This is a genomic window from Kitasatospora sp. MAP12-44, from assembly GCF_029892095.1.
GTDB lineage: Bacteria > Actinomycetota > Actinomycetes > Streptomycetales > Streptomycetaceae > Kitasatospora.
Genome location: NZ_JARZAE010000004.1, coordinates 3661213 through 3886356, shown reverse-complemented (window position 1 = coordinate 3886356; position 225144 = coordinate 3661213). Strand labels below are relative to the sequence as shown.

Annotated in this window: 221 protein-coding genes, 1 tRNA gene and 5 pseudogenes (2 of these 227 cut by a window edge); 97 read left to right on the top strand and 130 right to left on the bottom strand. The window is 72.0% G+C overall.

Annotated features, from left to right (window positions below; all coding sequences use genetic code 11):
* The 11 genes from P3T34_RS18170 to P3T34_RS18120 all read right to left on the bottom strand — a co-directional run.
* A protein-coding gene (locus tag P3T34_RS18170; protein ID WP_280667080.1) for a response regulator transcription factor crosses the window boundary here: on the bottom strand, nt 1–461 show its 5' portion. The gene continues 247 nt to the left of window position 1, outside the view; only the first 461 of its 708 coding nucleotides appear in the window; the start codon lies at nt 459–461; its stop codon lies off the left edge, out of view.
* Nucleotides 458–1015, bottom strand: coding sequence for a hypothetical protein (locus P3T34_RS18165; RefSeq protein ID WP_280667079.1), 558 nt, complete (start codon nt 1013–1015; stop codon nt 458–460). The genes P3T34_RS18170 and P3T34_RS18165 overlap by 4 nt, the downstream gene beginning before the upstream one ends.
* On the bottom strand, nt 1012–2955 hold the full coding sequence (locus P3T34_RS18160; RefSeq protein WP_280667078.1) for a glycoside hydrolase family 15 protein: 1944 nt from the start codon (nt 2953–2955) through the stop codon (nt 1012–1014). The genes P3T34_RS18165 and P3T34_RS18160 overlap by 4 nt, the downstream gene beginning before the upstream one ends.
* Before the next feature lie 139 nt (nt 2956–3094).
* Complete coding sequence (locus tag P3T34_RS18155; RefSeq protein WP_280667077.1) at nt 3095–3955, bottom strand: Scr1 family TA system antitoxin-like transcriptional regulator; 861 nt, start codon at nt 3953–3955, stop codon at nt 3095–3097.
* Entirely contained in the window at nt 3952–5205 is a 1254-nt protein-coding gene (locus P3T34_RS18150; RefSeq protein ID WP_280667076.1) for a hypothetical protein, read from the bottom strand. Before P3T34_RS18150 ends, P3T34_RS18155 begins: the two co-directional genes overlap by 4 nt.
* 103 nt (nt 5206–5308) lie before the next feature.
* Nucleotides 5309–6211 carry a hypothetical protein gene (locus P3T34_RS18145; RefSeq protein ID WP_280667075.1) on the bottom strand — a complete coding sequence of 301 codons (903 nt, stop codon included), beginning with the start codon at nt 6209–6211 and terminating at the stop codon, nt 5309–5311.
* Entirely contained in the window at nt 6208–6714 is a 507-nt protein-coding gene (locus P3T34_RS18140; protein ID WP_280667074.1) for a hypothetical protein, read from the bottom strand. The genes P3T34_RS18145 and P3T34_RS18140 overlap by 4 nt, the downstream gene beginning before the upstream one ends.
* A 119-nt stretch (nt 6715–6833) precedes the next feature.
* Nucleotides 6834–8105 carry a helix-turn-helix transcriptional regulator gene (locus tag P3T34_RS18135; protein ID WP_280667073.1) on the bottom strand — a complete coding sequence of 424 codons (1272 nt, stop codon included), beginning with the start codon at nt 8103–8105 and terminating at the stop codon, nt 6834–6836.
* A 10-nt stretch (nt 8106–8115) separates the two neighbouring features.
* Entirely contained in the window at nt 8116–8961 is an 846-nt protein-coding gene (locus P3T34_RS18130; protein WP_280667072.1) for an SAM-dependent methyltransferase, read from the bottom strand.
* Between the two features lie 44 nt (nt 8962–9005).
* Nucleotides 9006–9404 carry a roadblock/LC7 domain-containing protein gene (locus tag P3T34_RS18125; RefSeq protein ID WP_280667071.1) on the bottom strand — a complete coding sequence of 133 codons (399 nt, stop codon included), beginning with the start codon at nt 9402–9404 and terminating at the stop codon, nt 9006–9008.
* The gene (locus P3T34_RS18120; RefSeq protein WP_280667070.1) at nt 9401–10396 is read right to left on the bottom strand and encodes an ATP-binding protein; all 996 of its coding nucleotides are present in this window, start codon (nt 10394–10396) and stop codon (nt 9401–9403) included. The genes P3T34_RS18125 and P3T34_RS18120 overlap by 4 nt, the downstream gene beginning before the upstream one ends.
* Nucleotides 10397–10467: 71 nt before the next feature.
* Here P3T34_RS18120 and P3T34_RS18115 point away from each other — a divergent pair, with 71 nt between their 5' ends.
* The 3 genes from P3T34_RS18115 (at nt 10468) to P3T34_RS18105 (ending at nt 13191) form a co-directional block, all read left to right on the top strand.
* Nucleotides 10468–10926: a hypothetical protein gene (locus tag P3T34_RS18115; RefSeq protein WP_280667069.1), complete on the top strand. Its 459-nt coding sequence runs from the start codon at nt 10468–10470 to the stop codon at nt 10924–10926.
* A gap of 315 nt (nt 10927–11241) precedes the next feature.
* The gene (locus P3T34_RS18110; protein WP_280667068.1) at nt 11242–12624 is read left to right on the top strand and encodes a Tat pathway signal protein; all 1383 of its coding nucleotides are present in this window, start codon (nt 11242–11244) and stop codon (nt 12622–12624) included.
* 78 nt (nt 12625–12702) lie between these two features.
* Nucleotides 12703–13191: an SAM-dependent methyltransferase gene (locus P3T34_RS18105; protein ID WP_280667067.1), complete on the top strand. Its 489-nt coding sequence runs from the start codon at nt 12703–12705 to the stop codon at nt 13189–13191.
* Between the two features lie 315 nt (nt 13192–13506).
* Here the strand turns inward: P3T34_RS18105 and P3T34_RS18100 are convergent, their stop codons facing one another.
* From P3T34_RS18100 to P3T34_RS18090, 3 genes are all read right to left on the bottom strand, one after another.
* Nucleotides 13507–14550, bottom strand: coding sequence for a hypothetical protein (locus P3T34_RS18100; RefSeq protein ID WP_280667066.1), 1044 nt, complete (start codon nt 14548–14550; stop codon nt 13507–13509).
* Complete coding sequence (locus P3T34_RS18095) at nt 14547–15407, bottom strand: radical SAM/SPASM domain-containing protein (protein ID WP_280667065.1); 861 nt, start codon at nt 15405–15407, stop codon at nt 14547–14549. The genes P3T34_RS18100 and P3T34_RS18095 overlap by 4 nt, the downstream gene beginning before the upstream one ends.
* A 219-nt stretch (nt 15408–15626) precedes the next feature.
* A complete protein-coding gene (locus P3T34_RS18090) occupies nt 15627–16169 on the bottom strand; it encodes an ATP-binding protein (protein ID WP_280667064.1) in 543 nt (180 codons plus the stop codon).
* 203 nt (nt 16170–16372) lie between these two features.
* Here P3T34_RS18090 and P3T34_RS18085 point away from each other — a divergent pair, with 203 nt between their 5' ends.
* The 4 genes from P3T34_RS18085 to P3T34_RS18070 all read left to right on the top strand — a co-directional run bounded on the left by P3T34_RS18085 (nt 16373) and on the right by P3T34_RS18070 (nt 19400).
* Nucleotides 16373–17245 carry a helix-turn-helix transcriptional regulator gene (locus P3T34_RS18085; protein WP_280667063.1) on the top strand — a complete coding sequence of 291 codons (873 nt, stop codon included), beginning with the start codon at nt 16373–16375 and terminating at the stop codon, nt 17243–17245.
* Between the two features lie 29 nt (nt 17246–17274).
* Nucleotides 17275–17496, top strand: coding sequence for a DUF397 domain-containing protein (locus tag P3T34_RS18080; protein ID WP_280667062.1), 222 nt, complete (start codon nt 17275–17277; stop codon nt 17494–17496).
* Between the two features lie 113 nt (nt 17497–17609).
* The gene (locus tag P3T34_RS18075) at nt 17610–17837 is read left to right on the top strand and encodes a DUF397 domain-containing protein (RefSeq protein WP_280667061.1); all 228 of its coding nucleotides are present in this window, start codon (nt 17610–17612) and stop codon (nt 17835–17837) included.
* A 213-nt stretch (nt 17838–18050) separates the two neighbouring features.
* Nucleotides 18051–19400, top strand: a complete 1350-nt coding sequence (locus tag P3T34_RS18070) for a phosphomannomutase/phosphoglucomutase (protein WP_280667059.1) — start codon at nt 18051–18053, stop codon at nt 19398–19400.
* A gap of 84 nt (nt 19401–19484) precedes the next feature.
* Here the strand turns inward: P3T34_RS18070 and P3T34_RS18065 are convergent, their stop codons facing one another.
* The 3 genes from P3T34_RS18065 to P3T34_RS18055 all read right to left on the bottom strand — a co-directional run bounded on the left by P3T34_RS18065 (nt 19485) and on the right by P3T34_RS18055 (nt 22245).
* Nucleotides 19485–19946, bottom strand: a complete 462-nt coding sequence (locus P3T34_RS18065) for a hypothetical protein (RefSeq protein WP_280667058.1) — start codon at nt 19944–19946, stop codon at nt 19485–19487.
* Between the two features lie 140 nt (nt 19947–20086).
* Nucleotides 20087–21598, bottom strand: coding sequence for a site-specific integrase (locus P3T34_RS18060; protein ID WP_280667057.1), 1512 nt, complete (start codon nt 21596–21598; stop codon nt 20087–20089).
* The gene (locus P3T34_RS18055; RefSeq protein WP_280667056.1) at nt 21595–22245 is read right to left on the bottom strand and encodes a helix-turn-helix transcriptional regulator; all 651 of its coding nucleotides are present in this window, start codon (nt 22243–22245) and stop codon (nt 21595–21597) included. The genes P3T34_RS18060 and P3T34_RS18055 overlap by 4 nt, the downstream gene beginning before the upstream one ends.
* A gap of 175 nt (nt 22246–22420) precedes the next feature.
* Here P3T34_RS18055 and P3T34_RS18050 point away from each other — a divergent pair, with 175 nt between their 5' ends.
* Entirely contained in the window at nt 22421–22606 is a 186-nt protein-coding gene (locus P3T34_RS18050; RefSeq protein WP_280667055.1) for a hypothetical protein, read from the top strand.
* A gap of 19 nt (nt 22607–22625) precedes the next feature.
* On the opposite strand, the gene P3T34_RS18045 is transcribed toward P3T34_RS18050, so the two are convergent.
* Nucleotides 22626–23264 carry a hypothetical protein gene (locus P3T34_RS18045; protein ID WP_280667054.1) on the bottom strand — a complete coding sequence of 213 codons (639 nt, stop codon included), beginning with the start codon at nt 23262–23264 and terminating at the stop codon, nt 22626–22628.
* A 220-nt stretch (nt 23265–23484) separates the two neighbouring features.
* On the opposite strand from P3T34_RS18045, the gene P3T34_RS18040 reads away from it, so the two are divergent.
* Together P3T34_RS18040 and P3T34_RS18035 are read left to right on the top strand one after the other, a co-directional pair.
* Nucleotides 23485–24018: a kinase gene (locus tag P3T34_RS18040; RefSeq protein WP_280667053.1), complete on the top strand. Its 534-nt coding sequence runs from the start codon at nt 23485–23487 to the stop codon at nt 24016–24018.
* Nucleotides 24019–24230: 212 nt separating this feature from the next.
* The gene (locus P3T34_RS18035) at nt 24231–25166 is read left to right on the top strand and encodes a hypothetical protein (protein ID WP_280667052.1); all 936 of its coding nucleotides are present in this window, start codon (nt 24231–24233) and stop codon (nt 25164–25166) included.
* 69 nt (nt 25167–25235) lie between these two features.
* On the opposite strand, the gene P3T34_RS18030 is transcribed toward P3T34_RS18035, so the two are convergent.
* Nucleotides 25236–25640, bottom strand: a complete 405-nt coding sequence (locus P3T34_RS18030) for a hypothetical protein (RefSeq protein ID WP_280667051.1) — start codon at nt 25638–25640, stop codon at nt 25236–25238.
* Between the two features lie 50 nt (nt 25641–25690).
* A complete protein-coding gene (locus tag P3T34_RS18025) occupies nt 25691–26530 on the bottom strand; it encodes a helix-turn-helix transcriptional regulator (protein ID WP_280667050.1) in 840 nt (279 codons plus the stop codon).
* Between the two features lie 996 nt (nt 26531–27526).
* On the opposite strand from P3T34_RS18025, the gene P3T34_RS18020 reads away from it, so the two are divergent.
* The 13 genes and pseudogenes from P3T34_RS18020 (at nt 27527) to P3T34_RS17960 (ending at nt 38733) form a co-directional block, all read left to right on the top strand.
* Nucleotides 27527–27889 carry a hypothetical protein gene (locus P3T34_RS18020; RefSeq protein ID WP_280667049.1) on the top strand — a complete coding sequence of 121 codons (363 nt, stop codon included), beginning with the start codon at nt 27527–27529 and terminating at the stop codon, nt 27887–27889.
* Nucleotides 27890–27891: 2 nt separating this feature from the next.
* Nucleotides 27892–28848, top strand: coding sequence for a hypothetical protein (locus P3T34_RS18015; protein ID WP_280667048.1), 957 nt, complete (start codon nt 27892–27894; stop codon nt 28846–28848).
* The gene (locus P3T34_RS18010; protein ID WP_280667047.1) at nt 28845–29531 is read left to right on the top strand and encodes an ATP-binding protein; all 687 of its coding nucleotides are present in this window, start codon (nt 28845–28847) and stop codon (nt 29529–29531) included. The genes P3T34_RS18015 and P3T34_RS18010 overlap by 4 nt, the downstream gene beginning before the upstream one ends.
* A 122-nt stretch (nt 29532–29653) precedes the next feature.
* Nucleotides 29654–30190, top strand: a complete 537-nt coding sequence (locus P3T34_RS18005) for a WhiB family transcriptional regulator (protein WP_280667046.1) — start codon at nt 29654–29656, stop codon at nt 30188–30190.
* 23 nt (nt 30191–30213) lie between these two features.
* Nucleotides 30214–30627 (top strand): annotated as a pseudogene (locus tag P3T34_RS18000) (DUF2637 domain-containing protein); the annotation flags it as partial.
* Nucleotides 30628–31731: 1104 nt separating this feature from the next.
* Complete coding sequence (locus P3T34_RS17995) at nt 31732–31974, top strand: hypothetical protein (RefSeq protein ID WP_280672676.1); 243 nt, start codon at nt 31732–31734, stop codon at nt 31972–31974.
* Nucleotides 31975–32047: 73 nt separating this feature from the next.
* Nucleotides 32048–32269, top strand: coding sequence for a hypothetical protein (locus P3T34_RS17990; RefSeq protein ID WP_280667045.1), 222 nt, complete (start codon nt 32048–32050; stop codon nt 32267–32269).
* 202 nt (nt 32270–32471) lie between these two features.
* Entirely contained in the window at nt 32472–32927 is a 456-nt protein-coding gene (locus P3T34_RS17985) for a hypothetical protein (RefSeq protein WP_280667044.1), read from the top strand.
* A gap of 264 nt (nt 32928–33191) precedes the next feature.
* Nucleotides 33192–34667 carry a mobilization protein gene (locus P3T34_RS17980; RefSeq protein ID WP_348534669.1) on the top strand — a complete coding sequence of 492 codons (1476 nt, stop codon included), beginning with the start codon at nt 33192–33194 and terminating at the stop codon, nt 34665–34667.
* A gap of 166 nt (nt 34668–34833) precedes the next feature.
* Nucleotides 34834–36111 (top strand): hypothetical protein, encoded by a 1278-nt coding sequence (locus tag P3T34_RS17975; protein WP_280667043.1) that lies wholly within the window; start codon nt 34834–34836, stop codon nt 36109–36111.
* A 57-nt stretch (nt 36112–36168) separates the two neighbouring features.
* Complete coding sequence (locus P3T34_RS17970; protein WP_280667042.1) at nt 36169–37386, top strand: ATP-grasp domain-containing protein; 1218 nt, start codon at nt 36169–36171, stop codon at nt 37384–37386.
* Nucleotides 37387–37517: 131 nt separating this feature from the next.
* A complete protein-coding gene (locus tag P3T34_RS17965) occupies nt 37518–38210 on the top strand; it encodes a hypothetical protein (RefSeq protein ID WP_280667041.1) in 693 nt (230 codons plus the stop codon).
* A gap of 127 nt (nt 38211–38337) precedes the next feature.
* Nucleotides 38338–38733 (top strand): hypothetical protein, encoded by a 396-nt coding sequence (locus tag P3T34_RS17960; RefSeq protein ID WP_280667040.1) that lies wholly within the window; start codon nt 38338–38340, stop codon nt 38731–38733.
* Nucleotides 38734–39215: 482 nt separating this feature from the next.
* Here P3T34_RS17960 and P3T34_RS17955 read toward each other — a convergent pair whose 3' ends face one another.
* The 33 genes and pseudogenes from P3T34_RS17955 to P3T34_RS17795 form a co-directional block, all read right to left on the bottom strand.
* A complete protein-coding gene (locus tag P3T34_RS17955; protein ID WP_280667039.1) occupies nt 39216–39590 on the bottom strand; it encodes a hypothetical protein in 375 nt (124 codons plus the stop codon).
* A gap of 118 nt (nt 39591–39708) precedes the next feature.
* Nucleotides 39709–40131 (bottom strand): hypothetical protein, encoded by a 423-nt coding sequence (locus tag P3T34_RS17950; protein ID WP_280667038.1) that lies wholly within the window; start codon nt 40129–40131, stop codon nt 39709–39711.
* A gap of 166 nt (nt 40132–40297) precedes the next feature.
* The gene (locus P3T34_RS17945) at nt 40298–40546 is read right to left on the bottom strand and encodes a hypothetical protein (RefSeq protein ID WP_280667037.1); all 249 of its coding nucleotides are present in this window, start codon (nt 40544–40546) and stop codon (nt 40298–40300) included.
* 284 nt (nt 40547–40830) lie between these two features.
* Nucleotides 40831–41169 carry a DUF317 domain-containing protein gene (locus tag P3T34_RS17940; protein ID WP_280672201.1) on the bottom strand — a complete coding sequence of 113 codons (339 nt, stop codon included), beginning with the start codon at nt 41167–41169 and terminating at the stop codon, nt 40831–40833.
* 286 nt (nt 41170–41455) lie between these two features.
* Nucleotides 41456–43258, bottom strand: coding sequence for a hypothetical protein (locus tag P3T34_RS17935; RefSeq protein ID WP_280667036.1), 1803 nt, complete (start codon nt 43256–43258; stop codon nt 41456–41458).
* The gene (locus P3T34_RS17930; RefSeq protein WP_280667035.1) at nt 43255–44481 is read right to left on the bottom strand and encodes an AAA family ATPase; all 1227 of its coding nucleotides are present in this window, start codon (nt 44479–44481) and stop codon (nt 43255–43257) included. The genes P3T34_RS17935 and P3T34_RS17930 overlap by 4 nt, the downstream gene beginning before the upstream one ends.
* Nucleotides 44482–45029: 548 nt before the next feature.
* Nucleotides 45030–45251 (bottom strand): hypothetical protein, encoded by a 222-nt coding sequence (locus P3T34_RS17925; RefSeq protein ID WP_280672199.1) that lies wholly within the window; start codon nt 45249–45251, stop codon nt 45030–45032.
* 829 nt (nt 45252–46080) lie between these two features.
* A complete protein-coding gene (locus P3T34_RS17920; RefSeq protein WP_280667034.1) occupies nt 46081–47493 on the bottom strand; it encodes a DUF317 domain-containing protein in 1413 nt (470 codons plus the stop codon).
* Between the two features lie 401 nt (nt 47494–47894).
* On the bottom strand, nt 47895–49211 hold the full coding sequence (locus tag P3T34_RS17915) for a DUF317 domain-containing protein (RefSeq protein WP_280667033.1): 1317 nt from the start codon (nt 49209–49211) through the stop codon (nt 47895–47897).
* 206 nt (nt 49212–49417) lie between these two features.
* Nucleotides 49418–50932 carry a DUF317 domain-containing protein gene (locus P3T34_RS17910; RefSeq protein WP_280667032.1) on the bottom strand — a complete coding sequence of 505 codons (1515 nt, stop codon included), beginning with the start codon at nt 50930–50932 and terminating at the stop codon, nt 49418–49420.
* 35 nt (nt 50933–50967) lie between these two features.
* A complete protein-coding gene (locus P3T34_RS17905; protein ID WP_280667031.1) occupies nt 50968–52014 on the bottom strand; it encodes a hypothetical protein in 1047 nt (348 codons plus the stop codon).
* 431 nt (nt 52015–52445) lie between these two features.
* Nucleotides 52446–53330 carry a hypothetical protein gene (locus tag P3T34_RS17900; RefSeq protein ID WP_280667030.1) on the bottom strand — a complete coding sequence of 295 codons (885 nt, stop codon included), beginning with the start codon at nt 53328–53330 and terminating at the stop codon, nt 52446–52448.
* Between the two features lie 96 nt (nt 53331–53426).
* Complete coding sequence (locus P3T34_RS17895) at nt 53427–54266, bottom strand: hypothetical protein (protein WP_280667029.1); 840 nt, start codon at nt 54264–54266, stop codon at nt 53427–53429.
* Nucleotides 54263–54394, bottom strand: a complete 132-nt coding sequence (locus P3T34_RS17890; protein ID WP_280667028.1) for a hypothetical protein — start codon at nt 54392–54394, stop codon at nt 54263–54265. The genes P3T34_RS17895 and P3T34_RS17890 overlap by 4 nt, the downstream gene beginning before the upstream one ends.
* Before the next feature lie 309 nt (nt 54395–54703).
* Entirely contained in the window at nt 54704–55570 is an 867-nt protein-coding gene (locus tag P3T34_RS17885) for a glycosyl hydrolase (protein ID WP_280667027.1), read from the bottom strand.
* On the bottom strand, nt 55509–56204 hold the full coding sequence (locus P3T34_RS17880) for a hypothetical protein (protein ID WP_280667026.1): 696 nt from the start codon (nt 56202–56204) through the stop codon (nt 55509–55511). The genes P3T34_RS17885 and P3T34_RS17880 overlap by 62 nt, the downstream gene beginning before the upstream one ends.
* 159 nt (nt 56205–56363) lie before the next feature.
* Nucleotides 56364–56939, bottom strand: coding sequence for a hypothetical protein (locus P3T34_RS17875; RefSeq protein WP_280667025.1), 576 nt, complete (start codon nt 56937–56939; stop codon nt 56364–56366).
* Nucleotides 56936–58162, bottom strand: a complete 1227-nt coding sequence (locus P3T34_RS17870) for a DUF4259 domain-containing protein (RefSeq protein WP_280672197.1) — start codon at nt 58160–58162, stop codon at nt 56936–56938. The genes P3T34_RS17875 and P3T34_RS17870 overlap by 4 nt, the downstream gene beginning before the upstream one ends.
* A gap of 66 nt (nt 58163–58228) precedes the next feature.
* A complete protein-coding gene (locus P3T34_RS17865) occupies nt 58229–58927 on the bottom strand; it encodes an HAD family hydrolase (protein WP_280667024.1) in 699 nt (232 codons plus the stop codon).
* Nucleotides 58928–58954: 27 nt separating this feature from the next.
* Nucleotides 58955–60094: an MFS transporter gene (locus P3T34_RS17860; RefSeq protein ID WP_280667023.1), complete on the bottom strand. Its 1140-nt coding sequence runs from the start codon at nt 60092–60094 to the stop codon at nt 58955–58957.
* Between the two features lie 693 nt (nt 60095–60787).
* Nucleotides 60788–61648, bottom strand: a complete 861-nt coding sequence (locus tag P3T34_RS17855) for a DUF317 domain-containing protein (protein WP_280667022.1) — start codon at nt 61646–61648, stop codon at nt 60788–60790.
* Nucleotides 61649–61758: 110 nt separating this feature from the next.
* Nucleotides 61759–62610, bottom strand: coding sequence for a winged helix-turn-helix transcriptional regulator (locus tag P3T34_RS17850; RefSeq protein WP_280667021.1), 852 nt, complete (start codon nt 62608–62610; stop codon nt 61759–61761).
* 50 nt (nt 62611–62660) lie between these two features.
* The gene (locus tag P3T34_RS17845) at nt 62661–63164 is read right to left on the bottom strand and encodes a hypothetical protein (protein WP_280667020.1); all 504 of its coding nucleotides are present in this window, start codon (nt 63162–63164) and stop codon (nt 62661–62663) included.
* The gene (locus P3T34_RS17840; RefSeq protein WP_280667019.1) at nt 63161–63913 is read right to left on the bottom strand and encodes a hypothetical protein; all 753 of its coding nucleotides are present in this window, start codon (nt 63911–63913) and stop codon (nt 63161–63163) included. Before P3T34_RS17840 ends, P3T34_RS17845 begins: the two co-directional genes overlap by 4 nt.
* Nucleotides 63914–63942: 29 nt before the next feature.
* Nucleotides 63943–64581: a DUF4913 domain-containing protein gene (locus P3T34_RS17835; protein WP_280667018.1), complete on the bottom strand. Its 639-nt coding sequence runs from the start codon at nt 64579–64581 to the stop codon at nt 63943–63945.
* A 93-nt stretch (nt 64582–64674) separates the two neighbouring features.
* On the bottom strand, nt 64675–65526 hold the full coding sequence (locus tag P3T34_RS17830; RefSeq protein ID WP_280672195.1) for a hypothetical protein: 852 nt from the start codon (nt 65524–65526) through the stop codon (nt 64675–64677).
* A pseudogene (locus tag P3T34_RS17825) lies at nt 65408–65908 on the bottom strand (DNA cytosine methyltransferase); the annotation flags it as partial. The gene P3T34_RS17830 and the pseudogene P3T34_RS17825, both read right to left, overlap by 119 nt.
* A gap of 20 nt (nt 65909–65928) precedes the next feature.
* Nucleotides 65929–66549, bottom strand: a complete 621-nt coding sequence (locus tag P3T34_RS17820) for a hypothetical protein (protein WP_280667017.1) — start codon at nt 66547–66549, stop codon at nt 65929–65931.
* Between the two features lie 62 nt (nt 66550–66611).
* Nucleotides 66612–67286: a hypothetical protein gene (locus tag P3T34_RS17815; RefSeq protein ID WP_280667016.1), complete on the bottom strand. Its 675-nt coding sequence runs from the start codon at nt 67284–67286 to the stop codon at nt 66612–66614.
* Between the two features lie 109 nt (nt 67287–67395).
* A complete protein-coding gene (locus tag P3T34_RS17810; RefSeq protein WP_280667015.1) occupies nt 67396–68025 on the bottom strand; it encodes a hypothetical protein in 630 nt (209 codons plus the stop codon).
* A complete protein-coding gene (locus tag P3T34_RS17805; RefSeq protein ID WP_280667014.1) occupies nt 68022–68594 on the bottom strand; it encodes a hypothetical protein in 573 nt (190 codons plus the stop codon). Before P3T34_RS17805 ends, P3T34_RS17810 begins: the two co-directional genes overlap by 4 nt.
* 64 nt (nt 68595–68658) lie before the next feature.
* Nucleotides 68659–69273, bottom strand: coding sequence for a hypothetical protein (locus tag P3T34_RS17800; RefSeq protein WP_280667013.1), 615 nt, complete (start codon nt 69271–69273; stop codon nt 68659–68661).
* A gap of 105 nt (nt 69274–69378) precedes the next feature.
* Nucleotides 69379–69939, bottom strand: a complete 561-nt coding sequence (locus tag P3T34_RS17795; protein WP_280667012.1) for a hypothetical protein — start codon at nt 69937–69939, stop codon at nt 69379–69381.
* A gap of 251 nt (nt 69940–70190) precedes the next feature.
* On the opposite strand from P3T34_RS17795, the gene P3T34_RS17790 reads away from it, so the two are divergent.
* Nucleotides 70191–70430: a hypothetical protein gene (locus P3T34_RS17790; RefSeq protein WP_280667011.1), complete on the top strand. Its 240-nt coding sequence runs from the start codon at nt 70191–70193 to the stop codon at nt 70428–70430.
* Nucleotides 70431–70706: 276 nt separating this feature from the next.
* Nucleotides 70707–70829 carry a hypothetical protein gene (locus tag P3T34_RS17785; protein ID WP_280667010.1) on the top strand — a complete coding sequence of 41 codons (123 nt, stop codon included), beginning with the start codon at nt 70707–70709 and terminating at the stop codon, nt 70827–70829.
* 349 nt (nt 70830–71178) lie between these two features.
* On the opposite strand, the gene P3T34_RS17780 is transcribed toward P3T34_RS17785, so the two are convergent.
* From P3T34_RS17780 to P3T34_RS17665, 24 genes and pseudogenes are all read right to left on the bottom strand, one after another.
* Nucleotides 71179–71364 (bottom strand): hypothetical protein, encoded by a 186-nt coding sequence (locus P3T34_RS17780; RefSeq protein WP_280667009.1) that lies wholly within the window; start codon nt 71362–71364, stop codon nt 71179–71181.
* Complete coding sequence (locus P3T34_RS17775) at nt 71361–72182, bottom strand: hypothetical protein (RefSeq protein ID WP_280667008.1); 822 nt, start codon at nt 72180–72182, stop codon at nt 71361–71363. Before P3T34_RS17775 ends, P3T34_RS17780 begins: the two co-directional genes overlap by 4 nt.
* Nucleotides 72183–72263: 81 nt before the next feature.
* Nucleotides 72264–73097, bottom strand: coding sequence for a hypothetical protein (locus P3T34_RS17770; RefSeq protein WP_280672193.1), 834 nt, complete (start codon nt 73095–73097; stop codon nt 72264–72266).
* Between the two features lie 62 nt (nt 73098–73159).
* A pseudogene (locus P3T34_RS17765) lies at nt 73160–74930 on the bottom strand (TraM recognition domain-containing protein).
* Between the two features lie 172 nt (nt 74931–75102).
* Nucleotides 75103–75816 (bottom strand): hypothetical protein, encoded by a 714-nt coding sequence (locus P3T34_RS17760; RefSeq protein WP_280667007.1) that lies wholly within the window; start codon nt 75814–75816, stop codon nt 75103–75105.
* Nucleotides 75817–75883: 67 nt separating this feature from the next.
* A complete protein-coding gene (locus P3T34_RS17755) occupies nt 75884–76327 on the bottom strand; it encodes a hypothetical protein (protein WP_280667006.1) in 444 nt (147 codons plus the stop codon).
* Between the two features lie 31 nt (nt 76328–76358).
* Nucleotides 76359–76985, bottom strand: coding sequence for a hypothetical protein (locus tag P3T34_RS17750; RefSeq protein ID WP_280667005.1), 627 nt, complete (start codon nt 76983–76985; stop codon nt 76359–76361).
* 16 nt (nt 76986–77001) lie between these two features.
* Nucleotides 77002–77865: a hypothetical protein gene (locus P3T34_RS17745; RefSeq protein ID WP_280667004.1), complete on the bottom strand. Its 864-nt coding sequence runs from the start codon at nt 77863–77865 to the stop codon at nt 77002–77004.
* 227 nt (nt 77866–78092) lie between these two features.
* On the bottom strand, nt 78093–78803 hold the full coding sequence (locus P3T34_RS17740) for a hypothetical protein (RefSeq protein WP_280667003.1): 711 nt from the start codon (nt 78801–78803) through the stop codon (nt 78093–78095).
* A gap of 7 nt (nt 78804–78810) precedes the next feature.
* Nucleotides 78811–79347 carry a hypothetical protein gene (locus tag P3T34_RS17735; RefSeq protein ID WP_280667002.1) on the bottom strand — a complete coding sequence of 179 codons (537 nt, stop codon included), beginning with the start codon at nt 79345–79347 and terminating at the stop codon, nt 78811–78813.
* Nucleotides 79347–79847, bottom strand: coding sequence for a hypothetical protein (locus P3T34_RS17730; RefSeq protein WP_280667001.1), 501 nt, complete (start codon nt 79845–79847; stop codon nt 79347–79349). Before P3T34_RS17730 ends, P3T34_RS17735 begins: the two co-directional genes overlap by 1 nt.
* A 30-nt stretch (nt 79848–79877) precedes the next feature.
* Nucleotides 79878–80960: a hypothetical protein gene (locus P3T34_RS17725; RefSeq protein ID WP_280667000.1), complete on the bottom strand. Its 1083-nt coding sequence runs from the start codon at nt 80958–80960 to the stop codon at nt 79878–79880.
* Between the two features lie 126 nt (nt 80961–81086).
* Nucleotides 81087–81464 carry a hypothetical protein gene (locus P3T34_RS17720; RefSeq protein WP_280666999.1) on the bottom strand — a complete coding sequence of 126 codons (378 nt, stop codon included), beginning with the start codon at nt 81462–81464 and terminating at the stop codon, nt 81087–81089.
* 111 nt (nt 81465–81575) lie between these two features.
* The gene (locus P3T34_RS17715) at nt 81576–82322 is read right to left on the bottom strand and encodes a hypothetical protein (protein WP_280666998.1); all 747 of its coding nucleotides are present in this window, start codon (nt 82320–82322) and stop codon (nt 81576–81578) included.
* The gene (locus tag P3T34_RS17710) at nt 82319–82816 is read right to left on the bottom strand and encodes a hypothetical protein (protein ID WP_280666997.1); all 498 of its coding nucleotides are present in this window, start codon (nt 82814–82816) and stop codon (nt 82319–82321) included. Before P3T34_RS17710 ends, P3T34_RS17715 begins: the two co-directional genes overlap by 4 nt.
* Nucleotides 82817–82889: 73 nt before the next feature.
* Nucleotides 82890–83336 carry a hypothetical protein gene (locus P3T34_RS17705; RefSeq protein WP_280666996.1) on the bottom strand — a complete coding sequence of 149 codons (447 nt, stop codon included), beginning with the start codon at nt 83334–83336 and terminating at the stop codon, nt 82890–82892.
* Nucleotides 83337–83416: 80 nt separating this feature from the next.
* Nucleotides 83417–84094, bottom strand: a complete 678-nt coding sequence (locus P3T34_RS17700) for a hypothetical protein (RefSeq protein WP_280666995.1) — start codon at nt 84092–84094, stop codon at nt 83417–83419.
* A gap of 109 nt (nt 84095–84203) precedes the next feature.
* A complete protein-coding gene (locus P3T34_RS17695; protein WP_280666994.1) occupies nt 84204–85691 on the bottom strand; it encodes an ATP-binding protein in 1488 nt (495 codons plus the stop codon).
* A gap of 38 nt (nt 85692–85729) precedes the next feature.
* Nucleotides 85730–86173 (bottom strand): DUF6238 family protein, encoded by a 444-nt coding sequence (locus P3T34_RS17690; protein WP_280666993.1) that lies wholly within the window; start codon nt 86171–86173, stop codon nt 85730–85732.
* Between the two features lie 15 nt (nt 86174–86188).
* Nucleotides 86189–87646, bottom strand: a complete 1458-nt coding sequence (locus P3T34_RS17685) for an SCO6880 family protein (protein WP_280672191.1) — start codon at nt 87644–87646, stop codon at nt 86189–86191.
* 150 nt (nt 87647–87796) lie between these two features.
* Entirely contained in the window at nt 87797–89182 is a 1386-nt protein-coding gene (locus P3T34_RS17680) for a type IV secretion system protein (protein WP_280666992.1), read from the bottom strand.
* Nucleotides 89183–89262: 80 nt separating this feature from the next.
* Complete coding sequence (locus P3T34_RS17675; protein WP_280666991.1) at nt 89263–89955, bottom strand: hypothetical protein; 693 nt, start codon at nt 89953–89955, stop codon at nt 89263–89265.
* Nucleotides 89955–90263 (bottom strand): DUF6112 family protein, encoded by a 309-nt coding sequence (locus tag P3T34_RS17670; protein WP_280666990.1) that lies wholly within the window; start codon nt 90261–90263, stop codon nt 89955–89957. The genes P3T34_RS17675 and P3T34_RS17670 overlap by 1 nt, the downstream gene beginning before the upstream one ends.
* A gap of 89 nt (nt 90264–90352) precedes the next feature.
* A complete protein-coding gene (locus tag P3T34_RS17665) occupies nt 90353–91522 on the bottom strand; it encodes a C40 family peptidase (protein ID WP_280666989.1) in 1170 nt (389 codons plus the stop codon).
* Nucleotides 91523–92212: 690 nt separating this feature from the next.
* Here P3T34_RS17665 and P3T34_RS17660 point away from each other — a divergent pair.
* The 11 genes from P3T34_RS17660 to P3T34_RS17610 all read left to right on the top strand — a co-directional run bounded on the left by P3T34_RS17660 (nt 92213) and on the right by P3T34_RS17610 (nt 101669).
* Nucleotides 92213–93001: a site-specific DNA-methyltransferase gene (locus P3T34_RS17660; RefSeq protein ID WP_280666988.1), complete on the top strand. Its 789-nt coding sequence runs from the start codon at nt 92213–92215 to the stop codon at nt 92999–93001.
* A gap of 162 nt (nt 93002–93163) precedes the next feature.
* The gene (locus P3T34_RS17655) at nt 93164–93925 is read left to right on the top strand and encodes a hypothetical protein (RefSeq protein ID WP_280666987.1); all 762 of its coding nucleotides are present in this window, start codon (nt 93164–93166) and stop codon (nt 93923–93925) included.
* The gene (locus tag P3T34_RS17650; RefSeq protein WP_280666986.1) at nt 93870–94874 is read left to right on the top strand and encodes a DUF317 domain-containing protein; all 1005 of its coding nucleotides are present in this window, start codon (nt 93870–93872) and stop codon (nt 94872–94874) included. Before P3T34_RS17655 ends, P3T34_RS17650 begins: the two co-directional genes overlap by 56 nt.
* Nucleotides 94875–95302: 428 nt before the next feature.
* The gene (locus P3T34_RS17645) at nt 95303–96706 is read left to right on the top strand and encodes a DUF317 domain-containing protein (RefSeq protein ID WP_280666985.1); all 1404 of its coding nucleotides are present in this window, start codon (nt 95303–95305) and stop codon (nt 96704–96706) included.
* 243 nt (nt 96707–96949) lie between these two features.
* Nucleotides 96950–97474, top strand: a complete 525-nt coding sequence (locus tag P3T34_RS17640; protein ID WP_280666984.1) for a hypothetical protein — start codon at nt 96950–96952, stop codon at nt 97472–97474.
* 268 nt (nt 97475–97742) lie between these two features.
* Complete coding sequence (locus P3T34_RS17635; protein ID WP_280666983.1) at nt 97743–98462, top strand: DUF317 domain-containing protein; 720 nt, start codon at nt 97743–97745, stop codon at nt 98460–98462.
* Entirely contained in the window at nt 98459–99130 is a 672-nt protein-coding gene (locus tag P3T34_RS17630; RefSeq protein ID WP_280666982.1) for a hypothetical protein, read from the top strand. Before P3T34_RS17635 ends, P3T34_RS17630 begins: the two co-directional genes overlap by 4 nt.
* Nucleotides 99127–99390: a hypothetical protein gene (locus P3T34_RS17625; RefSeq protein ID WP_280666981.1), complete on the top strand. Its 264-nt coding sequence runs from the start codon at nt 99127–99129 to the stop codon at nt 99388–99390. The genes P3T34_RS17630 and P3T34_RS17625 overlap by 4 nt, the downstream gene beginning before the upstream one ends.
* 53 nt (nt 99391–99443) lie before the next feature.
* Nucleotides 99444–99899, top strand: coding sequence for a hypothetical protein (locus P3T34_RS17620; RefSeq protein WP_280666980.1), 456 nt, complete (start codon nt 99444–99446; stop codon nt 99897–99899).
* Nucleotides 99896–100594: a hypothetical protein gene (locus tag P3T34_RS17615; protein WP_280666979.1), complete on the top strand. Its 699-nt coding sequence runs from the start codon at nt 99896–99898 to the stop codon at nt 100592–100594. Before P3T34_RS17620 ends, P3T34_RS17615 begins: the two co-directional genes overlap by 4 nt.
* A gap of 199 nt (nt 100595–100793) precedes the next feature.
* A complete protein-coding gene (locus P3T34_RS17610; RefSeq protein WP_280666978.1) occupies nt 100794–101669 on the top strand; it encodes a hypothetical protein in 876 nt (291 codons plus the stop codon).
* A 140-nt stretch (nt 101670–101809) separates the two neighbouring features.
* On the opposite strand, the gene P3T34_RS17605 is transcribed toward P3T34_RS17610, so the two are convergent.
* Nucleotides 101810–102727: a DUF5655 domain-containing protein gene (locus P3T34_RS17605; protein WP_280666977.1), complete on the bottom strand. Its 918-nt coding sequence runs from the start codon at nt 102725–102727 to the stop codon at nt 101810–101812.
* A gap of 473 nt (nt 102728–103200) precedes the next feature.
* On the opposite strand from P3T34_RS17605, the gene P3T34_RS17600 reads away from it, so the two are divergent.
* A complete protein-coding gene (locus tag P3T34_RS17600) occupies nt 103201–104049 on the top strand; it encodes a hypothetical protein (protein WP_280666976.1) in 849 nt (282 codons plus the stop codon).
* A gap of 33 nt (nt 104050–104082) precedes the next feature.
* Here P3T34_RS17600 and P3T34_RS17595 read toward each other — a convergent pair whose 3' ends face one another.
* Nucleotides 104083–105045: an ATP-dependent DNA ligase gene (locus P3T34_RS17595; protein WP_280666975.1), complete on the bottom strand. Its 963-nt coding sequence runs from the start codon at nt 105043–105045 to the stop codon at nt 104083–104085.
* A 1150-nt stretch (nt 105046–106195) separates the two neighbouring features.
* On the opposite strand from P3T34_RS17595, the gene P3T34_RS17590 reads away from it, so the two are divergent.
* Nucleotides 106196–106531 (top strand): hypothetical protein, encoded by a 336-nt coding sequence (locus P3T34_RS17590; protein ID WP_280666974.1) that lies wholly within the window; start codon nt 106196–106198, stop codon nt 106529–106531.
* A 554-nt stretch (nt 106532–107085) separates the two neighbouring features.
* A complete protein-coding gene (locus tag P3T34_RS17585; protein ID WP_280666973.1) occupies nt 107086–108801 on the top strand; it encodes a proline--tRNA ligase in 1716 nt (571 codons plus the stop codon).
* 65 nt (nt 108802–108866) lie between these two features.
* Here P3T34_RS17585 and P3T34_RS17580 read toward each other — a convergent pair whose 3' ends face one another.
* Nucleotides 108867–109808: an alpha/beta fold hydrolase gene (locus P3T34_RS17580; RefSeq protein WP_280666972.1), complete on the bottom strand. Its 942-nt coding sequence runs from the start codon at nt 109806–109808 to the stop codon at nt 108867–108869.
* A 294-nt stretch (nt 109809–110102) separates the two neighbouring features.
* Between P3T34_RS17580 and P3T34_RS17575 the strand changes: the two genes are divergently transcribed.
* Nucleotides 110103–111731, top strand: a complete 1629-nt coding sequence (locus P3T34_RS17575; protein ID WP_280666971.1) for a protein kinase — start codon at nt 110103–110105, stop codon at nt 111729–111731.
* A gap of 7 nt (nt 111732–111738) precedes the next feature.
* Here the strand turns inward: P3T34_RS17575 and P3T34_RS17570 are convergent, their stop codons facing one another.
* Entirely contained in the window at nt 111739–112410 is a 672-nt protein-coding gene (locus P3T34_RS17570; protein ID WP_280666970.1) for a MerR family transcriptional regulator, read from the bottom strand.
* A 126-nt stretch (nt 112411–112536) separates the two neighbouring features.
* Nucleotides 112537–113196 (bottom strand): zinc ribbon domain-containing protein, encoded by a 660-nt coding sequence (locus P3T34_RS17565; RefSeq protein WP_280666969.1) that lies wholly within the window; start codon nt 113194–113196, stop codon nt 112537–112539.
* Nucleotides 113197–113396: 200 nt separating this feature from the next.
* Between P3T34_RS17565 and P3T34_RS17560 the strand changes: the two genes are divergently transcribed.
* A complete protein-coding gene (locus P3T34_RS17560; protein WP_280666968.1) occupies nt 113397–114644 on the top strand; it encodes a histidine kinase in 1248 nt (415 codons plus the stop codon).
* The gene (locus tag P3T34_RS17555) at nt 114641–115393 is read left to right on the top strand and encodes a response regulator transcription factor (protein WP_280666967.1); all 753 of its coding nucleotides are present in this window, start codon (nt 114641–114643) and stop codon (nt 115391–115393) included. The genes P3T34_RS17560 and P3T34_RS17555 overlap by 4 nt, the downstream gene beginning before the upstream one ends.
* Here the strand turns inward: P3T34_RS17555 and P3T34_RS17550 are convergent.
* From P3T34_RS17550 to P3T34_RS17540, 3 genes are all read right to left on the bottom strand, one after another.
* The gene (locus P3T34_RS17550; RefSeq protein ID WP_280666966.1) at nt 115345–116688 is read right to left on the bottom strand and encodes a hypothetical protein; all 1344 of its coding nucleotides are present in this window, start codon (nt 116686–116688) and stop codon (nt 115345–115347) included. The genes P3T34_RS17555 and P3T34_RS17550 overlap by 49 nt on opposite strands.
* A gap of 179 nt (nt 116689–116867) precedes the next feature.
* Complete coding sequence (gene tatA, locus P3T34_RS17545) at nt 116868–117137, bottom strand: Sec-independent protein translocase subunit TatA (RefSeq protein WP_280666965.1); 270 nt, start codon at nt 117135–117137, stop codon at nt 116868–116870.
* A gap of 166 nt (nt 117138–117303) precedes the next feature.
* The gene (locus P3T34_RS17540; RefSeq protein WP_280666964.1) at nt 117304–118881 is read right to left on the bottom strand and encodes an MFS transporter; all 1578 of its coding nucleotides are present in this window, start codon (nt 118879–118881) and stop codon (nt 117304–117306) included.
* Between the two features lie 109 nt (nt 118882–118990).
* Here P3T34_RS17540 and P3T34_RS17535 point away from each other — a divergent pair, with 109 nt between their 5' ends.
* Together P3T34_RS17535 and P3T34_RS17530 are read left to right on the top strand one after the other, a co-directional pair.
* Nucleotides 118991–119587, top strand: a complete 597-nt coding sequence (locus tag P3T34_RS17535; protein WP_280666963.1) for a TetR/AcrR family transcriptional regulator — start codon at nt 118991–118993, stop codon at nt 119585–119587.
* An 81-nt stretch (nt 119588–119668) separates the two neighbouring features.
* A complete protein-coding gene (locus P3T34_RS17530) occupies nt 119669–119929 on the top strand; it encodes a hypothetical protein (protein WP_280666962.1) in 261 nt (86 codons plus the stop codon).
* Nucleotides 119930–120033: 104 nt separating this feature from the next.
* Here P3T34_RS17530 and P3T34_RS17525 read toward each other — a convergent pair whose 3' ends face one another.
* On the bottom strand, nt 120034–121191 hold the full coding sequence (locus P3T34_RS17525; protein ID WP_280666961.1) for an acyl-CoA dehydrogenase family protein: 1158 nt from the start codon (nt 121189–121191) through the stop codon (nt 120034–120036).
* 174 nt (nt 121192–121365) lie between these two features.
* On the opposite strand from P3T34_RS17525, the gene P3T34_RS17520 reads away from it, so the two are divergent.
* A complete protein-coding gene (locus P3T34_RS17520; RefSeq protein WP_280666960.1) occupies nt 121366–122679 on the top strand; it encodes a helix-turn-helix domain-containing protein in 1314 nt (437 codons plus the stop codon).
* Here the strand turns inward: P3T34_RS17520 and P3T34_RS17515 are convergent.
* Entirely contained in the window at nt 122624–123628 is a 1005-nt protein-coding gene (locus P3T34_RS17515) for an AsnC family transcriptional regulator (RefSeq protein ID WP_348534668.1), read from the bottom strand. The genes P3T34_RS17520 and P3T34_RS17515 overlap by 56 nt on opposite strands.
* Nucleotides 123629–123742: 114 nt before the next feature.
* Between P3T34_RS17515 and P3T34_RS17510 the strand changes: the two genes are divergently transcribed.
* On the top strand, nt 123743–125311 hold the full coding sequence (locus P3T34_RS17510; protein ID WP_280666959.1) for an MFS transporter: 1569 nt from the start codon (nt 123743–123745) through the stop codon (nt 125309–125311).
* Here P3T34_RS17510 and P3T34_RS17505 read toward each other — a convergent pair.
* Nucleotides 125290–125607 (bottom strand): hypothetical protein, encoded by a 318-nt coding sequence (locus P3T34_RS17505; RefSeq protein ID WP_280666958.1) that lies wholly within the window; start codon nt 125605–125607, stop codon nt 125290–125292. The genes P3T34_RS17510 and P3T34_RS17505 overlap by 22 nt on opposite strands.
* Before the next feature lie 268 nt (nt 125608–125875).
* Between P3T34_RS17505 and P3T34_RS17500 the strand changes: the two genes are divergently transcribed.
* The 7 genes from P3T34_RS17500 to P3T34_RS17470 all read left to right on the top strand — a co-directional run bounded on the left by P3T34_RS17500 (nt 125876) and on the right by P3T34_RS17470 (nt 137185).
* Nucleotides 125876–127813: an ATP-binding protein gene (locus P3T34_RS17500; RefSeq protein WP_280666957.1), complete on the top strand. Its 1938-nt coding sequence runs from the start codon at nt 125876–125878 to the stop codon at nt 127811–127813.
* Nucleotides 127810–130200, top strand: a complete 2391-nt coding sequence (locus tag P3T34_RS17495) for a hypothetical protein (protein WP_280666956.1) — start codon at nt 127810–127812, stop codon at nt 130198–130200. The genes P3T34_RS17500 and P3T34_RS17495 overlap by 4 nt, the downstream gene beginning before the upstream one ends.
* A gap of 449 nt (nt 130201–130649) precedes the next feature.
* Nucleotides 130650–132260, top strand: a complete 1611-nt coding sequence (locus P3T34_RS17490) for a threonine/serine exporter family protein (protein WP_280672187.1) — start codon at nt 130650–130652, stop codon at nt 132258–132260.
* A gap of 68 nt (nt 132261–132328) precedes the next feature.
* The gene (locus tag P3T34_RS17485) at nt 132329–133291 is read left to right on the top strand and encodes a hypothetical protein (RefSeq protein WP_280666955.1); all 963 of its coding nucleotides are present in this window, start codon (nt 132329–132331) and stop codon (nt 133289–133291) included.
* A 154-nt stretch (nt 133292–133445) separates the two neighbouring features.
* Complete coding sequence (locus P3T34_RS17480) at nt 133446–134714, top strand: C40 family peptidase (RefSeq protein WP_280666954.1); 1269 nt, start codon at nt 133446–133448, stop codon at nt 134712–134714.
* 106 nt (nt 134715–134820) lie between these two features.
* The gene (locus P3T34_RS17475; protein ID WP_280666953.1) at nt 134821–135849 is read left to right on the top strand and encodes a GNAT family N-acetyltransferase; all 1029 of its coding nucleotides are present in this window, start codon (nt 134821–134823) and stop codon (nt 135847–135849) included.
* Between the two features lie 49 nt (nt 135850–135898).
* Entirely contained in the window at nt 135899–137185 is a 1287-nt protein-coding gene (locus P3T34_RS17470; protein ID WP_280666952.1) for a GNAT family N-acetyltransferase, read from the top strand.
* Between the two features lie 7 nt (nt 137186–137192).
* On the opposite strand, the gene P3T34_RS17465 is transcribed toward P3T34_RS17470, so the two are convergent.
* Genes P3T34_RS17465 through P3T34_RS17455 form a run of 3 tightly spaced genes read right to left on the bottom strand, consistent with a single transcriptional unit; the run spans nt 137193 to nt 139023 of the window.
* Complete coding sequence (locus tag P3T34_RS17465; protein ID WP_280666951.1) at nt 137193–138071, bottom strand: TetR family transcriptional regulator; 879 nt, start codon at nt 138069–138071, stop codon at nt 137193–137195.
* Between the two features lie 11 nt (nt 138072–138082).
* The gene (locus P3T34_RS17460; RefSeq protein WP_280666950.1) at nt 138083–138571 is read right to left on the bottom strand and encodes a DCC1-like thiol-disulfide oxidoreductase family protein; all 489 of its coding nucleotides are present in this window, start codon (nt 138569–138571) and stop codon (nt 138083–138085) included.
* Nucleotides 138572–138618: 47 nt separating this feature from the next.
* Nucleotides 138619–139023 (bottom strand): hypothetical protein, encoded by a 405-nt coding sequence (locus tag P3T34_RS17455; RefSeq protein WP_280666949.1) that lies wholly within the window; start codon nt 139021–139023, stop codon nt 138619–138621.
* Between the two features lie 119 nt (nt 139024–139142).
* On the opposite strand from P3T34_RS17455, the gene P3T34_RS17450 reads away from it, so the two are divergent.
* Nucleotides 139143–139688 (top strand): GNAT family N-acetyltransferase, encoded by a 546-nt coding sequence (locus P3T34_RS17450; protein WP_280666948.1) that lies wholly within the window; start codon nt 139143–139145, stop codon nt 139686–139688.
* Here P3T34_RS17450 and P3T34_RS17445 read toward each other — a convergent pair.
* On the bottom strand, nt 139595–140884 hold the full coding sequence (locus P3T34_RS17445) for an MFS transporter (RefSeq protein ID WP_280666947.1): 1290 nt from the start codon (nt 140882–140884) through the stop codon (nt 139595–139597). The genes P3T34_RS17450 and P3T34_RS17445 overlap by 94 nt on opposite strands.
* 110 nt (nt 140885–140994) lie before the next feature.
* Between P3T34_RS17445 and P3T34_RS17440 the strand changes: the two genes are divergently transcribed.
* On the top strand, nt 140995–141960 hold the full coding sequence (locus P3T34_RS17440) for a LysR family transcriptional regulator (protein WP_280666946.1): 966 nt from the start codon (nt 140995–140997) through the stop codon (nt 141958–141960).
* Here P3T34_RS17440 and dmpI read toward each other — a convergent pair whose 3' ends face one another.
* From dmpI to P3T34_RS17425, 3 genes are all read right to left on the bottom strand, one after another.
* On the bottom strand, nt 141961–142143 hold the full coding sequence (gene dmpI / locus P3T34_RS17435; RefSeq protein WP_280666945.1) for a 4-oxalocrotonate tautomerase DmpI: 183 nt from the start codon (nt 142141–142143) through the stop codon (nt 141961–141963). It lies immediately after the preceding gene.
* Nucleotides 142144–142258: 115 nt separating this feature from the next.
* The gene (locus P3T34_RS17430; protein ID WP_280666944.1) at nt 142259–143167 is read right to left on the bottom strand and encodes a LysR family transcriptional regulator; all 909 of its coding nucleotides are present in this window, start codon (nt 143165–143167) and stop codon (nt 142259–142261) included.
* A gap of 82 nt (nt 143168–143249) precedes the next feature.
* Entirely contained in the window at nt 143250–143870 is a 621-nt protein-coding gene (locus P3T34_RS17425) for a YceI family protein (protein ID WP_280666943.1), read from the bottom strand.
* A 160-nt stretch (nt 143871–144030) separates the two neighbouring features.
* Here P3T34_RS17425 and P3T34_RS17420 point away from each other — a divergent pair, with 160 nt between their 5' ends.
* The 3 genes from P3T34_RS17420 (at nt 144031) to P3T34_RS17410 (ending at nt 148699) form a co-directional block, all read left to right on the top strand.
* Entirely contained in the window at nt 144031–147297 is a 3267-nt protein-coding gene (locus P3T34_RS17420; protein WP_280666942.1) for a DEAD/DEAH box helicase, read from the top strand.
* The gene (locus P3T34_RS17415) at nt 147294–147470 is read left to right on the top strand and encodes a hypothetical protein (protein WP_280666941.1); all 177 of its coding nucleotides are present in this window, start codon (nt 147294–147296) and stop codon (nt 147468–147470) included. Before P3T34_RS17420 ends, P3T34_RS17415 begins: the two co-directional genes overlap by 4 nt.
* A gap of 65 nt (nt 147471–147535) precedes the next feature.
* The gene (locus P3T34_RS17410) at nt 147536–148699 is read left to right on the top strand and encodes a MerR family transcriptional regulator (RefSeq protein ID WP_280666940.1); all 1164 of its coding nucleotides are present in this window, start codon (nt 147536–147538) and stop codon (nt 148697–148699) included.
* 5 nt (nt 148700–148704) lie between these two features.
* Here P3T34_RS17410 and P3T34_RS17405 read toward each other — a convergent pair whose 3' ends face one another.
* On the bottom strand, nt 148705–149361 hold the full coding sequence (locus P3T34_RS17405; protein WP_280666939.1) for an MOSC domain-containing protein: 657 nt from the start codon (nt 149359–149361) through the stop codon (nt 148705–148707).
* 181 nt (nt 149362–149542) lie between these two features.
* Here P3T34_RS17405 and P3T34_RS17400 point away from each other — a divergent pair, with 181 nt between their 5' ends.
* The 3 genes from P3T34_RS17400 to P3T34_RS17390 all read left to right on the top strand — a co-directional run bounded on the left by P3T34_RS17400 (nt 149543) and on the right by P3T34_RS17390 (nt 151113).
* Nucleotides 149543–149968, top strand: coding sequence for a helix-turn-helix transcriptional regulator (locus P3T34_RS17400; protein WP_280666938.1), 426 nt, complete (start codon nt 149543–149545; stop codon nt 149966–149968).
* A 96-nt stretch (nt 149969–150064) separates the two neighbouring features.
* Nucleotides 150065–150667, top strand: coding sequence for a hypothetical protein (locus P3T34_RS17395; protein ID WP_280666937.1), 603 nt, complete (start codon nt 150065–150067; stop codon nt 150665–150667).
* 116 nt (nt 150668–150783) lie between these two features.
* Complete coding sequence (locus P3T34_RS17390) at nt 150784–151113, top strand: DUF2516 family protein (protein ID WP_280672185.1); 330 nt, start codon at nt 150784–150786, stop codon at nt 151111–151113.
* Between the two features lie 85 nt (nt 151114–151198).
* Here the strand turns inward: P3T34_RS17390 and P3T34_RS17385 are convergent, their stop codons facing one another.
* Nucleotides 151199–152884: a SpoIIE family protein phosphatase gene (locus P3T34_RS17385; RefSeq protein ID WP_280666936.1), complete on the bottom strand. Its 1686-nt coding sequence runs from the start codon at nt 152882–152884 to the stop codon at nt 151199–151201.
* Between the two features lie 210 nt (nt 152885–153094).
* Here P3T34_RS17385 and P3T34_RS17380 point away from each other — a divergent pair, with 210 nt between their 5' ends.
* The gene (locus tag P3T34_RS17380) at nt 153095–153709 is read left to right on the top strand and encodes an O-acetyl-ADP-ribose deacetylase (RefSeq protein WP_280672183.1); all 615 of its coding nucleotides are present in this window, start codon (nt 153095–153097) and stop codon (nt 153707–153709) included.
* A 122-nt stretch (nt 153710–153831) separates the two neighbouring features.
* Here P3T34_RS17380 and P3T34_RS17375 read toward each other — a convergent pair whose 3' ends face one another.
* The gene (locus tag P3T34_RS17375; protein WP_280666935.1) at nt 153832–154653 is read right to left on the bottom strand and encodes a class I SAM-dependent methyltransferase; all 822 of its coding nucleotides are present in this window, start codon (nt 154651–154653) and stop codon (nt 153832–153834) included.
* A 324-nt stretch (nt 154654–154977) separates the two neighbouring features.
* Between P3T34_RS17375 and mshA the strand changes: the two genes are divergently transcribed.
* Together mshA and P3T34_RS17365 are read left to right on the top strand one after the other, a co-directional pair.
* Nucleotides 154978–156291 carry a D-inositol-3-phosphate glycosyltransferase gene (gene mshA / locus P3T34_RS17370; RefSeq protein ID WP_280672181.1) on the top strand — a complete coding sequence of 438 codons (1314 nt, stop codon included), beginning with the start codon at nt 154978–154980 and terminating at the stop codon, nt 156289–156291.
* Between the two features lie 73 nt (nt 156292–156364).
* Entirely contained in the window at nt 156365–156877 is a 513-nt protein-coding gene (locus tag P3T34_RS17365) for a YbjN domain-containing protein (protein WP_280666934.1), read from the top strand.
* A 3-nt stretch (nt 156878–156880) separates the two neighbouring features.
* Here P3T34_RS17365 and P3T34_RS17360 read toward each other — a convergent pair whose 3' ends face one another.
* Nucleotides 156881–158191: an MFS transporter gene (locus P3T34_RS17360; RefSeq protein WP_280666933.1), complete on the bottom strand. Its 1311-nt coding sequence runs from the start codon at nt 158189–158191 to the stop codon at nt 156881–156883.
* A gap of 163 nt (nt 158192–158354) precedes the next feature.
* On the opposite strand from P3T34_RS17360, the gene P3T34_RS17355 reads away from it, so the two are divergent.
* The gene (locus P3T34_RS17355; protein WP_280666932.1) at nt 158355–159113 is read left to right on the top strand and encodes a phosphoglyceromutase; all 759 of its coding nucleotides are present in this window, start codon (nt 158355–158357) and stop codon (nt 159111–159113) included.
* Nucleotides 159114–159194: 81 nt separating this feature from the next.
* Here P3T34_RS17355 and P3T34_RS17350 read toward each other — a convergent pair whose 3' ends face one another.
* Together P3T34_RS17350 and phoU are read right to left on the bottom strand one after the other, a co-directional pair.
* Entirely contained in the window at nt 159195–159383 is a 189-nt protein-coding gene (locus P3T34_RS17350) for a hypothetical protein (RefSeq protein WP_280666931.1), read from the bottom strand.
* 138 nt (nt 159384–159521) lie between these two features.
* Nucleotides 159522–160202, bottom strand: coding sequence for a phosphate signaling complex protein PhoU (phoU, locus tag P3T34_RS17345; protein ID WP_280666930.1), 681 nt, complete (start codon nt 160200–160202; stop codon nt 159522–159524).
* Nucleotides 160203–160468: 266 nt separating this feature from the next.
* Here phoU and P3T34_RS17340 point away from each other — a divergent pair, with 266 nt between their 5' ends.
* Nucleotides 160469–161752 carry an ATP-binding protein gene (locus P3T34_RS17340; RefSeq protein ID WP_280666929.1) on the top strand — a complete coding sequence of 428 codons (1284 nt, stop codon included), beginning with the start codon at nt 160469–160471 and terminating at the stop codon, nt 161750–161752.
* Nucleotides 161749–162444 (top strand): response regulator transcription factor, encoded by a 696-nt coding sequence (locus P3T34_RS17335; protein ID WP_280666928.1) that lies wholly within the window; start codon nt 161749–161751, stop codon nt 162442–162444. Before P3T34_RS17340 ends, P3T34_RS17335 begins: the two co-directional genes overlap by 4 nt.
* A 76-nt stretch (nt 162445–162520) precedes the next feature.
* Here P3T34_RS17335 and P3T34_RS17330 read toward each other — a convergent pair whose 3' ends face one another.
* Nucleotides 162521–163216, bottom strand: coding sequence for a DUF461 domain-containing protein (locus tag P3T34_RS17330; RefSeq protein WP_280666927.1), 696 nt, complete (start codon nt 163214–163216; stop codon nt 162521–162523).
* Between the two features lie 476 nt (nt 163217–163692).
* On the opposite strand from P3T34_RS17330, the gene P3T34_RS17325 reads away from it, so the two are divergent.
* The 6 genes from P3T34_RS17325 (at nt 163693) to P3T34_RS17300 (ending at nt 170356) form a co-directional block, all read left to right on the top strand.
* Complete coding sequence (locus tag P3T34_RS17325; protein ID WP_030244332.1) at nt 163693–164175, top strand: CarD family transcriptional regulator; 483 nt, start codon at nt 163693–163695, stop codon at nt 164173–164175.
* Between the two features lie 274 nt (nt 164176–164449).
* On the top strand, nt 164450–165211 hold the full coding sequence (gene ispD, locus P3T34_RS17320) for a 2-C-methyl-D-erythritol 4-phosphate cytidylyltransferase (protein ID WP_280672179.1): 762 nt from the start codon (nt 164450–164452) through the stop codon (nt 165209–165211).
* Complete coding sequence (ispF, locus tag P3T34_RS17315) at nt 165201–165707, top strand: 2-C-methyl-D-erythritol 2,4-cyclodiphosphate synthase (protein WP_280666926.1); 507 nt, start codon at nt 165201–165203, stop codon at nt 165705–165707. The genes ispD and ispF overlap by 11 nt, the downstream gene beginning before the upstream one ends.
* 169 nt (nt 165708–165876) lie before the next feature.
* On the top strand, nt 165877–167271 hold the full coding sequence (cysS, locus tag P3T34_RS17310) for a cysteine--tRNA ligase (RefSeq protein ID WP_280666925.1): 1395 nt from the start codon (nt 165877–165879) through the stop codon (nt 167269–167271).
* A 128-nt stretch (nt 167272–167399) separates the two neighbouring features.
* Nucleotides 167400–168392, top strand: a complete 993-nt coding sequence (gene rlmB, locus P3T34_RS17305; RefSeq protein WP_280666924.1) for a 23S rRNA (guanosine(2251)-2'-O)-methyltransferase RlmB — start codon at nt 167400–167402, stop codon at nt 168390–168392.
* Between the two features lie 233 nt (nt 168393–168625).
* Entirely contained in the window at nt 168626–170356 is a 1731-nt protein-coding gene (locus tag P3T34_RS17300; protein ID WP_280666923.1) for a DoxX family membrane protein, read from the top strand.
* A 64-nt stretch (nt 170357–170420) separates the two neighbouring features.
* Here P3T34_RS17300 and P3T34_RS17295 read toward each other — a convergent pair whose 3' ends face one another.
* The 3 genes from P3T34_RS17295 to ugpC form a co-directional block, all read right to left on the bottom strand.
* Nucleotides 170421–171167: a nucleotidyltransferase family protein gene (locus P3T34_RS17295; RefSeq protein ID WP_280666922.1), complete on the bottom strand. Its 747-nt coding sequence runs from the start codon at nt 171165–171167 to the stop codon at nt 170421–170423.
* Nucleotides 171168–171219: 52 nt separating this feature from the next.
* Nucleotides 171220–171666 carry a hypothetical protein gene (locus P3T34_RS17290; protein WP_280666921.1) on the bottom strand — a complete coding sequence of 149 codons (447 nt, stop codon included), beginning with the start codon at nt 171664–171666 and terminating at the stop codon, nt 171220–171222.
* Nucleotides 171667–171784: 118 nt separating this feature from the next.
* Nucleotides 171785–172876, bottom strand: coding sequence for a sn-glycerol-3-phosphate ABC transporter ATP-binding protein UgpC (gene ugpC / locus P3T34_RS17285; RefSeq protein WP_280666920.1), 1092 nt, complete (start codon nt 172874–172876; stop codon nt 171785–171787).
* A 280-nt stretch (nt 172877–173156) separates the two neighbouring features.
* Here ugpC and P3T34_RS17280 point away from each other — a divergent pair.
* The 8 genes from P3T34_RS17280 to P3T34_RS17245 all read left to right on the top strand — a co-directional run bounded on the left by P3T34_RS17280 (nt 173157) and on the right by P3T34_RS17245 (nt 182320).
* Nucleotides 173157–173234 (top strand) — tRNA-Thr (locus tag P3T34_RS17280).
* Between the two features lie 65 nt (nt 173235–173299).
* A complete protein-coding gene (locus P3T34_RS17275; RefSeq protein ID WP_280666919.1) occupies nt 173300–175081 on the top strand; it encodes a beta-galactosidase in 1782 nt (593 codons plus the stop codon).
* Complete coding sequence (locus P3T34_RS17270; protein ID WP_280666918.1) at nt 175078–175629, top strand: methylated-DNA--[protein]-cysteine S-methyltransferase; 552 nt, start codon at nt 175078–175080, stop codon at nt 175627–175629. Before P3T34_RS17275 ends, P3T34_RS17270 begins: the two co-directional genes overlap by 4 nt.
* Before the next feature lie 212 nt (nt 175630–175841).
* Nucleotides 175842–177269, top strand: a complete 1428-nt coding sequence (locus P3T34_RS17265) for a family 2B encapsulin nanocompartment shell protein (RefSeq protein WP_280666917.1) — start codon at nt 175842–175844, stop codon at nt 177267–177269.
* Between the two features lie 209 nt (nt 177270–177478).
* A complete protein-coding gene (locus P3T34_RS17260; protein WP_280666916.1) occupies nt 177479–178582 on the top strand; it encodes a family 2 encapsulin nanocompartment cargo protein polyprenyl transferase in 1104 nt (367 codons plus the stop codon).
* 59 nt (nt 178583–178641) lie between these two features.
* On the top strand, nt 178642–179400 hold the full coding sequence (locus P3T34_RS17255) for a DUF4239 domain-containing protein (protein ID WP_280666915.1): 759 nt from the start codon (nt 178642–178644) through the stop codon (nt 179398–179400).
* A gap of 136 nt (nt 179401–179536) precedes the next feature.
* Nucleotides 179537–180949 carry a DUF1254 domain-containing protein gene (locus P3T34_RS17250; protein ID WP_280666914.1) on the top strand — a complete coding sequence of 471 codons (1413 nt, stop codon included), beginning with the start codon at nt 179537–179539 and terminating at the stop codon, nt 180947–180949.
* A 9-nt stretch (nt 180950–180958) separates the two neighbouring features.
* The gene (locus P3T34_RS17245; RefSeq protein ID WP_280666913.1) at nt 180959–182320 is read left to right on the top strand and encodes a DUF1254 domain-containing protein; all 1362 of its coding nucleotides are present in this window, start codon (nt 180959–180961) and stop codon (nt 182318–182320) included.
* A 76-nt stretch (nt 182321–182396) separates the two neighbouring features.
* On the opposite strand, the gene P3T34_RS17240 is transcribed toward P3T34_RS17245, so the two are convergent.
* Nucleotides 182397–184214, bottom strand: a complete 1818-nt coding sequence (locus P3T34_RS17240) for a sigma-70 family RNA polymerase sigma factor (RefSeq protein WP_280666912.1) — start codon at nt 184212–184214, stop codon at nt 182397–182399.
* Nucleotides 184215–184351: 137 nt separating this feature from the next.
* Between P3T34_RS17240 and radA the strand changes: the two genes are divergently transcribed.
* Nucleotides 184352–185857, top strand: a complete 1506-nt coding sequence (gene radA, locus P3T34_RS17235) for a DNA repair protein RadA (protein WP_280666911.1) — start codon at nt 184352–184354, stop codon at nt 185855–185857.
* A gap of 128 nt (nt 185858–185985) precedes the next feature.
* Entirely contained in the window at nt 185986–187092 is a 1107-nt protein-coding gene (gene disA, locus P3T34_RS17230; protein ID WP_280666910.1) for a DNA integrity scanning diadenylate cyclase DisA, read from the top strand.
* Here disA and P3T34_RS17225 read toward each other — a convergent pair.
* Entirely contained in the window at nt 187089–187292 is a 204-nt protein-coding gene (locus tag P3T34_RS17225; protein WP_280666909.1) for an ATP-binding protein, read from the bottom strand. The genes disA and P3T34_RS17225 overlap by 4 nt on opposite strands.
* A gap of 53 nt (nt 187293–187345) precedes the next feature.
* On the opposite strand from P3T34_RS17225, the gene P3T34_RS17220 reads away from it, so the two are divergent.
* Nucleotides 187346–187618, top strand: coding sequence for a Scr1 family TA system antitoxin-like transcriptional regulator (locus P3T34_RS17220; protein ID WP_348534755.1), 273 nt, complete (start codon nt 187346–187348; stop codon nt 187616–187618).
* Between the two features lie 80 nt (nt 187619–187698).
* Nucleotides 187699–187934 (top strand): annotated as a pseudogene (locus tag P3T34_RS17215) (DUF397 domain-containing protein).
* Between the two features lie 117 nt (nt 187935–188051).
* Here P3T34_RS17215 and P3T34_RS17210 read toward each other — a convergent pair.
* From P3T34_RS17210 to P3T34_RS17200, 3 genes are all read right to left on the bottom strand, one after another.
* Nucleotides 188052–188849 carry a hypothetical protein gene (locus P3T34_RS17210; RefSeq protein WP_280666908.1) on the bottom strand — a complete coding sequence of 266 codons (798 nt, stop codon included), beginning with the start codon at nt 188847–188849 and terminating at the stop codon, nt 188052–188054.
* 71 nt (nt 188850–188920) lie between these two features.
* Nucleotides 188921–189394: a hypothetical protein gene (locus tag P3T34_RS17205; protein ID WP_280666906.1), complete on the bottom strand. Its 474-nt coding sequence runs from the start codon at nt 189392–189394 to the stop codon at nt 188921–188923.
* A 37-nt stretch (nt 189395–189431) separates the two neighbouring features.
* Nucleotides 189432–190292 (bottom strand): hypothetical protein, encoded by an 861-nt coding sequence (locus P3T34_RS17200; RefSeq protein WP_280666905.1) that lies wholly within the window; start codon nt 190290–190292, stop codon nt 189432–189434.
* Between the two features lie 189 nt (nt 190293–190481).
* On the opposite strand from P3T34_RS17200, the gene P3T34_RS17195 reads away from it, so the two are divergent.
* Nucleotides 190482–191375, top strand: a complete 894-nt coding sequence (locus P3T34_RS17195; RefSeq protein WP_280666904.1) for an A/G-specific adenine glycosylase — start codon at nt 190482–190484, stop codon at nt 191373–191375.
* 64 nt (nt 191376–191439) lie between these two features.
* On the opposite strand, the gene P3T34_RS17190 is transcribed toward P3T34_RS17195, so the two are convergent.
* The gene (locus P3T34_RS17190; protein ID WP_280672175.1) at nt 191440–192930 is read right to left on the bottom strand and encodes an MDR family MFS transporter; all 1491 of its coding nucleotides are present in this window, start codon (nt 192928–192930) and stop codon (nt 191440–191442) included.
* A gap of 351 nt (nt 192931–193281) precedes the next feature.
* Here P3T34_RS17190 and P3T34_RS17185 point away from each other — a divergent pair, with 351 nt between their 5' ends.
* Nucleotides 193282–193899, top strand: coding sequence for a helix-turn-helix domain-containing protein (locus P3T34_RS17185; RefSeq protein ID WP_280666903.1), 618 nt, complete (start codon nt 193282–193284; stop codon nt 193897–193899).
* Between the two features lie 69 nt (nt 193900–193968).
* Here P3T34_RS17185 and P3T34_RS17180 read toward each other — a convergent pair whose 3' ends face one another.
* Nucleotides 193969–194739, bottom strand: coding sequence for a M23 family metallopeptidase (locus P3T34_RS17180; RefSeq protein ID WP_280666902.1), 771 nt, complete (start codon nt 194737–194739; stop codon nt 193969–193971).
* A 295-nt stretch (nt 194740–195034) separates the two neighbouring features.
* Here P3T34_RS17180 and P3T34_RS17175 point away from each other — a divergent pair, with 295 nt between their 5' ends.
* The 3 genes from P3T34_RS17175 (at nt 195035) to P3T34_RS17165 (ending at nt 200302) form a co-directional block, all read left to right on the top strand.
* Nucleotides 195035–195361, top strand: coding sequence for a trypco2 family protein (locus tag P3T34_RS17175; RefSeq protein ID WP_280666901.1), 327 nt, complete (start codon nt 195035–195037; stop codon nt 195359–195361).
* Nucleotides 195358–198999 carry a tetratricopeptide repeat protein gene (locus tag P3T34_RS17170; RefSeq protein ID WP_280666900.1) on the top strand — a complete coding sequence of 1214 codons (3642 nt, stop codon included), beginning with the start codon at nt 195358–195360 and terminating at the stop codon, nt 198997–198999. The genes P3T34_RS17175 and P3T34_RS17170 overlap by 4 nt, the downstream gene beginning before the upstream one ends.
* Nucleotides 199000–199189: 190 nt before the next feature.
* Nucleotides 199190–200302 (top strand): hypothetical protein, encoded by a 1113-nt coding sequence (locus tag P3T34_RS17165; RefSeq protein ID WP_280666899.1) that lies wholly within the window; start codon nt 199190–199192, stop codon nt 200300–200302.
* 3 nt (nt 200303–200305) lie between these two features.
* On the opposite strand, the gene P3T34_RS17160 is transcribed toward P3T34_RS17165, so the two are convergent.
* Both P3T34_RS17160 and P3T34_RS17155 read right to left on the bottom strand, forming a co-directional pair.
* The gene (locus P3T34_RS17160; RefSeq protein ID WP_280666898.1) at nt 200306–200824 is read right to left on the bottom strand and encodes a hypothetical protein; all 519 of its coding nucleotides are present in this window, start codon (nt 200822–200824) and stop codon (nt 200306–200308) included.
* Nucleotides 200825–200981: 157 nt separating this feature from the next.
* Entirely contained in the window at nt 200982–203498 is a 2517-nt protein-coding gene (locus tag P3T34_RS17155; RefSeq protein WP_280666897.1) for an ATP-dependent Clp protease ATP-binding subunit, read from the bottom strand.
* Between the two features lie 602 nt (nt 203499–204100).
* Between P3T34_RS17155 and P3T34_RS17150 the strand changes: the two genes are divergently transcribed.
* Nucleotides 204101–204679, top strand: coding sequence for a hypothetical protein (locus P3T34_RS17150; protein ID WP_280666896.1), 579 nt, complete (start codon nt 204101–204103; stop codon nt 204677–204679).
* A 12-nt stretch (nt 204680–204691) separates the two neighbouring features.
* Here the strand turns inward: P3T34_RS17150 and P3T34_RS17145 are convergent, their stop codons facing one another.
* The 14 genes and pseudogenes from P3T34_RS17145 to P3T34_RS17080 form a co-directional block, all read right to left on the bottom strand.
* Complete coding sequence (locus tag P3T34_RS17145) at nt 204692–205042, bottom strand: Lsr2 family protein (protein WP_280666895.1); 351 nt, start codon at nt 205040–205042, stop codon at nt 204692–204694.
* A gap of 128 nt (nt 205043–205170) precedes the next feature.
* The gene (locus tag P3T34_RS17140) at nt 205171–205698 is read right to left on the bottom strand and encodes an amino-acid N-acetyltransferase (protein ID WP_280666894.1); all 528 of its coding nucleotides are present in this window, start codon (nt 205696–205698) and stop codon (nt 205171–205173) included.
* A gap of 10 nt (nt 205699–205708) precedes the next feature.
* A complete protein-coding gene (locus tag P3T34_RS17135) occupies nt 205709–206104 on the bottom strand; it encodes a BlaI/MecI/CopY family transcriptional regulator (RefSeq protein ID WP_280666893.1) in 396 nt (131 codons plus the stop codon).
* 124 nt (nt 206105–206228) lie between these two features.
* Entirely contained in the window at nt 206229–206393 is a 165-nt protein-coding gene (locus P3T34_RS17130) for a hypothetical protein (protein WP_280666892.1), read from the bottom strand.
* Between the two features lie 4 nt (nt 206394–206397).
* A pseudogene (lysX, locus tag P3T34_RS17125) lies at nt 206398–207963 on the bottom strand (bifunctional lysylphosphatidylglycerol synthetase/lysine--tRNA ligase LysX); the annotation flags it as partial.
* Between the two features lie 89 nt (nt 207964–208052).
* On the bottom strand, nt 208053–208859 hold the full coding sequence (locus P3T34_RS17120; RefSeq protein WP_280666890.1) for a hypothetical protein: 807 nt from the start codon (nt 208857–208859) through the stop codon (nt 208053–208055).
* Nucleotides 208860–208924: 65 nt separating this feature from the next.
* A complete protein-coding gene (locus P3T34_RS17115) occupies nt 208925–209710 on the bottom strand; it encodes a type III pantothenate kinase (RefSeq protein ID WP_280666889.1) in 786 nt (261 codons plus the stop codon).
* Nucleotides 209711–209738: 28 nt separating this feature from the next.
* Nucleotides 209739–210722, bottom strand: coding sequence for a carboxylating nicotinate-nucleotide diphosphorylase (gene nadC, locus P3T34_RS17110; RefSeq protein WP_280666888.1), 984 nt, complete (start codon nt 210720–210722; stop codon nt 209739–209741).
* A 2-nt stretch (nt 210723–210724) separates the two neighbouring features.
* Nucleotides 210725–212401 (bottom strand): L-aspartate oxidase, encoded by a 1677-nt coding sequence (locus P3T34_RS17105; RefSeq protein WP_280666887.1) that lies wholly within the window; start codon nt 212399–212401, stop codon nt 210725–210727.
* 20 nt (nt 212402–212421) lie between these two features.
* The gene (gene panD, locus P3T34_RS17100; protein ID WP_280666886.1) at nt 212422–212841 is read right to left on the bottom strand and encodes an aspartate 1-decarboxylase; all 420 of its coding nucleotides are present in this window, start codon (nt 212839–212841) and stop codon (nt 212422–212424) included.
* A 43-nt stretch (nt 212842–212884) separates the two neighbouring features.
* Nucleotides 212885–213781 carry a pantoate--beta-alanine ligase gene (gene panC, locus P3T34_RS17095; RefSeq protein ID WP_280666885.1) on the bottom strand — a complete coding sequence of 299 codons (897 nt, stop codon included), beginning with the start codon at nt 213779–213781 and terminating at the stop codon, nt 212885–212887.
* Nucleotides 213781–214704 (bottom strand): DUF2520 domain-containing protein, encoded by a 924-nt coding sequence (locus P3T34_RS17090; RefSeq protein WP_280666884.1) that lies wholly within the window; start codon nt 214702–214704, stop codon nt 213781–213783. The genes panC and P3T34_RS17090 overlap by 1 nt, the downstream gene beginning before the upstream one ends.
* 52 nt (nt 214705–214756) lie before the next feature.
* Nucleotides 214757–215446: a response regulator transcription factor gene (locus P3T34_RS17085; RefSeq protein WP_280666883.1), complete on the bottom strand. Its 690-nt coding sequence runs from the start codon at nt 215444–215446 to the stop codon at nt 214757–214759.
* A 7-nt stretch (nt 215447–215453) separates the two neighbouring features.
* A complete protein-coding gene (locus P3T34_RS17080) occupies nt 215454–216650 on the bottom strand; it encodes a sensor histidine kinase (protein ID WP_280666882.1) in 1197 nt (398 codons plus the stop codon).
* Between the two features lie 94 nt (nt 216651–216744).
* Between P3T34_RS17080 and P3T34_RS17075 the strand changes: the two genes are divergently transcribed.
* Nucleotides 216745–217749, top strand: coding sequence for an SAM-dependent methyltransferase (locus P3T34_RS17075; RefSeq protein WP_280666881.1), 1005 nt, complete (start codon nt 216745–216747; stop codon nt 217747–217749).
* A gap of 2 nt (nt 217750–217751) precedes the next feature.
* Nucleotides 217752–218900 (top strand): NADH-quinone oxidoreductase subunit D, encoded by a 1149-nt coding sequence (locus P3T34_RS17070; RefSeq protein ID WP_280672173.1) that lies wholly within the window; start codon nt 217752–217754, stop codon nt 218898–218900.
* Nucleotides 218901–218902: 2 nt separating this feature from the next.
* Here P3T34_RS17070 and P3T34_RS17065 read toward each other — a convergent pair whose 3' ends face one another.
* Together P3T34_RS17065 and P3T34_RS17060 are read right to left on the bottom strand one after the other, a co-directional pair.
* On the bottom strand, nt 218903–219751 hold the full coding sequence (locus P3T34_RS17065) for a hypothetical protein (protein ID WP_280672171.1): 849 nt from the start codon (nt 219749–219751) through the stop codon (nt 218903–218905).
* Nucleotides 219752–219777: 26 nt separating this feature from the next.
* Nucleotides 219778–220530, bottom strand: a complete 753-nt coding sequence (locus P3T34_RS17060; RefSeq protein ID WP_280666880.1) for an alpha/beta hydrolase — start codon at nt 220528–220530, stop codon at nt 219778–219780.
* A gap of 119 nt (nt 220531–220649) precedes the next feature.
* On the opposite strand from P3T34_RS17060, the gene P3T34_RS17055 reads away from it, so the two are divergent.
* The 4 genes from P3T34_RS17055 to ilvD all read left to right on the top strand — a co-directional run.
* Nucleotides 220650–221588 carry a Ppx/GppA phosphatase family protein gene (locus P3T34_RS17055; protein WP_280666879.1) on the top strand — a complete coding sequence of 313 codons (939 nt, stop codon included), beginning with the start codon at nt 220650–220652 and terminating at the stop codon, nt 221586–221588.
* Nucleotides 221589–221844: 256 nt separating this feature from the next.
* Nucleotides 221845–222648 (top strand): sugar phosphate isomerase/epimerase, encoded by an 804-nt coding sequence (locus tag P3T34_RS17050; RefSeq protein WP_280672169.1) that lies wholly within the window; start codon nt 221845–221847, stop codon nt 222646–222648.
* Between the two features lie 30 nt (nt 222649–222678).
* Nucleotides 222679–223479 (top strand): class I SAM-dependent methyltransferase, encoded by an 801-nt coding sequence (locus P3T34_RS17045; protein WP_280666878.1) that lies wholly within the window; start codon nt 222679–222681, stop codon nt 223477–223479.
* Nucleotides 223480–223562: 83 nt separating this feature from the next.
* Nucleotides 223563–225144 carry the 5' portion of a dihydroxy-acid dehydratase gene (gene ilvD / locus P3T34_RS17040; RefSeq protein ID WP_280666877.1) on the top strand. It continues 263 nt past the right edge of the window, so only the first 1582 of its 1845 coding nucleotides appear in the window; the start codon lies at nt 223563–223565; its stop codon lies beyond the right edge, outside the window.

The following is a 225144-nucleotide window of genomic DNA, read 5'->3' as shown; positions in this document are numbered from 1 at the left end:
TCCGATGTGGGGACGGCCGGTGCGAGGGCGCGTTGCAGCAGGTCGGGGTCGATGGCGATCTGTCCGGTCAGGACCAGTCCGATGGCGCGTTCCAGGGCGTCCATGCCGGCACCCTTGATCACGTAGCCGTGGGCTCCGGCCTGCAGCACGGCGACCGCGGTCTGCGCGTCGTCGGGGCCGACGACCAGGCAGCGGGCGCGCGGCGCGGCAGCCGCCGCTCTCCGCAGCGCCCTCACCGCGCCGGATATGGCGTTCTCCACGGCCACCAGGACCAGGTCGGTGCCGGCGGGTACCGTGGCGGCGTCCGCCAGGGCCGCGGTGGTGACGGCGTGGCCGCGCAGCTTCAGCGTGGCGGCCAGACTCGCCCCGATGAGCTGCTGCTGGAAGACGACCGCGATCTTCCGCCTGGCCCCCGAGCGGCGGGGCGGCAACGGCGGGGCCTGCGCCGTCTGCCCGATCACCGGCCTGCCCCCCAGAGGCGAAGTGCCTCGGACAGTACGACGGCGGGGAACCGCGGCGAGATCGCGGACAGCGCGAGCACGTCGTAGGTGACCGCCAGGAAGACGGCCTGCGGCCTGCGGCCAGCCCCCAGCTCCTGGACGGCGTCGGTGAGGTAGCCGCGCGCGGTGTCGTCTCCCACCCCCAGCCTGACCGCGATCTGACTGGCCGTCAGTCCAGAGGTCAGCAGTTCCAGTGCCCTGCGCACGCGCGGCTGCAGGTGAGCGGCGGCGACGGGAGAGGGAGACAGGCCGATCTCGGACGGAGTGACCAGCCGGTGGGCGGCCACGATCGCTGCGGCCTGCGGCAGGTGCGCGGCGCCGAGCAGATCGCACACCACCTGGCCGGCGCCGCCGACGTCGTGCACCCGCAGACCGGCCTGCGCGCGGCGGTCGGCCCGGGGCCCCGTGGTGAGCACGTACCGGACAAGCCGCCGATCGTGGTCGGCCAGGCACGGGGCCGCCGGCATGGCCAGCACCGGCTGTCCGGCCGCGAGAGGTGTCGTCAGAGTGCTCACCGCGACGTCACCGCCGGGGACTGTTCGGTCCGCTGCCCAGGTACGGTCGTCACCGGCGCACCGGCCTCGTTCCACAGCAACGCGGCGTCGATCAGCGGAGCGTGGCTGAACGCCTGGGGGAAGTTGCCGACCTGGCGGCCCGCGCGGGCGTCCCACTCCTCGGCGAGCAACCCGAGCGGGCTGCGCAGGTTCAGCAGCCGCTCGAACAGCTCGTGAGCCTCCTCCCGGCGGCCGATCAGGAACAGTGCACGGACGAGATGGAACGAGCAGCCAAGGAATGCCCCCTCACCGCCGGGCAGGCCATCGACGGTGCCGTCCACGCTGGTGCGGTAGCGCTCCACGAAGCCGTGCTCGTCGAGCAGGTCGTGCTGGATCGCCTCGATGGTGCCGATCAGCCGCTTGTCGTCCGGCGGCAGGAAGCCCATCTCGGTGATGAGCAGAAGTGAGGCGTCCAGCTCCGTGCTGCCGTAGTACTGGGTGAAGGTGTTGCGCTGCGGGTCGTAGCCCTTTGCACAGACCTCTGCGTGGATCGCCTCGCGCAGGAGGCGCCACTCCTCGACTACCCCCGGTGCAGCTACGACCCGGCCGGCCCGTTCGGCCTGGACTGCCCAGGTGATCGCGCGGTTGACGGCCCACCAGGCCGTCATCTTGGAGTGGACGAAGTGCCGACGCGGGCCGCGGACTTCCCAGATGCCTTCGTCCGGCTCCTGCCAGCGGCGCCCGACCTCGCCCACCAGGGCGACCAGCAGGGCGTCCGCCTCGGGATCGGGCTCCAGCCCGGCCTCCTCGGCGTGCACCAGGACGTCGACGACCCAGCCGTACACGTCGAGCTGGAACTGCCCGGCGGCGCCGTTGCCGACGCGCACCGGCCTCGACTGCGCGTACCCGTCCAGCCACGGCAGTTCCCGCTCGGGCAGGTCCCGGCGCCCGTCGATCCCGTACATGATCTGCAGTTGGGCCAGGTCGCCGCCGACGGCGTGCAGCAGCCACCGGCGCCAGGCGCGCACCTCCTGGAGGTGACCGAGGTCGATCAGCGGGCGCAAGGTGATCGCCGCGTCCCGCAGCCAGGTGTACCGGTAGTCCCAGTTGCGTACGCCGCCCAGGTCCTCGGGCAGCGAGGTGGTCGGCGCGGCGACGATGCCGCCGGTGGCCGCGTGTGTTAGCGCCTTGAGGACGGTGGCCGAGCGGGCGACGGCCTCGCGATAGGGCCCCTGGTAGGTGCACGCGCTGACCCAGGCCGCCCACATGGTCTCGGTCGCGGTGAGGTCGACGGCCGGGTTGGGTGCCGGCGGCGCGGGGCGGTGGGTGTCCTGGACCGTCAGCGTGACCGCGACCTGGTGTCCGGCGCTTACCTCGAACTGCGCCACCCAGCCGAGGCCGTGGTCGCGCCGGTGGACCCGGGGGCCGTCCAGGACGAGGGTGACCGGACCGCTGGTGACCATCAACGCCTGCCGGCCGCCGGGCCGGTCGAGCAGGCGGGCGCGGCCGCTGTCCCGGCCGTAGCCGAACGCGGGTGCGAAGCGCGAGGTGACGGCCACCGTGCCGGTGACGCCCTCCACGATGCGGTGCAGCCTGCTGTGCCCCGCACTCGCGGCACCGCGCGGCGGCATGAACGTGGTGACCCGCACGGTTCCGCTCTTGGTGTCCCACTCCTGACGGAGTACCAGGCCCTCCCCGGACCACTCGGTGCGGTCCGCCGCCCGCCTGTCGGCCGCGGTGGCGGCGAGCGTCCAGTGCCCGTTGGCCTCGCAACCGAGCAGCCGGGCGAAGTGGGCATCGCTGTCGAAGTCGGGCCCGCACATCCACCCGACCGTGCCGGTGCGGTCGATGAGGGCGGCGGTGCCCATGTCGCCGAGCACGGCCAGGTCCTCCAGCAGGGGGCCGGCGACTGCGGAGGCCGGGCGGAGGGCGGGGGTCAGTGCGGTGGGAGAGGCGCTCATGTCGTCTGTTCCTTGGTTCAGTGGCGGGTGGGGATACAGGGGTTGCGGCAGCGGGGCGGGAGGCGTCGGCTCCGGGCGGCGGTGCCCGGTGCGGATCGGCTGCGGCCCAGCAGGGTGGGGAAGGGCGCTGTGCGGCCGGTCAACTCCCAGGCGGGGAGGGCATCGCGCCGAGCGGCCAGGGGGTGGCGGCGAGTCCCAGCAGTTCGCGGCTCCACTGCGCCGAGGCTGCGGTGGCGAGCATCCGCTCCAGCCGCTCGCCCCGCTCGTTGCCCTCGCCCGCGTTGTAGTAGGTGACGCTGCGCAGGCCCTCCTCGACCATCCACAGCACCAGCGGGCCTCTGCTGGACCGCAGCGTCACCTCGGTTTCCGTCGGCAGGCCGAGCGTGCCTCCCTCGTGGAGCGGCGCGATCCGCAGCTCGACCTGCGGCAGGCCAGCCACCGCCCGCAGATGCTCGAGCCAGGCGCGCCGGTCGGCTGCCCCCACCTCCTGCAGCACGATCGACTCGCTCACGAGCGCGACCAGCGGCGGCAGATCCGCCACCCGCTCGGCGCGGCGTGCCAGCATCGCCCAGTCCTCCTTGGTGTGCGCGTGCAGCACACCCGCCGCATACGCCGGCGTCCACAACAGCGGCGGCAGAACCGTGCCGCAGTGCAGCCGCAGCCGCACTGCCTGGCGCTCCACCGCCACGGCGCGCTGCGCCCAGCCGGGGAAGCGGTCGTGGAAGGCGGGTCCGTCCTCGAACTCGCGTGGCGGTGGCGCGGTGGTGGCCTCCTCCAGCAGGTACCGGCTCGCGGCCGGGTCGTGGATGGCGCCCAAGGCGTCGGCCAGCCGGTTCAGCTCCTGGGCCGTGGGCGCAGCCGCGCCGGCCTCGATCAGCGTGAGCCGGCCCCGGTCGACTCTGGCGGCCGCGGCGGCCCGCGGCCGGGTCAGGTCGCGACTCGCGCGCAGGTGGCGCAGCCATGCGCCGATCACCATCAGCCCGATGGGTCGGATGCTCACGCGGCGGCTCCTGGAACTCCGGTTGGCTCGGGGCGGGCGCCCGGCCCGGCTGCCCGTCGGCGGGAGGTCAGGGCGGGCGTTACGTGGGGGTGCCTGGTTACCGCCGACCGGTCACTTGAGGCGTGGGCGGCTTCGCCGCGCCAGGAAGAGACCTGGGCATGCCAACGGGCGGCGCCGAGCTGGGCGAGCTCGGCGGCAGCCGCAGCGAGGCAGCGGTCACCGGCCTGCTGGCGGCCCGTCAGGACGAGGAGGCGGCCCTGGTGCGCGAGCGCCCAGGCGGCGTGCCGGGCGTGGCCGAGGGCGGCCAGCTGTTCGCGGGCCTGGACGACGGACACCTCCCCGAGGTCCCCCTCGCCCACTTGCGCGGCCGCCGCGCCGCGCAGCAGCATCGTCAGCGCTGCGCCGCCGCGGTCCCCGGCGTCCTGCAGCAGCGTCCAGGCGGAACGCAGCTCCTCCAGCGCCTCGCTCGGGCGGCCGGCGGCCAGTAGTGTCGCGCCGACCTCGTAGAGTCCGCGGCCCCGAAGCGCTCCGCTGGCCCTCTTGATCGCTTTCTCGGCGGTATCCAGGGACAGGTTGAACCGGCCGTCGGCGCGCAGGACCGCCGTGCGGTGCAGGAGCAGCAGCCGCACGGGAATTTCCCTGGCTGCGGCCTGGGCCGCAGCCAGGCCCTGCTCGCTGGCCTCCAGCCACAGCGGGATGTCGCCGTGGTGGTCGGCGTGCGCGCACAGCGCCGCGCCGATCCGCCAGGCGTCGCGGTGCCGGCCTGCGGCGGCGGCCGCCTCCAGTGCGGCGGGCAGTTGGGCGGCGTTGGCGTCCAGCCACCGGCGGGCCTCGGTGGCGCCGGTGAAGGCGAGGTCCGGTTCGGCGTAGCCGGGGCGAAGGCTCGATGCCCGTCCGGGAGCGTGGACGTCGGCGGCCTCGGCGGCGGCGAACGCGGCCACAGCCAGCCACCCCACGCCGGCCTGGACCCGGTCCTCCCAGATCCCGGTCTCCTGCGGGGAGCCGGTGGCCTGCTCCAGCGCGTGGGTACGGCGGTAGCGGCTTCCGGCGTCGGCCGTCCGGACCTGCTCGACCAGACCGAGTTCAGCGAGTTCGGCGTACCAGCGCTCGCAGTCGCTGGCGGTGGCGCCGAAGGCCCATGCGGCGAGCGCGGTGTCAGCCTCGGTCACGGGAAGGCAGGCCAGCAGCTGTGCCAGCTCGGCCGGTGAGCCGGTGAGCGTCGTAGCGGGTGAGGTCAGAGCAGGTGGCACAGGTCGGACTCCAGGTCAGGGGACAGCACAGTGGTAGGACAAGGGGGTGGTGTAGCCGGACGGGCGGCGGCGGGCACCGGCCCGCGGTGGTCTCGGGTGTCGCCTACAGCGCCACCCGGTCCGGCGGACCGGCACCGATGCCGGGCACGGCGAAGGCCGCTTCGGTCCGAGCCGGTCCGGCGCCGCCCGCGTGATCGAGCAGGTCGCGCAGCGGGACCGCGGTGCGCCCGGAGCCGACCCGCACGCGGACCTGACCGGGGATGTCGGCCCGCTCCAGCAGGCGCTCCACCGTCTGCCGGCCGCCAAGTCGGCCCGCTCGCTGAAGACTTCGGGCACCAGTGGTCGGGGACGGATGCTTGCGCAGTGGTGCGGGCAGCAGGGTCAGGCCGGTCGCGCGCAGCTGGAGTGCCCGGGTGGCAGCGGCCTCGATCCGCCGCGTGCCGGACAAGCTGCCGGAGCCTACGGCCGGCGGCATCGGCATCACCAGCTCGACGGGTACCCCGGCGTCGACGGCCGCCCGCACCCCCCGGAGCGTCTGCCGGTAACTGGCCTGACCCTGGCGGGCCTTCTGGTCGTGCTCGTGCTCGGTCGGGGCGAGCAGGCGCACCCGCACCGCGTCCACGAACCCGGCCAGGCTCTCCGCGACCCGCTCCAGATACGGGCGGTCGGTTGTGACCGCCACCAGGAACGGGTGCTCGAGCCGCAGGTGCCGTGCGGACACGACGAGGTCGTCGTCCAGCTCGCGGCATGGCCCGCACAGGTCGACCGCCGCGGCACCGGACGCCGCCAGGCCCTCCAGGACCGGACCGGTCAGGCGAACCGCGTCGGTGCGCACGGTCAGCCGCGGCGGGCTCGGCACCTCCGCCCAGCCCGCCACCTGCTGATGGCCCATCAGGGCTCGCCCCAAGGTCAGCGGTTGGCACGGGCGGTGGGCCGCGCTGGTGGCCGGGTCGAGGACCAGCAGTGTGCCGTCGGGGGTCACGGTGACCGCGAAGGGGCGGATCACCGGGCCGCACCGCTGGCGCCGGCCAGGGCCAAACCAGCCGGGCAGCTGGTGGACGGGTAGACCAGGCGCAGGTGCGGGGCGGTGCCGACGCCGGGCCGGTCGGGAACGACGGCGAACACCAGCCATCCGCTGACGCGAACGGCGAACACCCGCCGGTACCCGTCCGCCATGACCTGGGCGGCTTCCTGAAGCTGCTGGCTGACGAACACGTGGTCGCTCTGGGGGCGGCCGCCGGGCAGCAGCCGCTCCAGCTGCTCGGCGATGCGGGTCTGCGCGTCGTCGGTGTCGGCCAGTGCGTGCACCTCGGTGAAGGAGCCGCCCCAGTAGGAGCAGGTGGTGTACGGGGTGGTGCCGGCGCGGGCGGTGAGGCCGACACCGGTTCGGGCGGTGGTGGCCGACAGCAGCAGGGCGACGGGCATGTCGGCGCCGTTGGCCGCGCGCTGGACCACGTCGGGGTCGGCAGCCGCGGGGATGGCGGTGCGGGGGGCGGACCAGGACTGCATGGTGTACTCCGGTGATGGTCGGTCAGGGTGTCCGGCTGTTCGAGCTGGACCGCTCAGCTGAACCGGGCACGCGGTCGGGCCGGCCTGGCGCACGAGGCTCGCGCTTCCGGTTCGGGGCGTCACGGCCGGGCTCCGGCAGCCGGGACGGCAGTGCCCGCGCACATGCGGGGTGGAAGGAGCAGCGCGGCGCTGTCGGTCGTGCTGAGTGCGGCGGCCTCGGCCGCGTTCAGCACGGCGATCGACTGCTCCGCTTCGGGACCGGTGCGGTACACCACACCCTCACCCGCCCTCACGGCGACCAGCACCGGAAAGCCGCCCGGCAGGTGAAGCTCGGCCGTCGGCGTCACCAGGACACCAGCGGCCAGCGGAACCACCCGCACCACTCCCCGCTCAGCCGCCCGGGCGAGCACCGCACGGGTGCGGTCGGCCGCGCCCGGCGGCACGTGGCGGCGCAGCGCGCCCTCGTCGATCAGCAGCCGGTGGGAGTCCCGCGCGGGCCGGCCAGCCGTGGCCGTTGCCGCCGGGGCCGGGAGCAACGGCAGGGCGGTGACCAGGTGCCGGGTCCGCTCGGCTGCGGCTTCGACAGCGGCCAGGCGTTCCTGCCAGCCCGTCCGCTCGTCGGCGACCTGCCGTGCGAACAGAGGCTGGGTGGCGGTGCCGGTGAGGTGGACGAGCGCGGAAGCGGACCCGAGGCGGTCGTGCACGTCGAGGCCGAGAGCAGTCAGGAGCGCGGTGACCAGCGGCGCGGTCGCAAGCCGGGCACCGGACTCGACACCGTTCAGCGCGGTGAGCGGCACCGCCGCCGCGCGGGCCAGCATCGCCGGACTCAGCCGCCGCTGCTCCCGCAGATGGCGCACCACGACGCCGACCAACACGGCGCCCGGTGGCACGACCTCGGGCCGCGGCCGGGTGAAGGTCGGCCGGGGGCGGCGCTCGAACGGGGCCTGTTGCGGTGCGCGCCGCCCTCCGACGAGCCGGGTGCCGACGGCAGGCGGGGGAACGAGGGCGGCCGCCAAGGCGCGCAGATTCGTCGAACCGGCACCAGGAGGCACCTGCCAGTACAGGCCCCCGGCCGGCGTTGCGGTCAGGGGCGGCACGTCGATCTGCGTTCCCGGCGGCATAGCCCGCACCCCGGGAGCCCTCGGAACGCTTTCACGGACGAACTCGCCGAGGGGAAGCAAGAAGTCCCAGTAGCCGAACGCGGAGGTGATCACCGGCCCGCAGTCCGGGCCGATCACGTCCAGCACCCTCTGTGCCGCATCTGCGTCGATCCGCAGAACGTCGAAATCCCTGCCGCAGTAGAGGCGAATGATGTGGGCCGGTATCCAGACGGGGTGCTCCGGAAAGGAGGCGGCCCGATGGCTGGCGGCGCCCTGGTGGTCTGTTCGCATGCCCCGGCCCTTACCGCTTGACCGCGATCGCGCCGTACACGGAGGCCCGGGCGGCCGCCTTCGCGGAGCCCCGCGCGAGCGATGCGCTCCAAACCGGCGCGGGGGCGATGCCCGGCCCGAGCAGGTGCCAGCCGTCGAAGAGCGCGGTGAACTCCTCCCGGCTGCGCGCGGTATACGCCAGGCCCGCCGCCTCGTGGCCGGCCGCTGTCTGCCGGCCCTGAGCGTTGTCGCGGCTGCGGTGACTGATCACGAGCATGCTGCCCGGCGCCACGGCGTCCGTGTAAGCGGCGACGACTTGGCGCGCGTGCTCGACCTCGTGCAGCACGTCGAAGAAAGCCAGCACCACGGGCTGCCCCAGATCCAGGGGGAGCTCGGCTTCCAGGACGGACTCCGGCTCGGTGAAGTCGGCCTCGAGGTGCCCGATTGCGGCAGGTCCGCAGCCTGCCAGCAGGGCACGGGCATGCGTCATCACGATTGGGTCGCGGTCGATGTGGACCACCCTGGAACCGGGGCCTGCCAACTGGTGCACCTCGTGGGCGTGACGGCGACGCCACCACTCCGGCAGCGGCAACCCGCATCCGACGTCGACGAACTGGCTCACGCCGAGCCCGGCCAGGTACGACATGGCGCTTACGCGGAACCCCTTGCGCTGCCGCGCTTGCGTGCGTTCCTTGGCGTCGAGGCCGATGATCAGGCCCGCCGCCTCCCGGTCGGCAGCGAAGTTGGTGAGCCCGCGAAGCAGGTAGTCCTCCACCCGGGCCGACTGGGGCTTCTCCATGTCCAGCTCGACACCGTGGAACTCGTCCGGGCCGGGGATGTCGGTCTCCCACGGCGTGCGGAGCAAAGTGGCGGTCATGTCGAACCTCCTTACGGGCGGGTGAGATGGCGGGGACGGGCCTGTCAGACCGAGGCCGGGGCGAGCTGCGAGGCGAGCTCGGCCAGCGCCTCGCCCACCGCCCCCGACTCCGCGTCCTCCCCGGCCAAGCCGCAGAGCAGCGACGTGTCCTCGGCGGCGATCACCACCAGCAGGCCGCCGTGGGTGTAGCTGACGGAGACGTAGTCGACCCACTGGCCCTGCGGACCGAGGAATCTGGCGCCACCGGTGCCGAGCGAGTGCAGACCGCACACCACAGCAGCCAGGCCGTCGGGGTCTTGACCCGCAGTTGAGCCGGCGTGGGCCTGGAGAAGCCCGTCGCGGCTGACGTGGACCAGTGCCCGGAGCCCGGGCACCCTCTCGATCACGGCGGTCAGCTCGGCGGCGTCGAGGGGACGGGCCTCGGGCAAGGTGGGGATGGTCATGGCTGCAGCAGTCCTTCCGGGAGTTGGTGGGAAGCGGCCGACGCGCTCGCGTCGGCACACACGGCGGCGTCCGACGGGTCAGAGAGCAGATGGACAGGCACCAGCACCCGCGTGGTAGTGCCTTCGCCCGGAGCGGACCAGATGCCGGCGGTGAAGCCCGAGGTGGTGGCTGCTGCGGCGGCCAGCCGAAGCCCCAGTCCGGTCCAGCGGACGTTGTGGGAGGCGGTGTGGACGTGGCGCTGCCGCGCGAGGACTGCCTGTGCCTCGGCCAGCGTCGTGGGGTCCATGCCTGGGCCGATGTCGACGATCGAGACCGTCGCACCGCGGCCTGCTGCCGGGCTGATCTCCACGAGCACCGTGCTGCCGGTGTCGCAGCTGGCTTTCACCGCGTTGCAGGCCAGCTCGGCGAGTGCGGCGATCAGCGGCTCAACCGCCTCGCCCACCACCCCATACTCGGCGGTGGCAACCAGCTGGACCCGGTCGCTGCCCTCGACCTGGCGGAGTGCGGCGTGCACGACATCCGTCAGCGGTACGCTCCCGCGGCACAGACCGGGCCACGGGCCGCCGGCCAGCACCACCGCGCGTAGGGCCAACCGCAGGGTCACTGCGTTGACCGGGGGGAGCTCCAGCAGGCGGGCGACATGGTCCGCGCTGGCCGGCATCTGGCGCAGCTGCACGTCGAGCACCCTCTGGTTGGTGGCGAGAACGTCGTAAGCGGCGGCCGTCCGCACCCGGTTGAGCAGAGCGGTCACCAGAGCGGCGGCCTGGGCGGTTGCCCGGTGGGCGGCACCGGCCTGTTCGGCGCTGCGCTGCATGTAGTCGGTGTCTCCCGCCTCGGCGCGACGGAACACGTAGGGCAGTACGGTGCGCACGAAGTCGTGGACCGCCCGCTCGCCGGCCTGGTTCACCTGCTGCTGAACCTCGGCCTGGCAGAGTTGCTCCGGCGACCGGCGCCGCCACCCGCGACGCTGCCGCTCCACGGGCGGGCTCACCGGCCACCCTCGGGGCATTCCGCACCAAGGCGTCCGGGGTCAGCGGTCGTGCCAGTGAGGGAGCCGAGCCGTTGGAGATGCCAAGCGGGTACCGCACCGGCGCGGACCGCCCGTTCGAGGGCAGGGCGGAGCCGGGCCCGTTCCTGGTGATCCGCTTGGGTGGCGATCAGCAGGGCGGCCTCGCAGCCCACCGAGCCGACCAGCAGGTTCCCCGGCCAGCCGTGAACGTTGGCGATGTCGGACAGAACCTCAACACCCCTGCGGCGGGCTTCCTTCGACTTCTGCTGCCACATGTGGCCGCCGCTTCCAGCGAGGGCAACCTCGGCGCGACGGATCTCGTCGGAGCACCGCACGAGCTGGCCGGCCAGTACCGAATCCAGCGTCAGATCAGCGTCAGCGTCGGCCAGCTCGGGCAGCCGGACACCGGTCCCGGCGACGCCGCCCGGCCTGGCCGACCGAGCGGGCTCTGTGCGTGGAGCCGGGCCGCGGCTCGTGACAGCGTGGCGTCGCCGCGAGGCGGGGGCGAGTAAGCGAGGCAGTCTCGGCAGTCGGATTTGGCGGATCATCAGTTCCCCTTGGGAGGGTGTCGAAGTGGTCGGTGCGGACTGGCGAAGACGAGCAGGGCTGGACCCGCGCGGCGAGAAGCGGCGAGGTGCGCGTCCGTCCGGCAGAGGAAGACGATCACGCGGCTCCGGTGATCTCGACGAAACCGCCCCGGACCTGCTCCGGCGAGGAATACCGTCATGACGGTGAGCAAACCTCCTGTCACGGCCCGTGGGTAGCCCGCGGCAGAGGTGAACACCGCTAACGCCGCTAAGATCGTTTTCGACAGCAGGGGGCACACCGTGGCGCTGGAGCGCAACACGCGGCTGGAGTCCGTCATCCGGGAACTGGGCTGGTCGCAGGACGTGACGGCCGCGCGCCTGCGCCAGGTCGCCGCCGAGGCCGGAGCAGACGAACTGCTGACGGTGACCCGCTCTCACATCTCCCAGTGGCTGCGGGGGGTCAACCCGCGAGGCCGCGCCCCGGCTATGTTGTGCGAGGCGCTCTCCCGAGGACTGCGACGCGTGGTCACCCTGGCCGAGATCGGACTCACCCGAGGCGGCGAGGAGCAACCAACGCCCGACGAGTGGGGCGCCGATACCGTTTCCGCACTCGTAGATCTCGGGGACAGCGACATGATCAGCCGTCGGCAACTGCTCGGATACTCCGTGCTCGGCGCCGTCCTGCCTCCCAGCAACTGGTGGGACGACCGCCTCGAACAAGCCGGCCGACGCACCCCCGTCTCGCCGCTCGCCGTCACCGGAGCCCACGTCGACAGCCTCCGCGAGGCGATGACGTTCTTCAGCAGCCGCGATCAGCGCCTGGGCGGCCGCGCAGGCCGGGCCTCGCTCCGCGCCTACCTGCAAACGGACGTCGCCACCTACCTGGCCAGCCGACTCCCGAACGAACCGGTAAGGCGAGACCTCTTCTCCGCAGCCGGCGAACTCACCTACCTCGACGGCTGGATGGCCTTCGACTCCGGCGACCACGCCGCCGCGCAGCACTCTTTTCGCCTGGCGCTCACGCTGGCCGCCGAAGCAGACGACACCGCGCTGGCCGGCCACATCCTTCGCGCGCAGGCCCACCAGGCCGTCGACCTCGGCCACCCCACCCAGGCGCTGCAGTACGCGGACGCCTCCATGGACAGCCGGCGCTACGGCCACGCCAGCTCCCGCGAACGCTCCCTCCTCGGTGTCGTCCACGCCCGAGCCCTTGCAGCCGCAGGCCGCAAGCGCGACGCCCTGGCCGCGCTGCGCCGCGCCGAAGACGACCTCGGAAACTCCGGCACGGCGAGCGACACAACGGCGGAGCCCGGACGGGTCTCCTTCTTCGGTGAGGCGAGTCTCGCCCACGAGACGGCGTGCACTCTGCGCGACCTGGGCGACCTCAAGGGTGCCGAAGCTGAGTTCGAACGCAGCGTCCGCACCCGCCCGCTGCCGTACGCCCGCACCCACGCCGTCACCCTCGGGTACCTCGGAGCCGTCCAAGTCCGGCAAGGGCACGTCGACGCGGCCTGCCGGACCTGGAACAGGGCGCTGGACAGCATGGCCGGCATCCAGTCCGGCCGAGCTCGCGACACCGTGGTCCAGATGCGCCAAGCCCTGTCCCCGGTCCGTGGCCGCGGCGGAAGTACCGCAGCCGAACTCGACCACCGCGCCATGGAGTTCCTGCGCGCCATAGGCTGAACAGACCAACTTGCCGTGCACCCGCCGCAGAGCCACCGCCCAAGCAGTCCTGCGGAACGGGTGGGATTGGAGACCATCGTGCCCGAACCACTCTCCGTCGAGCCGATCGCCACCGTGATCGGCGGTCACCTCGAACCCGCAGACGACTACCAGGGCGGCGTCGAGTCGATCATCCGACTGCACGAGGAGTACCCACTCGAGACGCTCCAGGGCATCGAGGAGTTCTCCCACCTGACCGTCATCTGGCACTTCCACCGGGCGTCGCCGGGTGACGTTCAGCTGCACGCCAGGAGTCCCCGCGGCGACGCCCGTTGGCCGGCCACTGGCACCTTCGTCCACCGCAACCACCGCCGGCCGAACCAGCTGGCCACGTCCTACCCGCGTCTGCTGCGCGTCGACGGCCGAGACCTTCACGTCGTCGATCTGGATGCCGTGAATGGAACTCCTGTGATCGACATCGCGCCCTTCTTCAGGGAGATGGGACCGCGCGGAGAGGTGACCCAGCCTGCCTGGCCCGGTGAGATGCTCGCCAACTACTGGGCGGGAGCTGCCGATCGGCCAAAATAGACGATCGGAGTTGCGGCAAGGGGCGAGTCCGCGCGGCCGAGGCGGCAGCGGTTCCTGCCGTTGGCGGGATGCAGTCATGGTTGTCCCCTTGGTAGCTGTGGTCATCGAAGTTGCAGGTAGCTGGGGGTTAGCCCGCCAACGCGGCCAGCAGTGATCCGGGCGGCGGAGGCGGGCCGATCACGACGGTGGGGGAGACCTCCCAGCTTCAGCGGGCGATCCACGGCATCGGGCGACCGCAGTGGGTAGCCAGCGACCGGGCGGTGTCCACGTCGAACAGGAAGTCGAGGGTGAGCAGCGGCGCTGCCTTGGTGGTGGTCACGCTGACTCTTCGTCAACGTCGATGGTCAGGCCGTGGGGGTCGGTGTCGGGCAGGGCGGTGGCGTGCACGGGCAGGCCGGCGACCGAGGCGAGGACGGAGTTCACGGCCTCCTCGGGGACGAGGGCGACCACGCAGCCGCCGTGGCCGGAGCCGGAGAGCTTCGCGCCGAGCGCACCGGCCTTCAGCACCCGCTCGACGCAGATGTCGATCAGGTCGGTGGAGCAGCGCACCAGGTCGCGCAGCAGCTCGTGGTAGACGGTGATGAGCCGCCCGACCTCGACCAGGTCTACCCGGGGCTGGTTGAGGAGGTCGGTGAGGGTATGGACGATGTACGGGGCCTGGGCGGCGTAGGCGGTGATGTCGGGCTCACCGGCGCGGAATCGGTCGCGCTTGGAGGCCAGGACCCTGCTGGTGGCGCGGTGCTCCATGGTGTCGATGACAACGACGGGGATGCCCAGGCGCGAGCGCAGGCGGAGCACGGTGACGGCGGTGGCGTCAACGTGGTTGACGCCACCGTAGGCGCACGCCAAGTAGTCCATCCAACCGGCGCCGGTGCCCAGTTCGCCGGTCTCGGCCTCGCGGGCGAGCTGGCAGGCCGGGAGGGGCGGCAGGCGGTGCCCGTAGAGGCCGGACAGGGCGGCGACGGCGCCGATGGTCAGTGCGGCACTGGAGGACAGCCCGGCGGAGACGGGGAGTTCGGTGCTCGCGGTGAGCATCATCCCGGCGATCCTCTCCGGAGTGGTGAGCGTGACCCAGGCTGCGGCCTGGAGGTAGTCGAGCACGTCGCCGTTGTAATTCCGCTCAGCGACGTGCTGGGCGGGGATGAGGCGGGTGCGCTGGACCGGGGAGCCGGAGGAGAGCGACAGATTGTCGCCGTGGGTGTGCCAGGCCGTCACGCGGGTGCGCAGCGGCACGGCCGCGGTGACGGAGGGGCCGCCGACCATCCAGTCCAGGGACTCGCCGGCCAGGCACCAGCGGCCGGGGACAGAAGCGGTGACGGTGTGCGAGGCGATCGAGGCGAGCGCGGCTGCAGTGGTCATTTGCGTGTCTCCGGGAGCGCTTGGACGCAGGTCGCGCAGGCAGGGGATGCGGCCCAGTCGGCGGAGGCGTGGCGCTTGCGCCACCCGGTCATCTGCGGGCTGCCGTACAGCTCGGCCAACGTGGCGTGGCGGATGTTGCCGACCACGTACTCCTGGTGCTGGCTGCCCTCGGGGACCACGTTGCAGCACATCTTCACCTCGCCCCGGTAGGTCACGGATATCGAGGTGGCCGTCATCCGGCACGGCGCGACGCGGCTTCCTCGGATGGGGACTTCGGCGGTGCCGCCACGGTCGTTGTAGGTGTAGATGTTCGGGACGATGACTTCGGCCTTCATGCCGGTGGCGCGGTCCTTGTAGGAGGCGGCGAGCCCCTGGCGGACCTCCCCGATCCGCCAGGGCAGGTGCGTGAGGTTCTTGATCCGCAGGTAGTGCTGGAGCGCCTCCACCGTTGGCTGCGTATCGGCCTGCTGGGGGTAGCGGGTGACGCGCAGGTAGCTGACGCCCACGGAGGTCAGTTCCTCGAACATCTCGCGGCCCAGCCGGTCGCCGTTGGTGTAGATCGCGGGCTTCGCCGTCGGCACCGTCGCGCGCAGGTGCGAGACCTCGTCGAGCAGGCGGGCGTTGGCCAGCGGCTCGTTGTAGTTGTGGAACGCGAAGAACCCGCCGTACCCGAGTTCGCCGAGTTCACCAGTGATCTTCTCGAAGAGCTTCCAAGGCAGCAGCTCCTGGCGGGTGCGGGCCCTGGTGTGGCCGTTGGGGCACCACGAGCAGGTGCGGTTGCAGTACCGGGAGGTCTCCACCTCGATGTACCGGACAGCGGCCAGCGAGCGGCTGGCGGGTAACGATCGTGAGGTCATGAGCTGATCCGTTCGACGGGAGTTCAGATCGCTGTGGTGCCCGGGGGCGGCGCGTTGGGCGCGGTGGCCGGCGGGTGGTGTGCTGCGCCGAGTTGTCCGTGATCGGCTGCGAGGAGCCCGGCGGAGGCGAGGTGTCCGCAGGCCCACAGGACGGCTAGGGGGCGCCTGCGGGCGGCGGATAAGGCCGGGTCGGTTTGCGGCGCGTGGGCGGCGTGCCGTTCAACCTGCGCGCTCCAATCGGATGACCTGTCTGCTGTCGGCGGCGTGGGTGGTGGCCGGTAAGGGCATGGGCGGGCCGTCTGCGCCGCACTCGAACCACACCGTTTTTCCGGTGGACGTGCCGTCGGCTCTTCGGCCGGTCGGCGGGATGACGCCCCAGCGGTCGGCGAAGCCCTGGAGCAGGTCCAGGCCCCGGCCGCTCTCGGCGTCGTTGTCCGGGCCGGTGTCGGTGCGGCGCCGTGGAATCCGGGGGTCAGCGTCCTGCAACTCGACCCGGACGAACTCGCCGGTCCACTGCGCGGTGAGGGTGCTCGGCTTGCCGGTGTGCTGGACGGCGTTGGCGATGACCTCACCCGCGCAGACCTCCAGCTCCGCCAACCTCACGGCAGTGAGTGGGAGTTGCCAGGCCCTCAGTCCCTCTATCAGGGCGCGCCGCGTGTCGCGGGCGTCCTCCACGGACGGACCGATGTGCAGGACTAGTCGCAGCGGCTGGCGTTGAACAACCTGAGCGCCCGGTTGGGCAGGGCGCAGTGACTCGGGCATAGCTGACCCCCGGAGAGCACGGCGATGACCACCGACCGTGTGACGCAGGCCACCATCGGTGAGTGCTCGACTACGTTCCCGCAACCCGGCTGAGATTGCAACCAGTTCACTGCCGTCAATTGACGGAGATGAAGAACTGGCGTTCTAGTTGATCTGACGGCACACTTGACGCAGCATCAGTGGGAACTGATAGAGGTGTGGGTATGGCAGCGACGAACCAGCAAGACAGGCCCACCGATGTCCCGTTCCTCCGGGTCATCCTCGGCGGCCGGCTGCGCCGCATCCGGGAGGACAAGAGCCTGACCCGCGAGCAGCTGGGCGAAGCCCTGGGAGTGTCGGCGGCCGTCGTGCGACGCCTGGAGATGGGCGAGAACCAGATCCGGACTGGGCACGTGATCGCTATGGGCGCTCTGTTCGAGCTGCCCAAGGAGACCGTCGAAATGCTCAAGGAGATGGCGAAGCAGAGCAAGACGCGCGGCTGGTGGACGGCCTACGGCAGTAACCTCCATCCGTCGTACAGCGCCCTGGTCGAGGCCGAGCAGATGGCGAGGGACATCAGGAACTGGGAGCCATCCATCATCCCCGGCCTGTTGCAGACCTCCGCGTATACCGAGGCCGCCATGGCTCGCGCCAGGTTCCTCTGGAAGAACGACAACCCGCTCACGCTCGAAGAGCTGGTTGAGAGCCGCGACCGGCGTAAGGCTTTGCTGACCGCGAAGAACGCGCCGAAGGCGTGGTTCGTGATCGGTGAGAGTGCTCTGCGCATGCAGGTCGGCGACGGCAAGGTGATGCGCGAAGCGACCCTGCACCTCATCGAGATGTGCGAGCAGGACAACGTCACGATCCAGATCCTGACGGAGGCGTCCGGCTATCACGTTGGAGCTGCCGGCTCCTGCGCGGTGTACGCCTTCAGCGATCAGCCAGGTGACGGGGTTGTTTACCACGAGCAGTCGCTGTCGTTCTCGGACGATCCCGAAACTCTCACTCGTCACATCCGTCAATTCGAGCTTCTGGCGTCTCAGGCGCTTTCGCTCGCGGACACGCGGTCATACTTGCAGGCATCCCTGACCAATTAGGCGAGTTGGGGACACCTGAAAGGACGATCATGCACGACAGCACCACCCTCGACCAGGGCGGCTTCGACTGGCACAAGTCGAGCCACTCCAGCGACCAGAGCGGCAACTGCGTCGAGGTCGGCTCCACCCCGGCCGGGACGATCCCGGTACGCGACACCAAGCAGGGAAAGCAGGGCCCGGTCCTCACCTTCGACCCGCAGGCGTGGAACGGCTTCATCAGCGGCATCAAGGCCGGGGAGTTCCCGGTCTGACCGGACGCTTCGGCGTCGCCTGAGTGTGTGGACCCTGACGTACGAGCCGCCGGGGCCCACTTCCCACACCGGTGAACCAGTTGATCAGCATCAACTCATTGGAGGGAACGACCATGCAGGACAGCACCCTCAACCAGGGCGCGCGCGGCTGGCGCAAGTCGAAGCACAGCAGTGGTGAGGACGGCAACTGCGTCGAGGCTGGCCAGATGCCCGACGTCCTGACGGCGGTTCGGGACACCAAGGGCCAGAAGGCGGGTCCGGTGCTCACCTTCGGGTCGGCGGCGTTCGTCGGGCTGGTCGCCGACATCAAGGCCGGCCGGTTGACCTTCGGTCTGGTCTGACAGCCAGGCACAAGCTCGAAGGTGTGGACCCCGGAGTTCGAGCCGCCGGGGTCCACACCCCCCATGCCTACCACCCCGGCCGGACAACCACTCCATGGCGGGTGTGCAGAATTCCGGCGACCCGCAGGCTAATCCGGTGTGTTGAAGCATCCGCGAACAGGCTCTGACTGTCGGTATTCTTCCGCCGACGCTCTGCGACAGGAAGGCAGTTTGATGCTCGACTATTCGAGGCTCGTGAAGGCGTACGACATCCGCGGTGAGGTCCCCGCCCAGCTCAGTCCGGAACTGGTCGAACAGATCGGCGCTCTGTTCATCCGCTTGACCGGCTCCGAGCGGATCGTCATCGCCCGGGACATGCGCTCCACCTCTCCCGAGCTGTCCGCCGCCTTCACCCGGGGCGCCACCAGCGCCGGGGCGTCGGTCATCGACGCGGGCCTCGGCTCTACCGACTACCTGTACTACGTATCCGGCAGACTGGACCTGCCAGGTGCGATGATCACCGCCAGCCACAACCCCGCCCGCGACAACGGCATCAAGCTCTGCCGCGCGGGAGCCGCCCCGATCGGTGAAGACTCCGGACTTGCCGAGATTCGGGCGTGGCTGGAGGCCGGGGATGTGCCCGAGCCCGCAGCCGTCCACGGCGAGGTCACCGAGCGGGATCTGCTGGCCGACTACGCCGCGCACCTGAACTCCTTGGTGGACCTGCGCGGCAACCGCCGGCTCAAGGTCGTCGCCGACGCGGGCAACGGCATGGCCGGGTACACCGTGCCCGCCGTCCTCGATGGTCTGCCGGTCGATCTGGTCCCGCTGTTCTTCGAGCTGGACGGCACCTTCCCCAACCACGAGGCGAACCCGCTGGAGCCGAAGAACCTGCTCGACCTCCAAGCGGCGGTCAAACAGCACGGCGCGGACATCGGCCTCGCGTTCGACGGGGACGCGGACCGCTGCTTCGTCATCGATGAGCGAGGTGAACCGGTCTCCCCGTCGGCGATCGTCGGCCTGATCGCCTCGCGCGAACTGCTGCGCGACCCCGGCTCGGCGATCGTGCACAACGTCATCACCAGCCAGGCCGCAGTGGAGATCATCCAGGAGCAGGGCGGCCGCCCGGTGCGCTCCCGGGTCGGCCACTCTTTCATGAAGGCCCTGATGGCCGAGCACGGGGCGATCTTCGGTGGCGAGCATTCCGGGCACTTTTACTTCCGCGATTTCTGGAACGCCGACACCGGCATGCTCGCCGCCCTCCACGTCCTCGCTGCTCTCGGCGAGCAGGACAAGCCCCTGTCTGCCCTGATGGCCCAGTACAACCGCTACACCGCCTCCGGCGAGATCAACCGCACCGTCGCCGACGTCGCTGGGGAGCTGGACGAGGTCGAATCGAAGTTCGCGCAGAAGGCCCGGTCGGTGGACCGCGTGGACGGACTCACGGTGATGCTTCAAGGCGGCGCCTGGTTCAACCTGCGCCCCTCCAACACCGAACCGCTGCTGCGCCTGAACGTCGAGGCCCCCACCGAGGACGCGATGGCCGACTTGCGAGACCGGGTGCTGGCCGTCCTTCGGGCCTGATTGACCAGGGCATCACCAGGCGCGGGCCGCACCCACGACGGCCCGCACCTGCCGTCGGACCGCGAGCGACTGGTGGGGTCTGGTCTACACCTCGGCATCCGGGTGGAAGTGCCGGCTGCTGCGCAGTTCCTCGCCTCTCCTTGCCGTGCCGATGCACGCCACGAACAATCGCCAGGCGCTGGCGGTGTCAACTGTGATGCCATAGCCGACGGCCGGAGGAGCCGGGCGGGTGCTGTAGCGCTCGGCGCGGATGACCAGGCCATCGGTATCAGCTGCTGCGAGGGCGGTCAGCAGCGCCTGCTCGACCTGTGCGGTGGCCACCTTCCCGCCGCCCAGTTCGGGCAATGCTTGGGGCAGCAGCCGCTCGTCCGGGCCGGCCGCCGGAGCGACGCCTGAAGCCCCAGAGACCATCCAGTAGACCGAACCCGAATCCTGAAGCGTGACCACCAGCCCATAGGGCCGCTCCGGCCACACGGCGGCCGACTCCACCCCCGGAACCGCAGGCAGGTGGGCGATGAGCAGCTGCTGGAGGTCGGACGGCGTCATGGGCGCAACCGTACCGCTGTTCTACTATCGCCCCCGGCAGCGGCACGGCTGTCCTGGGTGGGTACCGCGTTGCAGTGGTAGAGCGACTGTTGGGCGGGTGGGCCGGGTCGCAGACATGCGGCCCGACCCACCTCGGCTACTCAGGAGGCGGATTCTCCTGCTGCGGGCTTGCCACGTCGCGGAACGAGGCGGACGACGGCCTCGGCGGCGTCGTGGGCGACCTCTGGCAGGACGGACTGGTAGATGTTCAGCGTGACGCGGGTGTCGCTGTGGCCGAGCATTTCGGAGACGACCTTGATGTCGATGCCGGCGGCGAGGGCGAGGGTGGCCGCGCCGTGGCGGAGGTCGTGGAGGCGGATCGGGGGGAGTCCGGCGTCGGCGACGAGTCGGGCGAAGCGGTCGGAGATCTTGCCGGGGTGGAGCCAGGTGCCGTCTTCCATGGTGAAGATGAGCCCGGTGTCGACCCAGGCCGGGCCGAAACGGAGCCGGTCGGCCTTCTGGCGCAGCTCGTGCTGGCGCAGTACCTCCATGCTCTCCGGGTCGAGCGCGACGGTCCGGATGCCGCTGTTCGTCTTCGGAGCGCCTTCGAGGACCTCCCAGCCGTTTTGGACGAGTTGGGAGGCGACGCTGAGCGTGTTGCTCGATTTGGCGAGGGCGGTCCAGCGGGCTCCGCAGCCTTCGCCTCGGCGCAGGCCACGGAAGGTGATGAGGTGCCAGAGGGCGTACAGGCGGTCGTTGGCCACCGAGTCCAGGAAGGTGCCGGTCTGCGCGGGGGTCCAGACCATGACCGGGGAGGGTTTCTCTCCGGTCTTCTGCCAGTGGGCGACGTGTTCGGGTGTCCAGACCAGCGCTTTGGGCTTGACGGCCGAGGTGACCTCGACGTGTTCGGCGGCGTTGAAGTCGATGTACTGCTGGGCGATGGCGGCGTTGAGGGCGGTTCGCAGCGTGGCACGGATGTGCTGCTGGGTGGAGGGGCCGGTGACGCGCCGGAAGGGCGGCATCTGCGCGATGGCCTCGCGGGCGATGCGGCGGGCGGCCCGATCGCGGATCTCCTTGAGGTCGTCGAGGGCCTGGCGGCGCTGGGCGTTCTGCTCGAGGATCTCCTCGTTGCGATCGTCGATCGCGGTGAACATCTGGTCGAGGTGCTGGACGCAGAGCCGGTCGAGGCGTATGCCGCCGATGTGCGGCTTGAGGTGGACGCGGATGTCCATCTCGTATCGGGTCTTGCCCGTGGGGCGCAGCTTCTTCTTGCCCGCCAGCCACAGGTCCAGCCACTCGGCGATGGACATCCTGCTGTTGAGCGCCTGGCCGGCCTTGAACCGGCGTGCGACCTCCTCGGCGGTCGGGAGGTTCGTCTTGGATTTGGCGCACGCCGCGATCATGTCGCTGATCGCGATGGAGTCTTGCGGGTTGTCCTCGTCGGCGAGCGCGAGCAGCGCGCGCACCGCGTCCATCTCCTTCTGGGCGGCCGGTTCGGTCTTGAAGCCGGAGCGGCGGAAGGTCCGCCGCTTGCCGTCCCCGTCCGGGTGCAGCTCCTGGCGCACGGTCCAGGTGCCGTGCTCGCGGTCGGTCAACTTGGGGCAGGAGGCGTTGTAGTGGGCACCGGTCTGGGGGTTGCGGCAGCCGCAGCGGCGGGTGATGGAGCCGTTCAAGGGGTGGCGTTCTCCTTGTCGTCGGGGTCGTCGACGAAGTCCAGTTCGTCGGGGAGCGGTGCAGGGCGCAGGCCCTGGGCGCGGAGTTGGTCGCGGGTGGCTTTGAGGACGTCGTAGTCCCGGGAGGCGATCCGCTCGAATTCCTCTGCCTGCCTGATGAGCTGGGCCGCGATCTCGGGGTTGCGGGCCCTTGGTGCCTGGAGCCGGCGGGTGACGGCTTGCTCGGTGGAGAGCAGGGCGGTCTCCACCGCGACCTGGTGCTCGCGGAAGGCGTCCAGAGCGGCCCGCGGGCTTCCGGCGGGCGCGGCGGTCGTGAGCCGCTCCTCTCCGGTGAACCATGAGGCCGCCTCCCAGGACGGCACGTCCATCTCGGGGAGCAACTCGACGGTGGGCCGGTCGTCCAGGGGGAAGATCAGGCTGACCGGTGGCACCTCGAGCACCTTCGCCAGGACGAGCAGCTCCTCGAGCTTCAGCGAGCCCCGGCGGCCTGATTCCAGGTTGGCGATCATGTTGCTGGGGAGCGGCACTCCCAGATTGCCGCATGCCTCGGCGACCTCGGGGCCGGTCATGCCCAGGCGGTTGCGGTGTTTCCTCACCTCGGCCGCGATGCGGGCGGTGAGATCGGCGAGCCATCCGTCGGTTGTCATGAATGAATGATAGCTCTGCTCTGCATGCATTCACAGCATGTGTGATAGAAGTTCTCGCAGAGAGAACATACTGAGACGATCGGAATGTGCTGTGAATGCATCGGCTGAGCCCCACGCCCTGCCGGACTACTCCCAAGGGGCGCTCGATGCACTGCCGCCGGCGATCACCCTGAAGGTGGCCAACGAGCTGCTGTCCCTGAGCCGGAACACCGGCTACCGGCTGGCGGCAGCCGGCCGCTATCCGTGCCAGGTGCTGAAGGTTGGCGGCGAGTACCGTGTGATCAAGGCGGACCTGCTGCGGGTCCTGGGCATCCAGGCGGCGCAGGTGCGGTCAGAGCAGGTCGAAGATCAGGCGGCGTGACGGCTGGGCGGAATGACGATCATTGGTCGGCCTGCGCCCGCAGCTTGCGGGCGAGATCCGCGTCACGGCGGAACGTGCCGGCCACCTTCACGTCCAGCGCGCTCTGCTCGTGCTCTTCGCCGCACGGGCACAGGCTCCAGCCGGCGTCCTCGATCCGCGCCGCGACGCTGTCGATGATCTCGGCGGCCTCGTCGAGCAGGCCGACGGGGATCTCGATGCGGTCACTGTCGGGGTCGGCCACCGCTGCGGCGCCTACCTCGGTGAGCAGGTCAAGTGCGTGCGCCATCGAGCGGGAGTCGCCGTTGACCGCGGCGTACTTCGCGGCCTGTGCGAGAGCCATCACCTGGTGCCCCGGAATCCACCGCGGCATCGAAACCTTCCGGTCGTCGACGCGGACCGGGCGGACTCCATCGACCGACTCTGAGCCCGCGGTGTCGTGCGCGGCAGCCTCGGCAATCTTGTCCGCGACCGTCTCCGGCTCGACGTACCGCAGTGCCGACCGCGGCTGGATCCCCAAGCCCGTGGCGACCACGTCGACCATGTGGGCGAGCACGTTGTGCACCGCCACCGGCTCAACCTCAAGCCCTCGCGTCAGCAGCACGGCGGTGGTCTGCGCTGCCAGAGCCTTGAACTCCGCAGTGTTCCTCACGTCTGCCACACGCCCAGCCTAGGCCCGCCCGTGCGACGATCGGGAGCCCGGCCACGTTCGAGTGATGCGAGAAGGCCAGATCTTCGATGCGGCGGCGCCTCACGTGCTGGACGTCCGCCCCGACGCGGTGGGTCTGCGCTCGACCGGCGCGGTCATGGCCGGCGGATTGCCCGTCCGGCCGTCGGCCTTTCCGACACGGCCAACACGCCGGGGCCGGTAGCCTGTTCCGGTGCCAACGGGATCAGACCAGACGCGGTTGATCGTGATCCGCGGAAACTCCGGCGCTGGCAAGAGCACCGTGGCCGCCGCGATCCGGGGCGCCTACGGGCGGGGCATCGCCATCGTGGGGCAGGACAACCTGCGCCGGATGGTTCTGCGGGAGCGTGACGTACCGGGCGGCGCGAACATCGGCCTGATCGACACGGTAGCCCGCTACTCCCTCAACGTTGGGTACCACGTGATCGTGGAGGGGCTGCTCTACGCCGACCACTACGGTCCGATGCTCCGCGCTCTGCGGGACGATCACGCGGGCCGCAGCTGCTTCTTCTACCTGGACGTGCCGTTCGAGGAGACCGTGCGCCGGCATTCGACTCGGCCGCAGGCTGCCGAGTTCAGCCCCGACGACATGGCCGGCTGGTACCGACCGGGGGACCTGCTCGGCGATGTCCCGGAGGAAGTCGTCGGCCACGGCAGCGCACTGGAGGCCACGGTGCGGCGGGTGCTCGCCGCCGCCGGCCTCGCCACCCGGTCGCGCGGGCGCTGATTCTGCGGGCTGCTAAGGCCGACGCCGATCCACCGGGCGCGCGACCGAACGGCGGCACGACCTCCGACAAGAGTATGTGATCAAGGTCTCTGGTCGAACGATCCCATTGGAGCAAGGGATGTGCTACGGTCCGTCGTCCCAATAGATCATGAGGCCCCGGCGGTGTGTCACCACCGCCGGGGGTCCTGCAGCACGAGGAGCGGTCACTCCACATGCGTGTTCATCGTAGCGAACACCCCTGCCATTTCACGGTCCTGCCCAACGGCATTCTGCAGGACCGCCGTCTGAGCTACACCGCCCGCGGCCTGCTGGCCGACCTGCTCTCTCGCCAGGACGGCTGGCGGGAGGACGGCCGGCACATGGCCGACTCGAGCCCGCAGGGGCGCGGGGCGATCCGCAAGGCGCTGAAGGAGCTGACCGAGGCCGGGTACTACCGGGTCGACAAGGTCCGGATGGCGGACGGCACGATGCGCTCTGAGGCGCACGTCTTCGACGTCTCGCAGCTGGCGATACCGGGTGTCCCCCGTCCGGGATCCGGCCAGGCGACACCCGCTCCCGCTGACACCCTTCCTGTAAAGGAACTTGAGAAAGAACCTTCCCTCCCAAGCTCGTCGCAGGGTCAGGTGCCGCGAGGCGGCACCGAGACCGAGACCGAGGGGAAGGAGGGCGGGCAAGAGACTCCGCTGGCCACGCCAATCGCGGCCGATGCCCAGACCCGCGAGGCGGTCGCCCTGCTGTTCCGGGTGATCCGGCCCGAGCCGCGCCTTCGCCTGGGGGCGGTCGAGGCGTTCGAACTGGCGCCGCTGGTGGCGCAGTGGCTCGAGCGGGGCAGCTCGCAGGCGGACCTCGCCGGCGCCCTGCTGCCGGGCCTACCTGCGCAGATGTACTCGGCCGCAGGCGTGCTGCGCGACCGCCTGACCCGCAAGATGCCGCCCGCCCCCGAGCCCGTGAAGCTGGCGGCGCCGCAGCTGGAGTGCGCGAAGTGCCACGACCCGGTGTCGCAGCCGGGCATCTGCCGGGCCTGTGCGGGCCTTGGCACGCCCATGGTCCAGGTCGGCGGCGGTGCGGCGGCCACGCCGCGCGGCATGGCCCTGGTCAGGGCGGCGCTGCGCTCGGCCAAGGGAGACACCCTGCCGAACGCGGCATAACCTCGCCAGGCCGTGCCGATGGTGCCGTCCCCTGCGCGGCACCAGCACCACAGCCTGGCGAGGTAGCTATCAGGCCGAGACCAGCTCCTCCCTGACCGCGCTCAGGTGAGCGATGCGGTCCTGGCAGTCGCGGATCAGCTGGTCGATGTGGCCGGGCAGTGTGCTGGAGCGCTGGTCAAGCGTGGCGCGCAGCAGCAGCCGGTACTCGTGCGGAGCCTCGTGGCCGCACCGGGCCGGCAGTCGCAGCAGGGCTTGATCTGCCGTCAGTTCCTCGACGATCCACTGGCCGTCGGGCTGCTCGTCGGCCCAGAACACGGTGCGGGTGTCCAGCGCGAGAACCAGCTGCCCGCCAGAGCCGAGCTGGCGGCTGAGGTCGGCCAGGTGCAGGGCACCCGGCCCGGCCAGTTCCATGGCGTCGTCGAGCGTCGGCACGGTTCCGTAGGGCTGCAGGGTTATCGGAGAGGCAAGGTGCATGGCGTTCTCGTGAGGTCGAGGGGCGGGAAGGGCAACGGTGCGTTCGAGCGTCATGACGGCTTGCTTTCCGACGCCTGCGGATCCTGCTCACTGCCGAGGTAGGAGATGACGACGAACCGTAGGTCGGGATACGTGGCCGGGACGAGGACCTGGGAGACCACGTCGATCTCCGCCTCGAACCGCGGGATGTCCAGTCGGAAGTGATGGCCATCGCGATGGCTCACGACCATCGGCCCCTCGTTCCAGTACGTCTGGCAGATCGGGTCCTTGAGGACCTCGGCCAGCAGCGCGCTCAAGGCCAGGTCCTTCGGCAGGCGGGCGAGGGCCTGGCGGATCATGGCCAGGTAGATCCGTGCGTGGCCCTCCCAGCCGACCAGCTGCGTGCGGGCTTCCTCAGAGAGCAGCCCCCAGCGGATGAGATTCGCGCCGGGCTCGAGCACCCAGGGGAACCAATCGGCCATGGCCTGGTTGTAGCCGACGATGTTCCACGTGAGGTCGCTCAGGTAGGCGGGCCGCGGCGACTGCTGCTGCAGGAGCAGCTGGAGCGCTGCGTGTGCGGGGCTGTCGCCGAGCGGGTTGCTCTTCTGCAGCGGCGCGCTGCCGAGCGTGTAGTAGTAGAGGGTCAATCTTTCTTCCTCCCCCAGAAGAAGTGCCTCGGCCAGCTGCTCGATGGTCTTGCGGTCCAGACGGGACGCGGCCCCGCGCTCGAGCTCGCGGTACCACCGCTCGCTCATGCCGGCGGTCATCGCGACCTCGGCCTGCGACAGGGGCTTCCCAAGGCCCAGGCGCTCGCCGGCGGCGATGCGCCAGGCGCGCAGGAGGCCCGCCAGCCCCATCAGCTCCTCGGCTGGCGTGGAGGCGGGGTCGTCTTGGCGTCGGTTGGTCTGCACGGGAAGTCACCTTTGAGCGGCCTTGCAATTTCGGAACCAGCCTAACTGCTGTCGGATTAGTTCGACCGGCAAGCGTTTGCCGGAAGTAATGTGCCGGAACTCGTTTGCCGGGTGACGCGCGTAGACAATCGACCCGAATTGAGACATTGCCGAGCCTGCATCCATTGCACCCGTTGTGGGTGGCCCTATTCGAGTCCCTGACGTCGCGTCGGAATGCTTGCAGATGTGGCGACTTGAAGATATCTGACGAGCCGTCTGGAAAATGTGCTGTTGATGATTTCCCCAAGAGGTCTATGCCACTTTCAAGATTTCTTGACGGTTTAGGTGGCGGGTGCTTAGAGTCACGGCGAATCAACTCTCTGGGGATTTCCAGGGTGACGGATTCCACAGCATTGAAGGCGTCCTGGGTGAGCGGGTGCATATCCGCTGCCGTCCCTGGGTGCCTCATCCTGGGCGGTGCCGCCTGTCGGGCGCCCCATCAGGTCGGATATGCGACAGGGCAGTTGGCTACACGAGGAGGGGGAAGTGGTGGGCACCGCACTGGCTGCTGAGCGCATCTCGGCGGCAGTTCCGCCAGGGGGCCGCTGGTCGATACACGGACCTGCGCGCCGGGCGGCGCACGAAGCCGGCGCGACTGCAGGGCGTCACGTCCGCCTGCGGCTGGACGACCCAGGCGCCGCCTACCGCCCAGGAATCGGCGTGATCAAACCGTGACTCTGCGAGTCGGTTGATTTTTTGGTGAACGGCCGACCGGGTGATCGGATGGCTCGTGCGCCCGGTTGCCAGAAGAACGGGCCCCACGGCAGGAGAGAAGAACAGACAGCGTACGTCGTACCCGTCGTCGTCAGTGCCGAACACGACAACGGCGCCTGGGAGCTGGAACTCCCAGACGCCACGTCGCGCGCGCCCTGAAAGGCACGGAATCACACCTGAAGCAGACCGGCTGAACTTTTGGACGAGCGACGCCGACCTGCTCCTAGCTATGAGGAGTGTTACATGTCTACGCCTCTGCGTACAGTCAGAGACGGGGCTGAGGTGGTCGGCGAATCCGCCGTGCTGCCCCGAAACGAAGCCGTTCTCGACGCACATACTGCAACGTCGCTGGCCGAATGCCTGCGGGCGATGGCACCGGGCGCTCACGTGATGCGCATCACGATATCCGGCCCCGGAAGCCCGTTCACAGCGCAAGCCTTCGACAGTACCGATACCTACGTCCCGCTCAAGCTGCGAACAAGAAGGGCCTTCGCCCGCTGGATCGCGGCGGAGTTCCCCCGCGTGGACTGGCGGCACGCCCACGAACTCGACCTGGCCACCGGCATGCTCGCTGCCGTGCCCCTCGCGGACGCGGTGGGGTGCTGACCGTGTCCCGCATCCGTACTGTCAAGCCGGAGTTCTTCAACTCCGACGACGTGGCTTCCGTGTCTCTGACCGCCGAACGTACCTTCATCGGCCTGTTCACCCAGGCCGACGACCGGGGCCGCCACCGAGACAACGCCCGCATCATCTACGGCACTCTGTGGATCACCCGGACCGAGCAGACCCCGGAAGGGGTCGAGGACGACCTCCGTCATCTCGCCGAGCGGAACCTGGTCTGCCGGTACACCGGCTGCGACGGCAAGCGCTACCTGCACATCGTCACCTGGGACAAGCACCAGAAGATCTCCCACCCCGCCGCGTCCAGACTCCCGGCCTGCCCCGAGCACCAGGTCGCCCAGGAGTGCGGCGGCTGCAAGCAGAAGCACTGCACTGGCCCGGCTCCGGAGAACTTCCGGAGGCCGACGGAAAACCGCCCGCTGTCCGCGGACACCCCCACCGGTGCGACGCCCCAGGTCCCGATCCGCGCGGAGGAGCACCGAAGCGTCGAGGAGCGACCCGCAGCACCTGAAACGGATAAAACCACAGGTCAGAGCCTGTCTCTGGAACCTCTCCGGAGTCCTCGGGAGAAGCTCGTGCCTGGATCCAGGATCAAGGATCCTGGATCTACCCCTAACGGGGACGGCTTCGCCGCGCCCCCGGCTCCCTCTGCTGATCGTCTCGTGGCCCAGTACGTGAAGCTCTGCGCGAGGCGCCCGGCGAGCAAGACCCTCGCCCGCCTCGGCAAGGAAACCAAGGACCTCCTGGCCGACGGCTTCACCCCGGACGAGATCTGGGCCGGCCTGCTGCGCTACCACGCCAACCCGAAGAGCCCCGCTCTCCTGCCTGACATGGTCAACGAGGCCCTCAACGGCACCGCCGGCGCCCAGGGGACGACCCGCGGTGCGCCACGCCACCAGGCGTGGACCAACCCGACCGCCGACGCCTACGCCGAGGAGCTGTGACCATGGCAGACCCCAAGCGCGTCGACGGCGTCCTGCGCCGCATCCTCCTGCGCCGCAACCTCGACCCCGACCGGCTGGCCGAGATGCACCCCGAGCCGCAGGACCGTCTGCTGGCCCTGGAGTTGGCCGCCGCCCGCATCCCGGCCCTCTACCAGGACGCCCTCGCCGACCACCCCCAGGTCGTCGCCTGGGTGGACGAGGTCAAGCGGGCCGCCCGCCGCGGCCCGGCCGGCCAGCCGGGCATCGCCCAGGCGACCTCGCTGATGCTGGTCGGCCCGACCGGCACCGGCAAGACGTACCAGGCGTACGGCGCGATCCGACTCCTGCTCGCCGAGGGCGTGCGCCTGCGCTGGCGGGCCATCACCAGCCCCGACCTGCACGCCCTCATGCGCCCGCGCCCCAACTTCGACGCCGAGAAGGAATTCAGGGAACTGGCGGACACCCCGCTGCTGCTGCTGGACGAACTGGGCGCCGGCAAGTCCTCGGAGTTCACCGAGGACCTGACCTGGCGGCTGATCAACCACCGCTACGTGCACCGCCTGCCGACCCTGGTGACGAGCAACCTGGCCACCTCGGACCTCCGAGGTGCCGTCGGCGACCGGGTCGCCTCACGCCTGCGCGAGATGAGCCGCCGGGTCCTGCTGGCCGGCGAAGACCGCCGCCGCCCGCCCACGGCCGCCTGAACCACCCCCGGCGCCGCACCCGGCCTCGCCGCCGCCTGCGGCCACACCACCGAACGCTCCTCTCCCAGCCCTGCGCGAGCCGCCCCGTCGCCGTGCCCGCAGGACGACACGAAAGCACCACCTTGACCGTCACCGAGCTGACCCCTGCCCACAACCGGATGCCGGACCCGGTCTGGATGACCCGCGCGGCCTGCGCCGGCCACCCCGAGCCCGACACCTTCTACCCGTTGCCACGCGGCCTGCGACACATCGCCGAAGCCAAGCGCGTGTGCGCCGGCTGCCCCGTGGCGAGTGAATGCCTCACGGACGCGCTGGAACGGGGCGACCGACACGGCATCCGCGGTGGCCTCACCGAGGCCGAGCGCCACCTCCAGCACGAAGAGGGCGACAACGACCGCACCGAGGAACAGCGCGTACTCGCCGCCCTCGACGGCGAATACGTACACCTGTCCACCAAGGAACGCGAGTCGGTCGTCATCGTCGCAGCGCTGACCGGCACCCCAGCCCAGCTCTGGGCCCCCACACTCGGGATCTCGCGCAAGTACGCCCTCGAGCGGATGCGCGACGTCCGGCCCAGGCTGGCGGCCAATCCGACGGCGTACCCCGACGAACGGCGGATGGCCGAGCAGCTCACCGCGCTGACGGCGGTGGCCGCGTGAGCCAGGACGACACCACACGCCAGATCTCCGGCTGGGACGCCGCAGCCATCGGCATACTCGGCACGGTCGGAGCAGTCCTGTCCTACGACGCGCTGCAGCAGATGGCCGTAGCCATGCACGTCCGAGGACCCCTCACCTACCTCTTCCCGGCGGTCATCGACGGATTCATCGCCTACGGTGTCCGCGCCCTCCTCGTCCTGCGTGAGGCTCCCTGGCAGGCCCGCGCCTACGCCTGGTCCCTCTTCACGGGGGCCACCTCCACCAGCATCTGGGCCAACGCCCTGCACGCCGTCCGTCTCAACGAACAAACCAGCCTCAATCAGGGGCTGCGGTTGCCGAACACGGCCGTCGGGTTCCTGAGCACCCTGGCACCACTCGCCCTCGGCGGCGCGGTACACCTCTACATCGTCATGGCCCGCCACGCCCCCAAGCGTGGGAGCCGGCCGGAACAGGAGGTAGCAGCGGAGACCACAGGCGAGCCCGACGTTCAGCACCGTTCGGGGACGGTCCGCGCTTGGCTGTTCCGAACGCGCCGCACGATGGCGCTCGAAGCTGGTCGGGACCACACGGTCGGCCGCGACCACTTGAAGGCAGCGGACCGGGCAGCGCCCGAACTGCAAGGTCCGTTCGGTACGCCTACCCCGCCAACGCCTCCGGCGCTGCAAACCGGAGGAGGGACCTCGATCGCGCCGCTGCTGCCTGGGACGGGGACGGGGACCGCACCGGGCATCACAGGGCTATCGGGGACCGGGACCGTTCTCGGGAGCGTGCCGCCGTTGGGGACCGGGCTGGGGACCGTTCCCGGCAGCGGGCCAGGTGGCGTCGGGCTGGCGGGGACTGGACTGAGCAGCACAACGGGGACGGGGACCGTGCCGCCGTCGGGGACGGCGATTCCGCCGGGCCAAGGGACCGTTCGGTCCGGAGCCGGGATTCTGGGCGGGACCGTGGTGGGCACAGGCGTGGGGACCGTTCTGCCTCCGGGGGCGGGGACCGTTCCGCCGTCGGGGACCGGGACTGGACCGAGTCCGGGGACCGTCCCGCCGGTACGGACGGGGACTGCGCCGCCGACGGGGACCGCTGCAGGGGTGGGGGCGGGGACCGTTCCGCCGTCGGGGACCGGGACTGGACCGAGTCCGGGGACCGTCCCGCCGGTACGGACGGGGACTGCGCCGCCGACGGGGACCGCTGCAGGGGTGGGGGCGGGGACCGTTCCGCCGTCGGGGACCGGGACTGGACCGAGTCCGGGGACCGTCCCGCCGGTACGGACGGGGACTGCGCCGCCGACGGGGACCGCTGCAGGGGTGGGGACGGGGACCGTTCCGCCGTCGGGGACCGGGACTGGACCGAGTCCGGGGACCGTCCCGCCGGTACGGACGGGGACCGTCCCGCCGACGGGGACCGTGGTGGGCACAGGCGTGGGGACCGTTCTGCCTCCGGGGGCGGGGACCGTTCCGCCGTCGGGGACCGGGACTGGACCGAGTCCGGGGACCGTCCCGCCGGTACGGACGGGGACCGTCCCGCCGATAGGGACCGCCGCGGGGGTGGGGACCGGGACCGGGGACCGTCCCGAACCCGTCCCGAAGCGCTCACTGTCCGACAAGGACCTCAAGGCGCTTCTGCCGATCGCCCGCAAGGCCGCTGCCGAGGCGGAGGGGCGGGTCACGCGCGATGTGCTCCGCGCCGGCTTCAAGGACGAGGGCGTCGGCATCAACAACAAGGCGCTGGGACAGGTCCTGGCCGCGCTGAAGGACGCCGAGTCCAAACCTCCACCTGCCCGTCGCTGAAACGTCGACAACCGACAAACGGGCCTGAACTCTCGCCCAGATCCTCACTGAACTCCGCCCTGAAGGAACCGAAATGACCCGCAACAAGCCCGAAATCCCGCACTCCGACGCGCTGATGGGCCTCTTGCTCGCCCAGGGCCTGCTCCACAGCGCCGAGGGTGCGAGCGACGGCAGCTGGCTGGTGCGCCGAGCCGCCCGCGGACCGAAGTTCGTGCTGGAGACGCCACTTGAGGCGGTGGAGTACGCGATGGACGTGCTGCTCGACGTGCGGCTCGAGCTGGAGACCGCGGCCTGATCGCTGCCCTTCGTCAGGCCCCTGACCGGCGGTTGGGGGCCTGACCGCTTGCCACCTTCGGCGGAGCAAGTTATTGCCTGGGGCTGCCCTACGGGCAGTCCCAGGCGTTTGGCCCTCGCCCAGAGGGGCGAGGGCAGGCCGTTGTCGGATCGAGCGGGGGCGCTCGATCCGACAACGGCCACCCGGAGCCAGGGGGCTCCGGGTGGACTGGAGGGAGGAGAAGACGACGACCACTGAGCAGACCGCTCCCGACCCCGCCGCGCCGCCTGCGCGCCAACCCCGCCGCCGCAGCCGCGAGCAGACGCAGCGCGCGCACCGACTGACTGTGCGCTTCAACGCCATTGAGCATGCCGAGATCGTTGTCGCCGCGAGTGCCCGCGTGCAGACTGTGTCGCGATTCGTCGCGACCAGCACCTTGAATGCCGCCCGCGGCCTGAGTGCCGACGCCGACCCGCAAGACCGCCTCGACCGTGCGGTCGACGAGCTCGCCGCAGCCCGTGCCCACCTTGCCCGGGTCGGCAACAATCTCAACCAGGTTGCCTTCCAGCTGAACGCCGGCGGATACCCGCGATACGGCGAGTTGGACACCGTCCTGGCCGCGATCCGCAAGGCGGTGGTCGGCGTGGACGCTGCCGGTGCCCAACTGGTCGGCAGGTGAGGTGAACTGATACCCAAGGTCCGCCGAGGCTCACGCACGTACGGGCTGCTCGTCTACCTCTATGGGCCGGGCAAGCACGACGAGCACACCGATCCGCACATCGTCGCGTCCTGGGACGGCTTCGCGCCCGATCCGGGCCGCGACCCGTACGCGAACCTCAAGCAGCTCGAAGCGGCACTGGATCTGAGGGTCAACCAACTCGGCTCCCGCAAGCCGAAGAAGCACGTGTGGCACTGCCCCGTCCGCGCCGACGCAGACGACCGGATGCTGAGCGACGAGGAGTGGGCCGAGGTCGCCCGCCGAGTGGTCGCAGCCGCCGGTATCGCCGTGCCCGGTGACCCGGACGGCTGCCGCTGGATCGCGGTGCGCCACGCGGATGACCACATCCACATCATGGCGACCGTCGTGCGCGGTGATCTCAAGCAGCCGCGGCTGTACAAAGACGCCGACCGCGCCCAGGCCGAGTGCCGCGAGATCGAGCGGCAATGGGGTCTGCGCCGGGTCAAGAAGGGCGACAAGACGGCGGCCAAGCGGCCGACCAGCGCGGAGATGCACAAGGCCGAACGGCTCGGCCGGCCGGAGCCGGTACGCCTGGAGCTGCGCGACAAGGTCCGCCAGGCGGTGGCCGGCGCCAAGGACGAGCAGGAGTTCTTCGACCGCCTCGCGGCGGCCGGCCTGCTGGTGAACAAGCGCCTCGCCCCGAGCGGGGACCTCCTCGGGTACTCGGTCGCCGACCCTGAGGACCGCAACGCCGCAGGCGATCCGGTCTACTACCCGGGCTCCAAGCTCGCACCGGACCTCTCGCTGCCCAGGATCCGCAAGCGCATGGCCGGCGGGACCGCCGACCAGCCGGCCCAGGAGGCCGACGGGTCGGCCGACGGCATCCGGCGGGTACCCGGCTCGCGTGCCGCGCGGGCTCGCCGCGACGCGGCAGCCGTGGTCGATCGGGCCACCCGCGTCCTGGACGGCGACAACGACGAGGAGAGCGCCGCCCAGCTGGTCGGCGCGAGCGAGGTCCTCGACGTCCTGGTGCTCAAGGCCCCGGCCGACACCCGGGCACAACTGCGAGCAGCCGCACGGGCCTTCGAGCGCGCAGCGCGATCCCACGTACGTGCGGAGCGGGCCGACAACACCGCGGTCCGCTCGGCCGCGCGCCAACTGCTGAACAGTGGCTACGCGCAGAGCCGCGGCGAGGACGGCGGTGTGACCGCCATGCTGCTGTCCACCCTGGTCCTGCTCGCCATCGCCGCCAGCCGCTGGAACGCGGCCCGCGGACACGCTCAGCAGGCCGAAGCCGCCCAGGCCGCAGCAGCCCACCTTCGCCAGGCGTATGCCACCGTGGCCGCCCGGCCGATGGCCGCGATGGCCACCCGCGGACGAAGCCTGCCCCCAGCGGTGCGCGAGCGCCACGCCGCCCTGGTGCGCGAGCACGTCCACCGGGGCGACCAGTTGCCCGCGGACGAGGGCTTCGACGCGCTCGCCGCGACCCTCGCCGAAGCGGAAGCAGCAGGCTACGACCCAGCCGACCTCCTCCAACAGGCCAAGGAGCAAAGGGAGCTGGGCAGCGCGGACTCGGTGGCCGCAGTCATGGTCTGGCGGGTGCGGCGGCTGGCGAAACTGTCGGCCGCGCCGTCCGCGCCGTCTGCTCCGGCCGCGACGCGGCCCACAGTCGGCCCAGTACGGCCGCCGTCCGGACAGCCCGCGCCGGTGTCCGAGACGGCTCGCCGCCCGCGCCGCTAGGCCCTTCCACGGGCCTTCGCGGCGGCTTCTACCACGGCAGGTGGCCGTTTTAAAACGGCCGCTCGATCCGGATGCTGGGTCATCTCGCCTGCCGGCGGACGCCCTTGGAGGCTCCGCCGGCAGGCGCACCAGCCCTGCCACCATCACCCCGTCCCCCAGGAGAGCGATGTTCCCGTTCACGGACGCACCCGACGCGCCGACCAGCGTGGCGACCGGCGCCGAGCACGCCCTCGCGAGCCGGGGGCGGGACTGGTACGCGCGCTGCTACCTGCTGCGCGCCGGAGAGGCGCTCGCGGGCTCGGTCGTCACCTACACGCTGCCGCTGGCGGTGCTCGCCGCCACACACGCCCCGGCGTGGGCCGCTGTGGCGCTGGGCGCAGAGTGGACGCTCCGCCTGCTCGCCGGCACCTTGGCCGCACCGATGGTCGACCGCCACGGCCCCTACCGGGCCACCCAGACGGTCGGCGCGGTGCGCCTGGTGACGGTGCTGGCCGCCATGACCGCGCTCGCCCCGGGCGGCCACCTCGCCGTCCTCCTGGGCTTCGGCACGCTCGCCGCAGCGGCCTCTCCGGTCGGCGTGCTGGCCGCCAGCCGCCTGGATGCGGAGGCCGTGCGGCGCGCCGACCACCAGGGCCGGCACGTCCAGCGGCGCCTGGACCTGATCGACCAGCTGGCCGCTGTGGCCGGCCCGGCGATGGCCTGCGCGTTGCTGCTGGCCGGCCCCGCGCTGCTGCTGGCCACCGCCGCCATCCTCTCGGCCGTCTCGCTCGCCACGGCGGGCGTCCAGCCGATGTGGCTGCCCGGACCCGCGGCTGTGCGGCGGGGTGCGGTGCCCGGGCCCGCGACCGGGGTGCGCATCACGGGCGGGGCAGTCGCCCGCCTTGGAGTGGCGCTCACCGCCGTGACGGCCGCCACCAGCGTGCTCGCGGCAGCCGCGCTCGTCACTGTCACCGGGCACGGGCACCGGCAGGCCGTGGCCGTCGACCTGGTCTGGACGGTGGCGGTCGCCGCCGGCCAGAGCGCCGCCGTCGTGGCTCGGCGCCTGCTTGCCCTGCTCGGCCCGTACCGGCTCGCTCTCGCCGCCGCCGTGCTGACCTGCGCGGCCGGCACCGCCGCCGCACTCACCACCACGGTGAGCTCCTGCACGGCGGCCCTCGCAGCCTTCACGGCCGCCGAGGGCGTGTGCGCCGTGGCGTTGTCGGCGACCTGCGCCGACCTGCGATTCGCCAGGCGGCCAGCGCTGCAGGCTGGCGCGGTGCTGCTCGCTGCGGTGTCCGCGGCGGGGCTTGTGGTGGCCGCGGTGCCCACCCGCGCGGTGCCGGCGCTGCTGACACCCGCGACGCAGGTGCTGATCTGGGCAGTCGTCGGCACGCTGCTCGTCCTGCACGCCCCCCGAGCCCGTGCGGTCGGCCGGTCCAGCCGCGCTGCCCCCCAGACGACCTGATCCTCCTTCTCTTTCCCGATCCCCTTTTCCCGCCTGGACTCTGGAGATTTGCACCGTATGACAGATGGTGTCCTGATCGTCATCACCACCGACGCCGGCGCCGACGGCGAGTACTGCCTCGGCCAGATCGCCCAGTCGTATCCGGTCGCCCTCATCGCCCCGCACGCGCCGACCTGGGAGCTGGCCCACCTGAGCGACCACGAGATCGCCGACCCCCTCGACCTGAAGGACCTGCGCGCGGCCGTCGCGCGCCTGGCCGCCCGCCACCGCATCGACGGGGTGCTCACCCGGGACGAGTTCCTGCTCGTGCCCGCAGCCCACGTCGCCGCCGACCTCGGTCTGCCGGGCAACAGCTCGGCCACCGCCGTCGCCTGCCGCAACAAGGCCGTCGCCCGCGCCGTCTGGTCGGCCGCCGGCGTCCCGTCGGCCGCCTCCGAACGGGCCTCCTCCCTGGCCAGCGCCCAGGACGCCGCCGAGAACATCGGCTTCCCCGTCGTCCTCAAGCCGGTCGCCCACCGCCACGGTCTGGGCGTCGTCAAGGCCGACAACGCCGACGAACTGCCCGCCGCGTACGCCTACGCCGCCCGTTACGCCGACGGCCAGGGCCGCGAGGGCCGGGGCGTCCTGGTCGAGGAGTACCTGAGTGGCCCCGAGGTGGCGGTGCAGTGCGTCACCACTCGCGGTGTCACCACCGCCGTCGCCCTCGCCCGCAAGGCCGTCGGCCCCCAGCCCCAGTTCTCGGCGCTCGGCTTCAGCGTCACCGCCGACGACCCGCTGCTCGCCGAGGCCGGGCCCCTCGCCCAGGCCGCCCTGGACGCGCTGGGCATCGCCAACGGCATCTCGCACGTCCAGATCGCCATGACCAAGCGTGGCCCGCGCCTGATCGACGTGAACGCGCGCCTGGGCGATGACCTCGTCCCGCACCTGGTCTTCGAGGCGACCGGCATCGACCTGCCGGCCGCCGCAGCGGCCATCGCACGCGGCCAGGAGCCCGACCTCTCCCCGAACTGGTCCCGCACCACGGCTCTGTCCTTCCCCACCGCACCCCGCCCCGGCCGCCTCACCCGAGCCCAGTTCCACGGCGACCTCACCGAACTCCCATGGCTGGAGCGCCTGGTCTGGCTGCGGAAGACCGGCGACGACCTCGGCACGCAGGCCGACGACAGCCCCGGGGACCTGCGCGTGTGCTACCTGGTCGTCACCGGCCACGACCTCGGCCAGTGCCGCCAGCGCATCACCGACGCCACCGCCCTGCTCGACATCCAGATCAAGTAGCCCCGGCACCAGTGGGTCCGGGCGCCGCGCCCGGACACCACGAACAGCCCACGCGCCACCGAAGCCGGCGCGACCACCGCAAGCCGACGACCTCCACACCGTGCAACACGGCCAGCAGCCCAAGGACAGCGATGACCTACACCCCGCGCCGCCCCGCCAACGAACTCGCCTTCGGCGGCGGTGACATCAGCCTCCACTACAGCCTCGAGCACCCCGCCGTCCCGCTCGGCTACGAGGACACCATCGAGCAGTGGCAGGTCGACATCACCTGCTACCTCACCGAGACCTGCAGCGATCCGGGCGGCTGCAACCACGGCGAGACCGAGGCGACCATCGGCTCCATGAGCTTCGTGCGGATCCGCAACCACACACGGCACTCCGCATGGAGGGCAGCCGACGCCTACTCCGCGGACGTCGAGAAGGCCGTCGCGGCGGTCATCGACCCCCACACCACCAGGAAGGCCGGGCTCAACTGGTCCACCCGGTTCGAGGACCACATCGAACTGCCGGTCGGAGACCTGCTCGTCATGGAACACGTCCAACTCGCAGCCGAATACCGTGGATTCGGCATCGGCGCCCTGGCCGCTTCCGAGGCCGTCCGGCGCCTGTCGCCGGGATGCTGCGCAGTCGCCTGTGAACCCTCTCCGCTCGGCCGCGACCTCGACGGCGACGAGGCCGCCCGAGCGCAGGCCAAGGCCAGGCTCGGGCGGCTGTGGGAGTCGGTCGGCTTCCGTCCGTTCCAGGGCGGGATCTACCTGCTGGACACCGCCCGGCGCCTGCACGGCGACCGGCGCGAGGCGTGGCAGCGGTACTTCGGCCTGTAGAGCCGGGCGGCTCCCGCGGCCCGGACCGCCACCCATCAAGATCGCGGCTTGGTAACAGTCGGTGAGATCGGGAATAAAACGCCTCGTCAGCGGCTTATAGCGAGCCTGACGACGAAAGGCGATACGCGTGCCGCAGGGCGACATGGACCCGAACTCCTACGAGCCGAACCCCCAGTCCACGCCTGACGGAACGATGTTCCACTTCCCCGATCTCACGCCGGCCATCCCCGAGCCGGTGGCCGGCCAGCTGGTGATCCGCGCTGTCCCGCATCCCGGCGAGCTGAACTCCCGCGGCATCCCGATCACCTGCTCGCAGTGCGGCGCCGGGCGCGACTGGCTGCTGCTGAGCGTCGGCCCCCAGGTCTTCGTCCGCTGCCGCTGCGCGTACGAGTGGCCCGAGGACCTCAACCTCGAGTTCTTCGAGAGCGTGTACGGCACTCCGCAGCGCGCCTGGGCGGACTTCGACCAGGCCGTCACCGGACTCGGGTTCGACGGACTGCTCGCCGGGGCGATCTGGGAGTAACCGGCCTGGTCGCTGGAAGAGTTGGCCATCCGGCAGCGACGGACCTGCTGACGACGCGCTGAGGGCGCCCGCCGAGATCCCACGGGATCGGCGGGCGCCCTCAGCCGTTGTCGGCCGACGGGCCGGGAGGCAGGAACACCAAGGGCCGGCCCGCGCTGAACGCGGGCCGGCCCTTGGTCACCTACTGATGGTCAGGCTTCGGCTACGGCCGGGACGCCTGCCCGACGTGGCGCCGAAAGGAATTCTCGGCCACGACCTTCAAGGTGGCCTCGCCGGTGAAGTCACACCCCAGGCAGCTCACGGCGAACCCGATCCTCCCGTCACAGCCGTCCGTCTTGGGCTTGCCCGAGGACGTGTACTTATGGGCCGGCGGGCAGGTCGAGCGATCAGGGTGCAAAACAGTGTAGCGGGCGCGGTGAGCGGCCAACGTGGTCCATTCCTCTCGGAGTTGGGCGAAGGGCGTAGCGAAGCGGGATGGGCGGTCAGCTTGCGCGGTAGCGGACGGCGCCCTGGGCGTCGGTCTCGGCGGTGACCCGGCCGGAGAGCTCCAGCCGCCGCAGGCTCAGGCGGACGAGGGACGGGCGGGCGTCGAACTTCCGGGTGAGGTGCTCCTCGGTCGGGCCGGGGTGTTCGCGCAGCGCGCCGAGCAGCGTGCGGTCGACCAGCCGGTCGGAGAGTCGGCTCAGCGCGCACAACACGGCGACGGCGCCTGAGCAACCAGCCATGGTGAGCGAGACCAGGCCGAAGTCCTGCCGGAGCGCACCGGTGATCGCGGCGGCGGCGCACAAGGCGAAAGCACTGCAGGTGACCACGACGGCTGGCAGGAGAAGGAGTCGGCGGCTGGAGCGGTACGGCATTCGTCCTCCGGGGACACGAGCGGGTCGGGGCAGGGAGGGGCGGCATTGTGCGGCAAGCGCTGTCGACGATCGGACGGGAGGCCGGTGGTCAACAGCACGGGGGCCTCGTATGTCCGAGTCACGCCTCCGGCAAAGGCGCGAAGCGGGACTCGGCGAAGTATGCGCAGGCAGGCCCCGGCGGACGGACGCGGCAGAACCGGCACACCGGCCGCGTGGGGGACGAGACGATGTGGTGGTGGCAGAACGAGCGTCCGGCGCCGTCGCCTCGGCGCACGGGGTGGACCACGACGAGGTCGTCGAAGTCGTCGGCATCAGCCCAGCCCCAGCGGCCCACCAGGGGATGCGGCTGGCCGACGGCGCCTGGGACGTCGAGCCCGGAGACGACCGCTAGGAAGCGGCAGCCGTAGGGGCGGATGAAGTAGCCGAGAACGCTGTAGCGCACCCGCCCGCCGTCGCTGTTCGCGGCGCCGTAGCCGGTGCCGAAGGCCCGGCCGAGGTCGTCGAGGGTTCCGCGAGTGGTGCTCAGACACTGGAGGACCAATGACACTCCTATTACTGGACGTTGATGACTCGGCGTCCGGCCGCCGATGCCTGCGCGATCGAATCCGGTTGCCCGCACACCGACCGGACTTCCGGCCATGCGTGGTGGGCGGGCTTCACGCCTGCGGGTCCGGTGAACGGCGTCGGCCCGCAGGCGTGATCCCGGATCAGACCGCTGTGCTCTTACGGTGGTCACGGATCTTCGCGTAGACGTCGGTTCCGACCAGCATGAGCGCGTCGAAGGTCAGGACGATGACCAGGGAGCGCCACGTCGGGCCGTTGACCTGCCCCGCCACCATGCAGAGCGGATAGACGGACGTGATCAGGACAGGGATGTTGCTCAGGCAGAGCGAGAGGACCAGCTTGCGGCGGCTTCCGGGCGCGGTCTGCTCGGTGGTGACCAGGTCGGTGGACATACTGCTCCCTTGAAACGGGGCGGGCGGTGTGGAGGAGGGGAAGCGCCGGGGCACGCGTGGTGACGTCAACCGTGGCAACCAGCTGGGCGGGCTGCACCACGGGACGGTCAGCCCTGAAGGCCCCGAGGAAGGGGCGCAGTGCCGTGGAGAACGGTCTCAGCGGCCAGGAGTCGGACCCGGAAGAGAGTGTGCTGAAGAGCCAGGTTCAGGGCGCCTACGAGAGCGATGGGGCGGGCCTTTCGGCTGGGGGCGTGGGCGTGCTGGCGCGGTGAGCGTCGTGGCGGTCAGCGTGTGGTGCGGTTGAGCATGGCGTTGAGCAGGTCCAGGACGAGCGCGGCGGGCGTTTCCCGGTCGAACACGGCCTTCCAGCCGGGGTGGAGGCTGGTGCCGACCACGGCGATGGTCCAGGTGTCGGCGTTCGGGTTGTCGGGCTGATAGCCGAGGTAGACCGTGCCGTCGGGGCTGTTGGTGTGCACGCTGCCGAAGGTGTCGATGGCGTAGGACCACCGGTGCTCGTAGATGAACGAGTCGATCAGGTGAGGATTGCCGGGACCGAGCAGCCACGTGCGGTGAGCGATGGCGTCGCCGGGGCGCGGGCCTGTGACGGAGGGGGCGGAGAGCACCAGGGTCAAGAAGAACGCCTTCCGAAGGGGGTGGGAGGCGTCTATGTTCGCTTGGATTTCCCGTTGTACATAGCGTTTCCTGTCTGCCGCAGGCGAACGCACTACGGCCCCGGGTGCAAGGGTGGACTTGCAGCCGGGGCTGTAGTGCTGATGGTGAGTTAGTTGCACCCGTTGGCGGGGCGCGCCGCCGGGGCTGGTCAGGATGAGGTGGAAGGGGTGTCCTGTCTCGATGAACCCGGCGGACAGGGGCTTCTGCGTCTGATCATCGTGGTCGTATGACGGCGCCTCAGCGTGTCCTGCGGATGGCGGCAGTGGCGGCGGTGGCGATGGCGGCGGGAGCACTGGAGGGCCGGGGCAGGTGGAGCAGGGTGGTCCCTGGCAGGTGGCGGGATTCCTTGGTGAGGGTGAGCTGGAGTACGGCGCAGCCGGCGGCGGTGAGGCGTTTGATGCGGGTGACGGCTTGAGCGGTTTCGCCGCTGGTGTATTGGGCGTCGGTGACGATCACGAGGAGGCGGCCGGTGCCGGGGCGGCTGAGGTCGAGGCCGTGGTCGAGTGCGTCGATGGCGTCGCCGAGGTTGTGGCTGCCGCCGTTGGCATCGAACGTTGTCACGCGGTCTGGTGCCCGGTGGGTGGGGCGGGTGAGTGCGGTCAGATCATGGTCGTAGGCGATGGTGGCGGTGCGGGAGTCGGGGTCGGTCAGGGCCGCTGCGCGGGCCACGATCCAGGCAGCTGATGCGACGGGCCCGCAGGCGGCACTCATGGAGCCGGAGACGTCGACGGCGATGCCCACGCGCAGTGGTGGGGTGGGGGAGTTGCGGCGGCGGGTGTGGGTGAAGGGTTCTGCGGTGGGTATCGATCCCGCGGCGCGCTGGGCGTCGCGGGCGAGGGCCTGGCGCATGTTGAGGCGGCCGGGCGGGGTGGGGCTGGTGGTCCGCTCCTCGGTGCGTTCGCGGTAGGCGGCGGCGCGTAGGGCGCGGCTCAGGCGCGCGGCGGCGGTTTGCTCGGCGGCGGTGGGTCGGCGGGTGCCGGTGATCGGGTTGCTGTAGGGCGCCGGTGTGCCGTCGGGGCTGACGGTGGTGCCGCGCGAGTTGAAAACGGACTTGGCGGTGGCGGCGGCTTTGCGTCGCTGGCCGGCCTGCTGGGCGCGGTCCTGGGCCTGTGCCCTGGACTGCGCGGCCATGGCGTTGGTCGCGGCGAGCTGTGCCGCGAGGTCGGCCGCGTCGTTGGCGGCCGTGTTGTCCAGGACGACCGTCACGGCGCCGGACAGCAGATCGGTGAGGTCCGCCGGCGGGGCGGGCAGGGCGGGGGCAGCGGTGTCCAGGGCGTCGCACCAGTCCTGGGCGTGCTCGAGCATGGTGGTGGCGTCGTGGTCGGCGCACCGGTGGGCTGCGGTCCAGATGCCGGTGAGGGTGGCCAGCAGGTCGGCGCCTAGGACCTTTTCGCACAGGTCGGCGACGGCTTTGGTCTCGCCGGCGTCCAGGATGCCGGCGTCACGGCGGCCGAGTATCAGGGCCGCCACGCTGGCGGCTTGCTCGACGCCCTGGACGCTGGGGTTGGCGATGTCGGGCATGACCAGAGTGCGGGCGGCGGTGCGCAGGTATTTGCGGTCGGTGGGCCGCCTGAGCAGGTGGGCGGCTTCGGCGCGGCTCTCCTCCAGCAGGAGCGCGGCTTCGACGACGCGGGGTTCCGCGCCGGCCGGCGGCTCCCATACGGTGTGGGCCGCATGGGCGGCCTCGTGGACGAACACGCCCCAGGCGGCGGGATAGTGCTCCTCGTCGCCCAGGATCCGCGGACGGACCTCGTGGGGCTGGAGAGGGGCGAACAGAGCGGCGTCGAACTCGATCTCCGCCAAGGCGGGGAAGAAGGCGGCCGGTGCGCCGCTGCGGGTGCCGGGGCGGCAGGTGACGAGCAGGTCCTGGCGGCCGGAGAGGGCGACCAGCCGGTCGCCGAGCTCGGCTCCCACGCGCAGCCACGTGGCCGGGGAGGAGCGGGGCGGTGCGGGCGGGGCACCGTCGTCGTCCCAGCGCGTTAGGTCGGCGTCGTCGTCGGGCGTGGTGGTGGGGGACTGGACGTGGTGATGGGCGTTCATCGCGAGCGGCCCCGGTGCGCGGAGCCGGTGTTGCCCGGGGGCTGCTGGGCGGCCGAAGCGGTCGTGGCGGAGAGCTGCCGGCCGAGGGTGAGGGGCGCGACGTCCTTGACGCCGGCGATCTTGCCGACGGCGGTGGCGACGGCGTCGCGGTCCTCCAGGGGAGCGATCCCGATCAGGTTCGCGAGCGCGGCCTTGGTGCCGAGGACGGCCTCGGTCTTCTGGTAGCTGAGCAGCTCCCGCAGTTGGGGGGCCCAGCCCATCTCGCCGAGCTCGACCTGGCGGGCGAGGTTTCGGGCGACCCGGACCACCCGGGCATCGATCCGCAGGGCCAGGGCGAGGTCATAGTCCGTACCGACCTGGATCTGCACGCTGAACCGGGACGACAGCGCCTCCGTCAGGATCGCCCCGTGTACGCCCGGATTGTGGCCCGCCACCACGTAGAAGCCCGGCTCGGCCTTGATGGTCTCGCCCCGGTGGGCCTTGACCTGGATCTGGCGGCGCCCGTCCATCGCCGGGTACAGCGCCGCCAACACCTTCGGCGAGATCAAGGTGGCGTCGTCGATCAGCAGGGCGCGGCCCTCGGTCATCGCGGTGATCAGCGGACCGTACTGGAAGACATAGCCTCCACCGTCGTCCTGCGTGTACTCGCCGATCAGGTCGCCGACCGTGGTGTCGCCGTCGCCTGCGACGGTGAGCAGATCGGGGAACGCGGCCTCGACCAGACTCGTCTTGCCGGTGCCCGGGGGACCGTAGAGCAGCACCGGCACGTCGGCGTCGCGTAGACGATTCAGCGCCTCGACGTCGGGCAGGTCGGCCAGCTCCCGGGGGTGGTAGAGCTGGCCCCCCGCACGGCGGATCGGGCCGCCCGGCTTGGACGCGGGCGCTGCAGGCGCGGTCGCTGCGGGAGCGGTCGTGCGGGCCGTGGCCGCGGCGGCGCGGGGAGAGTGCGTTCCCGGCGGACTGATCACCGCGGCCTGCGCGGCGGCGGCAGTCTTCGCGTTCGCGCGGAACTTCGTTCCGGCACCGGGCTGGTCGGCCTCGCCGCGTCGTACCAGCGTGTTGACCGCTTGCTGGACAGCACCGTGGGAGTGGCCCAGTGCCTTGGATATTTCCCCGATGGTGAGCGTGTCCGCCGGCCGGTCGGCCAACATTCGGGCGACCTTGGCCCGCAGCTCGCCGGGCCTGGCGTGTGCTGTTTTGACGGGCGGTCCGGGTGTGGTCAAAGCAAGATCCTTCAACGGGTTCGCGTGCGGGCGGTTGGCAATGTGCTGGAAGGCGGGCCGCTCTCGGAGCGGATCACGGACTGTGCCGACGTCGGCGACCGGCCCGGCAGGGGGTACACCGGACCGTCCGCTCACGCAGGCGGAAGACACCGGTGTTCGAGGGCACGGCCCCGAGCGCGTTGAGCGGGAGTACCGGCGCCGGCGAGTTCCAACGGGCGGACGGCGACCAGCGGGTCGATATCGGTATCGGTGGGCAAGGAGGTCTCCAGGAGCAGGGGCACGGTCACGGCGAGGCTGCTGGTGGGTTCGAGCCGGTCCGGGCGCTCCTGCCGGTCACCGAAGCGGGCAGGGACAGTCGTCGGAGGTACAGGGGCGGGAGGATCACCGGGGCCGTGGGGGGCGAGGTCGGCCCGCTCACGGGGTCTGTCTGGGCCGGTTCGCCCGGGCCCCGGGCCCTCGGCTGGGCCGGGCGGTGCGGGCGGCCTCGGCGTGGGAGGTCTTGTCGCGGGTCTGTACGGGTGTGCCCGGCAGGGGCGTACCGTCGGCGCTCACCGGCTGGCCGAGTGCTCGGTGCAGGCGCACGGGGTGGCCGGCGGCGAGCAGCTCGCTGGCTGCCGAGCAGGCCCGTGCGTCCGGTCCGTGCTGGTTTCCGGCGCTGGGCAGGCGCCGCCAGGAGTCTCCTCGAAGCCGGCCTGGAGCAGGATCCGCCGGGCGGCGGCGTTGAAGCGGGTGGTGGTGATCTCGCCGGTGTTGGTGTGCCGGATCGTCACGAACGGCTGGGCGGTGCGCTCTGCTGGCGCCGCCGCCTCGTGGACGGGCGAGGGCCCCGGGACGACGAGGGTGCGGGCCGCCGACAGGGATTCGAGCGCCTCCATGCGGCGGTCGTTCAGGTCCTCGTCGATCCTGGCCAGGGCGTGCATGAGCGTGTACGCGGGGACGGAGTCCGGGTCGGGGTGAGTCTCGTCGAGGTCGGGGTTGACCGCGGTACGGGCACGGGCGAGAAGCCGCTCGGCGGCGTGGAGCAGGCCGCCGTCCTGCAGGAGGTGTTCCAGGAGTTGGTCGAGCTGATCGGTGTCGACTGTGGTGAGGTGGGCGGCGAGTTCGCGCAGTGTCGCGGCGCTGGCCTTGACGTTGGCGACGGAGTCGAGAGGATGCGAGGTCAGGATTTCTCCGTGATGTTCGGTTCGGGGCTTGGAGGGCTTGGGCGGCCGGTGCCAGCCGTGTTCCGGGGTGCGGGACTCGGCGGTGCGGGGCCTGGGGGTCTCACCGCTGCGGGGCCTGGGGGTCTCACCGCTGCGGGGGCTGGGGGGTCGGGGAACGGAGCCCGGGCGGCCCGCCGGCACCGTGGTGCCCGCAGCGGCGCGAACGGGCAGCGAGCAGAACTGCCATGATCAACGAACGAATCGCAGTCCATCCGCCTCATCGATCACGGCGAACCGCGCGCCAGGGCCTGTGACTCCGCAACCGTCACCGAGACCGGACAGCCGCAGTGCTGACAGCAAGCCAGTTCCACCCGTTGGTGGGGCACCGGGGCTGGTCAGGATGAGGTGGAAGGGGTTGCCGAGAGTGGCAGGACGGCACCCTTCGGCAAGGGCGCGGTCAGCGTCCGAGCCCGCTTCGGGGGGCGCCAGCAGGCGCGGTCGGCTGGGGCGTAGTCGTCTGGGCTGATGCAGCGGGCCGGTGTTGGCTGCGGGCGGTGGCCGCGTTCTGACGGGTTATACGCGGAGCGCGGATGGTTCTCAGATGCGGGATGACATCGAGCGGCAGGGACTGGCGGTCGCGCTGTACGGGATCGGCGCTGGTCAGGGCCTGGGCGGCGGCGCGTAGGAGGAACGCAGGGGTGCCTTCGCTGAAGGTGGCGTGCCACCCGGTGCCCGCCATGGCGCGGATGGTCATTCCGGCATGCTGCAGCGGCCGGTCGAGTTCCTTGTAGGGGTCGCGCCCTTGGTAGCCGAAGCGGTTGCGGATGGTGACGATGCTGCGGGCGTCATCGGCGATGGCGATGATGCCGTTCTCGCTGGCCTGGGCGCGCCAGCCCGTGCTGTCGAGGGCGTCGTGCACGTCTTGGCCGGTGAGCGTCACACCGGGGTCGAGGGCGGTCCTGCCTGCGCGGGCGGAGTCGTCGTGGACGGCTGCGGCGAGGGCGTCGAGCACGTCCTCGACGATTTCCTGCGGGGTTCCTGCGGAGAACTCGGCGCTCCAGTCGGTCGGAGCGCTCGCAGACTCGGCCGCCAGGATCCGCCATCTCGCCGGGCTGAAGTCCACGCCGACACGCAGACGCCCGCACGGGCTGGTGATGACAGCCCGCTCGCTGTTGGTGAAGTGGGGCCAGGAATAGCGTGAGACCAAGCCGGGACGTTCGAGTTGGCTTGCCGGGCCAGCCAGATGGCGCGGAGTGACGGCGCTCAGGCCGGGGCCGGCCTTGGGCAGAGCTGTGGTTTTGGTGCGGGCGTGGTGGGCCTGGGGCAGCTCGTCGCGGCGTCGCAGCACGGGGAAGCGTCCGCTGGCTGCCGCAGCGAACGTCAGCAGGACCGGTTCCGGCGCTTGCCTGCTGATCGTCGCGGACCAGAGGTGCCCGGGAAGCCTGTGCTCGTCGTCCAGCTCCGGGTAGTCGTTGAAGTCGCGATCAAGGTTGGGCGGTCCTGCAGAGAGCATCATCGGCATGTCGGGGTCTCTGTCGGAGTGGTACAGGGCGGCTGCGGTGTCCCTGGCCACGCTGACGAAATCCAGACCGCCGCAGTAGGTGCCCCAGCCCACGGCCTGGACCATCTCGGTCGGCATGTCGACTGCCTTGGTGCCATAGGCAATGGTGTCGGCGTCGTCGTTCAGCAGGACGGCGGTGTTCACCACGACGGCGCTGATGATCTCGCTCGGGACCTGGTCGTCGAATTCGGCGAACCAGATCGGCGTGTCCCGGTGCGGGCTGCGAGAGGCCAGCAGCCAGTGGCTTCGGCCGCTGGTGTCGGCGGGCAGGCGCGTCAGGTCCAGGCGTCCGCAGGGGCTCGTCAGCACCGTGCCGCTGGGTGTGTCCTTGCGGTTCCAGCAGTGCTCGGCGAGGAGGACGTCGGTGAAGGCGTACGTACCGGGGCCGGCATAGAAGATCGGCCGGACGAGGACGAGCTGCTCGGAGGAAGCGGGTGCGGCGATCGGGGACTCCGTGGCGATGATGCGGCCGGCGAGCGGGCCGAAGGTTGGTCAAGCGGGCGGGGGACGGGGCCTTCCGATCGTAGGGCGATCCATGGCGGTTCGGCGGATCGTCTTCGACGTCCACTCGCATCGCCAGCCACGCGAATCCGGGCCCGGGGCGGCACGGGCCCCCACCGGCCAGCAGCCCACGCCTGATGTTCAGGTTGGCTGACCGTAGGGGTAGAGGTCGAGGGCGGCGCCCGCCCGGGGCATCGGCTGGCGGGGAATCAGCGCCTCCTACGGGCTGGTGGAACAGGCCCGGCACTACTCGCGATCGGCGCGATGGCCGGGCGGACTTGTGTCGGACGGGACTCGGCGGCCGGCGCTGCCTGCCCAGGGACCGGGGCCTGGCCGGCGTTGAGGGCGGCACTCGTTCGAGCCTGGGCGTGGCCTGCTGCCGAATCGGCCCGGTACGCGTCGCCGGAGGACGGAGCTTCCGGCTCTGCCGTGGACCGCTTCGCAGGCCAGGGGGTACAGGTCACGTGCGGCAGGTGCGTCGTGGGGATATCGGCACGCCGACGGAGTGCTGTCCCGCTGACGGCGGCGGTCTTCATGAGCGTGTCGAGCAGTGGCGCCGGCGTGCTCTGGGACGCCGATACGATCCAGGACCGGCCAGGAACGCCCGAATCGGCGGCCAGGACCAGCGGCTGGGTCGGATCGGTGCGGTCGACGAGAACGAACGCGGCCTTGTTGTCGGGCGAAGTCGCAAGCAGGCGAAGGGGCGTGTCCTGCACGGTCCAGCCGACCGAGCTCACGACATCGAACGACGCCTCGGGCGCGGGGGCGCCGTGCAGCGCCTCCTCGGGATCGTCACGGATGAGACGTGCGGTCGCCTGTGCGAACGCGTCGGTGATCTCGACCGGAGTGAGATCGTCGAACGCGACGCGCCACAGCGGGACGTCGGTGCCAGAGCCGTGCGCGATGATCGCCCACCGGCTGCCGCCGGGCGTGGCGCCGTCTTCCAGCGCGAGGCTGACCCGCCGGCAGGGACTGCGCAGCACGACCTCCTCGGCCGCGTCCTCGGGGCAGGTCCAGCCCTGTTCGAAGAACAGGCGGTCGGCGAACTCGACATCGCTGCTGCCAGGGCCGGCAAGGTACAGAGGGGAGACGAGGACGAGCTGACCCGGCCGCTCGGATGCCGACACCGCGGCGGGCGGGCTGGGCGGTGCCGGGCGCGGGGCGCCCTGCAGAACCGGGCCGGAACTCGTGCGGGTCGCTGCTGTTCCCTGGGCCAACGACGGTGCCTCGACCGGACTTTCGGCGCGGCGCAGGATATCGGCGGCCACGGGGCCGTGCCGGGCCCACTCGTTCATGTCACTCCATGTCTCGGCGGCGAGGTCCTCGCGGCTGCGGTCGTCGTCGCCGAGGAACGGACCGGGCGCGGGCCACGCGGCTTGCTGGCGGTGGGCATTGTCGAGGGCGGTCTCCAGCGCGCGCAGGTGGTAGGTCCAGCTGCGGCGGGTGTCCGCGTCAGGGTTGAGCCGGACGACGTTCTGGCGGACGTGGTCGAGGTAGGCGGAGCCGTGCAGCAGCACGGTCTGCATGTGCGTCCAGGCGGACAGGTCACGGCGGACGACGTGACGGTCCCAGGCAGCGTGGTCGGCGACGAAGCCCTGCTCGTCGCACAGGCTGTCGGAGATCGCGTCGAAGGTCAGTTCGGCCTGCCGGATGCCGCGTACGGCGGCTTCGACAGCCTCGATCAACGGCTGGGCGGGGTGCTGCGGGATGGAGGTTCTCCGTTCTGGGGGTGTCAGCGGCCTCGGCTTGGGCGGTTCGGCGGCAGCGCGGTGGCGGGGGCCGTGGCGACAGGACTGGTGCTCTGGGCGGGGATGGTGCGCACCCGGGCGGCGAGTGCGGCGGGTCGTGCCGGCGGCCCGGGAGAGAGAGGGGTGACCGCCATGGCTGTACGGGTCTGCTGGGGCAGATCGAGGGTGTTGCGCTGCACGGGGGCGGGGTTGGCCACGGCGGCGGTCGCCGCGCGCACCAGGTGCAGCGGGGTGCCACCGGTCAGGACCGCCCGCCAGCTGTGCTCGGGAGCGCCGGTCATGTCGATAGACATCCCGAAGTGCCGCTCCAGTTCGAGGATCTCGTTCAGGCCGAGGGCCGGGTCGATGTGGCCGTGGTCGATGTGGGCGCTGGCGTGGCCGTCCGGGGCGAGGAGCGTGAGCGTCCCGCTGTCCAGGCGCATGTGCCAGCCCGCCGCGGTGAGCGGTTCGAGGGTCTCGCCCAGCGACATGCCCGGCCCGGCGACCACGGTCGCGTCCGTCCCCAGGTCCGCGTCGACCGCAAGGGAGTCGGCTACGACGTCGAGGAACTCCTCGACGATCTCCCTCGGAGTTGACGGGGAGAAAGCAGCCCGCCACCCCCGGAAGTCCATCGGGCCGCGGCGGGGAGAGGGCCATGCCTCTACCAACCACGACTCCGGGAAGCGGCCGTACTCGACGCGCAGGCGCCCGCACGGGCTGGTCATCGCTTCGCCGTCGCGGCTTGGCTCGTTCGGCCAGCGCCGGTCGGTGATCAGACGCGGCGGTTCCCAGGCGCCGGGGCCGGCGAGGTAGCGGGGAGCAACCGTGCCCCGGCCGGGCGGCTCGGCTGCGACCGAGGTGGTCAGGTGCGGCAGGTGGGCGGCGGGCAGTTCGCCTCGGCCCCGCAGGACCGGCGCGCGCCGCGTGATCGCGACGGCGGCCCGCTCGGCGAGGACGGCCGGGGCCTGGGCGCTGAAGGTGATCGACCAGGTCCCGTGGCCGGCGCTGCCGCTGAGCACCGTCTCCTTTTCCCAGGCATCAAGCGGCCGGGACAAGGACGCGAGCCGGTCCGGTGACATGGCCGCGAAGTGGCCGTCTCGACTCTGGGTCGGCCAGCCGGCCTGACGCAGCACGTCGAAGGCGGCCTGCTGTCCTTTGGCGCCGTGCAGGACCAGGCCCGGCCACTGGTCCAGGCCGTAGGCGAACGCGTACAGCACGGACGCGGTGATCTCGGACGGGGCCTGCTCGTCGAAAGTGGCCGACCACGACGTGCCGAGCAGGTCGTCCCGCACGGTCAGGGTCAACCGCCCCAGCCCGGCAGGGGATTGGGGCGAGCGGGACAGGGTGGCCCGTTTGCAGGGGCTGATCATGACGACGTCGGGATCGGCGGTCTCGGGGCGGAACCACTCGAAGTAGGCGCCGAGATGAAAGGGGACGTCTTCGCTGCCGGGGCCGGCGAGGTGGACCGGCATCACCGCCAGCAGCTGCTCGGCGTCGGCGGTGGCGGTAGTGGAGGGCACGGTGTCTCACAAACGGTTCAAGGTGCCCGGCCGGGTCAACGGCCGGGCAGAGAGGTGCGGTTGGGCAGCGGCACAGGTGGTGGCCGGTCGGCAGGGTTGGCGGGGTCGCGCGGCGCCGGCGGAATGGTCCGGGTTACGGCGGCGTGCACGCGGCCAGATCCGGTGCTGAGCTGAGGCCGGGCGGCCAGGCGGACCAGGGCACGCTGCTCTTCGAGGGGCTCGACGTCGAGGGTGGCGACCATGGCCGGCCAGCGGGGATCGGATGGGCCGCGGGGGTGCAGGCCGGCGGCGTTCAGCGTGAGGCCGATGGCCTCGGCTTCGATCAGCGGTGCGGCGCTCTCGGGAAGGCGTCTCGTCTGGCAGATGAAGTCTCCTCCGCCGATCACCGCCTCCGAGAGCCGATCCACGTCGTCCTCGAAGACCGATTCCCAGATCAGGTCGAGGAGTTCACGGGCGGCGTCGCGCAGCACGACGCTGGAGAGAGGGCTTGTCACCATGGGCGGCACCGAGGGGATGTCGGGAAGGTCGACGGCCGGTTCGGGCGGTCTGGCGGTGGTGCGGTCGCCTGCGAGTTCGCTCATGCTGGGTGTGTACGCGGCGATCTCGCGGGCGACGGCGTCGCCTAGGGCGACATCGAGCCGGGGCAGCAGCCTGGTGGTCAGCCGGGCGGCGGCGCGTGCGGCGTCTGCGGGTACGGCGATGCCGTGCGGGGCGAGGTCCTCGTGGTCCCAGTTGACGCCGAGCATGGGCGGTAGCAGGGCGGCGACGAGGAACGCGTTGCGGTGCGGGCCGGGTCGGGCCAGGACGACGAGGTCGCGGTCGCCCGGGCCTTGCAGTCGGCCTGCGCGTTCATGGGCACCGTGCATCAGCGATCCGTGGGCCAGGCCCAGATCCCACAGCTGCTCGTCCACGTAGGTCTTCGCTGTGCGGTCGGTCAGGTCGAAACGAGAGTGGGTCCACTCGCCGGGGAGCTGGCCGGCCAGCGCACTGGTGAACTCCAGCAGGCCGGTGCGAGTTCCGGCAGTCGGGAGAGTGCTCGGCCTGGCGGAGGTGGGTGTGCGGTCGCTCGGTGCGGTGCTCATTGTCGGTGGCTTTCGGAGACAGTTGGCAGGGACTCTCCTCAATGAGTGGAGAGGCTGGCGTTGGGTCAGCGGCGGTGGATCGGAGTGTCCGTGGCCGTGGTGGGGGCGGGCGCTCCGGCAGGCAGGGCCGGTAGCGGGCGAAGGCCGGTGCCAGCCCTGGCCGCTTCGGTCCGGCTCGTCTGCCTGTGGAAGACGGCGATGTCGAGGTGGGCCTTGACGTCCGGAGAAAGGGAGCGCTCGGCGCGCGGCACGGCTGTTGGAAGGCTCATCGCCTCCGCTGCGGCGGTGACGAGGTGCAGCGGGGTCCGGCTGGTGAACGTGGCGTGCCAGCCGGCGTGGCGGAGGCTGGAGGCGAGCGTCCACGTCGCCGGGGCGTAGCCCTCCAGGGCGAGACGGGTCGAAGTCGGCCCTTCGGGTCGGGCCGCCCGGCGTCAGCAGGTCGGGATCGGCGGCGCCGCGAGATGGCCGACCTGGGCGGCGGTGGCGGCCAGGACCAGGGCGCTCTGTTCCTCTACGGGCTTGGCGTCGAACTCGGCGATCCGCGAGGGCAGGGTGGGGTCGAACAGGCCGTCGAGCTGGGTGCCGGCGACCTGGAGCAGCCGGGTGACAGCTTCGCCCTCGATCAACGGCACCAGGTCCCACTCCAGTTGCATGGCATCGCGTACGAACTCGCTGACCCCGGTCAGGGCGTGGGAGAGCGGGGAGGTACTGCTGAGCCGCAGTCCGATGACGGCGAGGACCTGCGCTGCGGCGGTGCGCAGCAGCGCGGTGTCCTGGGGGTAGGTGAGCCAGCGGCAGCCGTCGAGCGGTTCATCGTCCTCGTCGTCGTTGGCTGAGGCGGCGGCCATCTGGGCGTTGGTGCAGTCGAAGCTGCCCACGACGTAGTCGGCCAGCGAGCGCAGTGCACGCTCGTAGCGCGGCAGGAGTTCGTCGGCCACGACCGCTGCGGCCTGGGCCACGTTCCTGCCGACGACGGCGGAGGGAAGCACGATGTCGCGGGTGAAGGGCAGGTTGAGAACGCGCATGGGCGCGATCAGGTACTGGCCTTCGTGGGGCGCAGGGCAGGGGATGACCAGCAGTTCGCGGGCGGGGCTGGTGAGCAGGCATGCCCTGTCGTAGTCGAGCTGCTCGAAGGACTGCCGGGCCTCGCCGAAGTCCACGATCCGCCGGGAGAGGTGGAAGCGTTCCTCATCGTCGCTGATGTCCACGATGCGGCTGTGCCAGGGGCCCGGGAGGTAGGCGGCCAGGGCACGGGTGTACGACTCGGGGGAGAGCTGCGGCGGGACGGCCTGGTGCTGGTTGATGGCGTACTCCATGTTCTTTGGACGGCAGCCGAGTTGGCCGCGGTGGCGCTGTAAGCGGTGGGGACGGCGGCTGGGCCGGGCGTGGTCGTTCGTGTCTTGGCAGGTCTGCTACTGCGTCAGGACGTGGCGGAGCCTGGGCAGGGTGAGTGCCTTGTCGAGGCGGCCGGCGGAGAAGAACACCGGATTGCCGCCTGCTCCCTCGTCGCCGGGGCGGGCCAGGCTGTATCCGGCCCTTTCACCGCCGTCGCCGGTGCGGAAGCGGACGAGGACGCCTTGGACTACCAGGGAGGTGAAGTAGTCCTCCGGGGCGCTGGCGTGGGCCAGGGCTCGGCGCATCTGCTGTTGGAGCCAGATGCGGGAGGGTTCGGACCAGCCCTGCTGCTCGGCCTTCACGACTTCGGCGGTGGTCGGGTAGCTGGTGGTGGTCCGTTCGCCCTTGCCGATCTGGCGCAGTCCCCACTCCGTCTCGATGGCCCGGCACTCGGCCTGGGCGCGGGTTCCGTCCCGGTAGAGGCGGGGGCGCTGCCCGTCTGGGCGGACGGTGACTGCCGCGAGGTGGATGTGGTGCGGTGAGTGCCGTACGGCGATCCACCGGCACGCGGGCTCACCGTCTGGCGCCACCCCGGTCGCCCGCACGACGCGCCGGGCGACCTCGGCCCACTGATCGTCGTCCAGGTACGGGTCCTCGGGCGCGGTGCGGACCGCGCAGTGCCAGACCCGGCTGGGCGGCATCGCCCCGAGTTCGGCGGCGCGCAGCACGGCGTGCTGATCCAGGCGCGCGGCGAGGCGGGTGAGCGTGGCGGCCCGGTCGCGGCCGGGGTCGGGGGCCCCGTTCATGTCCCAGGCCGCCACCAGATGCGGGTCCTCGTGCTCCTCGCGTTGGCCGGGGCCGTACAGGTACGCGAGCAGCGGGCGGACGCTGTTGCCGGTGGAGACGTCCGGGATCACGCGGCCTCCATCACGGTGTCGAGCACGTCGTAGGTGTGCCGAGCAACCGAGGCGAGCACGCCGACGGTGTCACCCTCACCGCTAGACGCCTCCACGGCCTGGGCGGCGCAGCGGAGTTCGGACGCCACCGATTCCAGGGCCTCGACGAGCGGGCGGCGAGGGTCGGCTTCCGGCCGGCGGAGCGGCTCGGCGGACAGCGCCGCGGCCAGCGCGGCGTCCGCGATGAACCCCGACGGTGCCAGGCCCTCTTGGGCCGCGCGGGCGCAGATGACCTCGAACGCGGCGGGCGTGAAGCCGGCGCTGCGCCGGATGCTTCGCCTCTCCCGGGTGCGGGGGCGGCGCTTGAGGGTGGCGGGCGGGGGCTGCTGGTCGGCGTCGCTGCGGTGGGTGATGGCTGATGGTCCTTCCGGGTGCGGGTGCAGGTGCGGGGCGGGCGTTCAGCGGCGCGGTGGGCGGGGGTCGCGGGTCGCGGCGGGTGGGGTGAGCGGTGCTGGGGGCGGTGTGCCCTGCAGGACCGGGCCGGTGCGCGTGCGGGCAGCGATGGAGCGGGCGGAGGGCGTCGCCGGCGCGACGGGAAGGGGCGCGCTCGGGTCGTCCAGCCAGTCGCGGGCGGCGTCTTGGCTGGGGAAGACGCCTTCGCGCAGCGTGTAGCTGTCGGTGCCCTCGACGCTCTCCTGGACGAAGATCCGGAACGGCAAGGCCGGGTCGTCGGGGTGGGCGTCCTGGGCCAGGATCCACGTCGTGAACGGGGCGCTCTCGTACGTGTAGTCGTCGACGATCCGGTAGCGGTGCCCGAAGTCGCGCAGCCGCTGCTCGATCGCGCGGGTCGTGGCGTCCGCCGGAGTCTGGGCCATGTCCTCGTTGGCGCGGAACCGGTCCGGCGCGGCTCCGCGCTGGATGAGCCAGTGCTGGGCCAGGGACTCGAACGGCAGGTAGGCAACATCGGCCCGGTAGGTGCCGACGGCCAGGTCCCGGGCGATGTGAATGGCGGCGATCTGCCGAGCTCCGGGGAACATGCCGTAGATCGCGGCGCTGTCGAAGGCAACCAGGTAGCTGTCGGTCAGATCGGCGCTGTGCGGATGTGCGGTGTGCTGCTCAGCCAGCACGTGCAGTTCCGTCGCACTGAGGGCGAGTTTGCTCTCGGTGTCGGCATCCGCCGGGGAAGCGGCGGTGAGATCGTCGAGGCGGAGGTCGAGTTCGTCGAGGTCTATGCGAAGTCCTGGGCCGGAGTGGTACGTCGGGTCAGCGGCGCTGCGCCGGTGGCTGGCCGGGGCCGGACGAGATGACGGCGGGCGCCTGCTCACTGGTGGGCGGGTCCGCAGCGAGGACGCCGACGGTGCGCGTACGGGCGCTGTCTGCCCTGGTCGCGCTGGCCAGAGCGGCCAGAGCTGAAGCGGCGTCGGGCGCTGTGGAGATCGAGTGCTGGTGCCACCAGTCCTCGAGGCGAACCTGCACGTCCGCCAGTCCCCTTCCGGCATCAGTGATCCGGACGAGGGCCTGGGGCCCGCCGAAGCGCCGCGAGGGCCTGCTGATGACCGATGCCTCGTGCAGCAGGTCGAGATGGCCGTCCAACTCGGCCAGGCCAGCGGTGGTCAGCGGCTTCGCGAGATCCTCCTCGGTGGCCTGGGCCTGCCGCAGCCGGGGCAGCAGCGCGCTGGTCAGCGGATGGTCGATCAGCCGAAGCGTGTCCTCGATCGGGACTGCGACCGGGCCGGGCCCCACGGGAGCGCGGTACTTGTGAGCCCACATGTAGGCGCTCGACCACACCGGCCACAGGTCGCGGGCGCTTTGGGTGGTGGCCTGCTGGTCCAGCACGTCGCTGCTGCCCGTGGTGCTGGTGGGCGTCAGCAGGCCGTGGTGCTGCAGGCGTCGGACGTGGTCGGCGGTCTCGGCGGTGCCCAGGCCGGTGGAGTAGTCGGGACTGCGGCTGGGGTCCACGGCGGGACCGCTTCGGCCGTTGACCTCCCGGTCGCGGACGGCCAGGATGACGCGGACCGTGCCGGGCGGGGCGAGGATGCGCAGGGCCTGCTGGATGTGCCGGGCCGGATAGGTGGGCAGAGGGAGTGCTCCTTGCGGTTGGGCGATACGTCGGACCGGTCAGTGTTGGCGGTTGCCCGGCGGGCTGGCCTGCTGCGGCCGAGACGGCCGGAGTTGGGCGCCCTCGGTGCCGAGTGCCGTCGCGGTGGGCAGGTCAGCGGGCGTGCTGCGGGTCAGAGCGGCAGTACTGCGGCCCTGGCCGACGGCGGCTGGGCGGCCGAGAGGTACTGGTGCCAGCTGCTCGGCCTTGGCCTGCCGGTAGGAGGCGATCGTTGCTTCCAGCCCGTGCCGGGCCTGGTCGAACCGTGCGCCAGTGGTCTCAATGTCCGAGCCAAGGATTCGCAGAACACCGTGGGACTGGATCGGTGAATGGTCGCCCCGAGTGATCGCGCGAAGGCGGTCCAGGGCGTCCGACGCCAGCCTGCGCAGCTGGTGGTCGAGTTGGTCGAGATCCCGTGCCTGACGCTCCATCTGGTCGGCCAGCGCGCCGGGGCCGTCGAGTCCGGGGTGCAGGCGCCGCAGATCCCGGGTGTCGATCCCGAGCTTGTCCTGGACCATGCGGCGCCCCGCGAGCGCCGGCGGCCCGGCCACCGTCAGGGTCGGTGATGAGCTGCCAGGTGTGTCGGTCGCGGTCAACGGGCACTCCGCTCGACGGCCTGGGACAGGACGGGCGTGGCGGAGACGACGGCCAGCTCCTCCTGCGTCCCGGGGCTGCTCGGGGCCTGGGTTGAGCGGGTGCGGGCGGCACTGGCGCGGGTCGATGCGGACAGCGCCGCATGTCGCTCATGGCCGTCCGGCGTGAGGTAGATCTTCTGTCCGACGTACAGGCTGGTCGACGTGTCGCGGTTCGCCAGCTCCTTGCTGAACAGGGCGTTCAGGGTGGCGTTGGTGATCCGCACGCCGCGCGGGGCGTGGACGATCCAGGCGCCGAGGCGACCGCCCTCGTGCAGCAGTACGTTGCCCGTGGCGATGGCCGCCAGCGCCTTCTCCTGGGTCGAGGTGAGCGTGACCGGATTGTCCGGTGCCTTGTTCGCGCTCGCCTTCTCGGCTGGGGCCGGCGCCGCTGGCTGGGCTGCGGCAGTCCAGGTGGAGAGGGAGCGGTAGGTCTCGGTGAGCCCGGTGAGGCGTTCGTGGAGTTCGGCGCGGCGGGCCACCAGCAGGTCGAGGGAGAGCGCGGCGGAGCCGACGACGCCGCGGGTCTGCGGCTGGTCGACGTCCCGGCCGTCGATGACCTCCTGCATGTCCCGCTGGATCATCCTGGCGAGGCTGACGAGGTTGTCCTGAACGTGGTCCATACGGACGGCGGTGCGGGCGAGTTGCTCGAGGAGCTCGCCGAGTGGGCCGCCGTCGTCGGTACCCGGAAGGGAGCGGATGTGGTCGACTCCCAGCGTCTGGTGGACCATCCGGGTGCCGACGTCGGTGGCCTTGAGCTTGACCGGCCGCGGCGTGTACGCCACCACCGGCCTGGTCTCCGGGTCGAGGACCATGCGCAGCCGTACGACCGAGCTCAGCCAGCGCTCGCCCAGGTCCACGGCATCGGTCCAAGAGTCGACGCGGCCCTGTGCGTCGGCGAGGACACGGTCGAGGGCCTTGGCGGCGAGCGGGCGCAGCTCGGGCGGCAGAGTCGGGATCGGCTTCCTCGGGCGGTGTCCCGAGGTGACCGGGGTGCCGCCCGGGCACTGCGCGGCGACCAGGGCAGCCGCGGCGACGGCCTCGTCGCCCTCGTACGAGTCGACCAGCGGCGGCCCGGAGGTTACGCGGGCGAGTCGGCCGCGGATCACCGCGGCGCGGTCTTGCGCGGGGGCGGTGTCGACCTCGGTGGCGAACTCGCCGGCGTGGTCGCTGTCGAAGGGGCCGATTCCCCAGGTACCGATGGGAACTCCTGAAGTCGTGTCGGGATTGGCGCGGTGGAGCGGCGGCCTGGATCAGGCGGCGGTGAGCTGCTGGTGGGCGAGGGCGGCGATGCCGGTGGCGACGGCGTCCTCGAGCGTGTCCACGAGCGGCACGCCGGCGACAGTGAGCCGCTCGGCCGAGTGCAGGCCGCCGGAGTACAGCACCGGGAATGCGCCGACGGCGCGCGCGGCGGCGGCATCGTCGAGGGAGTCGCCGATCACCAGCACCCGGGACGGGTCGACGTGCGGCCCGAGCGCCTCCAGATGGGCCGCCAGCGCCATGCCCTTGGTGCCGCCGGAGGAACTGGTGCGCCCTTCGACGCGCTCCAGCAGCCCGCCGATCCCGACCTGCGCGACCTCCTTGACGAGTACCTCGTGCGGGGCCAGCGACAGCAGGCTCTGCCCCAGCCCGCGGGCCCGAAGGCGCAGCATCAGCTGCCGCGCACCGCTGCGCAGGCGGACTGGCCGCCGAGCGAGGACGTCGAGGAACGCGGCGTCGCTGGCCTTCCACTCGTCCTCGGTGATCGGCCGGCCGAGCAGCGCCTCGTAGAAGCGCGGGATGGGCACCCGGTGCTCGGCCTGGTAGGTCTCGCGGGACACGGGGGCGGCGCCGAGGGCGGGGAGTGTGGCGTTGAGCGCGGCGACGTGGTCGTCGAGGTCGTCCCGCAGGGTGCCGTTCCAGTCCCAGACGATGCGGATCGGGGCGATGGTGGTGCTGGTCGAATGGGTCAAGCAGGTTCCCTTGTCGCAGAGTTGGGGTCAGGAAGAAGTGGTGAGCAGGCGGCGTCCGGCCGCGAGGAGGCAGGCGGTGCTGGCGGCGGCGAGAGCGGGCACCGCGGCGGCGGCGAGCGGCCCGTCGGCGCAGAGGTGTCCGGCCAGGGAGGTTCCCGCGGCTTGGCCGACGCCGATCACGGCGATCATCCACGCGGCGGCCTCGGTCGCGGTGCCGAGCGGTGCCAGCCGGTCCAGCAGGACGAACACGGTGGTGAGCATCGGCGCCAGGAACAGACCTGGGAGCACGGCCAGCGCGACGGCGGCTGCCGGCGGAAGAGGGGCGAGCAGCGGCAGGAAGCCCGCGGCGAAGCCGGCCGAGGCGAGCACCAGGTGGTGGGCGGTAGAGCCGGGCCAGGTCCGGCGGGCGTAGAGGACGCCGCCGGCGAGGCTGCCGGCCGAGAACGCGCCGGGCAGCAGGCCGGTCAGCCAGCCGTTGTGCTGACGTGTGGCCAGGTCCAGGGCCAGCATCGTGAAGGAGCCGAAGGTGGTGCCGAGGAACGCCATCGCGGCCAGGACCAGCAGCAGGCCGCGCGAGCGCAGTGGCCCGAGCCAGTGCGCCGGGTGGCGCTCGGGCCGCCACCGGTAGGACGGCGGGCAGAAGGCGACCGTCAGCGCGCCGTACAGGCCGACTATCGCGCACGCCACGAGCACGGCCCTCGACGAGAGCAGCTGGGCGAGGGCGGTCGCGGCGAGGGGGCCGGCCACGAACACGATCTCCTGGCTGGTGGAGTCCAGCGTGTACGCGGCCCGCTGCCGGACGGGGTCCGGGACGAGGTGGGCCCACCTGGCACGCAGCCCGGCCTCGAGCGGCGGGGTGAACAGACCGGCGACCGCCGCGAGGGCGCCCGCCCACACCGGGTGGCGGGCCGGGTCGGTGACAGCGAGCGCGATGAATGCCGCGCCGCTGACCGCCGCCCCGGTGGCGGCGACCGGGGCCAGGACGGTGCGGTCGACCATGCGGCCCAGCAGCGGCTGGCCGAGTGCTGCCGCCAGCCCGTACAGGGCGGCCATGGTGCCGCCCAGCGCGATGCCGCCGCCGGCGGCGCGCACCGCGAGCAGCAGCGCGATCGGCGCCATCGCGGTGGGCAGCCGGCCCACCAGCGTGCCCAGCAGCAGCGGGGCCACGTAGCGGGTGGCCAGGACGGAACGGAAGCCGTGCCGCTCAACGAGCCAAGCTTCAGGGGAGGTTGGGGTGGCGGTGTCGGATGCGGGGAGCAGGGGCGCGTTCCAAGGGTTGAGGTGGCGGGGTCACAGACGGCAGGACGGGCCCGCGGGCGGCGGGAGTGCGGGGTCCAGCGCGGTGGCGGCGGCCATCACGTGTCCGTGTGCCTGCCGGACGATCCCCGCTGCCCTGGCCCGCAGCTGCCGGACGCCGTCGCCGGCCTCCGCGCCGGATGGGGCCTGTTCGAGGCCGGTGGTCAGAACCCCGGCGGCGGCCAGAACGCCGCAGGCGGCGGATTCCAGGCTGCGCAGCGCGCTGATCGCCTCGTGGGTCGGCGGGTTGGACAGGTCGGCGGTGGCGGCGGCGTTGGCGCAGGTGATGCTCAGCGTGACCAGGGCGGTCAGGAGGTCCGCGCCCAGTTGGCGGGCCGGTTCGGCGTCGTCGAGGGCCTGGTCGAGTACGTCGGCCAGGTCGGCGAGGTGCTCGGCGTCGCCGCTGATCGTCTGGGCGAGTTCGGCCGGGCAGGTCGAGGCGGTGGCCAGGGTCGGCCCACGGGTCGCCGGTCGGGAAGGCGTCGCTCGGCTCGGACAGCGTCTGGTGGTCGGGGTTCAAGGCGGCGGTGTCCTTCGTCGTCGTGCTGGCGGGTGGGCGCACGGTCAGCGGGTTTGCTTGGGCTGGTGGCCAGTTGGCGGGTGCTGGTGCGCGGCGCCGACGGCCGGGGTGACCGGGCCGGAGAGGCGGGTAGCGCGCGCGGCTTTGGCTCGATCGCTTGCGGTGCGGGTGAAGTTGGCGGTCGTGACCAGGAACGGTTCGACTTCCGGCCGGTGGTCGAGGTCGGCCTGGTCGCGGAAGACGGGCATGGGGTTGGTCAGTGCGGCGGTGAGTTCGCGAACGAGGTGGGTGGGGGTGGCGGAGGTGAACGTGGCCCGCCACAGCCGGCCCGCCGAATCCTGTCCCGCCGCGGGGCCGGCGGTGATCTCCCACGCCTCCGGCCCTCTGGTCAATTCGTCTTCCCACGAGCCGATATGGGAGCGGCGACGCACGGAGAGCAGCTCGTCGGGTGAGCTGTACAGCAGGTCGCTGTCCCACAGTTCGTCCAGAGTGAGGACGCGGCCGGTGCCGTTGGGGTCGCGTGAGCGGTTCCAGCCGGCGCGCTCCAGCTGGCCGATCGCCTGGTGGGGGTGGCGGTTGCCGTGGAGTGCCAGCAGGCCGCCGTCGGCGAGGTCGGCGGCGAGGCGGTCGGTCAGGGCGGCCACCAATTCGGGCGGGGTGCCGAAGTCGAAGGCTCCCTGCCAGACCGGCTGGTGCATCGGACCTGGCGCGGCGTTGATGATCCACGCCGCCGCGTAGAACGAGCCGGAGGGCACGTGGGCCAGGCGCACCCGCCGGCAGGGGCTGTCGAGGATGCTGTCCGCGCCGCCGATCATCTGGCGGTTCCAGCCGTAGTCGTCGGTCAGCGGCGTGATGACGCGCTGCTCGCCGTGCTCGGTCTCGCCGGCCAGATGGACGGGCCCCACCGCCAACTCCTTCGAGCGGTCCAGGAACTGCTTGACCTGCTCGGTGCTGCGAGGTTGGGATGCCGTGGTCCTCCTCCTTTCGAACTCCCCGTCTGGGAAAGTGGTTGTGGTCAGCGCTGGCGGGCGGGGGCCGCGCTGATGATGAGCGGGGCGGGCTGGGGCTCGGGCTGGTGGGAGAAGACCAGGCGGCTGGTCGCGGAGCGGAGCCGGGCCGCCTGGGCCCGGCTTGCCTCGGCCCGCTGCTCGGTGGGTGCCGGCGATGCCGCAGGTCGGCTCGCGGCGAGGGCGGCGGCCATGGCCGGGCTGGCGGCGGGCGGGCGTGGTGCGCCGGGCAGGTGGGCGTGGGCCCAGTCCTCGGCGGCGTCGAAGAACGGCTCGAGCGCGCGTCCGGCGGAGGTGAGGTGGTAGCGCTGGTTGCGCGGCTCGCCGTCGCGGGCCACCAGGCCCTGCTGCTCCAAGGCAGCGACCCGGTGGCCGGCGGAGCCGGCGGGCAGCACCTGCAGGATGTCCGACCAGTACGCCTCCCCGTGCTCCAGTTCGAGCAGGATGTCGGTGGCGAAGCTGTAGCTGAGCGGCGCGAGGGCTTCCTCGATGACCTGGGCCCTGGCCTTGGGCTGGTGGGTGCCCTGGTGGAGGCGCCCCCAGTCCCAGAGGGTGTCCAGGACCGGCTCCAGAGCCTTTCCCGCGCCGGTGAGCGCGTAGCTGTTGGTGCGCCCCTGGCGGCTGCGGTGGACGAGGCCGGCCTCGTCCATCTGCTGCAGGCGCCGGTGAAGGGTGGTGTCGTTGACCATCGGCAGCGCGGCCTGGAGATCGGCGTGGCGCATCGCGTCGGCGCCGGCCAGAGACTGCAGGACCCACACGCTCCAGCGGGGGGAGACCAGTTCGACGCTGCGCTGGATCGGGCCGGCCTGGTGCGCCTGGTCGCGGACCGGGCGGGGGGAGACGGCGGGGGCTGCGGGCACGGAGGTGCGCCTTTCGGTGACGGGAGGCCAGGGCTGGTGCTGGTGAGGACTCAGGTGAGGCGGGCGGCGGGGCTGGCGGAGATCACGAGTGGCGGCGCGGCTCCTCGTACTGCTGCTGCTGCCGCCGCCGAGGCGGTGGCGGGGCGGTGGTCGCCGGTGGTCCGGGAGGCGGCGAGCGCGGCCTGGAAGCGGGGCGGAAGCCCCCGTGGGGTGGGGCGAAGGCGGCGGGCGGCGGTCTCGTAGACCGCCAGGTCCCGCCGCTCGCCGACCGCGATCACGTGGATGGCCTGCAGGTGGCGCGGGTGCGCCTGGGCGCGGCGCTCGGTGTAGACCAGGCGGTACAGGTTGCGCTCGTCCAGGTAGATCTTTCGGGCCGCGGACAGCTCGCGCCCGACATGGTCTTCGAGGACGGGCCCGCGTACCTCGGAGCGCACCAGGCGGTCGAGGTAGCGGATGGCCAGCTCGCGGACGTGCGCGGGCACCGCCAGCAGATCGGTGAGCGCCTCGGGGTGGACGCTCACCTCGGCCAGTGCCCGCGCGGCCGTCACGCTCACCGGTGCGGGCCTCCGGCCGCCGGCACCGCAGACACCCGAACGGGCTCGGGCAGCACACCGGACGTCGCGCGCACGGTCGGAACCGATGTCGAGCGGCTACGGGCGGCGCTCGCCGCAGCCGACACCTGCACCACCGTGTCGGCGGCCAGCGCCGCCGGCAGCGACCGGTCGCGGACCTCCAGCCACGCCTGCGCCTCCTGCGGGCTGGCGAAGGAGCCCTCCCGCAGCGTGAACCCGCCCTCGTCGCGGATGTGCTCGATGTGCAGCAGGTACGGCTTGTCCGCAGCCCGCGGGTCACTGTCGCGCAGCAGCGCCCAGCTCTCGGAGAGTTCGACGCCGTGGTCGACGATGTCGTAGCGGCCGGGGCTGGCCATGATGCGCCGGGCGATGGCGGCGCTCTTCGCGTCGGCCGGGGTGCTCTGGTCCTCACCGTGCTGGACGAAGTACGAGACGCTGGCGCCGTGTTCGACCATCCACGCCATGCCAAGGGCGATGGTCGGCTGCGCCGCCGTCCTGAGCCGAATGGTGCCCGCATCGTGGTCGTAGCGGATGTGGAAGGCGTGGATGGCCATGTCGGAATCCAGGTAACCGACGCGGTCCTCGAACAGCAGGTACTCGTCGGGATCGCCGTACTGGGCGTCGAGGAAGCCCAGGACTTCCTCGGCGGCCTGCAGGCGCAGCTGGATGCCGGCCGATTCGGCGTCGGCGGGCTTGAGGTTGGGGAAGTCGTAGTCGTTCAGGGCGGACACCTTCGTCGGGCGGTTGGGGGCGGGCAGGCTCAGGCGGCGGCCGGGAGAAGCGCGTCGGGGTCGGTGAAGCCGGGGTGGTCCAGCACGCGGTGGCTGATGTGGCCAAGGCTCGAGCAGGCGGCGAACGGGCCGTCAGGGCTGCGAAGTTTGCCGAGCAGCGGCTCGAGGTGGTCGCGCAGCCAGGAGGAGGGGCCGGCTGGGCCCGATTGCGGGTCGATCGCGGCCTGCCAGGCCAGCCAGCAGGCGTGGATGCGCGCGACCGCGTCCGGATGCTCGGGCCAGCGCAGGCACCAGGGCCGGCCGGCGGTCACCTCCGCACCGAAGATGGCCGACAGGATCTGGTCGACCCACGGCGTCATCAGCTCCAACTCGGCGTAGTACTCGGGGTCGTCGAACGCGACGATGTACATCGGCTCGCTGCCCGGCTCGGCCTCCTCGGCTGCAGTCTCCTGCGGCGGCGCTTCGGCACTGGTCATGCTGGCCAGCTGCTCGGCCTGTAGTTCGTAGGCACTGGCCAGGGCGTTGAGGCGGGCCGACAGTGCCTCGACCTGGTCCTCGCTCAGGCCCGCCACCGGCTCGGCGGTGAACAGCGGCGCGGCGACTGCCGGGTCCGCGGCAGGCGGCGCTGTCTCCTCGGCGGGGGAGTGGTCGGGATCGTGGCTGGTCAAGCGGGCTCCTGGCGTTGGGGGCGATAGACACGAGAATGCTGATGAAGCGGCCGTTTTAAAACGGCCACCTGCGGGTGTATAAGGCGGCGCCGCTCACGCTTCGCGATGGCGGTGAGCCCCGCACAGGACCGCTGGCGGGGACAGCAACTCCAGTGCCCTGGCCGCCTGTTGGGGGACGACGCCGTTGCCGAGAGCGGTGAGCTGTGCGGCCCGGCTCAGCCCGGGGACGTCGCAGACGAGGCCCTTCTCGACGCCCATGATCCACTCGACGAAGGCCGGGGCCAGCCGTCCGCGCGCATCGGTCGGGTCCGGCGCCGGACGGGTGACCCGCTCCCAGCGGGTGATGGCCGGCCCGTACGGTCCCCACCGGCTCAGTCGCTCCCGGGCTCCGACGTCGTCCAGATCGGCAACGGGGGTGAGCAGTCCAACCCCGTGGTCGCCGTCGCCGTCACCCTGCTGCCGGGTCGCGATCCTGGCCGCAGCCGCGCCGTCGCGCTCGGCAGCGTCAGGTCGCCCTTGCTGCCACGCGAGTTCGGGCCGCCGTGCGTCCCGTCGCTCGCCTTCGGTGTCGGCAGCAGATGCTCCACCTCGTCGCTGAGATTCGGACCGTGCCCGCCTTCCCGCCTGCGATCCGGGTGCTGACTGCCCCCGATGCTGCCCGCCCAAATTCGACGTCGGAGTCTTCAGCAGCGTGACGGCATGCCCCAGGTCCTCGCGAACCGAGTCCGGCCCCTTGGCGTCCCTCGCCTTCGGCGTGGGCAGAGCGCGGCCAGGCGGTGAGGAAGATCCGCTCTCGTCGATGTGGCGCGCCGACGTCAGAGGCGCGTAGCATCGTCCATCGCGCATCCATCCCGAGGCCGGCCAGGTCCGAGAGAACAACGCCGAGTGCCCGCACAGCAGGTTCAGCTCCTGTGTCTCCCAGACACCACGGGCAGAACTCCAGATCGCCATCGGCTGCCGCAGCAGCGGGCGCTGAGAGAATTCCACGAACGTTCTCGATCACCACCAAGCACGGGTTGAGGATTTGTATGGCACGGGCGATGGTGTGCCACAGGCCCGAGCGGGTGCCCTCCATCAGCCCCCTGCGGGCACCCGCGACGCTGACATCCTGACAGGGGAACCCCGCTGCCAACACGCACACGGGCTCGACAGCACGCCAGTCAACTTGCGTGATATCGCCAAGATTTGGCACATGCGGCCAGCGGTTGCGCAGGATGGCCGCCGCATGGGGATTGGACTCCGCGTGCCAGGCGACGGACCCGCCGAAGGCAGCCTGGACCCCCTGGTCCAGCCCTCCGTAGCCGCTGCACAACGAGCCGATCCGCACTCCGGGTGCGGTCAGGAGAGTCAACGTCCCTTCACAGCAGAAGAGTTGCTGTGCGCGGGGGGAGTGGCGACGACCGACGCCCGGGGGCCGGCGGCTGCGGCGGCGGGCGAGAGGCCGGTCGTCGCGGGGCGTCCGACCAGGGCCGAGCGCAGGCGGGCGGCGGCCGAGCGCGCGCTGGAGCGCAGCGTCCCGTCGCTGACGTCGGGCGAGGACGGGTGGGCCGCGCGGTTGTGCAGGTTTTTCGCGGCCAGGGCCAGCGGCTTGTCGGCGAGGCGGATCTGCGCCTGGGCGGCGGCCCACTGCTTCGGCTCGACGCCGTACGGGTTGGTGAAGGTCTCTGTCAGCGCGATGAGCCCGACCAGATGCGTGTCGGCCTCGGCGATGAGCGTCGCGCCCCGGCTGAGCGTCTGGGCGGCGAGCCGCGTCTCCTCCGTGGCGGACGGGCTGCCCGCAGCTGTGCCGTTGAGGACGGAGGCGGTCAACACCGCGTCCCGGTGCGCCTGGCGGACCGCCATCAGCTGCTCGGCCGCGTTGGCGGGACTGGGATCCCTGTCGGTCAGGGCCAGGAAGGCCCGCAGGGCGTCGATGTGCTCGGCGACGCGGCGCACCTCGTCGGTGTGAACAGTGGTGGTCTCGGGCAAATCGTTCTCTTTCGCAGGTGTGTTGGCGCGGCGGGCGGCTTTGGGCCCGCGCCCTGTTGCGGTCAGCGGGTGGCGCGGGCCGGGGAGCGGGCCGGTGCGGGGGCTGCCGGAGTCAGGGCGGATTCGTCCGGCGGCGCAGTGGCGGTGCTGCTGGTGGAGCGGGACGGCGTAGTGGTGGCGGCCTTCGCGGCTGGCCGGGCGGTGTACACCAGGTGCGGGGCCTGCACGGACTCGTCGACCGCGCTGCGGGTGGTGGCCTGGGCGTGCTCGCCCGCGGCCTTCTCGGTGATCGCCAGGAGCGCCTTCGGCTCCGGCCCGGTCAGGTCGGCGGCGATCTCGGCCACCGTGGCGGCTGCCTCGTCGAGGATGTGCCGCGCGGCCGACAGCGCCCGGTGGGACGTGAGCCGCTCGCGCGAGATGACGGGCCGCTCGGCGGGTCGGTCCCTGATCTGGACGGCGGCGACCAGGGCCGGGGTCGCACGCAGGACTGCCTTGCTGATCAGCACGCCGGCCATGCCGTAGGCGAGCGTCGAACGCCGGTAGGCGACTTCCTCATCCGCGGTGAGCGTGGTGCCGGACAGAGGGGCGTCACCCGTGTTGATGATCACCGTCTTCTGGAGCCGGGTCAGGTCCTCCAGCGCCTTGGAGATCATCTGCGGCGTCGGGCTGCGGTGGGTGGAGATGTGGAACAGCCGCTCGGAGTGGGCACCGAGTTCGACGGTCAGGTCGTGCAACATGCGGGTCTCTAGGTCGACGCGACGGGACAAGAGCGGGCTCCTGGAAGAAGGGGGACTGGGCGGGGTGCACCGAGCGGTCTGCGGTGCGGGGAGGTTGCGGCAGGTCCGCTCAGCGGCTGAGCCGGGCGGGTTCCCGGCCGGTGCCGGTGGCGGCGGTGGCCGGTTGGGCGGAGACGACCAGCGGCGGGTGGGGGCTGGTGCGGGCCGCCGCGGCGCGGGCGGAGGATGCGGCGGGAGCGGCCTCGGCTTCCCGGGCGCGCTGCTGCTCGCGCTGCATGACCCTGCGCAGGCCGCTTCGGGTCCTGCGCAGGACGCCGAGGACGGAGCCGAACGCCTCGTCGACCTCGCTGAATCGGGCCCGCTGCTGGCCGGCCAGCAGGGGGTTGACGAAGTGCGTGCGCATCGTGCCGCGAGGCCGCACCTGGTTCTGCAAGTCGTAGGCGCCGGGCAGCAGTTCGGTGAGCCGAACCAGGATCGCGGCGCCCCGTGTCGCCGCGAACTCCTGGCCCCACATCTCCCCGGGGTTGGGCACCCCACGGCGGGGACGCTCGGACAGTTCGGCGCCGAGGCGGGCAGCTCCCGCGATGTAGCCGGTGAGGGCATTGATGTTCTCGCCGAGCAACTGCGGTACCTGGCTTGGCTCCTGGGCGGCAGTCTGCCGTACCGCTCGGCGGACCTCGGCGAGGTCGCGGACCAGAACTGTGAGGCGCTCGACGTCCTCGGGACGCACGTCGCTCATCGGCGGCCCCGACCTGCGGCAGCAGGCTCGGCCTGGGCGGGTTGCGCGGTGACGGCAGCCGCCTGCGTGCCGGCGGCGGACCTGGACGGCACGGGCTTGGGCAGTTGGCGGGCGGCGGTCTCGAGCTGCTTGGCGCCGAACCAGGCAGCCTCGTGGGCTTGCGACAGGGCGGTGAGCGCCCCGTACGTGCGCTGCTGGTACGCGGTCGCGGCCACGGCGGCAGGGTCGGTGGCGGGGTCGCCGCGCAGGGCCCGCAGGGAGAGCTCCAGAGCGAGGGCCAGGTGCCGGTGGGCCGTAGCTGCGTGAACCTGCGCGCCGAGATAGGCATCCGCCATCGCCGGTGCGGCGGCGTCGGTTTCCGGTGCGATCTTGGCGTGGCGGGCAGCGTTGTCCGCGCAGTGCCGCATGAGGGTCTGGAAGCTGGCGGTGTGCTTGAGCAGCTCAGCGGGGTCGGGCACAGGTGTGCCGGGTGCCGTCGGCGTGGTGTCGGCCCGGTCGCCGAGCATCCGCAGGACGGCTGTGAGGTCGTCCAGATCGAGCGCCGTTATGGCGGGGGCGGTCTTGGCCATGCGAACTCCACTGGCAGAAGAAAGGGTTGTCAGGCCGACCGGGTGGTGGTGCTCTGCCGGAACCTCACCTGCTGCGCTGAGCGGCGGGGGCGGCTGCGGGCAGCTCGGCCCTCGGTACAGCCGCGCTGATCGCGACGAGAGTGCGGTTGCCCGCAGCCACGGCGGCTGAGCTGCGCGGGCCGCGGGCATTGGCTGGGGAACCGGAGGGCGGCATCGACAGGGCAAGGGCGTCGGTACGCAGGTTGTCGACGGCCTCGCCCAGAGCCAGGCGCGTATGGGACAGGGCGAGGTTCAGCTGCTGGCCGGCCTTCTCGCGGGTCTGCCGTGCGGCCGCGCTGGCGAGGCCGTCGACCTCGTAGAGCCGGCCTGCCATCGAAGCGGCCCGGCTGATCGTTGCCACCGCCCTGCCGAGCTTCTCGGCGGCGTCGGCCAGGGGCCGGACGGCCGCTCGGTGGGCGCCCGTGCGGGGAGAGCGGGCCAGCGCGGCGGCCGTGGCGAGGAGCAGCTGGTGCTGTGCGTTGATCGCGCTCGCCTGCTCGGCAAGTTCGGTCAGGGAGGGCGGACCCTGTTCGCGGTAGGCGGCGGGCACATCGCTCTGGAGGCCGGAGATCGTGGTGGCGGCGGCCAGCAGGCGCTGGTCCGGCCGCTGCTGGGAAGGGGCGGGCACGGCGGTGGGCACGGATCTCCAAGACGGGGGTGGGAGGGCAGGATGTTCACGGGGCCGGCTGGACGGCGCGGTGGTGGGCCGGGACCGGGCGGCGGTGCAGCGGGCAGGCGCGGCGTCTCAGTGGCCGCGGTGGAGCGGGATGACGTTGGCGGGGTCGGCAGGGCGGACCGGCCTCACGAGGGATACGACGGTCATGGGTTCCGCGTGGGGGAAGATCGCGGTGCGCAGGCGGGCGGCTGCCGCCCGAACGCCGACGGCGCGGGGAACGGGCTCCGGTACCGCAGTGGGCAGGCGATCGGCGTGCACCCGCAGGCCCACCGCCGCGTTGCGCAGCGCGATATCGGCGCGCTTGACGAGAGCCTGCGCGTTTTCCTCCTGGTTCGAGACGGGCGGGCGGTGCTGGCGGGCGACGACCAGGGTCAAGTGCAGAAGTTCCGAGAGGTGCTGCATGGCCCCGGCCAGGTGACCGGCAGCCACATCGAAGGCCAGCTCCGCGCGGCGCGCTGTCCGCTGCCTGGGTCGCGCTGCGCCGGCGGGAGAGGTCGAACTGGCGGCGTGGGCGCGGAGCGCGTCGAGGGCCGCGAGCTGGTGGATGACCTGGGTCGCGCCCGGAACGCCGACCTGCGGCCAGAGAGCAGGATCGAGGCTGCGAGCGGTGTCGATGCGGTCGGCCAGCACACGCAGCTCGTGCGTGTAGCCATCGGGGGACGTGGCCAGGGGGAACCTCCTTACAGCGGCGGGGCATTGCGGACAGGCGGGCGGTCGGGGACTGCCGCGCGGCGCGGCGCGGGAGTGGCCGCCTCGTGGCGGCTCCGCTCGAGCTGTGATTGCGCCACCGTGGTGGCCGGCGGGGAGCTGCGAGCCAGAGCGGCGCCCTTGCGGCCACCCTGGAGGACGACCGGTGACGGGCGCGGGGTGGCAGCTCGCCGTTGGCCGCGGCCCACCGGGAGCGGACCTCCTCGACCGGCTGCACGGCCTGCGCGGCGGCGCCGAGCAGCCGGGTGGCGGAGACGGAGGCGTCCAGCGCCATGACCCGCACGATGCCCGCCGCCGTCGCGGCCGAGCGCATCAACGAGGCGCGCAACACCAGCTCCCCGAAGTACTCTGGGTCCGCCGCCGCCCCGCCCGCGCACACGGCCCTGACCCGTTCCACCGTCAGCACACCCTGAGCCAGGGCGCCTCGCCGCTGGACCTCCCACAAGGCGGTGAGGGCATCCACGGGCTCCCCGCGGTGGCCGAGCGCGACCACCGCCTGGTAGAGCGCGGCGTGGCCGGCATCGGCGAAGTCGGCGGGTTGAAGCCAGGCGGCGACCTGCGCCACCTGCCTGGGCGAGTCGACCAGCGCGCCGAGCAGCATCTCCTCGTTGCCGAGGACGGCCCGCTCTCGCCTCTCGTCACGGGCGATTGTCGGCGGATCCGGCAGCCGGTGGCGTCGGCGGGCATCGATGGGCGCCCCCCAGATGTCGGCCAGCTGGCGGATCACCGACCGCAGGACCCCGGTCAGCTCCACGGTGGCCTCCACCGACCCGCCCTCGGCGGCGGCCAGCAGCCGGTGGGCGTGCTCCTGAAGCGCTCGGCGCACCGCGGTCTCCAGCACCATCCGCCCGTAGGAGGCCGCGTGATCAGAGCGCGGACAGGCGGCGATCAGCGTGTGTCCGTAGGACGCCGAGAATCCCCGACTGGCCTCGGCCGCACCGGCCATGGCCTGAAGCGCCCAGTCGCGGCGCTCCTCCTTGCCGGCATCGGCGGCCAGGGAGCGGTGGCCGGTGGCGCGCTGGGCGAGCAGCACCGCGAACAGCGCACCGTGGGCAGGACGGTAGAAGTGGCGAGCCTCCAACCAGCCAGCGACCGCCTCCACTTGCCGGGGATCCAGGAGCAGCGCGCCGAGGAGTGCCTGCTCGGCCTCCAACTGGGGGTTCACGCGGCCTCCGGCGAGACGCCGCCGCCGGTGCGGGCCAGGAGACGGGCGAGGCGCTCGAGGTCCGCGACCAGCTGCGGGTCCTCGACGGCCACGGTGTCGGAGCCGGCCGTCAGGTGCCACGTGTCGCGGATCCGGGCGACCGGCAGGCCGGGCAGGCGCTCGGCGCTCAGCAGCTTCGTCACAGGTGTCCCCGCAGCCCGGTCGCCGGCGCGGACGGGCGCACGAAGTACGGTGCAGCGGGCGGGGCGGCCGGCGCCGCGTGGAGCGGGAACCCGGTGGCCGGGTCCACCGCAGACAGGCCCGCCAGCGGCTGCTTCCAGTGCTGATCGGTCCAGTCGTTGGCCTGCCGCTTGGTGGGGAAGGCCCCCTCGCGGATCGTGTACGTCGACTTCTCCTCGTCGACGGTCTCGATCTGCAGCAGGAACCGCCGCCCCGCTGCGCGAGGGTGCCGGTCGAACAGCAGCACCCAGGTGCGGTCCTTCGGGTACTGGGCGTACATGGCGTTGTAGCCCTGCAGCAGGTAGCGGTCGCGGGAGCGGCGGACCCGGTTCTCGATCAGGCGGGTCGTGCGGTCAGCCGGCCGGGAATCGGCGTACTCCCGCCCGCCGAGCAGCTGCACGGGCTCGCCGGACGCGAAGATCTGGTCCACCGGGTCCACGCCCTCCTCGCCCCGGCGCCGGGCCAGGGCCTGAGGGTCCGCGCCCCGGCCGACCAGCCAGTGCCCGGCCCAGGCGAACGTGGCCGCGGAGTTCGTGCGGATGCTGAACGTCTCCGCCTGCGGATCGCGGTGGACGTGCACGGCGAAGGCCCGCGGAGAGCCGGTCATAGAAGACGCGGCCGTCAGGTTCGCGGTGACGAGGAACTGATCGTGCCCGCCGGCACTGCGATGCTCGCTGACGACCTCGTAGAGGTCCCAGAAGAGCCGCATGTCGCGGTAGGCCGACTGCGACGCGGGGTCCGCCGCGCTGAAGCCGTCGAGGCCGTCAAGAATGTCCTTCACACGTCTCCTCAAGTCGGATCGAGTGGCAGGCGGAAGGGGCAACTGCCAGTCCGGAAAGGGCAGACGAGCACCATTTGCTGCTCACTCGACCGCCTCCCCGCTGCGGCAGGCGTAGGGGGAGCACCCGTCGGCCGGGCCGAACTCCAACTCGTCAGCGGAGAGCCGCTCCTGCAGGTCGAGCTGCTCACGGCGGGTCAGCTTGTCGATCGGCGCCTCGTCGAGCGGGACGCGTGAGCGGTGCAGGTACGCCTGCCCGAGCAGCTCGCGCCCCTCGGCGGTCGCCCTCGCGTTGCCGGCCCGGATCGCCCGGTCGAAGGCGACCACGTCCTCCCACTCCTCGGGCGATTCATCGCGAATAGCGCGCCACTGCGCATTCCCATGAAATGGACAACCAAGGCAACTGCTCTTCGGAGTGCTTTCCAGGCCATGCTCCGCCAGGAGCCCGAGGCAGTCCCCACGAGAAAGGCCCAGCTCGATCAGCGGGAACCTGTTCCTGGTGTACTTGACGTCGGCATCCTTCGCCCGATGGAACTCATCGGTGGAAATGCCGATCCACTGCTCGGCGAACACGCCGCGCGGCACCCGGACCGGATGCGGATAACCAAGAAGCCTGCGCACCTCGCGCTTAATCGGTTTAATTTTATACTCGGAAGTACACTGCCGCCGAGTCATGCCCGGAGTCCCATCCCGGTTGAGAATGTAGAGCGGCATGGACGCGAATCGGTGCGCCGGGTCGAGAGCATCGTTCCTGATGTTCCCGGAGGAGACGCGAAGAATCGGTATGCCCGCAGGCCGGGCTATCTCCCGCTCCACTCGGTCCAAATGCCGGTAGACTTTTTCCGGTTCCCAGCCTGTGTCCGAGAAAATGGCATAGTCGATTTTCGGAAGCTCACCCAGGGCGGAAAGAAGGAGCAGGGTGGAGCTTTGAACTCCGGCGCCCAGGCTGAGGGTCCGCATCGCCGGTTCGGTGGTCGTCTTCATACGGCCTCACCGACCTTGGCAAGAGCGCGCTCGGTGATGAGTACGGTCTGCCGGGAGGAGGCCGCGCCGATTTTGTCGGCGCCGGGTTCCTTGTACCAGGGGCGGAGCTGGAGAAGCGCGGGCTTGGTGCCGGTCGCGAAGAGCAGGGCGGTTCCCTTCCGCAGGCTTCGGATCTGGTCAGGCGGAAGAATTCGCTCCTGCCGCATGGAAGTTGACGTGGATCGGCCGGACTCGGAAGTGGAGTGGGAGACGGTCTCGACGTCGTGGTCGCCCACCAGGCGGCTCAATTTGTCGGCGAAATCCGCGTCATCGATTCCGGAGCCGATCAATTTGACAGTCGCGGCGGACCACATGGCGTCCATGCCCGCTTCTCCCCAGACTTTCTGACCTTGCCGATAGCTCTGAAGAATCGTGATCGGGATGACTCCACGGCTTCCCAGGTGGGAATACAAATCGGGCAAGTCTCCGATTTTGCAGACATTTGCGGCCTCGTCCAGGACGGCCAGCAGCGGCGGGGTCGAGACGGCCGCCGTCCCGCTCCGCTTGGATTACAGCGGTGCGCATGACGGAATCGGCTGCCGCAGCGATCAGCGCGCTCGCGCTGCCACCGCCATCCTTGGACAGTAGAAACAGACTGTCCTTGCGGACCACGAATTCTGAGGGCTTGAACTCGGGAAGTTCCGGCTGGGGGGTCACCCATGCCGATATTCGCGGGTCCAAAAGGCAGGCGGCGTACTGGCGGGCGGTCTCATAGATTCCATCGCGGGTCTCCACCGCGCCGCTGACCGTGCCCTGCAACTGATTGGCCACAGCAGTCATGTCGTGGGCCTTGAGAATATCGATCGGCGTTCGGTCGGCAGGCTGGGCGAGCCAGGAGAGAACGTCGGTGATTGGCCGCCGGTCGATTCCTGCGGCCAGAAAGAGGGCGCACAGGGTGTTCTGGGCGGCGGTGCTCCAGAAATCGCCGGCCGACGATTCGTCCACGGCTGCGGCGACGAAATGGCCGGCCAAACGGCGGGCGCCCGGCAGGTCCTTGGCGTCGGCCAGGATGTCCCACCACATCCCCTGGGGGGTGTGGGCGATCTGCTGGGGGTCCATGGTCCAGACCTGGCCGACCTCGGCGCGCGCCTCCAAGCACGCCGTGTAGGCGTCGCGGGCGGCTTTGTTCGAGGTCAGCAGGATCGGGCCCGGTGCGCGCAGGATCGCCGGCACGGCCATCGAGGTGGTCTTGCCCGACCGGGGCGCCATGATCGCGATCATGACGTCCTCCCAGTTGGAGCGGACCTCGGGTCCGCCCTCGCCGAGGCTGCCGAGCAGGACGCCGGTGTCGTCCGCGGCGATGTCCTTGGGCTTGGCCTTGGCCAGGCTCGGCCTCAAGTCCTGTGCCTTGGCGGTGATTTCTTTCGGCAGCAGCGCGGCCAGGTCGCGGGGGGTGGCGAGTCCGTCGGTCGGCTTGCGGCGCTTGAGCCAGAGGCTGATGCCGATGCCGGCGAGGAGCAGGGCGATCAGGCCGGGGGTGACACGGGCGCTGACGAGCAGCAGTGGCTGGTGGAGGTGAGGCCACAGCTGTGCGGGGTGGAGTGCGGAGGTGACCGGCTGGTACGGGGACCATGGGCCTTGCCCGGCAAGGGCGTTGGCGGTGTTGCCGCCGATCCAGGCGAGCGTTCCGTAGACGGCGAGGGCGCCGCCGGCGCCGATCAGCGTGTACAGGACGGCGTCGGTGCCGGGGGTGGCGGACGGGGATTTGGGCGTGGAGGCGGGAGGCAGGGTGGGGGGTCCTTGCAGAACGGTGAAGGGGGAACCCCTGCGCGAGAAGGGCCAGTTGGCGGGGCGCGGGGTGGGAGATGCGGGCCAAGGGCCCGGCGTCGCAGCTGGCCGGGGGAGGTCACCGGGCGGCGCGGGGTGGTAAAGCCGCAGCTAGGCCGGCGGCCGGTGAGTCTCAGGCACGCAGTGCGGATGCCTGACGGGCTGATGCGGCGGATGCTGCGGGCCGGTCGGCGCCGGGAAGGGGTGCGGGCGGGCTGGCGGGGCCGAGGCGGGTGGAGAGTGAACGGGCCGCGGTCATACGCTCGTCGGCTGGGATCGGCTCGACTGGGTAGTGATCGGGTTCTGTCGCGGCGGTTTCCTCGCTCAGCGCGGCGACGTCGTGGCCGAGTTGGGTGAGCTGCTCGCTGGCGTCCCGCAGCCGGTCCGACAAGGTTTGGGCGGGGCCACGATCGGCCTGGTTGGCGAGCTTCTGGGCGGCGGTGTCCACGACCGCGATGACTCGTTCGAGGAGTCCATACTGGGGATCGGTCAACCGGCCGAGGATTTCGCCGATGTCCTGGGCGTTCGCGTTGTAGACCTGGGCGGCGGCCGTGGTCAGCCGCGCTTCCAACAGCAGCCAGTCCGACTCGCGGAGGAGCGGTTCGGTGTGGGCACGGGGCAGCGGAGGGACGACGCGCGTGGTGTATCCGGCGTCCTGGAGCATCTGCTGGGCGAAGCGGATCCGCTGGAAGAGGTCGGCCGTGCCGTGGCCCTCGGCGGTGTAGATGCGGCTGCCGCCCTCGTTGACGAAGCCGGCCCGGTCGAGAATGCCGCAGCTGGCCGGGTCGGGAGCCTGTGCCCAGGCGCTCTGGCCAGGTGTGTTCTCGTTGGGGAGCCGGGCGAACACGATGTGGCCGGCGGAGGGGACGGTGGTGATGGGCGCTCCGTTCCACTGGGGGACTTGGTGGTGGGGGTCATCGTGAGCGGGCGCTGGCGGGCTCGGCGGTCACGGTGACGCCGTCGCCCTGAAGGACGGGCGCGCCGCCAGCCAGGGCGGAGACCGGGGAGCGGATGAGCGCGGCCTGGGTGCGGGCCTGGCCGCAGGTGATCTGCTCGGTCTGATGGTCGACCTGGTCGCCAGCGTCGGCCAGGCGCCAGGCGAGGCGGCTCAGCGTGGTGGAGTCGTCGAGGAGGGAGGTGTGCAGCGCGTCCTCGGTGAGTCCTTCCTTGTGGGCCCAGAGCGCGATGTCGCGCACGATCTCGGCCACGCGCGGGATCGGCCCTTGGGTGAGGAACAGCTCGCGGAGCAGCTGGGCGACGTCGTGGGGGTCGTCGACGTCGTGCATCGCCGTTCGCAGGTCGCTGAGCGCCTGGCCTGCTCGGCCGACGCAGTCACTGGCCCGGTAGTAGGGGTTCATGCCGGAGGGATCGGTGGTCAGGGTGGTGGCCTCATCGGGACGCGGCCGGGAGCCGGCCTGGGACTGGGCGGGAGATGGCCGTCGCAGGTGCATGGGGTGCGGGGACGGAGATCGGGATGTTCCGGGCGAGTGCTGCGGTGTGCCGCCGGGAGCCGGTGGTCTCCAGCTCGATGAGCTGGCAGACGGCCTTGGCCCGCGACGCATCGTTGTGCAGGCGCGGCAGGCGGCCGTCCAGGCGCATCATCGGGGCGACGATGCGCACCTCGTGGTCACCGGTCCGCAGTGCGATCCACCGGCATCCGGCCTCGTCGCCCGTTGGAGCGATTCCGGCGGCGGCCACTACGCGGCTCACGGCGCTCGCCCACGCCCCGTCGCTGAGGGGAACGCTGTCGGGATGGGTGCGCAGGGTGCACTGCCACACCTGCCGCGCGCGGCCGGGCCGGGCTGCGTCCTGGGCCGGGGCAGCGAACTGCCGCAGCGGGCCCTCCAGTTCGTCTACGAGCTGGTCCATGAGGGCGGTGCCGGGAACGGGGAGGTCGACATCGGGTCGCCAGGCCGCGATGGCATAGGGCCGGGGGTTGCCGCGGTTGACACAGTGAAGGTGAATGGCGTTCAGCAGGCCGAGGGTGTTCGCGTACCGGGTGATGAAGGGGATCACTGGTGCCGTCCTCCGGTCACCGGGTCCGCGGCCGGGGCGGGCCGGCCGGTACGGCGGTGGAGGTCGGAACCTGGACCGTGGCGGCGGCGACAGCGGAGGGCTCGCTCGTCGTGCGGCCTGCGGCGGCACTGGCACGGCTGGGGCCGTCCGGCCCCGGTGCGAGGTGCTGGCCGTGCACCAGGTCGATGATGTCCTGTGTGGCGGTGGGCCGGTGGCCTGCCGCGCGCAGGGCGCGTGCGGCGAGGGTGAGGCGCTCGACGTCGTATGCGGCGCCCATGCCGTACAGCAGCCGGTGGTAGGGGAAGCGGAACTCGGTGGTGAAGTCGACGACGAAGCCGGCCTGGTCGAGGAGATGACTGATCTGCGGACCGGCGGCCTTGTCGTACTCCGCTCTCACCTGTCCGTTGTCGTCGCGGCGGAAGTGCACCTGCGCGGCGTGTTCGGCTGTTGCGGGAGTCGAGAGGGCCGCTGGGCCGGTCGCAGACGTGGGTCTTGGTTCCTGGGCCGGTGCGGAGAGGGGCAGGCCCATGGCGCGCTCGCGAGCGGTCAGGGTGCGTACTTCAGCGATGCTGTCGCCGGCTTCCCGCTGCACATCGCCGAGTGCTTCGCAGACGTCGCTGTAGCGGTCGTAGAGCCGGTAGGCGGGCAGGGCCTGCTGGTCGTGGTGGGTGTCGTCGATACGCCGCCGGAACGTTTCTGCGGCGGCTTCTGCGACGCCGGTCAGGGCGTCCAGCAGGCCCTCGTCGCCGAAGACGGCGCTCAGGATGTGCGCGGTCTGTTCGTCGTTGGCCGTTCGCAGGCGCCGGGCGAGGCGTTCGAGGGCCTCGGCGGCGGCCGACCTGTCGTCATCGGTGTCGGCCGACCGGGGTGATGTGGTCAACGCTTCCCTTCGGCAGGCGGGTCGGGCAGTGGGATGCGGTAACCGGCGGCCAGCAGCAGGCCCGCGACTTGGGCGGCGCGTTCGCGCCTGTACGCGGCGGTGCCTGTTGGGGCGGGAGGCGGGTCGGCTGGACGGCCGGGGCTGGCTGTGTCGGGGGCGGGATGTGGCACGGGTCCTCGCGAAGGGTGGTGTCGGTGGTCCCGTCTGGCCGCATCGGCGCTGCGCCGTCAGCGTGCGCCGTGCGGTCGCCGGGCGTGTTCGGCCGGGGGACGAGTGGTGGCTGTCGCGGCCGGGGCTGGAGTGCCCGGCAAGGACGATGAGGTGAGGCGTGCTGCGCTGGCGCGCGTATACGAGAGCGGGTGATCGGTAGGCAGCGTTCGGATACTCTCGGGGACGTCGGCGAGCCGGACCGTGAGGTCGTAGAGAACCTCCGACGCTTCGTCGAGCAGGTCGTGGAGTTCGTCGGAATCCTCGGGGGCGTTGTCACGCACCCACTCGGCGCCGGCTTCGACCAGCTCCTGGACACGGGCGAGGACGCCTGAGTCCTCGGCGAACATCGCGGCGGCGATCTCGCCCGCGCCCTGGGCAGAGCTGGTGCCCTGCAGCCGACCGATGAGCGAGAGGACACCAAGGGCCGGGTCCGCCTCCTCCGGCGCCGGCGACGGTACGAAGGCGGGCTGGTCCGGTGGGGTACCGAGACTGGGGTCGAGGTGGACCGGGTAGCCGGCCGCCGTCAGCAGTACGGCGGCCTTGGTGGCTTCGGCGTTCTGCCACGCGACGCTCACGTCGAACATCAGGCGGTGCCAGTGTTCGCGGACGGCGCCGATCTCGATCCAGTGGAGATGGTCGAGGAGTTGGCGGGACAGGCGGTCGCCGCCCTCCGCGATGACTCCGGTGTGCGGGGCACGGCTGATGGTGACCGGGGGCAGGGCGGGCATCGGAACGTCAGCCGGCCGCGGCGATCACGGTGCTACCAGCGGGCTCGTGCCGGTCCGGCACCTCGCGGATGGCGGCAGCGGCGTTGCCGATCGCCTGGTGCAGCGCCCACAGCTGGTCGACGGCCGAGTACGCCGTGTTCCAGGCCGGCTGCTGGCGACGGGCGAAGACGGTAACGGCGGACAGGAGGTCGATCAGCCGCTCGAAGACGCCGTCGTCAACGGCGTTGAACTCCTCGAGGATGCTGTACACCTCCCTGGAGCCTGTAGCCGCGGACACCTGATCGGCGAGCCGGGAGATGGCCGCGGCGGCCTGCAGTACGTTCTGGTTGGGCAAGTCGTCCTCCTGGTAGGGCAGTTGTTGGTGTGGGCATCGGTGTTCGGCAGTGGCGGGCGAGCTCTTCGGGCAGGTCCGCGGGTTCGGCCTCGCGCTGGTCGATCCCCCGACGGCGAGTCGATGGTGCGAGGGCTGGTCGTCGGTCTCCTGCCGCTCGGTCTCGGCCGCCGGGGAGAGATAGGCGCCGGTCAGCGGGCGGACGCGCGTCACTAGTACGGGTTTTCGCTGGTCCGGGCGTCGGCGTCGTTGACGGCGGCGGCGAGCAGCTCGGGCAGGTCCGTCGGGCTCGCCTCGCGCTGGTCGATCCACCACGACGCCCGGTCCACGGTTCGGGCCTGGTCCTCGAGCTGCTGCCAGTCGCCTTCGTCGAGGCTGCCCTCGACCACCAGGACGCGGTAGGCGCCGGTCACGAGAAGGTGGCGGCACCGCTCGCCCCAGGGAACCGCCTTGGCGGGGCCGTCCAGCGGCGGCATCCGGTACTGCTCGGCCCACTCGGCGGCGGCCTGCTGTTCCTCGGCTCGCTTGTTCTTGAGCCATTCGGCGCGCTCGGCCTCGTCACCGGACTTCTCGGCGAGCCAGCACGCGCGGCACGCCCGGCCTTCGAGCCAGCGTGCGAACGAGGCGCGCTTGTCGGCCGGACGCTCGGACAGGTCGTGATCGACCTCGTGGCCGCAGGAGTGGGTGACGGTCCAGTTCTTCTTCACTGCCATGGAAAGGGGAAACCTCCAGGATGCTTGGGGTCAGCGGTAGTTGGCGTACGCCTTGCGGGGGTCGATGGCCGGCGCGGCGGCGGTGCTGTTCGCGGCTTCCGCGGCGCCGAGGGTGGCGCCGACCTGCACACGGCTGCTGCGGGCCAGGGCCGCGCGGGCCCTGGGGCTGGCCGCCGGGGCGGTGAGGGCGGGACGTGGGGAGCGGGCGGCGACGCCGGCCAGCTCCTTGCCCGTCGCGCTGAGCGTTGTGCTCGCCTGGGCGATGACCGCCTCGACACGCTCGGCGTCGAGGCTGGACGGGTCGGTGCGCAGCTGCTGCTCGATGCCTCGCAGCCGCGCGCTTATCTCGTTCATCATCGACACCCGGTCGTGGACCAGGGCATCGTCGCGCTGCTCACCGACGCTGGGCCGCACCTCGCGCTCGCCGGCGGGAACGAGGCGGGTGCCGAACGGGTCGAGGGTAGGGGCCTGCTGCTGCGGCGCTGCCTGCGGGCGAGGGGTCCGATCGGCCGCGGGGATGAGCCTGGTGAAGAACGGGTCCAGCGCCTGGGCCTCGGCCTGAGCGGGTGTGGGCGAGGGCGGGGTGCGCTCCATCGCGGCGATCAGCTTCGTGGCGAACGGATCGGTGGGCACGTACGGCTCGTCGAGCGGCTCGTACGCCAGATCGGTGGCGACCGTCAGCCCGGCCTTTCGCAGCTCGCGCACCGCGTCGGTGGCGCGCTCGGCGGCTTCGGGGCCCCGGCCCACGGTGTACATGTGGTCGTCGGCGCGGATGAAGCCGGCCTGCTGCAGCCTCGAGACGGCGAAGGGCTGGTCGCTGGGGACGGTGGCCACGACGCCGTGCCGCGGGTGGTTGCCGATGGTGACGTCGTGGCGGTGCGCGCTGGGGGAGGCGCTGACGACGACGGCATCGGGGCCGGCGGCCAGTGCCGAGGGGCTCGGCGGGCGGGTGGCGGGGGTGTAGTCGAAGGCCGGATCGGCGGACACCTTGACGCCCCGGGCGCGCATCGCGGCGACGGCCTGGCGGGCCTGCAGGAAGATGTTCTGGTCGGCGCGGCGCAGGACCATGTCCGTGCGGTCGGGCAGGGGACGGAACCCGAAGTCCTCCAGCACGCGGCGGGCGGCGGGGTCGTCGGCGATCGGGGTGGCGACGATGCCGTGTTCCGGGTGGCGGGTGACGGCGAAGTGCGGCTCGGCGGGGATGCGGTACTCCTCAAGACGGGCGGGGCAGCGGAGAGGTCAGCGGCGGGGAAGAGTGTTCGGCTGGGCCGGTGAGGGCGCTGTGGCCGGGCCGGGTGGCCGGTGGCCGGACCCTTGCTGGACAGCGCCGGACCGGGCGGCCACCGCCCGGTCGCTCACGGCCAGTTGGCCGGCACCGGCTGCCTCGATGGGCGGCGGGACAAGTTCGCGCCGCACCTCGGCCAGCCGTACCTGCAGGCGGTTGATGTCGAAGTGCGCGTCGGTCAGCGCGTTCACGACCTTGCCGCGCTGATCTGCGGGCAGGGTGTCGGCGCACCAGATGCCGACCTCGTCGATCATGTAGCTGAGTTGGGCCAGCGCCCCGCCCTCCACATCGACGGCGGTGCCCAGCCAGTCGGCGGCCAGTTCGCGGGACATGGCCCCGCCGCTGGTCCACGCAGGGGCACCGGGGTCCTGGCGGGCGCTGTCGGGGGACAGGTTGGTGGAATCGGAGGGGGAGGGCAGAGGAGGTCCTGTTCTGGTGGTGCGTCAGCGCCGGGCGGACGCAGGGATCGGAGTGACGCGGCCGGGCGCGAAGGGCACCGTGGACGGTGCCGCGCTCATACGCGCGGCACGGCTGCCGCGCGCGGCCAGGGCCCGCGCGCTGAGCGGAGGCGGTGTGGTGGTGTCGCGCAAGAAGCTGACGCGGAAGTTGCGGCGGGCCGCTCCCGCGTACCAATCGGCGTACTCGTCGGTGATGTTGAGGCCGCCGGTGGTGGTGTCGTGCCGGAGCATCACGTAGACGCCGGTCTGGTCCGTGCGACGGGCCAGCCACCACTCGATGCCGTCGCCGAAGTCGTGCCGTGCCTCGACCGCGAGCAGCCCCTGGGCGACTTCCTCGGCGGTTGGCCGGTCCGGCTCTCTCAGTCGACGGGAAGCCAGTGCCCTAACTGCCAGCGAGCGGGCCGCCGCGGTGTGGGCGTCGGCGTCGGGGAAGGGCGCGGTGTCCTGGAGCCAGGCGTAGTGGCGGACCAGGTCGGCTCCGCCCTGCGAGGGCGTGTGCCAGTTGCGGACCTCGAAGCCGGCGCCCAGCAGCTGGTCGATCACCCGGGCGGTGTTGCGGACCTGCTCCTCGTGCTCCAGCCGCAGGCTCTGGTGCCAGCCGCCGAACTCGGGGACCTGCCGCCAGAACCCGGCCTGGTAGAGGATCTCTCCGGCGCGCGGGCTCAGTCGCCCGGCAGGGACGGCGATCTCTCCGCGGTCGAAGAGGTAGCCGAAGGCGATGGCCCCGCTCACCGTCGCGTACCCGGGCTGGTGGCCGTCGGTGGCACGGGCAGCTGAGCGTGGGCCGGGGTGACCCGGGCCGAGTCCAGGCTGGTGCTGTCCTCGGGTGCCGGCGCGGCCGGGGAGGAGAGCGTCGCGGCGGCCTGCCGCGCGGTGATGGCGCTGGGTTTCGGCGGGTCGGCCTCCAGCGGCGCCAGGAGCTTGTCGAGGTCCCGCTCCAGCCGGTCGCGGTAGGCGACGTACTCCTCCAGCTTCGAGAGCGCCCCGTCGAGTTCGGCAAGCAGGGGATCGTCCACCCGCCGCCGGCCGTCGGTGATCCGGTGGAGCTGCCCCCGGTAGAACCCGCAGCCTTTCTCGATGGAGGCGAGCTCGCGGTGCGCCTCGATGAGGTTGCGGATGGCCGCGTCGGTGGCGGGGTCGTCCTCCCGTCCCCGGAAGGCGTCGACGCTGCCGAAGAGCCGCGTGAGGCGGTCGTCGAAGCGCGTCAGTTTGATGGCGGCGGCCACAGAACTCCCGGGGGATCGGTGTGAAGTCGGCCAGGGATGCCCGGACGCGGTGAAAGGGGAACTGCCGCCCGGCTCAGCGCCGACGGCCGGATACGGCAGGGACCTGGGCCGGAAGAGCACTGACCACCAGGCCCACCCGGTATCGGTCGGCGCCGGTGGCCAACTGGGCCGCTGCATTGCGGCGTCCGGCGCGATCGGCGTCGCGCTCGCGGGCCTCGATCAGCTCGGCGAGATCGGCCTCCAGCACATCGCGCTGCTCGGCCGCTTCCTCCAGCCGCTCCATCTGCGCGTCGGCCTCATCCAGCAGGGCGTCGTCGACGCGGCGCTTGCGGTCGAGGGCGTTGATCAGGCGGACCCGCTGGAACGCCGTTGTGGTCTCGGCGGCCACCAGGGAGCGGTGGGCCTGGAGCAGGCGGGCGGTGGCGGCGTCCGCGCGGGCCTCGGCGGCGTACAGGGCGGAGACGCTCTCGCCGAGCGCGGCCTCGAGGCGGGCGTCCAGGCGGGTGAGAGTGATGGGCAAGAAGTCCTCCGGGAAGGGCGGGAGTTGATGGGAAGCAGTGGTGCGGGCAGCGGATCCGGAAGCAGCCGAGCAGCGCAGCGTCAAAACGGAGCCCTCGAGTACGAGACCGGCCGGGCCGGCGCTGGCAGCGCGGAAGCAGGCTGCTCGGCCGCGAGGGCGACCTGGGTGCTGCGCGAGGAGACGGTGCGGGCAGCGGCGCGTCGCGGGCTGCCGGGGACGGGCGGCGTGCTCGCGTACCCGAAGGCGGCCCACTCGGCTCGGGCGCTGTCCAGATTGGGGTGCCGGCTGATCCCGTAGGCGCCGCCGCCCTCGGTGTAGAACGTGGCCGAATCGCCGCTGGCCGGGTAGCTGCCCAGCAGTTCGATCTCACCGAAGTGGCCCTGGTGGTGGGCGTGCAGGACCAGGTGCCCGTTGGCGACGTCCGCACTCACCAGGTGGACCCAGGCGGTCCGGCTCCAAATGGCCTGCGGCGGCCCGGCCTCCACCCACGGCGGCCGGCTCTCCACTCGCCGGCGCTGCTCGACGGTGCTGTAGACGCGGGTGAGGCCGTAGCCGGCAGCGGCCAGCAGCCTTCGCGCATCGTTGATCTGACGCTCGGCGGTCGAATCGTCCGTGTCGCGGCGGATCCGGTGCAGTTTGAGGCGGTCGTCGCGCACCAGACCGGCCTGCTCCAACCAGTAGGCGCTGCGCCGGTCGCCGGGCTCGGCAACGATAGTGCCGAGCTCGGGCAGGTGGGCGATGGTGACATCGAGGCTCATGAACCCTCCGATCTATGTCTGCCGTCTCGCGGGTTCGATCCGGGTGCGTTGGGAAACGGGCGAGGTGGGCAGCACGGCCCTTATGCCGCGCCGGCCGCCGATTCGCCTTTCAGGCCATGCGGGCGTCGGTGTCGTACAACTGCCGCTCGGCCGGGTGGAGGAGGTGCTGCACAACGAAGCCTCTACTGGCCACCTTCCACAGCCCGCGCCCTCTGTTCAGGTTGGCGATGGCCTGGGTCTCGACACCGGTCAGACCCAGAAGTCCTGCGGTGGCGGCGAGTTGGTCGGCTTCCTGCCGGTAGATGATGCGGGTGGAGCAGTCGGTGAGCAGGCCCTCCGCGATAGCCCGGCCGCGGGATCCGGCATCGCCTGCCGACAGCAGGTCCGAAAGGCGGTGGATCACCAGCATGTTGGCGATGCCAAGCCCTCTGGACAGCTTCCAGTTGGACTGCATGCGCTCCAGCAGCGGCAGGTGGCGCAGCACACGCCACGCCTCGTCGTAAATCACCCACCGTCTTCCCGATCCGGGGTCGGCGAGTGCTGCCTCCATCCACGCGGATGCGCACGTCATGGCGAGGACCAGGCCGGTGTCGTCGCCGGAACTGCCAAGGCGGGAGAGGTCGATGGTCATCATCGGAGCCCGCGCGTCGAACGTCACGGTGGACGGGGCGTCGAACATGCCGGCCAGGTCTCCGGCCACCATGCGGCGCAGTGCGTGGGCAAGGTCCTCGGCGGCGGCGCCTAGCCGCCGGGAGGGGTCGCCGTGCGCGTCGTCCAGGCGGTGCGGGCTGCCGAGCAAGGCGGCGACATCGCCCAGCAGTGGGACGCGGCCGGCGGATTCGGCCTCGGCGACGACGGTGTCGAGCCCGATGTCCAGTGCGGTGTGCTCCATGGGAGCCAGGTCCCGGCCCAGGACCGTGCGGGCGAGGGAGGCCAGCAGCAGGAGTCGGCGCTTGCGGACTTCGATGTCCCACGTCTGCTCGTCCGCCCCGGCGGGAGCGGGCGGCGCGTCCAGCGGGTTGAGCTTGCCCGGCATGCCGGGGCCGAGCGCGATCGTCCGGCCGCCCAACTCGGCCGCGACGGACGTCCACTCACCCTTCGGGTCGCACGGGACATACACGCGATATCCGAACGAAATCGACCGCAGGGCAAGGGACTTGGCGAGGGCGCTCTTGCCCATGCCGATCACGCCGGCCAGCAGCACATTCGGGTTCGTATAACCTTCAACTTTTCCGTAGAGTGCGAACGGGTCGAAGACGAACGACGCTTCCGCGTGCACGTCGCGGCCTATGTACATGCCGGTCGAGCCGAGTCCGCCCTCGGCCATGAACGGGTAGGCAGCGCCCGCGACGGCGGTGGTCATCCGGTGCGCGGGGAGCCTGAGTCTTCCGCCGCGCAGGGAGGCGGGGCCGGGCCGGCCGGAGGCGGGGTAGATGGGGCGGACGTCGAGGTCGCTCTCGACGTCCGCGCGCTTGCGCACGGGCCGGCGGGCGTCGCGTGCCTGGTGGCGGGCGTCGACGAGGTCGCGCTTGGCCTGGCGCCGGGCTGTGCGGTCAGCCTTGGCGGGGGTGAACAGCGCGCTGGCGCTGGCTCGCAACGGTGGTTCTCCTAACGGTTGTTGGCGGGATGGGGGAGTCAGTGGCGGACGAGGCCGGTGAACCCTGAGCGCAGGTCGGCGGGGGTGGCGACGTGCCGCACGCGGGCGGAGGTGGCCATGTGACGCTGGCAGATCGTCAGTCCAGGAGCGCCTTCGGGCAGGCGCAGGGCGCATGCCTCGCGTGTGGGCAGCCGGCCGTCCGCGCGCGCGGAGGCGTGGTAGGCGTCGTGGAGGTGCTCGGCGGTCTGCCACAGGCGGATCCGGGCGGCGTGCAGGTGGTCGCCTGCCCGCTCGGCGACGGGCCGGGTGGTGTCTGTGCGGGCGTCGAGCAGCGCGTACAGGGTGCTGACGTGGGCGTGGAGCGCATCGAGTTCGGCGCGGGAGGCGGGCTCGTCGTCCGGCACGCTGGTGTGGTGGTGGACCTCGATCGCCGAGGTGGCGAAGCGCATCAGGTCCGGTGCGGTGGGGTGCGGGTGCTGCACGGGGGTTGCCCTTCTTTAGAGTCGGGCCAGCGGCAGGGCGGCGACGGTCATGGCCTCGGCCTGCTGCAGCTCCAGCAGCCGCAGGTCCAGGCCGGCGTTGACGGCCGCGGTCTCGATGGAGGCGCTCGCGGCGCGCAGCTCCTCGGCGGTGTCGGCGGAGATGACGAGCAGTCCGGTGAAGTCGACGTCCGAGTGGCCGGCGATCAGCTGGCGCTCGCGGGTCTTGACGTCGGCGTACTCCATGCCGTCCGCCTCGCTTTCGACCTGGCCCTTGCGTACGCGCTCGGCCGCGTCGGCGACGATGGTGGCCTTCTGGCGCTGCACGTCGCGCAGCGCGGCCTCAAGGGCCTTGGGGTTGTAGCTGAGGGAGAGGCTGCGGCGCACGCCAGAGGCGAAGAGCACCTGGTGGAGGAAGCCCGCGCTGGTCTCGGTCCTGGGCCACTGCTCGACCCAGTACACGACGTGGTGGGCGGAGTCGGTACGGAGCTTGGTCTGCTCTTCGACGAGCACGACCGGGCCGGCGGCGGCCGGGTCAGCCTGGGCATGGCCGTTCTCGGACCAGCGGGTGAGGGCGGCCAGGGAGTGCGGGTCGTAGGCCGTGCGAATGGTCGCGGCGATCTCCTGAGCGGTGAGCCAGCCGCCAGGAACCAGGCCGGCACCGCGCAGGGACTGGTCGAGACTGCCAGTGATCTGGGAGAGGACGGCGAACGCACCACTCAGGCCGCCGCCCGCCTGGCCGATCAGGCGGCGGGCCGCCTTCAGGTCCAAGGCGATGGCGATGTAGCACTCATGAGGAGCCGCGGCAGGCCCTGCGGCGTCGAGCAGGTCCTGGTAGATGGGACCGGCGACGGGGATATCGGGGTGGCCGTGCTCGGCCCAGTAACGCTGCAGGGAGTCGCCGGAGTCCGGGACGGTCCGCTCGATGACCTGGATGGTGCGAATGTGCCCGGACCGGGAGAGCGCGGCCAAAGTGCGGCCCCAGCCAGCCACGTTCGCGTTCTGGGTCGAGGTGTCGAGCAGGGCGAACGCCCGGGAACTGACACGGGTGACGGCGGTGAGGGTGCCGGCCTTCGGGTCGTGGACGGCGCCGATGGTCCCCGAGGGGTTGGTGACGGCGCGCAGCGAGGCGGCGGTGCCCGGCAGATGGAGCAGGCCCTCGCGACGGGGCCGCGTGGAGGGCCGGGCGAGCCAGACCAACTGGCCCTGGGTGCGGCGCAGCCAGTAGCGGATGGCGATCGGCGCCCAGTCGGCCACAGACCTGCCGTGGTAGCGGATCACGACGATGGCGGCGGCCACAGCCCACAGCGGGGTGAACTGGACGGCGCCCACGATGCCGCGGGTCATGAGGGTGGCCAGCAGGACGGTGCCGGTGAGGACGGTGACGATCAGCTGGGGGGCGGTGAGGCCGAGCAGCACGCCGCGGCGCGATCTGCTGGGGAACTTGACCGTGGTCGGGATCTCGTCAGGGGCGATGGAGGTCAGAGCGGCTCTCTCGTTGCACGTGAAGGGGCGGGGGCCGGCCGCCGCGGAGCTGGGCTGGCGCCGAGGCGGCCGGGCGTGGAACCGGGACGGGGAGGCCGCGGCAGCGCCCGGCGGTACGGACGGGACGCTGCCGATGGCAGGTCAGGAGGCGGGCGGGCCGGGGTAGGTGAAGCGTCCGGCTCCAGAGGCGGCGGGCGCCTTGACCGGCTCCGGCGGTGCGGCGATGACCGGGTCGAAGGCAGGGCCGGGCGAGGCGGAGCCGCCCGCCGGGGCACGGTAGGACGCTTCGGCGACCGGGGCGCCCGAACCTGCTGCCGCGGCGGCTGTCGCCGGGATCGCACCCGCGCGGGTTGCCGAGCCGCCGCCAGAGGCAGGGGCGGGGGCAGCCCCGGCGGTGGGAGTGCCGGGCCTGGTGATCAGGGGCTTGCCCTGGTCGCCGTCGGTGGGCGGCGCCGGAGGCCGGGTGATCAGCGGCAGACCACCGTCGCCGCCGCCGCTGCGGGTGGGGGCTCCGAACTTGAACGAGGTCTGCGTCGGACCGGACGAGGAGTTCGAGCCAGCGCCGTCCATGCCGGGGATGCTGTCCGGGCCCTGGGGGGATCCGATGGCGGCGGCCTTGCCCGCGCCGCCCGCGCCCATCGCCATGCTGCCGGCCTGCTTGGCCGCGCCTTGGGCGACCTGGAGCCCGGCCGACATGGAACGGTGCATGTCGTGCGCTTGCGAGTCACCGGCCCAGTGGATGAACTTGTAGATCGCGAACGGCGACAGGAGCACCAGGGCCATGACGACGATGCCGGCGATGACGTCCGAGAGCGCCTGGAGGCCGTCGGTGGACTTCGTTTCGCCGAGCGCCGAGATGCCGAGCAGGAGAATGATCGTCATCACGAGCTTGCTGAACACGAGGGTGGCGGTGGCCTCGATCCAGCGCTGGCGCCAGCTGCGGGTTGGCTCCCAGCCGCCGCCGGCTCCGGCCAGCGGGGCGAGCACGACAAGGGCGAGGATGGACACCTTGCGGAAGACCATCATTCCCCAGTAGAGGAAACACCCCACCGCGCAGCCGAGCGCGACCACGGCGGGGATTCCCCAGCCGAGCGGGTTGGTCATGGCGATCTCGCTGACCTTGACGATGCGCCTGACCGCGTCGGATGTCGAGGAGTTGGCGATCTGGAACAGGCCCTTCGACAGGGCGTCGACCACGGTGATGGCGACGCCCGTGAAGGCGATGGCGGTGAAGGAGAAGATGACACCGCTCACCGTGCCCATCAGGGCCTGACTGAGGGCCTGTCCGTCGCGTTTCCAGGCCGCGCGCGCCAGTTGGAAGCAGAAGGTCATGATCAGCATGACCAGCGACATCGAGAGGACGACGGCGTAGTTGTCGCGGAACCATGAGGCGTTCAGGTCGATCGAGGTCGTGTTGTCGACGGCGCGCGAGGCCAGGTCGACGGCGGACTGCGCCAAGTCCCCGCAGGACTTCGCGATCCAGTTGCCGATCGAGGTGGTGATGGAGTCGCCGATGCCGCCGGACACGGCGTCGCAGATCAGGCCGGCACCGGGCAGGTCGCAGAACCCTATGGCGGATTCACCTCCTTATATATAGGGGACAGTTGTCAGAGGTAGACGGTGGGGGCGATGGCCGCGAGCGCGCAGTCCTGCGAGGGCCGGCACTGGACGGCCACGGTGATGGCGCGGTCCTCCGCGCCATTCCCGCCGCCGTTCCACGTGATCGCCTGCGATCCGGTGACCGTGACCGCGTAGATGTACGCGGTCATCAGGGCGGACGGGTTCTGGGCGATGGCCGCCTGGAACGAGGCCGGCAGATGCGCCTCGGCAACGGTGCCGGTCGCGTACTGGCCGTTGTCGGCCATCCGGCTCCACAGCACCGGATCGGGCACCTGCCCCTCGACGGACGCCGGGTCCGCGTACTTCGACTCCGGCGTCAGCCACAGCCGCAGGCCGTTGACCTGCTGGGCCTGGGTGAGGTGGCGGGTGTCGTAGGACCACAGCACGGTGGCGAACGCCTTGGCGAAATCGGTGGGCGACGTGGTGTGCGGGGGCCGCGGCACCGACGGGACGGCGGCGTCGGACGGTGCCGCTGAGGTGGACGGCGCCGAGGGCGAGGAGACGGCGGTGGGGCTGGAGGCGGGCGAGGCGGAAGCTGCGGGGTGGCCGGTGTGGCCGCCGCCCGCCAGCCGGGCGACGAGCCCGGCCAGCAGAGCGACGACCAGCAGCACACCCAGCCCGATCAGCATGCGACGGCGGACGATCGCACCATCGCCCTGCCCGAACTGGGAGTTGGGCATCAGTGGACCTGCGTTCCCATGGTGCTGAAGAACGCCACAATCCCGTTTGCCGCGCCGAGCAGCAGGGCGCAGCCGGCGGCCGTCATGGCGCCCTGCTTGCCCTTGGCCTCGGCTCCGTGGGATCCACTGTGGTGACCCCAGGCCCACACGAGGCCGGACACGCACATGGCACCGACCACCGCGATCACCGCGAACAGGTTGATGGAGTTGACGACGGTCTTGAGCACGCTGAGGCCCGGCAGGCCGCCCTCGGCGGGAGCGATGCCCGGGTCATAGGCGAGCTGGCGCACCGCGTCGGCGAGAAGCATGGACAAAAAGGGCACTCCTGGGGGTAAGAGGGCGCGGCAAGGCGCGAGTTGGCGCGAGCCGGTGAAGGTGAAGAGGGGAGTGGGAGAGGTCAGCCGACGATGCGGCGGGCGGCGACGAGCCCAGGCGACCATTCGGTGAGCGGGGCGATCCGCACCACGTCGGTGGTGTGCGGGGCATGCACCACCAGGCCGGAGCCGATGTACATGCCCACATGCTCGGGCCCGCGGGGGCCCGGTTCGAGGAACAGCAGGTCCCCTGGTCGCAGTTGGTCGGCACTGACCGCACTGCCCTCGGTGACCTGGTCGTACGTTTGGCGGCCGAGCGTCACGCCGCCCGCCTTGTACGCCTGCTGCGTCAGGCTCGAGCAGTCACAGCGGCCCATCGGATCGGGGCCGTGCGCGGCGGTGCAGCTGCCGCCCCACTGGTAGGCGGTGCCGAGCTGGCCGAGGGCGAAGCGGATCGCGTTCTGCACGGCCGGTGGCGCGTCGGTGGGAATCGTGTAGCCGACCGGCAGTAGGCCGGGTGGGATGGATCCCCACTTCGTCGAGCCGTCCGGCGCAGGACAGTTGCCCGCCGAGGACGGGACGGCGGGCGCGCTCGGCACGCTGCTCGAGCCCGCGGACGGGGAGGGCGATGGACTGGAAGGGGCGGCGGTCGGGCCGATCGCCTTCACGAGGGCCTGCTGCAACGCGCTCGCCAAGCTCTCCCACTTCGCGTACGCGTCCGGATAGCCGGAGTGCTGGACCGCCTGGGCGGCCTGGGTCAACGGAAGGTCCTGCCAGCCCGAGACCTTGAGCAGCGCCTGATAGAACGCCGTTGCGGCGTAGTCCGGTTGGCTGATCTGCGCGGGAGTTCCCCAGCCCTGTGAGGGCCGCTGCTGGAATAGGCCGATCGAATCCCGGTCTCCGCCCGGTAGGTTCTGCAGCCCGGACTCCTGCAGCGCGGTCGCCAACGCGATGACCTGCCCGCGAGCGGGCACCTGCAACTTGATGCCGGTCTGCACGATGACCTGCGCGAAGGGGATCTGCACGGACGGCAGGTCGAGGCCCTGGATGGCGGTGGACCCGGGCGACTGCCCGGCGAGGATCGCCTTCACCGCGGCGTCGACCGCGGTGCTGTCCACAGGAGAAGTCACACCTGTGGACGACGAGCACGCGGCGGCGGCGTTCCCGGCCACCATCAGCACCACCGGCAGGCCGAGCGCGACGGGGCCGAGCGCGACGACCCCGACCACGGCCGCGACCGTCTTGCCGCTCATCGGTTCCCCGCCAGGACACCCCCCAGAGGATGCGGAGATATATCCGGCGGGCGGGCGACGGACAGGCCGGTAACCGGCGGCTGGACGATAGAAATAGCGATCTCCGATCGTTCGGTTCGAGGGTTTCTGGCATGCCGGGAAGGGCCCCGTCAAATGACATCGGGGCCTCTTTGTTGGAATGCGGAAAGGAAACCTTGGGTGCGGGACGGGAGCCCGCTTGGCACGGCAAGGTCGAGATCGGCGGAAAAGCTGGTCAGTGCGAAACGGGCATGGGAGTCCCCTGATGGGAGTGGGTGGATCCGGCATACCGGCTGGTCGATGACGTTAGATCCGGGGCCGGCCGTTTTCCAAAAAACCGGCCCTGCCCGTCTCGCAGGGGTCACTTCCTGGCGGTGTTCGACGACGGTAGGGCTCCCTGCGGCCGTTTTCCAAAAAATCCGGCCGGGTCGGACTTCCGTCTCGTCGTCGACAGGGCAAGACGCTACGCAGCAGGGCGGCCGTTTTCCAAAAAATCCGCAGCGACCGGTGCGTGCCGTCCATTTTTTGGAAAACGGCCGGTGCTGCCCTTAGCGTCCCTTTCCGCAGCTGCCGCATCCCGGGATCCCGCCTGGTGGATGGCCGCTGCGCGATGCCCGTCGAGACCACGACCGACGCGGCCGGACCCGCCCCCTACCGGAGGACCTCTCCCTCTTGACCTCTTACACCCTCTATCAGGGCGACGCCCTGACCCGCCTTGCCGCACTCGACTCCGCGAGCGTGGACACCGTCATCACCGACCCGCCCTACAACTCGGGCGGTACGACCGCCAAGGAGCGCACTACCCGCTCGGCCCGCGAGAAGTACACCACCGCGGGATCCCAGCACGACCTCGCCGACTTCCCCGGCGAGAACAAGGACCAAAGGTCGTACGGTTTTTGGGTGACGCAGCTGATGACGGAGGCGTACCGCGTCACCAAGCCCGGCGGCATGGCCCTGCTGTTCACGGATTGGCGCCAGTTCCCGATCACGAGCGATGCGCTGCAGGCCGGCGGCTGGATCTGGCGCGGCGCGATCAGCTGGCACAAGCCCCAGGCCCGGCCGCAGAAGGGCAGGTTCACCCAGAACTGTGAGTACATTCTGTGGGGCAGCAAGGGTGCGATCGACGGCTCGCGCAACCCCGTGTACCTGCCGGGCCTGCTCTCCGCCAGCCAGCCGTCAGGGTCGAAGCGGCAGCACATCACGCAGAAGCCGGTCGAGGTGATGCGTGAGCTGGTCAAGATCTGCCCGCCGGGCGGCACCATCCTGGACTTCTGCGCGGGCTCGGGCTCCACGGGTGTGGCGGCGCTCCTGGAGAACCGTTCCTTCGTCGGGATCGAAATGACCCCTCACTATGCGGCGGTCGCCGAGCAGCGGCTGCGCGAGGCCCAACTCGCCGCGCAGCAGATCGCCGACGGCACCGCCGACCCGGCCGCCGAGGACGAACGGCCGGACGCCTCCTGAATCCGCCCCCGCGCCGGGCCGCCCGCCACGGGTGGCCCGGCCCACCCCGGACTCACCGGCACGGACCCTCACAACAGCCCACCGAACGGCCTCCACCTCCACCCCGGACGCCGGCACCTCGACCCGGAGACCCTGCTGTACTACGCCCCGTTCACCGACATCGTGTCCGACCTGGACCTCGACGAACTGGACCCCGCCGACGAGCACACCTCCCGCGTCATCTCGCGGCTGGCCGACTGGGAGGACCCCTGCATCGCGCTGGCCAGCTACGACCAGCCTCGCCCCCAGCAGCCGGGCAGGTCAGACCACTTCTACCTCGCCCACGACGAACAGATGGCGGTGCAGGGCAAGCCGTTCTTCCTCGGCGTCCACCTGGAGTGCGACGTGAACGCGCGGCTGGTGCGCGCCGCCGTGCGCGAGGAAGCGATGCCGGTCCTTGCCGAGGCGTGGCTCATCGCACGTGGCGCCGACCCCGACCGGCTGCGAGAGCGCATTCGGGGCAGCGAGTTTGATGCCGCCGACGCCGAAACCGAGGCGGCGGAAGACTTGCTGCGGCACTCCGGCACGCGCTTCGACGTCCACGACTCGGCGTCATCAGCCGACGCGTCGTACGTGACCTGGGTGATCGCCACCGACAGCGAAGCCCCCGACCCCGCCCGGCCCGTGGCCGTCTTCGTCGGGCGCAGGCAGGCCGACAACGAGACGTACACCCTCCGGTTCGGGCACTTCGACAACATCGAGGACGCCTACACCTGGACCCGCGACCCCAACGCCCCACTGCCGAAGCCCGGCCGCCCCGGCGAAGCCCGCGCCGACGCCGCCCGCCTCGACCGCCGGCCGAGCGCTCCTCGTGGGCCCGCCGGTCTCGGTGACCAGCCCGCGTACCCGCCTGCCGCCGGGCCGCACCGACCACGCGAGCGCTGACCAGGCGGCCGGCGGCAGCCGCTCCCTGCAGCTAGACACCTTCGCGAAAGGCTCGCCCCTGACCCCGCGCATCTTCACCGACGACATCGTGCACACCCAGGACTGGTACGACGCGGACCACATGGTCCACGTCACCCCGCGCCACCTGGCCGGTGCCGAGCACGGCATCGACACCGTCCTGCAAGCGATCCCGAAGGCGTACGGCTGGTACACCCACAGCAGCGAGGACCGCGACTTCACCGCCTTCGCCTCGCCGTGCGAGCGGATCCGGCTGGGCTTCCGCAACGAGTACGACGACCCCTGGCAGCTCGTCGCCCGCAGCGACGCCTACTCCGGGGGCCTGGCCGACTGGCAGATCGCCTTCGGCTGGCAGACCCCGCCGGAGCTGGTCGCCGCAGCTCTCGACGAGGTCGCCGCAGCCCTGGCCGAGGACGACGAGCGCGCGTTTACCTGCGGCGGCTCGGGGTTGCGGGTCCTGTTCCCCTTCGCCCAGCAGGACTGGACGGAGACCGTCACCGCCAGCACGTACACCTTCACCTCGCCCGACGGCCTCGCCACTGCACGCCTACGCCTCACCGACCCCCCGCTGCACCAGGACGGCCCGTGGCATAGCCCTTACCTCCTCGTCAGCTGCACGACGGGCGAATCCCTGACGAGCTGGGAGGCCCGGTTCACCGCCAACACCCCGCTGCGGATCCTGACTGCCTTCACCGCCGCTGCCGCCAGCCCCGAACCGCTGCTGCGCAACAGCACCTACCTCGGACAGGAGATGACGGCCCGGCTGACCGTGACCCCGCTTGCCCCGGCCCCCGTCCGGCGCGCAGCTGCGGCAGCCGGGGCGAGCCCGGCCCTGGCAGCAGCGGGCCCTGCGGCGAAAGTCATCGTCAGCGGCCCCCCGCTGAGCACTGTACCCTCCGCCGATTCCCACGCCATCTTCCACCGCCGTTGAGGAGGACCGTGCCGACGTACAACTCCGCCGACCTGCCGCCGCCGAGGACCCGCCCGTGATCTTCGTTCCACGACCTTCACCGGAGCGGAGAACTCGAGCCCGCGGCGCTCCGCCAGGCCATCGGATACTACCTCGACATCTACGTCGATCCGCCGCACGCCTCCACGCCGGAACACTCCGACTCGCTGAGCGCCAAGCGCGGCAACGCAGTTCGAGCGGCACGGACGACGACGCAACCGGCGGCCTGGACACCCCGCAGCTCCCTGCCCCGCGCACCCGCTGAACCCGGATCCCGATTCACAGCCTGACCGGACCGCGCCGGGCCAGCAACGGCCGACACCCCGGAACCCACCGCCGCGACCAGGCGCCGCACCCGCCCGCCAACCTTCGTACCCGCAACCCACAACGGAGAGACCATCCCAACCGCAGTGCCGTACACCGACGATGACCTTCGCGCAGCGGCAGCCGAGCACTGCGCGGCTGCTCTGGAGCACGTCGACCTGCCCGAGCATGTCGTCGAACATCTCGAAGACCAGGTCATCCCCAGCTCGAAGGGGTACAACCCCCGGACCTGGGGTTCCCTGCCCGAAGCACAGCGAGACCTCGCCTACGAGCTGGCCACCGACCTGGTCCTGGACGCCGCCTGGCGCGCCGAACAACTCGTCGGGCACATACCGGCCCCCGACGCGCCGCGCGTCGCCAGCCCCACCACGACGCCCATCCTGACGCCACTGGCCGAACTGCCCTTCACCAGCGACGACATCCTCACCGCGGCCGTCCGCGTGGCTGCCAAGCAGATCGCGTGGGCCAGCGACGACGCCTCCGACATCTGGGCCACCATGGACGGCCAGTTCATCCAGAGCACCCTCGGCAACCCGGTCACCGCCCGCAAGTGGAGCACCCTGCCGCAGGATCAGCGGGAGCCAGTCGAGGTCCGCGTCTACGAGCTGCTCTACGAAGCCCGCGACCTCGTCGGCACCCTGTTCGCCCCGGAGCCGCGACCCGCCCCCATCGCGAACGTCGCGCCGCCGTTCCTCGCCGGTCCCGGCCACAATCCGATGCTGCCCGGCCAGCCGTTGCAGCTCGCCGCCTGGATCCGAGCCGAACGAGAGGGCGCTACCCGCTACACCAGCCCGTGCGGACGCGTGCGCGCCGAAGCCCGAACGACCGACACCAGCACTGGCACTGATACGACCTGGACAACCAGCTGCCACGCCCTGCTCACCGGCAGGGAAATCTGGCACGCCCAGTTCGACCCCCAGACCCCGCCGGAGATCGTCGCCGCTCTCCACACCGCCATCGCCACCCAGTTGGCGACTGCCCCGCGAGCGCTGTTCGACCCGTCCACACCTCCGGACGCCGGCCTGGCGCCGCTACGCACGGCCGGATGGTTCGCCGAAACCGTCCCGGGCTACATCGCCTGGACCGAACCGAGCGCCGAGATCGCAACGATCGGCCGGTGCACCGACCCGGGCAGCCTCGCCGCCGGAAAGAGTGACGACTGGGTCCTCAGCGGTGGAGTCCTCGGTCCTGGCCCCAAGGAAGGCTGGTACGCCCAGCTCTCCGCCCGCATACCCGCCGAATTGCTTGCCGCAGTCACCGGAGCGGTAGCCGACCGCACCCCTGTGGAACGGCTCGGCCGGGACCTCACCGACGAGCACCTCATCTATCTCGACGTCCAGCCACTGAACACGGTCGGCAAGACGCAGGCTCCGGCGCCCACCCGCGCTGGCGCCGCCGCCCTGCGCACGGCAGTCACGCAGCCCTCTGCGGCGCAGCCGCTCCACCACGCCGACAGCGGGCGGCCGGAACCAGCCAGACGTGGTCGCTGACCGCAGCCCAGGCGGCTGACGACCACACACGCGACTCGGCACCGAGCCGCTGACCGCGATCACCACCGCGCCCGACGACGCGAGGAGACCTCCCTGCCGGACTTCGAGTTCCACTGCTGGACGCTGACCGGTCCGCGGCAGCCTGCGCCCGCAGCACCCTAGCCGCCCCGGTCAAGGAGCCCGCAGTCCAACCGAGCCTGCCCCGGCAGCCGCTAACCGCCTCTCCCTTCCCGCAGGAGCACCATGGCCACCGACCAGACGACCGTCCTCGGCATCCTCGCGCCGCTCGCCGATGGGACCACCGCCGGCCACCAGCAGGTCGCGCGCCGCGACGACCTGCTCATCACCGCACAGCTGGCCAACGGCAGGCACGCGGAGACCTACCGCGGCGTCCACGTGCGGGTCGTGCTGCGACCCAGCGGCGTGGAACTGGGCGCCAACACCTTCGACTTCGACTCCTACCGCACCATCCCGCAGCGATCCCCGGGACAGATGCACAGCGACCTGGACCGTCTGGCCGAGTTGAACAGGAGTGGGCGCCTGCAACCCGGGCCGATCCGGGAGGCTATCGGCGAGTACCTCGCGCTCTTCGCGGACACAACGCCGCAGCCGGCCGCCGCCCGCTCGCGCGTGCGGATCAACTCGCGGGCCCAGTCCGCCCGGACCTCCTCGGCCACCACGTCCACGACCGCGCAGACAGCCCCGATCACACCCGCAGTCACCGCCGCCTCGCTCCCGCCGGCCGCCCGGCGCGGCAGCAGGACCTGACCGTTCAAAGCGGCTCGCGTCAGGCCCCGCCTCCAGCGAAGCCAGCCCAGCAGCACCAACCGTAAGGAACGGACCTCTGCCCAGCCCGCCCATCCAGCCGCAACTCGGGGAAGAGGCCGAGGGCCTCGTCCGGATCGCGCCGGCCTACCTCGCCGGCCCCGCCGAGGACTACCTCAGCCCCCTGCACCCCCTCCTGGAGGTCGGCGCCGTCCTGACCAACGACGGCGCCGGAAACTCCTACCTCGCCACCCCCGACCACCGAGTGCGCTTGGCCAGCGTCGCCGAGGGCGGCCTGCGGCGCTGGAAGGTCGCGGTGGCCCAGGACCCGTTCGCCGGCCACGTGACGTGGTCGGGCCACTTCACCGCGCTGACGCCTAGCGAGTTCATGACCTCGCTGGCGACAACACTCGCTCAGTTGTGGACCGCCGACGCCCTGAAGTACGACTACGACCACGACATGGACGACGTGTACGAGCCCCTGACCACCGCCGGGTGGCGGCGGACCTCCGAACGGTTCGCCGATCTGGCCGTGATGAGTTCGCCCGTAGGCGACGCCAGGATCAACTGGAAGCACTCCCTCACCCTCGGCCAAGGAACCTACCTCGGCAACGACGAGACGTGGACCTTCGCGGCCGGGGTACCGGGCGGTGACCGCTGGTACGGGCACCTGTCGCGGGTCACACCGGTGCCGATCCTCGCCGCCCTCACCACGGCCATGGCCACCTCGGAGCCGGTCGAGCGACGCTCCTCCTCACTCACCCACGCCGCCCGCCAAGCGGCCAGGATCACCGTCATCCCCGCCCCCGGCCATCACCTGACAGCCGGTTCCGACCCGGACCGCCCCGCCGGGGCCCGCACGGAACGCGCTCATGCCGCGCGCGGCCGAAGCACCAGCCTCCCCGTTTCGGCCGCCACCCCGTCACAGTGCCGCCTAGAGAGGACGATGCCATCCCCGCATTCACCTTCACCGCCCTGCCCAGCGCCGTGACCCTGGTCGTGGATGCCCCCAGTTTCGATGAGGCCCTCGCCCGTGCCCAGGATCTCGATTCCTGTTCCTACGACCTGTCGTCGCTGGGCCGCCTGGGAATCCGCATCGACGAGCTGGGGTTCGGCGACCCGGAGATCGAGCCGACTGAGCCGCACGAGCCCGACGAGGTGGCCTTGGCCGAACAGACCCGCTCTGCCGCCGAGGACGACCTGATGGAGTACGGCCTCGCGTCCGTCCTCGCCCGCCACGGCAAGCAGGCGCCCCCATCCTCCGGTGAGAGCATCAACAACTGGGCCACCTTGGTTTCTTGGACTGACGGGCCGGTGGAGTTCGCTGGCGTCGTCTCGCAGGTCGTCGACCACGACGACGGTGCGCTCGCCCAGCTGCACCGGTTCCTGGAGTACGCCGAGAACCGGCTGTGGGAGCGCCACGACAACGACCGGGCCACGAAGTTCGCGGAGGCCAGGAAGCTGCTGGAGGAGATCGGCGACGACCTGGCGCGCACGGCCACCGAGATGCTCACGCCACCCTCCCGACCGCGCCAAGCAGCAGTTGTCCGCTCCAACCGCCTGCCCGCCCTCACCCGCACTGCGCCGAACACACCACTGGCCGCACAGCAGACCACGCTCGTGCCCCCGGCTGCAGCCAGTAACCAGCACACCCGATGACGCCGCAGCCCCAGGCCGCCAGCGACAACCCGGCCACAGCCGAAGGAGAGAACATCACCACACCCCCACTCGCCGGTGTCCAGGCAGCACCCCGTCGGCTGGCGGGCCCCGGCCGGTCGACCGCCGACGCCGATTCAGCCGTGCGCCCCCGGCTCCTGTCCCCGGCCTCGTCGCTGATGGTGCAGGTCCTGCGCGCCGAGTCCCCGCCGGTGCCCGCGCCGATCGTGCCCCCGTGCACTGCCGAGACCAGCCGCACCTGACGCACCTGACGCACGTCAGGTCGGCTCCCGCCCCGCCAAGACCAGGAGCTCCCTTGCCCACCCCCACTGTCCCTACCACGCCCACCAGTCCGGACGAGCTGCGCGACGGCATCATCGCCGCCGACGCTGTGCATCGGATCGGCTATTCCCTCCACTGCAGCAGGTCGGCCGCATCCACCTCGGCGGCGCTCGACGCGCTCCTTCCCATGCTCAACGAACTTGAGGAGCAGCTCGACTTCGCCAACCAGGCCGTCGGAGAGGACGTTGGTCTGAGTCTCGACGACATCGCCAAGGGCTTCGGCGCCGCCACGGCGACAACGGCCCAGCTACGCGCCGACGTCGAGCGACTCTCCCGACAGCTCGCCCGCCCCGAGCCCGCCGCCGTAGGCCGCGCGCCCCGTGTCGAGGCGGCACACCGACGAACCGCCGAATGGCCGACGTTCCCGACGCGCCCCCCAGAAGCCGAGGCTGCCATCGCCCAGGCCCGCATTACCGGGCTGTCGCGGTGACCCCGGCACAGGACCAGATCAGCATCCATCCGGGCCTGCACGGCGTTGTCCAGGTTACCGGTGCCGGACCGGCGGCCCTCGAGGTGATCGCCCCGCTCGGCTTCCGAGCCCCGCTCAAAGGACCAGGCCCGGTACGCCTGAACTCGCTGGATGGTCCGGCGCAGCAGAAGGCCGTCGCGGGCCAGGCCGCCCGCCGCCTGCGCGAGGCCGGCCACCATGTCGACCTCCACCCGGCGCTTCACACCTCAGAGCGCGGTGAACGCGCCATGGAGATGCTGGCCGGCATCAGCGCCAGACTCGCCGAACTGCAGGCACTGGCCGAAGAGACAGAGCATCCGGGTGAGCTGGCTGACCTCCTAGGCCAGCTCACCATGGGGCAGGGAAACGCGATGGACGCACTGGAACAGATGCTGCGCGCCTGCGCACAGGCTGTCCGTACGACCACCGACCCCGGGCAGCACGACCTGATCGGCCGGATCACTGCCGATGCGGGCCGCATCGGGGAGAGCAGCGCCGGTCTCGCCCGGTGGTCCTCCGCCCTGCGCACCATCGACATCCACGCCGGTAACCGCCGGCGCGCCGCAACAGCCTCATCGCCCTGGGCTGATGCGTCACTCGGGCGGCCCAGCACCCACTCCTACCCCGGACCGACTCCCGCGAACGCAGTTGCTGCTCCCACCCGCCGCCCGGTGTGAATGCCTGCCAGGAGACGTCCTACGTGCCAGCTCGGCCCACCATCACGATCCGCCGCTCTCCCGACGCCGGCGTCACGACAGGAGGCGGGGGCTCCCCCCGCCAGGCGGCCATCGCCGCCAGTTCAACGGCACCAACCAGCACACCGCCCGCCGCCACCGCTCGACGGACCGACGACGGCAACCCCACCCCAAGGACCCTGTGACCGCACCGGCTGGCAACACGCTGGAGCTGGGCCTCGCCCAGCTCGCCCGCATCAGCCAACATCCCAGCGCCACCGCACGGCTGATCATCCGAGGACTGCTCGACACCCCAGGAACCGAGAACGCGCTCGCGCCCGCACTCACCAGGTCTGATCTACGCCCCGCAGCACTGGAGGTCGCCCGCGCCCTGGTCGAGCGCCGCATCGACGTCGGTGAACCGTGGACCCACGCCGCTGCCGACTGGCTCAGCAAGGCCGACTCCGACTGGCGCACATCGGCCCGCTTCTGCAACGACCTCGCCTGGTACGCCCGTCGGCGCGGCAACAGCGCCAGCATCTACCTCACCAGCGCAGACCACCTGACGAGGCCGGGAACGGACCATGTCCACGCACAGGCCCTCGTCCACCTGCAACTGGCGGCCCTGCGCTACGACTTCCGCTGCCGGAGCATCCAGCAGCTCCTCGACCAGGTTCCTGAATCACGCCGTGCTCACTGGGATCCGTACACCCGAGCCCTGCGAGCCTTCGCCCTCCTCGGCCAGTCCAACCCGGATGGGCTGAACGTGATGCAGCACAGCCTCGACGAGGCCGGCGACAACCCGCAGGTCTGCCACGCGCTCCTGCATGGTCTGTGGCTCGGCGACGCCCTGCCCGGCCAAGCCGAGCAGATCCTGCGGCTGGCCGCTCGATCCATCTTCGCCGACGACGACCCGGTGATGCTCTTCCGCGCCGCCAGCGCGCTTCGCATGCTCGGACGCCGCCACGAGGCACTGGCCACGGTCGAGAACGCGATGGAGGCGCTCGCGCCGAACGCGCCGGAGTTCCACGCAGACCTCGTGCGCGAGCGGACCCTGATCACGTCTCTTCCCCGATAGCACTGCGGCTGGTGCCGACCTCGGAAGTCCGCCGGTCGGTGCCCAGCACTCGGCGTGGGCACCACTCGGCCCTCGGCGGTGGCAACACGAAGGCCGGCGGTGGACGCTTCTGAGTCCGCCGCCGGCCTCCGCGATTCGCGCTACGCGGCGTAACTGGCCTCGAACAGCTCGCCCGCGCGAGCGAGATCCTCCACCGACTTGATCCGCACCTCCAGGTCGCCCGTGCCGTGGTGCCCGATCTCGCGTACGTTACGGGTCCAGCCGTCGACCAGCTCCACTGCGGACGGGTCAACCTTCAGGAAGACCAGCAGCGTGTGCTCACGCGGGAGCACCTTCACGCACGCGATGTTGCCCGAGCGCCGGTAGGCGAAGTACAGCTGCAAGGGAACGCTGTGGACATCGCCCAGCGCCAGCAGCCGAGCGTCCAGGTCGGCATACAGGTCCTGCAACGACTGCGGGGCCTGTGCGAGGACCTCCGTCACGGTCTTCGTCTTGCCGACCGAACGCGAGCTGTCGGCCGAACCGGGCACGCTGGACGACGCATCGGCCGTCCCGGCAACCGAGACCAGCGTCTCCAGCGCAAGGACCCCGTCGTTGAAGCTCGTGTACCGGACCAGGTCCACCCGCCGGCCGATCTCCTGAACAGCGTGCGCGTCGTAACGCGTGAAGTCGCCCGCGATGCACACGACCCGAGGGCTACTCCAATCAACGCGGGCAGAGACATCGGCACCGAGCCTCTTCGCCACGAGCGCCTCGAACTCCGACTTATGGTCCCTCAACCAGGCCAAATAATAGAGCCCTTGAGTAACAATGCTCTCACCACGGGCACGCTTGTACTCCACGACGACAGGAGAAAAGTCCTCGTCCAGACCCAACGAGTCGATCCGCCCGGCATGCCGTGCGCCCGTGTAGTACTCCGACGCTAGAAACCGCACGCCGAGCAGACGCTCCATATTCCGCTCGATATACGTCTGGATATGCCGCTCCAGAGCAACCGTGGAACCCGCCAGCTCGACAGCCTCGCCATCGACATCCTTGAACAGCTTCAGACCAGCCACCGCAGCTCCCCCCTCGTACCACCGATCCGCCACCTGCGAGGATCGAGCCGCACAGCATATGTGCACACCAGCTAGAGCGAAAGGCTTTGTTGCGCTTATCACCTTTATCGGCAGATGGGAATAGGCTCGGAGCGGCTCTCCGCAATCCGCCACATCGCATGATCTGACTGATAGAAAGTGGCTGAGTCGGAGGCTCGACTGCCAACGCGTCCGGCTCCAACCACGCCGACTCGCAGTCGCTGAAGCTGACGGTGCATCATGGTCCGATGGACGAGCACCTGACCGAAGACGAGACCCAAGACCTTCTCGAACCCGGTGACGACGGACGGCCGGACTGGGCTGATGAGGACGAATACGAGTTCTCCCCACGCTGCTGACCCAGACCAGCTCGCGGCGGTACCCGCGCACGGACGTACTGACCTTCCGCGGGAAAATCCGAGCAGTCGATCGCTCCGGGGGCCAAGATCTTGGTCATGAGCGACAACTTGCCAGACGACTGGTCACCAGCGGACAACCCGTACGCAATCGCGGTCTCGGAGGCGAACTGGTTGCGGGCCACCGTCGCCTTGGCCGTCCAGCGCATGCACGGTGACGACAGCCAGGTCGGTTGGTTCAGCTCTCGCCAGATCGACGCGCGCACGCTGGTCGTCGCCCTGCGCCAGCTGCTCGCGGCGGTGAAGCTCGAACAGATCGCCCTCGCGGACCTGAGCATGGACCCGGCCGTGGGCGAGGCACTCGCCCAGGCCCAGCAGCGCTTCGAGGCCGCGCTGCCCGACATCAAGCACGTCCGCGACGGCCTGACCCACTTCGAGGACTGGGCACGCGGCGAAGGCAAGTTCGGACCGCAAGCCGCAGCTCGCAAGGCCGGGAACGCGCCACGCGACGTCGCCCGCGACTTCTGGAGCTTCGGCTACGACCCTGCTGCCGATGCCGTCACCATGGGGCCGTTCACCATCCCGGTCAGCGCGGCACTCCCCGCCGCCAGTGAGCTGTGCGCCGCGATCTACTCCGCGGCACGCGCGGTCGACCAGAGGAGCACAGCCGAGATCCGCAGCTGGACCGTCCAGGCGCTCACCAGCGCCGCGATCCCCTGCGACCCGCCGCAGGGGCCGGTCCTGGTCTCCCCGGGCAACGACACGCGAATCTGGGTGTCCTTCAACCTCAGCACGGTCCCGGAGTCCGGGCGCACGGAGCTGGCCGCGAAGGTGGTCGCAGCGGTTGCTGGGGCCGGCCTGCGGCTCACGTCGCAGAGCTTCCCGCAGGCCGAAGACATGGCCGAGCGCTTGGTCGTTGGTGAGGCCCTGCGGGTGGAACGCATCTGACTCGCTCGCTGGCTGCTTCCGTGATCCGCCCATTCACAGGGCCGTGCGCGGCGGCGTGACCTGGTCCGCCGTCAGGTCGCCCCGCACACGGAGCACGCGCGGCCGGTGGCGATAGCGCCCGAATTCGAGCTTCTGGTCGACCTCGATCTCCACCACGACGTCCGGGTGGACTGGAAGATAGGAGACCTGTGGCGCGCCTGGAAGGCCACCCAGCGTGCCCGGTAGCTCCACTAGTTCGCCGCCGACCGGGCGAAGCAGCGGTGCGAGCTCGGCGCGCAGTGTCTGGCCCAGGGGGAGGCTGACCCCGACCGGGCGCAGTTGGCCGCGGGTATTCGGCTGTGCGAGGACTGCGGCCTGGCCAGCTGGCGTGGAGCCGGGAGTGATGCCGACGACGACCGCGTCCACCGAATGGTGAACACGGAACTTGAGCCAATTCGAGGCGTAGCCCGGCCTGTAGCGAGAGCCAGTGGGCTTGAGGACGCAGCCTTCGACACCACCGCCGAGGGCACCGAACCACCGGCGGGCCTCGTCCAGGTCGCTGGTGATGGGCAGCGGCTGGACCCCTAGTGGGGCGCCTTCGAGGAGTCCCAGCAAGCGGGCGTGGCGCTCGAGATGAGGACGGTCCCGAAGGTCGGTGTCGCCTGCGGATAGGGCGTCGAACGCGGCGAACTGGGCGGCGAACCCGGCGCCGGCCTTCGGTCCCTTGCCGGAGCGGGTCTGCAAAAGACCGAACGACAACTCTCCTGTGGGCAGGACAGCGACCAGCTCGCCGTCCAAGACAGAGGGCGGAAGGAACTGGGCGGCTTCGGCGATGTCCGCGAAAGCCTTGGTCAAGTCCTTGCCGTGCCGGCTGAACACGCGCGGCTCAGGGCCAGTCAGCAGGATGGCGCGCCATCCGTCGACCTTGGCCTGGGCCGACAGCCCTTCGGCGCTGGCGGGTAGCCGGGTGATCGGCCGTGCCAGCGCCACCTCAATCGGGAGTTCGAACGGCGGCACACCACCTGTCATACCCGGAAGCGGGCACTGTGACCTGCGACGACACCAGTAGTTCGATGACTCTGGCACTTGAAACGAACAGGTGTTCGATTACGATAGAGAGGTGAACATCGCCATCCCGTTCTCCCGCCCTCGCCGCCCGCACCAGCTGCCAGGGGATGCGGTCTACGCGCCGCACGAGCTGATGAGCGGCCCCGGTCGCAGCTGGGTTGCGGAGGCGCGCTGGTCGCGGGTCGACATCCGCATCGGCGGCAAGTGGCGACCGGCCCATCTGGAGCGCTGGCGGCTCCGCCAGGGCAGCACGCGTTGGGTGGCCTTGGTCCGCTGGGGCGAGGGACTCCCGGATCGTGCGTGGGTTGTCTACGACCCGGCCACAGTCCGCCAAGCCCCCCGGCCAGCCCAAATGTCTTCTGTCGGGTCTGCAACGCGGCCGACCGTGTGCCCACCCGTCCCGTAGTCGGCGACTTCCCGGATGCGGTCGGTGCCGTCGTCCCGCATGGTCGACGTATGGGCTCGATCATCGTTCTCTTCGAGCTGGAACCGGACCAGGAGATCGGTCCTGACGGTGTCGAGCCAATGGTTCTCCTCGTACACGCGGCCGGCGCTGATCCTGACGCGCCCGAAGACCCCCTTCCGCGGACTCTGTGTGGCCTGGATACGGACGCTATGGAACACAGCCACTACCGGCCAGCCCGACCGGGAGAGCCCTGGTACCCGCCGCAGTTGTACGACCGACGCTGCCGGCACTGCGAGCAGGCGCTGAGGAACTCGTGAAGGTGGGTGCGACTTCCGGAGTCGCATGCCACTCAGGAAGCCCGTGGACGCCCGCGGCCGGGTTCACTAGCCGTGGCGCAGCTCGAGACCGGCGGACATGCTGAGCGGGGACCTGAAGCCGATCACCCACCGAGTCCATTCGCGCGGTCGCCGTGCCAGCGCCACCTCGATCGGGAGCGGAATCGCGTCATACGCCGCTTACGTACGAGGGCACTGCGACTGTGCCGAGCCAGGCTGGAGGGTGATTCCGTCGGACAAGGAGACCGCGAAAGTCTCTTGATCTTGTCCGCGAGTTGTCATACCAGCAGGTTAGGGTGGTTTCATGCCCATTTGGCAGTCGACCAACGGGCGGTGTGAAGAAGAGGACTGAGAACTGATGCCGGATAGCGTTCATGGCCGCCAGGAGGTCTGCCGCACGGCGGTCGGCCTTTTCGGTGGAGCCGCGTTGTGCATCCTGATGGCTGTCGGTACCGGTTCGCACTGGCTCGTGCTGCCCGCTGTCGGGCTGCTTGTCGGCGCGGTCGTGCTGGCCTACCGGATTCTGAATGGCCAGCGGTACGGCTACTGGGTCGCGTGGGCTGCGGCCACCGTGGTCAGCGTTCTCGTGGCGTGGGTCCAGCCTGACGGGCGTGTGCTGCAGCTCCCGTTGGCCTGCCTCACGGCGGTGGTTGCCGTGGTCTCCTTCATGCGTTGGTGCGCGCACCGACCGTGACCGGGACCACTGCGGTGCCCAGGCGGCCCCGGGGGCAAGGGCCTGGCACTGGTGTTCAGTGTCCCGGGCGGGCGCCGGTCGGCGGCGCTCAGGGGCGTGGGGGTGGCGGGCCCGAGGCCGCCGGAGACTGCACGACGCGCGCGACCACGACTGGTCACCGATGGGCACCATTCGGCACGGCAGTCACTCTGCGTAGTATTCAGCTGATTGGGAAGTGTGCCGATGTGTGCTCCAGGTGTGCCCGAGACTGCTGGGCACACCTGGGCACTGTCCGGTACTGTTGGGCACGCGAAGACCCCAGAAGACGGTCTGACCTGGGCAAACGTGCGATCCGTGGGCACTATTGGTCATCATCGGGCATGATCGCTGATGTACTCGTAATGCGTAGGTCTCGGGTTCGAATCCCGAAAGCGGCTCTCAGAAGGCCCAGGACTCACTCGCCGTGACCTGGGCTTTTTGCATGTCTGCGGCCCTCTGCGCGGGCCTGGGCAAAAGTCGGAACGGCTCTTCGTCACCGCTCCGTGCCTCCGGGCGCACGACAGAAAGACACTCAGATGCGCTGGTCCCAGATGTACGCCCCGACCCTGCGTGATGACCCGGCGGACGCGGACGCGGTGAGCCACCGGCTGCTCGTCCGGGCTGGTTTCGCACGCCAGTTGATGGCCGGGCACTACTCGCTGCTGCCGCTGGCTGTCCGGGTTCGGGCGAAGGTCATCGAGATCATCCGCGAGGAGATGGAGCGGATCGGCTCCCAGGAGTGGATCCTGCCCGCGATGCACCCGGCGGAGATCTGGCAGCGCTCGGGCCGCTGGGAGGTCATGGGCGACGAGATGTTCCGCCTCAAGGACCGCAAGGGTGCGGACCTCGCGCTGGGTATGACGCACGAGGAGATCTTCACCACGCTCGCCCAGGAGCTCGCCTCCTACAAGCAGTTGCCGCAGATGTGGTACCAGTTCCAGACCAAGTTCCGCGACGAGCCCCGCCCGAAGAGCGGTCTGCTGCGGGTGCGCGAGTTCACCATGAAGGACTCCTACAGCTTCGACCTTGACCAGGCCGGCCTGGACCGCTCCTTCGACCTGCACCGCGAGGCCTATGTGCGGATCTTCCAGCGCCTGGGCATCCCCGCCATCCCCGTGCAGGCGTCCAGCGGCGCGATGGGCGGCTCGGCCTCGGTCGAGTTCATGTCGCCCACCGAGGCCGGCGAGGACCTGGTCGCGCACTGCCCGGCCTGTGGCTACGCCGCCAATGTGGAGAAGGCCACCTCGGCGCTGCCGGCGATCGAGGACCCGGAGAGCCTGGCCGCGCCGGAGCGCTTCGACACCCCCGACGCCCGGACCATCGAGCAGCTGGCCACCAAGCACGGGGTGCCGGCCGAGCGCCAGATCAAGACCCTGGTGTACGTCGTCGACGACCAGCTCACGCTGGTGCTGGTCCGCGGCGACCACAGCCTGGTCGAGCAGAAGCTGCTCGATGTCACCGGCGCCCGCAACGCGCGCCCGGCGCAGCCGGAGGAGATCAAGGCGGCGCTGCAGGCCTCCCCGGGCAGCCTGGGCGCCGTCGGCGTGACCGGACTGACCGTGCTGGCCGACGAGGCGCTGCGCGGGCGCCGCGCGATGAGCACCGGCGCCAACGAGGACGGTGTCCACCTGCGCGGCGTCGACATCGAGCGGGACATCGCCGTCACCCGCTGGGCGGACTTCCGCGAGGTCGTCGCCGGTGAGGCCTGCCCGACCTGCGCGGCGCCGCTCACGGTGGTCCGCACGGTCGAGGTCGGCCACATCTTCAAGCTGGGCTACAAGTACACCGAGTCGCTGGACGTCAGCGTGCTCGGCGCGGACGGCACCCGGATCAAGCCGATCATGGGCAGCTACGGCATCGGCGTCGAGCGTTCCATCGCGGCGGTCGTCGAGTCGCACAACGACGAGAAGGGCATCGTCTGGCCGGTCTCGGTCGCGCCGTTCGAGGTCGTCATCGTGCCGATCGGCAAGGGCGACGAGGAGACCACCAAGGTCGTCGAGGGTCTCTACGAGCAGCTGCGCGCGGCTCGGGTGGACGTCGTCCTGGACGACCGCAACGAGCGCCCCGGGGTGAAGTTCGCGGACATCGAGCTGATCGGCATCCCGTTCCGGATCACCGTCGGCCCGCGCGGTCTGAAGGAGGGCGTGGTCGAGCTGGTCGCCCGCGCCGACGGCGAGACCGTGCAGGTCCCGATCGCGGAGGCGGCCGCGGCCGTGACGGCGCTGATCAACGAGGCTCGCCTCGCGGTCTGATCCCTGAACAGGCCAGTGGGCCCGGAACCGCGGTTCCGGGCCCACTGCGCTGTCCGGGGCCGGCGTCAGCCGGTCAGGTTGGCCAGGCAGGTGGCGTCGCCGACGTCGGCGGGGTCGAGGGCGTGGCGGATCTCGTGCTCGACCACCGGGTCGGTGGCCATCAGCACGTGGTCGGGGGCGTTGGCGGGGCAGAGGTCCTGGACGAGGACGTTGTGCACGTCGGGGCCGGTGAGGAACTGCGACTGGTAGGGCGTCACCACCTCGTCGTAGCGGGTCGCGATCACCCAGTACGTGACGCCGGGCAGCGTGTCGCCGTCCGCGTTGAGCCGGTTGAGGGTGTCCGAGCCGACGAGCTGGTCGGTGCAGGCGGGGCAGAGCGAGCCGACCACGGCCGCCGCGCCCGGGTACGACTGCGCGAGGGTGCTCAGGCCGTCGAGGGTGGTGCCGTGGTTGCTGGGTGCCAGGCCGACCAGGGTGTGCACCTTGGCCGCGCCGCCGTCGAACTTCAGGTAGTAACGCGGCATCATGCCGCCCTGGCTGTGGCCGACGATGTCGACCTGGCCGGCGCCGGTGGCCGCCAGCACGCCGTCCACGAAGGTGGACAGCTGCTGCGCGGAGTCCGCGACCGGGGCGATCGCGCGCAGCACGGGGACGTCGGGCTGCGCGCCGTAGGTGAGCGCGAAGACGCAGTACCCGTTGGCGGCCAGCGCCGGGGCGATGGTCAGCCAGTTGACCGAGCCGTTCGCGAAGGTGCCGTGGACCAGCACGACCGGCCGGGGGTGGGCGGAACTCGGCTTGCACGACCAGTCGTTGGCGCCCGGAACGAGCGGCGCGGCGAGCGCCTGGGCGGCGGCGATCGGGTCCGGTTGCGCGGCCGCCTGGGCCCGCGCGGGGGCGGCGGCGCCGACCAGGGCGGCGGCCAGCAGCGTGCAGCCGGTGACGAGCGCGGCGAGCCGGCGACCGCGCGGCGCGGTCACCGCCTGTGCGGGCAGCGTGGATTGGGGCATGGCAGTCCTCCAGGGTGGGGGGAGGTACGCGCGAGGTGTGATGGGGGTCACACCTGGTACTCGCGGGTAAGTTACTGCCGGGTCTGTGCCTTGGCCAGACGCCGCGCGCGAAGTGGCACCCCTTCGGGGGTATCGTGCCCGAACTGCCGTGCGGCCAGCGCCCGTACGGACCAGCGGCCGGTGGCCGCCGGGCGTCGGCGTCGCCCCGCTGACGGGCGGCCGGGGGCGATGCCGGATCATGGCGCGGGTGCCGGGGGCGATGCCCGGCCCACGGAGTGTGAGGAGCGGGACCAGGTGATCGGACGTGCGCTGAACGGCCGCTACGAACTCGTCGGCATGCTGGGCGTCGGTGGCATGGCCACCGTCTACGAGGGCGTCGACCGGGTGCTCGGCCGCCCGGTGGCGGTCAAGGTGCTCAATGGCGGCCTGGCCGAGGACCCGCGGTTCGCCGAGCGGTTCGGCCGCGAGGCGCAGCACGCGGCGATGCTGGTGCACCCGCGGATCGCGATGGTCTTCGACTCGGGCATGGACCAGGGCTCCCCGTACATCGTCATGGAGTTGATCCGCGGCCGGTCGCTCGGCTCGCTGCTGGCCGAGAACGGGCCGCTGCCGGTGGAGCGCGCGGTCGGGATCGCCTCGGCGGTCTGCGAGGCGCTGGAGGTGGCGCACGCCGCCGGCCTGGTGCACCGGGACATCAAGCCCGGGAACATCATGATCACGGATGACGGCGGGGTGAAGGTCGTCGACTTCGGCATCGCCCGCGCCAGCGCGTCGGGCCAGCAGCTGACCCAGACCGCCACGGTGCTCGGCACCGCCGCCTACCTGTCGCCCGAGCAGGCCACCGCCGCCGAGGTGGACGGCCGGACCGACCTCTACGCGCTGGGCTGCGTGCTGGTGGAGATGCTCACCGGGCAGCCGCCGTTCACCGCCGAGACGCCGGTCGCCATCGCGTTCAAGCAGGTGACGGAGGAGCCCGTCCCGGTCTCCCATCGACGGCCCGAGGTGCCGCCCGCGCTGGACCTGGTGACCCTGCGGATGCTGGCGAAGCGACCGGCGGACCGCCCGCTGAATGCGGCAGCCGCCCGGGCCGAGCTGCTGGCGGCGATACCCGTCCCGGGCGCGCTGGACCGTACGTCCGAACTGCTCACCGGCGCCATCGCCGACGCGGGTGGCGGTGCCCGGACGACCGTGCTGCCGGCCACCCCGTACCCGCAGGCGTACCAGGAGCCGCCGCCGTACCAGGGTGTCGGCGCGCCCACCTCGGTGATGGCGCCGCTGCCCGCGTACCCGGCCGAGGCGCCCGCCCGGCGCAGACCGAGCCGCGGCCGTGCCGTGCTGATCGGCGCGGGGGTGCTGGCCGGGGTCGGGGTGCTGGCCGCGGTGGCCTTCTCCGGGTCGGGCGGCGGACAGCCCGCCAAGCACCCGGCCGGTGCGTCGACTCCGGTGCAGGCAGCGCCGGGTGCGAACAGCGCGGCCCCCACGCCGGCCGTGCAGTCGACGCCCCCCGCAGCGTCCGCCTCGGCTCGGCCGGCTCCATCGGCCGCGCTCGCCGCGCTGAGCGCCGAGGTGGCCCAGGCGCAGCTGCCGGGCGACCGGCAGGCGGCGCTGCTCAAGACCCTCGACGCTGCCTCGGCGGCGATCTCGGCCGGCCGGCAGCCGGTGGCGGTGCTGCAGCTGAAGTCGGCCCAGCGCCAGGTGCGCGACCTGTCGAAGAAGCACGCGGTGGACGGCGCGACGGCCGCCTCATGGCAGCACCAACTCGACTCGATCATCAGCTCGTTGGGGAACGGCGGAGCCAACGGCACCCCTGCTGCTGACAATGCCGGCGCCGACGGGACCGGCGTCGGAAGCAGCGACGGGAGCACCGACGGCAGCAGCGGCTATGTCGACGGCGGAAGCAGCGACTACGGATGGAACAACTGACGATCCGTCAGAGCGTTTCGAAGGCCCGCCGCGAGGCGTCCTCCCGGGCGAGGCGGTGCATGGTGGCGAGCAGCGCGTCGCCCAGGACGGTGCCCAGGACCGCCCCCTCGACCAGGCGGTCCACCGAGACCGGGCGGGTCGGGTGGCCTGGGCTGCGCGGGTGGCTTGGGCTGGTCGAACCGATCGCGGCGAGTTCGAGGGCGGCCAGCCGCTCGGCGGCCGCGGCGTAGTCGTTCAGCATGGCGAGCAGTCCGCTCTGCCCCAACTCGTTCAGTGTGAGCAGCAGATGGGCCAGTGCGGTGCCGGCCGGCCCGTCCGGCTCCACCAGCCATCCGCGCCCGCGCAGCCAGGCCGAGGCCTCCGCGACGGCCCGCTGCCACTGCGGCCCCTCGCAGTCGCCCGGCGGCGGCGTGATCGCCCGCTGCACGACGCCCAGGGTCTCGTGCAGCGACACCTCGGGCGCGTCGATCGCGGCCAGCACGTCCCGGGCCGCCGCGATCGAGAGCCGGCCGGTCTCCAGCAGGGCCCTGATCAACTTCAGCCGGTGCAGGTGCCGTTCGCCGTACTGCGCCTGGTTGGGGCAGGTCAGCTCGCCGGGCGGCAGCAGGCCCTCGCGCAGGTAGTACTTGATGGTGGGCACCGGGACGCCGGCCCGGTTGCTCAGTTCCCCGACGCGCATGGTTCCGGCGCTCCTCTCCCACCCGTGATCGGCGGTTGCCGACAGCCTAGGGCGAGCGGGACGACGCCTCCAATGCCGAGACGCCGTCCAACTCGTCGGAGTGACCGATCTGTTATCCCGGCAGTCTCACTGCCTGGTCCCGCAGCCCGGGCAGAACGCGGCACCGGTCGGGACCACGCCCTGGCACGAGGTGCAGGTGGCCGGGTCGGCGAGTCGGAAACCGCAGCCGGGGCAGAAGGCCGAACCGTGCGTCTCGTGGTTGCACTGCGGGCAGACCAGCTGGCGCGGCGTCTGCACGTCGTAGGCCTTGGCGCTCTGCTGCCCGGCGGCGTACGCCCGCTCGCTGACCGCCTCGTTGAGCCCGCGCTGGCGGGCCACCTCCGCCTCGGCCGCGGTGTCGGGCGCGCAGCCCTGGCACAGACCCTGGGCGCCGTTCCAGCACTGGTCGCAGACATGCTGCGTGCAGCGGGCACAACGGTGGAAGTGGCCCTGCGCGTTGGCTATCGCCCGCTCGAAGGCGGCGTCCCGCGAGCTGCCCCAGGTGGCACCGGCCAGGCCGTCGGCGGCGTTCGTGATGGTGCTGCCCTGGCCCCCCAGCAGGCTCCAGGCCGCGCCCACCCCCTTGCTGACCCAGCCGGCCGCCCGCCCGGTGGTGAAGCGCTCGAACGGTGAGCGCCAGGTGTCCTGGCAGCGCGAGCAGTTGAACTCGAACTGGAATCCTGCGCCGGTCCCGTACTGCTCGCACAGGTCCCGGTGGTTGTTGGTGAAATAGATCTCGCTGCTCACGGGTACCCCCACGCGTCCTTAGGTTCACGCCCAGTCCCGAGAAGCCAGGTGAGTGGTGCTGGGCTTGGGAAGGGTGACATGAAAGGGTGTCGGATGGGAAGATCCGGCCGCCTCCACCCACGGGTTGACTCCACTGGTCAACCCGCTGTTCAACCCAGGGCCGGACGCGGCCGAAACGGGGCAGGCGGCATGCTGGGGGGATGGAGTCCACCACGCAGCCCGTCGCCCCGAGCGCCGCGGCCGGCGACAGCGTCCGGATCGCGGGCGCCAGGGTCCGCGTCCAGCAGCGCCAACAGCGCCAGGCCCACCGCCTGCGTCCGCTCACCTGGTTGATGCTCGCGGTGATCGGCGTGTGCGCCTGGACCGGGAGCGTCCGGCCGGGGCTGTCCGGCACCGGCCTGGCGCTGAGCATCGCGCTGGCCTGCTACGCCCTGCCGCTGATGATCGCGGGCGGCGGCCGCTGGCCCGCCGACCCGCCCGGCTGGCGGCTGGCGCTGGCCCTGCTGCTGTCGGTCGGCGGGCTGGCGGTGGCCGCACTGGACCCGGACGGCGCGCTCGCGGACATCCCGGTCTCCGGCGCGGTGATGCTGACGTTCCTCCAGTTGGAGCTGCGCCGGGCCGTGCTGGTCGGTGGCACGACGACCGTGCTGCTGGCCGTGCTGCTGGCGCTGACCAGCGACAGTCCGGTGGAGTCGGCCACTTCGGGCACCCTGTTCTGCGTGGTGCTGGCGGTCACCGCCGAGCTGATCCGCCGCAGCCGGGAGAGCCAGGCCCGGACCGAGCTGCTGCTGGCCGAGCTTGAGGACGCCCGGGAGGCCGAGACCCGGGCCGCCGCAGATGCCGAACGGGCCCGGATCGCCGGTGAGTTGCACGATGTGCTGGCGCAGTCGCTGTCGGCGCTGTCGATCCAGTTGGAGGGCGCCCGCCGACTCGGCGAGCGCGAGCAGGTCTCGCCGCTGCTGCAGCAGGTCATCGAGCGTTCCGTCGAGTTGACCAGGGAGGGCCTCAACGAGGCCCGGCACGCCGTCGGCGCGCTGCGCGGCGACCGGCTGCCCGCGCTGGAGGACCTGGAACCGCTGGTCGAGCGCTGCCGCCGGGATCTGGAACTGACCGTCGCCCTCTCGGTGCTGGGCACGCCGTGGCCCTGCGACCCGGACGCCGGCTTCGCGCTCTACCGGGGCGTGCAGGAGGCGCTGACCAACGTGGCCCGCTACGCGCGCGGTGCGGCGACCGAGATCGTCTTGGACTACCGTGCCGGGGGAGTGCTGGTGACCGTCTCCAACGGCCCGGGCCAGGCGCCGCCGTCCGGCTCCTCGGGCGGCGGGGGCAACGGGCTGCGCGGGATGCGCGAGCGGATCGAGCGGGCCGGTGGCCGTGCCGAGGCCGGGCCGGCCGACACCGGTGGGCTCGTCGGCGGCTGGCGGGTCGTCATGGAGGTGCCGGGATGACAGCGGGACAGCAGGACGTGGCCGATACGCGAGGGAAGAGCGGGCAGATGATCCGAGTGGTGATCGCGGACGACCAGCGGGTGACCCGGGACGGGCTCGCCCTCCTGGTCGGGCTCAACGAGGGCATGCAGGTGGTGGCGTTGGCCGGAAACGGCGAGGAGGCCGTCGCCGCCGCGCTGCTGCACCGCCCGGACGTCGTCCTGATGGACCTGTCGATGCCCGTGATGGACGGCATCGCCGCCACCGCCGCGCTCGCCGAGCAGCTGCCGGGCACCCCGGTGCTGGTCCTGAGCACCTACGCGGACGATGCCTCGATCTTCCCCGCCCTGCGCGCGGGCGCCAAGGGCTATCTGACCAAGGACGTCGGCTCGGAGCGGATCGAGGCCGGCATCCGGGCTGTGCACGCCGGGCAGACCTGGATGGACCCGGTGGTCCAGCAGCGCCTGGTCGCCGCCGTCATGGTCACCGGCCCCACCGGCCCCAGCGGCCCCACCAGCCCCGCCGCGCCCACCGGTCCGGTGGCCGCCGCCGACGGGCTGACGGACCGTGAGCGCGAGGTGCTGGTGCTGATCGCCGAGGGCCTCTCCAACGCCGAGATCGCCGAGCGGCTCTACCTGGGCCTGGCGACCGTCAAGACGCATATCAACCGGATCTTCGCCAAGACCGGCGCCCGCGACCGCGCCCAGGCGGTGCGCTACGCCTACCGCAGCGGCATCGTGCCCGCCGAGGGCGGCGAGGCGGTCGGGTAGCCGGGCGGACGGCCGGTCGGGGCGGCGCCGCTCGGCGGTCCCGGGTCGTCCAGGAACTCCAGCACCGCGAGCACCGCCACCAGCACGACCGCGAGCCAGAACACCACCAGCGCGGTCGGATAGTTCCAGGTCACGAAGAGCACGACCACGACGGCCAGCGCGAACCAGCCCAGCGCCGCCTTGAACCGGTGGGTGAAGCGGCCGACCGGGCCAAGACGCAGGCCCAGCCGCTGCGCGGACTGCCGGACGGCGCCGAGACCCGCCCGCCACAGGCCGCGCCCGGCGACCGCCCGCCGCCCAGGACCGGTCAGCCAGGCGCCGAGCGCCGTCAGCACGCCCAGCACGATCACCGTGCGGACCTCCGCACGCAGGAAGCGCACCAGCGTGTTGTAGATGGCCGAGGCGGCGGCCTGGTCCACCGCGGCCGGCAGCTTGTCGAGGTAGAACGCGTGGAAGAAGCTCAGCCCGATCCCCAGCACCGCCGCGCCGGCCGCCATCCCGAGTGCCACCGTGACCAGCGCCCGCCGCCGCCGGACGGCCAGCAGGACCCCGGCGGCCGCACAGAGCAGGGCCAGCACCGGCACCCAGAACCCGGCCAGCTCCAGCAGCCGCAGGACGGTGCGTATGGTGGAGACGCTCTGCGAGTCGGCCAGCACGAAGTCGGTGTGCACGGTGGGGAGCTGCCCGGCGATCGAGAGCCCGCCCGTCACCAGACGGCTCTTCACCTGGTCGATCACCGGCGCCAGGTCGAGGGTGACCACGTTGCCGTGGATCTGCACGGCGCCGCCGCCCTGGCCGGTCAGCGCCTTGTCGAGGGTGGCGTGCGCCGAGCGGTTGAGCTGGATCCAGAGCGTCGCGAACGCGTCGCTGCTCACCACCGAGGCCACCTGGCCCTGGACGAAACCGGTGAGCCCGTCGGTGAGTGCCCCGCCCACCTGGCCGAGCAGCGCGTTCAGCAGCGGGCGGTCGTCCGGCGCGAGCTGGCCGACCAGCGAGCTGATCGGGATCAGGCTGACCAGCTCGGTGGTCACCCGGTCGGTGACGGCCGCCTGCACGGCGGGGTCACTGGCCAGCGGGGCCATCGTGGCGACATAGCGATCGGTGTCGGTGATGTGCGACTTGACCCAGATGGCGGCCGTGCCGAGCGGGGTGAGTACGCAGGCGAGCGTGATCAGCAGGGCGGCGAGCACGGACTTCAGTCGGCGGCCGGGCTGTTCCAGCCAGGCCAGGCGCTGCCGGAGGTCGGCGAGTTCGGCCGCCGTCGGGCCGTCCGGTGCCGGACTGCCGCCGCTCATCGGTACCTCCGGTCACGGTGGGTGCTCCGACCAGGAGATACCAGAACAAATCGGACGGCCAGTCGGGCATGCGGCGTGCCACCGGGGCCTGATACGACGCAACCCCCGGTCCGTCAGCTGACGGACCGGGGGTTGCGGGAAGTCTGTGCTCGCGCAGCTGTGCTCGCGCGGAGGGAGCCTCAGGCGGTGGTGTTCCTGGGGACCTCGTCCACCTTGGTCACGGTGACCGGGGCCACGGCCGGGCGGGGCTGCTCGGTCGCGGTGGACTCGGCGGTGGTGCCCTCGGCCGGCGAGTCGTCCTCGCGCATGGCCTTGGTCTCGGCCTTCAGGATGCGCATGGACTTGCCCAGGCCGCGTGCCATCTCGGGCAGCTTCTTCGAGCCGAACAGCAGGATGATGACAGCCAGCACCACCAGGAGGTGCCAGGGCTCCAGACCGTTGCGGAACATCCCTGACCACCGGTCCCTTCGGTTTACTCGCCGTTGCATGCCGGACGGGACCGCCCGACCACGTCAGTATGCCTGGCTCCGCGGGCGAACGTATACACCCGCTGGGAAACGGTGGTCAAAGAGCCGGTGAAGCGGGTGGATTCGCGGGGTTTCCGTGCGATGTGGTCTATACCACTGTCGCCTGGGTGGCGGAAAGGTCCCTATCACCGGTGTCTTTCGCCCCTGCGTTGGCGGTGGTTGGCAGATGGCCCATCAGCCGGTTGGCCGCGACCGCCGCGGCGATCATGAAGAGCAGCCCGACCACGGCCGCCAGGTGCATGCCGTCGGTGAACGCCGCGCGGGTGGCGGCCAGCAGCTCGCCGCGGGCCGCTCCCGGCAGGTGCGCCGCCACGGTAACCGCGCCGCCGAGCGTGTCGTGCGCCGCTCGCGCCGCGTCGCCCGGCAGGCCGGCGGGCAGCGCGCCGTTCAGCCGGGCGCGGTAGACCGCCGCGCCGGCCGCGCCGAGGATCGCGATACCCAGTGAGCTGCCCAGCTCGGTGGCGGTCTCCGAGGTGGCGGCGGCGACCCCGGCCCGCTCCGGCGGGGCGGCCGAGACGACCAGGTCGGCGGTCAGCATCATGGTGCCGACGGTGCCGGCGGCGAGCACGCCGGCCGCGGTGAGCACCAGGGCCAGCGGGGAGTCCGGGCCGACCAGCGTCATCAGGGCGAAGCCGGTCGCGCCGATCAGCAGTCCGCCGGCCATCTGCCGGCCCGGTCGGACCTTGCCGGCCAGCGCTCCGGAGAGCCCGACCGCCGCGCCGACCCCGACGCTGGGCACCAGTGCCCAGAGCGAGGCGGTGAGTGGACTCATGCCCTTGACCAGCTGCAGGTACTGCGAGGTGAAGAGGGTGAAGCCCATCATCGCGAACATCGCGACGGTGTTGACCGTGATCGCTCCGCTGTAGGTCCTGATCCGAAAGAGGCTCAGCTCGATCAGCGGATGCGCGGCGCTGCGCTGGCGCTGGACGAAGAGCGCGCCGAAGCCCAGGCCGGCGGCCAGCACCAGGGCGGGGTCGGTGCTCCAGCCGTCGACGGCGAGCGTCTTGATGCCGTAGACCACCGGCAGCACGGCGGCCATCAGCAGGCCGGCGCCGAGCAGGTCGAAGCCGCCGCGCTGCGGCGAGCGGTACTCGGGCAGCAGGAACGGACCGGCGAGCAGCAGCAGGACCATCACCGGGATGGAGACCAGGAAGGCCGAGCCCCACCAGAAGTGGGCGAGCATCAGGCCGCCGACCACCGGGCCGAGGGTGGCGCCGCCGGTCATCGCGCCGGTCCAGGCGCCGAGGGCGAGCCGGCGCTGGTCCGGGTCGGGGAACATGTTGCGGATCAGCGCCAGGGTCGAGGGCATCAGCGTCGCCCCGGCCACGCCAAGCAGTGCGCGGGCCGCGATCAGCTGCGCCGCGCCGTCCGCGTAGGCGGCCAGCAGGGACGCCCCGGCGAAGCCGGCCGCGCCCAGCAGCAGTAGTCGGCGACGGCCGATCCGGTCGCCCAGGTCGCCCATCGGGATGAGCAGCCCGGCCAGCAGGAACGAGTAGCTGTCCATGATCCACAGCTGCTGGGTGCCACTCGGTCGCAGATCGGTGCTGATGAACGGCACGGCGAAGAAGAGCACGCCCATGTCCATGGCGAGGACCAGAGTCGGAAGCAGGAGGACGGCGAGGCCGATCCAGGCGCGGCGGCCGGCGAGGCCGGTGGTTGCGGTCATGGGAGAGACGGTACGGACGTTTGAGACGGCTGTCTAGGACGTTCGTTCAATACGATCGTGCAAGACATCTGTTCAAGACGTACGTACGGATCTGCCGTAGCATCGGCGCATGGGAAACCGAGAAGCCCTGCTGGCCGGGGCCAAGAGCTGCCTGTACGAGAAGGGCTTCGCTCGGACCACCGCGCGGGACATCGCGAGCGCGTCCGGCGTCAGCCTCGCCGCCATCGGCTACCACTTCGGCTCCAAGGACGCGTTGATGAACGCGGCGATGATGGCGGCGATCGAGGAGTGGGCCGACCGGCTGGGCGCCGCGCTCCGCGACGCCGCCTATGTGCACGCCACCCCGGAGGAGCGCTTCGTCGCCAGCTGGGACCGGGTGCTGGAGACCTTCGTCGAGCACCGCGGACTCTGGGTCGCGCAGTTCGAGATGATGGCGCAGATCGAGCACGCGCCCGAGCTGAAGGCGGCGATGGAGCAGGCGCAGCGCGATGCCCGGCTCGGGCTCTCCGCGCTCTTCCAGGGCAAGGCCGAGGTGCCCGACACCGAGGACGAGATCAGCCGCGGCATGTTCTACCAGGCCCTGCTGGCCGGGCTGGCGGCGCAGTGGCTGCTCGCGCCGGCGCAGGCGCCGAGCGGCCGCGACTTCCTCCGCGGCCTGCAGGTGGTCTCGGGCAGCGTGCTGGGCGGCGCATTGGGCAGTGGCTGACGCCGACCCGCTCGGACCCGCTCGGACCTGTTCGGAGCCGCTCGGGATGCGGGCGCTCCCCGCTTCGCCGATGGTGGGTCTATGGCGATCAATGAGAAGAGCTACGGATTCCAGCCCAACCGCAAGCTGCTCGGCGCCGGCCTGCTGCTCGGCGGCGTCGGCGCGGTGGCGGGGCTGCTGGGCACGGTACTGGTCGGGGTTGCACTGGCCACCGCCGGTCGCGGCTGGATCCAGCAGATGGAGACCTCGCCCGTCGAGCGGGCCACCCGCGCGATGCAGCAGGCCCGGGCGGCCTCACAGGCCGGCCTGGACGCCTGGCGCAGCGGGGCGTCCGTGAACTGAGCCGGTTGCCCCGCATGGAGCCGGTGAACGACCTCGGCCGGTGGCCGCCGAACGGGATCCGTTCGGCGGCCACCGGCCGAGGTCGTTGTTCGGGTCGAACGTCCTTACAGGCCCATCGACTTGGCGATGATGGTCTTCATGACCTCGCTGGTGCCGCCGTAGATCCGGAACACCCGGTTGTCGGTGTAGAGGCGGGCGATCGGGTACTCCAGGATGTAGCCGTAGCCACCGTGCAGCTGAAGGCACTTGTCGACCACCACGGAGGTCGACTCGGTGCAGAACAGCTTGAGTTCGGCGGCGTCCGCGACCGTCAGCGCGCCCTGCTGGTAGAGCTCCAACGCCTGGTCCACCATGGCCTGTTGGGCCGTCACCTGGGACTGGCAGTCGGCCAGTGTGAACTTGGTGTTCTGGAACTCCGCCACCGTCTGGCCGAAGACCTTGCGGTCCTTGACGTAATCCAGCGCGAAGCGCACCGCGGCGGCCGCGGCGGCGTAGGCGCCGACGGCGATCGCCAGGCGCTCCTGCACCAGGTTGTGGGTCAGGTAGCTGAACGCCTTGCCCTCCTCGCCGAGCAGGTCCACCACCGGCACCTTGACGTCGGAGAAGGCCAGTTCGGCGGTGTCGGAGGTGCGCAGGCCGATCTTCTGCAGCTTGCGGCCGACCGTGTAACCCGGCGACTTGGTGTCCACGCAGAGGATCGACAGACCGGCTCTGCGGTCGGCCGGGTCGTACGGCGCGGTGCGCGCGACCACCAGCACCAGGTCGGCCAGCACGCCGCCGGTGATGAAGGTCTTGGCGCCGTTCAGCACGTAGTGGGTGCCGTCCGCGGAGAGCTTGGCGGTGGTGGCGATGCCGGCCAGGTCGGAACCGGCGCCCGGCTCGGTCATCGCGATCGCCGTCATGATGTCGCCCGAGATGAAGCCCGGCAGCCAGCGCTGCTTCTGCTCCTCGTTGGCGTACTCCAGGATGTACGGCAGCACCAGGCCGGTGTGCACACCGGACGAGCCGAAGGTGACGCCCGCGCGGGCGGTCTCCTCGACCACCACGGCCTGGTACTTGAAGCCGCTCTCGCCCGCGCCGCCGTACTCCTCGGGGACCTCGATGCCGAAGACGCCGAGGGCGCCGAGCTTGTTGTAGAACGAGCGCGGCGGGTGGCCGTCGGCCTCCCAGCTCTCGTAGACCGGGACGACCTCCTTGGCGATGAAGTCCCGGATGGTGCTCCGGAAGGCCTCGTGGTCCTCGGTGTAGACGGTACGGCGCACGATGGCGCTCCCTTCGGGGACGGCGCGGTGGGCGGTTGATCGCTGGCTAAGTTAATCCTCGGTAGCCTCGCTGTCCAGGGTGTTCGCCGGGTGAGTCCAGGCCAGTGGGAGGACCGAAACGGTGGACCTCGGGGCGGGTTATGTGAATGATGGCTAGCCGGAAAGGGGCTGCGGATGGCTGGGCAGGTGGCGGCGGCCCCCGGCGCGGGGCGGCGTCCTCGGGGGCGCCGGGCGCAGATCCTCATGGTGGCCGCGGAGCAGTTCCACCGCAGCGGGTACCACCAGGTCGCGATGGCCGAGGTCGCGGCGGCCGTCGGGATCACCGCCCCCGCGCTCTACCGGCACTACCGGGGCAAGCCGGAGCTGCTGCGGCAGGCCGTCCGCTCCGGCTTCGACCAGCTGTCGGCCGCCGTCGCGTCGGCGGCCGCTGCATCGGCCGACGGGGCCGGCGGCGCCGCCGAGGCGCTGGCCGACGCGTTGGCGGGCCTGGCCCCCGAGCAGCGCGCACTCGGCACGCTCTGGCAGCGGGACGCCCGGTTGCTGCCGGCCGCGCAACGTGCCGAGCTGCGGCGTACGTTGCGCGCGGACGTCCGGGCGGCGGCCCGTCTACTGGTCTCGGATCGGGCCGAACTGTCCTCGGAGGATGCCGAGTTGATGGTCTGGTCGGCCCTTTCGGTCTGCGCCAGCCTGTCGTACCACAGCTTCGCCCCGCCGCGCCGGCGCTTCGAGCGGCTGCTGCGCGAGCTGCTGTTCGGGCTCTTCTCGGTCTCCGTCGGCCGGCCTTCCGCCGCCGCCGCGCCGACTCACCGGCCCGCGCCGACTCCCCGGCCCCCGGCGGCCGCCGGTGAGGTCCATCCGGTGAACCGTCGGGAGGCGCTCCTGACGGCCGCCGTCCGGCTGTTCCACGAGCGGGGTTTCGACAACGTCAGCATCGACCGGCTGGGCGCCGCGGTCGGCATCGCCGGACCCAGCGTCTACCGCCATTTCCCCACCAAGGCCGAGCTGTTGGCCGCCTCCCTGGTGCGCTGCCGGGAGCGGCTGTGGCACGAGGTGGAGGCCGCGCTGCGGTCGGCCGCCGACCCCGCCGACCCCGCCGAGGCGCTGGCGCGCGGCCTGGACGCCTACGTCGACTTCGCCCGGCGCCACCACCACTACCTGGGTGCGATGGTGAGCGAGACCGACCGGCTGGCCGCACCGGACCGCAAGGCCGCGCTCGACTTCCGGCGCGACTTCCTGCGGGTCTGGGTCGGCCTGCTCCAGCAGCTGCGCCCCGACTACGACAACGCACAGGCCAGGATCCGGGTGCACGCGATGTTCGCGGTAGTGAACGACGGCGTGTGCAACCCGCCGCACGCTGCCCGCCCCGACCTCGCGCCCCGCCTGACCGGCCTGGCCCTGGCCGTCCTCGGCCTGCCCGAAGGCGCCCGGGTCGCTACTCCACCGGGTCCACCAGTCGGTGCCCGTCCGTCAGCAGGCCGGCCCGCTTGACGGTGCGGATGACCGGGCTGAGCTCGACCCGCTGGATGGCGGGCAGTGAGCCGAGTCGGCCGGTGAGGAACTCGTAGAGCTCCTCGGTGTCCCGGCAGAGCACCACGGCCACCAGGTTGGCCGAGCCGGTCACGGCGGCGGCGAACGGGATGCCCGGGTGGGCGGCGAGCGCGGCGCCCGCGGCGGCCAGGTCGGCGGGGGCCACGGTGGCCCACAGGGTGGCCTGGGTCGGGTAGCCGAGCAGTGCCGGGTCGATCTCGACGTCGAAGGAGAGCGCGCCGATCTCCTGCAGGTGCTCCATGCGGCGACGTGCGGTGGACTCGGAGAGACCGGTGGCGCGGGCCAAGTCGGGGCAGCCCGTCCGGCCGTCGCGGGCCAGCTCGGCGAGGAGCACGAGGTCCGTCTCGTCCAGCTGGACCGGTCCGGCGCCCGGGTTCACCGGGTGTTCCAGCGCTGCCACCTGCTCGGCGGTCAGCCGGTTCACTCCCAGCCAGCGTGACGGGCCGCCGATGAAGACCTTCAGCACGGTGTGTGCGGTCACCCCGGTGACCCGCTGGGTGCGCGGCAGCTTGTCCAGCAGCAGCGAGTCGCGGTCCTCCCGGCTGCGTGCCCGGGTCACGCAGTTGACCTCGGTGCCACCGGAGTTGAGGGTGACCCAGGAGATGTCGGGGCGCCGGGCCAGTGCGTCGGCGACCGCCACGGCGGCGTCCGGGGTGCACTGCACCCGCAGCCAGGACTCCAGCAGGCCGACCCGGCGGCCGTCCGGCAGCCCGACCACCCGCAGCAGCCCGGCGGTGCGCAGCCTGCGGTAGCGGCGGATCACCGTCTGGTCCGAGACGCCCAGGACGGCGGCGATCTTGCTGAAGGCGGCCCGCCCGTCGATCAGCAGGGCCTGGACCAGCTGGTGATCGAGGTCGTCGAGCAGCGGGCTCTGATTGGTTTCCATCATCACCCGATCAGTCTATGTTGGAATCCGGCACGAAGGTAGGCGTGGTTGGAAGTATCGCCCGCCCCGGTGCGATCGTCAGCGCGACACAAATGCGAAACCGAACGGAGAACTCCGATGCGTAAATGGCTGCCGCTGACCGCGGTGTGCCTGGGCACGTTCATGCTGCTGGTGGACGTCACCATCGTGACCGTCGCCCTGCCGGACATGGCCAGGAGCCTGCACACCTCCTTCGCCGACCTGCAGTGGGTGATGGACATCTACGCCCTGGCCCTGGCGGCCCTGCTGCTGAGCGCCGGGTCGCTGGCCGACCTGGCCGGGCGACGCAAGGTCTACCTGGCGGGCCTGGTGCTCTTCGCCGTCGCCTCGCTGGCCTGCGGCCTGGCGACCGGACCGGCCGTGCTGATCGCCTTCCGCGCTCTGCAGGGCATCGGCGGCGCCGCGATGTCGGCTACCACGATGGCGCTGCTGAGCAGCTCCTACCAGGGCAAGGACCGCGGCATCGCGTTCGGCGTCTGGGGCGCGGTGAGCGGCGCCGCGGCCGCGGCCGGCCCGGTGCTGGGCGGGATGCTCACCCAACACCTGGACTGGCACTGGATCTTCTACGTCAACCTGCCGGTCAGCGCGCTGGCGGTGCTGATGACCCTGCGCTACGTCAGCGAGTCCCGCAACCCGCACGCCAAGGGCGTCGACCTGCCGGGCATGGCCACCTTCACGCTGGCGGCCGGTGCCGTCACCTACGCACTGATCCGGGTCGGCGACAACGGCTGGACCTCCACCGCCACACTGGGGTTCTTCGCGCTCGGCGCGCTCGCGCTGGCCGCGTTCGTGGCGGTCGAGCGGCGCAGTAGCCGGCCGATGCTGGACCTGGCGCTCTTCCGCAGCCCCTCCTTCGTCGGGATCATGCTCGGCGGCCTGCTGCTCTCCGTCGCGGGCTTCTCCTACATGGTCTACGCCTCGCTCTGGCTCCAGTCGGTGCGCGGCATGGGCCCGGTGACGGCCGGTCTCGTCTTCCTGCCGATGAGCATCGCGGCGTTCCTGGTCTCCGCCGTGGCCGGCCGATGGCTCTACGGGGCCTCGCCCCGGTGGACCATCGGGATCGGCATGCTGCTGATCAGTGCGGGCGCCCTGCTGCAGGCCATGGTCGGCGCGGGCTCGACCTGGACGGTCCTGCTGCCCGGCCTGGCGCTGACCGGCGTCGGGGTGGGCCTGGCGGGGCCGTTGCTGGCGATCACCGCGATGGCCTCGGTGCCGACCGAGCGCGGCGGGATGGCGGCCGGCGCCGCCAACACCTCGCGCCAGCTGGGCAATGCGCTGGGGATCGCGGTGCTGGGCGCCGTCTTCCAGGACAAGGTGCTGGCCGCGCTGCGGGCCTCGGCCGGAGCGCTGAGCGACCCCAAGGCCACCGCGGACGCGCTCACCGGCGGCCGGGCGGCCGCCGTGATCGCCCGCACGGCCCCCGAACACCGGGCCGCCGTCTCGCAGCTGGTGCACGAGGTGTTCGCCGCCGGGCTGCGGCAGACCTTCTTGGTGGCCGGTGTGATGGGCCTGGTGGGCGGCGCGATCGTGCTGCTGCTGGTCCGTCGGCCCCCGGCCCCGGCCTGGGCCGGTGACGCGGGGAAGGGCGGACCCCAGGAGGCCCGCCCTTCGGTCAAGCCGCAGGCTCAGGAGGCCACGAGCGGATAGTGCACCTCGTGGCGGAAGTTGAGGTTGCCCTGCAGGGCGCCCACGCCGCCCGAGTTGCCGGCCACGGCGGTGGTGTTGTTCTCGTTGCTGCCGCCGGAGCCGGTGGCCGTCTGCTGTGCGGCGTTGCCGTTGCCGGTCACACTGCCGACCACGTTGCCGGAGCCCCAGTTGCTGACGACGCTGCTGTTGGATCCGTTGTCGGATCCGGCGGCGTTGTCGGCCTGGGCACTGCCGATGCCGATCACGAGAAAGGCACCGAGGGCGGCGATGGCGGTGAGTGCACGGGTACGGGACACGATGGTCTCCCTAGCTGTCAATGCTGCGAGTTGGCGCTCCCGGGGTGGCCGCCCCGGCTGCGTCGTGGTCTGACGTCGCATCAGCAGCATCCACCGTCCGACCGTCCGACTTCCATGGATTTCCGGGCGATTCGCTCAATCGAGTCATATCGGCCCGAGAGCCCCACGCAAAGGTTTGCCCGGTGGCCTTGCGGGCAGGCAGCCGGGAGTCCGCGCCCCTGCGGAAAGTGGTGGTCCAGGGTTAGTCGTACTGGCAGACTGGGGCCTCATGTCTGAAGGTCACGAGCCCGATCGCGCACCGGCCGACCCGCCGTCCGCGCACGAGAACCTGCGCACCACCGAGGTCGACCTCGGCGGTCTGGTGAGCGTCCTCGCCACCCACCTCTACTCCACCCCGCTGGTCGCCCTGCGCGAACTGGTCCAGAACGCGCACGACTCGCACACCCGCAGACGGCTGGAGGACCCGGACGGCAGCACCGGGCACACCCCCGAGATCCGGGTGCGCGCCACCACCGCCCGGACCGTCGCGATCGAGGACACCGGCGCGGGCCTGACCGAACCCGAGATCCACGCCTATCTGGCCACCGTCGGCACCGGCTACACCCGGCTGCTGCGCGAGGTGACCGGCAACGAGGAGCTGATCGGGGCCTTCGGCCTCGGCTTCCTGTCCGCCTTCTCGGTGGCCGACGAGGTCACCGTCACCACCACCTCGCACCGCGAACCCACCCGCGGCCACCGCTACCGCAGCCGCGGCGGCGAGCAGTACAGCGTCGAGCCCGTCGCGCCGCGGCCCACCCCTGGCACCGTCGTCGAGCTGGCCCTGAAGGCCGAGCACGCGCACCTCGCCGACGAGCAGTCGCTGCGCGAAGTCCTCGGCCGCTACTGCGTGCTGCTGAGCGTGCCGGTCTACGTCGGCGACGACGAGCAGCCGGTCAACGCGATCCCGGTGCCGTGGCGCGAGCCCGTCCCGACGACTGGCCTCTACGCGGCCCGGATGGACTTCGCGACGGCTTTCGGCCGCCGCTTCGCGCCGCTCACCGCGTTCCCGCTGAACCCCGCCACCGAGGACGCGGACAGCGTCGGCCTGCTCTGGGTGCAGGACGGCGGCACCTACGGCAGCAGCGACAACCGCGAGTTGGCGGTCTACCTGCGCGGCATGCTGCTCGCCGACGACGCCCGCGACCTGCTGCCCAGCTGGGCCGGATTCATCGGCGGCGTGGTCGAGTCCAACCGCCTCACCCCCACCGCCAGCCGCGAGGACCTCCAGCGCGACGAGCACTACCGGGCGCTGCAGCAGGAGTTGACCGACGCCATCGTCAACGGCCTGTACGAGACAGCCCGGTTGTACCCCAGCGCCTGGCGCCGGATCCTGGCCCGGCACGGGCAGGACCTGCTCGGCGCCGCGCTCTGCGACGACCGGCTCTTCACGCTGCTCGCCGACGACGTCCCGGTGCCGACCTCGCAGGGCGACCTGACGGCGGGCGCGCTGCGCGCCGCGGGCAACGGCGCGGTGCATGTGGCGCTCGGCACCGGCGGCGGGTTCGAGGAGATGCTCTACCGCGCCATGCAGGTGCCGATCGCGCGCGGCGACCGCTACGCCGTGCTGCCCTTCCTGCGCCGCTACACCCAGCTGCGGGACTGCCGGATCGTCGAACTGGGCGGTGAGAGCGGCAACCGCGAGCTGTTCCGCGAGCCCGAACAGCCGCTGCCCGCCGAGGAGTCGGCCTGGCTGGCGGCCGCGCTGGCCGACCCGGGCGAGCAGCTGGTGCCCGCCCGCTTCGACCCGCCCGGCCTGCCGCTGGTGCTGGTCCCCGACCGCGAGGCCGAGTTGAAGGCCCGGATCGAGGACGACGCGGCGGACGCCCGGATCCCGTCGGCGGCGCTGCGCCTGGCCCGGGCCTTCACGGCCCGTACCGACGGCTCGGTCAAGGCCCGGCTCTACCTCAACACCGCCTCGCCCGCGGTCCGGGACCTGCTGGCGGCCTACCGCGCGGGCCACACCGGCAGCGCCACCGCGGCGGCCCTGCTGCGCTCGCTCAAGGTGATCATGGCCGCGGCGGCGGGCTCCACCGGCGGCGACCTGGCGGCCGCGCTGGCCGGGGTGGGGACGGCGGTGGCGGCGCTGACGGCGCCGTCCGACGGACTGTCAGTGGCGCTCGGCACACTGTTCGACACCACCGACGAGTCAGGGGAGGCCACCCAGTGAGCACCGATGTCTGGGGCTGGGTCCACGACACCCACAGCCGGCTGATCGAGGACGGCCAGCACCGGCTGGCCACCGCGCTCGCCGAGATCGCCGGCCACGCCGTCGACGGGCGCAACGACCAGCTCGACGCGATGTTCCCGGAGGCACTGGCCTCGGCCCGCGCGCTCGGCCTGCCCTGGGCCGAGGTCTTCCTGCGGCACTGGCGGCTGCAGAACCTGCTGAACAAGCGCCACCAGGGCGAGCGCGCGATGGCCGAGGCGGTCTCGCTGCTGGAGTTCGCCCACCGCGAGGAGACCGTCTCCTGCCCCCAGTCGGTCTGCGCCGTGCAGGACTTCACGATCTGCCATGCCAACATCGACGGCCCCGGCTACGTGCCCGAGCGGCTCGCCGTGCTGGAGGAGACGCTGGAGCGGGTCGAGCCCGCCAGGGCCTGCTACGACTGCCTCTCCCGCGAGTACGCCGACACGCTGGAGGACGACGGCCGCGCCGACGCCGCGCTCGCCCACCTGGACCGCGCCCAGCTGCGGATCCAGACGAGCGGCGCGCGGGTCTCGCTGGCCTTCGGGCTGGCCCGTGCCTCCGCGCTGCACCGGCTCGGCCGCAACGAGGAGGTGCTCACCGCCCTCGACACCGCCGAGCAGGCCTATGTCGCCGCCCGCAACATCCTGGACGAGGACGACCGCCGCAAACTTGGCGTCCACCGGGCCCGCGCGCTGGCCGCGCTCGGCCGCTGGGAGCAGGCGCTGGAGCAGCTGCCGCCGGCTGAGGAGGCCGACGAGTTCCCGGACATCCGGCACCGCTGGACCGACGCGGTGGAGCGGCTGGTGGCGGCCGGTCAGTACCCCAACGACGTCCGGCTCGGCGTGCTGCTGGCCGGCTGGGTCTCCTACCTGGACACCGCCGGCTCGCACCGGCCCTGCCTGGAGCTGGCCCTGGTGGCCGGCCGGCTGGCCGTGCGCCGCCGGGCCGCCGCGGTGGCCCGCGCGCTGGTCGCCACCGGTGAGCGCAAGCTGGCGCTGCTGCGCCGGGCGGACCAGGCGGTCGCCGGCCGGCTCGCCGAGCTGCGCGCCGACGCCGAGGCGCTGGGCCTGCCCGAGCTGCCGGTGCCGGTCGGCGAGCTGCTCGGCTGGCTGGCCGACCGCCCCGAGCCCGCCGAGCCCGACGGCACGCCGGAGGCCGACGCGGACCTGCTGACCACCGCCTGGGCAGCCTGCGGCGCCGACCATACGATCGAGCCCGCCGCGGCCACCGACCTGCTGCTCCAGCTGGCCGGGCTGCTGGCCTCGCTCGGCCACGACTACGCCTCGGCCGAGCTGCTCTGGGCCCGCCTGGAGCAGGAGCCGGACCACCAGCAGCTCACCGGCATGCTCGGCTCGGTGCTGATCGAGGGCCGCGACGCCGAGGGCATCCAGCGGCTGGCGGCCCTGCTGGCGCGCCGCAGCCCGGTCGACGCGCACTGGATCCGGGCCCGCTGGGCGATCGCCGAGAGCCGCTGGGCGCAGGCCGTGGAGAGCTGCGAGGCGCTGCTGGCACTCGAGCCGGACCGGATCAACCCGCGCCGGCTGGCCGCCGCCGCGGCCACCGAGCTCGGCGACCACGCCACCGCCCAGCGGTTCTACCAGGAGCTGCTGGAGCACGCGCTGCCCGCCGAGGGGACGCCGCCGCACGAGCAGTACCGCACGGTCCAGGAGTCCGACCTCTGGCACCTGGTGACGGCCGCCACCGCCAACCGCGACTGGGCGGCGGTGCGGGCGGCCGGAGCCCGTCTCGGCATCGACTTCGAGCAGTCCGAGGGCCCGGTCGACGAGGAGTGGCAGCTCGTCACCATCCGGGTGCGGCGCACCAACGGCGCCACCACCGATCTCCCGGCACTCCGCACCGGACCCGCCACCGCCCGCATCCTGCCGGTGCTGGCCGAGGACATCCCGCTCAACCACGGGGACGTGGTGGTCTTCGGCCCCGCGCTGCTTGAGGGGCTGGCGAACGAGGAGGTGGCGGTGGAGGACGGTGAGCAGTGGCGGCCGACCTTCGAGCTGCTCACCCTGCTCGACCCGGCCGGGTTCACCACGTACTGGCTGGACGGCTGCTGGCCGGGACCGCAGACCTGGTCCGAGTTCCGGGTGGCCGCGGTCGAGGCCGGGTACGGCGTGTGGGCGTACAGCGGCGGGCAGTACGTGATCACCGACCCGGCCGCGGGCAAGGGGCAGCTCCCCGGGATCTACGCGGCGCTCGGGGTGCCGCCGACCGCCTCCGCCGCCGAGGCGGACACCCTGCTGCAGAAGCTGACGAAGGGGTGGGAGCACCCGCTGAGCTGGCTCGACCTGGCCAAGGCGGCCGGGGTGGACACGGCCCCGCACGAGGAGATCATCGAGCGCTACGGCCTCTGACCAGCGCCTCCTGTCCGTCCCGTATTGTCTGCTTTCCGGACAGTCCGTCCGGGCGATGTCCGCAGCCGCCGTCCACCGACCCGTACATATGCGTACGCGGTCCGGTTCGGGCAAGGTGGAGGCGAAGATCACGAGTGGTGGCGGGGCCACCTCCGGGGCGGTGAGGAGCGGGAGTGCCTAAGCGGGGCCGACCGGGCGGCAGCGGGAGCGCGCGCGGCGGGAAGAGCGGCCGGAGCCGGACCAGCGGCAAGCGGCGTACGGGCGGGACGGGCGGCCATACGCCTGCCACCCCTGTCACCCCGGCCGCCGCGCAGGCCGACGACGTCACCGGGCAGGCCGACCACCCGGTGCAGGCCGTCCCGTTGCCCGTACCGCCCGGCAGCGTCCCGCCGTCCGAGGCACCGCCCACCGAGGGACTGCTCGGCCGCGCCGTGCCCCCCGCGGACCAGATGCAGGCGATCCCGCTGGCGCCGGCGCCGGTGCAGACCGCCGGCCTGCTCGGCCACCCGCCGGAGACCGGCGAGCCGCTCGGCACCGGCTCCGACGACACTCTCACCCCCGAGGTCTGGCGCGCCGTCGGCTACCACCCGCCGACCGGCCTCGCCGTCCCCAGCCTGCGCGCCGGCGCCCCCGGCGCCGCCCCCTGGCCGGACCGGATGCGCACCCTGCTGCGCACCCCGATGTCCGAGCGCCCCGCCTTTGAACGCACCCCGAGCCAGTCCAAGGCCGAGGCCACCGCCAAGAACGTGCCGCGGATCCTCGACCTCACCCTGCGGATCGGCGAACTGCTGCTCGCCAGCGGCGAGAGCGCCGAGGACGCCGAGGCGGCCATGCTCGGGGTCACCCACGCCTACGCGCTGGACCGCTGCGAGCCGCAGGTCACCTTCACGCTGATGTCGATCTCCTACCAGCCCTCGCTGGTCGAGCCGCCGGTCACCGCGGCCCGGGTGGTCCGCCGCCGCACCTCCGACTACACCCGGCTGGCCGCGGTCTACAAGCTGGTCGCCGACATCACCGCCGAGAAGATCACCGTCAACGACGCCTACCGCCGGCTGGCCGTGATCCGCCGCAACCGCCACCCGTACCCGGTCTGGCTGATCACGCTGACCACCGGCCTGCTGGCCGGCGCGGCCACCTTCCTGGTCGGCGGCCAGATCGACGCCAGGGCCTGGCTGGTCTTCATCAACGCCTTCATCGGCGCGGTCATCGGCGACCGGCTGGCCCTGCTGGTGGCCCGCCGCGGACTGCCCGAGTTCTACCAGTTCGTGCTCGCGTCGATGCCGGCCGCGGCCACCGGCATCGTGCTCTCGCTGCACGAGTCGGGGTTGCGCGGCTCGGTCGCGATCACCGGTGGCCTGTTCGCGCTGCTGCCGGGGCGCGCCCTGGTGGCGGCCGTCCAGGACGGCCTGACCGGCTTCTACATCACCGCCGCCGCCCGCCTGCTCGAAGTCCTCTACCTGGTGGCCGGCATCGTGATCGGCGTGATGCTGATCCTCTATGTCGGGGTCAGCTTCGGCGCCCATCTGCGGCCGGACGAGACGCTGATCGGGATCTACAACCCGCCGGTCCAGCTGGCCGCCGCGATGCTGCTGACACTGGCCTTCGCGATGCTGCTGCAGACCGACCGGCGCACCCTGCCGATGGTCACCCTGAACAGCGGGATCGGCTGGTCGGTCTACGGCGTGCTGGCCTACAGCGCCCATATCTCGCCGATCGTCGCCACCGGGGTGGCGGCCGGAGTGGTCGGCCTCTTCGGCCAGCTGATGGCGCGCTACCGCTCGGCCTCCGCGTTGCCGTACATGACTGCCGCGCTGGGCCCGCTGATGCCCGGCTCCGCGCTCTACCTCGGAATGCTCGCCTTCGCCCAGGGGCACTCGTCCGTCGGGCTGGTCTCGATCAGCCGGGCGGCCGCGCTGGCGATGGCGCTGGCGATCGGGGTGAGCCTGGGTGGTGAGGTGGCCCGGCTCTTCATGAAGGTCCCCGGTCCCGGTGCGGAACACCGGCTCGCGCCCTACCTCACCGCGCCACGCCGGGCCGCCAAACGTACCCGCGGCTTCTGACCGGACGTTAGGCAGCCGGAAGCGGGCCCCGGGCCCCGGACACGCACCAACGCTAGGACGTACCACCCATGCACCTCCCCGACCTGGTGGAGAGCTACCGCGAGCACATCGTGGCGCCGCACAAGCAGCCGCTCTTCCTGCTGCTGGTCGGGTTCATCAGCTCCTTCGTGCTGATCCGGGTCAGCGTGCGGCTGATCCGGGCGCAGGTGCGCTGGTGGCCGGGCAACTTCACGCCCGGCGGGCTGCACATCCACCACATGGTCTTCGGCATCGGCTGTCTGCTGGTGGCCGGCATCGGCGTCTTCGCGACCAGCGGCGGGCACCCGTGGATCGACTGGTTCGGGCTGCTCTTCGGGGTGGGCTGCGGGCTGGTGCTGGACGAGTTCGCGCTGATCCTGCATCTGGAGGACGTCTACTGGAGCGAGCAGGGCCGCAAGTCGGTGGACGCGGTGATCCTCGGCATCCTGGTGACGGCGCTGCTGCTGACCGGTTATGTGCCGCTCGGCGTGGTGCCCGGGCAGTCCTCGTCCGACTGGTTCGGCCGCTGGGGGCCGTTCGCGCTGATTGCGGCTAACGCGGTGATGTCCATCGTCGCGCTGGTGAAGGGCAAGCTGTGGACCGGCCTGCTGGGCATCATGGTGCCCGGCCTCTCCTGGGTCGGCGCGGTCCGGCTGGCCCGCCCGTCCAGCCCCTGGGCGCGCTGGCGGTACGCGGACCGGCCGCGCCGCCGGGCCCGGGCGCTGCGCCGCGAACGCCTGCTGCACCGGCGGGCCGACCTGGTCCGCACCTGGATCTTCGACCTGATCGCGGGCGCCCCCGACAAGGTCCCGGCGCACCACGCGGCGACCCACCGGGTGGCCGAGCGGATGGCCGCCCGGGCCACCGCCCACCTGGACGCCCACCACCTCGACACCCGCGTCGGCGCCCGGACGGCCCGCGCCGACGAACGCGGCGCCGAGCACCGCCGCCGCACCGTCCAGGCCGGCCGGGCCCGCCCGTACGGGACGCGGTCACCGCGTCGGCGGAGCTGATCGACGTCCGGCTCGGCGGCTCAGCCCGATCTCACCCGCTCGGCGGCATGGGGTTGGCATTGACTGTTCGTCAGGTTTGAGAATATTACGTCGAGTGACCAAATGGTCACGTGATGAGATAGTTGACTGATCATCAGACGGAGAGGTCTCTCTCGTGGCCCGCAGACTCCTGACCACCCTGCTGCTGGCGCTGACCACCGTCACCGGAGCCGCCCCGCTGGGCCCGGCCGCAGCCGCCCCCGCCGCCGTCCAGGCGGTGCGGGCCCCCGGCACCGACGATCCCGCGGACGACGCGTACCCCTCGACCGGCACCATCGCCCGGGCGACCGCGGAGGCCGACCAGCGGGCGGAGGCCGCGGCCGGCGTCGAGACCCGGCTCGCCGGCGCCCGGGCGGAACTGGACCAGGCCGGCCGGATCGCCGAGCAGGCGGTCGAGGCCTACAACGGCGCGCAGGTCCGGCTGGCGAAGGCCCGGACCGATGCCGCCGACGCGTCCCGGCGCTCCACCGAGGCGCAGGCCGCCCGCGCCTCGGCCGCCGAGGACGCCGCCGCCCTCGCCGCCGCCACCTACCGGACCGGCGGCACCCCCGAACTGGCCGCGATCGACGCCCTGCTCGGCAGCCGGGGCCCGATCGCCGTCACCGAGCAGGCCGCGGCGGTGGGCGCGGCGGGCACCAGTACCCGGCAGATCCTGGACGCGGCGACCTCCACCGCCGCCGCGGCCACCGCGGCGGACGAGGCCGCGAGCCGCGCCGCCGAGCAGGCCGGCCGGGCCGCCGCGGCGGTCGAGCAGGCCAAGGCGCGGGCGCAGTCGCGGCTGGCCGACCAGCAGGCGCTGGTCACCGACCTGACCGCCCGACGCGAACACCTGCTCGGCGAGCTCGCCGCCGCCCGCGACACCACGGTGGAGCTGGAGCGCCAGCGCCAGGAGGCCCTGGAGGCGAGCGCCGCCGGCCAGGCGCAGGAGGCCGCCAAGGCGGCGGCCTCGGCCGCCGCCGCGCAGGAGGCCGCGCGGCACCCCGCAACCGAGCGCCCGGCCGCACCCGCCGCCTGGTCGGAGCCGGCCGCGCAGGCCGCCATCGACTTCGCCCGCTCCACGATCGGCCTGCCGTACATCTGGGGCGGCGAGGGCCCGGAGGGCTACGACTGCTCCGGGCTGACCATGCTCGCCTGGCACCAGAGCGGCAAGCGCCTGACCCACTTCGCCGCCGACCAGTACGCCGAGTCCACCCCCGTCGACTACCCGCAACTACGCCCCGGCGACCTGGTCTTCTGGACCCACACCGGCCGCGCCGCCGACATCTACCACGTCGCCATCTACCTCGGCGACGACCAGATGATCGAGGCCCCCCGCCCGGGCATGGCGATCAAGCAGGCCAGCCTCTGGATCATGGGCCGCCCCGACTTCTACGCCCGCCCGTAGGCTACGTCGGGGGTGTCAGGTTCCCAGTCCACTCATGACGGGAGCTGCGGTCGACGAGATCCGGCCGGCCGCAATGGCCCCGTCCACAGAGAACAGGGGAGATTCGGTGAGCCTCGACATTCAGCCGCTCGATCCGCACCACGCAGGCGACGAGCAGTTGGCCGACTACCACGTGATGCGGGCAGCAGTCGCAGCGGTGGACTTCTCCGAGGACCCGCCGCTGACCTACGAGGCCGCGATCGGCCGCCTGCGCACACCGCCGATCGAGGACGGATCCTGCCGCTTCTGGGTCGGCCACCTGGAGGGACGTCTGGTCGGTTCGGTCAGGGTCGCGCTGCCGGAGGGCTCGAACAGCGGGATCGCCAATGTCGAGGTCCATGTGCACCCCGAGCTGAGGCGGCGCGGTATCGGCACCGCGCTCCTCCGGGCCGCGATGCCCGCGGTGCTGGACGCTCGGCGCGGCACCGTCCTCGGGCAGCCCATGAAGCCCGACTCCGCAGGGGCCCCGTGGGTGGCGGGCCTCGGGTTCGAGGTGACGCACAGCATGGTGATGCAGGTCCTGCGCATCGCGACGACTCCCGTGCGGCTGTGGGAGGTGCCCGTTCCGGCCGGCTACCGTCTGGCGCACTGGACGGGAGCGACGCCCGAGCAGTTCACCGACTCCTATGCCGTGGCCCGGCAGGCCATCCAGGACGCTCCGTTCGGTCGGACGAGTTACCGGCCGACTGTCTGGACCCCGGCCCGAATCCGCGAGACCGACCGTGAGTTGGCGGATTCCGGCGTGGAGCAGCGGGTGGTCGTCGCCGTCGACGACGCCACGGACCAGGTCGTCGGCGTGCACGTCATCCACACCTACCCACACCGTCCCGGGGTCGGCTTCATCAACGACACCTCTGTGCTGGCCGCGCACCGCGGCCACGGGCTCGGTCGGGCGATCAAGGCCGCCATGATGCGCCGACTCACCGACGAGCGGCCGGACATGGAACGTGTCCTCACCACCACCGCCACCACGAACAGCTACATGATCGGGATCAACCACGCACTCGGCTACCACACGGCACGAACGATGAACTGGGTCGAGACCACCACGGAAAGGCTTGCCCGGGAACTGGCCGGCTCTGCCAACACCCGCTGAGCCTGGAAAATCGGATGCCGGGCCTGTTGGCGAGTCGTACGGTGGCGGGATGAGCATCGATACGCCGGTAGGCAGCGCAGCAGACCCGGAGGACGGCGGCATCGAGATCCGCGCCGTCGGCGAGGAGGACCTGGGTGCCTGGGGTGCGGCGGTCAGTGTCGGGTTCATGCGGCCGGGGTTGCCGGTGGCCGAGGAGTTCCGTCGGCTGCGGCTCTACCCGGGCCGCACGCTCGGCGCCTTCGAGGGCGCTCGCTGCGTCGCGACGTTCCGCAGCTTCCCGAGCGAACTGACGCTCCCCGGCGGGGCATTGCTCCCGGTCTCGGCCATCACCGGGGTCACCACCACGCAGACGCACCGCAGGCGCGGCCTGCTCACCGGGATGATGACCCGGGATCTGGCCGCTTCGCGCGAGCGGGGCGAGGCCGTCGCGATCCTGATCGCCGCCGAGTACGGCATCTACGGCCGCTTCGGCTTCGGCCCGGCGACCCGGTACCACGGCTGGGAGATCGACCTCAACCGGGCCGGCGGCCTTCGCGAGGAGGTGCCGCAGGCCGTGGGCGGGCGGATCGACCTGATCAGCATGGCGGAACTGGTCAAGCTCGGCCCCGAGTTGCACGAGCGCTGGCGGCCGACCAGGCCGGGTGCCATCGCCCGCGACGAGTCCTCCTGGAGGGTCGCGGCCGGCACAGTGGACGTTCCGGGCCTCGACTTCAAGGAGCCCTTCGCGGCCGTTCATCGCGACGCCCGGGGCCAGGTCACCGGTCTGCTGGTCTATACGGTGGACGACAACTGGGACGGCGCCAGCCCCGACTGCCGGCTGACCGTCAAGGACTTCCTGGCGCTGGACCAGCCCACCGCCAACTCGCTCTGGCGGTACGTGCTCTCGGTCGACTGGGTGCGCAAGGTGACCGTCAGGAACATCGGACCGGACGACCCGCTGCCACTGCTGCTGCGCGACCCGCGGGCGGCGCTGCCCGCCAGGGACAACTTCGACTTCATGTGGCTGCGGGTGCTCGACGTCCCCGCCGCCTTCGGCGCCCGGACGTACGCGGGGGCGGGCCGCGTGGTGCTGGAGGTCTCCGACCCGCTCGGACACGCGGCCGGGCGCTGGGCGCTGGAGGCCGACGCTGACGGCGCCGGCCGCGCCGTCCCGACCAGCGGCGACGCCGACCTCGCCCTGACCGCCTCCGCCCTGGGCACGCTTTATCTGGGGGCGGAGTCGGCTCCGCGGCTGGCCGCGGCGTCGCTCGTCAGCGAGCTGCGCCCGGGCGCCGCGGTGGCCCTCGACCGGCTGCTGCAGACGCCGCTCAAGGCCTGGAACCACGACGAGTTCTGAGCCGGGGTCAGTCCGCCGAGTCCACCGAGTCCGACTCTGTGGACTCGGCGGCCTTGGCGGACTTCGCGGCCTTGGCGGTCTTCCGGGTCTTGCGCGCGGGCGCGGCCTGCGGGGCGTGGTCCGAGGCGCGGGGCGGCCTCGCGGCCATGCCGAAGGTCGGCACGATGAAGTCGTGGATCAGGCCCTTGGCGTCCCGCACGATCGGCCGGAACATCCGGTAGCGGGTCAGCCCCACGAGCTTGGCCACCAGCGGGGTGCAGCGCTTCACGAAGGCCCTGGTCCGCTCGGTGTCCTCGGTGCGGTCGAAGACCCAGTACAGGACGACGGCCATCTCGTGCAGCCAGAGCAGGTCGGGCAGCAGCTCGGTCAGCTCGGTGTCCAGCTTGGGCGCCAGCTCGGACTCCAGCAGGACTTCGCGGAACAGCTCCACGGCGGTGGTCCGCGCCGGGTGGGACTCGTCGGAGAACGGGCTCAGCGGGCTGTTGGGATCCGCCGCCGTCCGGAAGAACTGCGAGGCGAACTGGTGGTAGGGCGCCGCGCAGTCCACCCAGGCGGTCAGCGCGATGTCCAGGCGGGTGGCGAAGTCCTGCACGCCGGCCATCCTGGCCCGCGCGTCGGCGGCGTGCTCGTGCGTCATCCGGTCGTAGAAACCCTGGATCAGGTATTCCTTGGACTCGAAGTAGTAGTAGGCGTTGCCCACCGAGACCCCGGCCTCGCCGGCGATGGCCCGCATGGTGGTCTTGTCGTAGCCGCGCTCCTGGAACATGCGCATGGCGGTGTCCAGGATCAGCGCGCGGGTCTGCTCGCTCTTGTCGGTCTTGGGGAGCGCACGGCCTCCCCGGGGCGCGTCGGTGCTGCCGGTGCTGGTTGCCGCTGCGTCGTCCACGAGGGTCGAGCCTAGCCGGGGATCCGGCAGGTCCCGTCGGTACATCCTGGATCGTCGCCGTGGTCCGGTCCGGCGGTACCGGGCGCCCCCTCCGCGCCCGGTGCCGCCGGTCGCACCCGTCCGGCGCCGGTCGCGGCGCGGTACCGGCCGGCCGCGAAGGCCGCCGCTCGGGCGAGCGGCAGGCCGGTCGGGGTGCTGAGCCGCTGGGCGAGCGGCCGGTGTGCGGCCAGCGCCCAGAGGCAGGCGACGAAGGCGTGCGGACCACGCCATACCTCGCCGGTATCGGCGACCACGGTGATCTCGCCGAGCGAGGCGTCGTGGTCGAGTTGCGGATAGCGCCTCCGCGCCTCGGCGGAGGCCACCGCGACGAACTCCAGCGGTACGAGCTGGTCCTGCCCACGGAGCCAGCTGGTGAGGTTGCGGCAGAGCAGGCAGCCGGGATCGTGCAGGACGGTCAGCCGGGTGACGGCCGGGCCGGCTGTGCCGTGGTGATCGGTCATCGGGTGTGCCGCCTCTCCGTTTGCTGCCGGCGCGGGGTCGGGCGCCGTCAGGCCTTGACCGGCTGGGTCCAGCCCTGCGGGGGGACCGGCGGGCGGTGCTGGCGGTCGAGTGCGCCGCGGTGGCGGATCCGGTTGAGCACGTACACGTTGGCCAGGTGGATCAGGCCGAGGATCAACAGCACCGAGCCGAGCTTGACGGAGAGGGCGTCGAAGACCCCCTGGAGGCTGCTGATCTGATCGCCGTTCTTCATCCAGAGCACGACGAAACCCAGGTTGAGCAGGTAGAAGCCGACCACCAGCAGGTTGTTGACGGCGTCGGCGAGCGCCCCGTCGCCGGCCAGGACATCGGCCAGGAAGACCTTGCCGTTGCGGCTGAGCGTACGGGCGACCCAGATCGTGACGCCGGCGGCTACCGGCAGGTAGGCGGCATAGCTGAGGACTGTGTAGTCCATCGGACCCCTCCGTTTCGAACGCGTTCAAAACCTCTTGGCGGTGACTGTAGACCTGTTTTTGAACGTGTTCAACCCCGCTGGGCGCAGTGCGCGAAGGGGCGGTGTGGCAGGCTCGGGGGGTGAACGATCACCAGCCCGCCCTTGCCCCCGCCGCCGTCGTCATCCGGGTCGGTGGCGCCGCCGACACGTCGGCGGTCGCCGCCCTGCATGCCGAGAGCTGGCGGGTCGCGTACGCCGGGATCGTGCCCGACGAGGCGTTGGGGGAGGGGTTGCTCGCGGAGCGCGAGGAACTGTGGGGGATCCGGCTCACCGTCGACTACGGCGAGCCCGCCAACACCCCGCGGCTGCTGGTCGCGCAGGACGCCGAGGGGCGGCTTGTCGGCTTCTGCTACGTCGTGCCGCAGCCGGACGGGCGGCTGCTGCTCGACAACCTGCACGTCCGCCCGGGCCGCACCGGGGGCGGCCTCGGGACCGCGCTGCTGGCCGCCGCGCGCGGCTGGGCGGCGGCCGAGCACCCCGGCGCGCCGTTCTACCTGGAGGTGCTGCGGGCGAACGACCGCGCCGTGGCCTTCTACGAGCGGGCGGGCGGCGTCCGCACGGACGAGCGCTGGGCGCCCTTCCCGGGCGGCTTCGAGCTGCCCGAGTACGAGTACACCTGGGCGTAGGGCCTGGCCGGCCGCAGGCGCCGGCGGCCGGCCAGGGTGAGCAGCAGGGCGAGGGCGGCGGCCGTGGTGGCGATGGCGTAGCCGGTGGCGGGGCCGTACCGCTGAGCGGCGAGGCCTGCCGTGGCCGAACCCACCGAGATGCCGGTCACGATGCCGGAGACGGCGAAGGCCATGCCCTCGTTCAAGGCGTCCGCCGGCAGCACCTGCTGGAGCAGCGTCATACCGGTCACCATGGTCGGCGCGGTGCCGGTGCCCGCCACGAAGAGGACGGCGGCGAGCGTCACCGTGCCCGCGCCGAGGCCGGCCGCCGCGAGCGGGAGCCACATCAGCGCGGCCATCGCGGTGAGCCCGAGCAGGAAGCGGACGACCGGGTGGCGGCGGGCCCGCAGCAGCCCGAAGACCAGGCCGGAAGCGCACGACCCGGCCGCCAGCAGGCCCAGCAGCGCACCGGCCGCGCCCTGGTGGCCGCGCGAGCCGAGGTAGGCCGCCGTGCTGACCTCCAGCGCGCCGAAGACCGCGCCGACGGCCAGGAACGCGGCCACCAGCACCGCCGTCCCCGGCGTCCGCAGGGCGGAACGCGGGCGGCTCGGCGGGGCGGCGGGGAGCGGCGGTTCGGTCCGGCGCTGGGCGGCGAAGAGCAGCGCGCCGAGGGTGGACAGCACGGTGGCCGCGAGCAGACCGGCCTCCGGGAAGAACCAGCCGCAGAGCAGCACCCCGAGCACCGGTCCGGTCATGAAGCAGAGCTCGTCCAGCGCCTGCTCAAGGGAGTTGGCGACATGGGCGGCGGCCGGGTCGTCGCGCAGCAGGTGGGCCCAGCGGGCTCGGGCCATGCCGCCGACGTTCGGCGCGGCCGCCGAGGCGAAGGCGCAGCAGTAGAGCGTCCAGTCGGGGGCGCCGCCGTGTGCGCAGAGCAGCAGCGCGATGCGCGGGACGGCGGCGAGCAGGGCGGCGGGCACGGTGGTGCGGGCCTGGCCGTGGCGGTCGACCAGCCGCCCGAGCAGCGGCAGGGCGAGCGCCGTCCCGACCAGCCCGGCGGCCGAGACCGCGCCGGCCGTCGCGTAGGAGCCGCGCCGGTCGACGACCATGGTCAGCACGCTGATGCCCAGCATGCCGAAGGAGAGGCGGCTGAGCAGTCCGAAGCAGGTGAAGGCGACTGCGCCGGGGACTGCGAGGAGTCGGCGGTACGACGAGAACACGGCTCTCCAGGCAAGGGGTTGGGGTGTTCCCTCAGCCTGGACCGGCCGCGTACGGGCGGTCCAACACCTGTTCGGAGGTATTGACGCAGTCGCGTTGTTAATCTGCTGCCATGCCCGTCGACCTGCACCCCCGCCTGCTGCGCTGTTTCGTCGCGACCGCCGAGACCCTGCACTTCGGTCGCGCGGCCGAGCGGCTGCACCTCGCCCAGCAGGCGCTGAGCCGGGACGTCCGTACGCTGGAGCGGCTGCTCGGCCGCGAGCTCTTCGTCCGGACCACCCGCAGCGTGGCGCTCACCCCGGCGGGCGAGCAACTACTGCCGCAGGCACGTCGGTTGCTGGCGCTGCAGGACGAGATGCTGGCCCCGGCGGCGGACCGCCCGCTGCTGGTGGACCTCAACAGCGCGGTGACCGGCGAGGACCTGACGGCGGACCGGATCCTGGCCGCGGCCCGGGCGGCCGACCCGCAGGCCGAGCTGCTGGCCCGCTATCACGGCGGACTCGCCGCTGCGGCACGGGAGTTGATCGCCGGAAGGCTGGATGTCTCGTTCGGCTGCTTCAGTGGGCTGCCGACCGTGCTGCGCGAGCGGCTGTCCCACCTCCCGGTCAGGCTCGAACGGTTGGCGCTGATGCTGCCGCAGGACCACCCGCTGGCCGGGCCCGGCGCGGTGCGGATCGCGGAGCTGGTCGGGCATCCGGTGGACATCTGCGCCGGGAACCCGGCCACCACCGAGTGGACGGGCTTCGGCCAACGCCTGCTGGCGGCACACGGGTTGACGGCAGCGGCGCCGTACGCCCCGCCGGTGGGGGTGGACGAGACGGCTCGCTACATCGTCAGGCACGGCGACCCGATGCTGACCACCCTGGGCGGTCCGGAGCTTCCCGGCACGGTGACCCGCCCGCTGGTGGAGCCGGTGCCGCTCACCCTGGTGGGCATGGTCACCCGAACAGGGCCTGCGGGCAAGGCGGTTGAGCTGCTGCGCGACCAGGCGCGGGCGATCGGCCGACGGGAGGGCTGGCTGCGGCGCCCGCCCGGGAGCTGGCTGTCAGCCGAGGACGCCGCACTGCTGGCCGGGTAGTTACTTGTCGGCGGTGAGCTTGCCGGCCGTGCCCCAGCTGTCGGTGGGCACCTCGTGGATCCAGACCTGAACCGCCTCGGCCGGGATCTGGTAGGCATCCACGAAGGCGTCGGTGATCCGGGCGACCAGCTCGCGCTTGAGCTCGACGGTGCGCGGGCCCTGCTGAACGGTGACGACGGGCATGATCTGCTCCTCGATCGATCGGCCGGCACCGGCTGTTCCGGTGCGCTCTGCCTTCGGGGAACAGTTCATCGTGGCGGGCCGGTCCCGACCCAGACCCGAATCGCTCTCGTAGCGATCACGATTCCTGATCGTCACAGGTCAGTGGTGTTTTGCAGGCCTTCAGCAGCAGTTCGAGCCCCGCCGAGGCGGCGCCCCGGCGCAGCACGAGCGCGGTCGGCAGGGCCGGCCCGGGCGGGGCGAACGGGACGAAGGCGACCCGGGGGATCCGCATGATCCGCGCGTTGGCCGCGTACACCACCGTCCACATCGGGGTGCCGGCGCCGATCGCGGCCAGGGTGTCCTGCAGGGTGCTGGAGGCTGGGCCCGGGATTGGCTCGAAACCGGCCTGCCGGCAGCCGGTGAGAACGAGATCGACCAGCGACGGGTGGTTGCGGCGCGCGGTCAGCCGAAGCGGCAGCTCGGCGAGGTCCGCCAGGCGTACCGAGGGCTGCTCGGCCAGGGGGTGTCCGGCGGGCACGGCGGCCACCAACTCGTCCTGCCAGAGCGGAATCCGGCGCAGTTCCGCGGGCTCCGGCCCGGCCGCTCCCCGGACGAACGCGGCGTCCAGCCGGCCGTCGGCCAGGTGGGCCAGCCGCTCCTTGACGGGGAGTGCGATCAGCTCGACCCGCAGGGTGGGGGCGTGCTGCTCGAACGCGTCCAGGATCCGGTCCAGCCGCTCGCCGAGGCCGGTGATGGTGCCCAGCCGCAGCACGCCCAGTCGGCCCGCCGCCAGGTCGGCGGCGACCGCGTGGGCCGCGTCCTCGGCAGTCAGTACCGCTCGGGCGGCCGGCAGGAACGCCTCACCGGCCGTCGTGAGGCGGACCAGGCGGGGCGTACGGTCGAAGAGGTCGACTTTCAACTCCCGTTCCAGCCGCCGGATCTGCTGGCTGACGGCGGGCTGCCCGATCAGCAGCCGCTCGGCGGCCCGTCCGAAGTGCAGCTCCTCCGCCACTGTGACGAAGTAGCGCAGCTGGCGCAGTTCCACAGCCCCTCCCACCGTTCGCTCCCCGGACCATCCTGCCGGAGTCGGGGAGCGGGTGCGGTGCGGGTGCGGGGGTGGGGAGCGGTCAGCCGGCGCGGACGGCGGAGATGTCGAAGGAGAGCTTGACCTTCTCGCCGATCAGCACCCCGCCGGTCTCCAGTGCGGCGTTGTACGTCAAGCCGAACTCGGTGCGGTCGACGGTCGTGCTGCCCTCGAAGCCGACCCGCTCGATGCCGTAGGGGTCGGTCGCGGTACCGGTGAACTCCAGGTCCAGCACGACGGGCCGGGTGGTGGCCTTGATGGTGAGGTCGCCGGTCAGCCGGTAGTGGTCGGCGTCGAGCTGCTCGGTGGCGGTGCTGCGGAAGGTGATCTCCGGGTGGGTCTCGACCGCGAAGAAGTCGCCGGTGCGCAGGTGTCCGTCGCGCTGCTCGTTGCCGGTGTCGACGCTGGCGACCTTGATCACCAGCTCGGCCCGCGAGGCGGCGGGGTTGGCGCCGTCCAGGTGGAGCCGGCCGTCGTACTCGGCGAACGCGCCGCGCACGTTGGTGACCATCGCGTGCCGCACCCGGAACTCGATGCTGCTGTGCGAGCTGTCGATGGTGTAGTCACCGCTCAGGTGCGAGAGGTCGGTGCCGGTGGCGGCCGGTGCGTCCAGCACGGCGACGGCGGCGGGTGCGGCGGCGGTCTTGCGGTTGAACAGGCCCATGGCTCCTCCTGAGGTCCGAAGCCTGTTGTTGAGGCTTCAACTTGTTGGTTCCACCGTAGCCGTCTTTGGTTCAACGTTCAACCACATCTTTCGGCGCGGCGCGTTGTCGCAGGTCGCGACTAGGCTGCAAGGACTGTCCGCAGACCGGAGGCCGAGTCCCATGTTCGCCGTGCACGGCCTTTGGCGGACGGGTGGGCGGCTCGCGCTGTGGGCCGAGGACGCGCGGGCGCTGGCTGCGGCGCGCGGCCCGGTGCCCGGCGGGCCCGATGCCGTCCGTCCGCACCCGTACGCCTGTGCCGCCGGTCGGCTGGCCGAGCTGCTGGCCGGGATCGGCCCCGGCCTTGAGTGGCTGGCCGGGCAGGCGCCGGAGCGCTGGGCGACGCTCGCGCTGCCCTCGCTCAGCGGCTCGCCCGCGCCGTCGCCGGAGCTGCTCGGCAGCCGGGGTGCGAGCGGGGTGTCGCTGCGCCGCTGGCGGGTGCCGGCACTGCTCTTCGAGGCCGCCGAGGCAGCCCAGCTGCTGGGTGAACTCTTCGATCCCCGCTGGGCGCTGAGCAGCTCCGAGCTGCCCGGGGCCGGGCGGGTGGACGTCGCGTACGGGGCTTCGCTGCGCTGGCTGACCGGTGTGCACGACCTCGCCTGGCGGCTGGCCGGGAGTGGGCAGGTGCTGCCCGCGCTGACCAGCGAGGACGGGGTGCCGCACGCGCGCTGGCAGCCGGTGCTGAACGCTGCGGCGCGGCGCGAGGCGGCGGCGCTGGCGGCCGGCTGCCCGCCGGTCTGCCGGGGGGAGCGGGAGGGGGCGGAGCTGCTGGGGGAGGTGCTCGACGCGCTGACCGACCGCGAGGTGCGCGCCGCGCTGGCCGAGCAACCGCAGGCGCTGCGCCTGCCTGCCGCCGAGCCCGCAGTGAACGGGCAGGCTGCGGTGGACGGGCTGACCGAGCGCTGGTTCGTGGCGCTCGGCTCAGCCGACGGCCGACTCGACACCGCGCTCGCCATACCGCTCGACACCGCGCTCGACGGTGGCGCGTTGGAGCAGCTCGCCGGGCGGCTGGCCGACTGGTGCGCCGGTGAGGAGCCCGCCGCCGCAGCCGTCCGGCTCTGCTTCCGCCTGGTCGAACCGCTCGGGCCCGACCCCGACGACCCCGAAGGCCGGCCCTCGGACGACCACTGGCGGCTCGACTTCCTGCTCCAAGCCGCCGACGAACCCTCGCTGCTCGTCCCGGCAGCGGACCTGTGGGCCGGTGGCGCGGCGCTCGCCGCCTTCGAACGCAAGACCGACGACCCGCAGGCTTCCTACCTCGCCGAACTGGACCGTGCCGCGCGCTGCCGCGCCGAGCTGCGGCCCGTGCTGCGCACCGGCAGCCCGGCGTCGCTGACGCTGGACCGGGCCGGCGCGCTTGCCTTCCTGCGCGAGGCGGCCCCCGTGCTCAGCGGCGCAGGCTTCGGGGTGCTGCTGCCCAGCTGGTGGCAGCGGCCGCCGCGGCTCGGCATGGCGCTCACCGCCCGGCCGGCCGCGCCCGGCGCGGTGGAGACCGCAGGGCAGGTCGACCGCGACGCCGTGGTGGCCTTCCGCTGGCAGGCGGCCATCGACGGAAAGCCGCTCACCGCACAGCAGTTGGCCGATCTGGCGGCAGCCAAGGAGGGCCTGGTCAGGATCCGCGGCCAGTGGGTGGAGGTGGATGCGCGGCAGATCGCCGCCGCCGTCGACTTCCTCTCCCGGGAGGGGCGCGGGGAGATGACGCCGGGCCGGCTGCTGCGCCTGGCGCTCGACCCGGAGGCCTCGGTCGGCGGACTGCCGGTCAGCGCCGTCCGGGCCTCCGGGGTGCTCGGCGAGCTGCTCGCCGATCGGACGGCCTCCCGGGCCGGCGCGACCGCCGGCGGGTGGGCCCCGCCCGTGCCGCTGCCGGACGGCTTCACCGCCACCCTGCGGCCCTACCAGGAGCGCGGGGTCGCCTGGCTGCGCTCGCTCACCCGGCTGGGCCTGGGCGCGGTGCTTGCCGACGACATGGGGCTGGGCAAGACCGTGCAGACGCTGGCACTGCTCGCCGCCGAGCAGGCCGAGCAGGCTGAGCAGGCTGAGCGGGGCGAGCGGGGCGAGCAGGGCGAACGGGCCGCAGCCGAGCCTGCCGAAGCCGCCCGGCCGACCCTGCTGGTCTGCCCGATGTCGCTGGTCGGCAACTGGCGGCGCGAGGCGGCCCGGTTCGCGCCGTCCCTGCGGGTGCACGTCCAGCACGGCGCCGAGCGCCCGACCGGCGACGAGCTGCGCGCGGCCGTCGCCGGGGTCGACCTGGTCATCACCACCTACGGCCTGGTCCAACGCGACGCCGAGCAACTGCGCACGATCGACTGGCGCCGGGTGATCGCGGACGAGGCGCAGCAGGTCAAGAACAGCGCCACCGCCCAGTCCAGGGCGCTGCGTTCACTCCCGGCCGACCATCGGATCGCGCTGACCGGCACGCCCGTGGAGAACCGGCTCACCGAGCTGCACGCCATCCTCGACTTCGCCAATCCGGGCCTGCTCGGTTCGGCCTCCGCGTTCAAGGAGCGCTACGCGATCCCGGTCGAGCAGCACGGGAACGCCGTCCGGCTCGCCGAACTCCAGCGCCGGACAAGCCCGTTCATCCTGCGCCGGCTCAAGGGCGATCCCGGGGTGGCCCTTGAGCTGCCGGCGAAGCAGGAGATGACGGTCTGGTGCACCCTGACCACCGAACAGGCCGGCCTCTACCAGGCCGTGGTGGCCGACCTGTTGCACCGGGTGCAGGGGATCAAGGGCGTCGAGCGCAAGGGCACCGTACTGGCGGCGATCGGCAAGCTCAAGCAAGTGTGCAACCACCCGGCCCAGTTGCTGCACGACGGCTCGGCGGTGGCCGGCCGCTCGGGCAAACTCGCCCGGCTGGAGGAGACCCTGGAGTCGGCTCTCGCCGAGGGCGAACGCACCCTGGTCTTCACCCAGTACGCCGAGTTCGGCTCGATGCTGCACCGGCACCTGCCCGAGCGTCTCGGCACCGAGGTGCTCTACCTGCACGGCGGCCTCTCGGCCCGCCGCCGCGACGAGCTGATCGCCCGGTTCCAGGAGCAGGACGGGCCGGGTGTCTTCCTGCTCTCGCTCAAGGCCGGCGGCACCGGGCTCAATCTGACCGCCGCCAATCAGGTGATCCACCTTGACCGTTGGTGGAATCCGGCGGTCGAGCAGCAGGCCACCGACCGGGCGCACCGGATCGGGCAGCGGCGGGACGTCCAGGTGCGCAGCTTCGTCTGCGTCGGCACGGTGGAGGAGCGGATCGCGGAGATGATCGAGTCCAAGCGGGCGCTCGCCGAGACGGTGGTCGGAGCGGGCGGCGGGCAGTGGCTCGGCGACCTCTCCGTCGAGGATCTGCGGGAGCTGGTCACCCTGACGGCCGAAGCCGAAGTCGAGGCGATGGAGGCATGACGGATCACCTGGAGGGCTACTGGCAGGGCGAGTTCACCCTGCGCGACGGCGCGGAGCCGGAGGAACCGCCACCACCGCCGGCGATCGAGCAGCTGCCGCCGCCGAAGATCACCGTACGGGGCCGGAACCTGGCGGTGCTGCTCGCGCCCGTCTATCGGGCGATGACCTCGTGAGCGTGCCCGTCCCCGCGGGTGCCGAGGTTGACCCTCGACCTGGTCGAGGCCGCAGGCTCAGCGACATGGAGAGCGAACTGCGCAGTATCGGCCGGCTGGCCCGGGAGAGCGGGCTGACCGTCAGCGCGCTGCGGTTCTACGACGGGGCCGGCGTCTTCGGTCCCGCCTGGGTCGACCCGCAGACCGGCTACCGCTGGTACGCGCCCGACCAGTTGGCCGACGCCAGGCTGATCTGCCGACTGCGCCGGGTGGGGCTGCCGCTGGCCGACATCCGGCTGGTCCTGGAGGCGCCCGCCGGCTCCTCCGCTGCCCACCGTGCGCTCGACGCGCATCTGCGGCGACTGGAGGACGGTCTGGCTGACGCGCGTCGTGAACTCTCCACCGTCCGAGTCCTGCTCGACCAGAGGGAGCACCCGATGACCACTACCCCGAACACCGTCCGACTCACCGTGGACCGCGCCGAGTTGGCCGCCGCGCTGGCCTCCGTACGGTTCGCGGTGAGCGCCGATCCGGAGCTGCCGATGCTCGGCGGCGTCCTCTTCGACCTGGACGGCGACGTGCTGCGCCTGGTCGCCACCGACCGCTACCGGATCGCCGTCGCCGAGGCCGCCGTGCAGTCGGCGGAGGCCGGTGTCGCGGCCGGTGTCGAGGCCCGCGGCGAGGCCGCGACGTTCAGCGCCCTGGTGCCCACCGCGCTGGCCGACGAGATCCAGCTGCTGGCAGAGGCCGTCGGTGCGGACGAGTTGAGCCTCCAGCTGGACGGCGGCCGGCTGCTGGCCTCGGCCGACGGGCGGCTCGTCGAGGGGAGCAGCCTGGACCTGGACTTCCCCGACTACCGTCGCCTGCTGCGCCTGGAGCCCACCCACCGGGTCGGCATCGACGCCGCCGACCTGCGCCGGGCGGTGTCCGATGGGCCGACCCGCCGCAGTGAACCCGCCCCGGACGGCATCGACGCCGCGCTCACCGTCCTCGCCGTCGACCCGGCTGCCGGGACCCTGCGCGTCATCGACACCGCAGCCGACACCGCAGCCGACACCGCGGCCGAGGCCGCAGGGGAGCACGACGGTCTGCGGATCGCCCTCAACCAGGAGTTCCTGCTGCAGGCGCTGGCGGCCGGGGTCCAGGGCCAGCTGGTCCTCGAACTCGGCAGTGCGGTCAGCCCGTTGGCGATCCGCTCGGCCGCCGGCGAGGGCACCTTCTCTCTGCTGATGCCGGTCCGGCTGACCTGACGAGGCTAGGGCCTGTCTGCGGTCCGGCGACGGGCCGACTCCCTCGCCTCCTCCGGCAGGGCGTCGGCCACCAGCAGCCGGGGGAGCAGGTCGGGCTCCAGGGTCAGTGCGCGGAAGCTGAGCGCGACGGTCACCTCGTGGTCGGGCCGGTGCACGATCTCGACCGGGTCGCCGGCCCGGATCTCGCCCGGCTCGACCACCCGCAGATACGCGCCGGGCAGCGCGGCCAGCGTGAACCGCTTGATCCAGCCGGCCTGCTCCAGCCACCCCTGGAACGTCCCGCACGGGATCCGCGGACAGGAGACCTCCAGTACGACCTCCCCGCCGATCCGCCAGCGCTCACCGATCAGCGCGCCGTTGACGTCGAGCCCGAGCGTGGTCAGGTTCTCGCCGAAGGAACCGTCCGCCAGCGGCCTGCCCAACGCGGACTCCCAGCCGTCCAGATCCTCGCGCGCATAGGCGTAGACCGCCTGGTCCGAGCCGCCGTGGTGCTTCAGGTCATAGACCCGGTCACCGGCCAGCCCGACCGCCCCGGTGCCCTTGGGCCCGGGGTCGCTCACCGCCACCGGCCCGTCCACCGGCCGCTTGTCGATACCCGTATCGGTGAGCCCCTTCCACGGATTGGGGCGCGGCCTGCCGACATTGACCGAGAGCAACTCCATGCCTCGACGCTACGTTCCACCGCGAGCCGAGGCCAGCGCTTTCCGGCGCCGCGGCGCGCTGCCAGGCTGCGCCGGGCTGCGCTGAGCTGCGGCCGGGTGCCGGTCGGGTGCCGGTCGGGTTGCGACCCGCCCGCTTGCAGGCCTGCTTGCATTTGCAAGCAAGCGGGGGCAGACTGCCGATATGGCCACACTGAATGTCGGCTCGCTCGGCGAGTACATCCGCGAGCAGCGCCGCAGCGCGCAGTACTCGCTGCGGCAGCTGGCGGAGGTGGCAGGGGTGTCCAACCCCTACCTCAGCCAGATCGAGCGCGGGCTGCGCAAGCCGAGCGCGGAGATTCTGCAGCAGATCGCGAAGGCGCTGCGGATCTCGGCGGAGACGCTCTATGTGCAGGCCGGGATCCTGGAGGAGCGGCCTGGTGAGGGTCCGCAGCTGCGGGCCGCGATCCTGGCCGATCCGGGGATCAGCGAGCAGCAGAAGCACGCGCTGCTCGCGGTCTACGAGGCCTTTGTGAAGGAGAACAGCCTTCGCGCGAGCAGCCCCGGGGAGCCCGGGGAGCAGGACGGGCCGGCGGCCGAGCAGCCGGGCGCGCCCGCTGCCGACGGCTGAACCAGCGGGACACGGTGGCGCCCGCCCGGGCGGGTGCCGGAACAGAGCTACGACGGGCCCGTTACCGGGCTTCCGACGCCTAGGAGAGGACCGGTCATGCCGATCACCGACGACATCAAGAAGACCCTCAGCGACCCGACCCCGCTGTACGCCCTCGCGGGCGCCGGGGACCTCGCTTACGAGAAGCTGCGCGAGGTGCCGGGCAAAGTCGAGGCGTTCGCGGGCGACCGCAAGGGTGCGCAGGAGCTGGCCGCGGCCCGTCTCCAGGACGCGCAGGCCCGGCTGATCGGGGCACCGGCGAAGGTGGCCGAGACAGTCACGGCGCTGCCGAGCGACTTCAAGGCACTGCAGGAGCTGGCGCAGGGCTTCGCGCTGCAGCAGGTCGGCCGTGCGGTGGAGCTCGCGGTCAAGGCCAAGGAGGTCTATGACGAGCTGGCCGTGCGAGGCCAGGCGGTCGTGGACAAGGGGCAGCAGACCGCCGCCGGGGCGGACGGGACGGACGAGGCGTCCAAGCCGACCGCGGTGGTCGTCGACGTCGAGGTGGTGGAGCCGGTCGAGTCGGGCGCGGCGGACGAGCCCGTGGAGACGGTCGAGGCCGAACTGCTCGACGAGCCCACCGCCCAGCCCACCGCCCAGCCGACGGCCGAGGCGCCCGCGAAGAAGGCGCCGAGGGCGCGGAAGAGCACGGGCGCGAAGTAGCCCGGCACGTGGGGGCCAGCCGGTACGTTGGGTCTGTGTGGCTGGTCCGGAGGTGCCGCGAGGTGCAGTCGGAGCAAGGTGCAGCCGGAGCCTGAGTTGAGGAGACCCCAGTGGAGATCCTGCTGTTCGACTTTCTGAACCCGTTCTGGTGGCTGTCCACCGCGATGGTGCTGTTCAAGCTCTTCGCCCTGGTGGACGCCGCGCTGCGGCGCGAGGACGCCTACCGGGCGGCGGACAAGAAGTCCAAGCGGTTCTGGGTGGTCATCCTCGCTCTCGCCCTCGGCGTGGACCTGCTGTTCGGCGCGAGCGTGCTGGCGCCGCTGACACTGGTCGGCCTGGTCGCCGCGATCGTCTACATGGTCGATGTGCGACCCGCGATCAAGCAGCTGACCGATGGCCGCGGCGGTGGCGGCAAGCGCAACATCGGCCCGTACGGGCCGTGGTGACCGAGAGGTCGCAACAACTACGGCAACTGCGGCAACTGAACGACTGAGCGGCTGAGGGCCCGTCCGCCAACTGGCGGACGGGCCCTCAGCCCATGATGAGCTGGCTCTGGGGGCGTTCCAGCAGCAGCACGGCCACGTCGTCGGTGAGTGCCCCGCCGTTCAGCTCCTCGACCTCGGCGATGGCGCTGTCCACCAGGCGGCCCCGGGTGAGGCCGGCGGCTTGATGGGCGCCGATCAGGTCGACCAGGCCCTCCGAGCCCAGTCGGCGTGAGCCGTCGTCGATCCGCCCCTCCACCAGGCCGTCGGTGTAGAGCAGCAGGCCCCAGCCCGACGGGAGTTCCACCTCCTGGGCCGGCCAGACGGCCTGGCTGTCGTCGCAGGCCAGCAGGCCGAGGGCCGGACCGGCCTGGTCGGTGGGGAGCAGGATCGGACGGCCGTCCGGGCGCAGCAGCAGGGGCGAGGGGTGCCCGGCCAGGTAGAGGCGGGCCCGCTCGACCGGTGCCGACCGGCGCGCGCCCTTGCCCCGCTGCTCGGCGGCTTCGGTGGGGCCGGGCGACAGGACCAGCATGCAGAGCGTCGCGAAGATCTCGTCGCTGCGCCGCTCGTGCTCCAGGACGTGCTGCAAGGTGCTGAGCAGTGCCTTGCCGGTGAGCCCGGCGAAGACCAGGGTCCGCCACGCTATCCGCAGCGCGACGCCTAGGGCGGCCTCGTCCGGGCCGTGCCCGCAGACGTCACCGATCACCACATGGACGGTGCCGTCCTCGGTGCGGACGGCGTCGTAGAAGTCGCCGCCGAGCAGGGCCCGTCGGCGACCGGGGCGGTAGCGACGGGTGAAGGAGAGCCCGGCGCCGTCGAGAAGCGGGGTGGGCAGCAGGTGCCGTTGCAGGCGGGCGTTCTCCTGGCCGCGCAGCTCCGCTTCGACCAGGCGGCGCTGGGACTCGTCGGCCCGCTTTCGTTCGACCGCGTAGCGCAGCGCACGGGCCAGCAGCGGTCCGTCCGTCTCGTGCTTGACCAGGAAGTCCTGGGCGCCGGCCGCGACCGCGGCGGCGCCGAGTTCGGAGGCCGCCGCGTCGGTCAGGACCACCACGGCGGTGTGCGGGGCGCGCCGCAGCAGCTCGCGCAGCCCGTCCAACCCGTCCGGGGCGTCCGGCTGCTGCGTGCCGTCCGCGCTGCTGGTGTTGTCCAGGTCGACGGAGGGGTGTGCCGGGGCGGCGTCCGGCGCCACGAGGTCGAGCAGGACGCAGCTGAAACCGGCGCCACGGCTCCGGTTGCGGCGGCCGGACGTCGAGGGGCCGGAGAGTTGCGCGGCAGCCTGTTCGATGCCGTCGGCCCAGGTCACCTCGATCGGGGTGCAGCCGTCCGCGACCAGCCGCTCGATCAGGGCAGCATCGGAGGCGTCGTTGTCGATCACCAGCAGCCGGAGTGGGGCACTGGGTGCGCTGACCGCGGGCCCGCCGGCTGCGCCGCGAGGACGCGGTATCGGGGTGGCCGTGCCGGTCACCCCGCCGGTGGCGCCACTGGCAGGGCCGCCGGTGACGCCGAGCGGAACGCCGCTGGTGCTGGTGCTGGTGCCGGTGCTGTCGATGGTGCTGTCGGCCCGGTCCGGTCGACCGATCCCGTCGGCGGACAGCATCGGGCGGCGCGCCGCGAGGCCGCCCGGAAACTCTGCGGTGCGGCCGGTGCTGCCGCCTCTGCGGGTGGCCAGCCTCCCAGCAGGGGCGCCCGGCCGGTGCGTGGCGTTGGGCGCCAGCCCGTCTCCCGTAGCGGGCATCGGTCGATCCTCCCTTTCCCCGACTGGGCAACGGTCGACATCCGCGCGCAGTGCCCGCCTTGGTGTCGGAGACTTTCTCGCGACCATAACGTGATCTCCGAGGATTTCCCTGGCCGACCGGCGCTGGTGTGGCACGAGCCACGCTCTCGGTGGGACCAGTCGGTACGTTGAACTGTGGTGTCGGACTGTGCAGGACGGGAGGCAGCTGTGGTGACGCAGATCACGCTGGTCGAGGGTGACATCACGGAACAGGATGTGGACGTCGTCGTGAATGCGGCGAACAGCTCGCTGCTCGGTGGCGGCGGGGTGGACGGCGCGATTCACCGCAAGGGCGGCCCGGAGATCCTCGGGGACTGCCGCAGGCTGCGCGCCGCGCACTACGGCAAGGGCCTGCCGACGGGCCAGGCCGTCGCCACGACGGCCGGGCGGTTGCCGGCCCGCTGGGTGGTGCACACGGTGGGGCCGGTCTATCTGGCTGATGAGTACGAGCAGCGGGCTGGACTCATGGCCTCCTGCTATCGGGAGTCCCTGCGGGTCGCAGGGGAGTTGGGTGCGCGGACGGTGGCGTTCCCGGCGATCTCGACCGGCGTGTACGGCTGGCCGTTGGAGGACGCGGCGCGGATCGCCCTCACGACCGTCGCCGAAGTGGCGGCTGGCGGAGCTGAGCAGGACGGAGCTGAGCAGGACGGGACTCTGCTGGACGGGGCTGCGGCCGAGGCCGGTGGAGCCGGATCGAAGCTGGTCGAGGTGCGGTTCGTGCTGTTCGGCGCAGAGGCGTACGAGGGCTTCGAACGCGTGCGGCGCGAGCTGGCGCAGCGGAGCTGACGGGACCGTCGGCAGCTCTTGCGACCGCTCCATCGTGACCTGCCGGGCGTCAACGCGCCAGAGGAATTCGATAACTCGTTCGAGTGAAGCTGGGAGCGCTAAGACCGGTCGGTCTAATCGGCCTAAGGCGCCAACGCCTCCCAGGGCACCGTGACCTCGCCCTGCCGCCACCGCCCCGGCGCGTCGAGCAGCGGCCAGCTCCCCGCCAGCGCGGTGCAGGCCGCCACCCACCGCTGGCGCGCGCCGAACGCCCCGTACGGCGCCGCCGCCGACCATGCCCGGTCGAACTCGGTCAGGAACGCGTGCACCCGCCGCCCCGGCACGTTGTGGTGGATCAGCGCCTTGGGCAGCCGCTCCGCCAGGTCGGACGGCTGCCCGAGCCCGCCCAGCCGGGCCGCGAAGGTCACCGTCCGCGGCCCCTGCGGCCCCAGCGCGACCCACACCTGCCGCCGCCCGATCTCGTCGCAGGTCCCCTCGACCAGCAGCCCGCCCGGGGCCAGCCGCCCGCAGAGCCGCTCCCAGACCGCCGCCACCGCCGACTCCTCGTACTGCCGCAGCACATTCGCGGCCCTGATCAGCAGCGGCGCCGCACCGTCCAGCGGTACCTCGAAGCCCCCGCGCCGGAAGGTCAGCAGCGGTGGGGCGGCGTACGGCAGCGCGGCGGCGACCCGCTCGGGCTCGATCTCGATGCCGACCACCCGGACGTCGGCCCGCACCGCCCGCAGGCGCGTCGACAGCTCGACGGCCGTCCACGGCGCCGCGCCGTACCCGAGGTCCACGGCCACCGGCGGCAGCGCCGCCGAGCGCAGCGCGGGCCCGAGGGTGTGGCCGATCCAGCGGTCCATCCGACGCAGCCGGTTGGTGTTGGTGGTGCCCCGGGTCACCGTCCCGACCGGGCGGGCGGACCGCCCGCGGACAGCGGCGGGGTCGAACGAGGCAGCCATGCCCGCAGCCTACGCGGCGGGCCCTACCCCCTCCCAGGCGCCGGGAACTCATGTGCCCGGATCTCATGCGCCGAGACGGGAATACCGAGCTTTGACCACTCGGTTGACACACTGGACGTGGGCCGTCGAAACCACCGAGCCGGGTGGCGCCGATCACAATCCAGGCATATTCGAGGGCGCCCGCCGAGATGGACCGGATATCCGGGGCAGGCAGAGTCCAGACAGGGCAGTCGGGAAGCAAGAGGAGGCTTCAGCCAGGTGACCCAGCACCCGGTACGGACGGCGCGGCGCGCCCAGACAGGCCTCGCGCCCTCGCGCGGGCGCTTGCAGGGGCTCGTCCAAGGGCGCTCGAGACGCCCGCGCCGCGTGGCGATGCTCAGTGTCCACACCTCCCCGCTGCACCAGCCGGGCACCGGCGACGCGGGCGGTATGAACGTCTACATCGTCGAGCTGGCCAAGCGCCTGGCCGAGCTCGACATCGAGGTCGAGATCTTCACCCGCGCCACCTCCTCCGACCTGGCGCCCGCCGTCGAGCTGGCCCCGGGCGTGCTGGTCCGGCACGTCACCGCGGGCCCGTACGAGGGGTTGCTGAAGGAGGACCTCTCGGCCCAGCTCTGCGCGTTCACGCACGGTGTGCTGCGCACCGAGGCCGGCCACCGCCCCGGCCACTACGACCTGGTCCACTCGCACTACTGGCTCTCCGGCCAGGTCGGCTGGCTGGCCGCGCAGCGCTGGGGCGTGCCGCTGGTGCACACCATGCACACCATGGGCAAGGTCAAGAACGCCGCGCTGGCCGAGGGCGACGCCCCCGAGCCGGCCAGCCGGCTGATCGGCGAGAGCCAGGTGGTGGACGCCGCGGACCGGCTGATCGCCAACACCGTGGACGAGGCCGGCGAGCTGGCCAGCCACTACGGCGCCCGGCCCGAGCAGCTCGCGGTGGTGCACCCCGGCGTCAACCTGGACGTCTTCCGCCCCGGCGACCAGGCCGCCGCCCGCGCCCGGCTGGGCCTGCCGCAGGACGCCGCCGTGCTGCTCTTCGCCGGTCGGATACAGCCGCTGAAGGCACCCGACGTGCTGCTCAAGGCGGTCTCCGTGCTGCTCGCCCGCCGCCCCGAGCTGCGCGGGCAGCTGGTGGTTCCGGTGGTCGGCGGTCCGTCCGGGACGGGGCTGGCGGAGCCCGAGAGCCTGCACAAGCTGGCCGCCCAGCTGGGCATCACGGACGTGGTGCGGTTCCATCCGCCGGTGGGGCAGCCGGAGCTGGCGCAGTGGTACCGCGCCGCGACGGCGCTGGTGATGCCGTCGTACAGCGAGTCGTTCGGCCTGGTCGCGCTGGAGGCGCAGGCCTGCGGGACGCCGGTGGTGGCGGCGGCGGTCGGCGGCCTGCCGGTCGCCGTCCGGGACGGCGAGACCGGGACGCTGGTCCCGGGTCACGACCCGCAGGACTGGGCGCGCGCGCTGGAGCCCTATACCGCCCGGCCGCCGGAGCTGGCGGTGCGGCAGGGCGAGGCGGCGGTCCGGCACGCGGCGGCCTTCGGCTGGGGCGCGGCGGCCGGCCGCACGGCCGAGGTGTACGCGGGCGCCCTGGCCCGCCCTGACAGCTGGCTCGGCAGCAGCGGTACCCGCCGCCGGCTGGGCTGAGCGTCCGCCTGGGCTGAGTGTCCGACCGGGCGTCCCGCTGCGCCGCCCGGTACCAGCCGGTAACGTCACCGCCATGGCAACCCCCACCAAGGACGAGGCCCTCACCGAGCTGCGCGCCGCCCTCGACGCGGCCGGCGTGCCCTGGGAGCCGGCCGTCAGCGACCCGTACACCCTGGTCGCCACGCTCCCCGGCACCCGCAAGCTCAGCACCACCTGCGCCCTGCGGGTCGGTGACCACACCTTCTCGGTGAATGCCTTCGTGATCCGGCGCCCGGACGAGAACCACGAGGCCGTCATGCGCTGGCTGCTGGAGCGCAACACCCGGATGTACGCCCTCGGGTACGCGCTGGACTCGCTCGGCGACGTCTACCTGACCGGACGGCTGCCGCTGTCGGCGCTCAGCGCGGACACCGTGGACCGGCTGCTCGGCACGGTGCTGGAGAACGCCGACGAGCCCTTCAACACCCTGCTGGAGCTGGGCTTCGCCTCCGCCATCCGGCGCGAGTGGGAGTGGCGCACCAAGCGCGGCGAGTCCACCCGCAACCTGGAGGCCTTCGCCCACCTGGCGAAGCCGCCTACTTCCTGAGCTCTAAACGCCGCTGACCTCGGTCTCGTGGCACTCGGCCAGCTGATCCGCCGAGGCCGCCTGATCCGCCGAGGCCGCCTGAGCCGCCTGAGCCGCCGGCGTCCGGCGGCCGAGCATCAGGAAGCCGAGGCCGGCGACCGTCCCGAGCACCGCGCAGCCGCCCCACACCGCCGCGCCGCCCGCGTGGTCGAGCAGGAACCCGCCGACCGCCGGCCCCAGGCAGGCCGCCGACGACCAGGCCAGCGAGTACGTCCCCTGGTAGCGCCCGCGCGCGTGGGTCGGCGACAGCTCGGCCACCAGGCCCATGCTGGTCGGCGTCTGGACGATCTCGCCGATCGTCCAGACCGCCACGGCCCCCGCGTAGAGCAGCGCCGACGAGCCGGCGAACGTGGTGAGCCCGAACCCCCAGCCGACCAGCAGCGAGCCGACCAGCAGCAGCCGCCCGCGGTCGCGGCCCTGGACCAGCCGGGTCACCGGGATCTGCAGCACCACGATCAGCAGGCCGTTCAGCCCGGCCACCAGACCGAACTCGGTGGTGCTCACGCCGGACTTGCCCATCTGCACCGCCAGCGTGGTGCTGCCCTGCTGCATGATCATGGCGAACAGGAAGGTCAGCCCGACCATCGCCATGAACCGCCGGTCGCGGAAGACCGTGCCCAGCGTGACCGGCGGCTTGGCCCGGTCGAGCGGAGCGGCGGCGGGCCTGGTCTCGGGGACCTTGACGAAGACCACCAGGGCGCAGAGCAGCGTGGAGCACGCGTCCCCGATGAAGAGCGGGAGATAGCCGTGCGAGGCGACCAGCCCGGCCAGCCCGGCCGAGACGCCGAAGCCGATGTTGATCGCCCAGTAGTTCAGCGCGTAGGCGCGCACCCGGTCGGCGGTGGGCACCACGTCCGCGATGATCGCCGAGATGGCCGGCCGGGAGGCGTTGCCGCTGAGGCCGACCAGGAAGGCCACCGTGGCGATCATCACCTGCCCGTTGGCGAACCCCAGGGCGGCGGTGCTGACGGCGGTGAGCAACTGGGCGGCCAGCAGGGTGGGCCGCCGCCCGACCCGGTCGGTCAGCACCCCGCCGCCGAGCGCCGCGACCACCGAGCCGAGGCCGTAGAGCGAGGCGACCAGGCCCGCGTACGAGGCCGAGTAGCCGCGGTCGACGGTCAGGTACAGGGCCAGGAATGTGACGACGAATCCGCCCAGCCGATTGATCAGCGTGGAGGTCCACAGCCACCAGAACTGCTGCGGCAGGCCGCCGAGGGACTCGGTGGCGGCGCGGCGCAGCCGGCCGGGAGCGACGAACGGGTCGGGCGAGGTCACGGCGGCTCCCGGGCGGCAGAGGTCCCGCCGGCCGGTGCGGGTGGTGCCGGTCGACAGGAGTGCACGGTGGTCAGTGGTAAGTGGCTCAGGCGATGAGCGCACATTACCGCAGTGGCCCGGGGGCCTCCCAGGGGTTTAATTCGGCTCGCCTAGGATGTGGGCCATGGCTGACACGACGTACCGACTCATCCTGCTCCGCCACGGCGAGAGCGAGTGGAACCAGAAGAACCTCTTCACCGGCTGGGTCGACGTCGACCTCAACGAGAAGGGCGAGAAGGAGGCCGCACGCGGCGGCGAGCTGCTCGCCGCCGAGGGCTACCTCCCCGATGTGCTGCACACCTCGCTGCTGCGCCGCGCGATCCGCACCTCGCAGATCGCCCTGGACAAGGCCGACCGCCACTGGATCCCGGTCAGCCGCAGCTGGCGCCTGAACGAGCGCCACTACGGCGCGCTGCAGGGCAAGGACAAGGCCCAGACGCTGGCCGAGTTCGGCGAGGAGCAGTTCCAGCTCTGGCGCCGCTCGTACGACACCCCGCCGCCGGCGCTCGCGGACAGCAGCGAGTTCTCGCAGGCCGCCGACGTCCGCTACGCAGACATCCCGAGCGAGCTCCGTCCGCGCACCGAGTGCCTCAAGGACGTCGTTGACCGGATGCTGCCGTACTGGTACGACGCGATCGTCCCGGATCTGGCGGCCGGCAAGACCGTGCTGGTCACCGCGCACGGCAACAGCCTGCGCGCGCTGGTCAAGCACCTGGACGGGATCTCCGACGAGGCCATCGCCGGCCTCAACATCCCCACCGGCATCCCGCTGGTCTACGAGCTGGACGCGGACTTCAAGCCGGTCAACCCGGGCGGCCGCTACCTGGACGCGGACGCCGCTGCCGCCGCCATCGAGGCCGTGAAGAATCAGGGCAAGAAGTAGGACTGACAGCTGATCAGGCCCCTCACCCGCTTGGCTGCGGGGGAGGGGCCTGTGTCGTGCTCAGCCGTCGGCGATCCGTGCTCAGTGCCCGCCGCAGCAGCCGCCGCTGACGGAGCCGCACTGGCAGGGCGCGCCGGACTGGCAGCCGCAGCCGCAGCCCGGGCCGCAGCCGCAGGCGCCGGCGAGCAGCGGCAGGCTCAGCGGGGTGCGGCGGGTGGCCGCCTCGGTGCTACGGGGAGTCGGTACGGGCCGGGCGGGAGTGGTGGTCATGGTGCTGAGCCCTCCTCGATCGAGGCAGCCGGTGATGGGCTGTCCGCTCCATGAGTGAAGCGCTCGCCCGCCGGGGGCGTCAACGGGCGCGTAGTGGTGGGGCGCACGGCCCCCGTGCGCCCCCAGCACCAAGGGGTGTCACGCGCCGCCGAGCGGCTTCTCCTCGGGGACGAACTCGCTCGCGTGCTCGCCGGTGACCAGGAAGACGACCCGCTTGGCGACCGAGACCGCGTGGTCGGCGAACCGCTCGTAGTACCGGCCGATCAGCGTGACGTCCACGCCGGTCTCGATGCCGTGCTGCCAGCGGTCGTCGATCAGGTGGGCGAAGAGCTCGCGGTGCAGCTCGTCGATCGCATCGTCGTCGCGCTCCAGCTGCAGCGCCGCGTCGACGTCCTTGGTGGCGATGACCTGGCCGGCCTTGGCCACCAGGCGCTGGGCGAGCTGGCCCATCTCCAGGACGATCGGGTGCAGGTCGTTGGGGACGGCCGACTGGGGGTAACGCAGTCGAGCGACCTTGGCGACATGCCGGGCGAGGTCGCCGCAGCGCTCCAGGTCGGCGCTCATCCGCAGGCTGGTGACCACGATCCGCAGGTCGGTGGCGACCGGCTGCTGGCGGGCCAGCAGGTCGATCGCGCGGTTCTCCAGCTCGTGGTGCAGGTCGTTGACCTTCGCGTCGGCGGCGATCACGCTTTCGGCGAGAGCGAGGTCGGCGTCGAGCAGCGCGGTGGTGGCGCGGCCCATCGCCGAACCGACCAGCCTGGCCATCTCGACCAGGCCGTCGCCGATCGAGTCGAGTTCCTCGTGGTACGAGTCGCGCATGCTCTCTTCTCTCCTCAGTAGCTGTGTCGGTGGCGTGCCGACCGGCTGTCCGCGTTGCTGTCCGGACGGCCGCTGCGGGTGGCGCGCATCGTACGCGCGTCACGGCCCCACACGGGCTGCACGGCCAAGACTGGTCCGTCCGGACGACCACGCACATCCGCTGTGGTGAACCAGCGGCTTCCTGAAGGTGAATTCTCGGCAACGTGCGGCCGATGCCTTGATCTGGGACTGTCAGTCCGCCCGGGCGATGCGCTTAGGCTGACGACATGGACGTGAATGTGGCCGCCGCCGCTGCCTGCGCCATCGCCGGGCTCGGCGTCGGTCTCACGGCCGCCATCGCCTTCCGCTGGAGCGAACGCGAACAGTCCCGAGGCAGCAGGAGTGGCAATGGCAGACGAACCGGCAGTGCTTCGACCGTGAGCTCGCCCCTCCAGGACTCGGCGCTCCCGCCGGGCGTGGACACCGTGCTCTCGGTGCTGCGCTCCTGCGCGATCGTGCTCGGCGACGGCGACGAGGTGGTCAAGGCCAGCTCGGCCGCCTATGCGATGGGCCTGGTCAGAGGCGGTGCGGTGGCCGTCGAGCCGATGCTCGCGCTGGCCCGGGCGACCCGTCGCGACGGCGAGATCCGCCAGGTCGAACTGGATGTCCCAAGGCCCGGCGTGGCCCGGTCCGGCGAGCCGCTGGCGGTCTCGGTCCGGGTCGCCCCGCTGGGCTCCCGGCTGGTCCTGGTGCTGGTCGAGGACCTCACCGAGCGGCGCCGGATCGAGGCGGTCCGCCGGGACTTCGTGGCCAACGTCAGCCATGAGCTGAAGACCCCGGTCGGCGCGCTGTCGCTGCTCTCCGAGGCGGTCGCCGACGCGGCCGACGACCCGGAGGCCGTGCAGCGCTTCGCCGGCCGGATGCAGATCGAGGCGACCAGGCTGGCCAGCCTGGTCCAGGAGATCATCGACCTCTCCCGGGTCCAGGACGACCGGCTGCAGATGGAGCCGGAGCCGGTGCCGGTGGACGAGCTGATCGCCGAGGCGATCGACCGCTGCCGCCAGCAGGCCGCCGCCAAGCAGATCCACATCGCGGCGGGCGGCATCGCCGGGCTCCACCTGCACGGCGACCGCGGCCAGCTGGCCGCGGCCCTGGGCAACCTGGTGGAGAACGCCGTCAACTACTCGCCGCCGCGCACCCGGGTGGCGATCGCCACCCGCCGGATAGCCAGCGCCGCCGCCATCGGTGAGGCGGACGGCGAGCTGATCGAGATCTCGGTGACCGACCAGGGCATCGGCATCTCGGAGAAGGACCGCGAGCGGGTCTTCGAACGCTTCTACCGGGTGGACCCGGCCCGCTCCCGAGCGACCGGAGGCACCGGCCTCGGCCTCTCGATCGTCAAGCACGTGGCCGCCTCGCACGGCGGCACCGTCTCGGTCTGGAGCGTCGAGGGCCAGGGCTCCACCTTCACCGTCCGGCTGCCCGCCGGGCAGTCCCCCGCAGCCGACCCGGCGCGGGACCCCGAGCCGACAACCCCATCCCCCCTTCCTGCCCCGGAGGCCCGATCGTGACCCGAGTACTGGTGGTCGAGGACGAGGAATCGTTCAGTGACGCCCTGTCGTACATGCTCCGCAAGGAGGGCTTCGAGGTGGCCGTGGCCGCCACCGGCCCCGACGCGCTGGAGCAGTTCGAACGCAACGGTGCCGACCTGGTGCTGCTCGACCTGATGCTGCCCGGCCTGCCCGGCACCGAGGTCTGCCGCCAGCTGCGGGTCCGCTCCAACGTGCCGGTGATCATGGTGACCGCCAAGGACAGCGAGATCGACAAGGTCGTCGGCCTGGAGATAGGCGCTGACGACTACGTCACCAAGCCGTACTCCACCCGCGAGTTGGTCGCCCGGATCCGCGCGGTGCTCCGCCGCCGCGGCGAGGACGGCGGCCCGGGTACCGACGGCGGCGGCCCCGGGGCGCTGGAGGCCGGCCCGGTCCGGATGGACGTCGACCGGCACGTGGTGACGGTGGACGGCGCCAAGGTCGACCTGCCGCTGAAGGAGTTCGACCTGCTGGAGATGCTGCTGCGCAACGCCGGCCGGGTGCTCACCCGGATGCAGCTGATCGACCGGGTCTGGGGCGCCGACTACGTCGGGGACACCAAGACCCTGGACGTCCACGTCAAGCGCCTGCGGGCGAAGATCGAGCCGGACCCGGGCGCGCCCCGCTACCTGGTCACGGTCCGTGGCCTGGGCTACAAGTTCGAGCCGTAAACCGCCGCAGCGCAACGCCCGAGGGCCCCGCTTCCCCCTGCTACGTGGGGGAGGCGGGGCCCTCGGGCGTGCTGGATCAGTGCGCCGAGGCGGCCGGGCTGGCCGGGCTGGCCGGCGGCGTCGCCGGAGCCGTGCCCGTCGCGGGGCCGGAGGCCGGGGCCGACCCGGTGGTGACCGGGATGGAGGCGCCGGCGCTCGGCAGGGCGGCCGGGCCGGAGGCAGCCGGCGCACCGCTGACAGAGGCGTTGGCCGACGGCGAGGCCGGGCCGAACGAGGCGTAGATCCCGGACGCGGAGTTGATCTGGGCCTGCGCGGTGACCTGGCCGGCCTGGTCGAAGGAGAACACGGTCGGCGTGAAGCTGCCGGTCTCCAGCGCGACCGAGGGCACCTTGGCGCTCGGCTGGCCCGCGCCGCCGAGCAGCACCGCGCCGAGCGGCGGGATCACGATGCCGGAGAGCGGCAGCCCGTGGGCGTCGGTGAAGGTCGCCGGGTTGCCTGCCACGGTGAGCGACTGCAGCGTCTGCGGCGCGGAGCCGGTGTTGCTGATGTTCACGGTGACGTTGGCCGGGCCGGGCTGGCCGCTGGTCTGCGTCGCGCTGGTGACGACGACGATGCCGTTGAGCTTGAGGTCGTTGCCGATCGAGGTGGCCGGGGTGTCCGGCTGCACCTTGGCGGTGTCCGGGGAGGGTCCGGCTGCGCAGGCGGACAGCGAGATGGCGGCAAGGGCGAGAACGAGGGCGGCACTGCCGCCGCGTCGAAGGCTGCGGCTCACGGCGGCGGCATCTCCTTGGTCACGTGTCGGATGGTCAGCGCTCAGATTACCGACCGCACTTATTTGGTTCTCACGGGGTGGCCCCGTGTCGCGGGGCGAGCGCCCGTCCGGGGGCCGCGAAGGGGCCAGCGCAGCGGCCGGGGAGGGTTGTTGCGGCCGCTGCGGCCGGCCGGCAAGACGACACGGCGGCCGGGCGCGGCGAGCCCGGTCGGCGGGTCAAGATCAGATCACGATCTGGAAACGGCGGATATCCGCCTTCGCGGGCAAGATCGAATCATGGTTTGCGAGCCGCCGCCACACGTTTGCGAAGAACCGGGAAGGGCCTCCGACCTGCGAGAAGCCCGTTCCGGGGTCCGGTCGCAGCACGTCGCAGGGGTCCTTGTCAAGCCCCGAGACCCGCCCTGACCTGCGAAAACGCCCTTCGGGTGGACGGAAAAGCGTGTTATTCTGGAAAGCCACGGAAGGGGTCCTGTCACATGACGTTCAAGGTTGGCGACACGGTGGTCTACCCCCATCACGGGGCTGCACTGATCGAGGCCATCGAAATTCGCCAGATCAAAGGTGTGGACAAGACCTACCTGGTGCTGAAGGTTCAGCAAGGTGACCTCACGCTGCGCGTCCCCGCGGAGAACGCGGAGTTCGTCGGCGTGCGCGACGTGGTCGGCCAGGAGGGTCTGGACCGGGTCTTCGAGGTGCTGCGTGCACCGTACACCGAGGAGCCCACCAACTGGTCTCGTCGCTACAAGGCGAACCTGGAAAAGCTCGCGTCGGGAGACGTCATCAAGGTCGCCGAGGTTGTTCGCGACCTCTGGCGCCGTGAGCGCGAGCGCGGCCTGTCGGCCGGCGAGAAGCGGATGCTCGCCAAGGCGCGGCAGATCCTCGTCAGCGAGCTCGCGCTGGCGGAGAACACCAACGAGGACAAGGCGGAGACGCTGCTCGACGAGGTGCTTGCCTCGTAGTGCGGCGATTGCCGTGTACAGCGCCCGGCGCTGCGGTATCGCCCGTGACCAGCTCATGGTCCGGGTGATGCGGTAGCCCTCCGGGCGCTGTGGCATGCCCGGACACTGCCACCTGCCGCGGCAGCGCCGCGGACCGCGCGAGACTGTCCCGTACAGCTGCAGCCGGGCCGGCCCGCACACCGGTACCCGAGAGGCTGTGCCGGAGTGGAAGGGGTCCGGTGCACTGTCTGACGGGTACGCCAGGGCCATACCCACTTCGCCAAAGGAGTGAAACCTGAACAGCACAGGAGCAGTCGCAGCAGCCGTGGTCCCCGCCGCCGGGCGGGGCGAGCGGCTCGGTCCCGGGGCCCCCAAGGCGCTGCGCGAACTGGGCGGCGCGCCGCTGCTGGTGCACGCCGTCCGAGCGCTGGCGCGCAGCCGGGCGATCGGCCTGGTGGTCGTGGTGGCCCCGCCGGACGGCGTCGCCGAGGTGCTCGGCCTGCTGGACAGCCACGGCCTGGACGGCATGGACGTCCGGGTGGTGGCCGGCGGCGCGACCCGCCAGGAGTCGGTCCGGCTGGGCCTGGCGGCCGTCCCGGCGCAGACCGGGATCGTGCTGGTGCACGACGCGGCCCGCCCGCTGGTGCCGGTCGAGGTGGTGGACGCGGTGGTCGCCGCCGTCCGGGACGGGGCCGACGCGGTCGTCCCGGCCGTGCCGCTGGCCGACACCGTCAAGAGGGTCGAGCCGCGCCCGGCGGGCGAGCCCGAGCCCGTCCTGGACACGCCCGACCGCGCGACGCTGCGGGCCGTGCAGACCCCGCAGGGCTTCCGGCGCGAGCTGCTGGACGCCGTGCACGCCAAGGCGCTCGCCGAGGAGAGCGCGGCGACGAAGGACGCGCCGGCGCCGGTGACCGATGACGCCGGGCTGGTGGAGCGCTACGGCGGCCGGGTGGTCGTGGTGCCGGGCCACGAGGAGGCCTTCAAGGTGACCCGTCCACTGGACCTCGTCCTGGCCGAGGCCGTACTCGCCCGCAGGAGGGCCTCCGATGGTTTCTAGCCCGTTGATCCCGCGGATCGGCATCGGCACCGACGTGCACGCCTTCGAGGCCGGCCGCCCGCTCTGGGTGGCCGGTCTGCAGTGGGAGGGCTACGAGCACGGCCTGGCCGGCCACTCGGACGCCGACGTGGTCGCGCACGCCGCCTGCGACGCGCTCTTCTCGGCGGCCGGGGTCGGCGACCTCGGCACCCACTTCGGCACCGACCGTCCCGAGTGGGCCGGCGCCTCCGGGGTCCGGCTGCTCGGCGAGGCGGCCCGGATCGTGCGGGCGGCGGGCTTTGAGATCGGCAATGTCTCGGTCCAGGTGATCGGTGTGCGGCCGAAGATCGGCAAGCGCCGGGACGAGGCGCAGGCCGTGCTCTCGGCGGCGGTCGGCGCACCGGTCTCGGTCTCCGGCACCACCACGGACGGCCTGGGCCTGACCGGACGGGCCGAGGGCCTGGCCGCGTTGGCCACCGCCCTGGTCTACCGCCGGCCGGGCGATCCGCTGGAATAGTGGCGGACTGACGGGTGTTCAGCAGTGCGGGTCCGGGTGCGGTGCGTAGCGTGGACCGCAGCCAATGCGTCCCAAGCGGAGCCCAGGAGTTCGCTTCGCCACACATTCGTGACAGCCCCGCGGCGCAAACGTCGCGGGGCACTGCCTGTTTCCCACTACGCTTGACGCTGTGAGCCTTCGCCTGTACGACACCAGCACCCGCCAGGTACGCGACTTCGTCCCGCTTGTACCGGGTTGTGTCTCGATGTACCTGTGTGGCGCGACCGTCCAGGCGGCCCCGCACATCGGGCACATCCGGTCCAACGTCAACTTCGACCTCATCCGCCGCTGGCTGACCTACCGCGGCTTCGAGGTGACCTTTGTGCGCAATGTCACCGACATCGACGACAAGGTCATCGCCAAGGAGCGCGAGCTCGGCATCCCGTGGTGGCAGATCGCCTACGCCAACGAGCGTGCCTTCAACGACGGTTACCACGCGCTCGGCTGCCTGCCGCCGAGCGTGGAGCCGCGCGCCACCGGGCACATCCCCGAGATGATCGACATGATGCAGACGCTGATCGCCAAGGGCCACGCCTACGCGGCCGACGGCAACGTCTACTTCGACGTCCGGTCCTTCCCGGACTACCTGGAGCTCTCCAACCAGAAGCTGGACGACCTGCGCCAGCCCTCCGGCGAGGGTGAGACCGGCAAGCGCGACCAGCGCGACTTCGCGATGTGGAAGTCGGCGAAGGAGGGCGAGCCGAGCTGGAACACCCCGTGGGGCGCCGGCCGTCCCGGCTGGCACCTGGAGTGCTCCGCGATGGCGCACAAGTACCTGGGCAAGGCCTTCGATATCCACGGCGGCGGTCTCGACCTGATCTTCCCGCACCACGAGAACGAGATCGCCCAGTCCAAGGCCTTCGGCGACGACTTCTCCAACTTCTGGGTGCACAACGCCTGGGTCACCATGGCCGGCGAGAAGATGAGCAAGTCGCTCGGCAACTCGGTGCTGGTCTCCGAGATGGTGCAGCGCTGGCGCCCGATCGTGCTCCGCTACTACCTGGGCGCCCCGCACTACCGCTCGATGATCGAGTACAGCGAGGAGTCGATCCGCGAGGCGGAGGCCGGCTTCAGCCGGATCGAGGGCTTCATCCAGCGGGTCGTGGAGCGCTGCGGCAGCGTCGAGCCGGCGTCCGAGGTGCCGCTCGCCTTCGCCGAGGCGATGGACGACGACTTCGGCGTCCCGCAGGCGCTGGCCGTCGTGCACACCACGGTCCGGCAGGGCAACAGCGCGCTGAGCGCGGACGACAAGGAGAACGCGGTAGCGCGTCTGGCCGAGGTCCGTGCGATGCTCGGAGTACTGGGTCTCGACCCGCTCGACCCGCAGTGGTCCGGCGAGGACCGCGGCGAGGACCTCCACGGGGTCGTCGACTCGCTGGTTCGCCTCGTGCTGGATCAGCGGCAGGCGGCCAGGGCCCGCAAGGATTTCGCCACCGCGGACGCCATCCGCGACCAGCTCGGCCTGGCCGGGCTGGCGATCGAGGACACCCCGTCCGGCGCACGCTGGACGATCAACAACCAGTAATCCCTCGACGTAGGGGTGAGGGTGGGCCGTACCGGCTGATCAGTCGGCTGGTACGGCCCACCCGCATGAGGCAGAGCATGCCGACGACCGTCACGGTCGGGCATGACGGACAGACAGGAAGAACAGCCATGGCCGGCAACAGCGCACGCAGGAACCGCCGCAACCCCGGATCGAAGAAGGGCGCGACTGTCGGGACCGGCGGCCACAGCCGGAAGGCGATCCAGGGCAAGGGCCCGACCCCTCCCGGTGAGGCGCGCAAGGGCCACCCGAAGCAGCGGGCCGCCAACGCGGCGCTCAAGCGCGAGCGGGACGCCAAGGCGCGGGCCGGCATGCGCCGGGCCGGCGGCGGCGGCCGGGGCGGGCGCGGTGGCGCGGGCGCCGCCGAGCTGGTGGTCGGCCGCAATTCGGTCGTCGAGGCGCTGCAGGGCGGCGTGCCGGCGACCGCGCTGTACGTCCTGCAGTTCATCGACAGCGACGACCGGGTGCGCGAGGCGTTCCAGGCCGCCAACGACCGCGGCATCCCGCTGATGGAGGCGCCGCGCCCGCAGCTCGACTCGATGACCGGCGGCCTCAACCACCAGGGCCTGGTGCTCCAGGTCCCGCCGTACGAGTACGCGCACCCCGAGGACCTGCTGGGCGTGGCCGCCGACCTCGGCGAGGACGCGCTGATCATGGCGCTGGACGGGGTGACCGACTCCCGCAACCTGGGCGCGGTGGTCCGCTCCGCCGCCGCCTTCGGCGCGCACGGCGTGGTCATCCCCGAGCGGCGCGCGGCCGGCATGACGGCGGGCGCCTGGAAGACCTCGTCCGGCGCGGCCGCCCGGCTGCAGGTGGCCCGCGCCACCAACCTGACCCGCGCTCTGGAGGCCTACCAGAAGGCCGGTCTGCTGGTGGTCGGCCTGGCCGCCGACGGCGAGATGGAGGTCGGCGACCTGGAGGCACTGACCGGCCCGGTCGTCATCGTGGCCGGCTCCGAGGGCAAGGGCCTGTCCCGGCTGGTTGCCGAGACCTGTGACATCCGGGTGCGGATCCCGATGCCGGGCCGGACCGAGTCGCTGAACGCGGGCGTCGCGGCCGGCATCGTCATGTATGAGGCGGCCCGCGTGCGTGCCAAGCGCTGAGCTGTCAACACCGGGCCGCCCAGCTGACCGGTTCCGCCCGGAAGTGACCCAAAGAGTCATGATCTCGTACGAGAGCTTGCGGAACCGTCAGCCACGCCCGGCACTTGCACCCGGGAGAGTGTCCTAACCGGGTGTCACCCGGTTAGAGGGGTGTGGACACCAGAACACCTTGGCGCCCAAGGCAGGGCGGAGCGGCAGGGATAGACCCAGAGCCCGGCCTCAGCACCGTCAAGGTGCCGAGCGACCCGGCCCGGCTGAGCAGCACCCAGGTCAGCTTCAGGGTCAGAATGCCCGTGCCGGCGACCCCGATGATCCAGGCGCCGCCGTACTCGACGGCGCCCTACGCGGACGCCTTCGGGCGGCCGTACGCACCGCTGGCCTACGCCGGCCGACCCGGGCTCGTCCGGGTCGGCGCCGCGGACACCGCGGCCGGGGCCGTCGCGGGCAGCGCCGTGCTCTCCGGCGGCGCGCCGCGGCGCAAGGCGCGGGTCACCGCGGTCACCTGGAGCGGGCAGACCGCGCCGGGCGACCTGGCGGCGACTCAGCTGCTCGACGCCGTGCGCCTGAACACTGTGCCGAGCCCCGCCGGGGCGTCGGTCGGCGGCTCGATCGGCGGCTCGGCGGGCGGCTCGTACGGTGGCCCGGCGGGCGGCGGGATCGGCCTGGCCGATCCGGACGACGACACCCGGTTCCTTGACCCGGTGCCGGGCTGGGACGGGCCCGCGATCGGCGGCGGGTACGGACGCGGGTCCGTGCCGCGCCAGCCCGGTTCGTCGTCGGGTCCCTCGACGGGCGGGCGGCGGGCGCCGCAGCCCGAGCGGGCCGGCTGGCAGCCGACCGCGCCGGCGCCCAAGCGCGCGGCGTCCTCGGCGGGTGCGGCCGGTGCGGTCGCGGTCGGCGAGTCCAGCCGCCACGCGCGGTACCCCGGACGCCGGGTCGACCTCGGCCTGGTGCTGCTCCCGCTGCGCCTGCTGCTCGGCTCGCTCACGGTCTACGAGGGCTTCGCCAAGCTCTGCGACCCGGTGTACTTCGACGGCGGTGAGCGCGGCTCGATGATGCGCTGGCTGGCCTCGCTGCACCCGTGGAAGGTCGCCCAGCCGCTGCTCGACTTCGCCATGGCGCACCCCGTGGGTGCCGGGCTCGGGGTGGCCTTCACCGAGGTCGTGGTGGGCGTGCTCACGCTGCTCGGCCTCTGGCAGCGGCTGGCGGCCGCGGCGGCGATGGGCCTGTCCGCGGCGCTGCTCTTCACGGTCAGCTGGCGGGCGGTGCCGGTCTACGACACCCCCGACCTGATCTTCCTGGCCGCCTGGAGCCCGCTGCTGATCGCCGGGGCGCCGTTCGCCTCGCTGGACGGGCGGCTCTCGCTGGAGGCCTGGCGGCGCTACGGCGCGGACGCGCCGAAGGCGGTCCGGCGCCGGGTGCTGCGCCGCGGCACGGTGGTCGCCACGGTGGTGATCGGGCTGACGATGCTGGTCGGCTCGATGCTCGGCGCGGCGGTACGGACCGGCGGGCGCGTCCAGCCCGTGCCGGTCAAGCCGCCGACCGACTTCGGCACCCCGGTCTGGCCGGCCACCGGTGCCCCGCACCCGTCGTCGGGCAGCACTGCGCAGCCGTCCGCGCCGGCTTCCTCCTCGGCATCGCCCTCGTCCGCGCCGTCGGCCTCCTCGTCGCCGTCGTCGGCGCACAAGAGCCCCAAGCCGCACGCCTCTTCGGGCACCGGTGGCACCGGGAACGCCGACGCGCCGAGCAACTCGGGTGGCCAGGGCGGCGGTTCGTCCTCCGGGTCGAACCCGGGCTCGTCCTCCGGTACCTCCCCGGGCGCCGGCTCCGGCAACCGGGCGCCCAAGCCCACCCCCAGCGGTGGCGGCGGGCTGATCGGCGGCGTGCTGGGCAGCGGCCCGCCGCCGGTGCAGCTCCCGACCCTCGGGCTGCAGCAGTCACCGGCGGCGCACTCGATGGTCTGACCGCCCCGACAACCAGGCCCTGCCCAGCGCGTGTCGCTGGGCAGGGCCTAGTTGCGGGCAGGGCCTAGTTGCGCTGCTCCCGGGAGGCGGCCAGTTCCTTGGCGGCCTCGGTGAGGTCCTTGGCGGTGTCGATCGCGCGCCAGTAGACGCCCTGCGGGAGCTGGTAGCCCGCCAGCCGCTTGGCGCGGGCGAGTTGGGGGAAGGTGGTGCGCTCGTGGTCGCCCACGTCGGGCAGCAGCTCGGCGAAGCCGGCCGCGAAGACGTACAGCCCGGCGTTGATCAGGAACGGCGAGGGCGGCGCCTCGATGAAGTCCAGGATGTTGCCGAACTGGTCCGTCTCCACCGCGCCCCAGGGGATCCGCGGCCGGGCCAGCGCGAGGGTGGCCAGGGCGTCCCGCTCGTGGTGGAAGGCGGCCATCTCGCGCAGGCTGAACCTGGTCCAGATATCGCCGTTGGTGGCGTACCAGGGCTCGTCCGGGCGTGGCAGGCCCTTGGCGGCGAGCTTCAACCCGCCACCGCGGCCCAGCGGTTCGGCCTCCACCACGGTGCTCACGTTCAGCGGGAGGTCGGCGTGGTCCAGCCAGTCCTGCAGGACCTCGGCCAGATGGCCGCAGGAGATCACCACGTCGGTCACGCCTTCGGCTGCGAGCCAGGCGAGTTGGTGTCCCACGATCGGCGTGCCGGTGCCGGGGATCTCGACCAGCGGCTTGGGCCGGTCGTCGGTGTACGGGCGCAGCCGCGAGCCCTGGCCGCCCGCGAGGATAACGGCCTGGGTCACGGTGGGCGCGGTGGTGATGTCATAGCCGGTCATGGCTAGCAGGATAGGGCGCCCGGCTTTGGAGCGAAGGGGAAGTGACGGATCGTCAGCTGCCCACGCCGGCCGCGAACGAGCCGTCGCAGACCGGGCGGGCGAAGGAGCGGGCCCGCTGCACGTCGCCCTGGTACTGCTTCACGGCGGCCCGACCCAGGTCCTCGGCGAGGCCGGTGCAGTACGGGGCGAGCGAGGGCTGCTCGCGCATCGAGCGGTCCAGCAGGTCCAGCGCGGAGCCCGCGCCGCGGTTGCGCAGCTCCTCCAGCAGGTCGGCGCGCAGCGCGTCCTGTGGGGAGAGGCCCTGGTGGTCGGCCGAGGTCGGGGTGGCCGCGGTGCGGCCGATGCTGCCGTCGCCGCTCGACGCCGCGACCACCTGCTGGTCCAGGGCGATCGGAGGGGCCCAGGGAACCCGGGTGACGGCGAGCGTGCCGGTGGTCACCAGGATCACGGGCAGGGTGAGGGCGATGGTCTGGCCGATGCGGCGCACGAGCTGCTTCACGCCAGTGAGAGTAGCGTCGGGTGAGGGGTTGAAGACACTCCGTCACACGGACGAGTGACAGGACGGAGCCCCGCCGGACAGGTGTCCGACGGGGCTCCGCGGCCGTGCGCCATCGGTCCTACGCGCTCAGGCGGGCGCCGGTGGTGCTGGAGAAGACGTGGGTCTCGCCGCCGGTCGGGACCACGTGGATGGTGTCGCCCTTGTGCGGGATCTGCCGGCCGTGCACGCGCACGACGATGTCGGTGTCCTCGCCGCCGATCTTGGTGGTGCCGTAGACGAAGCCGTCCGCGCCGAGCTCCTCGACCACGTTGACGGTGACGGCGACGCCCTCGATGCCGCCCTCCGGCACGATCTCGAAGTGCTCGGGGCGGATGCCGACGGTGACGGTCTTGTCCTGGCCGGCGCCGGCCAGGTGCTCGCGGTCGATGTTGATCACCGAGCCGCCGAACTTCACGCCGCCGTCCACCAGCGGGACCTCGACCAGGTTCATCGCGGGCGAGCCGATGAAGCCGGCCACGAAGAGGTTGGCCGGGCGGTCGTACATGTTGCGCGGGGTGTCGACCTGCTGCAGCAGACCGTCCTTGAGCACCGCGACCCGGTCGCCCATGGTCATGGCCTCGACCTGGTCGTGCGTCACGTAGACCGTGGTGATGCCCAGGCGGCGCTGCAGGCCGGCGATCTGGGTGCGGGTGGACACCCGGAGCTTGGCGTCCAGGTTGGAGAGCGGCTCGTCCATCAGGAAGACCTGCGGCTCGCGGACGATCGCCCGGCCCATCGCGACGCGCTGGCGCTGACCGCCGGAGAGCGCCTTCGGCTTGCGGTCCAGGTAGTCGGTGAGGTCGAGGATCTTGGCGGCCTCTTCGACCTTGGTGCGGATCTCGGCCTTGTTGACGCCCGCGATCTTGAGCGCGAAGCCCATGTTGTCCGCGACGGTCATGTGCGGGTAGAGCGCGTAGTTCTGGAACACCATCGCGATGTCCCGGTCCTTCGGCGGCAGGTGGGTGACGTCGCGGTCGCCGATCCGGATGGCGCCGCCGTTGACGTCCTCCAGACCGGCCAGCATCCGCAGGCTGGTGGACTTGCCGCAGCCGGAGGGGCCGACCAGGACGAGGAACTCGCCGTCCTCGACGTGCAGTTCCAGCGCGTCCACGGCGGGCTTGGTGCCGCCCGGGTAGAGCCGGGTCGCCTTGTCGAACGTGACAGAAGCCATGATGGTGCTCTCCTTCACCGGCAGGAACGTGCCGGACGATCCGAGTAAAGGGGTGGATTGTCGGCCGCTCCGGCACTGGTCTGAACCACTGAGGAGCGACTTCCGCCGAGGCTACCCGCCACGTCATCGGATTGTCAGCCCCCGGTCTCCCTCCAATCCGGCAACAGTGCGGTCACGACCTCCCGGCCGCTGCCAATATCTGCCGCCGCACCGCCCGTACCTCCCGGTAGACTGCGACGCGGTGCCGCCCGGCCCGCTCCGGCGGCCGAGCTGTCGCCATGCCTCCTTAGCTCAGTTTGGCCAGAGCAACGCACTTGTAATGCGTAGGTCGTCGGTTCGAATCCGACAGGGGGCTCCACAGCGCAGTACGGGTCGGGCGGGCGGCACATCGGAACCCCGCCCAGGACGAGGAGCCCGTCGCTGATGCCCAGCCTCGCGTACGACCGGGACGGTTTCACGCTGGACGGCCGACCGCTGCGGATCCTCTCCGGCGCCCTGCACTACTTCCGGGTGCTCCCCGAGCAGTGGGACGCCCGGCTCGCGCTGCTGCGCGCGATGGGGCTCAACACCGTCGAGACCTATGTCGCCTGGAACCTGCACGAGCCGCGCCCGGGCCGCTACGACTTCTCGGGGCGGCTCGACCTGGTCCGCTTCATCCGGGCCGCCGCCGCGCAGGGGCTCCAGGTGCTGGTCAGGCCCGGTCCGTACATCTGCGCGGAGTGGGAGCTCGGCGGGCTGCCGGCCTGGCTGCTCAAGGACCCGGCGCTCCGGCTGCGCTGCGCCGAGCCGGGCTATCTGGCCGCCGTGGACCGCTGGTTCGACGTGCTGCTGCCGCTGCTCGTCCCGCTGCTCGCCGAATCCGGCGGCCCGGTGCTGGCGCTCCAGGTCGAGAACGAGTACGGCGCCTACGGCAACGACGCGGGCTACCTGCGCCACCTCGCCGAGGGGCTGCGCCGCCGGGGTGCGGGCTGCCTGCTGTTCACCTCCGACGGCCCGTCAACTGCCATGCTGCAGAGCGGGACCATCCCGGGCGTGCTGCCCACCGTCAACTTCGGCGACCGCCCCGAGGAGGGCTTCGCGGGCCTGCGCGAGCACGCGCCGGACGCCCCGCTGCTCTGCATGGAGTACTGGAACGGCTGGTTCGACGCCTGGGGCGAGCCGCACCACACGCGGGACGCGGCCGGCGCCGCCGAGGTGCTCGACCGGATGCTCGCGGCCGGCGCCTCGGTCAACCTCTACATGGCGCACGGCGGGACCAACTTCGGCTACCTGAACGGCGCCAACCTGACGGATGGCCGGCTCTGCCCGACGGTCACCAGCTATGACTACGACGCGCCGATCAGCGAATCCGGCCGCCCCACCGCCAAGTTCTGGGCCTTTCGCGAAGTGCTCGGCCGGTACACGGAGTTGCCGCCGCCCCCGGTCGACGAACCGGCCCGGACGCTGGAGCCGCGGCTGCTGCGGCTCGGCGCGCCGCAGCCGCTGCTCGAGGCGGCCGAGCGGCTCGGCGCCCCCGTCCGGGCCGCCGTCCCGTGCTCGATGGAGGAGCTCGACCAGAGCCACGGCTTCGTGCTGTACCGCACCTGGGTGGCCGGCCCGCGCGAGCCGTCCGCGCTGCTGGTCGACGGGCTCGGCGACCGGGCCCAGGTCTTCCTGGACGGCCGCCCGGTCGGGCTGCTCGACCGCACCGACCCGACACTCGGCTGCAGGCTCGCGATCCCGGCCGGCGGGGCCCGGCTCGAGCTGCTGGTGGAGAACCTCGGGCGGGTCAACTACGGCCCGGGGCTGCTGGATCGCAAGGGCATCACGGGCGGCGTCCGGCTCGGGCAGCAGCTGCTGATGGACTGGAGCATGTATCCGCTGCCGCTGGACGACGTCGACCGGCTGCCCGGCGGCGAGGGGCGGGTGGCGGACGGGCTGCCGGTGCTGCGCCGGGCGGTGCTGGAGGTGGCCGAGCCGCTCGACACCTTTGTGCTGACCGAGGGGCACGGCAAGGGCCTCTGCTGGATCAACGGCTTCCTGCTGGGCCGCTACTGGGACATCGGCCCGCAGCAGACCCTCTACCTGCCCGGGCCGCTGCTGCGCCCGGGCCGCAACGAGCTCGCCCTGCTGGAGCTGCACGGCCCGCGCGGGGACACCCTGGCCCTGGTCGCCGAGCCGGTACTGGACCGGTTGTCACCCGTTCGCGGCACACTGGCAGGGTGAGTACTACCGCGCAGCTCAGCTGGATCACCGTGCAGACCCCGCTGCCCACCGGTCCGATGGCGATCGGCGTCACCGACCAGGGGGTGGCCGCGGCGGAGTACGGCCGGTCCGCGCAGACGGCCGCCGGGCTGTGCGCCGACGAGCGCCGGATCGAGCTGGTGACCGGCCGCCTGGCGGAGTACTTCGCCGGACGGCGGCGGGAGTTGGGGCTGCCGCTGGATCTCCGGCTGGCCTCCGGACCGCACCGGGTGGTGCTGGAGACGCTGTACCGCACCGTCCCGTTCGGCGAGACGATCACCTACGGCCGACTGGCCGAGCGCAGCGGGGTGTTCGAGGAGTTCACCGACAGCCCGGGGCTCGCGGCCCGGACGGTCGGCCAGATGATGGGCGCCAACCCGGTGGCCCTGCTGGTGCCCTGCCACCGGGTGGTGGCGGCCGACGGCATCGGCGGCTTCGGCGCCGGGCCGCTGGGGCTGGACGTCAAGCGCTGGCTGCTGACCCTGGAGGGCCTGCTGCCGCCCACCCTCGACTGGAACGGCCCGCTCTGAGCACGCTGTCCGGATTCGACCGCAACTGAGCGAATGACAATTTATGATCGCTTCTTCATTAAATATCGCTGCGGCAGGCGGAAATCGCGCATCTTATCCAGTCGTACTAATTGACCCGACGCTTCACTCACCCGAACGAGTGATTGCCTGACGGCAAGTCAGGCGCCAGTCTGGTCTCAACAACCTGAACCTTCTTGGGGGAGAGTCCGGGCATGACGACTGAGACCAATGTTGGTAATCCTGCACAGGGCGGCCAGGCGCAGGGTCAGCAGCAGCTGAGCCTGGGGACAGCGGCCGCCAAGAACCTCGCGACCACCACCAAGTCCGAGCCGCAGATGCAGGGAATCAGCTCGCGCTGGTTGCTGCGGATGCTGCCCTGGACCCAGGTGGCCGGTGGTACGTACCGCGTCAACCGCCGGCTGAGCTACGCGGTGGGGCGGGGCCGGGTGAGCTTCGTCAAGACGGGCGCGGCGGTCCGCGTCGTGCCGCCCACGCTCGGTGAGATCCCGGTGCTGCGCGGCTTCGAGGACGATGCGCTGCTGGAGGAGATGGCGTCCAGGTTCGCCCAGCGCGAGTTCCAGCCGGGCGAGGTCCTGGTGGAGGCCGGGCAGCCGATCAACGAGATCTTCCTGATCGCGCACGGCAAGGTGAACAAGGTCGGCATCAGCAAGTACGGCGAGAAGGCCGTCGTCGGCGTGCTGGCCGACGGCGACCACCTGGGCGACGAGGCGCTGACCGAGGCCGACGGCGTCTGGGCGTACGGCGTCAAGGCCGCCACGGCCGGCACCCTGCTGGCGCTGCCCTGGCCCGCCTTCCAGGAGCTGGCCGACCGCTCCGAGGCGCTGCGCGACCAGATCCTGCAGTTCCTCGCCGACGCGCAGCAGTCCCAGAACAAGCACGGCGAGGCGGAGATCGAGCTGGCCGCCGGTCACGAGGGCGAGCACGAGCTCCCCGGTACGTTCGTCGACTACGAGCTGGCCCCGCGCGAGTACGAGCTCAGCGTGGCCCAGACGGTGCTCCAGGTGCACAGCCGGGTCGCCGACCTCTACAACCAGCCGATGAACCAGATCGAGCAGCAGCTGCGGCTGACCATCGAGGCGCTGCGGGAGCGCCAGGAGTACGAGCTGATCAACAACTCGGAGTTCGGCCTGCTGCAGAACGCCGAGTACGACCAGCGCATCCAGACCCACTCCGGCCCGCCCACCCCGGACGACTTCGATGAGCTGCTGAGCCGCCGCCGCGGCACCAAGTTCTTCCTGGCCCACCCGCGGACGATCGCCGCGTTCATGCGCGAGTGCAACAGCCGGGGCCTGTATCCGACCCCGCTCGAGGTGCAGGGTCACCACGTTCCCGCGTGGCGCGGTGTGCCGGTCTTCCCGTGCAACAAGATCCCGATCGTCGACGGCCACACCAGCTCGGTCCTCGCGATGCGTGTCGGCGAGGACAACCAGGGTGTGATCGGCCTGCACCAGACCGGCATCCCCGACGAGTACCAGCCCAGCCTCTCCGTCCGATTCATGGGCATCAATGAGAAGGCCATCATCTCCTACCTGGTCAGTGCCTACTATTCGGCCGCCATTCTGGTGCCCGATGCCATCGGAGTTCTGGAGAACGTCGAAATCGCCCGCTCCAAGGGCTGACAGAAACCCTGGTGTCCGTCGCCCCGAGGGAATTCTCGGGGCGGCGGACGGATAACGCGTCCGGCATTCACATCTCAGCCGCCCGCGTGTCGATTCCGGCCGCCGGCAGGTGGTCCGGGAGGGCGGCCCGGGGCGGGGCCGCACGGCACGCGGGCATCCGGCAGGCCCTTCACCATTCGCACGTCCGACACCTGGGGGGACCAGTAGTCATGGGCACGCACACGCTCAGCCGCGACGACCACGACGGGTACACGGGCAGCGCCGACCCCGCCCCCGACCGCACCGCCGCCGAGATCCTGGCCCGGGCGCGCTCCGCCGTCGACCCGGTACTGCGCACCGCCGTCGACTCCATGCCGGAGTCGATGGCGCGGATCGGCGCCTACCACTTCGGCTGGCGCGAGGCCGACGGCTCGCTCTCCGCCGCCGACGCCGGCAAGGCGATCCGGCCCGCCCTCGTCCTCGCCGCCGCCCGCGCCTGCACGCCGCCGGACAGCCAGTCCGCGACGGGGTCCCGGCCCACCGCGCTCGCGGCCGCGGCCGCTGTCGAGCTGGTGCACAACTTCACGCTGCTGCACGACGACGTGATCGACCGCGACGAGACCCGTCGCCACCGCCTCACCGCCTGGCGGGTGTTCGGCTCCACCGAGGCCATCCTGGCCGGCGACGCCATGCACTCGCTCGCCCTGCGCACCCTCGCCGAGGACGCCCACCCCGCCGCCGCGGCCTCGATGCGCCGCCTCGCCCAGTGCGTGGTCGAGCTGTGCGACGGGCAGCAGGCCGACTGCGCCTTCGAGCAGCGCAGCACCGTCACCCTGGACGAGTGCCTGGCGATGGCCGAGGCCAAGACCGGCGCGCTGCTCGGCTGCGCCTGCGCCATCGGCGCGCTCTACGCGGGCGCCGGCGAGGAGGCCGCGCAGGCGATGGACGCCTTCGGCCGGCAGATCGGCCTGGCCTTCCAGCTGATCGACGACCTGATCGGCATCTGGGGCGATCCCGAGGTGACCGGCAAGCCGGCCGGCGCCGATCTGCTGGCCCGCAAGAAGTCGCTGCCGGTGGTGGCCGCGCTGGCTTCGGGCACCGAGGCCGGCGCCGAACTCGCCGCGCTCTACGCCCTCGACCGCCCGCTGACCGAGGACGAACTGCACCGGGCCGCCGACGCGGTGGACCGCGCGGGCGGCCGGGCCTGGGCCCAGGGCCAGTCCTGCGAGCGGATGGCCGCGGCCATCGAACAGCTCGCCGCAGCCGTCCCGGCGCCCGAGGCGGCCGACGAACTCCTCGTGCTGGCCGAGCTGGTGACCCGCCGCAACCACTAGGGCCTGTCCGGGCTGCAGCACCCCCTCACCCCTGCGAGCAACCGCAAGGACTGCCCCATATGAGCCTTTGGGACATAGGTACCGTCCTCATCGTCCTGGTCGTGCTGGCCGTCGCCCTCAAACTGCTCCAGCGCTACGTCCCGCACCATGTGCGCGAGCCTCACAACGACGTCGCGGGCTTCATCTTCGCCGCCGTCGGCGTGCTCTACGCCGTGCTGCTGGGCTTCGTCGTGATCACCGTCTGGACCAACAACGACTCGGCCCGGCAGACCACCTTCAAGGAGGCCGACGCGCTGGCCGGGATCTACTGGATCTCCCGCGAGCTCCCGGCCCCGGTCGGCCCGCAGCTGGAGCACGAGACCCTGTCGTACGCGCAGACCGTGATGACCACCGAGTGGCCGCTGATGGCCGACCACAAGAGCAGCCCGGACGCCACCCAGCTGGTCTACCAGATGCGCGGCACCGTCTTCTCCGTCAACCCGGTCGGCGACCAGCAGCAGGTGCTCTACGAGCACGCGGTCACCCACGTCGAGGATCTGGCCTCCGAGCGCCGCGCGCGGCTGAACGAGGTGGACGACGAGGTGCCCGTGCTGCTGTGGGTGGCGCTGATCCTGGGCGCCGTGCTCACGGTCGGCTTCACCTTCCTGTTCGGCCTCCCCAACACCCTCGCGCACACCCTGATGGTGCTCTCGCTGGCCGGTCTTGTGGTGCTCTCACTGGTGGTCATCAAGGAGTTGAACTTCCCCTTCGCCGGCGCCGCCGCGATCAAACCGACTGCCTTCCAGGTCTTCCTGGACCGCCTCCCCCCGCCGCGCTGAGCCATAGACCGACCGCTCGCCCGGCGACATGCCGACCATCCGCTCCGCACGTAGCATCCACCTGTCATCACTTTGCCCGCATTCGACCGGTTTGCGAGCAGCTGGGCAGGCGAGAGCGACAGGTGGGAGCGAGCGGATGGCTGGCGGCACACCGGCGGACCCGGCAGGGAGCGGTCTCAGCGCGGCCGGCTGGACCCCGACCGGGCTGCCGCCGGCCGAACTCACCCCGCCCGACCCGCAGACCGCCCGCCGGACGGCCGCCGAGGGCTGGATCTGGGGCCTCCCGTTGGTGGAGAACTACCGCACGATGTACCCGCAGGCCGTCGATGACGCGGATCCCCGCTACGTCGGCGGCTTCGGCGTCTTCCGGCACCACCCGCAGCCGTTCACCCCGGCCGACACCGACGTGGTCACGCCCAACAACGACACCCCGTACTCCTGGGCCTGGCTGGACCTGCGCGCCGAGCCCTGGGTGGTCGAGGTCCCGGCAACCGACCGCTACTACGTGCTGCCCTTCCACGACCTGGACACCTGCTACGTGGGCTTCGTCGGCACCCGCAGCACCGGCCCGCAGGCCGGGCGCTACCTGGTCACCGGCCCGGCGCAGGCCGTCGCCCACCCCGCCGAGCACGGCGTCCCCGCGGGCTTCGACGGCGTGCTGCGCGCGGACAGCCACCTGGTCGGGATCCTCGGACGCAGCTATCTGGCCGGCCCTGAGGACGTCTCCGGCCTGCGCGCGCTGCAGGAGCAGTTCCGCCTCCGGCCGCTCAGCGCCCACCTCGGCGCCGCGCCCCCGCCGCCGGCCGCCGACCCGGTCTGGCCGCTCTGGCGCGAGGAGGCCCGTGAGAGCGTCGAGTTCTTCGCCTTCCTGGACTTCCTGCTCGGCTTCTTCCCGGTGCTGCCGGCCGACGCCGACCTGCGCCACCGGCTGGCCGAACTGGGCATCGGCTCCGGCGACTTCGAGCCGGCCGCGCTGCCCGCCGCGGTCCGCGCCGCGGTCCGCCAGGGCATCGCGGACGGCCGCGCCCGGCTGGAGCGGGAGGCCGCCGAGCGGGTGGACTCCACCGGCTGCTTCGGCACCCGGGAGCAGCTCGGCGGCGACTACCTGGCCCGGGCGTTCGGCGCGCGGCACGGCCTGTACGGGCTGCCCGCCGAGGAGGCCTGGTACGGCGGCTGGGTCGAGGACAGCGCGGGCAACCGCCGGCTCGACGCGCACCTGCAGGACTACCGGCTGCGCTTCCCGCCAGGGCGGCTGCCACCGGCCCGGTTCTTCTGGTCGGTGACCATGTACCAGCTCCCCGAGCGCCTGCTGGTGGCCAACCCGATCGGCCGCTACTCGATCGGCGACCGCACGCCCGGCCTGGTGTACGACGCGGACGGCGGCCTGACCCTGTCCGTGTGCCACCAGCAGCCCACCGACCCGGCCCGGGCGGCCAACTGGCTGCCCGCGCCGGACGGCCCGTTCAGCGTGGTCATCCGGGTCTACGGGCCGGACACCGCCGTCACGGACGGCAGTTGGACCCTGCCGCCGCTCACCCCGCTCAGCTAAGGACCCCGGATGCCCAGCCACGACCACGTCGCCCTGTCCGCCCTCGCCGCCGACGCGTACGTCTACGGCTTCCCGCAGGTCGCCGACCTCACCGCGGTCGAGCGCCTGCTGCACGAGGGCCTGGGCGCCGTCCCGCCGGTGCGTCTGAACGGCTTCGGCCACGCCGACCGGCTGGCAGGTCCGGAGACCGACTTCGTGTCGGTCAACAACGACACCCTCTACTCGGTCGCCCCGCTGGACCTCTCCGAGGGCCCGCAGCTGCTGCGGGTGCCGGACACCGCCGGGGCCTACTACGTGCTGCAGTTCGTCGACGCCTGGACCAACAGCTTCTGCTACCTCGGCCGCCGCGCCTTCGGCACCGGTGAGCAGACCTGGCTGGTCGTCCCGCCCGGCTGGCACGGCACACCGCCCGACGGGGTGCGGGTGATCAGCGCGCCCACCACGGTCGCCACCATCGTCGGCCGCTTCGCCTGCGACGGTCCGGCGGACCTGCCCCGGGTGGCCGCTCTGCAGCAGCACCTGACGCTCACCGCGTTGGAGCCGGGCGGGCTGCCCGCCGGGCTGCCGAAACCCGATCCGGCCGTCCCCGAGGAGCTGCGCTTCTTCGAGCGGCTGCGGCTCTGGATGGCCGCCTTCCCGCCCGCCGCGCCGGACGTCGAGTACCAGCAGCGGTTCGCGCCGCTCGGCCTGCTCGACGCGGGGGCCTCGCCGTACCTCGCGGCCGACCCCGGCTGGGCGGCGGTGCTCGCGCACGGCCTGGAGACCGGCCGCGAGCGGATCGAGGCCGCGACCAGGGCGCCGGAGCCGGCCGATGACCGCCCGGTCGGCGAGTGGCAGACCAACCTGCACCTCTTCGACTACAACCTCGACTTCCAGGGCCCGGGCACCGTGGACGACCCGCAGTGGCGGATCCCGGACCGCCGCGCCGCCTACCTCACCCGCGCGGTCGCCGCCCGCAGCGGGCTCTGGGGCAACCACGCGTACGAGGCGGTCTACGCCGGCTGCTACGACGACGCCGAGGGCCGGCCGCTGACCGGCGCGCACGCGTACACCCTGCGGTTCGACAGCCCGCCGCCGGTGGACGCCTTCTGGTCGGTCACCATGTACGCGCTGCCGGACTACCGCCTGGTCGCCAACCCGATCGACCGCTACTCGATCGGCGACCGCACGCCCGGCCTGGTGCACGGCGACGACGGCTCGCTCACCCTGCACCTGCGGCACGAGCGGCCCACCGACCCGGCCGAGGCGGCCAACTGGCTGCCCACCCCGCAGGGCGGCTTCCGCCCGCTGATCCGGCTCTACCAGCCGCAGCCGGCGGTCCTTCAGGGCTCGTACCGCCTGCCGCCGATCGAGAGCGTCGGGGGACTCTGACTTTTCTCATCCCCCGGGCGCAACGTCGCGGGTCTTAAAGGAGTCGATACGGGGGAGTTCTGGTGTGGCGGCCGCGTCAGCGTGCGGGCGCGGCGGAGGAGACGGGGGTGGTGGGCGTGGCGGACGGTGCGTTCGACGGAGCGGTCGGGCCGGTGCTCGGTGAGCTGCTCGGTGCGGGGGGCGGGCTGGAGGACGGCCCGGACGTGGGTGCGGCGCTCGGGCTGGCGCTGCTGCTCGGGGCGCTGCTCGCGCTGCTGCCCGAGGTGGGCGCGACCGAGGGGGTGCTGCTGGCGCTGCCGCTGGGGTTCGCGCTGGCGCTGGGCGCCGGCCCGGATGAGGGCGAGGAGCTCGGTGAGGGCGTGCCGCCGCGCTGCTCCGAACCGCCCTCCAGGGTGACCACGGCCTCGGACGGCGGCAGCGCGATCTGGGCGGTCCAGTGATCCTGCGGGGCGCGGGTGTCGTCGACCGTGACGGTCACGGTGATCCGCTGGCCGGGGGCCAGGCTGCCGGAGTCGCGGCTCAGGCGTAGCCAGTCACAGGTGGTGACGGCCTGCCAGTCGATCGTGGTGGCGCCGGTGTTGGTCAGGGTGAGTACGGTCCGGGCGCCGTAAGGGCTGGCCTCGACGGTCAGCCAGCCCCCGGCGGGGGAGGCGGGCGGCAGCGGGGGAGCGGGCTGGGCGGTCAGCTGCGGGCTGCCGAGCGGGACGGCGTCGCCAGCCGGGACGGGGATCGCGACCCCCTGAACCGCTGGCAGCAACGTTTCTGCAGTCGCCGGTCTCAGCACCGCCGGCGCGAGGTTGCCGCCGGGCTGACCGCCGGCCACCGGCGCGGCGGTCGGCGGCCCGCCCAGGTCGGGCAGGGGGGCGGCGACCAGCGGGGTGCCGTCGCGGTCCCCGGCGCCGCCGTCCACCCGCACCGCCGATACGGCGGCCGTGTCCGTCCCGCCGCCGTCCCGGTGGGCGACCCAGAGGGCGACCAGCGGGGCCGACAGCACTGCGGCGAGCACGCCGGTGGTCAGCGCGCGCTGGCGGACCAGGACGGTCCGCCCGTGCAGATCCCCGCCGGCCCGATGGCGCTCCAGGTACCCGGGCTGCCGGTGGCGGGGGAAGCCGCGCTGGTCGAAGTGGACCGGTTGGGCCTCGGGCGCGGCGGGCCCGTCCTCGCCGGGCGCCCGGACCAACCCGAGCCCGGAGCGGCCGGCCGGCCCCGCGGCCGGCTCCCCGGCCACCCGCTCGGCCGTCCCGCGGCAGGTCGGGCACTCCAGCACATGCCGCACCAGCTCGCGGCGCAGCGCCGGGCTGAGCACCCAGGCCCGCCAGTGGTCGGCGCCCGGGCCGCCGAGCCGGGCCAGCTCGGGGCAGTTGCCGACGCCCAGCACCGCCAGCGCGCTCCTGGTCCGGTCGACCTCGGCGCCGCCGTCCGCCAGCAGCGCCTGGGTCGCCTCGATGCCGAGGCCGAGCACGGCCGCGATCTCCAGCGGGGTCAGCCGGTGGCGGACCGACAGCTCCAGCGCCTCGCGCTGCTCGGCCGTCGTGCCCGCCGCCTCCGGCCAGGCCAGCGAGGCCAGCTCGTCCTTGCGCCGACCGGCCTCGCCGGGGGTGGGGCGCACCGGCACCGCGCCGTCGGCCCGCTCGGCCAGCCGTCGCATGCAGGCGTAGCGCGCCAGCGAGTACAGCCAGGCCCGCAGCAGGCCGGGGGCGGCCAGCCGTGATCCGTTGCGCAGCGCCAGCTCGCGGGTCTCGCGTAGCGCTGCCAGTGCCGCGTCGTGCTCGCAGAGCACCGAGAGGCAGTAGGTGAACAGGCCGTCCGCCAGGCGTCCGTACGCGGGCAGTACGGTCGCGGCGACCTGGTCGGCGACCTGCTGTTCCAGCGGGTTGTGGGTTGGGGGTTTCACAGCTTCGACGGTAGAGAGCGGCGCCGGGCCGACCCCGCGGATCCCCGTTCTTGTACTTCTTTCGGGTAACAACACAGCCCATGGACTGACAAAGCGCCGGTGCCGCGTTGTCGGACCCACCCGCTACGGTGGGCCGCATGGCAGCCCGTACCGTGAAGACCACCGCCAAGCCCCGTCCGGCCTACCGCTGCACGGAGTGCGGCAACCAGCTGCCCAAATGGGTCGGCCGCTGTCCGGAGTGCAACGCCTGGGGCACGGTGGAGGAGTACGGCGCCGTCCCGATCCGGACCACCGCGGCCGGGCCGGTCAGCGCTCCCGCCCGGCCGATCGGCCAGGTCGACGGCCAGGTGGCCACCGCCCGCACCACCGGCGTCAGCGAGTTGGACCGGGTGCTCGGCGGCGGCCTGGTCCCCGGCGCGGTGGTGCTGCTCGCGGGCGAGCCGGGCGTCGGCAAGTCCACCCTGCTGCTGGACGTCGCCGCCAAGGCCGCCACCGCCCAGCACCGCACCCTCTACGTCACCGGTGAGGAGTCGGCCGGTCAGGTCCGGCTGCGCGCCGACCGGATCAACGCGCTCTCCGACCACCTCTATCTGGCCGCCGAGTCGGATCTCGGCGCGGTGCTCGGCCATGTCGACCAGGTCAACCCCGGGCTGCTGATCCTGGACTCGGTGCAGACCATCGCCTCCGCCGAGCTGGACGGCGCGCCCGGCGGGCCGGCCCAGGTCCGCGAGGTGGCCAGCGCGCTGATCCGGGCCTCCAAGGACCGCGGCATGGCGACCCTGCTGGTCGGCCATGTCACCAAGGACGGCTCGATCGCCGGCCCGCGCCTGCTGGAGCACCTGGTGGACGTGGTGCTGAGTTTCGAGGGCGACCGGCACGCCCGGCTGCGGATCATCCGCGGCATCAAGAACCGCTACGGCGCGACGGACGAGGTCGGCTGCTTCGAGTTGCACGACGAGGGCATCGCCGGGCTCGCCGACCCGTCCGGCCTCTTCCTGACCCGCCGTGACAAGGCCGTCCCCGGTACCTGCCTGACGGTCACCCTGGAGGGCCGCCGCCCGCTGGTCGCCGAGGTGCAGGCGCTGATGGTGGATTCGCAGATCCCCTCCCCGCGCCGCACCACCTCCGGCCTGGAGTCGCCGCGGATCGCGATGATCCTGGCGGTCGTCGAGCGGCACGGCGGCGTCAAGCTCGGCAAGCAGGACATCTACACCGCCACCGTGGGCGGGGTGAAGCTCTCCGAGCCCTCCGCCGACCTGGCCATCGCGCTGGCCGTGGCGAGTTCCTCCTCCGACACCCCGCTGCCCAACAACCTGGTGGCGATCGGTGAGGTGGGCCTGGCGGGCGAGGTCCGCCGGGTGACGGGTGTGCAGCGCCGGCTGGCCGAGGCGCACCGGCTCGGCTTCACCCACGCGCTGGTCCCGCCGGATCCGGGCAAGGTGCCGCGCGGCATGAAGGTGGTCGAGGTGGCGGACATCGGCGAGGCGCTGCAGGCCATCCCGGGCCGCCGCCGGGCCGCCGCCAAACCGCGCGAGGCGGCGCGCAAGCCCGCCGCCGTCCCCGCTCCGGCGCCTGCTCCGGCCGCCTATCCGGAGGAGCTGATGGCGGGGTGGGAGCCGGTCGACTCCGACGAACTGGCCTGACCGAGGCCCCGGCGCTGCGCCCGCACCGTAGACTTTGGCTGTCCAGCACCATTTTCGGGCAGCAGCGATCGAGGGACCGGGGCCACGGGCCACCGCGGCGAGCGGACCGGACCGGCCGGAGGAGTCACGTGGCAGCGAGCGACCGGGTGGAGAAGTCCCCCCGTGAGGAGGCCCTGCTCCGGGCCTCCCTCCAAGCCATCGCGCCCGGGACGCCCCTGCGGGACGGCCTGGAGCGGGTGCTGCGCGCCAACACCGGCGGCCTGATCGTCGTCGGCTTCGACAAGACCGTCGAGTCGGTCTGCACCGGCGGTTTCGTGCTGGACGTCGAGTTCACCGCGACCCGGCTGCGCGAGCTGTGCAAGCTGGACGGCGCGGTGGTGCTCGACAAGGACATCACCAAGATCGTCCGAGCCGGCGTGCACCTGATGCCGGACGCCTCGATTCCCACCGACGAGACCGGCACCCGCCACCGCACCGCCGAACGGGTGAACAAGCAGACCGGCTTCCCGGTCGTCGCGGTCTCGCACTCGATGCGGCTGATCGCGATGTACGTCAACGGCTCGCGCCGCGTCCTGGAGGACTCCACCACCGTCCTCTCCCGCGCCAACCAGGCACTGGCGACGCTGGAGCGCTACAAGCTGCGCCTGGACGAGGTGGCCGGCACGCTCTCCGCCCTGGAGATCGAGGACCTGGTCACCGTCCGGGACGTCACCGCCGTCGCCCAGCGCCTGGAGATGGTCCGGCTGATCGCCGCCGAGATCGCCGGCTACGTCCTGGAGCTCGGCACCGACGGCCGGCTGCTCTCGCTCCAGCTGGACGAGCTGATCGCGGGCGTCGAACCCGAGCGCGAACTGGTCGCCCGCGACTACTTCCCCGAGCGCGCCGCCAAGCGCGGCCGCACGGTCCCCGAGGTCCTGGCCGACCTCGAAGCCCTCACCCACGCCGAGCTGCTGGACCTCCAGACGGTGGCCAAGGCGATCGGCTACTCCGGCAGCCCCGAGTCGCTGGACTCCGCGGTCTCCCCGCGCGGCTACCGCCTGCTGGCCAAGATCCCGCGCCTGCCCAACACGGTGATGGAGCGCCTGGTCGAGCACTTCGGCGGCCTGCAGAAGCTCCTCGCCGCCAGCATCGACGACCTCCAGACCGTCGAGGGAGTGGGCGAGACCCGCGCCCGTTCGGTCCGCGAGGGCCTGTCCCGCCTTGCTGAATCGTCCATCCTGGAGCGCTACGTCTAACCCGTCGGGGCGATCACCGCCCAGACGCACTTGCCGATCCCCGCGCGCCCGCACACCCCCCACGCCTCGGACAGCAGCTCCACCAGCAGCAACCCCCGGCCGGATTCCTCCAGTTCGCCTCCCGGCCGGGCCGACGGGCACCCCTCGCCCGCATCATGCACCTCGACTCTGAGCTGCCCGCCGACCAGTCGGAAGCCCACCCAGAGCAGTCGGCCTCACCGAACCGTTCGCCACCCGATACGGCAGCGAGCAGCTGCCGCAGCAGGGCCGGAACCGGCTCTGCGCGATCGAGGGCGAGGCCGCCCTGCGCCTTCAGGTCGGTGGTCCGGACGTGATGCGCAAGCAGCTCGACCAGCTGGAGGAGGAAGCCCAGCGCCCCGGCGTGCGTGCTCTTCGGATTCCCCAACCCGGCCTTCTCCGACGTGGTTTGCGTCGAGCACCGGACCGGGACGCTGTATATGGAGGACCCCCAGGAGACGGCGGAATATGCGCTGATCTTCGATCAGTCTTCGCAGCATCGCGTTGAGTCCGGCGGACAGCCTCGACCTGATCGCTCGGATCCGTCGCGATCTGTAGCAGCCAGGAAAACTGAGAGGTAGTCGACTGATGGACACCCCGGAGCTTGAGTACGCGGCGTGGCGCAAGAGCAGCTACAGCGGCCAGGGCGGCAACTGCGTCGCGGCCAGGGCGGCGACTGCGTCGAGGTGGCGGACGGCTTCACCGGCGTGCTGCCCGTGCGCGACTCCAAGGACCCGCAGGGCCCCGCCCTGGTCTTCCCCGCCGCCGCCTGGCACTACTTCGTGGCCGGCATCCGCGCCGGGGAGTTCCCCACCGACTGCTGATCACTCAGCGCAGCCTGCCCCGCATCGGGTTCACCCGGCGCGAGGCAGGGCCGCGAACTGGTTCCAGTCCTCCGCTTCGACGCCGATGCAATGTCTGACCATGTATGGCCGTGGCGATCACTGCCGATCGGTGGGCGGCTTCGCGAGGGTGTGTTCTGTCCATCTCCCGAGTTCCTCCGCGTGGTTGCCCGCCGCCGTTGCCCGGGCGACGGCGGCGGCCTGCTCCGGCGTGGGCTTGCCGTTGCGGGAGAGCAGGGCCAGCGGCCAGGCCGGGGTGCTGGGTTGCCCATCGTCGAAGGGGTGCCATGCCCAAGCCGCGTCGAACCGCCAGGCACGCCCATCCCGGTCGGTGACTTCATCTCCTGGTTCGAGGAAGGCGTAGGGGCGAAAGAGAAGTTCGAGGCGCATGGGCTCGCCGCCCGCCGGGTCGAACGTGAATGCCTGCTCCTCAAGGTCCGGATCATGGCTCTCGCCCTGCGGCAGGACCTCGACGTAGCACGCGGGCCGAGGCAGCATGCCGGTCACCAGCGGCGGATCGAAGTGATGGACCGCCACGACGTGCACCTGCGTCGGAGGGATCCCCACCAGGCAGGCATCACCCGTCTTCAGTGCGCCCGCTGTCGGCTCCGATCGGAAGTACAACGTCTCCCACCCGTGGCTCGCAGCCGTCGGGAGCGCGAAGTCACCGTCCCAGCGGAAGCCTTTTGCCAGCGGGTCCATCTCCCGCCACGGCCAGCGAACATGGGCGAAGCCGCGGGTGACTCCGGTGACTGTGGTCTCGGAGAAGGGACACTCCAGCACCAGCACATCACCCGGCCGGATGCGGACGCGACCGCCGTCCGCATCGCGCCGGTCGGCCTCGGGGGCATCTGTCGGCCTATCCACCACGTCCTCCTTGAAGTTCGGAGCGATCATCACAGACAGGAGGGGCGCCATCGTCCTCGGGGTCTGGCCGGTCAAGACAAGATGGCTGGTCGGGGGCCCGTCTATGGCCAGCTGACGCCGGCGTCCCGCACGGTGAGGGGGTTGGGCTGGTCCGACTCGTAGAAGCGGATCCAGCCCAGCTCGACGGAGCCGTCGAGGCGTTCATGGTGCTGGACCGTCTTGGTTGCCAGCCAGCTGAGCAGCTCGCCCAGCCGGTCGAAATCATCCGGGTGGGCCTCCTGGCGAGCGGTCAGGGCCCAGCCCCCGTGCCGACTCTCCTCGCGCCGAAGCAGAACGGAGGTGAGTGCTCCGGCGACCTTCCGGGCTTCGCCGTGCTGTCCCAGGAGCGGCGCGGGGTCGTCCTCTGTGACCAGTTCGCCGAGATCGTTCCCCACTACGAACGGGAACGCGCGGACGATGCTCAGGCTGTCCGGCCTCGGTGCCAGGCCGAGGTGCCAGCGCAGCTCGGCGAGTTCGGCGTCGGAGAGGTCGTCGCGCAGGTCAACGGCGAGGGAGAGTTCGTAGATGTCGGCCACAGCGAACGACCGTAGCGGCGGCGGCTGACAATCGGGCTCAGGGGTCCAGGCGGGTGGAGGTGCGGGCGGGGACGGGGCCGCCGGGCGGGCCGGTGAGTTCGGCCTGGACGAGGTAGTTGCCGGCGGGGGCCGGGGTCGTGTCCGTGGGGGTGGGGCACTGGGGCTTGCTGCGGGTGCGGTCCCAGATGAACGTCTCGGTGAGGGCGGTGGCCGGGGTGATCTGCACCCAGCGGCCCTGCTTGTCCGTGACGCAGTCGGCGGAGGACCAGATCCGCTCCCCGCTGGCCGAGTTGACGGTGATCGCGGCGGCGGCCTGGCTCAGGTCGACGCGGCAGGGGGAGCCGGAGGCATTGCGGACCTTGAGCTCGAAGGTCGGCTTGTCCTTGGCCTGGTAGGCGTTCTGGGTGCCGGCCAGCTCCAGGGTGAGCTGGGAGGCGGTGCAGACGGGCAGAGCCATCACGTCGCTGGTGTTGACCGGCGGAGCGCCGCCCGCACTGCCACCGCCGCTGCCTCCCGAGGAGCTGCTGTCGCCGCCGGTGCTGCCGCTGCCCGTGGTGTCCGTACCCGTACCGCCGGTCGTGCCGCCGGACCCGCCGGACGCACCGGCAGCCGTCCCGCCCGCCGTCCCGCCTGCCGCTCCGCCGGAGGTGCCGCCGGTGCCGCCCGGGTGGCTGGTGATGGCCGGGCCGGTCGGGGTGGCGCCGGGGGTGATCGAGGTGGGCACCGAGGGCGCCGGCGCGGGGTGCGCGGTGGCGGCCGGTTTGCCGCCGCCGCCCTGACCGGTCGTCAACCACAAAACCAGCAGCGCCGCCACCGCCACGGCGGCGAGCACGACAAGCCGCCGCCGCCAGTAGATCGAAGCTGGCAGCGGTCCGACGGGCTGACGCAGAGAAGGCACGATCAAACTCTACGAGAGTCGGAGCACCGCCAGACGCAACAACACCATCCTCGGGCAGCTTCTTTCACATCATCCGCCATTTGCTCCGTACGAGGGAGCGGCGGGGGAGCGGCGTGGGAGCGGCGCGGGAGTGCGGTCGGTCATAGGCCTCGCCCGTTCGGCGGGCGACTGTGCGAGGATCGAGGTGCTATGCCGACCACCACGCGTACCCCCGCCCCGCTCCTGCACACCATCGTCCTCGACTGGTACCGGGAGAACGCCCGCGACCTGCCGTGGCGCACCCCGCAGGCGTCGCCCTGGGCGGTGATGGTGAGTGAGTTCATGCTCCAGCAGACCCCGGTGAAGCGGGTGCTGCCCGCCTACGCGGCCTGGCTGGAGCGCTGGCCGACGCCGGCCGCGCTGGCCGCCGACGCACCGGGTGAGGCGGTCCGGATGTGGGGCCGGCTGGGCTACCCGCGCCGGGCGCTGCGCCTGCACGCCGCCGCGGTCGCGATCACCGAGCGGCACGGCGGCGAGGTCCCGGACGACCACGCCGCGCTGCTGGCGCTGCCCGGCGTCGGCGAGTACACCGCCGCCGCCGTGGCCTCCTTCGCCTTCCGCCGCCGCCACGCGGTGCTGGACACCAATGTGCGCCGGGTCTTCGCGCGCGCGGTCACCGGCGTCGAGTACCCGGCCCAGGCGACCACCGCCGCCGAGCGCCGTACCGCCGTCGAGCTGCTGCCGGACGCGGCGGCCACGGCGGCCGAGTGGGCGGTGGGCGTGATGGAGCTGGGCGCGCTGGTCTGCACCGCGCGCGGCCCGGAGTGCGGCGGCTGCCCGCTGCGCGCGCACTGCGCCTGGCAGCAGGCCGGCTGCCCGCCGTACGAGGGCCCGGCGCGCCGGGGGCAGACGTACGAGGGCACGGACCGCCAGGTGCGCGGCAAGCTGCTCGCCGTGCTGCGCGAGGCGCACGGCGAGGTCGAGCAGCACCGCCTGGACGCCGTCTGGCCCGAGCCGATCCAGCGCGCCCGCGCCCTGGACGGCCTGGTGGTGGACGGCCTGGTGGAGCCAGTCGCCCCTGGGGTCTACCGCCTCCCGCAGTAGCCGCGAAAACGCCGCAGCCCCCACCCGAACTGGGTGGGGGCTGCGGCGTTGCGGGCGGGGCGGCTCAGATGGCCGCCGCCTCCAGCGAGCTCTCCGACTTCGGGCCGCCGCGCAGCGGGATGTCCCGCAGGAAAACGGCCGCGGCGATCGCGATCACGGTGATCACGGCGGCGCACAGGAAGACCGAGTGGATGCCGCTGGCCACCGCGTGGTGGAAGGCGTTCTGGAAGAACTCGGGCTTCGACTTGAGCGTCGCCGGGGTCAGCGCGTTGGCCGCGGAGGCGTCCGACGCGTGTCCGGCGAGCTGCGGCACCTGCTTCAGGCCGGCGGTGATCCGGTTGGTGTAGAGCGAGCCGAAGAGCGCCACGCCGAACGAGCCGCCGATGGTGCGGAACAGCGTCGCCGTCGAGCTGGCCACGCCCATGTCCTTGAGCTCCACGCTGTTCTGCGCCACCAGCATGGTGATCTGCATCAGGAAGCCCATGCCGGCGCCGAGCGCCACCATGTAGCAGCTGGAGGTGAAGCGGGTGGTGTCGGTGCCCAGGGTGGAGAGCAGCAGCGCGCCGCCGCCCATCACCGTGGTGCCGATCAGCGGGAAGATCCGGTACTTGCCCGTCTTGCTGACGATCTGGCCGACCACCAGCGAGACCACCAGCATGCCGAACATCATCGGCATCAGCAGCAGGCCGGAGTTGGTGGCCGAGGCGCCCTGCACGTACTGCTGGTACTGCGGCAGGAAGGCGACGGCGCCGAACATCAGGAAGCCGACGATGAAGCCGATGATCGAGACCATCGAGAAGTTGACGTTCTTGAAGAGGCCGAGCGGCAGCATCGGCTCCTCGGCGCGCTGCTCGGTGTAGCAGAAGCCGATCAGGGCGGCGACGGCCAGCACGCCGAGGCCGATGATGTGCTTGGAGCCCCAGGCGTACTGCCCGCCGCCCCAGGTGGTGATCAGGACCAGCGAGGTGATGCCGGTGGTGAGCAGTGCCGCGCCGAGGTAGTCGACCTTCGCGGTGGAGCGGACCTTGGGCAGGTGCAGGGTGACGGTGACCACGGCCAGCGCGATCAGACCCAGCGGCAGGTTGATGTAGAAGATCCAGTGCCAGCTGAAGTGGTCGGTGATGAAACCGCCGAGCAGCGGGCCGCCGACCGTGGCGAGCGCCATGACCGCGGCGAACATGCCCTGGTACTTGGCGCGCTCACGCGGCGACACCAGCGCACCCATGATCGACATCACGCCGACCATCAGGCCGCCGGCGCCCAGGCCCTGCAGGGCGCGGAAGGCGATCAGCTCGGTCATGTTCTGCGAGAGCCCGGAGAGCGCCGAGCCGACCAGGAAGATCACGATCGAGGTGAGGAAGGTGCCCTTGCGGCCGTAGAGGTCGCCGAGCTTGCCCCAGATCGGCGTGGCGGCGGCGGTGGCCAGGGTGTACGAGGTGACGACCCAGGAGAGGTGGTTGGCACCACCGAGGTCGCCGACGATGGTCGGCATGGCGGTGCCGACGATGAGGTTGTCGAGCATCGCCAGGAGCATGGTGATGACCAGACCGATCATCACCAGCGTTATCTCGCGGTGCGTTCGCGCCTGCGCCGGGGTGCCGGCCTCCCCTTCGACTGCTGAGGGCGGGGTGTCCGCCTTCGCGTCGACCTGCTGTTGTGCCATGGTGCGTCTCCCGGAAGCGCAGTGCGGTCCGCGGCTCTGCGGGCCTTGAGGGCGATACTTACTTGCCGCCCGGCTAGTTTGTTGTCCGTTGGCACGGTAAGGTCTGTGTAAGCCGGGCGTCAAGCCGAATTCGGCCACAGCCGCCTGGTCAGCGAGAATGAGGCCGGAGTCGGTGCCTGGCCGAGTAGTCCGACGGCACCGACGCCCTAACCCCACGCAGCTATCAAGGCAGGCCGTGAAGTCATGAGTTCGACACTGAGCCCCCGCAGTGACACCCGCGGACGGATCATCGCGGTGGCGCTGGAACTCTTCGCGGAGAACGGGTACGAGAAGACCTCGCTGCGCGAGATCGCCGACCGGCTCGGTGTGACGAAGGCCGCGCTGTACTACCACTTCAAGACCAAGGACGACATCGTCCACGGCATCGTCGAGGCGATGGCGGCGCCGATCGACGACGCGATCGCCTGGGGCGAGAAGCAGCCTTGGTCGCCGCAGGTGCGCGACGAGTTGGTGCGGCGGTTCGCGGCCGGGATGGTCGAGCGGGCCCCGCTGCTGCGCTTCTTCCACGAGAACCAGCCGGCCCTGCGGGGGAGCCCGGCGGGCCTGGAGTTCAAGGAGCGGATGGTCGGGATGATCCGACTGGTCCACGGTCCGCGCGCCTCGTTCGAGGACCGGCTGCGCGCGACCATGGCGCTCTTCTCGGTCAACTCGGCGCTCTTCCTGCTCAAGCAGGACCTCGACGACGGCCAGGCCGCCGACCACGTGTGCGATGCGCAGGGCGCCACCCTGGATGAGGCCGTGGCGGCCTCGCTCACGGTGGCCCTGGAGATCGCCGAGCGGATTGAGGCCGGGGTCTCCTGACCCGGGCGCCGCTGCGGGGGCCGGTCAGAAGGGGGCCGATCAGAAGCGGGCCAGTCAGAAGCGGGCCGGTCAGAAGTTGGTGGCGCCGTGTCCGGAGAGGTAGCCGATCGGGTCGGTGACCGCTCCGTAGCTGTTGCTGGTGCGGATCTCGAAGTGAAGGTGCGGGCCGGTGGAGTTGCCGGTGCTGCCGGAGGCGCCGATCCGCTGGCCGGCCGTCACCGTGTCGCCCGGGCCGATCGCCAGCTCGGAGAGGTGCGCGTACTGGGCGTAGCGGCCGTCCTCCAGCAGCAGCACGATCTGATTGCCGTACGAGCCGGCCCAGCCGGCCGAGACCACGGTGGCGTCGCCGACCGCGAGTACCGGCGTGCCCTGGTCCACCGCGAAGTCCACGCCGGTGTGGTAGCCCGCCGCGTACTCGGGGTTCGGCTCACCGTACGGATTGCTGATCCGCGCGCCGGGGACGGGGGCGAACCAGTGCGGCGCGGGAGGGGGCGCCGGGGCGGGCGGGGCGTGCGGGGTCAGCCTGGACGTCGTGCCGACGGCGTCCCTCGCGCTGCCGGGCCCGCCAGGCAGCGGGTAGGCGGTCGGTTCGCCGCGCTGGACCAGGTCGGCCCGGGTGTCGAGGCCGTGCCCGGCGGCGGTGAAGGCGGAGCTTCCGGGGGTGGTCGGCCGCACCGTCCGGGCGGCGGCGCTGCCTGGCACGGCGGCCAGTATGACCCCGAGCAGCACGGCGCCCGCGGCGGCGGCCGTGGCGGCCTTGCGCCGGTGCGGGCCGTAGAAGACCGCGTACGGGGCGAGAGGTGCCGGCGGCAGGGGCGTCGGTGACGCGGTGGTGGGCATGGGTGGGCGACCTCGCAACGGCTCGGGGGACCATTCAGGTGTAACCGTCAGGGAGGCAATAACGAAATCGGATCAGCTGTCCCGGCGTGGAGCGCGGTCAGATCGGTAATTTCAGGCGCTTGGCGGAGTGATCGCTTTATCGGCTCATCGGCTCGTCGGGTGACGGGACTCACCTCCCGGGTGGCACGGACGTCCGGTGCCGGTACGGAAAGTCGAATTCCTACTTCGCCGGACAGCGCGCGCCGGCTGACCTAATGTCGGATCCATCTGACTGCGGATCACTCGGGGAGACGTCGTGAGCGAAGCTGTCGCGGACATCGAACTGGCCGATGCCGTGCAGGCCGTCCGGCGGCAGCTGGCGGCGGCGGCCGAGCAGGCGGCCGGCCAGCGCATCCAGTTCGAGGTCGGACCGGTGGAAATAGAGTTCACCGTCGAACTGCGCCGGGATGCCAAGGCCTCCGGCGGCGTGCGCGCCTGGGTCCTGTCGGCCGATCTGGAGGCCTCTGCGGGTCGGACCAGAGCGCACCGGGTGACCGTCACGCTCACCCCCAAGGACGTGGTCACCGGCGCCAGCCCGCTGGTCGGCCACCAGGATCTGGGCAGTCGCGAGGGCTTCCATTGACCTTGACGGCGCAGCGGATCGCGGCGGTCCGCGCGGCGAGCCAGGGCAGCGGGCTGCTGCTCAGCGCCCGGCTGATCCTCACCGCCGCCCATCTGCTGCCCGCCGAGCCCGCCGGCCCCGGCACCCCGCCCGAGGAGCAGATCGAGGCCGCCGTGCCGGGTGGCCGGGGCTGGGTGCGCTGCGCCCCTCTCTGGCGCTCCGACCGCGGCGGCGGCGCCCCGGACGGTGAGGTCCGGCCGGGCCTGGGCAACGACGTCGCGCTGCTGCTGGCCGCCGCCGACCTGGTGCGTCCCGGCACCGCCGAGCGCTTCGAGGAGCTGCGCTGGGGCCGGATCGACAGCAGCGAGCCCGTGCCGCTCTGCCATGCCACCGGCTACCCGGCCGCCACCCGCGAGGACGGCGGTGTGCTGCGCAGCCACCAGCTGATCGGCACGCTGGCCCCCGGCAGCGCGGTCGGTACCGGTCGGCACGTGCTCAGCACCCTGCACCAGCCGCCCGGCCCGGTGACCGGAGCGCAGTCCCCGTGGTCCGGGATGTCCGGCGCCCCCGTGCTCTTCAACGGCCTGCTGCTGGGCCTGGCCACCGCCGACCTCGCGCCCGGCATCTGGCACCACTCGCAGCTCGGCCTGGTCGCGCTGGCCCCGCTGCTGTCCGACCCGTCCTTCGCCGCCGTGCTGGCCCGCCACCTGGACCGCGACATCCGGGTGCAGGGCATCTCGCCGGGCGAGCGCGCCGATGCGGAGTTCGAGGAGCACTACGCCCGCTCGATCCGCAAGGAGCACGGCCGGCTGAAGATCTTCGGCCTGCCGCAGTCGCAGCCCTGGGCGCTGGAGACGGCCTACCTCAGCCTGGAGGCGGTGCCCGCCGTCGAACCCGAGAGCGGCGACCGCGAACCCTCGCTGGCCCGCCCCGCGCAGCGCCAGCGGGTCGAGCGGATGCTCAAGGGCCGCCACCGGGTGCTGCTGCGCGGCCAGGCCGGCTCCGGCAAGACCACGCTGCTGCAGTGGCTGGCCGTCACCGCGGTGGGCGGCGGCTTCGCCGGCGAACTCGCCGACTTCAACTACCGGGTGCCCTTCGTGCTGCGCCTGCGCACCATGTTCCAGCTGCGCAACCTGCGCCCGCGCCCCGCCGACTTCCTCGCCATCGACCGCAGCCGGGTGGCCGACAGCCAGCCGCACGGCTGGGCCGAGCGGGTCTTCGAGAGCGGCCGCGCGGTGCTGCTGGTGGACGGCCTGGACGAAGTCCCGCAGCAGCACCGCGAGGAGGCCGAGGAGTGGCTGGCCGAGCTGCTGGACGACTACCCGCGGGTCTTCACCCTGGTCACCGTCCGCCCTTCGGCCGTCCCGCCGCGCTTCCTGCGCCATCTGCGCTTCGACGAGCTGACGCTCTGCCCGATGAACGAGTGGGACCGCACGCTCTTCGTGGAGCGCTGGCACCAGGCCGCGCTGGCCGCCGAGGCCGATGACGCCGAGGACTGGGACCCGGCCGACCGGACGGCCCACGAGCAGCGCTTCCGGGAGATGAAGAACGCCCTGCTGCGCACCCTGGACCGCTCGCCCGAGCTGGACGCCCTCACCGACAGCCCGCTGCTCTGCGCGATGATCTGCGCGCTGCACCGGGAGTGGGAGGGTGCGCCGCCGCACCGCACCATGGAGGTCTACGAGTCGGCGCTGAACATGCTGCTGGTCAGGCGCGACAAGCAGCGCCGGGTGGCGGTCGGGCCGCTCGGCGAGCAGCTCGGCCGCGAGGAGCAACTCGCGCTGCTGCAGCGGGTGGCGGCCTGGCTGGTGGCCAACGGCCAGACCGAGGGCGGTCGTTCGGACGCGCTGCGGCAGATCGGCCGGGTGCTGCCCAGCCTGCCCGCCGCCCACCGGGGGATCGACGCCGAGCAGGTCTTCCGCCATCTGCTGGAGCGTACCGGCCTGTTGGCCGAGACCAGCGTGGAGACCTTCGAGTTCGTCCACCGCACCTTCCAGGACTACCTGGCCGCACGGGAGTTCATGGAGGACCGGGACTTCGGCCTGCTCGCCGACCGGGCCGCCGACGAGCAGTGGGCGGACGTCGTGCGGATGGGCGTGGGCCACTGCTCGCCGCGCGACCGGGTGGAGCTGCTGCACCGGCTGCTCGCGGCGGCCGACGCCCGCTCCGACCCGCGCGAGGCGCGCTGGATCCGGCTGGTGGCGGCCACCTGCCTGCCGTACGCCTCGGTGCTGGACGAGCCGGTGCAGGCCGAGGTGCTGGACCAACTGGTGCCGCTGCTGCGGATGTTCCCCACCGAGGCCGGCCAGACCTACGAGGCCAGGGAGTGGCACGGCCTGTACGCGATCGGCGAGGCCCTGCTGCCGCTGCTCACCCCGAGCAGCGACCTGCCCGTCTGGCTGGTCTGCCGACTGCTGGAGCGGATCGGCGGGGAGGAGGCGCTGCGCCGGCTGGCGGCGATCGATGCCCAGGTCGCGGACGCCGGGGAGCCGGCCGCGCTGGCCTCCCGCGAGGTGCTGGCCCGCGCCTACCAGGAGGCCGGCGACCTGGACCGGGAGATCCCGACTCTGGAGCAGATCGTCACGCTCACCGAGCAGTTGGTGGGACGCGGGCACCCGGACGCCTTCTCGTCCCGGCTGCGGCTGGCCGACGCCCGGCTGGAGGCGGGTGATCTGGCCGGCGCCGTACCGAGCTTCGAGCAGCTGCTGGCGGACGCCGAGGGGCGGGCCGGACCAGCGGACCTGCTGGTGATCCGGGGCCGGCTCGGCGAGGCGTATCTGCAGGCCGGGGCACTGTCGCTGGCCATACCGCTGTTCGAGCGGCTGCGCGAGGAGACCGAGGCGCTGCTCGGGCCCGAGCACCCGCACGCCCTCGCCGCCCGGGGCAGCCTGGCCACCGCGCTGCGGGACGCCGGCTCGCTGGCTCGGGCGATCACCATGTTCGAGTGGCTGGTGGTGGACGCCGAGCAGGCCCTGGGCGAGGACCACCCGGAGACCCTGACCATCCGCACCGCCCGGGCCGTCGCCTACGCCGAGGCGGGCGACGCCGGGCAGTCGATAGCGGCACTGGAGCAACTGCACCTGGACGCCGTGCGGGTGCTCGGCGAGGACTTCCCGGCGACCCTCACCGTCAGCCTGCGCCTGGCCATCGCCTACGCGCAGGCGGGCGACCTGTTCCGGGCCGTGCCGATCCTGGAGGCGGTCAACCTGGCCCGCACCCGCGTCCTGGGGGAGCACCACCCGGCCAGCTTCGCCGCCCGCCGCCACCTGGCGGTCGGCTACCTGGAGCAGGGCGACCACGCCCTCGCGCTCTCCCTGCTGGAGGTCACGCTGGTGCTGGCGGGCCGGGTGCTGGGTCCGCAGCACCCGGAAATCCTGGCCCTGCGCCACGAGTTGGCCGTCGCCCGGCGGCGCACCGGCGAACCCGGACGGGCCGCGGCGATGCTGGCCCGGATCATCGACGACCGCGGCCGGCTGCTCGGCCCGGCCCACCCCGACACCCTGCGCTCGCGCCACGAACTGGCCAAGGCCGACTGGGCGCTGGGCAACCCCTACCAGGCGATCGCCCTGGCCGAACGCACCCTGGCCCTCTGCGAGGACACCCTCAGCCCCGGCCACCCACTCACCATCGCGGTCCGCGAGTCCCTGCGGCGGGGCTGACGGCCTCTCACGCCCGGCTCTGTTGCGCAGCCGTGACGGACGCCACACAGATCCCGGACCCGGCGCTGACAGGCTTCTTACATCGCACAGAGCAGCAACCAGTCGAACGGGCAACTGAAGGCCCCAGGATGGCGGCGCGGCTCACGCGAGCATCCCGTACGTCGCATCCAGGTCCCTGGGGGAACCGCTCATGTCCGCTCGCACCAACCGCCGCAGCACCGCCGCCGCCATCGCCCTCACCGCCACGATCACCGGCACGCTGCTGCTGACCGGCTGCGGCCCGTCCGGCTCCACCGGCACCAGCGCCGCACCCGCCAAGCCCTCGGCGGTCACCGTCGCCCCGACCGACAGCTCGTCCTCGGCCCCGACCTCGACCCCGACGGACTCCGCCTCCGCCACCCCGACCTCGACGGCCCCGACCGGCGGCGGGCAGACCCCCTCCACCCGTCCCTCGGCCCCTCGGACCAGCGCGGCTCCCGTCCCGGTCCTGAACGGCACCGCGCACACCGGGCTGACCATCAGCAACGGCACCGACTACGTGGTGATGAACGGGACTTCGGTCAACTTCGGCACCGTCGTCCGGGACCTCGCCTGGTCCCCGAACGGCAGCCGGGCCGCCTTCATCGACGGCGCGGGCAACCTGGTCACCAGCAACCCCGACGGCACCGGCAAGGTCACCGTGGCCGTCGCCCCCAGCGGCGAGAGCTGGTCGCACCCCACCTGGCAGGTGACGGCCGCCGGGGACGTGAACGGCGTTCCGGCGAAGAACAACATCCTCTTCGCCGCGTCCAAGGGCGGGGTCTCGCAGCTGGAGCGCGTCGTGGCCTCCTCCGTCCACGGCACCCCCGCGGTGGTGAGCCTGTACGACAACTCGGGTGACAACGAGGCCCCCAACCCGACGACCGGCAACGTCTGGCCGAACGCCGCGGGTCACATCGGCACCTCCGTCTACGCCAACACCGCCGACGGCGACGTCTACATCCGTGACGACTACCTGCGCCAGCAGGGCGGTGTGATGACCAAGGGCTCCGAGCCCGACCTTTCCTCCGACGAGATGAACATCGTCTTCGTCCGCTCCGTCGGCGGGCACGACCACCTCTTCGAGGCGTCCACCTACAACCCCGCCCAGACCAAGGACCTCACGCCGAACGCCACCACCGACTACAGCGAGCCCGTGTTCTCCCCGGACGGCAAGACCATCGCCGCCCGGACCCCGGCGGGCGTCGTCACCCTCCCGGCCAACGGCTCGGCCGCCCCCAAGCTGATCTCCGGCGTCGCCGGTCTGCCCGCCTACCGAGCCTGACGCCTACTGCGGTTCCCGGCGGGCGAGTTCGGCCCGCAGCTCGGCCAGGTGGGTGTCCGCGGTGTCGTGCGGCAGGAACTCGACCACGTCGAGGAAGCGGAACAGCACCTGGCTCCCGGTGACCGCGAACTCGTAGTCGCCGAACCCCACCACGGCGCCGAGCGCGCCCCGCACGGCACCGCGCACCACGTGCGCGGTCAGGTCGTCCGGCTGCTCGGCGCTCAGCCCGCGCCGCGCGTTGGGGCGAGCCAGGTAGGGGCAGACCATCGAGGCGTACAGCATGCACGCGCGGTGCCCGGGGGCCTCCAGGGTCGGCGCGAGATTGCGGTACGGCCGACCGGCCGCCAGCGCCTCGCCGATCGCGGCGGACTCGGCGGCGCCCACCACCCGCCAGACCGGGCCGCGCGGCATCAGGGTGTTGCAGACCGAGCAGAGCCGCTGCCGGGCGCAGTCGGCGCTGCGCCCGTAGTCGGTGAGCGCGAACTGCGGCTCCTCGCCCTCCCAGGGCGTGATGGCCGGCACCGGATACCCGCGGGTGTCACGGGGCCTGGTCCGGATGGTCTTCGGGCATCGGAACGGAGTCGAAGCGCACTCCCCATACCTACCAGCAAGTGCGGCGACAGAAAGCCCCGGCCCCCAGCTGAATCAGCTGGGGGCCGGGGCTTTTGAGCGGGAGGTGCTACTTCGTCAGGTCCGGGCCCGGGGCCACCACCGCGGCCGGAGTGTCGGCGATAGCCGACTTCTCCTCGCCACGGAAGGTGAACTTGGCTTCCTTGCCTTCGCCCTCGACGCCGACCACCACGATCTGGCCGGCCCGCAGCTCGCCGAAGAGGATCTTCTCGGAAAGGTGGTCCTCGATCTCGCGCTGAATCGTGCGACGCAGCGGACGGGCACCGAGAACCGGGTCGTAACCGCGCTTGGCCAGCAGCTGCTTGGCCTCGATGCTGAGCTCCAGGCCCATGTCGCGGTCCTTGAGCCGACCATCCACCTTGTCGACCATCAGGTCGACGATCTGGATGATGTCCTCCTCGGTCAGCTGGTGGAAGACGACGATGTCGTCGACACGGTTGAGGAACTCGGGGCGGAAGTGCTGCTTGAGCTCCTCGCCGACCTTGTTCTTCATCCGCTCGTAGCCCGAGGCGGTGTCGCCCTGGGCCGCGAAGCCCAGGTTGAAGCCCTTGGAGATGTCCCGGGTGCCGAGGTTGGTGGTCATGATGATGACCGTGTTCTTGAAGTCCACGACCCGGCCCTGGGAGTCGGTCAGTCGACCGTCCTCCAGGATCTGCAGCAGCGAGTTGAAGATGTCCGGGTGGGCCTTCTCGACCTCGTCGAAGAGCACGACCGAGAACGGCTTGCGGCGCACCTTCTCGGTGAGCTGGCCGCCCTCCTCGTACCCGACGTAGCCGGGCGGCGAGCCGAAGAGCCGCGAGACGGTGTGCTTCTCGCTGAACTCCGACATGTCGAGGGCGATCAGGGCGTCCTCGTCGCCGAAGAGGAACTCGGCGAGCGTCTTGGAGAGCTCGGTCTTACCGACGCCGGACGGGCCGGCGAAGATGAACGAGCCGCCAGGGCGCTTCGGGTCCTTGAGGCCCGCACGGGTGCGCCGGATGGCCTGCGAGAGCGCCTTGATGGCGTCCTTCTGGCCGATGACGCGCTTGTGCAGCTCGTCCTCCATGCGCAGCAGGCGGGAGGACTCCTCCTCGGTCAGCTTGAAGACCGGGATGCCGGTGGCCGTCGCCAGCACCTCGGCGATCAGCTCCTCGTCGACCTCGGCGACGACATCCATGTCGCCGGCCTTCCACTCCTTCTCGCGCTTGGCCTTCGCGTTCAGGAGCTGCTTCTCGTCATCGCGCAGCGAGGCGGCCTTCTCGAAGTCCTGCGCGTCGATCGCGCTCTCCTTCTCCCGGCGCACGTCGGCGATCTTCTCGTCGAACTCGCGCAGGTCCGGCGGCGCGGTCATCCGGCGGATGCGCATCCGGGAGCCGGCCTCGTCGATCAGGTCGATCGCCTTGTCCGGCAGGAAGCGGTCCGAGATGTACCGGTCGGCCAGGGTCGCCGCGGCGACCAGGGCGGCGTCCGTGATGGACACCCGGTGGTGCGCCTCGTAGCGGTCCCGCAGGCCCTTGAGGATCTCGATGGTGTGCGGCAGCGACGGCTCCGCGACCTGGATCGGCTGGAAGCGGCGCTCGAGCGCGGCGTCCTTCTCCAGGTGCTTGCGGTACTCGTCCAGCGTGGTCGCACCGATGGTCTGCAGCTCACCGCGGGCCAGCATCGGCTTCAGGATGCTGGCGGCATCGATGGCACCCTCGGCGGCGCCCGCGCCGACCAGGGTGTGCAGCTCGTCGATGAACAGGATGATGTCGCCGCGGGTGCGGATCTCCTTGAGGACCTTCTTCAGGCGCTCCTCGAAGTCACCGCGGTAGCGGGAGCCGGCGACCAGGGCGCCCAGGTCCAGGGTGTAGAGCTGCTTGTCCTTCAGCGTCTCCGGGACCTCGCCCTTGACGATCGCCTGGGCCAGGCCCTCGACCACGGCGGTCTTGCCGACGCCGGGCTCACCGATCAGGACGGGGTTGTTCTTGGTGCGGCGGGACAGCACCTGCATGACCCGCTCGATCTCCTTCTCGCGCCCGATCACCGGGTCGAGCTTGGCCTCGCGGGCGGCCTGGGTCAGGTTGCGGCCGAACTGGTCCAGGACCAGCGAGGTCGACGGGGTGCCCTCGGCAGGCCCACCCGCGGTGGCCGACTCCTTGCCGCCGCCCTGGTAACCGGACAGCAGCTGGATCACCTGCTGGCGGACACGGTTGAGGTCGGCGCCCAGCTTCACCAGGACCTGGGCGGCGACGCCCTCGCCCTCGCGGATCAGGCCGAGCAGGATGTGCTCGGTGCCGATGTAGTTGTGGCCCAGCTGAAGGGCCTCGCGGAGCGACAGCTCCAGGACCTTCTTCGCCCGGGGGGTGAAGGGGATGTGACCGGACGGGGCCTGCTGGCCCTGGCCGATGATCTCCTCGACCTGCTGGCGGACCGCCTCAAGAGAAATCCCGAGGCTCTCCAGGGCCTTAGCGGCGACACCCTCACCCTCGTGGATCAGGCCCAGGAGGATGTGCTCGGTGCCGATGTAGTTGTGGTTGAGCATCCGGGCTTCTTCCTGAGCCAGGACGACAACCCGCCGCGCGCGGTCGGTGAACCTCTCGAACATCGTTAATCGCTCCTCAGAGCGGTCGGGCAGTTCGGGGTCGGTCCCCGCCCTGTCCTTCCGCATGCTAGTCCCGCTCAGCGGCGCGGCAGGGGCTCCTCTTGCCCGTTGGTGGGCGAAGAGGGTGGATCTCCCCCCACGTGTATGGGGGAATCATGCTGCACGACCAGCCGACACCCTTCCCAACCTGATGTTGGGAGACGGTGTTCCCGCTAGTCCGCCCGATGCACGTGTTCCCGCTACGCCAATGGCGAACACGCTCCGCTCCGATCGGTGGAACGGTGTGCACTCGCCTCGTCCGCCGGCTTCGCGGCCTGCCTGCGGTTCGGGCCTGGACCCGTCCCACCTGCATTCATACCGGAAATTGCGGCGGTTCTCGTGCAGTTTCCCGGCTGGTGTTGTTCGCTCGGCGAGAAGTCTGCCGATCGGGGCCCCGGATGACGGGGCCTCAGCATCGCGGGTATGCCGGTACCGGGTCGGTCAGCACTCGGTCAGCGCTCGGTCAGTGCCCGGTCAGGGGTCGGACAGGGGTCGGGCGGCGGCCCGGGTAGGGCCAATCGGGGTGGCCGGCGTGACCGGTCCGCAGCTCCAGCGTTGCACAGGTCGTGAGTGCCCCGCCGTCCCCGCCCCAGTCCGCCGGAGCCCAGCCGGCCGGACCCGGGCCCGAAGGCACGGCAGGCCGCACCGGGGAGGCTCGCCAGGAGGCGCCGGACGGGCCGAGTGCGGCACTGCTGGACTCGGATCGGCTCGAACTCCCGGCCCGGGCCGGAAGGGCCGCACTGGCCCGACTGGAGCGGCTCGGCCGGCCGACCGGGCCGGTGCTGCGGGCCACCGACCCGCAGGGCGCCCAGCGCTCGCTCTACCTCCTGGCGGTGGGCACCGCCGAGCTGGTGCCCGGCCTGCTGTGCTGGCTCGGCTGGGGGCCGGAGCTGGGCCTGGACCTGCGGGCGACCGGCCGTCCGCCCGGCGGCGCGAAGGTGCCACGGCCGCGGGGCGCGGAGGATGATCCTCCGCGCCCCGTGACCGGCGGGCACTCGCTGCGAAGCGTCCGCTGGGTACGCGCCCGGGCGGCCGCCGGGCCGCCGCTCGGTCTGGACCTGGCCTCGCCGGGTCTGCTGCGGCTGCTGGACGGGCTGGCCGAGGCCTGTGCCCGGGACCGGCTCGGCCTGCCGCCGGCCCGCTGAGGCGCGGCCGCCTCAGGAGGCGTTGGCCGCCTCGTACGCCTCACGCACATTGCTGGGGACGCGGCCGCGGTCGTTGACCGAGAATCCGTTGTCCTTCGCCCACGTGCGGATCTTGGCGGTGTCCGCGCTGCCGGCGGCCGGACGCGCAGTGCCGCGGCTGCCGGCCCGGCGAACGCTGGTGAGCCGACCGCTCTGCTTGCGGCCCTTGTCGACATACGGAGCCAACAGGCTGCGCAGTTTGTCCGCGTTGGCGGACGTGAGGTCGATCTCGTAGGCAACGCCGTCGAGGGCGAACGTCACCGTCTCGTCCGCCGAACCGCCGTCGAGATCGTCTTCAAGAATGACCTGCACCCTCTGTGCCACGGGCTTCCCTTTCCGCTTAACGACCCAATGCCTTAGGGAAAGGAAACCGCCTTTTCTCGAAAAACACAAACCCCGGACTGTTCGGGCCGTGACCGGCAAGCGCTCTGGCAAGTCCCCCGGACGTCGCTTCAGAGATGCAGTAGCATGCGCGAGTTGCCCAGGGTGTTGGGCTTCACTCGCTCCAGGCCGAGGAACTCGGCGACTCCTTCGTCGTACGAGTGCAGGAGTTCTTCATACACTTCCGTAGCGATGACAGCCGGGTCTGTCGTACCATCATCGGTTTCACCGATCTCGACGAAGCCGTGTTTCGCGAAGAACGCCACCTCGAACGTCAAGCAGAAAATCCGACGTACACCGAGCCACCGCGCGGTCTCCAGCAACTGTTCAAGTAGCCGATGTCCGACACCGTGACCTCGGCAGATCGGATCCACCGCGAGTGTGCGCACCTCGGCGAGGTCATGCCACATCACGTGCAACGCGCCGCAGGCGACCACTTCGCCGTTGTCCAGCCGTTCGGCGACCCAGAACTCCTGGACGGATTCGAACAGGGTGACGGTGGGCTTGTCGAGCAGAATGCCGTCCTGCGAGTAAGCGTCGATGAGCCGTCGCACGGTCCTGACATCGTTGGTCCGCGCCCGGCGGATGGTGACCTCCATGGGCGGGACGTTATCGCGTCGGCTGCTCGCCGGTCTCCCCGGTGGCGTCCGGTCCGGCCACCCGCAGCGCGTCCCGCAGTGCCTCGCGCTGCTCGGGCGACATCAGCCCGAAGAAGTGCACCAGGGCCGCCGCCGGATTGTCGCTGGTGGCCCAGGCCTCGTTCATCAGCGCGGCGGTGTACGCCTCGCGCGAGGAGACCGGCTCATATCGATAGGCGCGGCCCGCGCGTTCCCTGCGCAGCCAGCCCTTTCTGTAGAGCTTGTCGAGCACGGTCATCGCCGTGGTGTAGGCGATATCCCGTTCCTCGCGCAGATCGAGCAGAACCTCGCGAACGGTGACCGGGCGGTTCCACTCCCACACCCGGGTCATGATGGCGTTCTCCAGTTCACCGAGCGGCCGCACCATGGGGCAACCCTAGGGAAACTATCGGACAAAACGCACGAACTGCCGTCGTCGCGGCGCGCCGCAGGCCGCCGCCCGATGAAGGACGACGGCCTGCGGTGAAGAAGCCGCGGTGAAGAAGCGGGAGCTATTCCGCCGTGCGGGGCGCGGGAGCGGTGGACGCCAGTGCGTCGGCGGCGGCGTCCTCCTTGCCCTTCTGGTCCCCGCCCTGGGTGCGGATGATCGCCCGCACCAGAAAACCGAAACCGATCGCCATCACCAGTGGCGGCACAATCGCGCTGACATACTGCATCAGGTCACTCTCCCTCGGTCTTCTCGTCGGCCGCGGTGGCCTTGCTCCCCTTGGGCTCCGGCCGCGCGTGGTCCGGGCGGACCAGCGGGAAGAGCACCGTCTCGCGGATGTTCTTGCCGGTGAGCAGCATGATCAGGCGGTCGACGCCGAGCCCGAGGCCACCGGTGGGCGGCATCGCGTACTCCAGCGCCCGCAGGAAGTCCTCGTCCACCTGCATCGCCTCGACGTCGCCGCCGGCCGCCAGCAGCGACTGCGCGGTGAGCCGGGCGCGCTGCTCGACCGGGTCGATCAGCTCGGAGTAGGCGGTACCGATCTCCGTCCCGAAGATCACCAGGTCCCACTTCTCAGCCACGCCCGGGATCGAGCGGTGCTGGCGGGTCAGCGGGGAGACCTCGGTCGGGTAGTCCTTGATGAAGGTCGGCCGGACGGCGTTCTCCTCCAGCAGGCGCTCGATCATCTCCAGGATGATCTGCCCGTGGCCCCACTCCTTCTCGTACGGGACGCCGGCCGCGTCGGCGAGCTTGCGCAGCTCCTCGACGGTGCTCTCGGGGGTGACCTCGGTGCCCAGCCGGGCGGAGATGCCGGGGTAGACGCTGATCTCGTCCCACGGCTCGGCCAGGTCGATCTCGTGCTCGACACCGTGCGGGTCGGTGCCGCGGACCACCGTGGTGCCCAGCGCGTCCCGGGCCGCGTTGATGATGATCGCGCGGATCAGCTCGGCCTGGGTGTCGTAGTCGCCGTAGGCCTCGTACGACTCCAGCGCGGTGAACTCCGGGTTGTGGGTCGCGTCGGCGCCCTCGTTGCGGAAGTTCCGGTTGATCTCGAAGACCTTCTCGGCGCCGCCGACCACCAGCCGCTTGAGGTAGAGCTCGGTGGCGATCCGCAGGTACAGGTCGATGCCGTACGCGTTGATGTGCGTCATGAACGGACGGGCGTTGGCCCCGCCGTGGATCGGCTGCAGCATCGGCGTCTCGACCTCGAGGTAGCCGCGCTCCTCGTAGGTGTTGCGGATCGAGCGGACCACCGCGCTGCGCAGCCGCAGCATCTCCCGGGCCTCGGGGTTGACGATCAGGTCCACGTAGCGCTGGCGGACCCGGGCCTCCGGGTCGGTCAGGCCCTTGTGCTTGTCGGGCAGCGGGCGCAGGCACTTGGCGGTCAGCGCCCAGCTGTCCACCATGATGCTCAGCTCACCGCGCTTGGAGGTGATCACCTCGCCCTCGACGCCCACCTGGTCGCCGAGGTCGATGTCGGTCTTCCAGTCGGCCAGCCGCTCGGGGCCGAGCTTGTCCAGGGAGAACATCACCTGGAGGTCGCCGGAGCCGTCGCGCAGGGTCGCGAAGCAGAGCTTGCCGCCGGTGCGCGCGAGGATCACCCGGCCGGTGACGCCGGCCCGCTCGCCGGTCGCGGTGTCCGGCTCCAGGTCGGGGTGCTTGGCGCGGAGGTCGGCGATCGAGGTGGTGCGGGGGAAGCCGACGGGGTACGGGTCGACCCCGGCCGCGCGGAGCCGGTCCAGCTTCTCGCGCCGGACGCGCATCTGCTCGGGAAGGTCGTCGGTCGCGGGGAGGCTGTTCTGATCGCTCACCTCACCAGGGTAGCGACCGCACGGCACTGCCCCGCCACCGGATATCGGTGATGGCGGGGCAGTGCGGAAGCGGCCGGTCAGCCGGTGCCGGTGGCGAGCTCTTCGGTCTGCCGGACGGGCGGGCGGCCGGTGGTGTGCGCGCTGGGGTGCGCGGTGGGGTGGGGCGCGGGCTTGGGGCGGCGGGCGAAGAGCTCGGACGGGGTGGGGACGCGCTGGGTGCGGTGGGCGGGGTCGGCCGGCACGGCAGTGGCTGCGGGGTCGGTGGGGCTGCTCATCGGAATCGGTCCTCCAGCTCGTTCGGTGGGGCTGCTCGGTGCGACGGCGGCGAGTGCGGACAGGTAGCAGGGTGCCGGCGTCGGGCTGGGCACGGCGGCGAGATGGCGGGGCGCGGCAGCGGGCGCGACGGCGGGGTGCGGGAAGCCGGTGCTGAGCGCCAGCCGCTCCCGGACGGCGGCCTCGGCCAGCGTGTGGCAGCGGCCGGCCAGCCGCGAGCGGCGCGAGCGCTCGACCGGGCCGCAGGGCAGCCGGGACAGCGAGCGCAGCGCCGACAGGTCGTCAGGACTGGGCAGGTACCCGTCGGTGACGGCCTCCTCCAGCCGTTCCAGATACCCCCGGGCGCTGCCCGGCAGTGCGGAGCGGTAGCGGGACAGCTCGTCCAGCAGGAAGCTCCGCAGCCGGCCGCCTTCCTGGGCGGCCTCGTCGATCGCCTCGGCCAGCCGTAGTGCCTCCTGGACGTCCTCCGCCCAGAGGTCGGCGCCGCTCGTACTGAGCGTCAGTTGGGCGGGGACAGCGGGGTGGAGGGCTTGGGCGAGGGCACGGCGCAGCACGCGCACTTCGTCGGCGCTGAAGGCCATGCCGCCGCGGGACCCATGTGGCGTAGGCATAAAATGACCCTACGGGAGGAATATCCGATTTGTCGGTAACCCCGCGTCGCGCCACCCCGATTGGGTCAGCTGGGCTTGTTGCGCTCGTAGACCAGTCGCAGGCCGATCAGGGTGAGCCAGGGCTCGTGCACGTCGATCGCCTCGGCCTCGCCGAGCACCAGCGGCGCCAGGCCGCCGGTGGCGATCACCTGGACATCCTCCGGGTCCTTGGCCAGCTCCTTGGACATCCGGGCCACCAGCCCGTCCACCTGGCCGGCGAAGCCGTAGAGGATGCCGGACTGCATGCCCTCGACGGTGTTCTTGCCGATCACGTTGCGCGGCCGGGTCAGCTCGATCTTGCGCAGCTGGGCGCCGCGGACACCGAGGGCCTCGACCGAGATCTCGATGCCCGGGGCGATCGCGCCGCCGATGTAGTCGCCGCGCTCGTTGATCGCGTCGAAGGTGGTCGCGGTGCCGAAGTCGACCACGATGCACGGTCCCCCGTACAGGTGGTTTGCGGCCAGCGCGTTGACGATGCGGTCGGCGCCGACCTCCTTGGGGTGGTCCATCAGGACGTGCACCCCGGTCTTCACCCCGGGCTCCACGATCACCGCGGGCACGTCGCCGTAGTAGCGGCGGGCCACCTCGCGCAGTTCGTGCAGCACCGCGGGCACCGAGGAGCAGATCGACAGACCCTCGACCTGCTCCTCGGCGGCCAGCGGATGAGAGCCCATCAGCCCCTGCAGCAGCACGGCCAGTTCGTCCGCCGTCCGACGCGGGTCGGTGGAGATCCGCCAGTGCTCGACGATCTCCTCACCGTCGAACAGGCCGAGCGTGGTCTGGGTGTTGCCGACGTCGATGGTGAGGAGCATGAGCCGCTTTCCGTATGGGGTGGAGGAGTTACGCGCGCAAGTCCAGGCCGATGTCCAGGATCGGCGAGGAGTGGGTGAGTGCTCCGACGGCCAGGTAGTCGACACCAGTCTCGGCCACCGCGCGCGCGGTGGCCAGGGTCAGACCACCGGAAGCTTCCAGCCGGGCCCGGCCGGCCACCAGCTGCACCGCGTCCTTGAGCTCGGGGATGCTGAAGTTGTCGAGCAGGATCAGGTCCGCCCCGGCCTCCAGCACCGGCGGGATCTGCTCCAGAGCGTCGACCTCGACCTCCACCGGCAGCTCGGGGTAGGCGGCCCGGACGGCCAGGAAGGCCTGCGCCACGCCGCCCGCGGCGACCACGTGGTTGTCCTTGATCAGCGCCGCGTCGGAGAGCGCCATCCGGTGGTTCATGCCGCCGCCGGCCCGCACCGCGTACTTCTGCAGCGCCCGCAGGCCCGGGTGGGTCTTGCGGGTGTCGCGGACCACCGCGCCGGTGCCCTCCAGCACGTCGGCCCACTGCCGGGTGGCGGTGGCGATGCCGGAGAGGTGGCAGAGCAGGTTGAGCGCGCTGCGCTCGGCGGTCAGCAGGTCGCGGGTGCGGCTGCGCACCGAGAGCAGCACCTGGCCGGCCTCGACCTGGTCGCCGTCCTCGACGTGCCGCTCGACCTCGAACTCCTCCTCGCAGATCAGCGAGACCACGGCCTCGGCGATCCGCAGACCGGCCACCACGCCCGCCTCACGGGCGGTGAAGTCGGCGGTGGCGACGGCGTCGGCCGGCACGGTGGCGATCGAGGTGACGTCCTCGCCGCCGGCCAGGTCCTCGGCCAGCGCCAGTGTGGCGATGTCCTCGACCTCGACCGGGTCCAGGCCGGCCGCCTCCAGCAGCTCGGCGAGCGCCGGGTCGAGACCGGTCTCGTAGCCCTCGCCGTCCCCGCAGGCGCAGCCGTCGCCGCAGCCGTCCTGCTCGGCCAGCGGGAGTTCCTCGTGGGTGTGCTCGGCGTGATGGTCGGACATGCTTACCGCTCCTCAGGAGTACTGATGGGGTCGCCGGACACGGCGTCCAGGGTGGTGATCAGGTGGCGCTGCCAGTGCTCGTCGTCCCGCTCGGGGAAGTCCTCGCGCCAGTGGCAGCCGCGGGTCTCGGCGCGCTGAGCGGCGGCGGCCACCAGGGCGGTGGCGACCAGATGCAGGTTGGCGGCCTCCCAGGTCTCCACCCGCGGGTCGGCGGGCTTCTCCTCGGCGACCTGCGCGGCGGCGGCCCGGCCCAGTGCGGCCAGCCCGTCGGCGGTGGCGGCCATGCCGGCGGCCGAGCGCAGCACGCCCGCGCCGGAGCTCATCAGCCGCTGGATCTCGGCCCGGGCCTCGGGCGCGGGCAGCGGGACGGTCCGCGCGGCGCGGGCGGCGGGGACGTCCACCGAGCGCTCCGGCAGGTCGCCGGCCGCGTACCGCCCGGTCAGGTCGGCGGCGATCCGCTCGGCGAAGACCAGGCCTTCGAGCAGCGAGTTGGAGGCCAGCCGGTTGGCGCCGTGCACCCCGGTGCAGGCCACCTCGCCGCAGGCGTACAGGCCCGGGACGGTGGTCCGCCCGCGCAGGTCGGTGCGGACGCCGCCGGAGGCGTGGTGCGCGGCGGGGGAGATCGGGATCAGCCCGTTGATCGGGTCGATGCCGTGCGCGCGGCAGGAGGCCAGGATGGTGGGGAAGCGCTCCTGCCACATCGTGGCGCCGAAGTGCCGTCCGTCCAGGTACATGTGCTCGGCGCCCTGGGCCTGCATCTGCCGGGTGATCGCCTTGGCGACGATGTCCCGCGGCGCCAGCTCGTTGAGCTCGTGCTGCCCGACCATGAACCGGGTGCCGGCGGCGTCCACCAGGTAGGCGCCCTCGCCGCGGACGGCCTCGGAGACCAGCGGCTGCTGGCCCTCGGCCTCCGGGCCCAGCCACATCACGGTGGGGTGGAACTGGACGAACTCCAGGTCGGTCACAGCGGCCCCGGCGCGCAGCGCCAGTGCCACACCGTCGCCGGTGGAGACCGCCGGGTTGGTGGTGGCGGAGAAGACCTGGCCCATCCCGCCGGTGGCCAGCACCACGGCGCGGGCCCGGATCGCGCCGACGCCGTCGCGCTGGCCCTCGCCCATCACGTGCAGGGTGAGGCCGGCCGCGTGGCCGTCGGCGTCGGTCAGCAGGTCGAGGACGAGCGCGTGCTCGATCAGTTCGAGGCCGGGGTCGCTGCGCACGGCGGCGACCAGGGCGCGCGATATCTCGGCGCCGGTCGCGTCGCCGCCCGCGTGCGCGATCCGGCGGCGATGGTGGCCGCCCTCGCGGGTGAGCAGGATCTCGCCGTCGGCGTCCTGGTCGAAGGCGGCACCGGTGGCGATCAGATGACGCACGGCTTCCGGGCCCTCGGTGACCAGGACGCCGACGGCCTCCTCGTCGCAGAGCCCGGCGCCCGCGACCAGGGTGTCGTCCAGGTGCTGCTCGGGGGTGTCCCCCTCGCCCAGGGCGGCCGCGATGCCGCCCTGGGCCCAGCGGGTGGAGCCGTCGTCCAGCATGGCCTTGGTGACCACCGTCACCCGCAGGCCGGCCTTGCGGACGCCCAGCGCGACGGTCAGCCCGGCCACGCCGGAGCCGACCACGACCACGTCGGTGGTGGCGGTCCAGCCCGGCGCGGGGGCGGTGAGGCGGTGGGTCACTGGCATGGTGGTGCTCCGGTCCATCTCTAGAGGGCGTGCACGGCGTCGCCGCGCAGGGTGTCCGTCCCCGGCAGGGCCTCTGCCGGGTCCGCACCGGTGCCGGTGATCTTGTTGTCGGCGTCCACGAAGACCACCTTCGGCTGGTAGGACTTCGCCTCCGCCGTGTCCATCTGCCCGTAGGCGATGAGTATCACCAGGTCGCCCGGGTGGACCAGGCGGGCGGCCGCGCCGTTGATGCCGATCACGCCGGTGCCGCGGGGGCCGGCGATGGTGTAGGTCTCCAGCCGGGCGCCGTTGTTGATGTCGACGATGTGGACCAGCTCGCCGGGGAGCAGGTCCGCGGCGTCGAGCAGGTCCTGGTCGACGGTGACCGAGCCGACGTAGTGCAGGTCGGCCTGGGTGACGGTGGCACGGTGGATCTTGGACTTGAGCATGGTGCGGAGCACTTGGTCACGCCTCCTGAGGTGAGTGCATGCCTGCGAGGGGGGTCTAGCGGACGATCATGCGGACGTTGTCGATCAGGCGGGTGGAGCCCACCTTGGCGGCGACGGCCAGCACGGCCTCGCCCTGGAAGTCGTCCGGCGCCTCGGTGAAGTCGTCGGGGTCGATCAGGGCGAGGTAGTCGAGGGTGACGCCGTCGGCGTCGGCCAGGGCGGCCGCGGCGGCCTCGCGGACGGCCTGCGGTCCCTTCGCGGCGACGTCGCGGCCGGCGAACAGCGCGCGGGAGAGGGCGAGCGCCTGGGCGCGCTCGTCCTCGGAGAGGAAGCGGTTGCGCGAGGAGAGCGCCAGGCCGTCCGCCTCACGGACGGTCGGGACGCCGATCACCTCCACGTCGAAGTCGAGGTCGGCCACCATCCGCTGGACGATCGCCAGCTGCTGGGCGTCCTTCTCGCCGAAGAAGGCGAAGTCCGGGTCGGTGATGTGCAGCATCTTGGCCACCACGGTCAGCATGCCGTCGAAGTGGCCGGGGCGGGTGGCCCCCTCGAAGCGCTCGCCCATCGGGCCCGCGGAGATCCGCACCTGCGGGTCGCCGTTCGGGTAGACCTCCTCGGGCAGCGGGGCGAAGACCACGTCCGCGCCGGCCTCCTCGGCGAGTCGGACGTCGGCGGCCAGCGTGCGCGGGTAGCGGTCAAGGTCCTCGCCGGCGCCGAACTGCAGCGGGTTGACGAAGACCGTCACCGCCACCCGGCCGTCCGCGCCGACCTCCTTGCGGGCGGCCCGGATCAGCGCGGCGTGGCCCTCGTGCAGCGCGCCCATGGTCATCACCACGGCGTTGTCCACCGGCTGCTCGTCCGGCCAGAAGGCGGGCTCGAAGTCGGCGATGGTGTGGGTCAGGGCGGTCTTGCGGTGCGTGGACGCCTTGGCGGCCGGCTTCGGTCGTGCCATCAGTGAATCTCCTCGTTGAGTACGTCCAGCAGCGCTGCCGCAGACTCTTCGTTCAGCGTCCCGCTGGCCACCGCCCGCTGTGCGGTGGCCCGGGCCATCGCCCGGTACGCGGCGGGGATGTCCGGGGACACCGTACTGAGCTGCTCCAGGTGACGGCGCACCGTCCCCACGTCACCGCGGGCGACCGGGCCGGTCAGCGCGGCGTCGCCGGAGCGCAGGCTGTTGTCGAGCGCGGCGCCGAGCAGCGGGCCGAGCAGCCGGCCGGGCTCGGCCACCCCGGCCGTCCGCAGCAGCTCCAGGGCCTGCGCGACCAGCGTGACCAGGTGGTTCGCGCCGTGCGCGAGGGCGGTGTGGTAGAGCGGGCGGACCTCCTCGGGCACCCACTCCGGGTCGCCGCCCATCTCCACCACCAGGGCCTCGGCGACCGGGCGCAGCTCGTCGGGGGCGGTCACCCCGAACGGGCAGCCGGCCAGCCGGGCCACGTCCACCGAGGTGCCGGTGAAGGTCATCGCGGGGTGCAGCGCCAGCGGCAGCGCGCCGGCCCGGGTGGCGGGCTCCAGCACCGACACGCCGACCGCGCCGGAGGTGTGCACGATGATCTGCCCGGGGCGGACCGAGCCGGTGGCGGCCAGCCCGGCGACCAGCGCGGGCAGCGCGTCGTCCGGGACGGTCAGCAGCACCAGGTCGGCGGCGGCCAGCACCTGCGGGGGCGTCACCAGGCGGACGCCCGGCAGCAGGGCCTCGGCCCGGCGCAGGGAGCTCGTGGAGACGCCGGAGGCGGCCACCACCTGGTGGCCGGCCAGTTGCAGTGCGGCGCCCAGCGCCGGTCCGACCCGGCCGGTGCCCACCACACCGACGGCGAGTCGGGCCGGTCGGGCGGCCGGATCCTCGGGAGCGGCGTCGAACGGGTCGAGCGAGTTCACGGCTGCGTTCCAGTCCTCTACGGGTACCAGACGTACCGCACCATCCTACGGCTCAGTCCGAGCTGCCCGCCCTGACCAGCCCGGCCTCGTACGCCAGCACCACGGCCTGCACCCGGTCGCGCAGCCGGAGTTTGGCCAGGATGCGGCCGACGTGGGTCTTCACGGTGGCTTCGGAGAGGGTCAGCTCGGCGGCGATCTCGGCGTTCGACAGGCCCTGGGCGACGAGCAGGAAGACCTCGCGCTCGCGCTCGGTCAGCGGGTCGAGGACGGCCGGGGTGCCCGCGCCGCGGGGGAGCGGGAGTACCTCGGCGAATCGGTCGATCATGCGGCGGGTGGTGGTCGGGGCGACCACCGCGTCGCCGCCGTGGACCGAGCGGATCGCGGCCACCAGCTCGGTCGGCGGGACGTCCTTGAGCAGGAAGCCGCTGGCGCCGGCCTTGAGCGCGGCGAAGGCGTACTCGTCCAGGTCGAAGGTGGTCAGGATCAGCACGTGCGGGGCGTCCGGCAGCGGGCTGCCGTCGGCGGCCAGGCAGATCCGCCGGGTGGCCTGCACGCCGTCCAGCCGGGGCATCCGGACGTCCATCAGGATCACGTCCACCTGCGTGTGCCTGAGCACCTCCAGGGCCTGGGCGCCGTCGCCCGCCTCGGCGGTGATCTCGATGTCGCCCTGTGACTGGAGGACCATCCGGAAGCCCGTGCGCAGCAGTTCCTGGTCGTCGACGAGCATCACGCGGATGGTCATGTTTCTCCTATTTGCCGGTTTTCAGGGGAAGGACGGCGCGGATCCGGAAGCCGCCGCCGGGGCGCGGGCCGGCGTCCAGGCTGCCGCTGACCATGCCGATCCGCTCGCGCATGCCGATCAGACCATGGCCGAGTCCGTCGGCTCCGCCGTGGGCTAGCTTCTCGTCGGTCGCCCCGCGGCCGTCGTCCTCGATCAGCACATTGAGGTTGCGGTCGCCGAAGTCCACCGCGACCCGGGCGCTGGCCCCCGGGCCGCCGTGCTTGCGGACGTTGGTGAGCGCCTCCTGGACGATCCGGTAGACCGTCAGCTCGACGCCGCGCGGCAGCTCGCGGGCCACGCCGGTGCTGGAGAACTCGACCGGCAGCCCGGCCGTGCGGACCTGGTCGAGCAGCTCGGGCAGCTCCTCGACGCTGGGCTGCGGCACGTACTCGCCGGCCGCGTCGGAGGTGCGCAGCACGCCCAGCAGCCGGCGCATCTCCACCAGCGCCTGGCGGCCGGTGGAGGCGATCGTGCCGAGCGCCTCCTTGGCCTGCTGCGGCGAGTTGTCCAGCACGTACGCGGCGCCGTCGGCCTGGACGATCATGACGGAGACGTTGTGCGCGACCACGTCGTGCAGCTCGCGGGCGATCCGGGCCCGCTCGGCGGCCACCGCCACCTGCGCCTGGGCGTCCCGCTCGCGCTCCAGCCGGGCGGCCCGGTCCTCCAGCTCGACCAGGTAGGCCCGGCGGACCCGGGTCAGCCGGCCCCATGCCCAGCACAGGATGAACGGGGTGGAGAGCAGGGTGGCGTAGAAGACGGCCTTGGTCGTGCTGTTGTGCGGGTCGTTGACGTCGGCCTGGAACCTCAGGTAGGTGAGCGGTCCGGCCACCAGGCCGCTGACCAGCGCCAACCGGGAGATCCACTGCGAGCCGAAGGCGGCGGCGGTGTAGACGAAGACCAGGTAGGCGATGGAGGAGGTGTTCGGAGACACGTTCAGCAGGATCTGGCCGAGGCCGATCACCAGCGCGGCGACCACGGTCAGGTCGGTCCAGCGCCGGCGGACCACCATCAGGACGCCGAGCGCGAGCGAGATGGCGACGTAGGCCACCATCCGCAGGCCGGAGTCGCCGAGGGTCGACAGCGCCGTCAGGCAGAGCACGACGAGCGCCCAGGCGCCATCGACCACCAGCGGGTGTCCGCGAAGCCAGGCGTTGAGTCGATGCACCAGACCAGCCTAGGCAGTGATGAGGCCACTTCCCGTCCGCCGGGAGAGCGATCCTGGCCTCGTCCGCAGGTCGGAGCCCGGTAGCGTCGCGGGCATGAGCTGGATGCGGTGGCGAGAAGCCATGGAGCAGGCCCTGTACGGGGCGCAGGACGGTTTCTACCGCAGGCCGGAGGGCCCGGCGGGGCACTTCCGCACCTCGGTGCACGCCTCGCGCCAGTACGGGGAGGCGGTCGGCCGGCTACTGCTCGAGGTGGACGAGGCGCTCGGCCACCCGCAGGAGATCGCCCTGATCGACGTCGGGGCCGGGCGCGGCGAGCTGGTGTCCGCGCTGGCGGGCCTGCTGCCCGGGCGGCTGCGCGCGTACGGGGTCGAGCTGGCCGCCCGGCCGGACGGGCTGCCGGACGGCGTGCGGTGGACCACCGCGCCGCCGCGCGGGGCGGTCGGGCTGCTGTTCGCCAACGAGTGGCTGGACAACGTGCCGCTGGACGTCGCCGAGCCCGACGAGGCCGGGCGGCTGCGCTACGTCGAGGTGTCGACGACGGGCCAGGAGCGCCTGGGCCCGCCGCTGAGCGCCGAGGACGCCGACTGGGCCGCCCGCTGGTGGCCCGCCGACGCGCCCCGGGTGGAGCTCGGCGGCCCGCGCGACGCGGCCTGGGCCGCCGCGGTGGCCGCGCTGGACCGCGGCCTGGCGGTGGCGGTGGACTACGCGCACCGGACGTCGGACCGGCCGATCTTCGGGTCGCTGACCGGGTTCCGGGCCGGCCGGGAGGTGCCGCCGGTCCCGGACGGCAGCTGCGACCTCACGGCCCATGTGGCGCTGGACTCCGCGGCGGTGCGTGGTGCACAGGTTGTCCACACCCTGTGGACAACGCAGCGCGAGGCACTGCACGCCCTGGGCGTGCACGGCGCGCGCCCCCCGCTCGCACTGGCGTCGAGCGACCCCGCCGACTACCTCCGTGCGCTCGGTGCCGCCGGTGAGGCCGCCGAGCTGACCGCCTCCGCCGGCCTGGGCGGATTCGGCTGGCTGCTGCAGGCCGTCCGCATGCCGGTACCGAGAAGCTTGCAAGCCCTGTCGGGATGGCAGACTCTGACCCCATGAGCATCAGGGAGACCACGGTCGGCATCGGTGCGGGGGCGGAGCAGAGCGCCACCGACATGGTGCTGAACATCGGCCCGCAGCACCCGTCCACGCACGGCGTGCTCCGGCTCAAACTCGTGCTGGACGGCGAGCGCATCCTGCAGGCCGAGCCGGTGATCGGCTATATGCACCGCGGCGCCGAGAAGCTGTTCGAGGCCCGGGACTACCGGCAGATCATCATGCTGGCCAACCGGCACGACTGGCTCTCCGCCTTCGCCAACGAGCTGGGCGTGGTGCTGGCCGTCGAGCGGATGCTCGGCATGGAGGTCCCCGAGCGGGCGGTCTGGGTGCGCACCCTGCTGGCCGAGCTCAACCGGGTGCTCAACCACCTGATGTTCCTCGGCTCCTACCCGCTGGAGCTGGGCGGGATCACCCCCGTCTTCCACGCCTTCACCTCCCGCGAGGAGCTCCAGCACGTGCTGGAGGAGGCCAGCGGCGGGCGGATGCACTACATGTTCAACCGGGTCGGCGGACTCAAGGAGGACCTGCCGGCCGGCTGGCTCGGCCGCGTCCGGGCAGCCGTCGCCACCGTGCGCGAGCAGCTGCCGGTCTTCGAGAACCTGGTGCTCGGCAACGAGATCTTCCGGGCCCGGACCGCCGGTGTCGGAGTGCTCGCGGCCGAGCACGTGCAGGCCTACGGGATCAGCGGGCCGATCGCGCGCGCCTCGGGCGTCGACTTCGACCTGCGCCGCGACGAGCCGTACCTCGCGTACGGGGAGCTGCGCGACGTCCTCACCGTGGTGACCCGCGAGGAGGGCGACTGCCTGGCCCGCTTCGAGTGCCTGCTGGAGCAGACCGCCAACTCGCTCGACCTGGCCGACGCCTGCCTCGACCGGCTGGCCGGGCTGCCGGCCGGGCCGGTCAACCTGCGGCTGCCCAAGGTGCTCAAGGCACCCGAGGGCGAGACCTACGCCTGGACCGAGAACCCGCTGGGGATCAACGGCTACTACCTGGTCTCGCGCGGCGACAAGACGCCGTGGCGGCTCAAGCTCCGCTCGGCGTCCTTCAACAACATCCAGGCGCTCACCGAGCTGCTGCCCGGGACCCTGGTCGCCGACATGGTCGCCATCCTCGGGTCGATGTTCTTCGTCGTCGGCGACATCGACAAGTAGGGCTACTTCTTCTTGGCGGGCTTCTTGGCGGGCTTCGGGTCCGCCGGGTGCGGCGCGACCTTGCGGTCGCCCTTGGTGGCGATCCGCTGCTCGCACAGCTCGGCCAGTACGGCGTAGCCGGCCGCGCCCATCAGCTCGGTCAGCTCGGGCCGGTAGCTGACGTACACCGGGTCGGGGCCGTCGTGCGCCTCCGGACTGCCGGTGCACCACCAGTGCAGGTCGTGGCCGCCCGGGCCCCAGCCGCGGCGGTCGTACTCGCCGATGGTGACCTGGAGGTAGCGGGTGTCGTCGGGGCGGTCGATCCAGTCGTAGGTGCGGCGGACCGGGAGCTGCCAGCAGACGTCCGGCTTGGTCTCCAGTGGCTCCTTGCCCTCGGCCAGCGCGAGGGTGTGCAGCGCGCAGCCCTCGCCGCCGGCGAAGCCGGGGCGGTTGAGGAAGACGCAGGCGCCGTCGACCCGGCGGGTCTGCCGGTCGCCGTCCTCGTCGAGCATCGTGATGCCGCCGTCGACGACGAGCTTGCCGTTCTTGTCGGTGCCCTCGTCGAAGAGCTGCCAGGTCTCCCGGGTGAGCCGGGCGGCGTGGCCGATCACGCGCTTCTCGTCGTCCTCGTCCGAGTAGTGCGCGCCGAGTGTGCAGCAGCCGTCGGAGGCACCGCGGCCCGGGCGGATGCCGTGGCAGCCGCGGCCGAAGATGCAGTTCCACCGCGAGGTCAGCCAGGTCAGGTCGCAGCGGAAGAGCTGCTCGTCGTCGGCGGGGTCGGCGAACTCGACCCAGGCGCGCGGGAAGTCCAGCGGGACCTCGCGACCGGGCTTCTTGATCTTGGATGCGAGCTTGGGGGTGGGGATGTCGATGGCTGCCACCCGGCAAGGGTACGGCTCTAGCGGAGGAAGGCTTCCAACGCGGCCGCGAAGGCGACCGGGGTCTCGTACATCGGGTAGTGGCCGGTGGCAGGGAGGACGGTGAGTTCGGCCTGCGGGTAGTGCGGCAGCCAGGTGGCGCGCAGCACCTCGGGGGTGAGCGCCTCGTCGTGCTCGCAGGCGAAGACCCGCACCGGGAGCTCGGCGCCGTCGATCTTGGCGGCGAAGTCCTGGGTGCTCCAGTCGGTCAGGTAGGCCGCGAACGCCTCCGGACGGGAGAGGGCCAGCGACTGAGTCGTCATCCGGTCCAGCCAGACGGCGCCCGCGCGGTGACCGGTGACCATGTCGAGGATGGCGCGGCGGTTGGCCGGCTGCGCCGCGGCGCCGTGGAACAGCTCGAACGCGTCGCCCTCCAGGGGGAACGCGGAGGCCGGCACGGGTGCGATTCCGGCCAACTTGCGCACCCGGTGCGGCGCCTGGGCCAGCACGCGCTGCGCCGCCTTGCCGCCCATCGAGTGGCCCACCAGGGAGAAGGTCGGCCAGCCGAGCTGGTCCGCCAGCGCCAGCACGTCCTCGGCGATCTCGGCCAGCGTGTACTCGCCGGGGACCTCGGCCCGGTCGCCGTAGCCGCGGTAGTCCAGGAAGGCGTAGCTGAAGGCCGAGCCGTCGAGCAGGTCGAGGAAGGGGCCCCACCCCGCGCTGGTGCCGAACCAGTCGTGCAGCACCACGACCGGGTGCTCGCCATTGCCCAGCAGGCGGTGATGGATCGTCATATCCGCTCTCTCCCAAGCTGATGGACGCGCTGTTCGCTGAACATCGTCCTCCGCTGCTGTCCGACGGGCAATCGAACAGACGGGATTTCCTCAGGTCGGGTGCCGTAGCGTGGTGAATTATGCGACTCGGTGTGCTCGACGTAGGTTCCAACACCGTCCACTTCCTCGTGGTGGACGCCCACCCCGGTGCTGCCCCGCTGCCCGCGTACTCGCACAAGGCGGAGCTGCGGCTCGCGGAGCTGCTCGACGAGCAGGGGGCGATCAGCGAGGCGGGGGTCGAGCGGCTGGTCGCCATGGTGGAGTCCTCGATCCGGGTGGCCGAGGACAAGGGCGTGGTGGACCTGCTGCCGTTCGCCACCTCGGCGGTGCGCGAGGCGGCCAACGGCGAGGCCGTGCTCAAGCGCGTGCAGGACGAGACCGGCATCGAGCTGCAGGTGCTGTCCGGCGCGGAGGAGGCCCGGCTGACCTTCCTCGCGGTGCGGCGCTGGTTCGGCTGGTCCTCCGGGCGGCTGCTCGACCTGGACATCGGCGGCGGATCGCTGGAGATCGCCTGCGGCCTGGACGAGCAGCCCGCCGCTGCCTTCTCGCTGCCGCTGGGCGCCGGCCGGCTGACGGCGGGCTGGCTGCCCGACGAGGTGGCCGACCCCGAGCGGCTGCGCGACCTGCGCCGGCACATCCGGGCCGAGATCGCGGGCGTGGTCGGCGAGATCGCCCGGCTCGGGCCGCCGGACCACGCGGTGGCCACCTCCAAGACCTTCAAGCAGCTCGCCCGGATGACCGGCGCGGCCGCGGCCGAGGCCGGTCCGCTGGTGCCCAGACGGCTCACCCGTGCCGGACTCTCCGCCTGGCTGCCGCGGCTGTCCACCATGACGGTCACCGAGCGGGCCAGGATCCCCGGCGTCTCCGAGGGCCGGGCCAAGCAGCTGCTGGCCGGCGCCCTGGTGGCCGACGCGGCGATGGACCTGTTCGGCCTGGACGCGCTGGACATCTGTCCGTGGGCCTTGCGGGAGGGCATCATCCTGCGCCGTCTTGACACCCTGGCGGCGCAGAACAGCTGACCGCTTCCTCCGTCGGGGGCGCCGTCCGCATACGCTGTCTCCCGTGGTGCGAGCAGGCGGACCGGGAGCCGAGCAGCCGGACGACGACGCGAGCGCCCGCGGCCCGCGCCGCGCGGCGCGGATGGCTGGTGCGGGTGCGGGCAAGCCCCCCAAGCCGCCCCGGCCGCTGCGCCGGCGCACCCGCAAGGCAGCCGCCGACCGCCCCGCCCCGCTGCTGCGCACCACCGACCGGCTGGTGCTGCCCCGCCACCCCGCGCTGCACGTCCCGGACACCAAGGTCGCGCTCTCGACCGCCTCGGTCTACCCCGAGAGCACCTCGATCGCCTTTGAGCTGGCGGCCAAGCTCGGCTACGACGGCGTCGAGGTGATGGTCTGGAACGACCCGGTCAGCCAGGACCTGGACGCCCTGCGGGTGCTCTCCGACAAGCACCAGCTGCCGATCCTGGCGGTGCACGCGCCGTGCCTGCTGATCACCCAGCGGGTCTGGACCACCGACCCGTGGACCAAGCTGGTGCGGGCCCGGGCGGCCGCCGAGAAGCTCGGCGCGGACACCGTGGTGGTCCACCCGCCGTTCCGCTGGCAGCGCCAGTACGCCCGGGAGTTCGTCCGGGGGATCAACCGGATGGCGGGCGAGACGGCCGTCCGGTTCGCCGTCGAGAACATGTACCCGTGGCGCTACAAGGACCGCGAGATGCTCGCCTACGCCCCCGGTTGGGACGTCACCGACGAGGAGTACCGGCACTTCACCATCGACCTCTCGCATGTCTCCACCTCGCGGATCGACGCCTTCGAGATGGCCGACCGGATGGGCGACCGGCTGGCCCATGTGCACCTGGCCGACGGCTCCGGGTCGGGCAAGGACGAGCACCTGATCCCCGGCCGCGGCAACCAGCCCTGCGCCGAGCTGCTGGAGCGCCTCGCCCGGACCGGCTTCGACGGCCATGTGGTGCTGGAGGTCAACACCCGCCGCTCCGGCTCGCCCGCCGAGCGGGAGGCGGACCTGGCCGAGGCGCTGGCATTCACCCGGCTCCATCTGGCCACCGCCTCGCGCGTACGCTGACGGCAGGACGACAAGCCGGGGAGGCAGACAGTGGCGGACATCGCGACGGGCGACATGGCGATCAGCGTGACGGATCGCCAGTTGCGGGCGCACGCGGAGAGTTTCGGTGCCGTCGCCGCCGAGTACGACCGGGCCCGTCCGTCCTATCCGCAGGAGCTGCTCGACGAGATCGAGCGCCTCACCGGCCGCCCGCTGCACGGCGCGGACGTGCTGGACGTCGGCGCCGGCACCGGCATCGCCACCCGCCTGCTGCACGCCCGCGGCGCCAGGGTCACCGCCGTCGAGCCGAGCGCCGGGATGGCGGCGCAGCTGCACGCGGTCAGCCCCGAGATCCCGCTGGTCAAGGGCGACGGCAACGACCTGCCGTTCCACGACGCCACGGTCGACCTGGTCAGCTACGCCCAGGCCTTCCACTGGACCGACCCGGAGCGCTCGATCCCCGAGGCGATCCGGGTGCTGCGCCCGGGCGGCGCGCTGGCGCTGTTCTGGAACGTCAAGGACCGCAGCGTGGGCTGGCTGGGCGCCCAGGAGCGGCGGCTGGCAGCCGCGTTGCCGTCGTACCACTACTACGGTGCGATGAACGTCGTCGCCGAGCCGCTCAGCCGCCACCCGCTGGACGTGGCCACCAGCCTGCTGCGCTGGGAGCGCCGGATCACCGTGGACGACGTGATCACCGACCTGCGCTCCAAGTCGTACTTCGCGGTGCTGGACGCCGAGCGCCGCGAGCCGGTGCTGGCCGCCGAGCGGCAGGCGCTGCTCGCGGACTTCCCGGACGGCTGGGTGACCGAGCCGTACGACCTGGATCTGACGGTCGCCGTCAAGCGCGGCTGACCGCCATGCGGACGCGGGGTCCGGCGGGTGGATCCGGGGCGTAGGCTCGACAGTTACCTACCCCGCAGGAGCAGGAGAGAGCTGTGCCCGAGCTGAAGTCCCGTACGGTCACCCACGGTCGCAACATGGCAGGCGCCCGGGCGCTCCTTCGGGCGGCCGGTGTAGCGCGCGAGGACTTCGGCAAGCCGATCATCGCGGTCGCCAACTCCTTCACCGAGTTCGTCCCGGGCCACACCCACCTGCAGCCGGTCGGCCGGATCGTCTCCGAGGCGATCCAGGCGGCGGGTGGCATCGCGCGCGAGTTCAACACCATCGCGGTCGACGACGGCATCGCGATGGGCCACGCCGGCATGCTCTACTCGCTGCCCTCGCGCGACCTGATCGCCGACTCGGTCGAGTACATGGTCAACGCGCACTGCGCGGACGCGCTGATCTGCATCTCCAACTGCGACAAGATCACCCCCGGCATGCTGATGGCCGCGTTGCGCCTCAACATCCCGGTGGTCTTCGTCTCCGGCGGCCCGATGGAGGCCGGCCAGGCCGTCCTGGTCGACGGCACGGTCCGCAAGCTCGACCTGATCAACGCGATCTCGGACGCCGTCAACGAGAACGTCTCGGACGAGGACATCGCGATCATCGAGGAGAACGCCTGCCCGACCTGCGGGTCGTGCTCGGGCATGTTCACCGCCAACTCGATGAACTGCCTGGCCGAGGCGATCGGCCTGGCGCTGCCCGGCAACGGCTCGGTGCTTGCCACCCACACCGCCCGCAAGGCGCTGTACGAGGACGCCGGCCGGACGATCGTCGAGATCACCAAGCGGCACTACCACCAGGACGACTACTCCGTTCTGCCGCGCAACATCGCCTCCCGCGCCGCGTTCGAGAACGCCATGGCGCTGGACATCGCGATGGGCGGCTCGACCAACACGATCCTGCACCTGCTGGCCGCCGCGCAGGAGGCCGAGCTGGACTTCGACATGCGGGCCATCGACGCCATCTCGCGCAAGGTCCCCTGCCTGTCCAAGGTCGCGCCCAACGGCAAGTACTACATGGAGGACGTGCACCGGGCCGGCGGCATCCCGGCCATCCTCGGCGAGCTGTACCGCGGCGGGCTGCTGAACGAGGACGTGCACACCGTGCACTCCGGCTCGATCGAGGAGTGGCTGAAGAACTGGGACATCCGCGGCGGCTCGCCGTCCGCGACCGCCGTCGAGATGTTCCACGCCGCGCCCGGCTGCGTCCGCTCGGCCACCGCGTTCTCGCAGTCCGAGCGCTGGGAGACGCTGGACACCGACGCCGCGGGCGGCTGCATCCGCAGCGTCCAGCACGCCTACTCCACCGAGGGCGGGCTGGCCGTGCTGTACGGCAACCTCGCCGAGGACGGCTGCATCGTCAAGACGGCCGGTGTCGACGAGTCGATCTGGACGTTCAGCGGCCCGGCCGTGGTGCTGGAGTCCCAGGAGGACGCCGTCGACGCCATCCTGACCAAGCGGGTCAAGGAGGGCGACGTGGTGGTGATCCGCTACGAGGGGCCCAGGGGCGGGCCCGGCATGCAGGAGATGCTCTACCCGACCTCGTTCCTCAAGGGCCGCGGCCTGGGCAAGGCCTGCGCACTGATCACGGACGGGCGCTTCTCCGGCGGCACCTCGGGCCTCTCGATCGGCC

Excerpts from the sequence above, each read along its gene's own strand:
- P3T34_RS17720 (WP_280666999.1), bottom strand. The coding sequence starts at position 81,464 with ATGTCCCGCGAACTGGCCGCCGACTGGCTGGGCACCGCCGTCGATGTG.
- P3T34_RS17815 (WP_280667016.1), bottom strand. The coding sequence starts at position 67,286 with ATGTTGCACGACCTGACCGTCGAACTCGGTGCCCACTCCGAGCGGCTG.
- radA (WP_280666911.1), top strand. The coding sequence starts at position 184,352 with ATGGCAGCCCGTACCGTGAAGACCACCGCCAAGCCCCGTCCGGCCTAC.
- P3T34_RS17140 (WP_280666894.1), bottom strand. The coding sequence starts at position 205,698 with ATGGAGGTCACCATCCGCCGGGCGCGGACCAACGATGTCAGGACCGTG.
- ugpC (WP_280666920.1), bottom strand. The coding sequence starts at position 172,876 with ATGGCTTCTGTCACGTTCGACAAGGCGACCCGGCTCTACCCGGGCGGC.
- P3T34_RS17500 (WP_280666957.1), top strand. The coding sequence starts at position 125,876 with ATGTCTGAAGGTCACGAGCCCGATCGCGCACCGGCCGACCCGCCGTCC.
- P3T34_RS17400 (WP_280666938.1), top strand. The coding sequence starts at position 149,543 with ATGGCCACACTGAATGTCGGCTCGCTCGGCGAGTACATCCGCGAGCAG.
- P3T34_RS17515 (WP_348534668.1), bottom strand. The coding sequence starts at position 123,628 with ATGATGGAAACCAATCAGAGCCCGCTGCTCGACGACCTCGATCACCAG.
- P3T34_RS17900 (WP_280667030.1), bottom strand. The coding sequence starts at position 53,330 with ATGGAGTACGCCATCAACCAGCACCAGGCCGTCCCGCCGCAGCTCTCC.
- P3T34_RS17255 (WP_280666915.1), top strand. The coding sequence starts at position 178,642 with ATGAGCCTTTGGGACATAGGTACCGTCCTCATCGTCCTGGTCGTGCTG.
- P3T34_RS17485 (WP_280666955.1), top strand. The coding sequence starts at position 132,329 with ATGCACCTCCCCGACCTGGTGGAGAGCTACCGCGAGCACATCGTGGCG.
- P3T34_RS18125 (WP_280667071.1), bottom strand. The coding sequence starts at position 9,404 with ATGACCATCCCCACCTTGCCCGAGGCCCGTCCCCTCGACGCCGCCGAG.
- P3T34_RS18055 (WP_280667056.1), bottom strand. The coding sequence starts at position 22,245 with ATGACAACCGACGGATGGCTCGCCGATCTCACCGCCCGCATCGCGGCC.
- P3T34_RS17550 (WP_280666966.1), bottom strand. The coding sequence starts at position 116,688 with ATGAGCGGCGGCAGTCCGGCACCGGACGGCCCGACGGCGGCCGAACTC.
- P3T34_RS17130 (WP_280666892.1), bottom strand. The coding sequence starts at position 206,393 with ATGCAGTATGTCAGCGCGATTGTGCCGCCACTGGTGATGGCGATCGGT.
- P3T34_RS17190 (WP_280672175.1), bottom strand. The coding sequence starts at position 192,930 with ATGATCGGTCTGGTCATCACCATGCTCCTGGCGATGCTCGACAACCTC.
- P3T34_RS17245 (WP_280666913.1), top strand. The coding sequence starts at position 180,959 with ATGCCCAGCCACGACCACGTCGCCCTGTCCGCCCTCGCCGCCGACGCG.
- P3T34_RS17425 (WP_280666943.1), bottom strand. The coding sequence starts at position 143,870 with ATGGGCCTGTTCAACCGCAAGACCGCCGCCGCACCCGCCGCCGTCGCC.
- P3T34_RS17410 (WP_280666940.1), top strand. The coding sequence starts at position 147,536 with ATGGAGAGCGAACTGCGCAGTATCGGCCGGCTGGCCCGGGAGAGCGGG.
- dmpI (WP_280666945.1), bottom strand. The coding sequence starts at position 142,143 with ATGCCCGTCGTCACCGTTCAGCAGGGCCCGCGCACCGTCGAGCTCAAG.
- P3T34_RS17530 (WP_280666962.1), top strand. The coding sequence starts at position 119,669 with ATGGCGATCAATGAGAAGAGCTACGGATTCCAGCCCAACCGCAAGCTG.
- P3T34_RS17350 (WP_280666931.1), bottom strand. The coding sequence starts at position 159,383 with ATGACCACCACTCCCGCCCGGCCCGTACCGACTCCCCGTAGCACCGAG.
- P3T34_RS18070 (WP_280667059.1), top strand. The coding sequence starts at position 18,051 with ATGCTCGACTATTCGAGGCTCGTGAAGGCGTACGACATCCGCGGTGAG.
- P3T34_RS17535 (WP_280666963.1), top strand. The coding sequence starts at position 118,991 with ATGGGAAACCGAGAAGCCCTGCTGGCCGGGGCCAAGAGCTGCCTGTAC.
- phoU (WP_280666930.1), bottom strand. The coding sequence starts at position 160,202 with ATGCGCGACTCGTACCACGAGGAACTCGACTCGATCGGCGACGGCCTG.
- P3T34_RS18160 (WP_280667078.1), bottom strand. The coding sequence starts at position 2,955 with ATGAGCGCCTCTCCCACCGCACTGACCCCCGCCCTCCGCCCGGCCTCC.
- P3T34_RS17740 (WP_280667003.1), bottom strand. The coding sequence starts at position 78,803 with ATGCCCGCCCTGCCCCCGGTCACCATCAGCCGTGCCCCGCACACCGGA.
- P3T34_RS18020 (WP_280667049.1), top strand. The coding sequence starts at position 27,527 with ATGTCTACGCCTCTGCGTACAGTCAGAGACGGGGCTGAGGTGGTCGGC.
- P3T34_RS17405 (WP_280666939.1), bottom strand. The coding sequence starts at position 149,361 with ATGGAGTTGCTCTCGGTCAATGTCGGCAGGCCGCGCCCCAATCCGTGG.
- P3T34_RS17340 (WP_280666929.1), top strand. The coding sequence starts at position 160,469 with ATGGACGTGAATGTGGCCGCCGCCGCTGCCTGCGCCATCGCCGGGCTC.
- P3T34_RS18065 (WP_280667058.1), bottom strand. The coding sequence starts at position 19,946 with ATGACGCCGTCCGACCTCCAGCAGCTGCTCATCGCCCACCTGCCTGCG.
- P3T34_RS17640 (WP_280666984.1), top strand. The coding sequence starts at position 96,950 with ATGGCCACCGACCAGACGACCGTCCTCGGCATCCTCGCGCCGCTCGCC.
- P3T34_RS17510 (WP_280666959.1), top strand. The coding sequence starts at position 123,743 with ATGCGTAAATGGCTGCCGCTGACCGCGGTGTGCCTGGGCACGTTCATG.
- rlmB (WP_280666924.1), top strand. The coding sequence starts at position 167,400 with ATGGCCGGCAACAGCGCACGCAGGAACCGCCGCAACCCCGGATCGAAG.
- P3T34_RS17470 (WP_280666952.1), top strand. The coding sequence starts at position 135,899 with ATGAGCATCGATACGCCGGTAGGCAGCGCAGCAGACCCGGAGGACGGC.
- P3T34_RS17915 (WP_280667033.1), bottom strand. The coding sequence starts at position 49,211 with ATGCAGACCGTGCTGCTGCACGGCTCCGCCTACCTCGACCACGTCCGC.
- P3T34_RS17560 (WP_280666968.1), top strand. The coding sequence starts at position 113,397 with ATGGAGTCCACCACGCAGCCCGTCGCCCCGAGCGCCGCGGCCGGCGAC.
- P3T34_RS17585 (WP_280666973.1), top strand. The coding sequence starts at position 107,086 with ATGCGCTGGTCCCAGATGTACGCCCCGACCCTGCGTGATGACCCGGCG.
- P3T34_RS17165 (WP_280666899.1), top strand. The coding sequence starts at position 199,190 with ATGTCCGCTCGCACCAACCGCCGCAGCACCGCCGCCGCCATCGCCCTC.
- P3T34_RS17395 (WP_280666937.1), top strand. The coding sequence starts at position 150,065 with ATGCCGATCACCGACGACATCAAGAAGACCCTCAGCGACCCGACCCCG.
- P3T34_RS18140 (WP_280667074.1), bottom strand. The coding sequence starts at position 6,714 with ATGCAGTCCTGGTCCGCCCCCCGCACCGCCATCCCCGCGGCTGCCGAC.
- P3T34_RS17805 (WP_280667014.1), bottom strand. The coding sequence starts at position 68,594 with ATGGCCAAGACCGCCCCCGCCATAACGGCGCTCGATCTGGACGACCTC.
- P3T34_RS18100 (WP_280667066.1), bottom strand. The coding sequence starts at position 14,550 with ATGACCACTGCAGCCGCGCTCGCCTCGATCGCCTCGCACACCGTCACC.
- P3T34_RS17185 (WP_280666903.1), top strand. The coding sequence starts at position 193,282 with ATGAGTTCGACACTGAGCCCCCGCAGTGACACCCGCGGACGGATCATC.
- P3T34_RS17115 (WP_280666889.1), bottom strand. The coding sequence starts at position 209,710 with ATGCTCCTCACCATCGACGTCGGCAACACCCAGACCACGCTCGGCCTG.
- P3T34_RS17295 (WP_280666922.1), bottom strand. The coding sequence starts at position 171,167 with ATGACCGGCTATGACATCACCACCGCGCCCACCGTGACCCAGGCCGTT.
- P3T34_RS17325 (WP_030244332.1), top strand. The coding sequence starts at position 163,693 with ATGACGTTCAAGGTTGGCGACACGGTGGTCTACCCCCATCACGGGGCT.
- P3T34_RS17460 (WP_280666950.1), bottom strand. The coding sequence starts at position 138,571 with ATGACCGATCACCACGGCACAGCCGGCCCGGCCGTCACCCGGCTGACC.
- P3T34_RS18085 (WP_280667063.1), top strand. The coding sequence starts at position 16,373 with ATGGCAGCGACGAACCAGCAAGACAGGCCCACCGATGTCCCGTTCCTC.
- P3T34_RS18130 (WP_280667072.1), bottom strand. The coding sequence starts at position 8,961 with ATGACCGCCACTTTGCTCCGCACGCCGTGGGAGACCGACATCCCCGGC.
- P3T34_RS17055 (WP_280666879.1), top strand. The coding sequence starts at position 220,650 with ATGCGACTCGGTGTGCTCGACGTAGGTTCCAACACCGTCCACTTCCTC.
- P3T34_RS17210 (WP_280666908.1), bottom strand. The coding sequence starts at position 188,849 with ATGATCGCTCCGAACTTCAAGGAGGACGTGGTGGATAGGCCGACAGAT.
- P3T34_RS17555 (WP_280666967.1), top strand. The coding sequence starts at position 114,641 with ATGACAGCGGGACAGCAGGACGTGGCCGATACGCGAGGGAAGAGCGGG.
- P3T34_RS17490 (WP_280672187.1), top strand. The coding sequence starts at position 130,650 with ATGCAGGCGATCCCGCTGGCGCCGGCGCCGGTGCAGACCGCCGGCCTG.
- panC (WP_280666885.1), bottom strand. The coding sequence starts at position 213,781 with ATGGCACGACCGAAGCCGGCCGCCAAGGCGTCCACGCACCGCAAGACC.
- P3T34_RS17120 (WP_280666890.1), bottom strand. The coding sequence starts at position 208,859 with ATGCCTACGCCACATGGGTCCCGCGGCGGCATGGCCTTCAGCGCCGAC.
- P3T34_RS18095 (WP_280667065.1), bottom strand. The coding sequence starts at position 15,407 with ATGACCTCACGATCGTTACCCGCCAGCCGCTCGCTGGCCGCTGTCCGG.
- P3T34_RS17670 (WP_280666990.1), bottom strand. The coding sequence starts at position 90,263 with ATGCTTCTCGCCGACGCGGTGCGCCAGCTCGCCTATGACCCGGGCATC.
- P3T34_RS17600 (WP_280666976.1), top strand. The coding sequence starts at position 103,201 with ATGAGCGACAACTTGCCAGACGACTGGTCACCAGCGGACAACCCGTAC.
- P3T34_RS17785 (WP_280667010.1), top strand. The coding sequence starts at position 70,707 with ATGGGCGCCCCCCAGATGTCGGCCAGCTGGCGGATCACCGACCGCAGG.
- ispF (WP_280666926.1), top strand. The coding sequence starts at position 165,201 with ATGGTTTCTAGCCCGTTGATCCCGCGGATCGGCATCGGCACCGACGTG.
- P3T34_RS17375 (WP_280666935.1), bottom strand. The coding sequence starts at position 154,653 with ATGGCTGCCTCGTTCGACCCCGCCGCTGTCCGCGGGCGGTCCGCCCGC.
- P3T34_RS18075 (WP_280667061.1), top strand. The coding sequence starts at position 17,610 with ATGCAGGACAGCACCCTCAACCAGGGCGCGCGCGGCTGGCGCAAGTCG.
- P3T34_RS17810 (WP_280667015.1), bottom strand. The coding sequence starts at position 68,025 with ATGAGCGACGTGCGTCCCGAGGACGTCGAGCGCCTCACAGTTCTGGTC.
- P3T34_RS17755 (WP_280667006.1), bottom strand. The coding sequence starts at position 76,327 with ATGAACCCCTACTACCGGGCCAGTGACTGCGTCGGCCGAGCAGGCCAG.
- P3T34_RS17180 (WP_280666902.1), bottom strand. The coding sequence starts at position 194,739 with ATGCCCACCACCGCGTCACCGACGCCCCTGCCGCCGGCACCTCTCGCC.
- P3T34_RS17135 (WP_280666893.1), bottom strand. The coding sequence starts at position 206,104 with ATGGTGCGGCCGCTCGGTGAACTGGAGAACGCCATCATGACCCGGGTG.
- P3T34_RS17665 (WP_280666989.1), bottom strand. The coding sequence starts at position 91,522 with ATGAGCGGCAAGACGGTCGCGGCCGTGGTCGGGGTCGTCGCGCTCGGC.
- P3T34_RS17980 (WP_348534669.1), top strand. The coding sequence starts at position 33,192 with ATGCTGAGCGACGAGGAGTGGGCCGAGGTCGCCCGCCGAGTGGTCGCA.
- P3T34_RS17935 (WP_280667036.1), bottom strand. The coding sequence starts at position 43,258 with ATGAACGCCCATCACCACGTCCAGTCCCCCACCACCACGCCCGACGAC.
- P3T34_RS17905 (WP_280667031.1), bottom strand. The coding sequence starts at position 52,014 with ATGAGCACCGCACCGAGCGACCGCACACCCACCTCCGCCAGGCCGAGC.
- P3T34_RS17965 (WP_280667041.1), top strand. The coding sequence starts at position 37,518 with ATGACCTACACCCCGCGCCGCCCCGCCAACGAACTCGCCTTCGGCGGC.
- P3T34_RS17580 (WP_280666972.1), bottom strand. The coding sequence starts at position 109,808 with ATGCCCCAATCCACGCTGCCCGCACAGGCGGTGACCGCGCCGCGCGGT.
- P3T34_RS18035 (WP_280667052.1), top strand. The coding sequence starts at position 24,231 with ATGCGTGTTCATCGTAGCGAACACCCCTGCCATTTCACGGTCCTGCCC.
- P3T34_RS17075 (WP_280666881.1), top strand. The coding sequence starts at position 216,745 with ATGAGCTGGATGCGGTGGCGAGAAGCCATGGAGCAGGCCCTGTACGGG.
- P3T34_RS17570 (WP_280666970.1), bottom strand. The coding sequence starts at position 112,410 with ATGCGCGTCGGGGAACTGAGCAACCGGGCCGGCGTCCCGGTGCCCACC.
- P3T34_RS17415 (WP_280666941.1), top strand. The coding sequence starts at position 147,294 with ATGACGGATCACCTGGAGGGCTACTGGCAGGGCGAGTTCACCCTGCGC.
- P3T34_RS17675 (WP_280666991.1), bottom strand. The coding sequence starts at position 89,955 with ATGCCCAACTCCCAGTTCGGGCAGGGCGATGGTGCGATCGTCCGCCGT.
- P3T34_RS18030 (WP_280667051.1), bottom strand. The coding sequence starts at position 25,640 with ATGCACCTTGCCTCTCCGATAACCCTGCAGCCCTACGGAACCGTGCCG.
- P3T34_RS17440 (WP_280666946.1), top strand. The coding sequence starts at position 140,995 with ATGCCCGTCGACCTGCACCCCCGCCTGCTGCGCTGTTTCGTCGCGACC.
- P3T34_RS17540 (WP_280666964.1), bottom strand. The coding sequence starts at position 118,881 with ATGACCGCAACCACCGGCCTCGCCGGCCGCCGCGCCTGGATCGGCCTC.
- P3T34_RS17945 (WP_280667037.1), bottom strand. The coding sequence starts at position 40,546 with ATGTCCACCGACCTGGTCACCACCGAGCAGACCGCGCCCGGAAGCCGC.
- P3T34_RS17155 (WP_280666897.1), bottom strand. The coding sequence starts at position 203,498 with ATGTTCGAGAGGTTCACCGACCGCGCGCGGCGGGTTGTCGTCCTGGCT.
- P3T34_RS17520 (WP_280666960.1), top strand. The coding sequence starts at position 121,366 with ATGGCTGGGCAGGTGGCGGCGGCCCCCGGCGCGGGGCGGCGTCCTCGG.
- P3T34_RS17365 (WP_280666934.1), top strand. The coding sequence starts at position 156,365 with ATGGCAACCCCCACCAAGGACGAGGCCCTCACCGAGCTGCGCGCCGCC.
- P3T34_RS17355 (WP_280666932.1), top strand. The coding sequence starts at position 158,355 with ATGGCTGACACGACGTACCGACTCATCCTGCTCCGCCACGGCGAGAGC.
- P3T34_RS17625 (WP_280666981.1), top strand. The coding sequence starts at position 99,127 with ATGACGCCGCAGCCCCAGGCCGCCAGCGACAACCCGGCCACAGCCGAA.
- P3T34_RS17250 (WP_280666914.1), top strand. The coding sequence starts at position 179,537 with ATGGCTGGCGGCACACCGGCGGACCCGGCAGGGAGCGGTCTCAGCGCG.
- P3T34_RS17060 (WP_280666880.1), bottom strand. The coding sequence starts at position 220,530 with ATGACGATCCATCACCGCCTGCTGGGCAATGGCGAGCACCCGGTCGTG.
- nadC (WP_280666888.1), bottom strand. The coding sequence starts at position 210,722 with ATGTCCGACCATCACGCCGAGCACACCCACGAGGAACTCCCGCTGGCC.
- P3T34_RS17955 (WP_280667039.1), bottom strand. The coding sequence starts at position 39,590 with ATGCCGTACCGCTCCAGCCGCCGACTCCTTCTCCTGCCAGCCGTCGTG.
- P3T34_RS17105 (WP_280666887.1), bottom strand. The coding sequence starts at position 212,401 with ATGCCAGTGACCCACCGCCTCACCGCCCCCGCGCCGGGCTGGACCGCC.
- P3T34_RS17420 (WP_280666942.1), top strand. The coding sequence starts at position 144,031 with ATGTTCGCCGTGCACGGCCTTTGGCGGACGGGTGGGCGGCTCGCGCTG.
- P3T34_RS17385 (WP_280666936.1), bottom strand. The coding sequence starts at position 152,884 with ATGCCCGCTACGGGAGACGGGCTGGCGCCCAACGCCACGCACCGGCCG.
- tatA (WP_280666965.1), bottom strand. The coding sequence starts at position 117,137 with ATGTTCCGCAACGGTCTGGAGCCCTGGCACCTCCTGGTGGTGCTGGCT.
- P3T34_RS17265 (WP_280666917.1), top strand. The coding sequence starts at position 175,842 with ATGACGACTGAGACCAATGTTGGTAATCCTGCACAGGGCGGCCAGGCG.
- P3T34_RS17975 (WP_280667043.1), top strand. The coding sequence starts at position 34,834 with ATGTTCCCGTTCACGGACGCACCCGACGCGCCGACCAGCGTGGCGACC.
- P3T34_RS17275 (WP_280666919.1), top strand. The coding sequence starts at position 173,300 with ATGCCCAGCCTCGCGTACGACCGGGACGGTTTCACGCTGGACGGCCGA.
- P3T34_RS17990 (WP_280667045.1), top strand. The coding sequence starts at position 32,048 with ATGACCCGCAACAAGCCCGAAATCCCGCACTCCGACGCGCTGATGGGC.
- P3T34_RS17195 (WP_280666904.1), top strand. The coding sequence starts at position 190,482 with ATGCCGACCACCACGCGTACCCCCGCCCCGCTCCTGCACACCATCGTC.
- P3T34_RS17590 (WP_280666974.1), top strand. The coding sequence starts at position 106,196 with ATGCCGGATAGCGTTCATGGCCGCCAGGAGGTCTGCCGCACGGCGGTC.
- P3T34_RS17730 (WP_280667001.1), bottom strand. The coding sequence starts at position 79,847 with ATGGCAGTGAAGAAGAACTGGACCGTCACCCACTCCTGCGGCCACGAG.
- P3T34_RS17970 (WP_280667042.1), top strand. The coding sequence starts at position 36,169 with ATGACAGATGGTGTCCTGATCGTCATCACCACCGACGCCGGCGCCGAC.
- P3T34_RS17085 (WP_280666883.1), bottom strand. The coding sequence starts at position 215,446 with ATGACCATCCGCGTGATGCTCGTCGACGACCAGGAACTGCTGCGCACG.
- P3T34_RS18090 (WP_280667064.1), bottom strand. The coding sequence starts at position 16,169 with ATGCCCGAGTCACTGCGCCCTGCCCAACCGGGCGCTCAGGTTGTTCAA.
- P3T34_RS18135 (WP_280667073.1), bottom strand. The coding sequence starts at position 8,105 with ATGCGAACAGACCACCAGGGCGCCGCCAGCCATCGGGCCGCCTCCTTT.
- P3T34_RS17260 (WP_280666916.1), top strand. The coding sequence starts at position 177,479 with ATGGGCACGCACACGCTCAGCCGCGACGACCACGACGGGTACACGGGC.
- P3T34_RS17455 (WP_280666949.1), bottom strand. The coding sequence starts at position 139,023 with ATGGACTACACAGTCCTCAGCTATGCCGCCTACCTGCCGGTAGCCGCC.
- P3T34_RS18080 (WP_280667062.1), top strand. The coding sequence starts at position 17,275 with ATGCACGACAGCACCACCCTCGACCAGGGCGGCTTCGACTGGCACAAG.
- P3T34_RS17700 (WP_280666995.1), bottom strand. The coding sequence starts at position 84,094 with ATGAGCCTCGATGTCACCATCGCCCACCTGCCCGAGCTCGGCACTATC.